The sequence below is a fragment of the Brachybacterium paraconglomeratum genome, assembly GCF_039541415.1.
Taxonomy (GTDB): domain Bacteria; phylum Actinomycetota; class Actinomycetes; order Actinomycetales; family Dermabacteraceae; genus Brachybacterium; species Brachybacterium paraconglomeratum_A.
Window position 1 is genome coordinate 285,337 of sequence record NZ_BAABGE010000002.1, and the last position, 224,966, is coordinate 510,302.

Here is a 224,966-nt window from a genome sequence, read left to right on the forward strand (position 1 = left end):
CAGCGGTTCCGAGACGCGCCCCCACCACGGCACCCGGCCCGAGACCGCCGTCGCCCCCCGCGGAGCTGGCGCCGTCCTGCTCGTCGGCGTGGGTTTCGAGTTCGCGCGAGCGCGACCCGAGGTCGGCGAGGATCCGGTCCGCGTCGTGCAGGACACCGCTCTGCCACGTGCTGCGCAGCTGGTCCGCGTCCTCCCCGCGCCACATCGATTCATCCATCACCCGCGGCGTGATCTCGGCGAGCAGCTGAGCGATCGCGGAGCCCCCACGCGAGAACGCGTCTGCGCACGTCCGCACCGCGTCCGTGTCCTGCCCGAGAAAGCTCATCCCTGCCCCTGCTCTCCGTGCCTGATGTCACGGTCACGACCCCTCGTCCCCTGGAGCCCGCATGATGCAGGATCGCCGGGCCCTGCGGGACGCCGACGCTATCAACGCCCCGTCGGCACGGCGATGGGGACAACTCCCCATGCCGCACCGACGAGGCGTCGGCGCATCGCGCAGAGCGCGGCGTGGGCGCTCAGGCGAAGGCGCTGACCCCCGTGATCGAGCGGCCGACGATGAGCGACTGCATCGTGTCGGTGCCCTCGTAGGTGTGCAGGGCCTCGATGTCGCTGCGGTGGCGCACCACGCGGTTCTCGAGCAGGATCCCGGAGCCGCCCAGCATGTCGCGGGCGTCGGAGGCGATCTCGCGGGCGGCACGGGTGTTGTGCACCTTGGCGAGCGAGGCCTGCTCGGGGCGGATCGTGCCGGCGGCTTCGAGCTCGGCGAGCCGCACGCAGTGCAGCTGCATCGAGGTGAGGGTCTGCAGCATCGAGGCCAGGCGCACCTGGATGTGCTGAGCCTTGGCGAGCGGCCGACCGAACTGGATGCGCTTCTGGGCGTGCTCGAGCGCGGACTCGTAGCAGGCCAGGGCGTGGCCGAGCGCGCCCCAGGCGACCCCTGCCCGGGTCGCGAACAGGACTTTGGAGGTGTCCTTGAAAGAGCGGGCGCCGGGCAGGCGCCGATCCAGCGGGATCCGCACGTCGGTCATGGTGATGTGGGCCTGGTGGATCGCGCGCAGGGCGACCTTGCCGCGGATCACCTCGGCCTCGTAGCCGGGCAGCGACTGGTCCACGAGGAAGCCGCTGACCTGTCCGTGCAGCTTCTCGTCGGCGGGATCGTCGACCCGCGCCCACACCACCGACAGGTCGCAGCCGGCGCCGTTGCCGATCCAGCGCTTCTGACCGGTCAGCACCCAGTTCTCGCCGTCGCGGCGGGCGACGGTCTCGAGGGAGACGGAGTCCGAGCCGTGATCCGGCTCGGTGAGGGCGAAGGCGGCATGCTCCGTGCCAGTGGCGAGCGGCTCGGCCCAGCGCTGCTTCTGCTCCTCGGAGCCCAGCAGCATGATCGAGCGCAGCGCGAGCCCGCCCTGGACACCGACCATGGTGCCGACGCTCCCGTCGATGCGGGAGAGCTCCATGTTCACCAGGCCCGTCGCGAGCGGGGAGAGGGTGCGGTGGCCGGGGACGTCGAGGCCGTCGGTGAGCAGGTCCAGCTCGCCGAGCCGGGCGATCAGCTCGATGGGGTACTCGCCGCGGTCCCACCAGTCGTTGATCCTCGGGAGCACCTCGGCGGCGAGCGAGCGGGCGTCCGCCCAGGCCCTCAGGTCCTCGCCGGAGACGTCCTGGAAGAGGGAGTAGTGGTCCGCGGCGGCGGGCAGCAGCTCGGCGGGCGTCGCGGCGGCAGGGTCGGGCGCAGAGACCACGGCGCGGTCCGTGACCACGGAGTCGCGGCCGTCCTCCTCGGAGGGGCCGGGGTTGCCGCCGAGGGAGATGTGGCCGGGAGCCGGAGCATCCCAGGAAGTGCTGCCGGGGTTGTTCATGCTGGTCATCAGTTCATCCTCTCGATGATGAGGGCCATGCCCTGGCCGCCGCCGACGCACAGGGTCGCCAGGCCGTAGCGGCCCTCGCGCTCCTGCAGACCGTGGAGCAGGGTGGTGGTCATGCGGGCGCCGGTGGAGCCCCAGGGGTGGCCGAGCGCGATCGCTCCGCCGTGGACGTTGAGCTTGTCGTGGTCGATGCCGAGGTCCTCGGCGGCGGGGAGCACCTGGGCGGCGAAGGCCTCGTTGAACTCGACCAGGTCGATGTCCTCGATGGTCAGCTCGGCGAGCGCGAGCGCCTTGCGGGTCGCCTCCACCGGGCCGAGGCCCATGATCTCGGGGCTGAGGCCGGAGACGCCGGTGGCGACCACGCGGGCGAGCGGGGTGATGCCCAGCTCCTTCGCGTACTCCGCTTCCATGACGATCAGCGCCGCGGCACCGTCGTTCAGCGGGCAGCAGTTGCCGGCGGTGACGGTGCCTTCGGGACGGAAGACGGGGTCCAGGCCGCCGACGGCCTCGAGGGTGACACCGGCGCGCGGCGAATCATCGGCGCTGACCACGGTGCCGTCGGGCAGGGTGACCGGGGTGATGTCGCGCTGGTAGAAGCCGGAGGCGATCGCGGCCTCGGCCCGGTTCTGGGAGCGGACGGCGTACTCGTCCTGGGCGACGCGGGAGACGCCCCGCAGCTCGGCGACGTTCTCGGCGGTCTGGCCCATGGCGATATAGGCGTCGGGCAGATCGCCGTCTTCACGCGGATCGTGCCAGGGGGCGGGGATCTCGCGGCTCGCGCGCTTCTCGGTGCGCTCCCAGGCCTGCTGGAACAGCGGGTCTCGTGCGTCCTCCTCCATGAGTTTTCCGGAGCTTGCGGAGATCGACTCGACGCCGGCGGAGATCACGGCGCGGGCCTCGCCGGAGGCGATCGCGTGGAAGGCGGCACGGGTGGTCTGGATCGAGGAGGCGCAGAAGCGGGTGACGGTCGCCCCAGGCACGGTGTCCAGGCCGAGGCGGACGGCGACGGTGCGGGCCAGGTTCCCGCCCTGCTGCCCCTCGGGGATCGCGCAGCCCAGCTGCAGGTCATCGATCGTGGTGGGGTCGAGCTGCGGGACCTGGTCGAGTGCGGCCTGGATCATCTGGCCGACGAGGTCGTCGGGGCGGATGTCCTTGAGCGACCCTTTGCGGGCGCGGCCGATGGGCGAGCGGGCGGTGGCGACGATGACTGCCTCGGGCACGAGGGTTCTCCTTCGACGGCGATGTCTGGGGCGGTTGCTGGCCGGGGTCGGCAAGATGCACGATACCCGGAGTTCCCGATACTACGGGTTGCAGATACCTCGGGGGAAGTCGGACGACTCGGTCGCTAGGCTGACGTCATGGCTCAGCCCCGCTCCCGCACTCCGTGAAGCCCTGCGGGGCCCTGCCGGGCTCGCCCCACCGAGGACGAGGAATCCCATGACCACTCCGCCGGCCGTCAGCGCGGCTCTGCGCAGGATGCTCGACGCCCTCGAGGGCGATGCGACGCTGGCGCCCGAGACCTCGTCCGCGATCCGGGAGACGCTGCCCGGCTACGGAGAGGTGTCCGGCGGCTCGTTGGACGCGTCGATCCACCGCAACATCGCCCTGAGCATCCGCACGATCCGGGAGGGACATTCACCAAGGGCCGAGCACATCGACGAGGCGGAGGAGCTCGCCCTCGAGAGGATGGGGCAGGGGGTGCCGCTGGGCAGCGTGCTGGCCGGTTTCCGGCTGTGCATGACGGTGATCCTGGGACGTCTGCAGCGGCTCGCCCCCGAGCATGGGCTGCCCGCCGAGGAGGTGCTCGATGCGGCGAACCTGCTGTGGTCCCTCGGGGATGCCTTCTCCAGTCGGGCCGTCATCGCCCACCAGGAGCGCAGCATCGCCCAGGCCGTCGCCGACTCGGGCCCGGCGCTCCCGCTGGCTGATCGATACGGTGATGACCGGCCTGCCGCGCACCGAGCTGCTGAGCGGCGCCGCCGCCTACGGCGTGGCCGGCGACCAGCCGGTGCGCGCCCTCATCGCCACCGCCCACAGCGCTCGCCAGGACAGCGGCCGACGGCTCCAGGACTGGGCCTCCCGCGCAGGGGCCACGGTGCTGAGCACCCCGCACGGGGATGCCGAGATCGGTCTCGTGCTCGGTGAGCCCGTCCCCGGGCCCGATCCCGGCCCCGACGGCGTGACCATCGCGCTGGGCCCGCCCGGCACGCTCGAGCAGCTGCCGGAGTCCTTCGCCGCGGCGAGCCGGGTGGAGGCAGCCGCGATGAGGGTCGGGCATCGCGGCATCGCCGACCTGGAGACGCTCTCCTGGCGGATGGCGATCACCGCCAGCCCTGAGACCACTGCACTGCTGCGAGCTCGCCATCTGGAGCCGCTGCAGGCGGAGGGGGAGTTCGGACAGCTGCTGCAGGAGACGGTGCGTGCCTATCTGGCACAACGGATGAGCATCCCCCGCGCCGCCGAGTCGATCCCGGTCCACGTGAACACCCTGCGCTACCGGCTGCGCCGGTTCCAGGAGCTGACCGGCGCGGACCTCCATGATCCGGAGGATCTGATCGAGGTGAGCTGGGCCCTGGCCGCGGAGCCTCCGCACGGGGTGCCCACCGGGCCGACGGCCGGACCGTCCGCCGGGGCACCCACCGGTTCGTCAGTCGGACTGCCCGCTGGGGCACCCACCGGTTCGTCAGCCTGACCTACCGTCGTCGGGGACGGCGCCTAGCCCCTGTCGGCATCAGCGCCAGCACCGGCGCCGACGCCCGCGCGTGCATCCGCCGATGCGGGCGCGTGCATCGTCAGCTGTCGCGGTCAGCTGTCGCGGTCCGTCGTCGCGGCGGCCTCGGCTTCCATCGTCATCCGGGCCACGTGCAGGGCGAGGTAGGCGATCTCGTCGTAGGAGAGGGCGTCCCCCATCCGCAGTCGCACGATGACTGCGAGCTGCTCGGCGGTGCGGGCCGCCTCGGGATAGGCCTCGCGGATGGTGCGGCTGATCAGGGACTGCTCGCCGTCGAGCTGACGGTGCTGCTGGATGCGCACGAACATATAGCGCACGTGGGTGATGAAGCGGGCGGCGGCCATCGAGTGGCGATCCACGACGATCCCGAACCGCTCCCCCACGATCGCGAGCATCTGCTGGATGACACCGGTCATGGTGTAGGTGAAGGACAGGTCTCCGGTCGCGAAGCCGGCGTTGACCAGGTGCAGTGCAAGAGCTGTCGCCTCATGCTCGGGTAGCGCCGGATCCACCTGGCGGTTGATCTCGACGAGCAGCCGGCGAGCCTTGTCGTACTCCTCGGCGTAGAGGGTCTGGACCTCGGCCTGCAGCGGATACTCGATCTCGATTCCCTGACGCAGCCGCTCGAGCGCGCCGGAGATGTGATCGGCCACGGCGATGGCGAGGGTGGGGCGGTGGGATTCGCGATCCTCGATGCCCGTCTCCCGCAGCGCGATGACGACGGCCCGCAGGATCTCCTGATCGATCATCGCGAAGGCCTCGGCGAGATGGTCGGGATCCCGCCCGTCGGCCGGGACGAAGACCTGCACGATCTTCTCGGGATCGACGTCCTGGCCGGGCTGCGCGCGGAAACCGATGCCGCGCCCGGTGAGGATCACGCCCTGACCGTCCTCGTCGCGGGAGAGCACGACATTGTTGTTGAGGACCCTGAGCACCTTCATCGGCACAGCACCTCTCCTCTCAGCCCTCGTCGTCGAGGGCACCCGCACCACCTGCCAGCCTCGGCTGTCGGCCGATCGGCGGCCAATCAGCGGCCAATCGGCGACGCAGCGGCGACGCATCGGCGACCAGTCTGCGGCCATTCAGCGGCGTGGTGCGCGCACCCTCTGCACAGGAGGGTACGCGCACCGGACCAGCGGCTCAGCGGCGCGCGATGACCACTGTGTCGCCCGCCATGACGTCCGCTGCAGGTGCGGGGTCGACCGCAGCGAAGGTCTTGGTGTTCGGAACGGTCAGCAGCGTGATCGAGTCATATCCGGCAGCGCGGATCGCCTCGAGGTCGACCACGGCCAGCAGGTCGCCGGCACGGACCTTCTGCCCCTGTTCGACGCGGACGTCGAAGCCCTCACCGTCCATCTTCACGGTGTCGATGCCGACGTGGACCAGCACCTCTGCGCCGCCGTTGGCCAGCAGGCCGAAGGCGTGACCGGTGGTGGCGACGGTGGCCAGCAGGCCGTCCGCCGGGGCGAGGATCCGCCCGTCGGCCGGGACGATGCCGACCCCTTCACCGAGGGCCTTCGAGGCGAACACCGGGTCGGCGACCTCGCTGAGCGGGACCAGGCGTCCGGCCACCGGGGCTGTGAGCACCACGTCGCCGGCGCCGGGTGCGGCCGGAGCGGGCGCTGCGGGGGTGGCAGCGTCGGGGTTGGCAGCGTCGGGGATCCCGGGCTGGGTGGACGCATCGGCCGACGAGGAGCCGGTCGCAGCAGCACCGGTCACACCGGCGGCGGCGCCGCCCGCCGCAGCGGGGGCGCCGACGGCAACGAGCTCACACTCTTCGGCGGGAGCAGCAACCTCGGCGGTGCGGGATGCAGCGGCCGGCGCGGCGGCGGCCTCGTCGGCGTCACGCTGGGCGTTCGCCTCGGCGCGCTGCTCGGCGGTTCGGTAGTCGGAGAAGTAGACCAGGACCATGGCGACCGCGAAGGCGATGACGATCGCGATGACATAGGTGAGCATCGGGTCGAAGACGGGGATGGTCAGCAGCGAGGTGAAGGCGAACACGGAGGTGTTCACGCCGCCGAGCAGGCCCACGGTCAGACCGCCGGCGAGGCAGCCCACCAGCATGCGCGGGTAGATGCGCTTGAAGCGCAGGTGGATGCCGTACAGGGACGGCTCGGAGATGCCGCCGAACAGGCCCGCGGCGAGCGCACCGGTGGCGGTCTGGCGCATCTCGGATTCGCGGTGGCGGATCGAGAGCAGCAGCACCCCGGCGGTGGCGCCGAAGCAGGCGAAGTTCCAGGCGCCCATGGGGCCCTGGATGAAGTCGTAGCCGAGCGAGTTGATGTTCTGCAGCATGAGCGCGTTCAGCGGCCAGTGCAGGCCCAGCGGCACCAGGAACGGGTACAGCAGCGGGATGAAGATCGCGAAGACCAGCGGCGCGTTGCCGTTGAGCCAGGCCAGGCCCGCGCCGAGGCCGTTGCCGGCCCAGATGCCGAGGGGGCCGATCAGGAAGGCGGTCACCGGGATCATCACCAGCATCGCGAGGAAGGGCACGAACACCAGCTGCACGTTCGGCGGGAACACCTTCTGCAGGCCCTTGTAGACCAGCGCCAGCAGCGCGACCATCAGCAGCGGCACGAACACCTGGCCGCCGTAGTCGTTCAGCTGCATGGGCAGGCCGAACACCTGGGCGATGCACTGCTGGGTGCCCAGCAGCTCATTGGTGGTGCAGGTGACGCCGGGGGTGGTGCCGTCGAGCAGGCCCATGTAGTCCGGGGTCATCACCGCGGCCATCACGGCCGCGCCGACCCAGCCGTCGATCTGCAGCTTCTTCGCGGCGTTGAAGGCCACCATGATCGGCAGGAAGTAGAGCACCGAGCGCCACATCGCATCGACGAACACCCAGGTCGCGGACTTGTCCTCGGCACGGAAGTCGACCATGCCGAGTGCGTCGAGCACCGAGGCGATCGCGATGATCAGCGAGGCACCGAGCAGCACGCCCATCAGCGGGCGGAAGGAGTCCGAGAGGTACTCGAAGAAGCTGTCCAGCCAGGACCACTTCCCCTTCGCCTTGGAGCGGATGGCGGCTTTGACCTCGGCGTCGGACTGAGCGCGGGGCGTCCCGCCAGCGCTCATCGAGGGGAGGTTCATGATCTGGGAGTGGACCCCGGCGACGGCGCCGCCGATGACGACCTGGAAGCGGTCCCCGGACTGCGGCACGGTGCCCATCACGCCTGAGAGCGCATCGAGGCTCTCTCGGTCCACCTTCTCGCCGTCATGCAGCTGGAAGCGCAGACGGGTCGCACAGTGGGTGAGGCTCTCGATGTTCTCGGACCCACCGACGCCGCGGACGATGTCCTCGGCGATCGACGTGGTTCCTGATGCGGAGGTGCTCATGATGCGTCGTCGCATCCTTCCTGGTCGGTCTTCCCTGGTCAGTGTTCCTGGACTCGGTGGCCCGTCAGCGGCGGGTTCCGGGCAACAAAAAAGACCCGGGCCCCGCTGGGTGCGCTGGAGCGCACGAGCAGGTCCCAGGTCTTGCTCCCTCGTCAAGGACGGGGGATGACAATCCGGTGAACACGATGGTTCGGAGAGGAACGATAGCAGGCTTCTGCGGAGGCGCAAGCGGGCTGGGAGCCCTCACTCCGGTCAGCGCACCGTGGGCAGGGCTCCCCTGCGCCTCTCTCCGAGGCGGACGGGCCGGCCATCGAGGAGGCCGACGAGAGCCGCAGGCGGCCCGCCCTCCCGAGGGAGGACGGGCCGCCTGATTCAGCTGTGGCGAAAACCGGCGCCGCAGCGCCCGCGCCAGATCAGCTGGTCAGCCGTCCGCTCAGCCGGCGTGGTCCGGCTTTCCTGGCTTGCCGGCGTGGTCGGGCTTGCCGACGTGATCGGGCTTTCCTGGCTTGCCCGCATGATCGGGCTTGCCCGGCTTACCCGCATGGTCGGGCTTCCCCGGCTCCCCCGCGTGATCCGGCTTCCCCGGCTCCGTCGGCTTGCAGTCCGCCCCCTCCTCGGTGAGCGTCAGCTCCCGCACCTCGGTGCGGGCCACGCCGCCATGGGGGTCGGTGACCTGGGCGTACCAGGAGTGAGTGCCGGCGCCGAGCACGGCGGCGTCGGCGGAGACCGTCGTCCCGGACTCCGCTTCCTTGACCAGGGCGAACGCTTCGTCATCGAGCACCTCGGCGGTGAACTCCGTGGTGGTCAGCTCCTTCTCCTGCGGGGTGATGCCGAGCTGCTCGAAGGAGACCTCGAAGTCCTGATCCTCGGGGGTGAGGGTCGGATCGTCGCTCGAGTACTGCTCGAGGGAGGGCGAGTAGGTGCGCACCAGCATCCGCTGGCCCTCGTTGTCGAAGTGGAGCAGGCGCAGGAAGCCCTGGCCGCCCTCCGGCAGTCCCTGGTAGTCGAAGAGCATCTGGGTGACGTCGCGATCCGGGGTGCCGTCGCCGTCGTCATCGAAGGAATCCACACGCGTGTGGGCGTCGTGATAGTGCCCGCTCATCACCATGGACACGTTCGGGTTGGTGGCCACCACCTCATCCTGGATCTGCTGCGGGATAGGTCCGAGTCCGCCGGTGGTGAGCATGTACTCGTGCACGTTGAGGATCGCGGTGCGCTCGGGGTACTGCGCGAGCACCTCGTTCATCCAGGCGATCTCCTCATCCCCCGGGCCCCATCCCTGGGAGACCACGATGAAGTCGACGCCGCCGCTGCTGAACAGCGTGTAGCTGCCGCGGTTGTTCTCGTAGGAGCCGCCGTACCAGGGCTTGGCCTGGTAGCGGGCCTCACCGAAGTATTTCCCGTACTGCGAGTAGTCGCCCGCCATGCTGCCCACGTCGTGGTTTCCGGCGAGCACGTTGTACGGCAGCTCGGCGTCATCGAGCATCTGGTAGGCCGGGTCGGCGTTGGCCCACTGCGCCGGCTGGTCGAAGTTGTCGACGATGTCCCCGGTATGGAACAGGTACTGGAGGTTCAGGCTCTCCCGCTCCTCCAGCAGGAAGTTGTGGATGTTCAGCTGGTGCTCGTAGAACTCCTCGTTGTAGTACTGCGTGTCCGACTCCCAGGCGAGCGTGAAGTCGTAGTCGGAGCGGTCGGTCGCCTCCGGGTGGTGCGGCTCGACGGCGGAGTCCCGCGAGGAGAGGTCTGCTCCGGCCCAGCCCACGGAATGCTGGAGTACGGCGCGGACCTGCCCGTCGACCACATGCCCGGCGGCCGGCACCACTTCATCGAAGGCGACGGCGCCGTCCTCGGCGGCGAAGGCATGCGCGACCTCCACCAGCTCACCGGTGGCGGCCTCCTCGATCAGCAGGCGCACCCGGGCCCCCGGGTCGGCGGCCCCTTCCCAGGCCAGGCGCACCTCGGCGCCCTCCTCGGAGCCTTCCGGCACATCGACCGCGAACTCGTGGAACGGCAGTGCGTCCTCGGAGCCGGTGGCCTGCCCGGCGGCGAGCTCCTGGCCGGAGCGCTCTGCAGTGTCCGCATCGCGCACCTCGCCGGAGGTGCCCTGCACCGTTCCCTCGCTCAGAGACGCGCTGGTCCCGGAGCGGAAGGAGACGTCCATCAGGTCTCCGGAGGGATCGGTGATCTCGACCTCGACCTGCGGGTCTGCACAGATGGGGGCCGTGGCGCCGTCCGCGGTGAGCGCCGTGGCGGTGGGGTTCTCCTCCGGGGTGGTGAAGGTGAGGGTCTTGGTGGCCTCGTTGCCGAGCTCGTCGACCGCAGTGATCTTCAGGACGTGCTCGCCGGGCTCCAGAGTCAGGGAGGAGACGTCCTGAGGGAGGCCGGCGTCCTCCCCGTCGAGGATGGCGGTCAACGAGGCGACCCCGCTGCCGGCGTCCTCGGCGGAGGCATCGAGGGAGAACTCGCCCTGGTAGGTGGCGCCGTCTTCGAGGGGGCTGGTGATCACTGGCGCGGTGTTGTCCACGAACACGGTGCGCTCGACCGTGTTCCCGGCACCATCGGTGCCGGTCAGCAGGTGTTCGCCGTCCTCGACGACGGTGGTGTCCCAGGTGACGGCTCGGGCGGTGAAGGCATCCTCGGGCAGCGTGAACGCCGCGTCGAGCAGGTCATGCTTGCCGGCGGAGTCGCCCATGTCGATGATCTCTGCGGGATCCGCGTGGTCGGCCGGTCGCAGGGTGCGGCCGTCGGGCAGGATCAGGCGCAGGTTGCGGACGGTGAAGTCGTCGTTGTTCTCGTTCTCGTCGATGCCGGGGTAGGCCTTGGTGCCCGCGGCGACGGTCACCACCAGCTGATCGCCCTGGACCACGTGCTGTAGCGGCACCTCGGTGTCCACGGTGACCCAGTTCCCGTAGAAGCCCTCGTCGAAGATCTCGATGACCTCGTCGCCCACCAGGATCCCGTTGCGGAAGAAGACGTCAGTCTGGCTGGCCTCCATCGCGAAGACGGGGGCGGATTCGAGCGCGGGCGCGGCGTCGGTGCGGGCCTGGCCGTCGATGCTCAGGACCGCATCGGCGGGGTGCTCGTCCCCGGCGACGGAGACAGCGGTGGCGCCGGAGACGAACTGGCCCTCGGCCAGGTTCATCCGCAGCGGTGCCGCATCCACGCCGGTCAGGCCCACGCGGGCGGTCTCGGTGCGGGTCTCCTGGGTGCCGTCGGAGGCGACCAGGTAGTACTCGTACCAGCGCTTGCCGGTGAGGTCCGCGGCCGGGATCGAGTAGTCGAAGCGGTCGCCGTCGGTGCGGCGCACGGTGTGGGCGGTGAAGTCCGCGCCGGCGCTCGAGCGCAGGTGGAGGGTGACGGTGCGGGCCTGCACGTCATCGGTGACCTGATGGCTGATGACAGCATCGGCCGACGGGTCGAGCTCGGCCGCGGTGAGGTCCGTGACCTGGGGCGCCTGGCCATCGGCCGGCACCTCGACCAGCTCGGCGGGCACCTGGGCGGGGTCGACCGCGCCGGGCGTGGCAGCGGCGGTGGTGGTCAGGGTGCCGCGGGAGAAGTCGGGCACTTCGCCGTCGGCCGCTCCTCCGGTGCGGTACTGGATGCCCTGATCGGCGACGGTGTCGTCGGCGCCGGAGAGGTTGTAGAAGGTGCGGTGGACGCTGTCCCCGGCGCGGGTGATCAGCTCCAGTCCGCGGCCGCTGCCGTTGGCCATGCCGCCGGTGAAGGTCTCCACGAGGTTCAGGGCGGCGGGTTCCACGCCGTAATGCTTCGCGAAGTCCTCGCTGGTCAGCACATCGTTAGGGCCGTTCTTCACCCAGATGACGACGGTGCCGCCGGGGGCGACCGTGACATCGGCCGGGACCAGCGGCCAGTCGGCGGTGCTGGAGATGGCTTCGCCGTCGTTGGTGTAGAGGTAGCGCAGCTCGTAGTCGGCCAGCGAGATCGGCGCCGCGGTCGCGTTGTAGAGCTCGATGAACTCGTAGCCGTCGGACCCGCCGACATTGGTGCTGTCGGGGGTGACCTCGGTGATCTGGAGGTGGCCCACGAGCGAGTCCGCGGGCGGTGCCGACGGTGCCTCGGCGGGCTGCTCGTGCGTCTCCGGCTCCTCGGGAGTTTCCGGTTCCTCGGGCTCCTCCGGGTTCGGCGCGGTGAGCTGCGCAGGGTCGACCGCGCCCGGGGTGGGGGCGGCGGGACCGGCGAGCAGGGCGGCGGAGAGCTCACCCTCGGTCGCCGGGAGCTGGAAGTGGGCGCTCTGCCCTGCAGCGACGGACCCGGAGGGGTAGAAGCTGCGGGAGATCTCGGTGCCGGCGGGGTCGAGCACGCGCACGCCCCGGTTCCCGCCGTTGGCCATCCCGGCTTGCCCGGTCGCCCGGACCACCTGGGTCCCCTCGGCCGCGCCCCAGTGCGCCCGGAAATCCTCGACGGTACGGGCGAAGGAGTCGATGTTGCTCGCTTCGTAACTGAGCCACGCCACGAGGGAGGCTCCGGCGGCGAGCTCGACGGGCTGTTCGAGGGTCAGCGGCACGTCCCGACCGGTGTCGGAGTCGTCGGCGTAGAGGTAGGAGAGGCCGTGGCCGTCGGTCCCGCCGACGGTCATCGCGACGCTGGAGGTGTTCGTGATCTCGAAGAACTCGAACTCGTCATGCCCCTCGGTGTCGGGGGCGATCTCGGTGATCAGCAGCGGTGACGCCGCGGCAGTGGAACCCGGGGCCGCGGGGGCTGGCGCACCGGCGAGCGGGGCGGCGTGTGCTGCGGGGGTGGCCAGGCCGTGGACCGCTCCGGATCCGTCGAGCGGCAGAAGCGTCGGGCCGACGGCGAAGGCGGCGCCCGCCAGCAGGGCGACGGCGGCGCGACGGGCGTGCGCACCTCCTGTGCTGGCGGGCAGGGCGCGTGGGCGCGCCGTGAAGGCAGAGGGCATGAGGGGTCCGTTCCGGGTGGGGAGCGCGGGGCACGTGCTCCCCGCGGCGGTGGGAGCGCTCCCAGTAGTAGTCGTCCCGGAAGAAGGCGCGGTGACGAGAACATGTACCGCCCGACTCGGTTCGATAACGGTGTGACCGCTCCCCCGCTGCGCCGCCGCTCAGCACCAGGGCGACTCCGGTCGGGTGCGGGGCCAGCGGGAGATCCACCTGCGGGATGATGCGCTCGCCCTCCCCGGTGGACGCGCCGGCAGTAGGCCGCGACGGACAGTGGAGTCATGAGAAACGCAACCATCGCCACCAGCCGCACCCGAGTCACCGCTGAGGATCACCTCATCGACTACCGACCGCTGCCCGCCGCCTGGGGAGACGTCGCGTCGCTGCAGCAGGTGCGCGCCGCGAAGGCCCGCGCCGCCGCGCGCGGTCAGGATCCCAGCACGCTCGTGGTCACGGCCCCGCCCGCGCAGTCGGCGCCGCTCCCTGCTGCGACTCCGCTGGCGACTCTGCCTGCAACAACTCACCGCAGCCACCGGGGCCTGCTCTCCTCCCTGCTGCGCGAGCCCGGGGTGCATCGCCGCCCGCGCCACGGCCGCGGGCAGCTCGCGGCAGCCTGAACGGCTCTGCCGCCCGCGATGCGGTCACCCGCGGCGCCATCGCCCACGGTGTCGTCGTCCGCGGTGCGGTCCACCGCGATGCGCGGGCCGCTTCCGCCAATCACTTGACGAACCGTGAAGTGACTCCTAGAGTTTCCATTATGGAAAACGACTTGCCGCGACACGGCACCGACGGCGGCCCCGAGGACGGCACAGCTGACGGCGCTGCAGGCAGCTCCGAGAGCGCGCCTTCCGCCGCAGAAGCCCGCGCCGCGCTGGACGCCCTCGACACCGATTCCAGCCAGCTCGCCACGCGACTGGTCACGCCATGGTGGTATCACCCCATCCTCGGCGCCATGGTGGCCGGCGCCATCGGCGCCCAATCTCTGCCCGGGGTCAACTCCACGATCGTGATCGCGCTGATCATCATCTGGATACCCTTCCTGATCAAGGCCTACACCAGCCGATACAAGGTCTGGATGCCTGGGCCCGCCGGCCCCCGCAGCCGGCACATGATGGTGCTGCTCGTGGTGACGCTGATCGTGCTGATGGTCTCCGGGGTGCTGATGAAGATCGGCGGGCTCTCCCCGTGGTGGGTGCTGGTGCCCGCAGCGCTCGGCTTCCTCGCGACCGTGGGGCTGGGGCGCCGGTACGACGCCGCACTGCGCTCCGATCTCTCCTCCCCCTCGCCCACCTCATCGCCCGTGCAGTCGCAGCGATGAGCAGGGCTTCCGCTCCCCGTGCCGGGCAGGACCCCGCACCGGAATTCCACGAGCTCATCCACGCCCCGGTGCGCCTCCGGATCTGCGGAATGCTGCGGCCGATGAGCGAGGTCGAGTTCTCGGTGCTGCGCGACACCCTGCAGCTGAAGGACGCGAACCTCTCGAAGAACCTCAAGCTGCTGGCCGACGCAGAGCTGGTGAAGCTGCGCAAGGAGTTCTCACCCGTACGGGATGATGCCCGTCGGCTGACCTGGGTCTCGCTCACCGTGAATGGCCGCGCCGCCCTCGCCGGGCATCTGGCCGCACTGCGGGCCATCGCGGAAGGTGACCCCGCGATTTCGGGGTGATCAGTCCGCGCGGGTCGCAGCCGCGAGATGATGATGACCACCGAGGGACAGGAGACCCCGATGCCCGACCGTCCCGCCCTCCCCCAGCTCGCCGGCGAGCGCACCGACTATCTCGCCGGGTCGCTGCCCGATGACGCCCCGGCCGATCCGCTGGCTCTGTTCGATCTCTGGCTGGCGGAGGCCTTCGCCCGGCGGGAGGAGCACGGCGATCTGCCGGAGCCGTCGGCGGTGGTGCTCTCCACCGTGGCGCTCGACGCGGACGGAGCGCCCCGGCCGCGCTCCCGCACCGTGCTGCTGAAGGCGCACGACGCAGACGGCTTCGTCGTGTACACGAACCTGGACTCGGACAAGGGTCGTGAGGCCCGAGCCACGCCGCAGGCCGCACTGCTGCTGCCCTGGTATCCGCTGCAGCGGCAGGTGCGGATCGAAGGCAGCGTGGAGGAGGTCTCCGCCGCGGAATCCGATGCCTACTGGAACCAGCGCCCACGCGGCTCCCAGCTGGGCGCCTGGGCCTCCCACCAGTCCCGGTCGATCGCCTCCCGTGAGGGACTCGAGGCGCAGTACGGCGCCGCCGACGAGCGCTTCGCGGGGGAGCCGGTGCCGCGGCCGCCATTCTGGGGCGGTCTGCGAGTGCGCCCGCAGACCCTCGAGTTCTGGCAGGGCCGCCCGCATCGCGTCCACGACCGGATCCTCTACACCGTGGCGGCCGACGGCAGCTGGGAGCGCCACCGCCTGCAGCCCTGAGCCGCCGAGGCGTCCCGCCGGGTGCAGGTGCAGGTGCAGAGTCTGTGTTGCGGAGCTGTGTTGCGGGGCTGTCAGTCCAGGTGCCGCAGGAAGCGCTGCGGGGCGTCGAGGAAGCTGCGCCAGGTGCGCACCAGGGTGAGATCGTCGTAGTCGGTGCGGCGCAGGCCCCACTCGCCGACCTCGTACAGCTCCGCTCCCGGCAGCGCGGCGAGCACCGGGGAGTGGGTGGACAGGAGGATCTGGGAGCCGTTCTCCACCAGATCTCGCAAGAGTCCGAGCAGGGCCAGACAGCCTGGCAGCGAGAGTGCGGATTCGGGCTCGTCCAGCAGCCAGAGGCCTCGGATGCGGGAGCGTTCGGCGACCAGCTCTAGGAAGGATTCTCCGTGGCTGCGCTCGTGCATCATTCCGCCCACCCCGATCTCCTCGTAGTAGGTGAACAGGGAGTGCATGGTCTCGGCCCGCAGGAAGAAGCCGGACTTCGGGGCGCCCGCACCGCGCACCAGCTGCAGATGCTCCGAGAGCGGTGACTCGGTGGTGCGGGTCGCGTGCATCGCCCCGGTGCCTCCGCCTTCGGGGTTCAGGCCGTAGGCACCGGCGATCGCCTCGACGAGGGTGGACTTGCCGGCTCCGTTGTCCCCGGTCAGCACCGTGATCTGCCCGAGCTCGAGCCCCTCGTCCAGAAGTTGGCGCACAGGCGCGAGGGTCACGGGCCAGATGTTCCGCTCGGCCGGGGCGAGGCGATGCTCACGGACGGCGCGCAGCGGGAGCAGCGGGCCGTCGAGGCCGCCATCACCCTCAGCGCCGCGGACGGCGCCGTGGCTGGGGCGGGCATCGTCGGGGGCTCTCATGGTCCCAGCATGCCTGCCCGGGGAGACAGTCCGCCTGACGGACACCGCCGGACGCGCGCCCGATCGGACACCGAACAGCCCAGCTCGCGGAACTGCTCTGCTCACGGAACTGCGCAGCTCGCGGAACTGCTCTGCTCACAGAACAGCACTGTTCACAGACCGATCTCACGTTCTGGGTGACATCCCGGCAACACCGCGGCGAACACCTGAGGACAGCTCGAGGATCCCTCTGTGCACACCCCGGAACCCGCCCTACGGTGGTGATATGCGCTCCGAGACCAGGCACTTCCCCGTCGGCCTCACCCCTGCCGGCATCGCCCACAGGGGCTTCACCCATGGGGGCTTCGACCACGGCGGCCCCAGCCACGTCGGCCTCACCCACGATTCCGGGTGGGAGCTGGCCGTTCGCCGCGCCCTGCCCGCGTCCGCAGAAGATGTCTGGCGCCGTCTGCTTGCCGAGTATCTTCCGCAGTGGCTCGGAGTCGAGTCGATTCCGCAGATGGTCGGTGCACCGATCCGCCACGAGGGCCGGGTCCGCGGCCGGGTGATCGGCTGTCATGTGGGCCGTCGGCTCCGCCTGCGCTGGACTCCTGCGGATCTCGACCACGAGACCGTCTTCCAGGTGACCCTGCAGGACTCGCCCGAGGATCCGCTCTGGGGCACCGTGATCGAGCTCCACCAGGAACGGCTGCTGGGTGCAGCCGAGCGTCAGTCGCTGCTCGAGCACTGGACCACGGTGCTCGACGCCCTGGTCAAGGACTACACCCGGGAGAGCGAACGCGCCCAGGAGCTGCAGGGCTGACCTGCTCTCACGCCCTGCCGCTCATCTCCCCTCCACGGCATGTTCGAGTGCGCCGCCGCCCTCCGGGATGGTGGCGTGGGTGCGCAGCACATCGATCCGGGCGACGTCGATGTCGACCCCACCGCTGATCCCGGCGACCGTCCCGTCGAAGCGCAGCTGCCAGACCGCCCAGTCCTCCTGGACCGGCCGCCGAGCTGCGGAGAAGAGCCAGTCCGGGCGGTTGTCCGTCACCGGCAGCTGGTAGTGCGTACGCCACTCCGAGGAGGAGTAGATGAGCAGGCGCCGACCCCAGGCCTCCTCGACCGCCGCGGTGAAGGCATCGATCTCGCTCTGCGCGTCCGCCGCCTCGGGACGCTCCGCGCAGGAGCCGTCGAACTCGAGGTCGAGCGCCGGCGGGAGGGCGGAGTCATCCGGCGGAGCGGCCGCCAGGAAGTCCGCGGCTTGATCAGCGCCGGGTGAGCACAGCGTGAAGTAGTGATAGGCGCCGGGGGTCAGGCCCGCCGCCCGTGCCCCGTCCCAGTTCTGGCGGAAGTGCGAGTCGGTGAACCCGGTGCCCTCGGTCGCCTTCACGTAGACGAAGCTGTAGCCATCCCCGGCGACCTGCGCCCAGTCGATGTCCCCCTGATGGCTGGAGACATCGATGCCCATCACCTCGTCGGGGGTGAGCTCTGCCCCGTCGGGAAGGTTCGTGAGGGCTGCGGCGTCCGCGGGCATGGAGTTCACGGACATCGCCGCATCATCAGCCTGGAAGGGCTTCGGCTCGGTGAGCGCCTGGTCCTTCTCGCCTCCGCGCAGGGCTCCGATCACCGAGGCGGTGCAACCGCCGATCACCAGCAGCAGCACGAGCACGACGGCGCCCGCGACGAGCTGTCGCCGTCGGATCTGCTCTGGTGTGAATCGAGGCACGGTCCGGACGGTACCGGAGCAAGCCCTGGGGAGCGGGGACGACGTGCCGCGCCCGGTTCTCCAGCCTGCTTCAACGGCTCAGCTCAGCCGCCCGGTGGAGCAGGACAGCTCAGCCGCCCGGCTCAGCGTGCGAACAGGGTCGCGAAGGCGCGCAGCAGCCGGGGCGGCTGATCGGCGACCTCGTGCCGCAGCGCGGTGAACACGTCCTCCATCTCATCCGGAGAGAAGTAGCCGTGCTCGCGATAGGCGCGGGCCCGCTCGATGATCGAGGGGATGTCGAGTTCGGGATGGAACTGGGTCGCGTACTGGCGCGTGCCCACCCGGAACATCTGCACCGGGGAGGTCTTCCCGGTGGCCAGCACGGTGGCGTGGGCGGGCAGCGTGTTCACGGCTTCCTTGTGGCCGACGAGTCCGGTGAAGGTCTGCGGCAGCTCCGCCTCGAGGATCAGCGGGTCCTGCTGACCTTCCGCGGTGAGCGTCACCTCGACGGCGCCGAGTGGCTCGCCGTTGAGCTTGTCGATCAGGGCACCCTGGTGGGTGCCGAGGGTGCCGATCCCGTAGCAGGCGCCGAGGAAGGGGATGTCCTCGGCGATCACCTGATCCAGGACCCGGAAGATCTCCTTCTCGGCCCGGACCTGCTCGGCGGACTTCGACTCCACCGGGTCGGAGACGGTGAAGGGGCTGCCGCACAGGATGATCCCTGAGATGTCCTCGGCGCGAAGGTCGGGGAAGGGGTCGCGATCCAGCCGGGCGAAGATCAGCTGGTCCTCGGTCAGTCCGGTGAAGTCGAGCACGGCGGCGCGCTCGGTGAGGGCGACGTCGTCCTCGGGGCGGGTGGCGATCTGCACGAACGGTTTCACGAGGGTGATGCTAACGGTCTCGGCGGGGAGGCCCTGGCCGTAGTCTGCTCGGGCGACCGCTGACCTCGAAGGAGACCCCATGCCCGACCCGTCCGCTGTGCCCGCGACACGGAGCACCTCGCCGCTTCCTCGTTCCGCCGTCGAGTCCGTCGCGGCGATGCTGCCCGAGTGGCTCGAGACCGTGCGTCACCTGCGCCGGCAGGCGGGATTCCAGGTCGCGATCTGGCATGACGGGCAGCTCGTCACGGAGGTGGCGGTCGGTGCGGCCGACGAACCGGCGGGGATCCCGCTGACCACCAGGCACCGGCTGCGCATCGCCTCGCACTCGAAGATGTTCACGGCGCTGACGATCATGCGCCTGCAGGAGCAGGGACGGCTGCGGCTGGATGACACCGTCGGCGACCACGTGCCCGAACTCGCCGACTCCCCTGTCGCGGACCGCACCCTGCGCGACCTGCTCTCGCACTCAGCGGGCCTGACCCGCGACTCCGACGATTCGCGCTGGTGGCGGCTCAGCACCCCGTTCGCCGATCGGGAACGGTTGCTGGAGATCGCCCGTACCGGTGCGGTGCGCGCCGAGCCGGGCCTGCATCTGCAGTACTCGAACATCGGCTACGGGCTGCTGGGGCTGGTCATCGAGGAGATCACCGGGACGAGCTTCGCTGAGGCGGTCACCGAGCTGGTGCTCACCCCGGTCGGCGTGGAGGAGATCGGCCCCGACCTCCCGGAGGGGGCTGCGGGGCCGGAGGCGGCCGACGGATTCGCGGTCGGTCACACCTCACTGCTGCACGGGCCCCGACGGGTGGTGGAGCAGATCAGCACCGGCGCCCTTGCTGCGGCGACGGGCTTCTGGGCCACCGCCGGAGCGATCGCGAGCGTCGCCGGGCAGGTGCTGACGACCGATGCGCTGCTGGAGCCGAGATCGCTGCGGGAGATGCGGCGTCGGGTCTGGACTCTGCGCGATGGCGGGCAGTACGGGCTGGGGCTGCAGCAGGGGCTGCTGCACGGCTTCACGGTGATCGGTCACTCCGGCGGGTTCCCGACGGGACTCTCCCGCACCTGGGCGGCACCGGCGGAAAGGCTGGCCGTGAGCGTGATCGGCACCTCGGTGGACTCCCCCAGCTCGGATATCGCCATCGGCATCCTCGGACTGCTGTCTCTCGCCGCGGGCCGCCCCGCACCGCAGGCGCAGGAGTGGGAACGCGCTGGGGCCCAGGGCGGCGCCTCCGATGGCCGGCCCCGGCCCCGCACGCTCGCGGAGCAGGAGGAGGACCGGCGGGGCGAGACGGGAGCTGGCGCGGGCGAGACGGGAGCTGGCGCGGGTGAGGGCAAGAACCTGGGAACGCTCTCCGCTGCCCGGGTCGCGCAGCTGGTCGCCGGCACGTACGACTCGCTCTGGGGACGGACCCGGCTGGTCGAGCTCGGTGGGCGGCTGTTCAGCCTGGACGAGTCGCTGACAGATCCCGCATCGGCCGCTCTCGAGCTATCGGTGCGCGGAGTGCGGTCCGATCCGATCGAGCCCGGAGTGGAGGTCGTCGAGCTCGCCACCTGGGGTGATACCGGATACGGGACGTGGGCCGAGCCGATCCTCGCTCGCCTGGCCGCAGAGGAGGGTGAAGGTTCGCTGCGCTGTACGGGTCTGGTGGTGACAGGTCAGGTCCAGACCCCCAGCGCCGAGTTCGTGATGCCCGAACGGATCCTCGCACCGTGACCGACCTCGTCGCGGGGCATCCTCTGCCGGCGAGGCTCGCGACGAGTGAGGACCCGGGGCTCGTCGCCTGGCGCGATCAGCTCCCGCAGCTGGTCCAGGGACTACTCGCCCGGTGGGAGCTGACGGCGTCCGCGCCGTTCTCCCCCGGTGGATCCAGTGCGTGGGTGGCGCCGGTGCGTGATGCCGACGGGGCGGAGCGGGTGCTGAAGGTCGCCTGGGCCCATGAGGAGTCCCGCGACGAGGCGGCCGGGATGGTGGCCTGGCAGGGACGGGGCGCGGCGCGGGTCCATCGCAGCGAGCAGCACGGCGAGACGGCCGCGCTGCTGCTGGACCGGGTGCATCCTGGGACACCGTTGGCTGAGCTGCTGACCTGGCCGGAGCGGGACGAGGTGATCGCAGCCGTGGCTCGTGGGCTGTGGGGGTCGCCGAGCGATCTGCTCCCGAACGAGGTGCTGCCGAACGAGCTGCCGCGCGGTGAGGTGGTGGGCAACGAGGCAGTGGGCAGCGAGGTGATGGGAACTGAGGTGATCGGCGCCGCCGCGACGCGGGGCTTCCGGCCGCTCAGCCAGATGTGCTCGCAGTGGGCCGACTCTGCGCAGCGTCGGGCCGAGGCCGGATTCTCCCCACTGCCCCGCGACCTGGTGGACCACGGCCTGGAACTGTTCCGTGAGCTGCCCGCGCAATGGGACGGGGATGACGTGCTGCTGGCGACCGATCTCCATCCGGGCAATGTTCTCGCCTCGGCAGACGGGCCACCCGCTGCCGATGGCACCGGCAATCGCAATCGCACCGGCGCTGGCGCTTTCGATGTCGATGTCGATGTCGATGTCGATGTCGATGTCGATGTCGATGTCGATGTCAGCGTTGATGGCGCTGTCGAGGTCGGGTCCGGGCGGCGCTGGGTGCTGATCGATCCCAAGCCGTATGTGGGCGATCCGCACTATGACGTGCTGCAGCACATGTTCAATGATCCGGATCGTCTGCGGGCTCAGCCCGGTCCTTTCGCTGATCGGATGGCGAGACTCGCCGGGCTGGACTCGCGCCGGGTGCGTCAGTGGCTGCTGGCTCGCTGCGTGCAGGAGGCTGGGGTGCTCGACGCTGCGGCGGAGGCGGCCCTGCTGCTCGCTGCCGACGGCGTCGAGTGACCGTCGACCGGGCGGGCTGGATGGCCTGTCCGATGGTCTGATCCGGCGCGGCAGATTCCGGCGCACCAAGTTCCGGCGTGGCAGTTTCCGGTGTGCCAGATTTCGGCGTGCCAGTCTCTGGAGGGCCAGTCTCTGGAGGGCCGGATTCGGAAGGGCCAGATTCCGGCTCGATGGACGGGGCCTCCTCCTCGTCAGGTCGACGTTCGAAGATCAGTGGGGTCGGGGTGGTCACTCGGCTCACGCCTGAGTGACCGGTCCAGGTCACGGCGTGTCCCGGCACGTCCGGATCCTCGGTGCGCTCGACGCTCGCGGCGCTCTTCTCCTTCTTGTTGCAGTGCGCGCAGGTGTCCTGGCCGTTGTCGAGGCTGGTGGGACCGCCGCGGGAGACGGGCACGATGTGGTCGCTCTGACGGATCGCCGCATTGCAGAAGGGTCCGCGACAGCTGGTGTCACGCCAGGTCAGGAAACGTTTCATCGCTGGCGGGAAGGCGCGCGCGGTCGAGTCCATGGCGACCAGCTCGCCGGTGGTCGGATGGGTGTAGAGCCGGCGGATCTCGGCGCGGACGGCCGGACCGTCGTCGCCGTACGGGTCAACGGCCGGGTCCTCGGGCTCGGTGGTCGCGGCCCGCAGCTGCTCTCGGACGGCTTCTGCGGGGACGGGGCCGTAGCCCTCGAGGTGAGCGGTGTCGCCGGAGTCGGGACGGAACATGGCGCGGTCGGTGATGATCAGACCGATGTCCAGGACTCCCGGCTCGATGGCGCCGCCGTCTCGGCCGAGCAGGGTGTCGGCGAAGGCATCGGCCATGGCGGCGCCGTGACCCTCTCGCGCTCCGGCGGCGCGGCGGCGTTCGGCCTCGAGCGAGAACCGCTTGTGGATCCTGGCGGCGTCAACCGCCGAGAGCCGCGCAGACAAGGAGGCCATGCCGTTCTGGCCCGGGGTCATCGTGACGTGCCGTTCCTTCAACGCCCGGCGGTGGCGGAGCGTGGCTCCCACGGGGTCGAGCTCGCCCGCGATGGTCGCCACCGCGTCCTGCCAGCGCCGGGTGCCTGCGCCGTCGAACTCGGAGAGCCGCTGCCCGAGCCGGTGGTCCACCTCCCGCGCGACCTCCGGGGGAAGGCCCGCGGCGGATCCCGCGACGGCATAGGCGGCATCACTGCTGATCTTGCCGGTCCGGAGCGCGTCCAGCATCTGCGGCAGGATGGCGAGGAGGCGCTGCGCCGAGGCGAGCGTGCGGCCGGCCATGTGCGGGGAGCGACGGGTGATCTGGGAGAGGTCATCCTTGGTGGTGTAGTCCGCCGCCTCGTCGACAGCGTTGCGTGAGGGCTCCGCACCGTTCTCGTGCGCGGCCTGGTCCCTGGCCTCTGCGTACCGATCACGGCGGGTGATGTCCCGTAGTGCGACCACGGAGCGCGCTTCGAGCACGTCCATCGCTCCGACGCAGGCCTGCAGATTGCCCAGCAGGTTCGTGAAGTCTCGGCGGGCCCTGCCTGCGAGCTCGAAGGCGTCCCCGGGATCGCCTGCGATCTCCTGCAGGAGATGGGCCAGATCCCCCAACGCCTCCGCGAGCGCTGCCGGTCCCGCCTGCCGCAGCCCGTCGAGGAACGCCTGAGGGGAGTGTTCTCCCTCAGGGCCCGAGGTGCCCGACGAATTGGTCATGTCCCCATCGTTCCTGCAGGCGGGAGGCCCGGAAAGGATGACTGCGGGAATGTGGATGGCAGGGCGCTGTGGAGGAACGGTCAGCGCCAGAGGGCGCTCGCGCGGGGGCGCAGGCGACGAACACGCGGGCCGGAATGGGGCCCGCGCGGGTCTGCACGCAGGTCTTCTGCAGGTCCGCCGCGGAGCGGGACCGCACGCGGCTCTGCGCCAGGACCTGCACGTGGGCCTGCACCAGGGCCCGCACATGGGCCGGGAATGGAGCCGACGGGGAGGCCAGCGAACGCGCGGTCGCCCCGCGCCGCCTGACCCATTCAGCGCACGCCCCGCTCCAGGGCCGACAATAGGAGACATGACGACCCTCGCCGACTTCACCGCCACCACCATCTCCGGCCAGGACCAGCAGCTCGCGGACCACCTGGGCTCCGTGGTGCTGGTGGTCAACACCGCCAGCAAGTGCGGGCTCACCCCGCAGTACGCCGGCCTGCAGGCCCTCCACGAGCGTTTCGGCGAGCAGGGCCTGACCGTGCTCGGCTTCCCCTGCGACCAGTTCATGAATCAGGAGCCCGGCACCGAGGAGGAGATCTCCGAGTTCTGCCAGGTGAACTACGGCGTCAGCTTCCCGATGTTCGCCAAGGTCGACGTCAACGGCGAGGGTGCGCACCCGCTGTACACGTGGCTCACGGGTGCCCACGAGGACGCTGCAGACAGTGACATCGAAGCGAGCGACGCCGCGGGAGACGGCATCACGGCCGCCGCCATCGACGCCGGCGACATCGAGTGGAACTTCGCGAAGTTCCTGCTCGGCCGCGACGGCACGGTGCTGCGCCGCTACGCTCCCGCGGTGGAGCCGGCAGACATCGCCGACGACATCGAGGCAGCCCTCTCCGCCCAGGCCTGACCCCGGCCCTGCGTCGGCCAGCGCCTGAACCGCCGGCAGACCGCGGTCAGCTCCCGAGCGCCCACCCGTCGGCGACCACCTGCTCCCGGTCGCCCGGGCGATCGGTGTCCAGCAGGTCCTTCCCGCCCTGGACCACCCGTATCCTTCCCACCCAGGCTCCGAGCCCGCGGGTGGAGCCGTCGGTGTCCAGGCGCAGCCGGATCTGGGCCTCGCCGGAGAGCGGCTCGCCGCCCGCGCCCGTGAGCGCGAAGGTGCCGTCCCAGCCCGCCCGTCGACCCCATCCGGTGATCTGACCGTCGGGCACCTCGACTGGTTCCTCATGCTTCGCATCGAGCAGGCCGTGGAGCGGCAGCCAGGCCTCTCCCTGGTCGGTCGAGGCCTCGAGGGTGAGGATGTCGTAAGCAGTCTCGAGGTGGGCGAAAAGCTCCACGCGCAGCTCCGGCGAGCGTTCCGCATGCTCCCCTGCGGGATCCCTCGTGGGGTCCGCCGCACGCTCCGCGGCGAGCTGCACCGCGAGGCTGAGAGTGGCGGTGGTCGCGTCCGCAGAGCCGGCGTGCCAGCCGCCCGCGACCTCCTTCGGCACCAGCGCGAGAGCGCGGGCGACGCAGGTGGAGACCTCCCGGCGGGTGACCGAGGTGGTGGACCACTCACGGGTGGGGTGCACCGAGTTCGTCAGCAGGATGACGATCGTGTCGGTGAGCGGGTCGATCACCAGCGAGGTGCCCGTGAATCCGGTGTGAGTGCCGCTGTACGGGCTGGTCAAGCCCGCGTGGTAGAACCAGGCCTCGAGCTCCGGGCCGAGCCCTCGACGCGCCCCGCCCACTCCGGTGACGTCGGCGATCCGGTCGGTGTACATCTCCTGCACCGTCGCGGCCTCGAGGATCCTGGCCTCGCCGTAACGCCCGCCGCCGAGGAACATCTGCCCGAACACGGCGAGGTCACGGGCGGTGGAGAACACCCCGGCATGCCCGGCCACGCCGCCGAGCGAATAGGCGTTCTCGTCGTGGACATGGCCGTGCACCAGATAGCCGTAGTAGTCCACATACTCCGTCGCGGCGATCCTGCCCTTCAGCTCCGCGGGCGGGTTGTACATCGTCTCGCTCATCCCCAGCGGCTGGGTGATGTGCTCGCGCACGTACTCGTCGAGGCCCTGCCCGGAGAGCTTCTCGATGATCAGGCCGAGGGTGATCAGCCCCAGGTCCGAGTACACATATCTGGTGCCGGGCGGGTCGTTCGGGACGACGGTCAGCACGGCGTCCAGTCGCGAGGGGACATCCGGGAAGGCGGAGTAGAGGTTGATGAAGGCCGGGAGTCCGCCGACGTGGGTGAGCAGATGCTGGACGGTGACCTCACCCTTCCCGTTCTCGACGAAGCGCGGCAGGTGGTCGGCGACCAGGTCGTCCAGACCCAGGAGCCCCTGCTCCACGTGCTGCATCACGGCGGTGGCGGTGAAGATCTTCGAGATCGAGGCGAGATCGTAGATCGTGTCGGTGCGCGCCGGGATCCGCTGCACTTCGGGCAGCTCGGTGGAGGCGTCCTGCCAGCGCAGCGCATATCCGTCGGCGTGCTCGTAGGCGATGCCCGCCTGCGAGGCGACCAGCAGGGATGCTCCCGAGAAGCGGGGCGGGTCGTTGTCGAGCCCGGCGCGGATGATGCCCGGCAGCTGCTCGAGCACCTCGCCGTCGAGCCCCACGGCGTTCGGCCGCGCCTCCCGCAGCGTCTCCCCAGAACCGCGCCGATCCCAGGGATGGCGGTGAGGCTTCCCCTGGCTCCAGCTCGGGGCGGAGCGCGCTGAGTCCATGGTGGGGTGCTCCTTGTGCGGGGCGGGGTCTCCCTGGGCATGCGCGGCGGCGGGGAGGCCGACGGCGCCTGCGGCGGCGAGCGCGGTCGCGGTCAGTCCGGTCCGACGGGTGATCCGGGGGTCCATGAGGCTCCTTTGCGTCACGACGCGTCTGGACCGCTCCCGTCGACGGGAGGGCCCGCACGCCGCCTGTCAACCTAGCGACGGGGCGGGCAGGGGGCAACCGTCACGGCCGCCCGCCGGCCCGCCCGGGCTCAGTCCCGCTGCAGTTCGAGCACCGGCACGCAGGCGGGGCTGAAGCCGAGCACCTGCCCGTAGAACGACAGCGACGCCTCGGTGGCCCGGATGATCGTCTCCGCCTTCCGGAACCCGTGCTGCTCCCCCGCGAACAGCAGATACGCGTGCGGGATGCCCTTGGCCGCGAGCGCATCGCGGAACAGCTCGGACTGGCTGGGCGGCACGATCCGATCCTCCTCGCCCTGGAGCAGCAGGACCGGCACCTCGAGCTCGTCGACGTGGTTCAGCGGCGCCCGCTCGACATAGAGATCGCGTCGCTCGGGATAGGGGCCGACGAGCCCGTCGATGTACCGGGACTCGAAGTCATGGGTGTCCTGGCGGAACTTCTCGAGCTCGGCGACGCCGAAGCTGGAGACCCCCGCGGCGAAGGCATCGGTGCGGGTGAGGCAGGCGAGCGTGGTCCAGCCGCCTGCGCTGCCGCCCTCGATCGCGAGCCGCGCCCCGTCGGCGATCCCTTCCTTGACCAGGTGCTCCATCACGGCGACCGTGTCCTGCACGTCGACCACACCCCACTGTCCGCGCAGCCGGTCGCGGTACTCGCGGCCGTAGCCGGTGGAGCCGCCGTAGTTGACGACCACCACGCCGAGGCCGCGGGAGGTGTAATAGGCGATCGGCAGCGAGAGCACCGGCGGGACGTGGGCGGTGGGCCCGCCGTGGACCTGCGCGATGAACGGCGCCAGCTCCCCCTCCCGGCCGGCGAAGCCCTGCTGCCGGGGACGGTGCACGATCGCGTGGACCACGCCGCCGCCCGGCCGCGGCACCTCGATGCTCTCCGCCTGCGGCAGCACGTCGGGGTCCGGGGCGTCGCTGCGCGAGGAGCGAAGCACGGACGTCGGCGACAGGGTGGGTGCCGACGGGGCGGCGGCCGACGGGGCCGGCGCAGCACCGTCGCCCAGGTCCAGGTGCGCGAGGTGGATCGCCGCGAACTGGGTCGGGGAGGCGCCCGCGAGTACCAGCAGGCCGTCGGCCCGCAGCTCGGCGGCGGAGATCTGGGTGAGCGGCACCTCGAGCGGGCTCAGCTCTCCGGTGCTGAGCCGCAGCACAGACAGTGCGGTCGCCGCCCGGCCGTGCTGCACCAGGGCGCGGTCGGCGTCGAGCACCTGGTACCAGGTGCTGCCGAGCCCCCACATGGCGCTCGCGAACTCCTGGTCCAGTTCGAGCACCTGGCGCGAGCCGCCGTCGGCCGACCACACCCAGGGGTTCCACCAGCCGGTGGCATCGGAGACGAACATCAGGCGCTGGTCATCGAGCCACTCGGGCTGCAGGACGGACGTCTCGGTGCCGCCGGCGATGATCGTGCCTTCGCCGACGCTGCCGTTGATCAGGGAGGCGAGGTGCAGCTCGGTGCCGTCCCACGGCATCTGCGGGTGCTCCCAGCTGAGCCATGCCACCTGGTCGCCGCGCGGGCTGAGCCGGGCATGGGCGACGAAGCGGGAGGAGGGGGTGACGCGGCGCAGCGCCGCACGGTCCTCGGCTGCGGAACCGTCCAGCGGCACCGCGGCGAAGTACCGCTCGATGTGCGGGGCGCCGTCCTCCCCCAGGCGCGGTCCGGCCTCGCCGCCGGTGTGGTCCTCGCAGATCCACCAGACCTCGAGCGTGCCGTCCGGGAGGGTGACCGGCGTGGGGTCGGCCCAGCGCAGGGAGGGTCCCTGGGCGGTCTCGACCTCGGGGCCGACGGGGGTGAGCGGCCGGGGCTGCTCACCTTCCCGCAGCGCGTAGACGCGCTGGTCCTCGAAGTTCACGAACACCACCAGCGGAGACCGGCCGGTCGCCTCGTCTGCGCTCGCGGGCACCACGGTCCAGCTCGCACCGCCGTATTCGTGGACGCGCGAGCGGGCGTTGAAAGGGGCGGGCAGCACCGTGATCGGCTCTGCCGGGCGGTGCTCCGCGTCGTCGTCGACCGCGGTGCCGTCCCAGGGCTGCGGAATCTGGACCGGTCCGGAGGTGCGGACGATCGCCTGCCGGCCGCCTTCGGTGGAGATCCCCTCCGTCCACCAGACCGCGTCGTCGACCAGGCGCGGGGCGCCCAATCGGGTGCCGCCGGTCGCGAGGAGCTCGGCGGTGATGGGCGAGGGCCAGGAGCCGTAGGGCAGGGTGGTCACCATGGAGCCAGGGTAGAGGTCATGGCGCGATGCCGGGTGCGGTTCCAGTCTGCGTTCACACCAGTCCGGCGCTCACACCAGGATCGTGCCCTGGATGGTGGGCAGCGTCGCGCCACCGATCCAGAGCGTGCCCGACGGCTCGGCAGTGATCTCGACCAGCCCTGCTCGGCCGAGCACCGCGCCCTGAGTCGCCGACCAGCGCGGGGGCATGGGATGGCGGGTGAGCATCCATTGCGCGATCCCGGCGTGGAGGCTGCCGGTGACCGGGTCCTCCACCCCGCCCGTGGTGAAGGCGCGGACCTCGTACCGAGGTTCGCTGACGGGCTCCCGCCCGTTCCCAGAGCTCGGCCCCTCCGCTCCCGGATGCGCGCCGAGCACCCCCACCTTGAGACCGTCGAGCCGGCCACGGTCCGGTGCCAGAGCGAGCACCCGTGCGGCGGAGCCCAGTTCGATCACGCGCCACCCCGGCCCGTTGTCGACCCAGGCATGGCCGAGCACATCTGCCCGCTCCAGCCCGAGCGCCTCTGCGATGCGCCGGACCTCGTCCTCATCGAGCGGGCCGCTGCGCAGAAGCGGCGGGGCGGCGAAAGCGAGGCGCTCACCGTCCCGTCGCACCTCGATCAGTCCCGCCGCGCACTCCTGCACGATCCGCTCCCCCGCAGGCACTCCGCCCGCATCGAGCCACGCCCGCGCAGTACCCAGCATGGGATGGCCGGCGAAGGGCAGTTCACCGGTCGGGGTGAAGATCCGTACCCGGTAGTCGGCGCCGGGATCGGTGGGCGACAGCAGGAAGGTGGTCTCGGAGAGATTCGTCCACCGGGCCACCCGCTGCATGTCCTCTGCGCTCAGTCCATCGGCCTCGAGCACGACCGCCAGCGGGTTCCCGCGCTGAGGACGGTCGGCGAAGACATCGAGCTGGGCGAAAGGGCGGCGGCGCGGGGTGGCGGCGGGCACCGAGGCCGGGGGCGCGGAGGTGGGCATGGGAACCATCCTGCCTGCCGGACCGGGTGTCATGCGCCGGAGATCGCGCTCGGTCACCACGTCGGACCTGACGAAGGCCCCTCCGCGCGGCGGTACGTCACCGCCCGGCGGCGTCGAGGGCCTCGTCCTCGGCGCGCATCGCCTCGATGCCGTAATCCTCCGGCTCGGACTCGGGGATCCCCGTGCCGTGCAGGGACGCACCCGCCGTCTCCTTGAGGAAGAGCAGGGCGACCATGCCGACCACGCAGCCCAGCATCACGTACACCGCCGGGAACTCGAGGAATCCGGTGGACTCCACGACCGCCTCGTTCAGCGGTGCGGCAGTGCCGCCGAAGATCGAGGTGATCACGTTGTAGGTGACGGCGAAGCCTGCGAAGCGCACATGCGCCGGGAACATCGCCGGGAAGGTCGCGGAGATCGTGGACAGCTGCGGGATGTACAGCAGGCCCAGCACCGCGAAGCCGACGATCGCGAGGCCGAACCCCTGTCCCATCAGCATGTACATCGGCAGGGCCATGACGAACAGGCCCACCATCGAGAACCACCACAGCTTCTTGCGGCCGATCCGATCCGACAGCGACCCGCAGAACGGGATCACCGCCATCATCGCGATCTCGCCCACCAGGATCACCATCAGGGATTCGTTCGAGGTGAGGTGGATCTTGGTCTCGAGGTAGCCGGGCATGTAGGTCAGCAGCGTGTAGTTCGCGATATTCAGCGGGACCACCAGTCCTGACATCACCAGGATCGGCTTCCAGTACTTCACGATCAGCGCACGCAGGCCACCGGTCGCGCTCTCCACGGCCTCGTCAGAATCCTCGAGGTCCTGGAAGACCGGGGTCTCGTCGAGCCGGGACCGCAGGTACAGGCCGATGCCGCCGAGCGGGGCGGCGACGAAGAACGGGATCCGCCAGCCCCAGTCGGCCATCGCAGCCTCCCCGATGGACAGCTGCAGGAGCAGCACCACCATGGTGCCGAGCGCGAACCCGCCGAGGGTGCCGAACTCGAGGAAGCTGCCGTAGAGCCCACGGCGCTTGTCCGGAGCGTACTCGGCCATGAACGTCGCCGCACCGCCGTACTCGCCGCCGGTCGAGAAGCCCTGCACCAGGCGCAGCACCGCCAGCAGGATCGGGGCCAGGATGCCCACCTGCTCGTACGTCGGCAGCACACCGATGAGGAAGGTCGCGGCGCTCATCAGGATGATCGTCAGCGCGAGCACGTGCTTGCGGCCCATACGGTCGCCGAGCGGGCCCCAGATGAAGCCACCGAAGGGGCGGGCGATGAAGGAGATCGCGAGGAAGGCGTAGGTCCAGAACAGACCCTCGGTGCCCTCGGGGAAGAAGTGGGTCGCGATGTAGGTGGCGACCACGGCGTACGCGCCGTAGTCGTACCACTCGGTGGCGTTGCCCAGTGCGGAGGCCGCGACGGCCTCGCGGATCGTCCGCCGCGGCGGGAGGTCCTCGAAGGCCGTGCCCTGGGCATCGGCCGATGAGGATGCAGGCCCAGTGGGATCGGGGCTGGTGGGATCTGGGGAAGCAGTGGTGGAAGTCGTCACCGACGGTTCGTCCGTTCTTCGCGCACGTGCCGCAGCACGCTGTGGCGGCGCTCCCCGAAGGCGCAGGTACGGCGCCCGACGACCGGGAAGCGGCCGATGACAGGTGGTCACCGGACGGCCGAGGGGCGCCGCCTCCCAGCCATCCGGCTCGGTGCGCACCCCGTCGACAAACGCGTCCACGCTATGCAGATCCGGTGTCCGTGGCCAGCCGGGGGAACCTCACAGACCGAGCATCAGCACTGCTCAGAGCCAGAGAGACTGCTCGGCGAACCACCCTTGTTACCGGGTGGTCATCTTCACAGCTCCCGCACCCTGCCCACTCTGAGGGCGCTCTACCGTTCCGAGGACACTCAAAACCCTCGCGAGCCCTTCGCCCCACCGCTCCAGGGGGCCGAAGGGCCCGCCCCTGGGGCGGGCGAGCCCCTCCGCACGGCTCTATCGCGGACAATTCAGCTTGTCTCCGGCAGTGCCGTGAGACACTGGCCGCGGAGAGCCGGGAAGTCTGGTCGGCACGGGCGCTTGATGCGCCCGTACCCGTGTCAGCGATGCCGTGAAGGGACCAGCGTGGCTCTCCAGTACCCCGCTCCGCGTGCCGGTGTGCGGTTCGGCCTCTCCTCCTCGCGGCCCCGGTGCCAGAGCGCGACTGATCCTCACCGGCCTGGCCCCGAAGGTGACGTGATCCGCGATGAGCTTCCCCGTGTGGACCCTGATCCCGTTCGTCCTGATGCTGCTCGGGATCGCGGTCTTCCCGCTGGTCCCCCAGCTCGCCCACATCTGGGAGAAGCCCCGCAACCAGCTGATCTACGCACTGGCCCTCGGCATCCCCGTCGGGATCGGCCTGCTGCTGGTCTCCCACCCCGAGCTGGTCGCGCATGCGCTGATCGAGTACGGGCAGTTCATCGTGCTGCTGCTGGCGCTGTTCACGGTCTCGGGAGGCATTGTCCTGCGTGGCGACCTGGCCGCGACACCACGGACGAACGTCACCTTCCTCGCCATCGGCGGGCTGCTGGCCAGCTTCATCGGCACCACCGGCGCGGCGATGCTGCTGATCAGACCGATCCTGGCCACCAACTCGCAGCGCCGCTTTCGCGCGCACACCGTGGTGTTCACGATCTTCATCGTCGCCAACTGCGGCGGCCTGCTCACCCCGCTCGGCGACCCGCCGCTGTTCCTGGGCATGCTCCGCGGAGTGCCCTTCACCTGGACCTTCTCCCTGTTCCCGGAATGGCTGTTCGTCAACGCCCTGCTGCTGCTGTCCTACTGGGCACTGGATCGTCGCTTCCACGCCCGCGAGAAGCCCGAAGCGCTCGCGATGGACACCGCGAACCGCAAGCCCCTGAGCCTCGCCGGCGCCACGAACCTCATCTGGTTCGCGGTGATCATCTTCGCGGTGGCACTGGTCCCCTCGCTGGACATCGATGCCGTCGCCCATGGCGAGATCGAGGGCCTGAACTGGGTGCCCTGGCGCGAATTGGTGATGCTCGCAGCCGCCGCAGGCTCTTTCTTCCTCGGCTCGAAGAAGCTCCGCTTCGAGGAGAACGAGTTCAGCTGGGCACCGATCCAGGAGGTCGGTGCGATCTTCGTCGGCATCTTCCTGACCATGGTCCCGGCGTTGCAGGTGCTGCGCGCCGCCGCACCGCACCTCCCGCTCAACGAGATCACGCTGTTCCTGTTCACCGGCGGGCTCTCCTCCGTGCTGGACAACGCCCCCACCTACGTGACCTTCTTCGAGATGGCCACCCAGCTGCCCGGCGAGCCTCGGGTCGCGAATGTGCCGGAGGCGCTGCTGGTCTCCATCTCGCTGGGCGCCGTGTTCTGCGGGGCGATGACCTACATCGGCAACGGCCCGAACTTCATGGTGAAGTCCGTGGCGGACGACGCCGGCGTGAAGACGCCGAGCTTCCTGGGCTACGTCCGCGCTGCCTTCATGTATCTGGCCCCCGTGCTGCTGGCCATGATGCTGCTGTTCATCGCCGACCCCTGGTGGGCGAAGGCGCTCGGGGCCGTCACCGTGGTGCTGATCCTGCTGCGTGTGCTGCGGCATGCCACTGCTCCGCCGCCCCAGGTGCTGGGTCGTGGCGACCGCCGTGACCCCTCGGAGGCCCCCGCCCAGGACTGACCCTGAGTGCGGAAGCCCGAAACAGCGAAGCCGTCCGCACCACACCCGCAGGAGCAGTCCATGACCCCACCGTCCGCCACCGTCCTCGAACGAGGCACCTACCGCACGCGCCTGCCCGCCGAGGAGTGGGTCACTCGGGCTATCCCCGGTGGTGCGCTGCTGCTGGTTGCGACGGTGCTCGCGCTGCTGCTGTCCAACACCGCGGCGTCGGATCTGTACTTTTCCGTGCGTGACACCCATGTCGGGTTCGCCGTCGGTCCACTCGATCTGGACCTCTCGATCGGGCATTGGGCGTCCGACGGGCTGCTGGCGGTCTTCTTCTTCCTCGCCGGGCTCGAGCTCAAGCAGGAGTTCGTGGTCGGCGACCTGCGCTCCCCCTCCAAGGCGCTGGTCCCGATCGCCGCGGCCTTCGGCGGCGTCGCCATCCCCGCGATCCTCTACGCCGTCATCAACCTCGCCGGCCCCGAGGGTTCAGGCAGCGGCTGGGCGATCCCGGCGGCCACCGACATCGCCTTCGCGGTCGCGATCCTCGCGCTGCTGGGATCGAGCCTGCCGCCCGCGCTGCGCACCTTCCTGCTGACCCTCGCGATCGTGGATGACCTGATCGCGATCACCATCATCGCGATCTTCTACACCGCCGACCTGCGTCTATGGCTGCTCGTCCTCGCACTGCTGCCGATGGCCGCCTTCTGGTGGCTGACCAACAAGCGCGAGGCCTGGTTCAAGCAGCACTACTGGACCGCGTGGGTGCTGCTGCTGCCGCTCGCGCTGCTGACCTGGGCGCTGTTCCTGAACTCCGGCGTCCACGCCACCATCGCCGGCGTGGTGCTCGCCTTCCTCATCCCCACCCGCGGGATCTCGAAGTACGGGAAGCAGCACTCGCTCTCCCACACCCTCGAACACCGTCTGCGCCCGTTCTCGAGCGCCATCGCCGTGCCGGTGTTCGCCTTCTTCAGCGCCGGCGTTGCCGTGGGCGGGATGACCGGGCTGCTGGATGCCTGGCAGTCCACCGTCGCCCTCGGCATCGTCGCCGGCCTCGTGCTCGGGAAGATCATCGGCATCGTCGGAACCTCCTTCCTGATCACCACATTCACCAGCGCACGCCTCGACACCTCGCTGAAGTGGGTCGACATGATCGGCATGTCAGCAGTGGCCGGCATCGGCTTCACCGTCTCGCTGCTGGTCTCCGAGCTCAGCTTCCAGCCCGGCTCGGATCTGTACGACTGGGCGAAGGTGGGCGTGCTGACCGCCTCGGTGCTCGCTGCCGTCGTCGCCGCCGCGATTCTCATCCCCCGCAACCGCATGTACGCGAAGCAGCTGCGGGAATCCGGCGCCGAGCCCGACGGCTATGACCGCGGCGCCAACTGGGGTGCCGACGGCTGAGTCGCCGCCGACTGAGGTGCCGCCGACTGAAGGACCGCTGAGGGCGCCTGCCGGGCCACTGGCAGGTTCAGAGCCACCAGAAGAATGACGCTGGTGAGGGTTGAACGGCTGTGGAGCGTTCAACCCTCACCAGCGACCGAGTTCCGGTGGCGGCGCAGAGCTGGGCGGGGCCTAGCGGCGGCGGAGCTGGAGCTGGAGCTGGAGCTGGAGCTCAGCCTCGCTGCGGCAGGACCTGGATGACTGACGGCTTCGGACCCATGCCGTCATAGTCCGGGAAGTAGGAGAGCTGGGACCCCCAGGTGCCGTCCTCGCCCGGGTGCTGCACGGAGACGAACGCCGTGCGGTCCTGGTCGTGGATGATCGGGCCGCAGGTCTCGCCGTCACGGGGGACGGAGAGGAACTGCTCGACGCGGCCGCGCGCTTCGCCGTCCAGGGTCACCCGGAACAGACCGTCGCCGTAGCCGATGCCCGAGGGGGCGCCGTCGGTGGAGATCCAGAGGTTCCCCACCGAGTCGAAGGCCAGGTTGTCGGGGCAGGAGATCGGCGAGACCTTCTCCACCGGGAATTCGGAGAAGTAGGTGGTGTCGCCCTGCGCCGGGTCGCCGCAGACCATCAGCAGGTTCCACGCGAAGCCGGTCGAGGTCTGGTCGCCCTGCTCGTCGATCTCGACGATGTGACCGTCGCGGTTCTCGGAGCGGGGGTTCGCCTCGTCGGCCGGGGCCTTCCCGGCAGTGCCGCGGCCGGAGTTGTTGGTGCAGGCCACGTATACACGACGCGAGTGTGCGGAGGGCTCGACGTCCTCGCAGCGGTCCATCTTCGTGGGCCCCACGGCGTCAGCTGCGAGACGGGTGTTGACCAGGACCTCCTCGACGGTGAAGCCGGGAACCGCCGACTCGCCGCCGACGACCAGCGGCAGCCACTCGCCGGTGCCGTCGAAGGCGCCGTCGGCCGGAACCTCGCCGGAGCCGTCGATCTCGGCGGCCGGGGAGTTGCCGGCGAACTTCGCGACGAACAGGTCGCCGTTCTCCAGCAGCGTCAGGTTGTGCGCCCGATCGCCCTCGACGTAGGTGTCGCGGGAGACGAACTTGTAGAGGTAGTCGAAGACCTCGTCATCCCCGGAGTAGGCCACCGCGCGGCCGTCCTCGGCGAGGATCACGTTCGCGCCCTCGTGCTTGAAGCGGCCCAGCGAGGTGTGCTTGCGCGGAGTGGAGGTGGGATCGAAGGGGTCGACCTCAACGATGTAGCCGAAACGGTTCGGCTCGTTCTCATAGCCCTCGTTGCGCGCATCGAAGCGGTCGTGCTTCGCCTCCCAGCCACGAGCGGTGGCCTTGTCTGCCAGGCCGTAGCGCTTCTCCGCGGCGGAGGTGCCCGGAGTGCGGAAGTAGCCGTGGAAGTTCTCCTCGCCGGAGAGCAGCGTGCCCCAGGGGGTGAGTCCGCCGGCGCAGTTGCCGAGGGTGCCCATCACCGTGGTGCCGGTGGGGTCCTCGACGGTCTTCAGCAGGTTGCCGCCCGAGGCGGGGCCGGTGAGCGCGAACTCGTGGTCCAGCAGGATGCGGCGGTTCAGCTCCGCGCCCTGCACGTACGAATACGCGAAGTTCTTGTTCTTCCGCTCGAGCTCGACGACGGTGAGGCCGTGTGCGGCCATCCCGATCTCGATGCGGTCATCCTCGTCAGTCTCCGGCGGGAGCATGAGGTTCTCGTTCGTGTATTCGTGGTTCACGAACATCACGGCGCGCTTGCCATGGCTGCCCGGGATCTCCTGGATCTCGGTGTAGTCGTTGTTGTAGCCGAACTGCTGCTTCTGCGCCTCGGCGCTCTGCGCGTTCCAGTCGAACTCGGGGGCATCGGCGAACAGCGGATCGCCCCAGCGGATGACAGGCTCCCAGGTGAAGCCCTCGGCCACGGTGAACTCGTCCACGGTGTAGTCGACGGGGGCGATCGCCTCGAAGCGAAGCTTGGTGCCGTTCGGAGCCAGCGCGCCGGACTTGCCCTTGTCGTCGCCGTGTCCCTTCCCCTTGCCGGTGCCGTTGCCGTTGCCCTTGCCGTTGCCGTTGCCGTTGCCGGGATCAGCGAATGCACCCTGAGTGCCGCCCAGCGCGATCGCGAGCGCTGCGGTGGAGCCACCGATCACGGTGCGGCGCGAGAGTGCGGAGGAGGCGATATCGCGGAACGTCAGGTTGTCGCTGTGGTTGCAGGGGCCGACGGCGCACTGGCTGGCGCACTTCAGGGCGCACGTCACGGCAGAGCGCTTGCCGCGCGTTGCGTCCTTCATCAGCAGGGGGAGGTCGATCAGGGCCATGGCGGAGAGTTCCTTCGCTGTTGTCATACCGCTGCGCGAGGAGAAGCAGGGCATGGACGACCGTGCGCCCACAGAATGAGGACCTGTCATCCTCCAGGAAACGAACAGGTGAACTCTTCAATGCGATCGGACGGTGCGACGCGAGAAGCGCGAGGCCCGACCCCCAGGGAGGATCGGGCCTCGTGCAGCGACAGGCGTGTGCAGCGCCAGGTGCGCGTCAGAAACGCGTCGGAGCGACGAATCCTTCGGGCTTGACCAGCACCACCGGCACCGGCGACTCGATGGCGACCCGCTGCGAGGTCGAGCCCAGCAGGATCTTCCCGATCGGGGTGCGCCTGCGGATCCCGAGCACCACCATGATCACGCCGTCGTGCTCGACCGCATCGAGGATGTCGTCCGCCGGATCATCGCGCTTGGGGACGGTGCGCAGCTCGAACTCGAGCCCGGTCTCCGCCAGCCGCTCCTCGAGCGGACGCTGATCGGTGACGCCGCGAGCCTTGCGGGGGTCCGGGGCTCGCTCGGAGGCGAGCACCAGCAGCGAGGCGTCGCGCCGCTTCGCCTCCTGGACGGCGTAGGTGAGCGCGGCTTCGCTGGTGGCGCTGGGGACGTAGGCCAGCAGGATGGTGGTCATGGAATCTCCCTCGGGGTGACGGGGTGGGGCGGGGCTGGCGGAGCGGTGAGCCGGTCAGGGCTTCCCGAGGTCGTCAGGATGGTGGAAGCGGGTGCGCCGGGCCTTCACTGCGCTGTTGTAGAACCAGGTCACGATGTACAGCAGCAGGCCGATCGCGAGCAGACCGCCCGCGATGACGTAGTTCTGCACGGGCTGCGCGAGCGGGGTCACCAGCGCGAAGGAGGTGATCGCGCCGACCACGGGGAGCACCGTGGGGGTGCGGAAGTGCTTCACTCCGACCTTGTCCTTGCGCAGGACCAGCACCGAGATGTTGACCATCCCGAAGACCGCCAGCAGCAGCAGCGCGGTGGTGCCGCCGAGCGCGGAGATCGTCTCCTCGGCGAGCACATAGCGCACCGAGATCACCAGGGCGAAGGCCAGCACGGTGGAGAAGACGATGCCGGCCCAGGGGGTGCGCCGCCCGCGCAGGACGCCCTTGAGGAATCCAGGCAGGACGCCCTGCTTCGACATGCCGTAGAGCAGGCGGGAGGCCATCATCATGTTGATCAGCACGGTGTTGGCGACCGCGAAGATCGAGATGAACGCGAAGATCGTGTCGATCGGGATGTCCGGGGCGCCCACCTTGACCACCTCGAGCAGCGGGGTGGTGGACTCGGTCAGCTGACCGATCGGCACCACCGCGACCGCGAGGATCGAGATCAGCACGTAGATCACACCGGTGATCGACAGGCCGCCGATGAGGGCCCGGGGGAAGTTCTTCACCGGATCCACGGTCTCCTCGGCCATGTTCACCGAGTCCTCGAAGCCGACCATTGAGAAGAACGCCAGGGCGGTCGCGCCGACGACGGCCATCATGAAGCTCTTGTCGCCCTGGGTCTCGAAGAGGATGACGTTGGAGAGATCTGCCTGGCCACGCCCGAGCGCGAAGAAGCCGACCACGATCACGAGCGCGAGGCCGCTCAGCTCGATGAACGTGAGCATCACATTCGCCTTCACCGACTCGGCGACGCCCCGGAGATTGATCAGGGCCACCAGCACCAGGAAGACCAGCGCGATCGTGGTGGCGACTGCCTTGGCCGAACTGCCCAGCGCCTCTTCCAGAGCAAACGCCTTCAGCACGTTCTCCGAGAGGAAGATCGCGCTGGTCGACGCGGAGGTGATCCCCGAGGACAGCACGGCGAAGGTGACCATGAAGGTCAGGAAATGGATCCCGAACGCCTTATGGACATACAGCGCAGCACCCGCGGCCTGCGGGTACTTGGTGACCATCTCGACATAGGACAGCGCCGAGATCATCGCGATGGCGAAGGCGATGAGGATCGGGATCCAGCCGGCGCCGCCGACCTCTCCCGCGACCTTTCCGGTCAACGAATAGACACCGGTGCCGAGGATGTCGCCGACGATGAACAGCAGCAGGAGCTTGGGTGTGATCGCCTTCTTCAGCTCCGGCTCTCCGGCGCCCGACGGATCGGTCTTGCCGACGGCGTCCGGCGCGGCCTCATAGGACTCGCTCATGAGAAATCTCCAGGGATGGGAACAGGACCGCGCAACGCGAACGCACCGTGCCCGCTGGGCGGGACGCAGCCGCAGGAAGTCGCGACGACGGTGCAGGCACTCTACCCCCGGTGACTCGCCTCACAGGCCATTATGTCTCTCCGCGGCCTTGTCTCTCCACGGCGCCGCACAGCTCAGCGCGACAGCTCCGGAGCCTCCTGGACCCCGCCGGGTTTCGCGGAGTCCTCCTCGTCGGTCTCCTGGCTGCGGGAGTCCAGCCGCAGGGTCTGCACCCACTGGCGGGAGGCATCGGAGCTGATCGCCATCACACCGAGGGCAGAGGCTCCCGCTCCCACCAGCAGTGAATGCGCGACGTCGCCGCCCACCGAGGTGGCCAGGGCAAGCCTGCCGAAGGCATCGGTGGTGAACAGTGCCATCAGCGCGATCCGAGCCCAGCGGCTGCGGCGCAGCACCCCGAGCTGCAGCAGCAGCAGCACGACGGCGAACACTGCGGCGGGGATGATCTCCTCCGGGCTGGGCAGCACCAGCGCAGCCTCGGGGAACCGGGTCAGCAGGTCCATCCTGGTCAGCATCGCCACCCCCTGCACGGCGACCAGCAGGGTCTGGAGCAGGGCGAGCACCCCGGTGAAGACCACCGTCGGCGGCGGCAGATGGTGGTCGGCGGCGCGGGCGATGACCTCGTGGAAGTCCTCGACCGTGTCCTGCCACTGGGCGGTCAGCTCGTCGGCGACCTCGACCCGTCGGCCGCCCGAGCTCCCGAGGCGGGCGGCGGCCAGCGCGGTCTGGGTCGCGGCTCGGGTCCGGGACTTCATCACCGAGGTCCCGGTGGGGCGATGGCGCGCCAGCATGATCGCGCTGGCACCATCGGAGCGGGTCGCGGCTCCCTCCACATCGAGCACCGGCAGATCGCCATCGGTCTGGAAGCGATCCCCCTGGCCGTTGCGGTCGTGATACGAGGTGGAGAAGTCCTGGATCACGTCCACCGCGATCTGCGGATCGGCGAAGCGCACGGTGTCGACCAGGTAGTCGCGCTCCACGTCGATGTTCTCGTCGATGCGGTGGGTGATCTGCAGGGTGAAGAAGGAGAAGCCGACGGCGCGGTCGTAGGTGCCCGCGGCGAGCCAGTCCGTGCGATAGCCGCCGGGCAGCACGAAGTCCGGCGGCATCCGCCAGAAGCGCACGTGGTGGCGCTTCTCCGTCGTGCCCCCCACCTCCTGCTGGTAGGTGAAGTCATGGCGCCGACCCATCAGGTACAGGTTCGACACCGGCGCCGCCGGGTAGGAGCGGCGCAGCAGCGTCGAGCGGACCATCGACCAGGACGAAGCCAGGGTCCGCTCCTCGGCGAGCGCCCAGCCGGCCCTCCGCATCGCCACGTGCAGGTCACGCTCCGGCCCGTCGAAGGCGAGGTTGATCGGGTCCGAGAGCATGCCCTCGGTGGTGCGGGTGCGCCCGAAGAAGTAGTCCGGCAGGTAGATCCAGGTCATCAGCTGATGCAGGCGGGGCAGCGTGATGTAGGTCAGCAGGAGCCAGAACCCCAGCAGGTACAGCAGCCGCACCGGCGTCAGGGAGAATCCCTCCACCAGGTACAGCAGGGCCAGCCAGATCGAGACGACGACGCCCGCGGCGATGAACAGGTTGTCCAGCAGGGCGTAGAGCTCCACCCGCCGCCGGCTCGGGGTGTGCCCGCGGGCGTGATCATAGGCAGGCCGCTCCTCGGGCACCGGTCGGTCCAGGGCGACCAGATGGGGCGTGCGCAACGGCGTCACCGCGTCGGCCCCGGACTCCTTGTGCTCATGGGGTCATCGTAGGCGCGGCAGGCGCCCTCCTCTCACTCCTGGCGTCCGGACCGGGTCTCTCACTCTTGGCGTGCGGTCCGGGTCTCTCACTCCTGGCGTGCGGTCCGGGTCTCTCACTCTTGGCGTGCGGACCGGGCCACAGCCAGGGCGCCGACGAGGCCCAGCAGCAGGAAGCCCGCGGAGCCGGCCATCGCGATCCTGGACCCGTCGGCGAAAGCAACACCGAGCTGGTCGAGGGTGCTGCTCGCGGTGCCCTGGGTTCGCAGCTGGGTGAGGATCGATCCCGCCGAGTCGGTCAGGGCCTGGCCGTAGCGGGCGGCGTCGCCGGTGAGCGCATCGGTGCGGGCGCTGAGACCTGCCGCGAGCAGCGCTCCGGAGATCGCGGTGCCGAGTGCTGTGCCGAGCTGACGGACGGTGGACTGCGTGGCCGAGCCCTGCCCGGACTGCTCCGGGGGCACCGGGGCAAGCACGGTGGAGGTGAGCTGTGCGGAGGCGAGACCCAGGCCCAGCCCGTAGACGACCAGGGTCGCGACGAGCAGCGCGATCGGGGTGGCCGGGCCGAGAAGCAGGGCGAGCACGCCGACGCCGAGGACCTCGAGCCCGAGTCCCACCAGCACGGTGCCGGGCGCCCCGATCGCCGCGGCGAGATGCCGGGCCGCCATCCCGGAGAGGAAGGCCCCGCCCGCCATCGCCGCGAGCACCAGACCAGCCTGGAGCGTGCCCAGGGCCAGCACGTTCACCAGGTACAGCGGGAGCACGAACAGCAGACCGAACTCACCGATCGCGACGGTCCCGGCGGTGAGGTTGCCCCAGGCGAAGGCCGGCAGACGGAACAGCGACAGATCCAGCAGCACCTCGCGCCCGGCGGCGCCGCGGTGGCGCTCCCGGAGCAGGAAGGCGGCCAGGGCGAGCAGGCCCACGAGCAGGAGCACCGGGGTCAGTGAGAGGCCGACGGGCCCGTGGATCGTGAGGCCGCCGATCTCCAGCGGCGCCTTCTCCGCCCACCAGCCCAGCGTCGTCGACTCCACGATCGCGAACACGAGCGATCCGAGCGCGAGGGCGCTGAGCAGCGCACCCATCACGTCGAGGTCCCGCCGCTCCCCTCGGGGACGCGGCGCCTCCCGGGTCTCCCCCACCCAGGCGAGGGTGCCGGCGATGACCAGCAGACCGATCGGCACATTGACCAGGAAAATCCACGGCCAGGAGAACGAGCTGGTCAGCCAGCCGCCGAGCAGCGGGCCGAGGGCTGCCGCGCCCGCCATCACGGCGCCCCACACCCCGAAGGCCGCAGCGCGCTCGGAGCCGCGGAAGGTGGCATTCACGGTCGAGAGCGTCGAGGGCAGGATCAGTGCTCCGCCGACTCCCTGCAGCAGCCGGGCGGCGATCAGCGCGGCCGCTCCCCCGGCCATCGCCGCGAGCACGGAGGCGATGACGAACAGGGCCACGCCGGCCAGGAACAGCGTGCGTCGGCCGATCCGGTCGCCCAGCCGCCCGGTGATCAGCAGCAGGGCGGAGAGCACCACGGCGTAGCTGGTGGAGACCCACTGGGCGTCCGTGAGGTCCAGGTCGAGGTCGCCGATGATCGTGGGCAGCGAGACCGCGACGATCGACCCGTCGATGACGATCAGGGCGAGGCCGGCGGCGAGCACGCCGAGCGCCTTCCACCGGCGAGGGTCGGTCGAGGGGTCGGCGGGCGCTGCGCCGCGGGTGCCGGCAGGCGCTGCGGGGCCGGTGCCAGCAGGCGCTGCGGGGCGGGTGCCAGCAGGCGCTGCGGGGCCGACGGGGGTGTGAGGCGCGGAGGCGGCCGATGCGGTCGCCCCGGGACGGGTGGGGCGTGAGTTCGTCATGCCCCAAGGTTATGACAGGGCGTCAGCTCCGTCGATCCACCGAACGGTTGATCCTCGCGGCTGATCGCCGCGGCTCTGGTATCTGCGGCAGCGACCATCGCGGCGCCGCCCGTCGCGGCCTGCCGCGCTTCCGGCCTAAGGTGGGAGAGCCCATTCCCCAGGTCCTCAGGAAGGTCCTTCATGTCTGCAGCATCACCCGTCGTCCCCCTCGTGCCGTTCCACGACGGTCACTCGATCCCCCAGCTCGGCTACGGCGTGTTCAAGGTCGATCCCGCTGCCGCAGCCGAGATGACCACCACGGCGCTCGAGGCCGGATACCGCCATATCGACACCGCCAAGGCGTACGACAACGAGGAAGGCGTAGGCCGCGCGATCGCCGAGTCCGGGATCGCCCGCGAGGACCTCTTCGTCACCACGAAGCTCGCCAACGGCTCCCACGCCTTCGACGACGCGATCGCCGCCTGCGAAGCCTCGCTCGAGCAGCTCGGCCTGGACTACCTCGACCTGTACCTGATCCACTGGGCGGCCCCCTCGCAGGGTCAGTACGTCGAGGCCTGGAAGGCCCTGGTCGAGCTGCAGAAGCGCGGCCTGGTGCGCTCCATCGGCATCTCGAACTTCCCGGTCCCGCAGCTGACCGAGATCATCGAGGCGACCTCCGTGGTCCCCGTGATCCATCAGATCGAGCTGCATCCCTACTTCCAGCAGCGTGAGCTGCGCGCGGTCCATGCCGAGCACGCCATCCTCACCGAGGGGTGGGGCCCGCTGGGTCAGGGGAAGTCCGACCTGCTCGAGAACACCGTGGTCACCGGCATCGCCGAGGCGCACGGGGCGACCCCGGCCCAGGTGATCCTGGCCTGGCATCTCGCGAGCGGCTTCATCACGATCCCGAAGTCGGTCACGCCCTCCCGCATCGTGGAGAACCTCGCTGCCGCGGAGCTCGAGCTCACCGCCGACGAGGTCGCCGCGATCGACGGGCTCGACCGCGAAGACGGCCGCGGCGGAGCGGACCCGGCCGACAGGTGAGCCGCGGACGCCGACGCTGACACCACCCCGAAGTTGACGCCGCCGTGGACGCTGCTGCCCCGAGGCTGACGTCGACGCTGCCTCGATGGTGATGCCGCGGATCGGACGATTCTGAGCCACAAACAGCACGAATCTGGCTCAGAATCGCCCGATCCCGGTGCCGGGCCCGGCGGGCGGGGCGCGGTGAGGGTGGGCGGCACCGGCGGGGGCGGGGAGCTGGTTAGCCGGCCGGCCCGCGGCAGAGGGTTGGCGGGGCGCGGCGAAGGCGGGCGCGGCCGGCCCGCGACGGAGACCGGGCCGGGCGGTGGGGTCAGTAGTAGACGGCGAGGGGGCCCGTCGGCCCGTCGATGACCTGCACCGGGGTGTCGAACACGCGCGTCAGCACCTCGCCGTTCATGATCTCGCCGACGGGGCCGGCCTCGACCACTCCGCCGTTCTTCATGGCGATGATGTGGTCCGCATAGTGCGCGGCGAAGTTGATGTCGTGCAGGACCACCACGATGGTGCGGCCGAGCTCGCGGGCAGCGTCGCGCAGCCGCGCCATCATCTGCACGCTGTGGCGCATGTCGAGGTTGTTCAGCGGCTCGTCCAGCAGCACGTACTCGGTGTCCTGGGCGAGGACCATCGCGACATAGGCGCGCTGGCGCTGCCCGCCGGAGAGCTCGTCGAGATAGCGGTCCTCGAGCTCGTCGAGGTTCAGGAAGTCGATCGCCTCGGAGATCTTGTGCTCGTCGAGCCGGGTCAGGCGCCCCTTGGAGTAGGGGAAGCGACCGAAGCCCACCAGCTGGCGCACGGTGAGCCGGGTGATGAAATGGTTCTCCTGGCGCAGCACCGAGAGGATCTTGGCGAGGTCCTTCGACGCAGTCGAGGCGATGTCATATCCCGCGACCTCGATCGCGCCCTCGTCGATGCCCAGCAGGCGCCCCACCATGGTCAGCAGCGTCGACTTCCCGGCCCCGTTGGGACCCACCAGTGCGGTGACCCCGCCCGAGGGGATCTGCGTGGTGACCGGCCCGATCACGACGTTCCCCGAGGTGGAGGTGTACTGCTTCCGCACTGCATCGATGGTGATCACAGGCGCCCCTTCCGCATGATGACGATGAGGAACACGGTTCCTCCGACGAGTTCGATGATGATCGAGACGACGCCCTGCGCGTAGAACACGTGGTTCATGACGAAGTACGCGCCGGCGAGGACCACGAAGGCGGTCAGCGCCCCGATCGGGAACAGCAGGCGATGGTCATGAGTGCCCGCGAGCTGGTACGCGAGGGTCGCCACGAGGAAGCCGAAGAAGGTCATCGGGCCCACCAGGGCGGTGGAGACCGCCATCAGCACCGAAACCAGCACCAGCATGTAGATGGTCTGGCGGCCATGATCGACCCCGACATTGATGCAGACGTCCCGGCCCAGCGAGATGACGTTGAGCTTGCGGGCGTTCAGCCAGATCAGCAGGCCTGCCACCACGATCAGCGGGATCGCGAACGGCAGGTACTCGACGCTGGCGTTGGTCACCGAGCCGAAGAGCCGGGCGGTGAGCACATCGAACTCGCTCGGGGTGAGCAGGCGCTGCATGAAGGTCGAGACCGCCCCCATGCCACCGCCGATGATGATGCCCACCAGCAGCATCACCTGGATGTTCGCGTACTTGCCGCGCAGCAGCCAGCCGTACAGCAGCACCGACAGACCCACCATCAGCGCGACCTGCACCAGGAACTGGCCGGTGCCCTGCAGCGCGACCACCCCGGCCACCCCGAAGACGTACACGGAGGCGGTCTGGATCACGGTGTAGAGGGACTCGAACCCCATGATCGAGGGGGTGATGATGCGGTTGCTGGTGACCGTCTGGAAGGTGATCGTGGCGATCGACTGGCAGAACGCGACCACCGCCATCACGATCAGGGAGGTCACGCGCATCTCGGCGATCAGCCAGAAGCCGCGCGAACCGACCGGCATCGGGTTGTCGGCGGCCAGCAGCCCCACGGCGAAGCCGACGGCCAGCAGCACCAGCACGCCGAGCACGATCCAATAGCGGCGCCGGGACTTCGCGTCACGGAAGGCGCCGGAGCTGCTGCGGGTGCTGCGCGGAGCGCCGATCACCTCGAGATCGCCGACCAGATCTGCCGGAGAGGTGCTGATCGTCGCGCTCGGCGCCTCGGTGTCGACCATGCCCAGTCGGCGATCGCCGTGAGACTGCGCGAGCGGCGGAGTGGTGGGGGTGCGCTCAGCCATGTCGACGCCGCCTCAGCAGCAGGGCGATGAAGACGACCGCTCCCACGATCCCCAGGATCAGGGAGACGGGGACCTCGAAGGGCATGATGATGGTGCGGCCGATGAGGTCGCAGACGGTGACGATCGCGATGCCGAGCAGGCACACCCAGGGCAGGTTCGAGCGCAGGTCATCACCGCGGACCATCGAGACCACATTGGGCACGATCAGTCCCAGGAACGGCAGGTTGCCCACCACCACGGTGACCACTCCGGTGGCGATCGCGACCAGGGCAGTGCCCAGCAGCAGCACCCGCTGGTAGTTCACGCCGACGTTGGTGGCGATGTCCTCGCCGAGGCCGACGACGGTGAGGCGGTCGGCCACGATGAAGACGGCGATGCCGACCAGCAGCACGATCCACAGCACCTCGTAGCTGCCGCGCAGCACCGAGGTGAAGGAACCGGCGAACCAGACCCCGAGGTTCTGCAGCGCATCGAACTGGAGCGCCACGAAGGTGGAGACGGAGCCGACGACGGCACCGAGCATGAGGCCGATGATCGGCACGATCAGCGAGCTGCGCAGGGTGACCTTCCGCAGGAACAGGAAGAACACCATCGTCCCCACGAAGGAGAAGATGATCGCGACCGTCATCTTGGTCAGCAGTCCCGCCCCCGGCACGAAGATCATCACCAGGATCAGGCCCAGCCCTGCCCACTCGGTGGTGCCGGTGGTCGAGGGCTCCACGAAGCGGTTCTGCGTCATCAGCTGCATGATCAGGCCCGACATCGCCATGGCCGCACCGGCGAGCACCAGGGCGATGGTGCGGGGGATGCGGGTGATGGCGAACATCTCCGCACCGTCGTCGGCCCCGAAGATGTCGTAGACGCCGGTGAAGAGCGAGACGACGAGCAGCAGCGCGACCGCCGCGATGCCGATCAGGAGCTTGCCGTCGATCAGCCGTTCACGACCGCGGCGCCGCTGCGGGGGCGACGCGGTGGTGAGCGAGGGAGTGGTCATCAGTTCTCCAGGGAGGGGCAGGGAGGCGGGAGCACGCACCGAACGGCGGGCGGGACCTCGTCGGTCCTGCCCGCCGCACGGTGGTCAGCGCTGGGAGACGTGGCTCAGGCCTTGGCCTCGAGCGCGTCGGCCAGCGCGGTGAAGAACTCCGTGTAGGTCTGGATCGACTCGTTGGTGTAGGTGTCCGCGGGCATGTAGACGATGTTCCCCTCAGCCACTGCCGTCACTCCGGTGAGCGCCTCGGAGGAGGTCAGCAGCTCATTGGCGGGCTTGTACTCCGGGTCGTCGGCGGAGACGGCCGCATCGCGGTCCATCACCAGGATCCAGTCCGGGTTCGAGGAGGCGATCGCCTCGACGGAGATGTCATCGCCCTGGTGGTCATCGCTCGCGCCCTCGACCTCGAGCGCGGGCACCAGCTCGAGCGCCTCGAAGGCCCAGCCCAGGGTGCGGCCCTTGCCGGGAGCGATGTAGCCGATCTCGCCGCCGGAGGTGTTCACGGCCATGACGGTGTCCGAGCCGTTGTAGGCGGCGGTCACGCGCTCCATGGCGGCATCGAGGTCGGTGGCGAGCTGCTCGGCCTCGGACTGCTTGCCGAAGACCTCTCCGAGCACGGCGACCTGGCGCTTGAGCTCGTCCCCGAAGGGCTGGTCATCGCGCGGGTCGAGCTCGAGGATGGTGGCGTCGGGCGCGAACTTCACGAAGTCGTCGTGGAAGTCAGCGAAGCGCTGACCGTTGATGATCAGGGTCGGCTCGGCGGCGACGACGGCCTCGAGATCGGGCTCGCGGTGATTGCCGAGGTCGATGATCGACTCGTCATCCTTGTACGGATTCGTCGAGGGCATCAGGGTGCGCGCGGCGGCGGTGAGGGTGACTCCCCAGTCCGCGAGAGTCTCGAAGGTGCGGTTGTCCGTGGCGACCACGGACTTCGGCGGGGTCTGCACGCTCTGCGGGCCGTTGTTGTCCTCGATCTCGACGGTGCTGGCCTCGGCGCCGCTCTCGTCGCTGCCAGCGCCTGCGTCCGTCTCACCCGCGGCGGAGCCGCAGGCGGAGAGGACCAGGCCGAGGGCACCGGCCGTGGACAGGGCGCCGAAGTGGCGGCGGGTGAAGGAGGTCATGGGAAGGCTCTCTCTCGGCAGCTGCGGGGACCCGTTGCGGGCACCCCGCGGAGGGACTCTACTGAGGCTAGCCTCACCTGGTCCGTTTACGCCACTCGAGTCTTGCGATATTCCGCAGATCTTGTGTGATCGTCGGCACCCCCGCTCTCAGAACGACGTTCAGTGGAGGTCTGGCGGGACGCTGATCGCTCGGGCATCCCGCAGATCTCCCAGCCCCGGAGCGCCACTGCGGGACCACTAGGGTGGACCCCGGCGCCGCGGGGGGAGCGTGCGCCGATGACGGCAGGGCTCCGAGGGGGAACCATGAACGACCGCACCGGTGGACCCGGTCCGCAGCTGCCGGACTTCCGGGGTGGTGGCGCAGGCGGCGCACCTCAGCTGCCCGACTTCTCGGGCGGCACGGGCGGACCGGCCGGGCCCGGCGGGCTTGGCGGGTCAAGCGGGGCTGGCGGGGCTGGCGGGGCTGGTGGACCCGGCGGATTTGGCGGGCCAGGCGGGCGAAACGGGCCCGACGGGCCTGACGGAGGCAGCGGCAGAGGCGGCGGGAAGGGCCCGCTGCTCGCGCTGCTGCTGGGCGGCGCCGGTTTCCTCGTGGTGGTGATCGCCATCGTCGCCCTGGTGCTCTCCCAGACCGTCTTCTCGACCACCCCGGAGGAGCCCACCGCTGGCGGGAGCACCACCGCCACCGAGCCCGAGGAGACCGAGGGGTCCCGCTCCCCCGAGTACGTGCCGACCCAGGAGCAGACGGAGGAGGACGGCGGCGAGATCATCTTCGTCGAGCAGCCCACGGTCGACTGCACCATCCACGACAACACCGTGGAGACCGAGCAGGTCGAGGGCGTGGTGCGAGGGGGCGGCCTCGAGTTCCCGCACCTCGAGGGCTGGGAGGTCGGCGCGGACTGGAGCGGCTCGAGCGCCTACACGACGGACCAGAGCTCTGCCTATCAGCCCGTCGAGAACGGCTGGTACGCAGTCGCCTCCGTCGGCGCTATCGAGTTCCCTGCGGAGGAGGGCGGTTATCCCGGTGCGCAGGAGACCGCCCGCGCGCTCTTCCAGTGCGGACTCAGCCGGGAAGAGGTCAAGGAGATCTACGACGACCCGGCCGAGCTGAAGAACTACCGCGAGGAGCAGACCACGGTCGACGGCCACCCGGCCTGGATCGTCAGCGCCGACGTGCAGCTCTCGGAGCTCGCGCTGTTCCACACCACCGAGGCCTGGCGGCTGACGGTGATCGTCGTGGACACCCCGAACGGCCCGGCCGCCTTCGACGGGGGTGCGGCCCTCGGTCACGAGCAGCAGGTCGCGGACCTCGAGACGATGATCGAGGGCCTGCGGGTGCTCTGAGGCTGGTCCCCGCCATCCCCCGACGGCAGTTCAGACCAGGGTTCAGTCGTTGCCGCAAGGAATACGCTGACGGGATCGCCGCGCAGGGGAAGCTCCGCGACCCTGCGTGGTGCCGACCGCTCCACCGAGGACAGGAACGCGCGCATGACTGCTCCGCTGCTCGACTCACCACTGCCGATCGTCGCGGCACCGATGGCCGGCGGCCCCTCGACGATCGCCCTCGCCCGCGCGGTCGCCTCTGCCGGCGCGTTCCCCTTCCTCCCCGGCGGCTACAAGACTCCCGACGCGCTGGCCGGGGAGATCGACCAGGTCCGCCGCATCGGCACCGAGTTCGGGGTCAACCTGTTCGTTCCCTCCCATGCCGAGGTGGACGACGCCGAGTTCGCCGCATATGCGGACGAGCTGACAGCAGAGGCCGCCGCGCACGGCCTCGAGCTCGATCCGACACCGGTGGTCGACGATGACGGGTGGCGGGACAAGCTCGCGCTGCTGATCACCGACCCGGTCCCGGTGGTCTCGCTGATGTTCGGCCTGCCCGACCCCGCGGACATCGCCGCATTGCAGAAGGTGGGAACCCGTGTGCTGGCCACCGTGACGAATGCAGGGGAGGCGCGCCGGGCCCACGAGGCCGGCGTGGACGGGCTCGTGGTGCAGGGAGCCGCGGCAGGCGGGCACAGCGCGATCTTCGATCCCGCTCAGGATCCCGAGCCGATCGCCACCGACACGCTGGTCCGGCGCGTGCTCGAGGCCGTCGACCTGCCGGTGATCGCCGGTGGCGGCGTGAACGGCCCGCACGCGGTGCGTCAGCTGCTGGACGCCGGAGCGCAGGCTGTCGTCGTGGGCACGATGCTGCTGCGCACCGACGAGGCCGGCACCTCTCCCACCCACAGGAGCGCACTCGGAGACCCCGCGTTCACCGAGACCGTCCTCACCCGGGCCTTCACCGGCCGACCGGCCCGCTCGCTGCGCAACGGGTTCACCGATCGGCACCCTCGAGGCATCACCGCCAACCCGGCCGTTCATCACCTCACCCGTGCCCTGCGCCAGGCCGCTGGCAGGAGCGGTGACACCGACCGGATGCATCTGTGGGCCGGCACCGGATGGCGCAGCGCCACTACCGGCTCCGCCGCCGACGTCATCCGCCAGCTCGCCGAAGGCGCCTGACGAGGGGCGTCCCCCTGGATCCAGAACCGGCAGGGCGCACGCCCCCTCAGCCCGACCGGCTGTGGAGCGTGCGCCCTGGGGGTCGTCGACCCCCTCGGGGGCGAGGGGTTCAGGCCTTGGCGGACTTCCCGTTCTGGGAGAGGACCAGCGCGGCGGCGATCGCGAGCAGCCAGCTGTCCTTCGCGACCGCGGTGCCGTCCTGGCTCGGGCGGACGCCGTCGGCCTCGGTCATGCCGGGGGTGCGCAGGTACATCGAGACCATCGAGCCGGAGAATGCGGCGAGGCCCAGGCCTGCCACCTTGGTGGGCACGAAGGGCAGCAGCAGGGCGGCGCCCACCGCGATCTCGCCGTAGCTGAGGAACTTCGCGAACTGCTCGGGGGTGAGCTTGCCGAGCGGCGGCACGCCCTGCGCGGCCATGCCCTGCATGTGCGCGGCGGTCTGCGGATCCATGCCGAGCTTGCCGATGCCCGAGTTGAGGATGAAGGCGCCGGGGACGGCGCGCAGGATGGCAGTGCTGAGAGCCATGGGAGTGCCTTTCAGAGAGTATGTTTTCGTTTTCAACTATAGGTGTGTCGGGTGGGACTGTCGACCCCTCCCGGCTCTCAGCCAGGAGACTGTGACGATGCACATTCTGCTCCCCTGCTCCCGATGAGCACATCCGTCCTTGCCCTGGTGCTCGTGGCAGCGTTCTGCCACGCGCTGTGGAACCTCGCGGCAAAGCGCGTGGACACCGACGGCTTCACCTTCGTGTGGAGCTACAACCTGGCGTCCGTGGTGCTGTGGACACCGCTGGCGTTCTTTGCACTGATTCGCGCTGACCTCGGGCTCTCCCCCGCCCTGCTGGTGGCGCCGCTCATCTCCGGGGTGCTCCACATCGCCTACCAGCTCACCCTCCAGACCGGATATGCCCGGGCCGATCTCGGCGTCGTGTACCCGGTCGCGCGAGGGGTCGGTCCGGTGCTGAGCATGGCGGTCGCGATCCTGGTGCTCGGGGAGCGTCCGAGCTGGGCAGCCGCGCTCGGGGCGCTGACGGTGATCGCCGGGATCGTGGTGGTGGCCACCGGCCGCTCCGGCTCGGGCCGCCAGGGGGTCCGCACCGGCATGGCCTGGGGCGCCATGACCGGCGTCGCGATCGCCGCCTACACCCTGTGGGACAGCATCAGCGTGACCACCTTCGGACTGCCACCGGCCACATACTTCGTGATCAGCTGCCTGTGGCAGGTGGTGCTGATGACGCCGACGCTCCTGCGGCGGCACCGCGAACGGCTGAGCCCGGTGCTGCGTGCTCGGTGGCGCGAGATCGCGACGGTCGCCGTGCTGTCCCCGCTGGCCTATGTGCTGGTCCTGGAGGCGATGCGCACCGCGCCGGTGTCGCTGGTGGCGCCCGCCCGAGAATCGAGCATCGTGGTGGGCTCCCTGCTGGCGTGGTGGCTGTTCAAGGAGCCGGATCCGCTGCGACGGCTGCTGGGCGCGGGGATCGTGCTGGGAGGGATCGTGCTGATCACGCTCTGAACCGTGCGCGGCTCACGCTCTTCACCTCGCGCGGCGAGCACTCAGACCCGGGCGATGATCTCCGCGTGGAGCAGGTTGAACCAGCCGTCAGGATCGGCGGCCCAGCGCCGGAACTCCTGGGCGATCTGCTCCCGTTCTACCGCATCCGCCCAGCCCTCCCGCTCGAGCTGCTGCGCGAACGGGGGTGAGGTGATCCGTCCCGACCAGCTCGCGGCCCAGCTCTCCCGCTCCAGCGCCGTGGCGTAGAGCAGCGTCGAGGTGCTCGGCGTGACGTCGGTGAAGCCTGCCTCGTGCGCCCAGGCCAGCAGCCGTCGGCCGGCGTCCGGGGTGCCGTCGTTGGCGCGGGCGGCGCGCAGGTACAGCTCGAGCCAGCGATCCAGCCCCGGCAGCGCGGGCCACCAGCGGAAGCCCTCGTAGTCGCTGTCCCGCACCGCGACGATCCCGCCCGGACGCGTGACGCGGCGGAACTCGGCGAGGGCCTGCACCGGGCCGGGCACGTGCTGGAGCACCTGATGGGCGTGGACCACGTCGAAGGTGCTCTCGGCGAAGGGCAGCGCGTGCGCATCCCCGACCACCACGTCGACGCGTCCCAGCCCCTGGGCTGCGAGCTCCGTGCGCGTGATGGCGGCGGCATCCTCGGTGACCTCCAAGGCAGTCACCTGCTCGGGGCCGACGATCCGGGCGAGGCCCGCGGTGATCGTGCCGGCCCCGCTGCCCACGTCCAGCAGGCGCATGCCCTCGCGCAACTGCGGCAGCAGGTGTGCTGCGGAGTTCTCGGCGGTGCGGTGGCGGTGGCTGTTCAGCACCGCGGCGCCATAGCCGTGGGTGTAGGCGGGGAGCTTCGGAGGTTCTGCAACGTGCTCTGACATGCTCCGGGAGCCTACGCGGACCGGCCGCTGCGATCACGGCTCTCCCACCCACCGGTCAGCGCGGCGGAGCACCGCCGGCGACCAGGTGCTGGAGCAGTCCGAGGACCTCCTGGGTCCGCGTCCACTCGCTGATCTTCATGGTGATGTCCTTGCCGTGGCGCACTTGCACCCGGAACCTCCCCGACAGCAGTCGCTTCTCGATCTCTGCGCCGACGATCTCCGTCGCGGGGGCTTCCTCGAGGATCGTCCAGCCGCGGAATCGGTCCATCACGTGCAGCACCCTGCGGTCGGTGACGATCAGCAGCGGGAAGGTGTCGGAGCGCAACGCTCCCACCGCGACGTCGTGCACCGTCTCGTCCGGGTGCAGCACCTGCTGCGGCAGGTTCGCATCCGCCGCGCGGAACCTCAGCCCGTGGTTGCGGGCCATCGCCTCCCGGTACGTCCGCTCCGCCCGGTCACCCGTCGAGCTCTCGGCGTACGCCCGGGCCATGACGGCATCGGCGTCCGGGCCGTGCGTCTCCCGGACCGACCTCTGCAGCTCAGCCGCCTCACGGTATCGATCGAGTCTCTTCCCCATAGGGCGAGCCTACGGTCCGCCGGATCGACATGCACGAGCGCCTCTCTGGGCAGGGCGATGGGGAGTCCTCCCCATCGTGCAACCGCCGCGTGCGCCCTAGGGTGTTCCTGACGTGGGACGAGCGGGGCTTGCAGCCTCCGCCCCGGGGACCGGCCAGGACACGAGGGGACAGGCATGAGCGGCTTCTACGGCGCTGACACCAGTCAGCTGCGCGATCACTCCGCACTGCTGCGCGCCAGGGCGACCGCGATCGGCGAGCTGCGGGGGCGCCTCGAACCAGCGGTCATGGACGAGAGCATCTGGCAGGGACCCGATGCAGACTCGTTCCGTGCCCAGTGGAGCTCCCGCACCGCGGCGCTCTTCGACGAGGTCACCTCGGAGGTCACCCATCATGGCAGCGAGCTCGAACGCCACGCCGAAGAGCAGGACGAGGCCTCTGACGGCGACTCCGCCGGCTCCGGCGGCAGCCAGGGCACGGGAAGCGGCGAGGGCAGCGGCGAGGGGGAGGGCTCCTGGCTCGACCGCCTCCTCGGCGGCGTGAATGACGGCCTCGGCGTCTTCAACACGCTCCAGAAGGCCTTCAGCAGCAACAAGAAGGTCTGGGACATCATGCGGGTCATCGACCGCTCCACGGACTTCATCGACGGCGCCGAGGACATCTTCCAGCTCGCCGCCGGCACCTGGAAGTACGGCAAGGACATCACCGACTCCGTCTTCAGCGTCGGCTCCGAGTTCAGCGGCCTGGCGAAGAAGCTCATCGGCCAGCTCCCCTTCAACGTCCCCACCGGCCTCGGGAACAAGAACCTCTTCGGCTGGGTGGACGACGCCGCCGGCAAGCTCTCGAAGGTCGCGCCGTTCCTCGACGACGTCGCCCCCTTCCTCGGCAAAGCGCTCCCGGCGCTGGACGTGATCACGGGTGGATGGCAGATGGTCGACGGGATCAAGAACGGCGACACCTTCAGTGCGATCACCGGAGGTGCGAGCGCCGTCGGTGGCGGGCTGATGCTGGCGGGCGGCGCACTGTCCGCCACCGGCGTCGGTGCCGTCATCGGCGGGCCGCTGGTCGCGGCCGGCGCGATCATCTCCGGTGGCGCTGCCCTCGCCGACGTCGGCAAGCTGGTCTACGACAACTGGGACACGATCTCCTCCACGGCCGCGGACGCCTGGGGCGCCACGACCGATTTCGTCGGCGACACCGCCGGTGCGGTCTCCGAAGGCGTGGGGAACGTCGTCGACTCCGTCAGCGATGGCATCTCCGGAGCAGTCGACGGCCTGGCCGACGCCCTGCCGTGGTGAGCCTCCCCATGAGAGCCTGAACCCGCCCGCCGACACCCCGTGAGCACCACCGAATCGGTCCGTCCGCCGCGACGACCCCTCCACCCCCAGGGAGCCGACCCCGCATGAGCGAATCAGCCCAGACCTCACCCTCAGCACCGTCCATCACCGAGCGCGACATGCTCGGCGCGATGGAGGTGCTGGCCACGACCGCGCCCGAGCCGGACGTCTTCCTCACCCTCACCGACGAGGAGATCATGGGACTCGACGGCGCCTCCGCCCTCGAGATCCTGGGCAGCCCGTATCTGAGCCAGGACATGGTCGATGAGACGTCCTCGGCCGCTGCCGCGCTGCGCTCGCTCACCGCTCGCGGGCTGGTCCGTCCCGGCGCCGAGAGCGTCGAGGACGAGGGCAGGATCGTCTCCGGACCGGCCGACGGCGAGCGCCGTCCGGTGCAGCTGGATCGTCGACTGGCCGGGGTGGTCACGCTTCGGCGCATCCCGGAGGCGATGGTCACCACGACTCGCACGCTCAACGGCGGCTCGACGACCCTCGCCCACTACCTCTTCCCGCGCGGCGGGACCCTCGAGGAGTTCATCTCCGTTGACGGATTCCACCACTTCAGCGTCCCCGACCTGGGCTCGGTCCCACGCCGGATCCTGAAGTTCGTGGACCCGTTCGAAGCGGCCGGCCAGGACGGCGAGCCGGAGACCACCACCCGTGCAGAGGCCGGATCCACCTTCGACGCGGCCTACACCAGGTCGCTGTCCGTCCTCACCGCGGTCACGGACGGCGCCGGGCGGCAGGCCACGATCGTGGCCACCTCCGACCGGGTCCGAGTGCTCGACGACGGCCCGCTCGGGGAGGAGCCCTCCGCCGACGACGAGCTGCAGATCTCCGACGTCTCCGCCCAGACCCTGCTCAGCGTGATCGACGTGATGATTCCCCGCGCCTTCGACGACGACGAGCCGGAGGCGTCCCCAGGCAGCTGACGAGCTGGCGACATTCGGAGGGAAGGCGCGGGGCTCAGCCTTCGACGGCTGGCGCGCGCCGCGCTGACCGGCGGTTCCACAGCGCCGCCGCGATCACCACCGCGATACCGACGACCACACCGATCGCGGTCTCCAGGACGCGCGCCTCGAGCGTCGGCCCCACCGGCTGCGGATGCGCCAGCTGCACCATCAGCAGCGCGAGCGGGGTGATGAACAGCAGGGCGAAGGCATAGTTGCGCAGCACGTACAGCTCGGCGATGAACTGCAGCACCACGATCCACACCACCAGCTGCCATGGCTCGGCGGGAAAGGACAGGAGGAAGGCGGTGGTGACCACGCCGAGGGTCGTGCCGACCACGCGGTGCAGCCCACGTTCGATCTGCAGAGTCCGACCGGGGGCGGCGAGCAGGGCGATCGCGGCGATCTGCGCCCAGTACGGGAAAGGCAGTCCCGACGCGAGGCCGAGCATGCCGGCGAGCGCAGCGGCCACCGCGAAGCGACCGAACTCCATGCCCAGCTGGGCCCGGGTCCAGGTCTCCATCGCGGGACGCACCTCGGCCCCCGGGTGCCGCTCCCCCGCCCAGTGTCCGAGCAGCCCGAGCACGACGCACAGGCTCGCACAGGAGCCGGCGAACAGGAAAGCGACCCAGACCGGTGCGGCCGGCGGCGCTGCCGCCACTGCCGCGACCGCGAACAGCGGGAAGACCGCCCCGCCCGGCTTGAGCCCGCGGGCGAGCACGAAGGTGGCGCTCAGCCCGGCGACCACGGCACCTACCAGCAGAGCCGTCCAGGACTCCGCGAGCGGAGGCATCCGCTCACCGAGCTGAGCGAGAGCCGCCCCGAGCGTCACACAGATCGTGAGCATCGCGGCGGCGAGCGACTGGCGCCGGAACCGCAGCCGGGTGGGCTCATATCTCGAGTAGATGCCCGTGAACGCACCGAACCCGGCGTACATCGCCCACTCGGTCCGGTCCGTCAGCAGCAGCACGGCCATCGGGATCGCCAGTCCGACTGCGATGCGCAGGGCCGGGATGTGGTCCACACGGCTCGGCCCGAGACTCACCATCCTCCGGGATGCGGCCTGGATCCGAGAGGGCAACGACGGCACGGGACTCCTTCCGGGGCGGCGCTGCGGGCACCCGCAGTCCGTCCCTGCGCTGGTGGCGGTGATCATCAGAAGGCGCTGCGAGACCGCGCTCATCAGGACTCGGAGGGCTCGAAGGCCTGGGCGACTGGAGCGGCTGCGGTGCGGGGCCTCCCGGGTCGTGCGCGCACGACCTGCTCCACCATATTCCTGCTCTCACAGGAGGTCACCCCTGGTCTGCTCACACTCGTGGGAGAATTCACGGCAGTCCTCGCCTTCCCGTCGTCCGACCCACGTCGGACCCCTCCTCCCGGAGCAGCCATGACTTCCCCTGAGAGCAGCCCCGCCCCCGTCGGCGGCGCCGGCGTCATCGAGACCGCCGGTATCGAGATCATCGCGGAATCCGAACGCGTCGCGAAGCCGCGCGATCTGGTCTGGCCCTGGTTCGCCGCGAACGTCTCCGTGTTCGGCATGAGCTACGGCTCCTACCTGCTCGGCTTCGGCATCAGCTTCGTGCAGGCCACGATCGTGGCGGTCATCGGCATCATCGTCAGCTTCCTGCTGTGCGGCCTGGTCGCGATCGCCGGCAAGCGCGGCAGCGCCCCGACGATGGTGCTCTCCCGCGCGGCCTTCGGCGTGCACGGCCAGAAGGTGCCCGGGATCGTCTCCTGGCTGACCTCGATCGGCTGGGAGACCTCGCTCGCGATCTCCGCGGTGCTCGCCACCGCGACCGTGTTCGATGTGCTGGGCCTCGCCTCCGGGCAGGCGGTCACCGTGATCGCCGCGATCCTGATCGCCGCCCTGATCGTGGGCGCGAGCGTGCTCGGCTATCACACGATCATGAAGCTCCAGTCGATCCTGACCTGGGCGACCGGCGCGATGACGATCCTGTTCATGATCCTCACGATCCCCCACATCGACCTCGACGCCGTGCTCTCCGCCCCCTCAGGCTCCCCGCAGGCGATGATCGGCGCACTGGTGATGGTGATGACCGGCTTCGGGCTGGGCTGGATCAACATCGCCGCGGACTGGTCGCGCTACCAGAAGCGCACCGCGTCCGATGGCTCGATCGTGCTGTGGAATACGGTGGGAGGCGCCGCGGCGCCGGTGGTGCTGGTGATCTTCGGGCTGCTGCTGGCCGGGTCCGACGAGGGGCTCGCCGGCGCGATCGAGGGCGACCCGATCGGTGCGCTGGTGACGATCCTGCCGCTGTGGGCGCTGATCCCCTTCTGGATCGTCGCGGTGCTGACCCTGGTCTCCGGCGCGGTGCTGGGCATCTACTCCTCCGGCCTCACCCTGATCAGCCTCGGGATCCGCATTCCCCGCCCGGCCGCCGCCGCGGTCGACGGGCTGATCCTCACCGCCGGCACCATCTGGGTGGCGTTCTTCGCGACCAGCTTCATCGGCCCGTTCCAGAGCTTCCTGATCACCCTCGGCGTGCCGATCGCGGCCTGGGCCGGGATCCTGATCGCCGACATCCTCACCCGCCGCGCCGACTACGACGAGAAGGCCCTGTTCGATCCCGCTGGCCGCTACGGCGCCTTCGACTGGACCTCGATCATCACCATGGTGGTCGCCTCGATCCTGGGCTGGGGCCTGGTCGTGAACGGCTTCACCGAGGACGCCCCGTGGAACAACTGGCAGGGCTACCTGCTCGAGCCGCTGGGCCTGGGCACCTACGTCGAGACGGCCGACGGCTCCCTCTGGTTGGGCAACTGGGCGTACTCCAACATCGGCGTGCTGCTCGCGCTGGTGCTCGGCTTCGGCGTGACCTGGTTCGCCCGGCGCGGGAAGATCCGCCGCCAGGAGCAGCGCTGAGCTGACCGGCGGGGTGGTGGGCGCTCAGCACCGAGCACCGAGCCTCTCCTCCGACTGATGGTCGAGTACGGGCGGTATGGAGCACGGTCTGGATATATGGCCAGAGCGTGCTCCATACCGCCCGTACCTGTGCACACCGCGAGGGCTCCGCACCCCGCGCACCACCACCGAGTGGCGCACCCGCCGCGGGGACGCGTGCAGGGAGCAGGATGCGCGCGTGGGCAGGCGTGCCGCGCACGCCCTGCAGGGTCCACGATGGGTGCATGCCTTCCTCCCCCGCCCATCCCGCCCTGCCGTGGCTCGCCGCGCTCGGGGTGATGCTGATGTGGGCCTCGTCCTTCCTGGTGATCCGGGTGGCCGGGAACGACTTCTCCCCCGGCGCGATGGCTCTGCTGCGGGTGGGCTCCGCGGCGACCGTCCTGCTGCCCCTGCTGCTCCTGGGCCGGGCCCGCCGACCTCGCAGCGGGCGGCTGTGGGCCGCGGTGATCGGCTGGGGCGTCGCCTGGTTCGCGGTGTATCTCGTGGTGCTCAACGCCGCGGAACTGTTCCTGGATCCAGCGACCGCCGCGATGCTCGTGAACCTCGCGCCGCTGATCGTGGCGGTCGCCTCGGGGCTGCTGCTCGGGGAGGGGTTCTCCGTGCGGCTGCTCGCCGGGGTGCTGGTCGCCTTCAGCGGGATCGTGCTGATCACGGTGGGTGCCTCCACCGGCGACCTCTCCGGGCTGGGGGTGGTGCTGGGGCTGGTGGCGGCGCTGCTCTACGCGGGCAGCGTGCTCGCGCAGAAGCTGCTGCTCGCCCACGTCGACTCCACCTCGATGACGGTGATCGGGGTGCTGGCCGGCGCTCTGGCCTGCCTGCCCTTCGCGCCAGCGCTGGTGGCGGAAGTCGGCGCGGCGCCCGTCAGCACAGTGCTGGGCGTGGTCTATCTCGGGGTGTTCCCCACCGCGCTCGCCTTCCTGCTGTGGGGTTACGCCCTGACCCACACCGGCGCCGGGCTGCTCAGCTCCTCCTCGCTGCTGGTGCCCGCCTTCACCGTGGTGCTGGCCTGGCTGCTGCTGGGCGAGGTGCCGCCTCCGCTGGCGGCGATAGGCGGGGTGCTGTGCCTGGCCGGGGCGGCCTTCGCGGTCGCGCCGGCGGTGCTCGCCGCCCTCCGGCCGCGCCAGCACGCCGACTACTCTGAACCCACCTGCACAGACCCCACCTGCTCTGAACCCACCCCGTGCAACGAGGCACCCTCTGGAGAGGATCCCGCCCATGCTCCCTGCCCCTGAGGCGAACCCGGCGCCCTGGCTGTTGATCGTCGACCCGCAATGGATCTTCGCCGACCCCAGCTCCCAGTGGTGCTCGCCCTTCTTCCCGGCGGCGATGGAGAACATCGCCCGCCTGGCGGAGGCCGTGGGCCCCGAGCGCACCCTGGTCACGCGCTGGCTGCCCACCGCCGACCGGGCGACCGCCTGGGGCGACTACTTCCGGGCCTGGCCCTTCGCGGATGTCCCGGCAGAGGACGCGCGCTACGACCTGGTCGATGCCGCACGCGGCCTGTCCGCCCACCCCACGATCGACGAGCCGACCTTCGGCAAATGGGGTGCGCAGCTGGCCGAGCGGGTGGATTGGCCCGCGAACCCGCGCACCCACCTGCTGGTCACGGGCGTGACCACGGACTGCTGCGTGATCTCCACGGTGCTCCCTGCGGCCGATGCCGGGGTGCGCCTGACCGTGGTCACCGACGCCGTGGCCCACTCCGCGGCGGAGAACGGCCCGCCCGCCCTGCACACCATGAGCCTGTTCCCGCCGCAGGTGGATCTGCGCTCCACCGAGCAGGTGCTCACCAGCGGCGGGTGACCTCCTCGACGACGTCTTCGGTGACGCCGACGCCTCCGGGCACGCCCTCGATGGCGCCCTCAGCGATGCCCGCAGGGCGAGGATCAGCAGCGGGGTGGAGCAGGTCCAGCAGCCGGGCAAGGAACAGGCACAGCACCGGCACCAGCAGCAGCGAGACGAGGACATCGGAGGGGTGGTGGACGCCGAGCGCGACCCGGGACCAGGCCGTGGCCAGAACGAGCAGCACGGCAGGGACGAGGGCGAGGCGGCGCTGCCATCCTGCGGGCAGCGCGAGCACGAGCACGGTGGCGAAGGCAGCGGCGCAGGCGGTATGACCGCTGGGGTAGCTGAAGGTGTGCGGCTCGGGCACCAGCTGCTGCAGCAGCAGGTCCGCGTCCGGGCGAGGACGGCGCACGACCAGCTTGATCAGCTCCACGATCGCCCAGGGCACGGCGACCAGCAGCGCAGCCCGGAGCGCGGCCCACCTACTGCGGTGCAGCAGCCCGGCCAAGAGCGCGGCGAGGGCCACCAGAGCAGCAGCCAGGGCGGGGCCGAAGGCGACATCGATACCGACCGCGAGACGTCCAGCGTTCTCGGTCAGCGAGTGGTTCGCGGCCACGACCAGGGAGAGGTCCCACGCACTCACCGCGGGCAGAGCCCGCAGCGTCCACCCCAGCAGCACCGAGAGCAGCACGGCCGCCGTCATGGCAGCCAGCGGCGCCAGGCACGCCGTCAGCGCCCGACGCGGCCCTGGGGCACGGATCGGCCTGGTCGCTGCAGAAGAGTTCACGTGCCCAGTCTGCCTCGCCGACCACTCGGTCTCGCCAGCAGCCCCGCGCCCCGTGCGAAGGACGCAATACTGGAGCGATGACCGCTTCTCTGCTCACCGTCGGGCACGGCACCCTCTCACGCACGGAGCTCAGCGACCTGCTCCTCGGCGCCGGCATCCAGCAGCTGGTGGACGTGCGCCGCTTCCCCGGCTCCCGCACCAACGATGCCGCCGCTCGTGGCGCGGTCGAGGAGATCTGCACCGAGGCCGGGATCAGCTACCGCTGGGACGAGCGCCTGGGCGGACGGCGACGGCTCACCAAGGACGAGGATGCCGCCTCCCCGGACACCTGGTGGCGAGTGAAGCAGTTCCGCGCCTACGCCGGATGGACCCGCAGCGAGGAGTTCCGTGCCGGCCTCGAGGAGCTGCTCGGCGACGTGTCGCGCACCCGCACCGCTGTGATGTGCTCGGAGGCGGTGTGGTGGCGCTGCCATCGCCGCCTGATCGCCGACGTGATGCTCATGGAGCACCAGGTCGAGGTCGCGGACCTCATGCCCGACGGGAAGCAGCGGCAGCATGAGCCGAGCGACGGAGCACGGCGGGGCGAAGACGGCCACGTGGTCTGGGACCGACCTGACGAGACGGGCGACTGAGCCGAGACGGCTGGTCGCCTGCTGCAGGGTTGACCTGACGCGGGCGTGACCTGAGGAGCGGTGACCTGACGTAGGGATGACCTGGCCGGGCGGGCCGTTCCGGGCACGAAAAACCGGTGGCCGAGACCGCCACCGCACCGTACCGTCGGCCGCATGCACTTCCCCGCCTCCGGCACCGCCGCCGCTCTGCCCCGCACCGCTCTGCTCACCGGCGTCGGGCGCCGCCGCGGGATCGCCGCCGCGATCGCCCGGGGACTCGCCGCCGACGGGTTCGACCTGGCACTGTCCTTCCACGCCCCCTACGACCGGCGAGTGCTCGGCGAGGATTCGGATGTGGAACTGCTCGCGGAAGAGCTGCGGGCGGCCGGGAGGCGTGTCGTCCTGCTCCCCGGTGACCTCGCCGACCCACAGGTGCCTGCGCAGGTGATCGGCAGTGCCCGCAAAGCGCTGGGGCCGCTGGGGGTCCTGGTGATGAGCCACTGCGAGTCCGTGGACTCCTCGCTCCTGGACACCACGGTGGAGAGCTTCGACCGGCACTATGCAGTCAATGTGCGCGCGAGCTGGCTGTTGCTGAAGGCCTTCGCGGAACAGGTCGCAGTGAACGCGCCGGGTGCGCTGGGTGCGCAGGGCGAGCCGGGCCAGCTGGGCGCGCAGGGCGAGCCGAGCGGGCCGACCGCTGCCGCGTCCGGCGGCGCCGTGATCGCACTGACCAGCGACCACACAGTGCACAACCTCCCCTACGGGGCGACCAAGGGGGCACTGGATCGCCTGGTGCTGGCGGGAACGCATGAGCTCGCGGACCGCGGCATCCGCACCAACGTGATCAATCCCGGCCCGATCGACACCGGCTGGATGGACGAGGAGATCCGCGCCGCCGTCACCGCGCAGATGCCGGGAGGGGAGCTCGCCGGGCCGGGGACGGTCGCGGACCTGGTGCGCTTCCTGGTCTCCGCGCAGGGGTCCTGGATCCGTGGCCAGCTGCTCCACTCCAACGGGGGCTTCGCGACCCCGGCAGTGTGATCCCGCGCCCGCCATTCCGCGCCCCACCCGACGCTCCCGACGCTCCCGACGCTCCCGACGCTCCGCGATTCTGCGCTGAGGACCGATGATCGCACCTCGCATAGGTCCTGAGCGGCGAACCGTGGCCGCCCGGCGGGGTGGGGCGGGCCGGGGCGGGGCAGGGTCGAGTGTCATCCGCCGTCCGCAGCGGACGCGCGCACCGTTCCGCAGCGCCAGCAGGGCACGGTCGGATCCTGCGCGCCCTCCCCCTCGGGCACGGCGCCGCACTCCGGGCACAGCTCGCCCAACCAGCACGCCGCGTCGCCTCCGGTATCTGCAGAGACGCCGGTGATACCGGTGACCCCGGTGGTCCCGGCGATCCGAGCGATCCCGGTGGTGCCGGAACCGGTGGTGCGGGCACGATCTCGTCGGGGGCTCATGCCCCCATCCTGGACCCGGCGCCCGACGGAGGGAAGCCCGAGCGCGATCCGGTATCCCTGGCCGGGGATCCTTCCGGCCCAGCGCCGAGCGATCCGGCTCAGTGCTCCGTGATCGTGCGCTCCGTGTCCTCATGCTGCTCGGACTTCCCCGCGAAGATGACCGAGGCGAGCACGGCGACCCCCATCGCCACTACGATGAACGCGAGCGAGAGCCAGATCGGCACCTCGGGGATCTTCTGCAGCACCGAGAAGCCGGGGATGAAGTCCAGCGGCGCCTCGTGGATGGCGTGGATCAGCAGCTTCACACCGATGAAGCCGAGGATCGCGGCGATCCCGTAGTGCAGGTAGGCGAGGCGATCCAGCAGCCCGCCGAGGAGGAAGTACAGCTGGCGCAGGCCCATCAGCGCGAAGATGTTGGCGGTGAACACCAGGAACGCATTCCGGGTCACGCCGAAGATCGCGGGGATGGAGTCCAGGGCGAACATGACGTCGGTGAGGCCGAGGGTGATGAACACCAGCAGCATCGGGGTGAAGAGCTTCTTGCCGTCCACGACGGTGCGCAGCTTGTTGCCGTCGTAGTCGTCGGAGACGGGGAACACCCGCCGCACTGTGCGCATGATGAAGGAGTCCGATCCGCCCTCTTCTTCGCCCTGCGCCTGCTTCCAGGCGGTCCACAGCAGGAAGATGCCGAAGAGGTAGAAGACGGCGGTGAAGTTCTCGATGATCACCGAGCCGGCCAGGATGAACAGACCGCGGGCGATGAGCGCGATGATGATGCCCACCATCAGCGCTTCCTGCTGGTATCTGCGCGGCACGGCGAACTTCGCCATGATGATGATGAAGACGAAGAGGTTGTCGATGCTCAGCGAGTATTCGAGCAACCAGCCGGTGACGAACTCCGAGGCCGGCTGCATGCCGCCGACGAAGTAGAGCACCACGGCGAAGACCAGCGCCAGCCCCACGTAGAACCCGATCCAGGCCGCGCACTCCCGCAGGGAGGGGACGTGCGGGCGTTTGATGACCAGCAGCAGATCGGTGAGAAGGATCGCGCAGAGCACGACCATCGCACCGATCTCGAAGCCGAGGTGGAGCTCTCCCATGGGGCAATCCTTCAGGCGTGACGGGCTTTCGTCCCCGAGGAGTCGGGGCCGGGCTGCACTGGGCAGCCCGGACACAGGGTACTCGCAGGGTCACTCGCTCACGCGCCGAGTGAGCACCCTCTCGTCACCGCGGATCGCCGACTCCTGGTGCTGCCTGCGCACCGGTCCGCGCAGATGGCCCCGGCGGGCGGCGAGGACCAGCATCACGATCCCGGTGGCAAACCCCAGGAGGACGGTGACGAGCGATCCCTCGATGCCCATCGACGCGCCGTCCAGCCAGGTCGGCCCGGAGAACTCCGCGATGAGCAGTCCGCTCTGGGTCCCGGACCCGGAGACCGCGGAGGAGAACACCCCGGCCTGCAGCGTGTTCCAGGCGATGTGGAGCCCGAACGCGAGCCAGAGCCGACGAGTCAGCAGGTAGGCGGCTCCCAGCAGGACCCCCGCCTCGATCACCAGGCCGAGCGCGGTCCAGATCGATGCGCCGGGGTTCATCAGGTGGATCAGTCCGAACAGGAGCGAGGTGATCGCGAGGGCCGCCCAGCTGCCCAGCCAGGCATCGAGCACCCGCAGCAGGACCCCGCGGAAGTCGACCTCCTCGACGAATCCGGCCCCGATGCCGATCGCGAGCGGCACCAGCAGCTGCGGCGACGTCGAGATCCCGGTCACGCGGTAGCCGCCGAAGAGGGAGATCAGGCCGACGGCGAGAAGCAGCAGGGCTGTGCCGATGGCGAGGCCCAGCGCCAGTTCGGCGAGCTTGCCGCGCCCCCGCAGGCCGAGTCCGGGGCGACCTCCGATCGGTCCGACGATCAGGAGGTAGCCGCCGACGGCGACGGCTGCGCCGATGAGCGCACCGGTCAGGGTCCCCGCCGGGCCTCCGACGAGGCCCGCGACGCCGACCATCACGAGTTGGGCGACGACGTACAGGGCGATGCCGAGCAGCAGCTGGAGCCCGCGACGGTGGTCGCTGCGGTCAAGGGAGCGATGGTCGTCGCGGTCGAGGGAGCGGCGGTCACCGCGGTCGAGGGAAGGGGTCTGTGAGGGGTTCATGCCACAGAGCATGCGCGCTGGTGAGGGCGCTGTCACGACCTGCGCGAACAGTGTCGGGGCACCCCGACACCGGCAGGCCAGCCTCCCGGCGCGAGGCTCTCCGGAAGCCCTCCCAGCGCCGGCCGGGCACCTTCGGGCGCACCGGCCGGACGCCCTCGGGCGAGCCGGCCCGGCAGTGCTCGCGCGAGCTGGACCAGCGGTGCTTGCGCGTGCTGGCCCAGCGCGCTCAGGCGAGCCGGCCGGTGACCTCCTGGACCGCCGCGAGCACGGTGCCGTCCAGCAGCCGCGCTTCGGCCTCGGCGATGTCCGGGGCGAGGAAGCGGTCCGGGCCGGGGCCCTCGACGGTGCGGCGCAGCACCGCGATCGCCGCGCCAGTGGGGGCCGACGGGGTGAGCGGGCCGCGCAGGTCGATCGCGCGGGCGGCGGTGAGCAGCTCGATCGCGAGCACCCGGCGCAGGTTCTCCACGCTGGTGCGGAGCTTGCGGGCGGCGTGCCAGCCCATCGAGACGTGGTCCTCCTGCATCGCGGAGGAGGGGATGGAGTCCACGCTCGCCGGCACCGCAAGGCGCTTCATCTCCGAGACGAGCCCGGCCTGGGTGTACTGGGCGATCATGAAGCCGGAGTCCACGCCGGGGTCGTCGGCCAGGAAGGGCGGCAGGCCGTGGGAGCGGGACTTGTCGAGCATCCGGTCGGTGCGGCGCTCGGCGATCGAGGCGAGATCGGCCGAGACGATGGCGAGGAAGTCGAGCACATAGGCGACCGGGGCGCCGTGGAAGTTGCCGTTGGAGGTGACGGTGCCGTCCTCGAGCACGACGGGGTTGTCGATCGCGCTGGCGAGCTCCCGCTCGGCGACGGTGCGGGCGTGCTCGATGGTGTCCCGCACGCCACCGGCGACCTGCGGGGCGCAGCGCAGCGAGTAGGCGTCCTGCACGCGGGAGCCCTCGGCGGCGACGTCGGCGATGATGCCGGAGCCCTGGAGCAGCATGAAGATGTTCCCGGCCGACGCCTCCTGGCCGGGGTGGGGGCGCAGCGGCGCATGCAGCTCGGGCCGGAACACCGAGTCGCGACCCCGCAGGGCCTGCACGGACATCGCAGTGGTGAGGTCGGAGGTGCGCACCAGGTCATCGAGGTCGGCGATCGCCATCAGCAGCATGCCGAGCATGCCGTCGGTGCCGTTGATGAGGGCCAGGCCCTCCTTCTCCTCGAGCAGCACCGGCTCGATCCCGGCCTCGGCGAGCAGCTCCGGCACGGGGCGCTCCACGCCGTCGCGGTCGCGGGCGCGCCCCTCCCCCATCAGCACGATCGCGCAGTGGGAGAGCGGGGCGAGGTCACCGGAGCAGCCCAGCGAGCCGTACTCGTGGACGATCGGGGCGATCTGCGCGTTCAGCAGCGCGAGGATCGTCTCGACCACGACCGGGCGCACGCCGGTGCGGCCGGAGGCGAGGGTGCGAGCGCGCAGCAGCATCAGGGCGCGGACCACCTCGGTCTCGACCTCGGGTCCGGCGCCGGCGGCGTGGGAGCGGATCAGCGAGCGCTGCAGGGCGTGGCGCATGGAGGGCGGGATCGAGGTGTCCGCGAGCGCGCCGAAGCCGGTGGAGACGCCGTAGACGGGGGTGTCCCCGGCGGCGAGCGCGTCGATGTGCGCGCGGACCGAGGCGACCTGCTCGCGCGCGTCGGGGTCGAGCTCGACGCGGGCACGGTGGCGGGCGACGGCCAGGACCTCGGCGGCGGTGAGGCCGGCGCTGGACAGCGTGACGGCGGGGGCTTCGGTGGTGGGGCTGGTCATGGAGTTCCTTTCGGAGGGCGGGTGGCGGACGGTGCGGGAGGGGCTACAGCAGCAAGGGCTACAGCAGCAGGTGCGCGAGCGGGGCGGCGATCAGGATTGTCAGCACAACGCGCACGAACCAGAGCACCACCAGGTGTCCCACGTTGACGGGGATCTTCGTGGCCAGGATCGAGGGGACCAGGGCGGAGAAGAACACGATCTGGGAGACCGCGACGACGCCGACGGTGAAGCGCAGCACCAGCGACTCGTGGCCGGCGACCACGGTGGCCGGCAGGAACATCTCGGCGATGCCCACCGCGAAGGCCTTGCCGGCAAGGACCGGATCGGGCAGCTGGACCAGGTAGGCGAAGGGCACGAAGAGCCAGCCGATCAGGTCGAACACCGGGGTGTAGGTGGCCAGCAGCAGTCCAGCCAGTCCGATGGAGAGGATCGAGGGGACGATCGCGGCAGACATCAGCACGCCGTCCTTGAAGGTTGCCCAGCTGCCGCGCACCACGCCGGGGGCGTTGGCGAGCGCACGCATCGCCTCGTCCCAGGCCTGACCCAGGCGGTTGCCCGTCGAGACCGGCTCGGGCTGGTGTGCGACTCCTTCGAAGGGCTCATCCGCCATCCGCCTCAGCGGAGGGATCCGCACCGTGATCGCCGTGACGGCAAAGGTGACGATGAGGGTGAGGAAGAAGTAGAGCGTCCAGTGCTCCATGAGGTCCAGGGTGCTGGCCACGATCACCATGAAGGTCGCCGAGACGGTGGAGAAGCCGGTGGCGATGATCGCCGCTTCCTTGCCGGTGTACCGGCCTTCGCGGTAGACCCGGTCGGTGATCAGCAGCGCGAGGGAGTAGGAGCCGACGAATGACGCCACGGCGTCGACCGCGGCGCGGCCGGGCACCTTCCACAGCGGGCGCATGATCGGCTGGACCAGCACGCCGATGAACTCCATCAGCCCGTAGTTGATCAGCAGCGCGAGGAAGACCGCGCCGACGGGCACGATGAGGCCCACCGGGATGCCGAGCTTCTCCCACAGGAAGGGCCCGATGTCAGGGTTCGCGAGCGGTCCGGGGTAGTAGCCAGCGGCCGCGCAGACCGCGACCGCCAGGCCGACGATGTTCGCGAAGGCGAAGATCGTGCGCAGGGCGCCGTTCTTCCAGGAGCCGGTGAGGAAGGGCCGCACGGTGCCCAGCAGCACCAGGGCGACGACCACCCAGGGCACCGCGGCGCCCAGCACCCACCTCACGAAGGTCAGCGCGTGGTCCACCAGAATCGTGGACTTCCCGCCGATCTCGACGGAGACGAAGAACATCACCAGGCCGATGGCGCTGTAGAGGAAGAAGCGCCAGCGGTGGCCGGGCATCGGCCTCAGCTCGATGCCGGTGGTGTTCCGGCGCGCGGCCGCGCCGTCGAAGCCAGGGTCCTTCGATGCATCGGACGTCGTCATCATTGAGATCGTCCTTTCGGGTCAGGGGGATGAGAGGTGGTGGACTGAACGGGAGCGGACCGAGCGGGCGGGGACTGCGCCGTAGGGGGCGGCGCAGAAGGGGACTGCGCTGCGCGACTGCAGGGTGGGACGCCCAGGGTCACGAGCTCCGGACCCCGGACCGCCACACCTGGTGGGTGAGCGGCATACCGGGCCGGTAGGCGAGGTGGATGGCGGCGGTGGCATCGAGCACATGCAGGTCGGCGCGGGCACCGATCCCGAGGTGGCCGACGTCCGTGCGGCGCAGGGCGAGGGCCCCGCCGCGGGTGGCGGCGAAGAGGGCTTCGGCCAGCGTCAGGTGCATCTGCAGCACGGCGGTGGTGACGCAGAAGCTCATGGAGCTGGTGTAGCTGGTGCCGGGGTTGCAGTTCGAGGCGATCGCGACCGCGGCGCCGGCGTCCAGCAGCTCTCGTGCCGGGGCGAGCGGCGCCCGGGTGGAGAGATCGCAGGCGGGCAGGACGGTGGCGACCGTCGGCCCCGAGTCCACGGCGAGCAGTCCGGGCCGCTCCCCTGCTGCGGTGGGGCGCGAGGCGGTGGCGGCGAGCGCCTCGATGTCGGCCGACGCGAGGTGGTTGACGTGGTCCACGCTGGCCGCACCGAGCTCGGTCGCCAGTGCCACGCCACCCGAGCGGCCCAGCTGGTTGCCGTGCACCCGCAGCCCGAGGCCGGCGGCTGCCCCGGAGCGCAGCACCCGTTCGGACTGCGCGGGGTCGAAGGCGCCCTCCTCGCAGAACACGTCGATCCAGCGCACGTGCGGGGCGACGGCGGCGAGCATCTCGCCGCTCACCAGGTCCACGTAGTCCTCGGCGCCGGGGCGGCCGTCACGGCCGTCGAACTCCGCAGGCACCAGGTGGGCGCCGAGGAAGGTGGCCTCGTCGAGCTCGCCCTCCGCGATCAGGGCTGACAGCAGCGCCGCGGCCTGGGTCTCGTGCTCGACCGTGAGCCCGTAGCCGGTCTTCGTCTCGAGGGTGGTGGTGCCGCCGGCGGTGGCCTCGGCGATTCTGCCGCGGACCAGGGCGCGCAGATGCTCGTCGGAGGCGGAGCGGGTGGCCTCGGTGGTCACGCCGATGCCGCCGGCCGAGTAGGACTCGCCCGCCATACGCGCCTCGAACTCGGCGGCGCGGTCACCGTCGAAGACGAGGTGGGAGTGGGAGTCGACCCAGCCGGGAAGCACGGCGCGGCCACCCACGTCGACCCGGTCATCGGCCGACGGCGCGTCGGAGGCGGCGCCGGTCCAGGCGATCACGCCGTCCTCGATGACGAGGGCGGCGCTGCGCAGCATCTGGGAGTCGCAGACGCCATGCGGGGTCTCGGGGTCATCGAGCGTGGGATCGAGGGTCCACAGCTCGCTGATGCCGGTGATCAGGGTGCTGGCCATGACGATGCCTCCTGCAGGTGAGGGTGGGGAGAGTATGCCCCGGAGGCCGGTCCGACCTGCCGTGAACGCACGGAGCGTTCAGAACGCACGGAAGAGATCGGGCCGGCTCCCGGGGCGGGGCGAGGTCAGTCGCGGCGGGTGGGGGTCATCGGGACCCGCACACCGCGCTCATGGGCGACGTCGTCGGCCCGCGAGTAGCCGGCGTCGACGTGCCGGATCACCCCCATCGCCGGGTCATTGGTCAGCAGGCGCTCGAGCTTCTGGCGGGCGAGATCGGTGCCATCGGCGAGGCCCACCTGGCCGGCGTGGATCGAGCGGCCGATGCCGACACCGCCGCCGTGGTGGATCGAGACCCAGGTCGCGCCCGAGGAGGTGGCGGTGAGGGCGTTCAGCAGAGGCCAGTCCGCGATCGCGTCGGAGCCGTCGAGCATGGCTTCGGTCTCGCGATACGGGGAGGCGACGGAGCCGGAGTCGAGGTGGTCTCGGCCGATGACGATCGGGGCCTTGACCTTGCCGTCGCGCACCAGGTCGTTGAAGAGCATCCCGGCCTGGTGCCGCTCGCCGTAGCCGAGCCAGCAGATGCGGGCGGGCAGGCCCTCGAACTCGACGTGCTCGTTCGCCGCATCCAGCCAGCGGTGCAGGTGCTCGTTCTCGGGGAAGAGCTCCTTGAGCGCCGCGTCGGTGACCTTGATGTCCTCGGGATCACCGGACAGCGCCACCCAGCGGAACGGGCCGAGGCCCTCGCAGAACAGGGGGCGGATGTAGGCGGGGACGAAGCCGGGGAACTCGAAGGCACGGTCGTAGCCGGCGTGGCGGGCCTCGTCGCGGATCGAGTTGCCGTAGTCGAACACCTCGGCGCCGGCATCCTGGAACTCGACCATGGCCTGCACCTGACGGGCCATGGACTCGCGGGACTTCTTGGTGAAGCCCTCCTCGTCGGCCTCCGACTCCGCCTTCCAGTCCTCGACGGTGACCTCGAGCGGCAGGTAGCTCAGCGGGTCGTGGGCGGAGGTCTGGTCGGTGACGATGTCGATCTGCAGGTCGCCCGCCTGATGGCGCTCGAGCAGAGCCGGGAAGACCTCGGCGGCGTTGCCGACGATGCCGATCGAGAGGCCCTTCTGCTCGGCCTTGGCGGCGTTGGCACGCGCGATCGCGTCATCGAGGTCGTCGGCGATCTCGTGGCAGTAACGCTTGGCGACGCGGCGCTCGAGCCGGGTGCGGTCCACGTCCACGATCAGGCAGACGCCGTCGTTGAGGGTCACGGCGAGGGGCTGGGCGCCGCCCATGCCGCCGCAGCCGCCGGTGAGGGTGATGGTGCCGGCCAGGGTGCCGCCGAAACGCTTCTGGGCGATCGCCGCGAAGGTCTCGAAAGTGCCCTGGAGGATGCCCTGGGTGGCGATGTAGATCCAGGAACCGGCGGTCATCTGGCCGTACATCATCAGACCCTCGGCTTCGAGCTTGCGGAACTCGGGCCAGTTCGCCCAGTCGCCGACGAGGTTGGAGTTGGCCAGCAGCACGCGCGGGGCCCACTCGTGGGTGCGCAGCACGCCGACGGGCTTGCCGGACTGGACCAGCAGGGTCTCGTCATCCTCGAGGTCCTTGAGGGTTTCGACGATCGCGTCGAAGGCCTCCCAGGAGCGGGCGGCGCGTCCGGTGCCGCCGTAGACGACCAGGTCGTCGGGGCGCTCGGCGACCTCGGGGTCGAGGTTGTTCATGAGCATCCGCAGCGGGGCTTCGGTCTGCCAGGACTTCGCGCTGAGGGTCGTGCCGCGGGCGGCACGGACGGGGCGGGCTCCGGGGAGGGTCATCGTTGGCTCCTGGGGTCGAGGGCTGCTCGGGGGTTCCGCGCTGCGGGGTGTTCGGTACAGGACACCACCGCCGACGGGAGGGGTCGAGGGCCTTCGCGCCGCTTGTGTCCGGCATGCCGGACAAGTGACCGACAGGGCGCCGCGCTCTGGCTGGCCTTGCCGGTCTCGCGATCGCGGTGCTCGTGACGGGGTGCGCTGGGCAGCCGCCAGGAGGGTCAACGACGTTCGAGATCCCCACTTTCACGTGGGAAGAAGGTGACGGCGGCGATGCTGCCGTCGTGAGCGGCGACTTGGTCATCGACGACGAAGGCTGCACCTTCTTGGGCGCGGCCATAACTGTGGGCGTCCTCTTCCCCACCGCAATCGGAGTCACCCGAGAAGACGGCACTCGCTACGTCGTTCATGATCGCACCGGCGAAGTCTTCGCGGCCGAGGGCGACACCGTCATGTATAGCGGTAGCTACTCCACGACGGTGAGCGCCTGGAATGATGCCTGCAGCTCGACACCCACCGAGGTCGCGACGGTTCACGATGCCCCTAAGAGTGGCCCGCTCGACCGTCCTTGAACTGCCTGGCAGCCCACATGCGGGCCTCTGCGGCTCCACGGCCTCGAAGCCGCTGGCGGCGTCATCGCCTTCAGCGCTCGGGACGGCTATACACCAACGACAGAGCGCCGCCCGCCGAGCCTGCGGGTGATCTCCTCGGCCGCTGCGCGCACCGCGGCCGTGCACCGATCACGCACCTCCACGGGGGTCCGTGACTCCTCGAAGGTGATCGCCACCGCGGCGGCGGGCCAGCCGGCATGGTCGTGCACGACCGCCGCCACTGAGGCGAGCTCCTCGGTGACCTCCCCGGTCTCGTGGGCGACCCCATCGGCCCGCACCCGGGTGAGGAGCTCGCGCAGGTCCTTGGGGCTCTCCGGTCCCGGCACCGTGGTGCGGGAGGTGAAGTCGTCCCGCGTGCCGAACAGGGCGCGCAGCTGGGCGGGCGGGAGCTCGGCGAGGATCGCGCGGCCGCTCGCGGTGAGGTGGGCGGAGATCCGCACACCGACGTCGGTGACCAGGCTGGGTCGGCTCCGGGCCCGCTCCTCGATCACGTAGAGCACGTCGCGGCCGTGCAGCACCGCGAGGTGGCCCGACTCGCCGACCTCGTCGACCATTGCCTCGATCACGCGGCGGCCGATCCTCGCCAGCGGCTCCTGGCGCAGGTAGGCACCGGAGAGCACCTGCGCGGCGGGCCCCAGCCCGTACAGCCGCTCCTGCTCCAGATGCATCACGTAGCCGTGCTCCACGAGGGTGGTCAGCAGGTCGTAGGTGCGTGAGCGGGGCAGGGCGAGCTGCTCGGCGAGCTGCGCGGCCGGGACCGGGGAGCTGCGGGAGGCGAGGAAGGTCAGCAGACGCAGCGTCGCGTCGGCCGCCGGGACTTTCGGGGGTGCCATGATCCGCAAGGATGCCACTCCCTGGGCCCCTCCGGGCTCAGTCCGCCACGGAGCCGCCCGTCGCGGCGCGCTGCGAGGCGCGCTCCTCGGTGACGAGCTCCCAGGTGCGCACCAGGCGCGGGAGCGTGAGCATCACGAGGCCGCCGGCCATGTTCAGCGGGATCACCCAGGCGAACCAGATCAGCCACTGGAGGTAGGTGGCCTCGGCGCCGGCGTGCATCGCGCCGAAGATCACCGCCGAGCTCAGCGCCCCGTGGAGCATGCCCAGACCCACCACGAGCAGTCCTGAGATGAGGGCGTTCGCGAGCGTCGCGATCCCCTCCTTCGAGCCCTGGTTCATGCGAGTGACCAGCGTGATCGTGAAGCCGGCGAGCACGGCGAGGGCGGCCGTCTCGAGGGTCAGGCCCTTCTCCATGTAGCTCGTGCTCGCCTCGATCAGTTCGTCGTCGAACCGCGGAAAGGCGGCCACCACGAACCAGGTGAACGCCCAGCCTCCGGCGAGGTTGGTGATCAGGGTCGCCGTCCACAGCCGCAGCAGCTGCCACCAGGTCCCGTGCCCGGCGACGATCGCGTTGATCGGGACCAGGAAGTCTTCGGTGAACAGCTCCGAGTGCGCGAGCCGCAGCGCATACAGCCCGATGCCGAAGGCGAGGCCGCCCAGCAGCTTCGAGCCTGTCGCGTCCAGCACTGCGAGCATCGCCAGCAGTCCGAGGCCCACGTCGATCCCGCCGAACAGACCGGTGATCACCAGTGCCCGCCACGTGCGGTTCAAGCGGTTCGCACCCTCCGTGACCGTGTTCTCGAACTCCTCGGCCAGGGCGTCCTCGACGGGTTCGTCGCTGCTGCCGAGCCGGCGTCGCTCCTGCGCCTGGCCGTGCCGCTCTCGCTGGGTCATCGTCTCTCCCTCGATCAGATCGGCAAGGATCGTGCTGGTGGTGCACCGGGATGCGCAGGACCGTCGGTCGGCGATGTCCGGTGGGCCGGACCCAGTCTCGTGCTCTGGCAGGTCGTTCACCCAGGCCGGGTGCCATGATGGGCGAACCTACTCCCTGGTGCGCAGACGAGGAGCCCCGATGACGAACTCTCCCGACGCTGACAGCGCCTGGTCCGGCCGGAATGACGGCAACGGCCCCCAGCACGCCCGCTGGCACCAGGTGGTCCGCAGCGTCGCCGGTCCCGGAGCGGCGGATCCCGCCTCCGCTCACATCGCGCTGCTCGGCTTCCGCTCCGACGAGGGGGTGCGCCGCAACCGCGGCCGAGTCGGAGCGGCCGACGGGCCTGCCGCGCTGCGCCGCGCCCTGTCACCGCTGGCCCTGCACGGGCCCCTCGCCCGCGGCGAGATGGGCCTGCACGACCTCGGCGATGCCGAGACGATCGGCGAGGACCTCGAGGGTGGGCAGGCCGCGGCCGCGGCCCTCACCGCGCAGGGCTTGGACCGTCCCGGCTCCCGGCTGACGGTGGTGCTCGGGGGCGGGCACGAGACGGCCTGGTCCTCGTACAACGGTCTGGTCAGCTCTGAGATCGGGCCCAGCGCGGGACAGCGCTGGGGAGTGCTGAACCTCGATGCCCACTTCGACCTGCGCGAGGAGCCTCGCCCCACCTCCGGCACCCCCTTCGCGCAGATGGCGGCGGCCGAGCAGGCTGCCGACCGTGAGCTGGCCTACGCGGTGCTCGGGATCGCCGAGGCCTCCAACACGGGAGCGCTGTTCGCCAGGGCCGAGCAGCTCGGCGTGCAGTGGTGGACCGATGAGCAGTGCCTCGCTGCGGGAGCCGAGGGGATCGCGCGCTTCGTCGAGGGGTTCGCCGCTGACCTGGACGTGCTCTACCTGACCATCGACCTGGACGTGCTGCCCGCGGCCGTGGCCCCGGGGGTCTCGGCGCCGGCTGCCTACGGGGTGCCGTTGCCGCTGATCGCTGCGGCCGTGCGCGCCGCCGCCAGCAGCGGGAAGCTCGCCCTGCTCGACGTGGTGGAGCTGAACCCCTCCCTGGACATCGACGGGCGCACCGCCCGCGCCGCAGCTCGACTGATCAACGACGCGGTGCGCACCGTCGCCGCTCCCACCACCGGCCCCGGCCCCGGCACCGGCCCTGGCACCACCCCCGGTTCCGGCACCGGCCCCGGCTCCGGCCCTGCCGTCGAGTACTGGCGCTAGAGAGCACGCTCTGGTCATATATCCGGAGCGTGCTCTCTGTCGCCCGTACTCGACATGCCAGCTGGGCCACGAGGCGGATCAGGTCAGGCGAGGCTGAGAGCGGCGGGGCTGGGCGCGGTGGGCTGGGTCAGGCCGGAGCCAGGCGGGGCTGAGTGCGGCGGGGGCCGGGACGCGGATCAGGCGGAGCCCGGGGCGGTTGGCTGCCAGTGCGGTTCGATCAGCTGGAACAGGCGACAGTCCGCCCAGTCACCGCCGAGCCGGAGATAGTCCTTCGCCAGGCCGTACTCGGTGAAGCCGCAGTACTCGAGCACGCGCACCGAGGCCTCGTTGCCGACCTTCACCTCGGCCTGGAGCCGGTGCAGGCCCAGGCCGCCGAAGGCCACGGCGATCGCGCTCTGCACCGCGTGGGTGGCGACGCCGCGGCCGGTGACGTCCGTGTCGACCCAGTAGCCGAGCGAGGCCGACTCGAAGGCCCCGCGGATGATGGTCGAGAGGTTGAGGCGGCCCACGATCCTCGTCGCCCCCTTGTCCTCGAGCCGGATGGTGAACGGGAGACCGCCGCCTGCCTCCCGGTCGGCCACGGCGTGGGCGATCGCCGTGCGCTGCCCGGCCTCGGTGAACCATCCCTCCGCCCGGGCCGGAGCACCGGCCATCAGCTGCTCGCGATTGCGGGTCTCGAGTTCCGCGAGCACGGGGGCGTCCTCCACGGCGAGCAGGGTCAGCGTGACCTGATGAGGGAAGACGGGCGGTCGCTGCGCGGGTGAGCGCGGGTGCGGCGCGGGGGTGGCGGGCGCTGAGGCGTCCGGCGCTGAGGTGGCGGGCGCGGAGCTGTCGGGCGCGGAGCAGTCGGGCGCGGAGCAGTCGGGCATGCGCCCAGTATCCGCCTCGTCAGCTGGGCCTCGCGCGCTTCCCCGCCGGCCCGGCTCAGCCCAGCTCAGACTTGCTCAGCCCAGCAGCAGGGTCTGCACGAGGGTCACTGCGGCCACGCCGCCGAGCAGCACCGAGAACAGCAGCGTGAGCGTGGAGGGGCGGGCCTTCGCCGAGAGCGGGCCACCGAGGATCCCTCCCACCGCGGAGCCGGCGGCGAAGATCAGGGTGATCGTCCAATCGATCTGGACGTCCGTGCCGAGCCTGGCCAGCAGGCTCGTCGCTGTCGCGATGATCATCACCAGCAGGCTGGTCCCGGAGGCGTGGCGCATCGCCAGGCCCAGCGCGATGACCAGCATCGGCACCACGATGAACCCGCCGCCCACGCCGAAGAAGCCGGTCAGGAAGCCGGTGAGGGTCGCGGCGGCGATCACCACCAGCGTCCGGGGCGCAGGGGCCGGGGCGGGCAGCAGTGGCAGTTCGGGCTCGCCGTGGTGGTGATGGATGCCGTCCGCGGTCTCGACGGTGTCCGGGCCGGGCTGGTCCAGCACCGGATCGTCGTGGACCGCCACCGGCTCGTCGGTCTCGCGCGCACCGTGTGAGCCATGAGCAGCGGCCTCGTCACGCTCAGCACGGCGGGTTCGCAGCGCGCGGCGCAGCATCGCGATCGCGACGCCCACCAGCATGACCCCGAACAGGGTGAGCAGCACCTGTGCAGGCACCAGCGCGGACAGCCGGGAGCCGACGACCGCACCCACCACCGAGACCCCCGCGAACACCAGCCCGTTCTTCCATTCCACGTTCCCGTGCCGGGCATGGTGCCGGAGGCTGAAGAGCGCGGTGATCAGCACGATGATCAGGCTCGATGCGGTCGCGGCATGGGTCGGCATGCCCAGCAGGAAGACCAGCACCGGCACTGCGAGGATGCCGCCACCGGCACCGAGCGCCCCCACCACGATCCCCACGCCGACGCCCACGACGATGGCGAGCAGGGCGAGTTCCATGGGCGGTGTCCTTGCAGGAGACGGAGCGGCGGGCCGACGGGCCCGGACGGCGAAGCCCCCGGCGGCCAGGCAGCCGGGCCAGGCGGGCCCTCCCGGGCCCTCGGGGGTGCCTGACCATGCTAAACCGCGCGCATCTCCGGTGAGACTCATCCGCCGCCGGTAGGATCAGAGCACCGACCACGAGGAGCCCCGATGGTCCCGCACCAGGGAGAACCACCCTCCACACCGCTGGATCCCGCCTCCACCGCGATGGGCGAGCTGCTGGCGGAGGTCTGGCGCGAGGGCACACTGGTGCTGCCCCTGCGAGAGGATGCCTCCCCCGTGCGGCTGCCCGGGCTGCACAAGTCGGTGCTGCCGGCGTCGCTGTCGGGGCAGGCCCGGGTCACGCTCGCGGGCGTCGGCGAGCGCTTCGCCGCCTGGCGGGTCATCCCGCAGCAGAACGCACCGGTGATCGTGAGGATTCCGCACGTCACCTCCGCGGAGCTGCATCAGGATCTGGCCCATGAGATCGCGGCGCTGACCCTGCTGCCCGCTGAGGTGGGCCCGGAACCCATCGCCGTCCACGATGATCCCGCGACCAGCCCGATCGGCCATCCGTATGTCGTGACCTCCGAGGTCCCGGGTGTCGCCGCCTCGCCGACGACCTGGACCGGGGCGCACCTGCTGGCCCATGCCGCGCATCTCGCGCAGCTTCATGCCGTGCCCGCCCCGGGCCGTGGGCCGGTGTCGCTGGGGGCGGACCCCTGGGCGGCGGTGACCCCGGGGCCGCAGTCGCTGCTGCCCGAGGTCGAGGCGGAGTTCGAGTCCTGGCAGCAGTTCCATGGCGCAGCGATCCGGGAGCACGGGCTCGGCCCCCTGCTCGAGGCCTCGCGCGCGGAGGTCGCCGCCGTCGACGACGAGATCGCACAGCTGGACGGGTACGTGCTGGCCCACGGTGATCTCTGCTCGACGAACATCCTCTGGCACGGCAGCGACCCGGTCACCGGCGCACCACGGGTGCAGTACATCGACTTCGAGTGGGCGCAGGGCGACGATCCTGCCCGGGACCTCGCGATTCTCGGCGGCGCCGTGCACGGCGGGCCCTGGTACGTGCCGCTGGCCGAGGAGCAGGTCGACCGCTTCGTGCGGGCTTATGTGCAGGCCCGCGGCGAGCGCGGAGAGCTGCCCGCCTCGGTATCCGATGTGGCTTCCCTGCGTCGGCGGATGCGGGCCTGGACCGCCTACGAGCGCAGCGCGATGCTGGTGCATGTCGCCTCCCGCGCCTCGACCCGCTCCATGCATGCACGGGTGCTGCCGACGCTGCGGCGCACCCTCGCGGCGACACTGGGAATCAGCGTCTGAGGAGTGGTGCGTCGGACCCGCACCGGTGACCGCTCGCGATGCCGCCACAGTGCCTCGCGACACCCCGGGTGGCGCTTTCGGTGGGGGCTCTGCGTACGGTGGGCCCATGAATGACTTCGTGAAGCATGCCGAGAGCGCCCCCAAGGGCTATGTGGCGGCCGAGGCCGCTGGACTGCGCTGGCTCGCAGAGCCCCAGGTGGTGCCGGTCGTCGAAGTGCTCGCGGAGGAGAAGAACGCCCTGCACCTGGAGCGGTTGGACTCTGTCCCGCCCACCCCCGAGGCTGCCCGCGAGCTGGGCCGCGGGCTCGCCCGCCTGCACGATGCCGGCGCGGAGGCCTTCGGCTGGGCCCCCGCCGATCCCGCCTACTTCGGCCCCCTTGAGAGCCCCTTCGCGGTCGAGACCGCACCACGCACAGATTTCGTCGAGTTCTGGGCCGAGGACCGCCTGCGCCCGCTCGCCGACTCAGTCACCCGCGTGCTCGGCGCCGACGGCCACGACACCGTCGATGAAGCCATCGATCTGATCGCCGACGGCGCCTTCGACGGCATCAGCGGGCAGGGCACCGAGGAGCCGTCCCGGGTTCACGGCGACCTGTGGTCGGGCAATCTGCTGTGGACCGCCGACGGCGCGACCCTCATCGACCCCGCTGCCCACGGCGGCCACCGGCTCGAGGACCTCGCGATGCTGTCCCTGTTCGATGCGCCGCACCTCGAGGAGATCTTCGAGGGCTACGTCGCCGAGCACCCGCTGCCCCGCGGCTGGGAGCAGGACCTCCCCGCCCACCTGTTCTTCGGACTGCTGGCCCACGTGAAGCTGTTCGGCGAGGCGTACGTGGATCAGACCGTCGCGACGGCCGAGGCGATCATCGCGCGCGCGGAGCAGCTGGGTTTCTGAGCTCCGAGCTCCGGGGCGGACCCCGGCGTCATCTCCAGCGGGCGGCGAACTCCCCGGGAGTGAGCCCGGTCGAGGTGCGGAAGTCCCGACCGAAATGGGCCTGGTCGGCGTAGCCGAGCCGGATCGCGAGATCGGAGAGCGAGTGGACGCTGCGCAGCCCGACCGAGGCATCGTGGAGCCGACGGCGGCGGATCAGCCAGAGCGGGGTGAGCCCGAGGCGTCGCACGGTGAGCCGCTGCAGAGTGCGCTCTCCGATGCCCATCCGCTCGCTCAGCTGCGCCACAGTGAGCAGGTCGCGGTCCTGCTCGACCTGTTCGACCACGTCGTTGATCAGCAGGTCCTCCTCATCCGGTGCGCCGAGCCGTGCGATGCGGTCTTCGAGCAGGGCGCTGCACCGGGCATGGATCTCGGGGTCCTCGGGCGCCTGCGCCATCAGCGCGCGCACGGGGCCCGTCAGTCCCGCGAGGGCGGGCACCTCGTCGAGGTCGCACCAGCTCCCGGCCTGGTCCCGCACCGGATGGCCGAGCAGCTTCGCCCCGGCGGCGGGCGCGAACATCGTCCCGAAACCCCAGGACCTCCCTTCGAGCACGGTCCTCGACACTCCGGGGTGGGGGCCGACGAACCGGGAGTACGCCGGGGTCGTGATGGACAGGCACACCGGGTACTGGAGCACGGCCTGCTCGGAGGACTCGCCCTCCGGGACGTCCCACACCGGGATCCAGAAGCGACGGATCCACCCGCGCAGGTGATCTGAGGGCGGGCGGCGAGCGATGGTGTGAGTGCGCTCCGCAGGGTCCTGCAGATGGGCGCGCCCGATGCTGTCGGTGTCGTCGGGCTCCATGACCATGGGCATGACAGTAGCTGTGTCGGGAGCTCTGTCGGGAATGTTCAAGACGCGCGACCTCACGCTCCGTAACGTCGTCGGTGCCGGCGGGAACCTCCCACCGCGCCCACGACAAGGAGCCCCCATGACCATCGGCCAGCAGACCCCGGGCACCCGGCCTCCCGCGCCGGCCTCGCTCGATGCCGCCTTCCGAGACCGCGCGAGGCCGTTCACCACCGTCGTGGAGGCGGTGGAGGACTGGGACGCGCCGAGCCCCTGCGCGGGATGGTCGGCGCGCGATGTGCTCGAGCACGTCCTCTCCACCCAGCGAGAATTCCTCGCCGCTCGTGGCCACCCAGTACCGGGCGGCGCCGATGAGGAACCCGCCCGCGCCTGGGCTGCGCATCACCGCGAGGTCGACGCTCTGCTCGCCGATCCCGACGTCGCCGGGCAGCCTTACGACAGCGCCTTCGGACCGTCGACCCTGGGCGCGACCTTGATCGAGTTCTATGGATTCGATCTGATCGTGCACCGCTGGGACATCGCGCGCTCACAGGGTCTCGACGAGCGGTTCACCCCGCAGGAGATCACCCTGATCGACGCCGCCGTGGACAGCTGGGGCGAGCACGCCTACGCGCCCGGGATCTTCGCTCACGCGCTGCCGGTCGCGCCAGAGGCCGACGCGCAGGCTCGGGTGCTGGCCCGCATGGGCCGCATGGGCCGCATGGGCCGCAGCAGCTGAGCCGACCGCAGCCGCCGGCGACAGGACGGTCCCCGCGGCAGCAGGGGTGGAGAGCCCGTGCGCGAACGGTGCAGGTCCGAGTGACCGGCCGGGAGGCGGGCTGAGTCTCGGCTACCGTGCGAGCGTGTCCCGCACCCCCGCTCCGCGCCGCGCACGCGATGTCCGCCGCGCCGACGGGCTCCGGTCTCCGGCCGTCGGTGTCCTCGCCGCCGCGCTGGTGTTCGCCGGGATCGTGGTGCTGCTCGTGGTCGGGATCTGGGCGAGCCGCCTCGGTGACTCGCCCTCCTGGGCGTTCGACTGCAATGACACCACCTGCACAGATCTATGGGCCGACGCGCGAGGTCACTATCTGCGGGTCGCAGCGGGCGCGGGACTCACGACCCTGCTCGGAGCGGCGCTCTGGAGCGTCGCCCTGCCGCCGCGGGCAGTACCCCTGCGGGAGGGGCCGCGCCGAGCTCTGCTCCGGCTGATCACCCCGATGCTCCTCGCCGCGGTGGCGCTGTGGAGCGCCTTCTGGCTGGCCCTCGCGGTGTCCCGCCCCATCGGCCTGGCCGTGGTGCTGCTCGCACTGCTGCTCGCGACCCTCACGACCTGGCGATGGCAGCGACCCGGGGCGGAGAGCGACCGCACCGCCTACCTGTCAGCAGGACTCGGAGTCATGGCGCCGGCGCTCGTCGGCGGGGTGCTGGCTCTGCATCCGCTGGGTCTCCTCGCCGCCGTCCTGCTGTTCGGTCATCCCTGGCTCGGAGTGGTCGTCCTGGCCGTCGTGCTCCTGGCGGGGAGCATCCTCATGGGTCGGCTCCTCCCCCGCACTGAGGATGTCCCACGGGCCGATGCCGCTGTTCAGACACCTGCCACCGGCTCCCTGCCCGACACCGCCCTGCACCCCGCAGGCACAGACACAGCGGCAGCGGAGGACGCAGCAGCGGGCAACGGCACCGCGGCGAGTCCCCGGAGACGCGTGAACGTCCTCCTCACCTACGCAGCTCTCGCGGCGATCCTGACGGTCGCCGTGCTCGCCGCCCGGCCGGTGGATGCCCCGGCAGCCGACGCCTGGAAGTACGCCGGAGCATCCGGCTCCGAGGCCCGGAACGACGCCGGGACCGGAGCCGGGGACGACCGTGCGCCCTCCGAGCCCGGCCCCGCCGGCACCGGCACCGCTGCTCCCACCACCGCGCCCGAGATCGAGGCAGCCGGGCTGCCGCCGTGCCGGCCGCAGTCCCTGCAGCTGGTCGCCGAGGGGTGGGACGGCATCACCGGGAACTCCGTCGCCACCCTGCGGGCCACCAACATCGGCGCCACGAGCTGCGCGCTGCGCGGGATGCCAGAGCTGATGCTGACCCAGGGCGGCGAGGAGATCGAACTGCGGCCCGAGCCGCTTGCACACCTCGAGCCCGCGGTGGAGATGGCCGACGGCATCGGTCTCGCCCCCGGCAGCTCCGCCCGCTCGCGCCTGTACTGGCCCGGGTACCGCACCGCCGCAGATCAGGAGACCCCGCAGACCCTCACCGTGCGCACCGACCCCGCGGAGGTGCCGATGACGGTCACCTTCCTCCCGACCTCGTACGGGGACGACCCCGGCCCCGCCCCCTTCGACCTGAAGGCCGGGGTGGAGGGCGGGGCCGTGATCGAGATCGGCGCGTGGGAGGCGGCGCCCAGCTCAGGGGGCTGAAGGGTGCGGCCTCAGTGGTCGTGGCCCTCGTGGTCGCCGCCCTCGTCACCGCCGGCATCGCTCGCCTCGGCGTCCTCGTGGTCGTCGGAGCCCGGAGCGATCTCGTACTCGCCGGACGCGGTGCCGGTGGCCACCTGGATCTCGTGCGGCACGACGGGCAGCTCGAGCTCGCGGTAGATCTCGCCGCTGGCGACGTCGACCATGGTGAGCTTCTTGGCCGCGGGGTCGACGACGAAGGCGGTGCCGTCGGCCACGGACATCATGGGCCCGGCCTCCTGCCAGTTCTCCGGCTCGCTCCATTCCTCCACCACCGGGACCTCATGGAGCATCTCGCCGGTCTCGGGGTCCAGGATGTTCAGCTCGCCGTCGGCGGTGAGCACCAGTGCCTCGCCGTCGGGGCCGCGGTCCAGGGAGCGGAACCAGTACTCCGAGCCGAGGTCGACGGTCTGCATCGTGGCGTCACGGGTGTCGATCAGCGCGATCTCGGTGGGGCGTTCGACGCCGCCGACGGGCTCGGCCTCGACCTTGTGATCAGCCAGCACGATCGGTGAGCCCTCATGACCCTTCTGGTTGCCCGAGCGCTGGTAGTCGCCCTCGATCGCGACCTTGTGGAACTCGCCGTCCCGGTAGATCACCGAACCGTTCTCGCAGCCGAGGCTGATCACGTCGCCGGATGCAGTGGGCTGGGCTGCGGCTTCGCCGTGCACGCCCGGGCAGTCGTCGGTCTCCGCCGTGACGTTCCCCTCGCCGTCGAGCACCTGGACGGTGCTGCGGGAGTCCTCGGTGCCCTGGGTGGTAAGAAGTCCGCCGTCGGTCAGCGGCACCGCGACGCCGTGGTGCGGAGCATCGGTCGCGGTCTCCTCGAGCACCCCGAGGTCGCCCTCGCCGAGCGCGGTGGGATCGATGAGCGTGATCGCTCCGGTGCCGTCGGCGAACAGGGCCGTGCGGTCTCCGTGGGGGACCACGTGACCGGGGTACGGCGCCTCGACGGAGAGGTCGGTGAGGGCGGGCTGCTGCACGTAGTAGTGGAAGTGGTCGCCGTGACCCTGGGCGAGCAGGCCGATGTCGTACATGGTGATCGCATCGGAGGCGCTGACGGCGACATGACGCCCGTCGCCCGCCGGGTTCAGACGCACGAAGCCCTCGAGCTCGGTGGTCGCGAGCGTCGCACCGTCGGACGAATCGAGAGTGGTCACCCCTCCCTCGTGGGCCAGCACGATCCGTGGGCTGAGCGCTCCGACCTCGGTCCGGTCCGAGGCGGGAGCGGTCTCCGCCCCTCCGCCGTCGGACGCGCCGCCGGCCCCGGGACCGGCGGCGCCGCTGCAGGCGGCGAGGGCGAGGACTCCGGCCCCGAGAAGTGCGGCCGCTCGTCGCTTCATGATAATGGTTCCCATTGATTTCATGAGAGCGAGCCTAACAGTCCCTGATAATCATTCCCATCTGGCGGATTGTGCGCTGAGTCACGAACAATGCCCGCCCCGCGGAGAACGGGACACCCGCAGACGACGGAGCCGCCGCCCACTCCCGACAGGGAGGGGACGGCGGCTCCGTGAGCGCCGGGATCCGGCTCAGATCACGCCGAAGGCGATCATCGCGTCGGCCACCTTGCGGAAGCCGGCCACGTTCGCACCGAGGGCGTAGTCGCCGGGGCGACCGAACTCGTCGGCGGTCTCCAGGCAGGTGGCGTGGATGCCCTTCATGATCTGGGTGAGACGCTGCTCGGTGTGCTCGAAGCTCCAGGCATCGCGGCTCGCGTTCTGCTGCATCTCCAGGGCCGACGTGGCGACACCGCCGGCGTTCGCCGCCTTGCCGGGACCGAAGGCGACCCCGGCCTCGCGGAACACGCTGACTGCTTCCGGCGTGGAGGGCATGTTCGCGCCCTCGGACACGGCGAGCACGCCGTTCTTGACCAGGGTGCGGGCGGCGTCCACGTCGAGCTCGTTCTGGGTGGCGCTGGGCAGGGCGATGTCCGCCGGGACGTCCCAGACACTGCCACCGGCGACGAAGCGAGCGCCGTTGCCACGGCGCTCCGCGTACTCGGTGATGCGGCCGCGCTCGATCTCCTTGATCTGCTGCAGCAGCTCGAGGTCGATGCCGTTCTCGTCGACCACGTAGCCGGAGGAGTCCGAGGCGGTGACGGGGATGCCGCCGAGCTGCTTGGCCTTCTCGATCGCGTAGAGCGCGACATTGCCCGAGCCGGAGACGGAGACGCGGCGACCCTCGAAGGAGGAGCCGCGAGCCTTGAGCATCTCGTCGGCGAAGATGGCCGCGCCGTATCCGGTGGCCTCCTTGCGCACGAGGGACCCGCCCCAGTCCAGGCCCTTGCCGGTGAGCACGCCCGCCTCGTAGCGGTTGGTCAGGCGCTTGTACTGACCGAAGAGGTAGCCGATCTCGCGCGGGCCCACGCCGATGTCGCCGGCGGGGACGTCGGTGTACTCGCCCATGTGGCGGTGCAGCTCGGTCATGAAGGACTGGCAGAAGCGCATCACCTCGCCGTCGCTGCGGCCGGCCGGATTGAAGTCGGATCCGCCCTTGCCGCCGCCGATGGGCAGGCCGGTCAGGGAGTTCTTGAAGATCTGCTCGAAGCCGAGGAACTTCACGATCCCGAGGTTCACCGACGGATGGAACCGCAGGCCACCCTTGTACGGGCCCAGCGCGGAGTTGTACTCGACGCGGAAACCGCGATTGACCTGCACAACGCCCTGGTCATCGACCCAGGGGACACGGAAGATGATCTGGCGCTCAGGCTCGCTCAGGCGCATCAGGATGCCATGATCCTGATACTCGGGGTGCCGGGACTGGACGACCTCCAGCGACTCGAACACCTCCCGGACTGCCTGGTGGAACTCGGGTTCGCCGGGGTTGCGGCGGAGCACCTGGTCGAATGTGTCCTGGAGCGTCGAGTCGAGCATCGCGGTCCTTTCAGGGGGCCCGGGGGCCCCCGATTTCACGGGGGCTCCGCGGAAGCGGAGGTCACGGCGTCGCCCAGGGTACGCGGCGTCGCCCAGAAGTCGCACTGGACGTTCGATGCGTGAACATGCAGACGACTGTCATGGCCATGCACCTGGGAAAACAGCTCCGGGAGGCTTGTCGCGCAGGTCACAGCAAAGCGTCCGGACATGGGTGCGGATACCCGGACAGCATCGCCCGGTCCCGACATATGCATCGACAGGCATAGGTACTTGCTTGGCGGGTGCTGGGTTCAGTGGCGGGAGGCGGAGCGGCCTCCACCGGCGACGAGGCGGTTGACCCCGTCGACGAAGCCCTGAGCCACCGCCTCATCCTTGGAGACGTTCTGGCGGGTCCGGAGGGAGGAACCATCACGCAGAAGGATCCGCACGTGTCCCGCCACCGTGCCGGAAGCGCAGTCGGCCCCCCGGACCTCCGCAGCCTGCACCTCGCGCAGCACCCTCCACCTCAGACCCCGACGCAGGTGGAGCACCCTTCGATCGGTGACCAGCAGCAGGGGGTCCACCCAGGTCCACCCCTCCCCCTCGAACGCGAACAGCACGATCTCTCCCGACTGCAGGAAGCGCCGCGCGAACGATGCCCAGCCGGCGGCCGGAACCGGCCGTTCGTATCCCGGCTGGAGAGCCCGGAGCAGAGATTGCAGGGATTCATCCGTGGTCATCACGCCGCAAGTCTACGACCGGCACCCCTCCCTCCGACCCCGCGAGGAGAGGTCCCATGGGGACCTCTCCCCATCGCGCAGCCGCCCCGGAGGATCTAGTGTGCGAGCTGTTCACGACACGACGGGGGTTCATGATGACCGGGTTCTTCGGGGCGGATACCGAGCAGCTGCGTTCACACGCGCAGCTGCTGAAAGAGCGAGTGGGCTCGCTCGAAGACCTGCGCGCTCGCCTCGAGCCGCTGGTGATGGACGCCTCTTCCTGGGTGGGCACCGATGCCGATGCCTTCCGGGAGCAGTGGTCCGGACGGACCGCCCCCCGGTTCGACCAGCTGGGCGACTCGCTGTCGCGGCACAGCAGAGACCTCGACACCCACGCTGAGGAGCAGGACGAGGCCTCCGAGGCGACCGACCACAGCATCCTCGATCTGCTCAAGGACACGCTGTTCGGGGTCGGGAAAGGCGTCATCGACGCAGCCAAGAACATCGTCCTGGGTGGGAAGAAGATCTGGGACGTCCTGTCGAACATGAAGAAGAACCCGGAGAAGGTTCTCGAGAAGCTTCGCGGGCTGAAGGGCAAGGCATACGATGCGTTCCTCAAGAAGCTCGGGATGTTCGACGGGCTCATGAAGAAGGCCCCCTGGCTCACGAAGTTCGGCAAGGTCGCCGGCAAGTTCCTGCCCGGCCTGGATATCCTCGCCGGTGGCTGGCAGATGATCGATTCGATCAAGAAGGGCGACACCTTCCATGCCATCACCGGCGGAATCACCGCCGTCGGCGGCATCCTCATCACCGCCGGGACGATCTGCGATATGACCGGCGTGGGCGCCGTGGTCGGCGTTCCGCTCCAGGTGATCGGCGGCGTACTGGTGGGCGGCGCGATGGCGGCGGACGGCATCAAGTGGGTGGTCGACAACTGGGATCAGGTCAAGGACTTCGGTGGCGATGTCGTCGACGGGGCGAAGGACCTGTGGAACAACACGTCTGAGGTCATCAGCGACACGTGGAACGATGGAGTGGATGCCGCCAAGGATGCCGTCTCCGACGTCGCAGACACCGTCTCCGACAAGGTCGGCGATGTCGCCGACGGCCTGAAGAACGCCTTCACCTGGTGACCACCCCTCTCGGCAGGAGCCCGCGATGACCACCCCCACCACCGATGCACTCCCCAGCTCGCCGCTCGTCGTCACTGAGCGAGACCTGGCGGGAGCACTGGCGATCCTCGAGCGCGCCGATCAGGACCCGGACATCCTGATGGTGCTCTCCGACGAGGAGCTCCTCGCCCTGGACGGGGAGGCCTCGCTGCGCATCCTCGGCAGCCCCTATCTCGACCAGGAGCAGGTGCACCGTGAGACCGCGGGCGCCACAGCGATGCGCGGGCTCATCGCACGGCGCCTGGTGAACCCGACCGACCAGGCCCGCGAGGAGGAAGGGGATCTTCTGATCGGCGAGGGTGATCCGAGTGATCGGCTGATCCAGCTTGAGCTCGGTCTCGCCGGAATCCTCACCCTGCGGCGCACCCCGGAGGCGCTGCTGACGATCGAGCGCGTCGCTTCCCAGGTACGCACCACCCTTGGCCTGCACTTCTTCCCGGGAGGGGTGCTCGAGGAGTTCGTCGCGGCCGACGGCTTCCACCATTTCTGCGTTCCCACCCTCGCCTCGCTGCCCTCCCGACTGGCAGCGTTCGTGGACCCGCACGGCAGCGCCGGTGACGACGGAGATGTTCAGGAGATGACCGTCGCTGCAGTGACGTCGCTGGAGGGCCTCGAAGACACCCGTGCCCTATCCACGCTCACCTCGGTGAATGATCAGGGAGCACGTCGCGCGACCGTCTTCACGCTCGCCGACCGCGTGCGCGTGGTCGACAACGGCACCGAGGACCCTGCCGGCACACAGCCGGGCGATCTGCTCGCGATCAGCGATGTCTCCGCCTCCGCTCTGGAGCAGATCATCGAGTCGCTGCTGCCCGCCGGATCGGGATCCGACGAGGAGTCCACCGACTCCTGACGGAGCGAGGCATCGCGCGCACAGATCACCCCGACCGTGGCAGGCACGGCCGGGGTGATCTGTGTGCTGCGGCCCGTTCGGAACGAACCGGTCAGGAGGGCTCAGCTTCGTCGGGCGTGAAGATCTCCTCGATCGGGGACTCGAAGAGGGCGGCGAGCTTGAACGCGAGCGGAAGGGACGGGTCGTACTTGTCGTTCTCGATGGCGATCACCGTCTGCCGGGAGACGCCGAGGGCCTTGCCGAGCTCGGCCTGGGACCAGCGTCGCTCAGCGCGGCGGGCTTTGAGATCGTTGCGCATCACTGCCCCCTCTCAGCGGTAGCGGACGGAGGAGACGAAGGTGCCCACGAGCCACGAGAACATCAGGATCGCGAAGGCGAAGATCCAGTTCACCGAGGGCAGCAGGAAGTACTGCAGGAAGCCGACGGCGAGGATCAGGCCGGTGGAGATCACGAACGCGAGCATCACGGCCTCGGCGATCTTGCGACGCTCGAACTCGTCACCGCTCCGGTACATCTCGACGTTCGCCCACGCCATGAGGGCGATGGCGGGCAGCACCAGGAGCGCGGGGATCCAGGCGGGGAAGCCTGTGTCCTGGACGAGAAAGGAGAGGAAGAGGCCGGCGAGGAAAAGGACCATGCCCGCGGTGAAGCGGACGGCGAAGGCGCGGTTGGCGCGGGCACGGGCGGGGGCGGCGGGGGTGCGGGTCGTGGTGTTCATGCCCCAAATGTAAGGGGGCCTTGACATGCAAGTCAAGCCACCTTGACTAAAAATGTCAAAGCTTCTTGACTTAACAGGTCAAGCACCATTGACGCACCATGCGGGGCCCTCCGACCTGGGTGTTGCCGCGAACTCCCGCGGTCACTCACCCCAGGCGGACGTCGAGCTCCCGCTGCGCCCAGGCCGGGTCGTCCGTGGTGATCGTGTCCACGCCGCACGCCAGAGCGACGTCGAGCTGCACGGCGGTGTTGACCGTCCAGGGGTTCAGGGCCAGCCCTGCCTCGTGCACGACCTCGGCGGCGCGAAGGCTGAGCCCAGCGATGCCAGGCCCGATGCCCGCCGCGCCGAGCTCGCGCGCGGTGGTGATCGCCTGCTCGTCGATCTGGCCGACCAGATAGGAGACGGCGACGTCCGCGCCGCGGCGGATCTCCGCGAGCGCATCGGCGTGGAACGAGATCACGGTGGAGGCGGCAGCCGGGGACCCGGCAGGCAGCGCGCGCAGCAGCTCGGCGACCGCCGCCGCCGCCGCGGCGACCTTGACCTCGATGAAGACGGGGACCGTGGTCATCTCCAGCAGCTCCGCGAGGGAGGGCACACGCTCCCCCTCCCCCAGCAGCACGGTGTCCAGCTCCGCACGGGTGAGCTCGCCGATCGCACCGGTGCGCAGCGGCGAGTCCTCGGCGGCGGTGCGGTCGATGGTCTCGTCGTGCATCACCACCACCTGGCCGTCGGCGCTCAGGTGCACATCGCACTCGAGCAGCTCGGCGCCATCCTCGATCGCCCTCCGGAAGGCGAGCAGGGTGTTCTCAGGGGCATGGGCGGAGGCGCCGCGGTGGCCCACGATCGCGGGTCGCTGCGGGCGGGAAGGGACGGACTGAGCAGTCATGACACTCCTGGGAGAAGGGGATCGACAGGTCGAGCGTAGGCGGGATGAGCAGTACGGGCGGGATGAATGGGCGGAGCGGAGGTGGGCCCTCTGGACCTCCGACGTGTCCTGCGCCACACTGATTCTCTGCACTCCGATACGGGTGCAGTGCCCGTCAGATCGGGCGGGCACCAACCGGGCTGACCGCCCGGGAAGGGGATCCCGATGACCAGGAACGGACACGAGAGCACACGCACCGCATCGCACAGCGGCCCGGGGGGCCGATGGTGTACGCAGCGCACGATGCGCGGACGAGGGTGCCGCCGGATGCTCGCCCCGCTTGCGAGCATCCTTGCCGCTGCGGCACTCATCGCGGGGTGCGGGGGCACCAGCACCGAGGACCCGGCCGGGGATCCGGGCGGAGGGACGACCGACGCCGCCGAGACCTCTGAGCCCGCTGAGACTTCTGAGACTTCTGAGACTTCTGAGACTTCTGAGACTTCTGAGCCAGCCTCGGACGCCGGGGAGTCCCCGAGCGACGGAGGGGGAGAGAGCAGCGAAAGCTCCGAGACTGAGGGGCCCGACGGGGTGACGGGCGAGAACCTCTTCGAGGGGACCTGGGGCTTCGGGCACGACACGAAGATGCTCAGCGCCGAGGAGCTCGGCGCCCTGCTCGTCACGGAGGCCGAGGCGCGCGGCCCGGAGGAGATGAGCCTCGAGGTCGAATGCGGGGACGGCGTGGACACCGCGGCCGGTGACTACGACGCCGAATGCATCGCCTACGCCGACGAAGGGGTCGAGCACCTCTGGCTGGTCACCGTCGGCCCTGCGGATGCCAGGCTGGATATCGAGGTCGAGAACGCGAGCTGATCCCGGCCGTCGCGCTCCGCGTCCGCTGCCGGATCCGCGCAGGGCCCGGGCCTGCCTCTGCAGCACCCGGGCCAGCCCGATCAGACCGTGACGCGCTGCGCCATCAGCGCGAACGCCCAGGCAGGATCGTCGACAGTGATCGTGTCGCAGCCGAGCTCGAGGGCCCGCTCGAGTTCCTCATCGGCGCGGGCGGTCCACAGGTTCAGCTTCGCGCCCAGCTCTGCGGCCCGCTCGACGTCGGCCTGACGGGCATCGGCGATCCGCACTCCCACATGCGCGACCCGCAGCTGGCGGCAGGACTCCCACCACTCGACGGAGGTCGCCGTGGTGGTGCGCATCAGAGGGATCTGCGGAGCGAGCTCGGCGGTGCGGCGCAGCGGCTCCTCATGGAAGGAGAGCACGACGGCGGGGGCGCCGGCCGGGTCCTGCCAGGCGGCCTCGTCGAAGTGCTGCAGGAGGATCTTGACCACGAGATCCGCAGCAGCGGGAGCCTTGATCTCCACCAGCAGCGGCACTCGGGTGCCGTCCTCGCGCACCGCCGCATCGAGCACCTGGGAGAGGGTGGGGATGTGCTCGTCCTTGCCCACCAGCACCCGGTCCAGCTGGGAGCGGGTGAGGTCGACGACCGCGCCGGTGCGCAGCGGCGAATCCTGCTGTGCGGTGCGGTCCAGGGTCGCGTCGTGGATGACCACGTCCTGGCCGTCGGCGCTGAGGTGCACGTCGCACTCGAGCCACTGGGAGCCCTCGGCGACTCCGCGCCGGAAGGACAGGATCGTGTTCTCGGGTTCCACGGCGGCGGCGCCGCGGTGCCCGACGATCTCAGGCTGCTGGGTGGTCATGGTCTGGTTCTCCTCGATACGGGCGCGCGGCCCTTCACGTCGGGCACATAGCCCTGGTCGTCAGCGGCCCGGAGGGCCGGTGGCCGCGGCCCCGGGTGACGTGCACCCGGGGCCGCGGAGTCAAGCGGGGACAGCTGGAGCTGCAGGAACTGCAGCGACTGCGGGAACCACGGCTACTGCAGCTGCTGCAGCGACTGCGGGAAGGCTCAGTTCCAGCCCTCGAACTGCACGGCCTCGTAGTCCTCGCGGTTGTCGTCCAGGACCTCCTGGAGGGTCGGGGCGAGGGCGTCGAGGACTGTCTTCGCCTCCGCGTTGTCACCGAACACCTGACCCATGGCGGCACTGATCTCGGTGACGGCGCCGGCGTTCCAGTTGGTGTAGTCGGTGGTGCGCGCGTTCTCCAGCTGGTTCAGCGCGACGGCGTAGTTCGGGTTCTCGGCGACCAGGTCCTTGACGGCCTGAGTCTCCTGAGCGGCCTGGACGATCGGCACATAGCCGGTGCCCACGTGCCACTCGGCGGACTTCTCCGGCTGGGCGAGGAAGCGGAACAGCTCGGCGCAGGCGTCCTGACGTTCCTGCGACTCGGTGCGCACCAGCTGCAGCCCGGACCCGCCGGTGGGCACCTGCTTCTGCTCGCCCTCCTTGGACAGCATGTAGGCGGTGCCGATCTCGAAGAGACCCTCGGTGGCCTTGGTCTGGCCCGTCAGCGAGGCTGTCGAACCGCGCCAGCCAGCGGCGAGACCGGAGGCGAAGTCGGTGCCGGAGGCCTGGGCGAGGTAGCCGTAGCCGTCCTCGTGGATGAACTTGCGCATCCATTCGAGCCACTCGACGCCCTTCTCGTCATTGATGGTGACCTCGAAGTTCTCGTTGGAGTTCGCGCCGCCGAAGCCCCAGATGTCGGCCTGGCCGTGCCAGGCGTCGGGGCCGAAGGCCATCGCGGACAGCGGGCGGCCCTCGACCTCGATCTTCGCGAGCTCGGGCGCGAAGGCCGCGAGATCCTCCCAGGTCTCGGGGCCCTCCTCGGGCAGACCGGCCTCGATGTAGCGCGTCTTGTTGTAGTAGAACAGCGGGGTCGAGCGGGCGAAGGGCACCGTGAAGGTCTCTCCGGCCGCCTTGCCCTCGGCGACGTAGTTCTGGATGTAGACGTCCAGGTTCCACTCGTCATCGAAGTAGCCGTCCAGCGGTGCGAGGGCATCGGACTGGTAGAACTGCAGCCACTGCATCTCGGGGAAGCAGACGATGTCCGGCACGGTGCGGGCCTGGAGCGAGGCGGTGAACTTCTGGGTCAGATCGGCGTAGGAGCCGACGGACTCCGCGATCGCGACGATCTCGTCCTGGGACTCGTTGAACGCGGTGAACTGCGCCGAGAGCACCTCGTAGTTGTTGCCCGTGAAGGGCGCCCAGAACAGGATCGGGGTGCGGCCCTCGTACTCGGGGGGAACGGTGAGGTCCGCCTGGGTGAAGCCGTCGCGGAGGTTGCTCTCTGCGCCGTCACCGCCGCCGGACGGGGCGCCGCAGGCGGCGAGGCCGGCTGCGCCGGCACCGAGGCCCATGGCGGTCAGCAGGCCGCGGCGGGAGAGGTGGAAGGGGCTGCGAGACATACGAATCGCTCCTTGGGAGTGGTGCGGTGGGGTCACCGGGTGGGGTCAGTCAGGATCTGGCGGGGTCTGGCAGGGGCTCGTCCCGCAGGACGAGGTGCGGACCGCGTGCGGATCAGCACGCCGGCGTCCGCCCGGGCCGAGGCCCGGAGCTGGTGGGGTCCGTCCTGCGAAGCAGGAGGACCGGGGGTGAGGGCCGATCAGGAGTCGGCGCGAGGCTGCCTGAGGGCCGCCCCGCACCGTCGGCCTCACTTCAAGGCGCCCGCGGCGAGGCCGCCGATGATGCGCTTCTGGGCGAGGAAGAAGAGGATCAGCATCGGCAGGGAGACGAACACCGCGCCGGCCATGATCACGCCCCAGTTGCTGTAGCCCTCCTGGCTGCGCAGGAAGAGCAGGCCGATGGGCAGGGTGCGCATGTCCGCGGTGGAGGTGACGATCAGCGGCCAGACGTATTCGTTCCACTTGCCGACCATCACGATCAGGGTGGCGGTGAGGATCATCGGCGTGGACAGCGGCACCACGATGGTGGCCATCCGGCGGAGGTGCCCGGCGCCGTCGATCTCGGCGGCCTGCAAGATGTCCTTGTCGATCGTGCGCATGTACTGGAACAGCAGGAACATCGCGAAGGCGCTGGCGATGCCCGGCAGGATGATGCCGGCGTAGCTGTTCAGCCAGCCCAGGTTCGCCACGGTGATGTAGTTGACGATCAGGGTGACGTGACCCGGCAGCATCAGCGAGCCGATGATCAGCACGAACGCGATCTTCTTGAACTTGAAGTCGACGAACACGAAGGCGTAGGCGCACAGGATCGCGAGCAGGATCTCGAGGACGGTGCCCACGCCGGTGGTGATGATCGAGTTCAGGAAGAAGCGGTCGAAGGGGGCGCTGTTCCAGGCCTCGACGAAGTTCGAGAAGGTCAGCTCTCGGGGGATCCAGGTCAGCGGCCAGGTGTAGATGTCCTGGTGCGGCTTCATCGCGGAGGAGAACAGCCAGTACAGCGGGACGAAGAAGACGGCGATGGTGGCGAGGACGCCGGCGAACAGCAGGGCGGTCTTCCATGCCGGGCGGCGGGGTCCGCGGCCGCGTCCCTTGTTGCGCGGAGCGGGTCCGGGAGCCTCGGCGATCGGATCCTTGTCGACGGTCAGAGTGCTCATGATTCGTAGTTCACCTTCTTGTCGCCGTAGCGGACCTGCACGTACGTGATGATCAGCAGCAGCACCAGCAGCACGGTGGCGGCGGCCGAGGCGTTGCCGATGTCGAACTTCTGGAAGGCCTCCTCGTAGACCATCCAGCTGAGGGTGCTGGAGGAGGTCCCGGGACCTCCGCTGGTCATGATCGAGATGATGTCGAAGGCCTGGGCGGCGGCGATGATGCCCGTGATCGAGAGGAAGAACGTGATCGGGCTCAGCAGCGGCAGCGTGAGGTGGCGGAACAGCTTCCAGCCATGGGCGCCGTCGAGCGCTGCGGCCTCGTAGAGGTCCTTGGGCAGGTCGAGGATCGCCGTGTAGCAGATGACGGTGACGAAGCCGAGTCGCTGCCAGGTGTAGGCGATGGTGATCGCCCACAGCGACCAGTCCGACGTCGTGGTCCAGGCCGGGGAGTCGGCGCCGAACAGGGAGAACACCCAGCGGGAGAGGCCGTAGTTCGGGTCGAACATGAACAGCCACAGGATGCCCACGGCCGCGCCGGGAAGCATGTACGGGGCGAAGGCCATGGTCTGTGCGAACCCGGTCAGCGGCAGCTTCGTGGCCAGCAGGCTGCCCAGCAGCAGGCCCAGGACCAGCGAGCCGACCACGCTCACGCCGGTGAAGATCGCGGTGTTCTTCATGATCTGGCCGAAGCTCGGGTCGGTGAGCAGGTTGGTGTAGTTCTCCACCCCCACCCACTCGGGAGTCGGGGCGACGAAGTCCCAGTCGAAGAAGCTCAGCCCGATGTTGTAGAGCGCCGGGTAGTAGGAGAAGACGATGATCGCGATGAGGTTCGGGGCGATCAGGGCGCTGAAGAGGAGGGCGTCCCGGCGCACCCGGCGTCGACGCTGGGGTGAACGCCGGCGCTCCTCGCTGCGCGTCAGCGGGGCGTGGCCGGCCGGCGAGGAGGGGTCCACGGGCGCTCCCTTCTTGTCAGCCCCGGCCGGGGCTTGCTGGCCCGGGCGAGGTGAACGGACGATGGTTGTCATGGGAGCGCTCCCAACTTCCTGATCGAAGGGCGGCCCGGGGGCCGATGCAATGCGGGTGGCAGTCTCGGCGGTGCTCCGCAGAGCGGCGCGTCCGACGGTCGGACCGAGTGGTCCGGGCTGCCCTCCGCAAGGGGAACAAGGACGGCAGGTCGAGACGGGACGGGCGGCTGGCTGCCGCTCCGGCGCCATCGACAGCCCTCACCGTAGGGACCCTCCACGGATCCCGCCAGAAGGCATCAGTGCAGGTGAATCGCGCATGAACAGAAACTGTCACCGCAGGTGGGAGCGCTCCCACTCCCCTCTCGGAGCACCCTCCGGACCCCCTTGGCGCGATTCGTGATGCGGGGTCCATCCACTGTTCATCTCGGCGTCGTCGAGTGTTCCTCAGCGGCCGGTTCTCGCCAGGTGCCCGCGAACTCGGACTTCACTCGGCCGTCACCCATGCGACCTGGCGGGCGTCACCCACTGGACTATCGTGCGCCCAGGCCGCCCCTCCGGATTGCGCGGTGGGATCGTCCGGCCGACCCGGCTCGCGGTGCCCGCACGCCCGGCCGTCAGCCACCAGCCACCAGCCACCAGCCACCAGCCACCAGAAGCCTGCAAGGAAGGGAGCACCGCAGATGCCTCGACCACCCACGATGGAGGACGTCGCGCGCACTGCCGGGGTCTCCCGCTCCACGGTCTCTCGTGTGTTCCAGAATGGCGGGGAGCGGGTCTCCCCCGATGCGATGATCCAGGTGCACGAGGCAGCCCGACGGCTGGGCTATGTGCACAATCTGGTGGCCAGCGGACTGGCGATGCGTCACGGCAGGCAGCTCGGGCTGCTCATCCGCGACGCCACCAACCCTGCCTACGGCCACCTCCATGCGGAGATGAATCGCGCTGTCGAAGCCGTCGGCCGCACCCTGATCTCGGTGACGGCGTTCCGGCACGACTACGGCACGGCGGAGGTCGAGGGCCTGAACCGGCTGATCGGTCAGCGCGTAGCCGGGGTCTTCGTCGGCACTGGCGTGACCGCTGCGGAGGATCTCGTCGAGACCGTCACCGCGACGCCGATGATGATCCTCGGCCGCCCCAACACCCATCCGCAGATCAACTCGGTCAGCTACGACGAGGAGGCGCATGGCCGGCTGATGGCGGAGCAGATCGCCGCTCAGGGTCATCGCCGGATCGCAGTGCTCACTGCGCCGCTCCTCTATTCGAGGGTGTTCGACCTGCGCATGCGCAGCCTGGTCCAGCGCTGCGAGGAGCTGGGCATCATCAACGTCCCCGTGGAGCTGCTGCCGGTGGAGCAGGGAGTGGGCCGCGCCCTGGACGCGGCCCGGGAGGAAGCGCTGAGCTGCATCGTCTGCCCCGTGGACTACGTCGCCCTGGAGCTGCTGCGCGCCGCTGCGGCGCGGGGGGTGCGGATCCCCGAGGAGATCAGCACCGTGGGGTTCGATGGGCTCGGGGACGGGCTCGACCTGCTCGGGCTGGCCACCGTGCGTCTGCCGGTGGAGGAGCTCGCTCGGCAGGCCGTCGCTCTGATGGAGGAGCTGCTGGTGCGGGCACAGGACGATGCGGAGGGTCCGCCACCCGCTCCCCATGGGGCGGGTGATCGCGACGCGGCCGGCGAGGGCGAGGGCGAGCAGCTGCTCCTCACACGGCACTCACCCCGGCACGCCGTCGTGGCCGGGAGTTTCGTTCCCGGGCGCACCCTGTCGGCGGCTCCCGGGCACCTGCGCGGCTGACCGTCGCCGAGCGGCTCGGCGCCCTGCACGATCACGCCGCCATGGCCCCTCTCCGCCGTCCAGACCTCTCACCACACTTCATCTGTGCAGGTCAGGCTAGCCTTTCCATGCGTGACAAGAGGGTCCGAGAGGACTACTGTCGGTGTCATGAAGATGAGCAATGACCTTGAGAAGAAGTTCCAGGACCAGATCACCCTCGAGTTCGCGGCATCGATCACCTACCGCCAGCTCGCCATCGAGGCGGATGAGCAGGACCTCCCCGGCATCGCCGCCTGGCTGCGCCACCAGGCGGACGAGGAGATCGTCCATGCGAACAAGTTCATCCAGCACGTCTCGGACCGCGACAACCACGCTGCGATCGGCACCATCGAAGCCCCCGGCGTGAAGCCCGGCCTCTCCGTGCTCGAGATCTTCGGGGCCGCGCTCGCCCACGAGCAGAAGGTCTCCGAGTCGATCCGCGAGCTGTACCGCAGCGCGGACAAGGAGGGCGACTACGACTCCCGCCCGCTGCTGAACTGGTTCGTGGATGAGCAGATCGAGGAGGAGGCGACGGTCTCCGAGATCATCGGCCGCCTGAAGCTGATCGGCGACGACGGCTCCGGCCTGCTGCGCCTGGATTCCGAGCTGGGCGCCCGCCCCACGGAGACCACCGAGGCCGACGCCGGCTGAGCACGGACGCCTGAGCGCAGGCACCTGAGCTCCCCGGGGCGCCCTGAGCAGATCTGCTCAGGGCGCTCCTGTCGTGAGCAGCGGGTCGCGCCGCAGCATCATCACCAGGGAGACGGCGAGCGCGAGGATGACGATGATGAACGGGGCGGCCGAGAGCATCACGGCGGTCTGCAGCGCCTGCAGGCCCCCGGCGTAGAGCAGCACGGCAGCGGTCGCGCCGGTCAGCAGGCCCCACATGAGCATCACGGGGCGGCCCGGATCCATGCGACCGTCCGAGGAGATGACCCCGAGCACGTAGGTGTTCGAGTCCGCGCCGGTGATGAAGTAGAGCACCACCAGGATCACGGCGATCACGGAGGTGATCCCGGTCAGCGGCAGCTCTTCGAGCAGACCGAAGAAGGCGGTGTTGACGTTCTCCGCGGCGGCCGCACCGATGCCGGTGCCGCGCTCGAGGTCCATGAACATCGCCGAGCCGCCGAACACCGTGAACCAGACGGAGAACACCAGGCTCGGCACGCCGAGGACGACCAGCACGAACTGCCGGATCGTGCGGCCCCGAGAGATGCGCGCCAGGAAGACGCCGACGAAGGCGCCCCAGGAGATCCACCAGGCCATCATGAAGAAGGTCCACCCCTGCATCCACTCGAGGTCCGCGCCATCCAGGGGCAGCAGCAGGCTGATCTCGACGAAGTCGCCGACGTATCCGCCGGCGGAGCGCAGGAACAGCGAGATCAGCCAGCTCGTGGGGCCGGTGACCAGCACGAAGAGCAGCAGGGCCGCAGCGATCACCATCGTGGCCTGGCTCAGGTAGCGGATCCCGCGACCGATGCCGCTCATGGCTGAGGCGGTGAACAGCACGGTGACCAGTGCGATCACGATGATCTGCACTCCGGTGGAGGTGAGGTCCACCCCGGTGATGTGGCTCAGCCCCTGGCTGATCTGCGCCGCACCGAGGCCGAGGGAGGTGGTGGTGCCGAACAGCGTGGACAGGACCACCAGCACGTCGACGGCCTTGCCGATCGCTCCGTCGGCATGGCGACCGATCAGCGGGCGCAGGATGGGCGAGACCATCCCCTTGTTGCCGAGCCGGTGGGTGGAGTATCCGATGGCGAGTCCGAAGATCGCGAAGACGGCCCAGGCCTGCAGTCCCCAGTCCAGGAAGGTGAAGCGCATGGCGTCCACGACCGCCTCCCGGCTACCGGGCTCGGCGAGGCCGTGCGGAGGCTGGACCAGGTGGGAGACGGGCTCGGCGACGCCGTAGGTGATCATCCCGATCCCCATCACGGCGCCCAGCAGCATCGCGATCCAGGCCACGGTCGGGTACTCGGGCCGGGAGTCGTCGGGCCCCAGGCGGATGCGCCCGAAGCGGGACAGGGCGATCACGAGCAGCAGGCCGATGAGACCCAGCGGGATCACCAGCAGGGACCATCCGCTGGTGGCGGTCACCCAGCGCATCGCCGAGCCCGCGGCGGCATTCATCTGCGCAGGAAAGAGGGAGGCCGCCGCGAGGAGTACGACGATCAGCGTCACCGACACCCAGAAGACGCTGTTCAGTCGGCGACCCGGCAGGTGCGGCCCGGCGTCGAAGCGTTCCAGCTCACGGCGCGCGCGGCGGGCTGCGGACGGGGCGGAGGCGCGAGGAGGGCGCGGGTCGGGAGAGGGGTCCAGCGGCATGGCGCGGTCCGTTCGTCGAGGAGGAAGGGGCGGCGTGAGCCACGGAGGTGCGTACGGCCGGCATGGCCTTGTCCCAGGGCCGGCAGGCGCAGAGAACGGGGACGGCAGGGTGCGAGACCCGTGCGCGCAGAGCGGTTCACGGTACGCGCCCAGGGCGCCGAACTCCTCGGTGAGGGCGAGAGGTGGGGCGCAGATCTCGTACGCGGCGTGCATCCGGGCCCCGCTTCGCCCTCCCGAGGCACCTCGCGCAGGGCCGCCCGGTACCCCTGGCATGGCGTCCGCACTCCAGCCTCTCGCGCTAGTCAAACGTTCAACCATCTAGTACGGTGGGGCCATGCGTGCCTTCGGATTCCTCAGCTTCGGCCACTACGGCGGCAGCCCCGCCCAGGGCGGCCTCACCGCCCGTCAGATGCTCCACGACGCGATCGACATCTCCGTCGGCGCGGACGAGCTGGGCGTGAACGGCGCGTATTTCCGCGTCCACCATTACGCCAAGCAGTCCGCTGCGCCGATGCCGCTGCTCGCGGCGGTCGCCGCGCGGACCCAGCGGATCGAGGTGGGCACCGGCGTGATCGACATGCGCTACGAGAACCCGCTCTACCTCGCCGAAGAGGCCGCTGCCCTCGATCTGATCGCCGACGGCCGGGTGGCGCTCGGCATCTCCCGCGGCGCCCCCGAGGCGGCGGACCGCGGCTGGGAATCCTTCGGCTACACCGGCTCCACCGACCCGCGCGGAGCCGATATCGCGATGTCGAAGTTCGACGTCTTCCTGCAGGCCATCCAGGGGCATCCGATGACCCGGGCGGCCGCGCAGCCGTATATGTCGGACGCCGCACCGCATGCCCCGCTGCGCATCGAGCCGCAGTCCCCGGACCTCTTCCAGCACATCTGGTGGGGTGCGGGATCCCGTGGCACCGCCGAGCGCACCGGCACCCAGGGCCTGAACCTCATGAGCTCGACCCTCCTCACCGAGGCCACGGGCGCCTCCTTCGGCGATCTCCAGGCCGAGCAGATCGACGTCTACCGGGAGGCTTTCAAGGAGGCCGGGCATGCGCACACCCCGCGAGTGTCCGTCTCCCGCAGCGTCTTCCCGATCGTCACCGAGCAGGATCGGCAGCTGTTCGGCATGCGGCCGGGCGAGAACTCCGACCAGATCGGCATCATCGACGGCACCCGCTCGACTTTCGGGCGCTCCTACACCGGCGAGCCGGATCAGCTCATCGAGCAGCTGAAGGCGGACGCGGCGGTGCAGTCCGCGGACACCCTCCTGCTCACCATCCCCTCGCAGGCCGGGGTCGAGCTGAACCTCCACATCCTCGAGAGCTTCGCGACGCATGTCGCTCCGGCTCTCGGCTGGAAGTCCAACACGGAGGGACCCGTCGTCGGCGACGCGGTGTAAGGCGTCTCCGCGATCCCGGTTCCGGGACCCTGCTTCTACTCGGCGCCGCCGGAGACAGCCGCCGCGACGACGGCCCCCGTACCGCTCACGAGCACGGCACTGAGACGGATCGCGTCGCCGTGCTCGGCCAGCGGAATCTCCGTCTCGCCTCCGCCACAGAGGATGTCGACGGACCCGCTGGCAACCGACCCCTCCCTTGAGCTGACGCTGTATCCGAGTTGAGCCGTGCCGTCGCCGAAGCAGGTGACCACGACGCCGTCGATGCTCACCTCGGACGGAAAGCTCAGGGTGATCCCACCGTCATCCGCTGGCGGCGGGTCCTGCGTGGCCAGGCGCTGCGTCGCCGCGCCGAGCGAACCGTCCTCCGCTGTCGCCGCGTCGACGAACTTCTCCGCGTCGTCCTGCATGCTCTGCCAGTCGATCTCCGCTGCCGAAGCACAGGAGAACAGTCCTGTCGAGAGCACGACGATCAGGACGACAGAGCGAAGGCTGCGGCGCATGAGGCTCACAGTAGCGAAGTGCCTCAGAACTCCGCGCGCCACAGGCACGCCTGACGGGTCCAGGGCGCAGAGCCGGGCTGACCAGAACGTAGTCTCGTCCGCATGCTCCGCATCGCCACCGCCAATATCAACGGGATCCGCGCCACGCAGCGACGGGGCTTCGATGACTGGCTCGCCGGGCGGGGATGCGACGTGGTCGCGCTGCAGGAGGTCCGCGCGCAGGCCGACAAGATCCCTCCGGGCGCCTTCGGCGACTATCACGTCGCCCTCGACACCGGCACGCTCCCGGGTCGCAACGGGGTCGCGGTGCTGACCCGTCGGCCGCCGGCGGCGATCCGCACCTGGAGCGGGACCGCGCTCCTCGGTGCTCCGGAGGCGCCCCTCACCCCTGTCCTCGCTCCGGACCATGTCCCCCTCGCGCGGGGCCTGGGCCGCTTCGCTGCAGAGGGCCGTTACCTCGAGGTGGATCTCGCGGACGCTCCGCTCACGATCGCCTGCCTCTACCTCCCCAAAGGCGGCCTGCCCGCCCACCTCCAGCGGCCCGAGCGGATGCGTGAGGCGCCCGACGGCGGTGCCCGCTACGCCCGGAAGATGGGGTTCATGGCGGCGTTCTCCCGCTACCTGGTGAGGACCCGGCGCGCAGCCGCGGCGGCCGGCCGCGAGTTCCTGCTCATGGGCGACCTCAACATCGCCCACACCCGGCAGGACCTCGCAGCCTGGCGCCGGAACCAGCAGAACGACGGGTTCCTCCCCGAGGAGCGGGAATGGCTGGGACAGCAGCTCTCCCCGCGCACGCTCGTGGACGTGGTCCGGCACCTGCACCCCGAGCAGGATGGACCCTATTCGTGGTGGTCATGGCTCGGGCAGTCGTTCGCCAATGATGCTGGCTGGCGCCTGGACTACCACCTCGCCACTCCTCAGCTCGCCCGCTCCGCGCTCCGCACGGAGGTGGACCGGGACCATCACGGCATCCGGCTCTCGGACCACTCCCCCGTGGTCGTCGACTACGACTGGCCGTGATCACGAGCTGAGCCGCTCAGCCAGGTCATCCATGACGCGGGCGTGAACCGCAGCCGCCGCGCCGATGACGCTCACACGGCGATCCGCTGCCAGTCCGACAATCACCGCAGCACACCGCCGCGCCCCTGTCCACGATGAGCATCCCGCCCATTCCAGGACAGGATGAACATGAGCGACCTCTCCGGCGGGCTCCTCCGCCACGGAGCCCCTGAGCCCACCCGTTTCATCGCCCCCGACCGCCGCGCGAACCTCGCCCGGCAGCGCCGCATGAGCCGGCGCATCTTCACCGGCGCCACCCTCACCACGCTGGCCTCCGCGGGCGTGCTGGGCACCGCGCCGGCCCTGGCCGACAGCAGCTGGCGCCACCGGGACCCCTTCACCCTCGGCATCGCCTCGGGCGATCCGACCAGCAGCTCCGTGGTGCTGTGGACACGGCTCGCGGTCGACCCTCACGTGCTGGATGGTCGCGGCGGGATGCCGAGCACCCCGGTCCCGGTGCGCTGGGAGCTCGCCACCGACGAGCGCTTCCGCTCGATCGTGCGCCGCGGCACGGAGACCGCCCGCCCCGAGGAGGCGCACAGCCTCCACATCGAGCTCGAGGATCTGCCTGCCGGGACCGAGTTCTTCTACCGCTTCCGCACCGGGCGCCACATCTCCCCCGTCGGCCGCACCCTGACCACTCCCGCGAGCGGTGACACCCGCGCGTTGCGGATGGTGCATCTGTCCTGCTCGCACTGGGAGGGTGGCTGGTTCACGGCCTATCGACGGGCCGCCGAGGACCGTCCCGACCTGGTGTTCGGGCTCGGCGACTACATCTACGAGGGCGGGCCCGGGACCGGGAAGCTGCGCACCCATCCGCACAAGCTGTGCACCACGCTCGAGGACTACCGGCTGCGCTACGCGACCTACAAGACCGATCCTGACCTGCAGCTGCTGCATGCCACCGCGCCGTGGATCGTCACCTGGGACGATCACGAGATCCAGGACAACTGGGCGGGTGAATATCCCAAGAACGGGGTGCCGACGGATGCCTGGGTGGCCAGGAAGGTCGCGGCCCAGCAGGCGTACTACGAGAACATGCCGCTGCGCCGGTCCAGCGCACCGGCCGGCACCTCCATGCAGCTGTTCCGGCGGCTGCACTGGGGTGATCTGGCGAGCTTCCATGTGCTGGACACCCGCCAGTATCGCGACCTCCAGGCCTGCCATGACGGCGGGAAGACCTGGTGGTTCACCGACTGCGAGGAGCAGACCGATCCCTCGCGCACGCTCCTGGGCGATACCCAGGAGCAGTGGCTGCTCGAGGGGATGACAAGCTCGCCCGCCACCTGGCAGCTGCTCGCGCAGAGCGTCTTCTTCGCCAAGCGCGACAATGCCGCAGGACCTGCCACCACCCTCGGCTCGGATGGCTGGGACGGCTACCGCGCGGACCGCGACACCCTGGTCGATGCCTGGAGCGAGCGCGGGATCACCAACCCGGTGGTGCTCACCGGCGATGTCCACGTGCACTTCGCCAATGAGCTCAAGGCCGACTTCTGGGAGCCGGATTCACCGACCGTCGGGGTGGAGCTGGTGGCCACCTCGATCACCTCGGGCGGGGACGGCAGCGAGGTGGTGAACGGCGAGCAGGAGGTCTACGCGGAGAACCCCCATATCAAGTACATCCGGGGCCGTCGCGGCTATGTGCTCTCGGAGTACACGACCGAGGAGCTGCGGGTCGATTTCAAGACCGTCTCCGCGGTGACCACCCCGGACGCCGAGGTGTCCGTCGATCGCACCTTCGTGGTGCCCGCCGGCGAGCCCGGCCTGCACGGATGCTGCTCGGCGTCCGTGATGTCGGATCCTGTCGCACTCTCGCCGACAGGATCCGGCATCACCCTGCAGACACCACCCTGCAGAACACTGCAGATCACCTCTCCAGCCCCTGTTCGGCACGCCCAGGTTCCCGTAGAGTAGGGAACAGTGGGCGCCGGACGGTGCGCTCGTCCAGCACCACCGTGAAGGATCACGATGCCCCCGCCGCAGTTCGCCGCCGCCCTGGCCGCACCTGCTGCACCCGTTCCCGCTGAAGCCACCCCGGCCGTCACCGGCACGGAAGCCTCCCGGCGACTGCTCGCTCCCGAGCTGGATGCCCGGCCGCTGACCCTGTGGGGCTCCTCCTCGATGAGCTCGGAGGGTGGGGACGCCGACACTCCGTTGACAGTGCGGATCCATGAGCACCTCGTCCTCGCAGCGGCCCCCGCCGTGGTGCACGGCTACGGGGTGGGCGCCACCCGCTCCGCCCACACCCTGCTGATGCGCGGTCTGGACACCCCGCAGCTGCGTCCCCTCGGCGAACCTGCCGCGAGCACCGGTGCGGTCGCCGTCGCGCTCGACTCCGGCCTGAGCCCCGCGGGTCCGCTCACGATCCCCGGCGACGTTGATGGAGTCCCCGGACTGCTCGACGGCACCGGCGGCAGCTGGGACTTCCTTCCCGATCAGCCCGGCCGCACCACTGGTCACGGCGTCTTCCGCTCCGCCCTCGCGGCGGTCGCGGAGGGATCCCGGCAGGTGCTGTGGATGGGCAAGAACAACATCATGGATGTGACGGGCGTGCTCGCGGACACCCAGCGGATGTGGGATGCCGCAGCGGATCCCGCGCAGGACACGCTGGTGCTCGGGCAGTGGCCGACCTCCTTCGACCCGGTCGGCTCCGCGACTGCAGAGGCGGTCACGCAGGTCAACGAGGAGCAGCAGCGCCGCTATGGCGCACACTTCCTGGACCTCGGCGGCCTGCTCACCTCCGAGGAGGGGCTCAGCTGCCCGCCTCTGGCCCCGCTGCGCCTGCTCGAGCAGGCCACCACCCAGGGTGCGATCGAGCAGCAGATCGTGACGTCGGATCTGTGCGCCCCGGACGGAATCCATCTCAACGGCTGGGGGAACCTTGCTGTGAGCTGGGCGATCATCCAGCGGATGCGGGAGCTGAGATGGCTGTGAGGCGACCGTCCCCGCCGCGCCTGCAGGCAGGGCGTCCGGGAGCGACTCCGCGGCAGGCGCAGGTGCAGGTACAGGTACAGGCGCAGGCGCAGCCGTCGCAGGCCCAGCCATTGCCGGCGCAGCCGGTCCCCACCCCACCGGAGTCCCTGCTCCCGGAGTCCCTGCCGCCGGAGCCCACGCGACCCGCGCACCGCCGTGCCGGGCGCCGCACGCTGCTGCTCGCCGGGGCTGCGGCCGCCGTCGTGGTGCCCGCGACCGCAGGGACCCTGCTGCGCCGCGGGGCGCCGGAGGCGCTGTCGGCCGGCTCCGCGCAGAGCGTCCCCGGCCCGGGCACCGCCGCGGATCCTCTGTTCGAGGATGTCGCTGGCGGCTCCCCCGCAGCCGCCGCGATCCGCTGGGCCCACGAGACCGGAGTGCAGCCGGCCCTGTCGCTCGCCGAGTACGCCCCCGACACCGAGGTCACGCGAGGGGATATCGCCCTCGCCCTCCATCGTCTCGCAGGCTCCCCCGCGGTGGATCTCGGGACTGTCCCCACCCTCTTCACGGACCTGGGCGAGGATCCCGCGCGCGTCTCCGCGGTGCTCTGGCTCCATGGCCGGGGCGCCCTGTGGGGCGATGCGGAGCTGCGGGTGCATCCGGACTCGCCCGCCACCCGGGACTGCACGGCGATGATGCTCGCGGCGCTGATGCGTCCGGCGCTCGCCGGGGTGGGCGTCACCTGGGATGCCTCGGCGGAGGTCTCGCTGCCGCTGACGGAGGACCCCGGCTCGGCGCTGCCGGACGTGGCCTGGCTCGCCGCCGCCGGGATGACCCCGGACTCCTTCGCCGCGATCGACTGGGCAGGAGAGGAAGGCGTGACCCGTGCGGAGCTCGCCGTCTCCCTGCACCGAGCCGACTCCGTCATCGCGAGCGCCCTGGACTGAAGGCTCCTGGGGTGACGGCACCCTCCCGGCCCCGCCCGGCGCGCGCCAGCCCGAGCTCGCTCCCGCCCCGAATTCCTGTGCGGCATGACCGTCGGCGGACATAGGGTTGACCCCATGTCGACGACGCCTGCCCATGCCGCTTATCTCCGCCACCCCGATGTCCGGGGCGACACCGTCACCTTCACCGCCGCCAACGATGTGTGGCTGGCTCCGCTGGCCGGCGGCCGCGCCTGGCGGCTGACCGACGAGGGCGCACCCGTCAGCTACCCCCGCTTCTCGCCCGACGGCGACCACATCGCCTACACCTCCCGCACCTCCGGCGGCCCGGAGGTGTGGGTGATCAGCGTCGAGGGCGACACCGCCCCGCGCCGCCTGACCTACTGGGGGCGGCCCAGCACCAAGGTCGTCGGCTGGCTCCCCGATGGCCGCATCGTCGCCACCACCAGCTACAGCGCCCCGATCGCCCGCGATGCGCAGCTCTGGGCGATCAGCCTCGAAGGAGAGACTGAGCTGCTGCCGCTGGGCCGCAGCGGCGAGGTCGCGATCCACCCCTCCGGCGCCACCGTGGTCGCCACCCCGTGGCGCCGCGACCAGGCCTCCTGGAAGCACTACCAGGGCGGCACCGCGGTGAAGCTCTGGGTCTCCCACGAGGACGTCCCGCTGGACGCCGCGAGTAAGGCCCATGCGGGCCGGTCCTGGGAACCGCTGCTGGACGAGATCCTCGCCTCGAAGCTGCGGATCGCCTGGTACGGCGACCGGCTGCTGTTCGCCTCCGACACCCCCGGCCCCGGCGCGGCCCTCACCGACCGCGCCTCCGCGAACCTCTGGTCGGTCGCGCTGGACGGCTCTGACCTGCGCTCCCACACCTCATTGAGCTCCGCCGAGGGCTACCTGCGCGAACCCGCGACCGATGGCGAGACCATCGTGTTCAGCTCTCGCGGCCGGCTCTTCGCGATGGATTCCCTGGATGCGGAGCCGCGAGAGATCGAGATCCTGGCCTCCGGGGTCGGCGCCTCCCGCTTGCCTCGGCCCGCCTCCGCGAGCGAGAACCTGCTGGCCATGCGCCCGCTGCACGACGCCCGGGCGAGCGTGGTCGAGTGGCGGGGCAGCGCCCATGCACTCACCCACCGCGGCGGCCCCTCGCGGCTGCTGGCCGGAACCTGCGGGCTGCGGCTGCGGGAGGTGCGTCCGCTGGGCCGCTCCCCCTTCGCCCTGTTCGTCTCTGATGCGGAGGCGCTCGCGGATCGGGAGCAGGGCGGCGTCGGCTCCGACGTGCTGGCCCTCGCACGGCTGGACGGCGGCGGTGAGGAGATCCGGCTGGACCTCGGCGAGGTCGGCCGCATCCTGCACGCGATCCCCTCCCCCGACGGTTCGAAGGTCGCGATCTCCTCCCACGACAATGTGGTGCGTCTGGTGACGCTGCGCGGGATCGAGGATCCGGCGAAGGTGTCGTCCTCCGCGCCGAAGGATCCGTCGGCCTCCGCCTGGGAGCAGGATGCCGAGGCGGCGGTGGAGGCACCGCACCTGGACCATGTGCGCGAGATCGGCCGGTCCGTCGGCGGCGAGGTGCGGGATCTGGCCTGGTCACCGGATGGTCGCTGGCTGGTGTGGGCCGAGCCGAACTCCTGGGAGCTGAGCCGGCTGATCCTGTCGGACACCGAGGATCAGGAGCCGACGGGCCGGGCGCTGACCTCCGGCAAATACCAGGACTCCACCCCGGCCTTCAGCGCCGACGGGAAGCATCTCGCGCTGCTGAGCCTGCGCACCTTCGAAACGGTGTATGACGACATGGTCTTCGATCTCGGCTTCGTCAACGCCGAGCGGCCGTTCCTGCTGCCGCTCGAGCGGACCACCCCCGATCCCTTCGGCCCGCACCCCGACGGCTGGGGTCCCGCCGGGCCCGGCCCGGACGCCAAGGACGGACCCGGTGGAAAGGACAGCGCGAGCACCGATGGCGCCGGGACCGACGGCGTCACGGGCAGCGGCGCGGTCACGAGCGCCGGCAAGGCCGCAGCGACCGCCGCCTCCGCCCAGCCGGCCACCTCCCACAGCGCCGCCGGCGCCGAGGACGCCGGCCGCCCGCCCCGCACCCGCATCGAGCTCGAGGACATCGAGTCGCGCCTGGTCCCGTTCCCCGTGGTCTCCGGCTACTACTCGCATCTCACCGCCGTCAGCGACGGCTTCGTCTGGCTGCGGCACCCGCAGCAGGGCGTGCTCGGCAGCACCCGGGCCGGAGTCGAGGGCGACGCGCCCACGCCGACCCTCGAGCGGTGGAGCCTCAGCGACCGCAAGCTCACCACCCTCGCTGAGGGCGTCACCGACCTCTCCGCCTCGGGCGATGGGGAGAGCCTGGTCGTCAAGCAGGGAACGAGTTGGGTGCAGATCCCCTCGACCCGCAAGGCGGAGGACGAGGACCCGGCCCGGGTCGTCATCGACACCGGGCGGATGCGCCTGAACGTCGATCCGGTCAAGGAGCGCCGCGGGATGCTCTGGGACAACTACCGGATCATGGCCCAGCAGTACTGGCGTGCGGACATGGACGGCATGGACTGGCACGCGATGACCTCCTGGTACGACCCGGTGATCGAGCGCCTGGTCACCGAGGACGACTTCCAGGACATGATGTGGGAGGTCCAGGGCGAGCTGGGCACCTCGCACGCCTATGTGCAGGGCGGGGTCTACCAGGCCGATCCACCGATGCTCCCCGCCTACCTGGGTGCGGACTTCACGCTGCGGGACGGGCGCTGGGTGATCGCCCGGATCCTGCCGGGCGACTCCTCCGATCCGGATGCCCGCTCGCCGCTGCTCGCCCCCGGGGTGGGCGCCGAGGTGGGCGATGCGGTGCTCCGCGTCGACGGCCGCCGGGTGTACTCCGAAGGGGTCGAGGCCGCGCTGGTCGGGGCGGCGAACAAGCCCACCGAGCTGGTGCTGCTGCGTGACGGCGCCGAGCACCGGGTCGCGGTCACGCCTCTGGCCGACGACTCCGCGCTGCGCTATCAGGCCTGGGTCGCGGCCCGTCGGGAACTGGTCGAGGAGCTCTCGGGCGGCCGCCTCGGCTACCTGCACATCCCCGACATGGTCTCCTCCGGCTGGGCGCAGATGCACCGTGACCTGCGCGAGGCCTCCACCAAGGAGGGCCTGGTGGTGGACGTGCGCTACAACAGCGGCGGCCACACCTCGCAGCTGGTCACCGACCGGATCGCCCGCCGGGTGCTGTCCTGGGGCTACCCGCGCCACCAGCGGCCCGGCACCTATCCGGCATTCGCGCCGCGCGGCGCGGTGGTGCTGGTGACGAACCAGGAGGCAGGCTCCGACGGCGACATCGTGAACGCCGTCTCGCGCGCTCTGGAGGTGGGGCCGATCATCGGCACCCGCACCTGGGGCGGGGTGATCGGCATCGATGGCCGCTTCGACCTGGTCGACGGCACCGGCGTCACCCAGCCGAAGTACGCCAGCTGGTTCGAGGGCGAGGACTGGGCGATCGAGAACTACGGCGTGGAGCCCGACATCGAGGTGCCGCTGCCGCCGAACGCCTGGGTCGGCGGCGAGGACCCGCAGCTCGAGCGCGGCATCACCGAGGCGCTCGCGCTGCTCACGCAGAAGCCCGCCGCGGTCGCACCCCCGCTCCCCGCACCCCGCTTCGGCCCTGCGAAGGGCTGAGTACGCCGGAAGAGCCGAGCCCGAGGGCCGGGTCCGGTGAGCCGGGCCCGGTGGGCCATCGGCCCGGCACCCGCAGGATTGTCCGATTCTGAGCCAGTTCCGACCCGAAACTGGCTCAGAATCGGCCGATCCTTGGGCGGGGGCGTTGCCGATCCGTGGGCCAGGGCGTTGCCGATCCGTGGGCCAGGGCGTTGCCGATCCGTGGGCCAGGGCGTTGCCGACCCGTGGGCGGGGGCGTTGCAGATCCGCGGGCGCGGGTGGTGTCTGAGGGCACGGGTGGTGTCCGAGCGCGCGGGTGGTGTCCGAGGGCGCGGACGTTATCCGCGGGACGCTTCTCCCGACGGGCCGGCCCCCGCCCCGCAGCCGCAGCTGCGGGTCATCGCAGCCCGTGCGTGGCCGCGAAGAAGTAGCGATGGGCGAGCTCCGGTTCCGGCGCAGAGCCATCGCCCCTGATCTCCCAGGCGTCCCCGGCGGCCATCTGCGCCGCTGCCCGGGCCACGGGATGAGTGTCGTCGGGCTGCAGATCCCGTGCGATCGCCTCGTTCCCGAGCGCGATGCGCTCGAGTGGCGTCAGCGGGGTGCTCTCGAGCGAGCGCGGGGCGATGATCCGGGCGGCGAGCAGTCGGGAGAGCGCCCCGAGAGCGACGGTGACAGCGGCGATGAGGACGATGAGGGCGAGCCCGATCAGTGCGGAGGTCATGCCTCGATCCTGCGCGCCGGAAGTCATCAGGACAAGCGATGATTCAAGCACGACTGTTCAGCCCTGCTGAACGACGGTAGGGTCGCCCCATGCTCGATCCCGTGAAGCTCCGCGTGCTGCGCTCCGTCGTCGAGACGGAGAGCGTCCGCGCCAGTGCGGAGGCGCTCGGCTATACGCCCTCTGCGGTCAGTCAGCACCTGTCCTCCCTGGGCAGGGAGACTGGCGTGACCCTCCTGCAGCGCACGGGACGGGGCATCTCCGTCACCGCCGGCGCCCGCCTGATCGCGCAGGAGGCGGGCACGGCTCTCGACGCCCTCGCCGCCGTGGAGCGGCTCGCGCGCGAGCTCGCCAGCGGTCGCACCGGCTCGCTGACCTTCGGATATATGACGTCCGTGGCCGCCACCTGGGTGCCGGTCCTCGCTCGGGACGTGCGGCAGGAGTTCCCGGAGCTGTCCCTGGACCTGTTGTACAGGGACTGCTCGGTCCAGGAGGCCGGCAGTCGTGCGGACATCGTGCTGGCCGACGACATCACCCCGTCCTTCGGCGCGGACTGGCGCGAGGTCGATCTGCTCGAGGAGGTCTACTCGGTGCTCGTCGCCGCCTCGCATCCGCTCGCGGAGCGTGACGAGGTGGGTCTGGCTGAGCTCTCGGACCTGCGCTGGGTCACCGACGATCCGCTGGACTCCTGGTGGTTCGACCGGATCGCCGCGGCCTGCCGCGCCGCCGGGTTCACCCCGCCGGTGGAGGTGAACCCCTCAGACTTTCCCGCGGTCACCGGATTCGTCGCCACCGGGGAGTACGTGAGCGTGCAACCCTCGCTGATCGCGGCCGAAGTGCGTGCCGAGATCGTGGCGATCCCGCTGCGTCCCCCCGCCCCGACGCGGCGCGTGCAGATGCGGGTGCGGCGTGCTGTCGAGGACAACCCCGCAGCGCGCTTCCTCACGGAGCGCATCCGCTCCCTCACCGTCCAGACCGCGGCCCGGATCCCGGGTGTCATCGCGCTCTAGACCGACTGCGCTCCGGGCTGGATGCGCTCCGGGCTGGATGTGCTCCTGGCCGTCTGCGCACCGAGCCGTCTGCGCTCCATGAGTCCCGCGGCGCGCGGGCAGCACCGTCCCTCGGCAGGCCCGTGACGGAGGTCCTCGCCGCCCGGAACCCGCGGGTGGACAATGGCGGGGACGTGATCTGCGCCGTCGCATCTGCCCCGGCGCCCGAAAGGAGCACCCTGTGAACGCATCCGCCATCGACCAGCGCATCGCCGAACTCCCCGTCTCAGTGGACCTCACCGAGGACGCCGTGATCCTCGAGGTGGACCTCGCCGGCACCGGTGAGCAGATCTGGGCGCATCTCACCGATCCCGCGCTGCTGGCGACCTGGTCGCCGATCGTGCCCGAGCGGCCCCTGACCGAGGTCGGCCCGGTGCTCGCCCGAGAGACCCAGGAGGCTGATCCGGTCGCCGCCGATGTGCTCGCAACCGCCGGCGGCCATGCGCTGAGCCACCGCTGGGGCGATGACGTCCTGGAATGGCTGGTCGACGAGGCCCGGCTGACGCTGATGATGAAGCTCGCCGCCCCGCAGTACGCGCCCACCTACCTGGCCGGCTGGCAGGTGTGCCTCGGCGTGCTCGATGCCCGACTGGTCGGTCTGGACCAGGAACGGATCGTGGGCCACGACGCCCTCGAGCACGGCTGGACGCAGCTGCGGGACCGCTACGCACAGGAGCTCGATCTGCCCGACCAGCCCGAGGTATAGAACCTCCGCGGCACCCTGCGCAGCCACCGGGCCAGCGCAGGGCCGGCGCAGCACTCGGCGCGTTGCGCTCACCGCACGTCGATGTGCAGCGCCACCTCGACCAGGTCCCCCACGCCGACCTGCTCGGCACGTTGGACGGCAACCTTGACCGGCACCAGGTAGCCGCCGTCCCGGGGGAACAGCGAGGTGGTGAAGTCGGTCTTCCCGATGCGGGCGGACACCGGGATGCAGCCCCAGCCGTAGGTCGCCGAGCGGGCGATCGCGGCGATCGCGTCGGCCTCGTCGTCAGGAATCGCAGCGAAGACGAACGGCGCCGGGCCGCGCCATTCCACGGTGGTCGCAGTGAAGGTCAGGTCCATGTCCAGAGCGTAGACCCCGGCGGATCCGGACCTTCGGCCCGCCCATAGCTCACGTTGCGGTCCTACGATGAGATCACCGGTGACGGACTCATCGACGGGGGCACCGTCGTCGGCTGCTGAAGCCCCCGGCCCAGGAGGTCACGATGCGCGACGACGGCTTCACCTCACAGTCCCCGCTCCCCGCTGATCCCGGCGCCCGCCCTCTCGGCGTGCTGCTCGGCTTCGACGCCTCGGACCATTCCGTGCGGGCCCTCTTCTATGCGGCGCGCGCCGCTCAGCGCCTGGGCTGCCCGCTGACAGTGGTCACCGCCTATACGGTGCCCACCATGGCCTATGCAGACGCCGCCCTGGTGCCTAGCGTGCCCGCGGCGGTCGCCCGCCTCGCCGCGGCCCAGGAGCTGCTCGAGCTGGCGCGGGAGCACCTGCTCGGCTATCCCGGCGAGGTCGATCTGCGCACCGAGCACGGCGATGCGGCCGGGGTCCTGGTAGGGCTGTCCGCCCAGGCCCAGCTCGCGGTCGTCGGCGCCCGGGGCCAGGGCGGCTTCCTCGGCCGTCTGCTGGGCTCGGTCTCCTCGGCGCTGCCGGCCCATGCCCATTGCCCCACCGTGGTGGTGCCGGAGCAGTACGAGATCGGCTCCGGGAGCGGCGCCGAGCGCTTCGCCCCGCAGCCGCTCGCTGCTCCCGTCGTGGCGGGGGTGGACCTCTACCAGCTCAACCAGCCCGCGCTGGAGCATGCGGTGGCGGCGGCGCGCCTGCGCCAGGCGCCGCTCGAGCTGCTCGCGGTGATGCCGCGCCCCGACGCCTGGGGCACCGCCTATATGGCCTGGCTCCCCGACGCCAACATTCTGGAGAAGTACCGACAGGAGCTCGCGAAGGAGCTCGAGGTCCTCGTCGAGTCGCTGCGCGAGTCCCATCCGGACCTCACGATCAGCGGGACCGCGCTGGTGGCGGATCCGGCCCCGTCCCTGCTGGCTGCCACCGAGACGGCCCAGCTCACCGTGCTCGGCACTCGCGGGCATGGACGGGTGGTCTCCACCCTGCTGGGCTCGGTCTCCCGCGCCGTCCTGTCCAAGGCGCAGGGCCCGGTGATGGTCGTGCCACCCACGGCGCCGGCCGCCTAGAGGGGCACAATAGGAAGCATGACCTCGAGCCGCTCCCCCCTGCGCCTGCTGCGCGGGGGCATGGCGGCCTCGCTCGCGACCCTGGTGGCCCTCGGTGGCCACCTGGTGGGTGGCGGGGCGATGCCGTCATGGCTCGGGGTGGCGCTGCCGTGGTGGCTCGCCGTGACCGTCTGCACGGTGCTGGCCGGCTCCCGTTTCTCGCTGCCGCGGATGGGCGTGGCCGTGCTCAGCAGCCAGGCGCTGTTCCATGGGCTGTTCACCGCGGGCACCCCGGGGGATCCGAGCATCACGCTGGTCGCTCCGCCCGGCTCCCACCTGGGCCATGGCGCCCACCACGCCACCGCAGGCGATCCTGGCGGGACCGGATCCCCGGCCTCGCCGTCGCACGCCGGGCATGGGGCCGACGGGGTGGCCACGGCCGCCGATCATGCGCTGCACGGCAGCCACGCTGATCTGCAGATGCTGCTGTGGCACCTCGCCGCGGCGGTGGTGACCACGCTGCTGCTGCAGCGCGGCGAGGACTTCCTGCTGCGCTGCGCCGGCCTGGTCGACGCAGTCCTGACCGTGCTGGGCCGTCCACCGCATGCGGTGACCCTGCCGACCCTCGTCCTGCCCGGCCCGGCCCGACCGGTGCCGGAGAGCGCTCCTCTGCGGCGTGTGCGCCGGGCGGTGCTCACGCCGCAGCAGCGACGAGGCCCACCGCTGGTCCTGGCTGCCTGAGCGCCGCCGCCTCACGGCGACGGTGCACCTTCTCTGCCTGCTCAGGCAGCCCTTCGGATGATCACCCGCACGGCATCTGCCGTCCGGAACTCCCTCACGCCCCCTGCCGATCGCGGATATCGCCGTCGGCCGGCGGAGCGTCTCCGAAAGGACCTCGCATGTCCCGCAGCACACCTTCGCACGCCCTCTCGACCTCCACCAGCTCCCGTACCTCTCTGCTGTCCGCCCGTCTCCCCCGGCGCGCGGCCCTCGCCACGCTGCTGCTGCCGCTAGCCGCCTGCGCCGCAAAATCTGGGGACGCCGACGCTCCCGCCAGTGACGGCGGTGGCACTGACCGGCCCGCCGACGGCAGCGCCAGTCCCGCTGGAGGGCTCACCGTCACCGACCCCTGGGTCAAGGCCGCCGAGGAGGGGATGACCTCCGGCTTCGGCACGCTCATCAACGGCACAGCGCAGGATCTCGTGCTGAGCGGTGCCCGCACCGCCGCCGCGTCGCGGGTGGAGCTGCATGAGACCACCGCCGACGGCTCGGGCGGCATGAGCATGCAGGAGAAGGAGGGTGGCTTCGCTCTGCCCGCCGGTGGGGACCTGCTGCTCGAGCCGGGCGGCAACCACCTCATGCTCATCGAGCTCACCGCCGCCCTGCGCCCGGGGGACGAGGTGGAGCTGATCCTGGAGTTCGAGGACGGCACCGAGCATCCGTTCACCGCCACCGTGAAGGACTTCGCCGGCGCCCAGGAGCACTACGAGCCCGAAGGCTCCTCCGGATCGGGCGCCTCCGATGGCGGCGGCGCGCACGGCGAGCACGGAGGTGACGAGTGACCCCGCAGGATCCCTCAGCATCCCGGCTCGGGCGTCGCCACCTGCTGCGCGCAGGTTCGCTCGGGGTCGGAGCGCTCGGCGTGGGCGCGGCCTCGATCGGCGTGGACCGCGCGCTGCGGGACGGCGAGAGGACCACAGCGCCCTCCTCGGCCGCTGCCGCCGCACCGTCCCTGCACGGCGGGGCGACCGTTCCCTTCCACGGCGAGCACCAGGCGGGGATCTCGACGCCCGCCCCCGCAGCCGCGACGTTCGTGAGCCTGGACCTGCGCGAGGAGGTGGATAGGGAGGGAGTGCTGCGCCTGCTGCGGCTGCTCACCGACGATGCCGCCCGGCTCACGCGAGGTGAGCCGGCGCTCGCGGATACGGAACCGGAGATGGCGGCGGAACCGGCCGCGCTCACCGTCACCCTCGGCATCGGGCCGGGACTGATGGAGCGGGCCGAGCGGCCTGTCCCGGAGTGGCTGGTCCCGCTGCCGGCCTTCGGGATCGATCAGCTCGAGGACAGGTTCTCCGGCGGGGACCTGCTGCTGCAGATCGCGGCGGAGGACCCGCTGACCGTCTCCCATGCAGCGCGGATGCTGCTCAAGGACGCCCGTGCCTTCACACGGGTGCGCTGGGTGCAGCCGGGGTTCCGCCGCTCCCCCGGGACGCAGGCCCCCGGCACCACGATGCGGAACCTCTTCGGGCAGCTCGACGGCAGTGCGAACGCCACCCTCGATTCCGAGCACTTCTCCCGCGTGGTGTGGATCCAGGAGGGACCGTTCGCAGGCGGCACCTCGATGGTGATCCGGCGGATCAGGATGGATCTGGACGGCTGGGACGAGGCGGACCGCACTGCCCGCGAGCAGGCCACTGGAACCCGGCTGGACAGCGGCGCACCACTGACCGGCGGCACGGAGACCTCCCCGGCGGACTTCGAGCAGGTCTCCGTGAATGGGTTCCCCGTGATCGGGGAGTTCTCCCATATGCGGCGAGCGCGCGGCATCGACGAGGGTGAGCATCAAGAGATCTTCCGTCGGCCATACAACTACGACATCGCGCCGCCGGCCGGCTCCGAGACGATCTCCGCGGCGGGACAGATCTTCGTGTCCTTCCAAGCGGATCTGCTGGGCCAGTTCCTGCCGATCCAGCAGCGTCTGGACGCGCTGGACCTGCTGAACCAGTGGACCGCCCCGATCGGGTCGGCGGTCTTCGCGATCCCGCCGGGCTGCGCCGAGGGCGAGTTCCTCGGGGAGGCGGTGCTCCGCTGACCCTCTCGAGGCAGCCGGGTGCCGGGACGAGGCAGCACCGTCCCGGCGCCCGGCCGTCACCGGGGCTTCTCCCTGTCACCGCCCGGTGGCAACCCATGGCGAAGCCGCAGACGAGGACCGCTGTCGCCTCGTATGCTGGCTCGACGACCACCGAGCCGCCGCATCGTTGGCGTGCGAGTGCAGGTGGCCCCGACGAGCGCAGGAGATCCCCATGCCCCGCTTCAACATCCCGGCCGAAGACGCCCAGGGACCCCTCGTCGTCGGGATCGACATCGGCTCCGGCGGCACCCGCGCCGCGGTCTACGACGTCTCCGGCCGTGAGCTCGGAAAGCTGAACCACAAGGAAGCACACGAGTTCACCGTCGCCGACGACGGCACCAGCACCATCGACGCAGACCAGATCGTCGAGGAGATCCGCACCTCCCTCGCCGCCGTGCTCACCACCGAGTCGCTGCCCGGCGAGGTGACCGCGATCGGCTTCGACACCTTCGCCTCCTCGCTGATCGCGGTCGACGCCGCCGGCAATGCGCTGACCCCCTGTATCACCTACGCGGACACCCGCTGCCACACCCAGGTCGACGCACTCGCCGCCACTCTCGATGTGGAGGGCCTCCACGAACGCACCGGCGCACGCCTGCACTCCTCCTACACCGCGCCGCGCCTGGCCTGGCTGCGCGAGACCCAGCCGGACGTCTTCGCACGCGCCACCCGCTTCATGGCGCTCGGCGAGTACGCGGCGTTCAAGCTGCTGGGCACCCCCGCGCTCGGCACCGCCTCGGCCGCCTGGTCCGGCATGATCGACCGTCGCACCGGCGAGTACGTGCCCGAGCTGCTCGAAGCCGTGGGCGTCGACGTCTCCGCGATGGGCACGGCGCTGGATCCCGAGGGCGCGATCCCGGTCGGCGGCACCCCGCTGGCCGCCGAGTTCCCGCAGCTGAAGAACGCGGTGTGGCTGCCGGTGATCGGCGACGGTCTGGCCGCGAACCTCGGCATCGGCGCGCTCGGCGAGGGCACCTGGGGCATCTCGACCGCCACCTCGGGCGCGATCCGCCAGCTGCTCTCCACCGAGATCCCCACCCTGCCCAGCGGACTGTGGGCCTACCGCGTGGACCAGCAGCGCACCCTCGTCGGCTCCGCGATGAGCGACTGCGGGCGAGTGCTGGACTGGTGCCGCAACGAGCTGGCGATGCCCTTCGAGGTCTCCGAGACGGACACCACCTCCCTCTTCTCCGCCCCGGTCTCTGCCGGCACCCCGCTGGTGGTCCCGTTCTTCTCCGGGGAGCGCGGCACCAAGTGGCGCGGCAGCTCACGGGCGATGTTCGCGAACGTCGGCGCGTCCACCACCTGGCAGGACATGCTGCGCGGGGCGATGGAGGGCGTGGCCCTGTCGTTCCTGCGGATCGCCGATCAGATGCGCGAGGCCGGCGGCGAGCCGGAGCGGATCGTGCTCTCCGGCGGCATGACCGGCGCGATCCCCGGCTGGCTGCACCTGCTCTCCGATGCGCTGGGCGCCCCGATCGACCACGTCGCCGTCTCGCGCTCGACCATGCGCGGCGCCGCGGTGATGGCGCTCGAGCAGGCCGCTCCCGGCGTCCCCGTCGCCGAGGCACCGGTGCTCACCCATGTCGAGCCCGTCGCCGCCCATCAGGACTACTACCGCGAGCGCCTCGAGCGCTTCGAGAAGCTCGCCGACCTGGCCTGAGCTCACGGCGCGGGCCGGATACCCTGACCGGATCATGCCTCTGCTGACCCGCGCCACCGGCCGCGCCTATTTCGCGCTGCAGGCCGTCGCGGGAGCGCTCTGGTGGGTGCTCGTGTCCACGGTCCCGGCCGTGGCCGCGGCGACCCTGGGGAGCCTGAACCCGCTGCTGGTCGGGGCGCTCGACATCCCCCTGTTCGTGCTGGCCTCCGCCCTGGTGGCGCTCGGGGTGCGCCGTGCGACCTGGGTCGTGGTGCCCTGGACCCTGCTGGTCACCGCGGGGATGGTGCTCTATGCGACGCTCACCGGGACAGCCGGATGGGGAGCGGTGGCGATGATCGCCGCCTCGGCCGGGTCGGTTCTCGCGGGAATGCTGGTGCTCTGGGGCCGGATCCCGATCCAGACATTCCTCGTGGGCCCGCTCGCCTTCCGGCCTGCGCGCCGGGTCGAGGGGAGTGCGCCGCTGGTGGCGACCCTGCTCCAGATGATGGCGTTCTGGACGCTGTTCCTGGTGGTGCTGCCGCTGCCGATGATCTGGCTCGAGCGGCGCTGGCAGGTGGACGCGACGCTCCCGGACGCAGCCCGCCTGGCCACGGTGATCGCCGGAGCGGCGCTGCTGCTCGCCGCGAGCCTGCTCGGAGTCGCCTCGGCGGTGACCATGGCGCGCCTCGGCCGGGGCACCCCGCTGCCCGGCGCGATGGCGAACGAGCTGGTGATCGCGGGACCGTACCGGTGGGTGCGGAACCCGATGGCGGTCGCCGGGATCGCGCAGGGCGTCGCCGTCGGCCTGCTCGGGGCGTCCTGGCTGGTGATCTTCTACTCGCTGGCCGGCGGGGTGCTGTGGCATCTGCTGGTCCGCCCGGAGGAGGAGCGGGATCTCGCCGCGCGCTTCCGCGAGGACTATGCGCGATACAGCGCGCGGGTGCGCTGCTGGGTGCCGCGGCTGTGACCCGCACGTGATGAGCGCGTGAGGACCACGAAGGTTCTCACGCGCTCATCACTGGGCAGCAACGGCCCTGAGGGTGGTGGCAGGCGCTGTCAGGGACGCGGCAGGCGCGTCTCCTCGGCGACGACCGCGGCGACCAGGGGGTCGCCGGCGGGCACATCGATCAGTGCCAGCAGAGCGGTGACCCGTTCGGTCGCGTCCTCGATCGCCGCAGCGGTCGCGATCTGAGCAGCCTTCGGGTCCTGGACCTCGTTCCCGCCGCGCACACGGTCGGTGACCCAGGCGGTCCAGGCGGCGACGGCCGCGACCTCACCGGGAGCCTTGTCCGGACCGCCGCGCTCGGCGATCACGGGCAGGGCGCGCACGGGAAGCTTCACGGAGCCGTCTGCCGCGATGCGGATCAGGTTGTCCGCGAGACGCGGGTTGCGGAAGCGGTCCTCGAGAGCAGAGGTGTAGGCGTCGAGCTCGTGATCCGGCAGCGGCAGGGTCGAGCGGGCCTCGGCCCACAGCTGCTCGACCAGCGCCCGCACCTCGCGGTGCGAGATGGCCTCGTCCACGCGCTCCACGCCCGCGACCTGACCGGCATAGGCCATCAGGGTGTGGGCACCGTTGAGCAGGCGCAGCTTGCGCAGCTCGTGCACCTCGATGTCGTCGGTGAACTGCACGCCGGCCTTCTCCCACTCGGGGCGACGGCCGCGGAAGCGGTCCTCGATGACCCACTCGGTGAAGGGCTCGGTGACCACCGGGACGCTGTCATCCAGGCCGGTCTGGGCGCGCACGGTCTCGGAGGCGTTGTCGTCGGCGGAGGGGGTGATCCGGTCGACCATCGAGGAGATGACATCGACGTGGTCCGGGAACCAGGCCTTGGTCTCCTCGTCGAGCTCGGCGAGGACCGCCTGGCCCAGCACCTCGCCGTTGCCGGTGAGGTTGTCGCAGGAGACCAGGGCGATCGGCTCGGTGACTCCGGCCTCGCGGCGGGCCTTCAGGCCGAGCGCGATGCGGGCGGGGGCGGAGGTCGCGGGATCACTGCCGGCGGCGTAGCCCTTCTCGGTGATGGTCAGGGTGACCACCGCGGTGAAGGGGTCGGCGAGCAGGCGCACCAGGGCATCGACGTCGGAGGCGGGGAACACCTCGTCGATGACGTCGACGATGCTGACCTCATCCTGCTCCGGGCCGCGGACGATCAGGCCGTACCTGCCGCCCTGGGCGTTCAGCGCGTCAGCCATGGTGGCCGAGCGGCCGGTGAAGGCCACCACGGACCAGCCACCGGCCACGTCGGTGCTGAACAGGGTGTGGGAGCGGGCGAAATTGCCGATGCCGAGATGGACCAGACGGCCCACGTCCGAGGGGCTGGGAGTGCTCATCAGTTCTTCTCTCCTGCAGCGCCGAGGCGGAAGACCTCGCGCGGCTGCTGATCGGGCAGGGTGGCCACGAGCTCCTGAGCGTCCTCGAGACGCATCCGGTGCTCGGCGACCAACCCTGCGAGGTGCGTCGCATCGAGGCGGCGGGACATGTCATGCCGTGCCGGGATCGAGCAGAACGCGCGGGTGTCGTCGATGAAGCCGCTGGTCCGCGAGTAGCCGAGGGTCTCGGAGACGGAGCGGCGGTAGCGGAGGATCGCGTCGGGCGAGTCGATGAACCACCACGGCGCACCGGCGAACACGGAGGGGTACACGCCGGCCAGCGGAGCGATCTCGCGGGAGAGCACCGTCTCATCGATCGTGAACAGCACGACGCGGAAGTTCGGGTGGTGACCCACATCGTTGAGCATCGGGCGGACATGGTGGACGTAATCCACCGCGACCGGGATGTCGAAGCCGACGTCCGCGCCGAACTTCTCGAACATCGCATCGCTGTGGTTGCGCAGCACGGCCGGATGGATGGTCATGACCAGACCGTCATCGGCGGCCAGGCGGGCCTGGTCTCCGAGCAGGTGGCGGCGCAGGGCCACGGCGTCGTCGGCGCCGATGTCGCCGGCGCGGGCGGCGGCGTAGAGGCGGCGGGCGTCCTCATCGCTGAGGCGGGCGGTGCCCGGGTCGATGTGGGCGTGGTCGGAGGAGACTGCGCCGTGGTCGCGGAAGTAGAGGCGGCGGGTGCGCATCGCCTCGTGGTAGCCGTCGTAGGTGGCGACGTCGACCCCGGCCGCCTCACCGAGAGCATCGGTGAGGATCGGGAAGTCGGGACGGCCGGCCTCGAGGTACTTGTCCGGGCGGAAGGTGGGGATGACCCGGCCGGTGAAGTCCTCATCCGCAGCGAGCGCGGCATGCGGGGCGAGGTCGTCGATGGGGTCGTCGGTGGTTGCCATGACCGTGATCTTGAACTGCTCGAACAGGGCGCGGGGACGGAACTCCGGACGGGTGAGCTTCTCGGCGATCTCGTCGTACATCGCCTCGGCGGTGCGCGGGTTCAGCACCGTCTCGAGGCCGAAGACCTCGTAGAAGACGTGCTCCATCCAGTAGCGGGAAGGAGTGCCGGCGTAGGCGTGCCAGTGCTCGGCCAGCAGGCTCCAGGCCTTGCGGGAGGCGGCCTCATCCAGCGGGCCCTGGCCCACGCCGAGGTCCGCGAGGTCCACGCCGCGGGCGTGCATCAGGCGGTTGACGTAGTGGTCAGGGGTGATGAACAGCGAGGTCGGGTCGCGCCACGGCTCGTTGTCCAGGAGCAGTCGAGGGTCGACATGGCCGTGGGGCGAGACGATCGGCTGGTCCTTCGCGAGCTCGTAGAGCCCGCGGGCGATCTCGCGCACGGCGGGGTCGGCGGGGAAGAGTCTGTCAGGGTGCGGGACGAAGGCGTCGTTGCTCATGCGGCCATCCTCGCAAGGCCGCGCAAGTCCTGCTGGACATTGTCATCGGTTGCCGCTGGTCGCAGGAGCCTCAGCTGCCCGCTTCGCGGGGCCCCGTGGTGCCGCGCGGCACCAGCCGCACCGGCAGAGAGCCCTCGACCGGGGTGCGGTGGGCCGAGGGATTCTCGATCCGGCGCACCAGGCGCTCCACCGCAGCGCGGCCCTGCGCCCGCTTGGGGCTGACCACAGTGGTGAGCCCACCGCCGACGAGGCGGGAGAGCTGGATGTCGTCATGCCCCATCACCGACAGCTGGCCGGGGACCCTGATCCCCGCGCGCAGCGCGGAGACCAGGAAGCCGAAGGCGACCAGGTCGTTGTAGCAGATCACCGCGTGGGGAAGGGAGTCGCGCAGCTCCTCGAAGGCCTGCTCGCCGCCGGTCGTGGTGGGGGCGAAGGGGCCGTGGCGCTGCACCTGCAGCCCGTGCTGACGCGCGGCGACGCGGGCTGCCCGCCAGCGCTCTCCGTCGGACCAGGAGTTCACGGGGCCGGCGACATAGGTGACGGTGCGGGTGCCGTTCTCGGCGAGGTGCGCCATGGCCTGGCCCATCCCGTGCTCGTAGTCCGGGGTGACCGAGTCCAGGCCGGCGACGCGGCGGTTCAGCACCACCACGGGGATGCGCTTGGTGAGGTGATTGAGGGTCGCGTCGGAGAGGCGGGTGCCGGCGAGCACGATCCCGTCGACCACGTTCACGGCGCTCTCGAGGCTGGTGCGCTCACGCGCCTCGTCCTCCACGGTATCGAGCAGGAGCAGCAGGAACTCCTGCTCGTGGGCGGCCTCCTGCATCCCGGAGACGAGCTCGGCGAAGTAGGGGTTGGTGAGGTCGGGGACCTCGATGCCGAGGCGGTGGTGGCGGTGACCGCGCTCCTGGGCGGCGGGGGCGCTGGTGCGATAGCCCAGCTCCTTGGCGGCGTTCATCACCGTGGCGTGGGTGGCGGCGCTGACCCGGCCGGGCCTCGAGAAGGCACGCGATACCGTGGACGGGGCGACGCCTGCTGTTTTCGCGACGTCGTAGATCGTCACACGCTTGTCCGCCACCTGGCCGGCTCCGTCCTCGCCTGCTCGGCGTTGCCCATCTGCTGCGGCGCGCCCTGGCCCCGACCGTGCTCGAAGCGGGGCACATGCGCGTTGTCCTTGCCGGTCGATGCTACCCCGACCAGGGGCAACCCGCGGCAACCGGGCGGCGGTGGGGCGGTTCCCGGGACCGCCCCCCTGCTCGGCTCCGAGCTGTCCTTTCAGTTGCGCATGCCGTAGGCCTGGTCCAGGGTCGTGGTCACCAGATACCGCTTCTGCTCGACATAGACGGAGGTGGCGGCGGCGGCGGAGAACAGCTCGGGCACCGCGAGCGGGCCGGTGCGGTCGGCGTCGAAGGGATTGACCAGCAGGCCCTGGGAGGTGTCGAGCACCACCAGGGTGCCCTCCTGGGGACGCTGGGCGTAGGCGAGCCGCTCCCCCGCGGTGAGGAAGACCAGGTCCTCAGGGTCCTGGTGCCGCCACCTCTCCTGGCCGTCCCGATCCAGCCCCCGCACCGTGCTCCCGTCGGCGACGACCGTGACGTCCAGGCCGTGGTCGTGGGCGGCGGCGCGCACGCCGTCGGTGATGATCCGCCCTTCGGCGAGGTCCAGCAGGATCCCGGCACCCTGGCCTTCGCCGAGCACGGCGAGACCGGTGGTGGTCTCGATCCGGCCGAGGATCTGTGCGGCCGACGGGTCCGCGCCGTCCGGCAGCGGCAGGCGCCAGCGCTCGGGGAGCTCCTCGCCGCTGCGCGCCACCAGCTGGTCGCCCTCGGTGAGCAGCACTGTGCCGAGGTGCTCGGCCAGCAGCGACCCGTCCTCGAGGTCCTCCTCGCGCAGCAGCACGTCTCCGGTCCCGGCGGACAGCACCGCGCGCCGCCCCGCGGGCGAGACGCACAGCAGCCCGGGTCCGTGCAGCGGTCCGGGCACCTCTAGCGGGCCCCATAGGCGCTCGGCGGTGGACAGGTCGTAGCAGGTCGCGGTGAGTCCGCTCGCCTGGTCGGGGGCCGGCGCGGTGAGCACGGCGATGTCGCGCCCCTCCGCCGTGCGGGAGAGGGCGACGCCCGCCTGGCCGTGGGGTCGCTGCGCGGACCACAGGGCGGTGCCGTCCTCGTCGACGGCGGTGAAGCGGAGCGTCTCGCCGCTGTCGTCGAGGCCCAGGAAGATCCCGCCCAGCTCCTGGGGCGCGGTGTTCCAGCCGGGGTCGACCACGATCATCACGTCCATCTCGAGGGTGAGGCGGAGCGTGCTGGGGTCCACCGTCTCGGCGGGCCGGTTCAGCACGACGGGCGTGGGGTCGACCAGCGGCTGCGAGGACGGCCTAGGCGCACTGGTGGGCTCCGGGGCCTTCGCCTCACAGGCGGCGAGGGCGCCGACCGGGAGGCCGAGCAGCAGGGTGCGGCGTCTCATCGGCGTCGCTCCGCTCGCCACCACAGGGCCAGGGCCAGGGCGCCGGCGAGCAGGATCAGCAGGATCTGCACCCCGGTGCCGCTGAGCAGGGCAAGGTTCTCCTGCCAGCGCGCGAGGATGCCGGTGGGGACCAGGGAAGGCATGGTCACCAGTCCGTTGGTGGCCCAGAACAGGATCCCGACGGCGATGATCAGCACTCCGGTGAGGGCGGTGGTGGTGTGCAGGCGACGGCCGGCGACCGTGAACTCGCGGCCCCGCAGCAGGGCGCGGGAGCGAGCGCCGAGCCGCCGCCAGAGCGTGGCGAGCAGCATCAGCGGCACCACCATCCCCGCCCCGTAGACGGCCAGCAGCACGGCCGCGAGGACCACACTCCCCTGCCCCACCGCGAGGGTGAGCACCGCGCCGAGGATCGGTCCGGCGCAGAATCCGGCGATCCCGCCCACGGCGCCGAGCAGCAGGGTGCGGGGCAGTCCGCTCCCGCGGGCGGAGGCCTGCTGCGCGCGGCCCAGCCCCGGGACGAAGCGCACCGGATCCACGCCGATGCCGAGCAGGTGGAGCACCCCGAGCACGATCAGCACCAGAGAGGTGCCCGCGATCAGGGTGCTGCGGTGGGCCACGAACAGGGTGCCCACGATGCCGGCGCCGATGCCGAGCGGGACCAGGGTGAGCACGAGACCGAGGAAGAACACCGCGCCATGCAGCAGCACCCCGGAGCGGCTGGTCAGCGAGGAGGCGAAGTAGCCGGGCAGCAGCAGCGCCCCGCAGGGGCTGAGCAGGGCGAGGGCGCCGCCGAGGAATGCCGCGAGGAGGGAGATCTCCATGTCAGGCCCCCGCCTGTTCGAGAGCGTCATCGATGGCGGCCCGGAAGTGCGCGGTGGGCTGGGCGCCGACGCTCGGGGTGCCGCCGATGACGAACGACGGGGTGGTCACGGCGCCCAGCTCGATGCCCTGGGCGGCGTGGTCCGCGATGGTGCGGGCAACCTGCTCGGAGCGGAGGTCCTCGGTGAACTGCCCGGTGTCCAGGCCCAGCTCCTCGGCGAGCGCGATCAGCGCCTCCTCGTCGAGCTGGGCAGAGGAGCGGATCTCGCCGTCGTCGAACAGGGCCTGCTGGTATTCGGCATGCTCGCCCTGCATCGCCGCGGCGAGAGCGGCGCGGGCTGCGCGCTCGGAGTTCTCTCCGTAGACGTTCACGTCCCGCCATTCGATGCGGAGCTCTCCGCGCTCCACATATTCTCGCAGCTCCGGCAGGGTCTCGTGGGTCCAGCGGGCGCAGTAAGGGCACTGGTAGTCGGTGAAGACGACCATCACCACAGGCGCCTCAACCGGCCCCTCGGCCAGCAGATCGCCCGCCTCGCGGGACTCCGCGGTGGAGAGATCGGGCAGCGCCACCTCGGAGGGGTGCGGAAGAGACACTGCCGCGTCCGCCTCCGTTGCGGCCGACGGGCCGGTGGCGCTCCGGTCCTCGCCCTCCCCCGGGGCGAGCCAGAGCACCGCGGCGATCAGCAGCGCGGTCACGGCGATGATCGCGACCGGGACCGCGAGGCGCCGTCGCGTGCGGGGCTGACGGCCCGGGAGCTGGCTCCCCGCCACCGGACCCGATATCTCGGAACCCGTCATCCCGCACCGCCGAGCTCGACCAGCAGCACCCCGGCCGCGATCAGCCCCATCCCGGCGAGCATCAGCGGAGTGAGCGCCTCGCGGAACAGCACCCGGGAGAGCAGGGCGGTGAGCACGATCCCCGCGGCGGCCCACACCCCGTAGGCCACCCCGAGCGGCATCCCCGCCTGCAGCGCGCCGGAGAGCAGCGTGAAGGCGATGACGTACCCGATGATCACCGGGAGGTACCAGGCCCGTCGGCCCCCGGTGGCGATGCGGAGGGAGAGGGTGGAGGCGACCTCGGAGACGACCGCTCCGCACAGCAGCAGCCAGCTCATACGACCGCCTCTGCTGACGTCATGGCCTCGGAACGACGGGCCCGCTGGGCGCCGAGCTCCACGAACGCGACCCCGGCGGCGATCAGCACGATGCCGCTGGCCTTCAGCGCGGTGAACGCCTCCCCGAACAGAAACGCGGAGAGGATCGCGGTGAGCACCACGCCGCACGCGGCCCAGATCCCGTACGCCACACCGAGGGCCATCCCGCGGCGCAGCACCATCGCCAGGAAGACGAACGAGGCCGCGTAGCCGAGTACGACCACCACATACAGCGCGGGATGATCCAGCGCGCCCTTGAGGGAGAGGGTCGCGGTCACCTCGGTGAAGATCGCCCCGAGCAGCAGCACCCAGGCACTCATGCCTCACCGTCCAGCAGTGCAGCGGCGAGGGCACGAAGGCTCACAGCCTCCGCAGCGGATGTCGCGAGCAGTCCGCTGGCACGGTCGAACCAGAGCCCGTCGGCCAGCAGCCGTACGGCCAGCAGCCGCGGGCGCAGGCCCGCAGGCGTTCCCGCGGGAACGTGGAGCCAGCGGTCGACCTGCTCCTGCCAGCGCTCGGTGAGGCTGGCCCGGAGGCGCGGATCCGCGAAGATCACCAGGTCAGCAGGGCTGAGCTGCGCCTCACCCGCCCAGTCGAGATAGGCGAGATGGCGCTGAACAGCAGAGGCCTCAGCGAAGACGTCGTCAGCTATGACGTCATCGATGACGACGGCGCCGGCGGCAGCACCCGAGACTGAGGCGTCCAGGGCCGCGACCATCCCTCGCTCGTAGCGGGCGGTGATGCGGTCCAGGACGGCGGTGAGCAGCCGCTCCTTGGTGGCGAAGTGGTACATCAGCCCGGGCTTGCTGACCTCGGCGGCGCGGGCGGCGGAGTCCAGGGTCAGGGTGCCACCGGCGCCGAGGTGCGCCTCGACGGCGTCAAGCATCGCCTCGCGTGCAGAGGGGCGATGCGCAGGGCGGACTGCCCCGGGCGCGGTACTCACCATGCACTTACTTTACCCATCGGATGGTGACGTGACGCAAGGGCCGGACGCCCCGTCGAGTCCCACACCACCACAGCCTCGCCCAGGGTGATACCACAGTGATACCATTTTGGTCATGGCAATGACACTGCGTCTGACCGATGCTGATGAGCAGATCCTGGCCGAGCTGGCCGCACACGATGGGGTCAGCCGTCAGGAGGCGACTGTCCGCGCGATCCGCGAGGCTGCAGCCCGGCGAGGGCACCAGCAGCTCGTCGGTGAGCTCTCCGCACAGGGCCGGGCCCGGTACGCCGACCTGCTCGACCGTCTCGCTCAGTGACCGTCTTCCTCAGCACGGAAGATCTGCTCTCCCTCATCGATGACCTGAAAGTAGGGCCGGTGCGGGATCTCGGACTGCTGGAGTCAGCCGCCCACCGCCCTGCGACCAGCCTCTGGGGCCGAGAGGCCTACCCCTCCCTCGACCTGAAAGCCGCTGCGCTCCTGGAGTCGCTGGTCCGCAACCACTCGCTGCTCGATGGGAACAAGCGGCTGGGGTGGCTCGGGATCGTGGTGTTCTACGGTATCAACGGAATCGCACTTGAGGCACCGGACGACGGGGCCTATGACCTGGTGATCGCCGTGGCCACCGGCTCCTCCTCAGTGCAGGAGACCGCCGAGTCGCTCGCGCAGTGGCACTGACCGCGCGGCACTGACAGGACCCTCCCCGTCACTCCCCCGCTGCCGGCGCCCAGCGCGCGATCTGGGCGGCGAGGTGTCCGGCACCGTAGCCGTTGTCGATGTTGACCACGCCGATGCCGGGCGCGCAGGCCGAGAGCATGGTGAGCGCGGCGGTGACCCCGCCGCTGGCGACGCCGTAGCCGACGGAGGTGGGCAGGGCGACCACGGGCGCACTGATCTGCCCGGCGACCACCGTGGGCAGCGCGCCGTCCATGCCGGCGGCGACGACCACGCAGGCCGCTTCGCGCAGCTCCGGCAGGCGCGACTGCAGGCGATGCAAGCCCGCGATGCCGATGTCGGCGATCAGCCGCGTAGGGCGGCCGAGGTAACGGGCTGTCAGCTCCGCCTCGCGGGCGACCGGCAGGTCGCTGGTCCCGGCGCAGGCCACGATGACCAGGCCTCCCGTCGGCTCCGGGGGTGCGGACGGCCAGGCCAGCAGCCGCGCCTCGGCGTCATGGAAGGCCCCGGGCAGCGCGGCGAGGATCGCCTCGGCGCGCGCGGCATCGGCGCGGGTGAACAGCACCGGCCCGAGCCCGTCATGGCCCTCGGCGTCCAGCCGCGCGTACTCCGCCGCGATCGCGGCGACCTGCTGGACGCTCTTGGCATCGCACAGCACCGCCTCGGGCGCCCCGCGGCGCCGGGCACGGTCGAGGTCGAGGTCGAGGAAGCCGTCGATCTTCCCGTCGGCCGCTGCTGGCCCGTCGGCCGCCGCCGGGTCGCGCGGGCCCGCAGCAGCCTCAGCCACGCCCGCCCTTGCCCACGATCTGGAGGGAGAACAGGCCCGAGCGGATGCCGTCGAGGTCGATCGTGACGTGCTGGAAGCCGGTCTCCTTGCCGGCGGCCACGAGGGCCGCGCGGATGCCCGGCTCCATGGCACGGGCGAGCTCGCCGGTGGGCAGCTCGATGCGGCCGACGGCGCCGTGGTGGCGCACCCGGCAGTCACTGAAGCCCTGCTCGTAGACCGCATCCTCGAGGTCGTCGATCTGGCGCAGCTTCTCGGGCGTGACCTCCTCGCCGAAGGGGACCCGGGAGGCGAGGCAGGGCGCGGCGGGCTTGTCCGCGACCGGCAGCGAGAAGCCGCGCGCAACCTCTCTGACCTGCTGCTTCGTCATGCCGACGACAGACAGCGGGCGCAGTACCCGGTGGCGGGTGGCGGCGCCGGCGCCGGGGCGGTCGTGGCGGGTGGCGTCGTCGGCGTTCTCGCCATAGGCGACCGCGTCGAGCTGCTGCGCCTCCACGACCTCATCGCCGATGCGGGTGAACAGCTCGTCCTTGCAGTGGAAACAGCGGGAGCCGTCATTCTTCTGGTACTCGGGGTTCTCGCCCTCGTGGGTGTGGACCTCGACCACTTCCGCCCCGATCACCGCGGCGACCTGGTGGGCGAGGCGTCGCTCGCGGCGGGCGAGGGACGGGGAGACGCCGAGCAGCGCGACCACGTTCTCGGCGCCGAGCGCCCGGATGGCGAGGGCGAGCAGGGTCGCGGAGTCCACGCCGCCGGAGTAGGCGACACCGAGGCGCTGCACGCCGGCGAGCTCGGCGGAGACCGCGTCGGCGAGCGCGAGCGCCTCACCTTCGAGCGCGTCCGGGGTCATGGCGGTGACCTCGAAGCCGGGGTGCCCGGGCGAGAACAGCGAGCGGGGGGCCGACGGGGCGGAGCGCTGGTGGGTGGTGGTCACTTGTCCTGCCCTGCCGCGCCATCGCGCTCGGAGGCGAGGCGGAAGAGCACCTCGCCGGCGTGGTCGATGACGAGGGTGTCGGGGTCGTTGCGCAGCGCCTCGATGTCGAGGGAGGCGGGGTCCATGTGGAGCACGTTGTAGACCTCGCACTCCTCCTTCGAGATCGAGGTGGCGAAGTAGCGGTTGACCCGCTGCTTCTCCTCCCCCGTCTCGGGGTCGTAGGTGCCCAGGCCCGTCACGTGGGTGGAGTGGGCGAGCTCGCCCCAGGGGTGGTCCTTGAACCGGTCCCACTGCTTGGTGAAGTACTCGATGTTGTGATAGCCGATGTCGCGGATGCCGGGGTGCATCGCGGCGACCTCGGTGATGTGGGGGGCGTAGATGATCACGTCACCGCCGTCGGCGCAGACGGGCTCGGACTTGTAGAAGCCCTTGGCACCGGTCCACATGTCGTCGTACATCTCCGGCACCAGGGCGACGATCCGCTTGTAGGGCTTCTCGACGTAGGTGATGTGGGTCTGCGCGGAGATCTTCGCCATCGCGGCCCAGGCGGCCTGCGGGTCGCCGAAGGCGATCGCGTTGAGGTCCTGGCCGCCGGAGAGGACGTCCATGGTGAAGGCGAGCTTCGTGGAGTCGATCAGGTCGCTCGCGGCGTCGATCAGCTGGCGCACGGGGGTGATGCCGAGGGTGCCGATGATGCGGCTGGCGGTGATCAGCGCGCCCACCCAGTGGGAGATGTCGATGACGTCGTGCACCGAGCAGCCGGGGAAGAAGTACTTGTTGCCGCCGGAGAAGCCGACCACCTCGTGCGGGAAGACGGGTCCGACGATGAGGTTGACGTCGGACTCGACCACGAGCTTGTTGATCTGCACCCGCATCGGGATGTCGGTGAGCAGGCCGCCGGTGAGCTCGGCGATCTGCTCGGCGGAGATCTCGCCGAGGTCCGCGATCTGGGTGGGGTCGTCCCAGGCGTGGTTGAGGACGGTCCACTCGGGGTAGGTGGCCTTCGCCCCGCGCTCGGTGGCGCCGAGCAGGGTGTCGATCGCCGCCTCGCCCATCGCGGCATGGGTGCCCAGCGCGATGAGCACCGTGACGGAGCTGGCGCGGCCGGAGAGCGCGTCGTGGATCGCGGGCAGCACCTTCGGCAGCGGGACGGAGCGGGTGCCGTCCGGGATGATCAGGCAGACGCTCCTGCCCTCGAGATCCTGCTCGGCGAGCTGCTCGGCGACGAAGCCGGTGATCTGCTCGTCGGTGAGCGCACCGCCCGGGCCGCCGAGGAGGGCGGCACGTTCGGCCAGCCCGTCGGGGATCGGGTGGATCGTGGGCTGCGTCGTCGCATTCGGCTCGCTCATGGCTCCACTATGCGCCGTCGGGCCTGACCAGGACAAGGAGGGCCCGGCTGTTGCCATGAGGGCTCCCGGCGTGCTCGACACCCCGCGCGGGCACCTTCTCCGCCGAGGCGGGCGTCGCTCAGCTGCCGGCGCGATTGCCGCGGCGTGCGAGGGGCAGCGTGCCGAGCGAGGCGATCGCGATCACCGCGAGACCTGCACCCACGAGCGGCTGATCGCCGAGGAGCATCACGAGGGCGAGCACGCCCGCGATGAGCGCTCCGGCGATGGCCGCCATGGTCATGAACCTTCTCGAACTCTCGGTCATGGTCTGCTTCCTCTCGTTGCGGGTGGTGCCAGGATCGCAAGGAGCGCAGGGGCCGGTGAACCGACTTTCGGCGGACGACGCCGCCGGGTCCGCGTCCGATGGGCGGAGCTGAGCTCGACGTCGGGTGGGTACCTCGGACGCTCGGCTGTGCGGGACGGAGTGTGGCGCGGGCCGCACCGCCTTGACCGTCGTTCACGACGACCTTGAAACTGTACCGACGCGACGGTTCAGTTCTGAGGAGTACCGATGACCGACACGATGAGCCCCCGGCGCCGCTGGGCCGCCCTGGCCGTCCTGGTGGGGGCTGTGCTGCTGCTCGCCATCGACGCGACGGTGCTCTATCTCGCCGTGCCCGCCCTCACGGCGGATCTCTCCCCCACGGCCACCCAGGTGCTGTGGATCGGGGACATCTACTCCCTCGCCCTGGCAGGGCTGCTGGTCACGATGGGCAACCTCGCGGACCGCATCGGGCGCAAGCGGCTGCTGCTGCTCGGCGCGACCGCCTTCGGGGCGGCCTCCGTCCTCGCAGCGTTCGCTCCGTCGGCCGAGGTGCTCATCGCCGCGCGGCTGCTGCTGGGGATCGCCGGGGCCACGATCATGCCCTCGACGCTGTCGCTGATCCGCAGCATCTTCACCGACCCCGCCGAGCGGACCCGGGCGATCGCGCTGTGGTCCGCCGCAGCGGCCAGCGGGATCGCCCTCGGCCCCGTGGTGGGCGGGGCGCTGCTGGAGAGCTTCTGGTGGGGCTCGGTGTTCCTCATCAACCTCCCCGTCATCGCGGCGGTGCTGATCGCCGGCGGGTGGCTGCTGCCGGAGTCCCGCAACCCCTCGCCGGGACGCTTCGACCTCGTCTCCAGCGCCCTGTCGATGATGGCGATCATCCCGTTCGTCCTCACCGTCAAGCAGATCGCCGGCGGGAGCGCCGGCGTCGGCACCCTCCTCGCGATCGCCGCAGGGATCCTCGGGGGCGTGCTCTTCGTGCGCCGCCAGCGCCATGTCGACTCGCCCATGATCGAGGTGGATCTGTTCCGCAACGCCGCCTTCAGCGGCGCGGTGCTGGTCAACTTCACCTCCGTCTTCGCGCTCAGCGGCGTGCTGTTCTTCTTCTCCCAGTACCTGCAGCTGGCCCGCCACCTCAGCCCGCTCCAGGCCGGCATCGCGCAGCTGCCCGTCGCTCTCGCGTCCATGGCGGCAGTGCTGCTCGTGGGATTCCTGCTCGCACGACTGGGCCGCGGCCGAGCGATCGCCCTCGCGCTGCTGACGGGGGCGGCGGGGCTCGGCCTGCTCGCAGTGCTCGAGAGCAGCGAACAGCTGGGCTGGGTGCTGCTCGCACTCGTCCCCCTGGGGCTCGGCATCGGGATCGCCGAGACGCTCAGCGTGGACGCCGTCGTCTCCGCGGTGCGTCCGGCGAAGGCCGGGGCCGCCGCATCGGTGTCGGAGACGGCCTACGAGCTGGGCGTGGCCCTCGGCATCGCCGTGCTGGGATCCGTCATGACCGTGCTCTACCGCTCCGGCCTCACGCTCCCCCCGGATGTCACCGGCGCGACGGCGACGAGGGCGCAGGACTCGCTGTCCTCGGCGTCGGCCGTCCTCGCCGACCACGCCGCCGCCCTCGCGGCCGCCGAGCACGCCTTCGTCTCCGCGATGCAGGTGACCACGCTGATCGCCGCGGGGGTCATGGTGGTCTCGGCGGTCGTCGCCTTCGCCCTCATCCCCGACACCCGGGCCACCGCCTCCGCCGCCCGCTGAGGCGGGCGCGGCGAGGATCAGGGAGACTGGAGCCATGGCACGCACAGCAGGGCGCAGCGCGGAGGACACCAGGCGACTGATCCTCGACACCGCCATCCGCCTGGTGGGCCGGAAGGGCACGGCGGTGCCGGTCTCCGAGATCGCCGCCGAGGCGGGCATCTCCAAGGGGGGCCTGCTCTACCACTTCCCCAGCAAGGAGGCGCTCCTGCACACCCTGGCAAGCGACCTCATGGCCCAGTTCCGGGATCAGGTCCACGCGAGCGCGGCCACGGAGCCCCCCTCCCCCGGCCGGCTCACCCGCGCCTACGTCCGTGTGAGCTTCGCCGACGCGGGCGACGTCCACCGGCTGCGCGATTCCATCGCCCTGGCCTCCCACCTCATGTTCGAGCCGGGACTCGCCGAGCTCGCCCAGCAGGACGCGACGCAGTGGCGCGAGGAGCTCCATGCCGACGGGCTCGATCCCGCCGTGGTGCGCCTGGTGATCGCGGCGTCCGACGGGAGCATCAGCGCCCCGCTGTGGGGCGCGATCCTCGACGACAGCGACCGCGAGCGGCTCGAGGCCTCCCTGCTCGACCTCGCGACGCCCTGACGCCGCGCTCGATGCAGAGCTGAGGCCAGGGACCGTCCGAAGGTCGGGGTCGCACCCCGCGGAACGGTACTTCCGAGCGATGCGCACGGCGTATCGCCGTCCTAGCATCGAGCCGTGAAACGCTCCGTGACCGCCGTGACCGCTCCCTCTGCGGGCGCCGACGGCATCGCTCCCGCCGCCCCCTCCCCCGCGGAACTCCTCCGGCGACGGACCGCGGTGATGATCGTGCTGGGGGTCGCCGCACTGGCGCTGTTCTGCGTGCTGGTGCCGATCCACGCCAACGGATACGGCACCCCCGTCGTGCTCGCCCTGCCACTCGGCGCCGCACTGGTCGCCGCGCCCCTGCTGGCCGTCCCCCGCCCTCGCACCGCGAGCGTCCTCGCCTGCCTCCCAGCCTGGATCCTGCCGCTGGTGTCTCTCGGCGACGGACCCTCGTCCTGGCCGTGGCCGTGGTCGGTGCCCGCGATGATCGCCTTCACATTGTTCGTGCTGGTCATCACCACGCTGCACGGCTGGAAGGCAGGAGCGGCACCGCTCGCGATCGGGCACCTTGGCCCGCTGCTGAGCGCACCGCTGCTGGGGCGGGCGGAGGCGGCCGGTACGGATCTCATCGTCGCAGCCTCGCTCAGCGCGGCGGCGTCCCTGGTGGCGGTGCTTCTGGGCAGCAGGCTGCGCGTGGGCGAGGAGCTGCACCGCGAGCGAGAGGTCTCCGCCGCGGAGCACTCGCGTCGGCTGCTGGTCGAGGAGCGCACCCGCATCGCCCGCGAGCTGCACGACGTGGTCGCGCACAGCACCGCCCTGACCCAGGTGCAGGCCTCCACCGCCCGCTACCGGATCCCGGACCTCTCCCCCGAGGCCGCCGCGGAGTTCGACGACATCGCCCGCAGCGCCCGCGGCTCCCTCGAGGAGATGCGCCGCCTGCTGGGGGTGCTGCGCACGGAGGACCACACCCCGCCGCTCGCGCCGCTGCAGGGCGTGGCCGAGATCCCCGAGCTGGTGGAGGGCTTCCGCCGCGCGGGCGCGGAGCTGGAGCTGCACCTGGACGAGGTGCCGGAGCCGGTGCCCGCCTCCGTGGACCTGGCCGCCTACCGCGTGACGCAGGAGGCGCTGAGCAACGCGGTGCGGCACGCGCCCGGCGCACCGATCGACCTGCAGGTGGTCTTCGAACCCGGCGCCGTGATGCTCCGCGTGCACAATGAGAGGGTCCCCGCCGCGGCGACCTCCGCCCCTCGAGGTTCCGGCAACGGGTTGCGCGGCATGCAGGAGCGCGTCTCGCAGCTGGCAGGAACCCTCCGGCACGGGCCCGACCCGGACGGGGGCTGGACCGTCACCGCAGTCCTTCCGCTCACCGATCACCCCCAGGAGCCCGCATGACGATCTCCGTCCTGCTCGCCGACGACGCCGCCATGGTGCGGGCGGGCTTCGCGGCCCTGCTCGACGCCCAGTCCGATGTGCGCGTGGTCGGCCAGGCCACCACGGGCAGGGAGGCCGTCGCGCAGGCGGCACGGCTGCGCCCGGACGTGGTGCTCATGGACGTGCGCATGCCGGAGATGGACGGGATCGAGGCGACGCGGCGCATCGGGGCACCCGACTTCCCCGCCTCCCCGCCGCCGCGGATCCTCATGCTCACCACCTTCGACATCGACGACTACGTCCACGACGCCCTGCAGGCCGGGGCGAGCGGCTTCCTGCTCAAGGACGCGACACCCGAGGAGCTGGTCCACGCGGTGCGGGTGGTCGCCGCCGGTGACGCGCTGCTCTCGCCCGGGATCACGCGGAGGATGATCGAGCAGTTCGCCGCCCGTCGGCCGCGCGCCCCGCGCGATGCGGCGCTCCTGGCCCAGCTCACCGACCGCGAGCGGGAGGTCCTGATGCTCATCGCCGAGGGCCGCTCCAACAAGGAGGTCGGTGAGGGGCTGTTCATCTCCGACCACACGGTGAAGACCCATGTGGGGCGCCTGCTCACCAAGCTCGGCGTGCGCGACCGGGTGCAGCTGGTGATCCTCGCCTATGACAACGGCCTGGTCTCGCCGCTGAGCTGATCGCTCGGAGGGACTGCCCGGTGAGCGGCGCCGTCACTTCTTCCGGCCGGAGAGCCCTCGCGTCCTCCCGTTCTGGGCCACCATCTCGAGCACGTCCGCGCCATCGACCTGGATCTGTGCGGGCTGGAGCTGGTACCCAGTGATCAGGAACCGCGCCTCGGCACCCGCCTGCGGCACATCGCCGATCCGCTTCGTCCGCAGATCTCCGACGATCGCCCCGAGACGCTTGGCCATCCGGGTGATCGACATGCCGGGGTCCGAGTAGATGACCTCGCGGCCTCCCAGAGCGGCGAAGCCCCGCGTGATGACCGTCGGAGTCTCCGCCTCCTCCACGGGCCGGACGCGGAAGGCCAGGGGAACATTCGCCTCGAGATCCCTGATGAACTGCTCGGGAGTGAGCACGAGGCGCTGCGCCGGGATCCAGACGGCGATGGGGAGGGGCACCTCGGCGAGCATGACGACGAAGCTGAGGACCGCGCTCAGCGGATCATCCCCGGAATGCGGGCCGATGGAGAGGGCTCCTCGATGTGCAGCGATCCGCTCGACCAGGTCAGCGCTGTCGTCGGAGCAGGCAGCGTCGCGGAGCAGGGCCGGGTCCTCGATCCGGCCCGCGACTCCCATGTGCATCATGACATCGTGCGCGGTCTCGAAGACGGCCGCAGTGCTCCCCGTCCGGGTGAGCTCGCGGGCGCGATGGGGCAGGACGGCCTCCAGCACCTCGCCGAGGTGAGCCGGGTGATGGTCCAGCAGCAGATGAGCCGTCAGCGGACCTGCAGGCTGCGGCGTCTCGGAGCTGTCGGGACGTTCCCTCACGGGGCCCACCACGCCGAGATCGATGTGGAGGGCGACCGTTCCTCCCCGCTCGTCGAGCCCTCGGATGACGGGGTAGACGCCATCGCCCCATCCGGAATGGCTCAGGATGACGTTCTCCCCGTGCTGGGCGCCCGGAAGGATGATGTTCGCCGTGCCGTCCAGCAGATGCTCGGGATCGTCCATGAGAGTGAACCAGCTGTCCGGTCGGCCGGAGTCGAAGAGCTCCTCGAGGTCCTCGGCATCCTTCGGCAGGAGGCGCTCCACGGAGTCCCGGTCGGCGAAGGAGACGGCACCGGAATCGACGAACACCTCGGCGTCGTCGACCAGCTCGCGGCTCCTCTCCGCACCGTCGGCCAGCACCACGCTGAGATAGGCCTCGCGCAGGTGGCTGCCGTCCTGGGCATCGGAGACATCGGCCACCGTGACACTGACCGGATACGCGCCCGGGGACACCTCGATCACCCGGCCCTCTCCCAGACGGGTGAACGGATCAGCGACCTCGAGGCGACCGGAGTGCACTCGGAGGACACCGAGCTCGTGGACGCTGAGGGTGAGCGTGCCACCCTGCGGGTTGGAGGCGGGTCCAGGGGTCAGGGCGGCGAATGCAGAGAGATCCATGGCGGAGACTCTAGCCAGCATCGAATCGTGGAACACCTCCCGACGGGTCGTCATCCGACGGCTGGGGCGGCGCCGGTCTCGCCGCTGAGCTGATCGCTCGGAGGGACCACCCCTGCCGGCACCTGCGCGCGACGCGGCAGGGGGCACCTCGTCCATAGCGTCCTCGGCATCACCCGAGGAGGAGCCCCATGGCCGTCATCGATCTCGCGCCCCCGCGCCGCGCGCACGTCCCCGCCCGCACCCCTGCCCCCTCGCACCGCGATCGCGGCATCGACCTGGTCCGCGCGCTGTGCGTGCTGGCCGTGATGCTCGTCCACGGGCTCCAGGTCGCGGTCACCGCCGGCGCGGCCGGGCCGGTGCTCGAGTACGCGACCCGCGGTGCGGCCTGGTATCCGCCGCTGACCTGGCTGCTGCAGGTGATGCCGCTGTTCTTCGTGGTCAGCGGCTTCGCCGGCGCCATCGCGCACCGCCGGCTGCGGGAGCGCGGAGGCTCCGCGACGGACTTCGTCACGGCCCGCGTGCATCGCCTGCTGCTGCCGGCCCTCGCCCCGATCGCCGCGGTCGCTCTGGCCCTCGCCGCACTGCCCGCCCTCGGCGTCCCCGACGAGCTGCTCGGCGAGGCGGGGCTGCGCTGGCGCGAGCCGCTGTGGTTCCTCGCGGTGTTTCTCGGCGTCCAGGCGCTGCTGCCGGCGCTGCTGCGGGCGCATGAGCGGGCGCCCTGGCCCTCGCTGCTCGCCCTGGCCGGCGGCGCGGTGATCGTGGACGTGCTGCGCGCGGAGACGGGGATCGACGCGGTCGGGTACGCGAACCTCGCCTTCGTCTGGCTCGCGCTCCAGCAGGCGGGCTTCCTGCTGGCCGACGGGCGCATCGAGGCCCTCTCCCGCCGCGCCCGGCTGCTGGGCGCGGGAGCGGCCGTGACCGCTCTGCTCGCCGCCTTCGCGAGCGGGCTCTGGTCCCCCGACCTCATCGCGCACCTGAACCCGCCCACCACCGCCCTGCTGGTGCTCGGCGCGGCGCAGACCCTTGCGCTCTCCCTGCTGCGGCCCCGGCTCCGCGAGCTCGCGGAGCGTCCGCACATCGCGGCCGTGACCGGCTTCGTCACCGCCCGCACGATGACCTTCTACCTGTGGAACCTCTCGGCGCTGCTGCTCCTCGCGGGCGGGACGCTGCTCCTCGCGCACTGGGGCGCGCTCACCCTGCCGGAGCCCTCGAGCCTCCAGTGGTGGCTGGACCGGCCGCAGTGGCTGCTCGCCTCGATCGTGCTCACGGCGACGGCGGCCCGGCTCTTCGGCCCGCTCGAGCGGGTACGTGCGGTGCGGCCGACGGGCGAGCTCCGCCGCACCGGGCAGGCGATCGCGCTGGGCCTCGCCGGGCTGGGGCTGCTGCTCGTCGCGGGCGCCTCACCGCTCAGCGGCGTCGCGGCGCTCGCGCTGCTGCTCGGGGCGCTCGCCCGGATCCGCGCCCCGCGCCCGACTCTCGGCGAGGCCGGGCCGGCTGGGTCGGCTCGGCGTCAGGAGTCGCCCGACGGCGCCGCCGGTCGCGCAGGCTCCGCCGCGAGCACCGCACCCAGCAGGCCGGGGAACCGGGACTCGAGGTCCTCGTCGCGCAGGCAGTTCAGGATCGCGGTGCCGCGGTAGCGCTGGGAGATGACCCCGGCCTCGCGCAGCACCCTGAAGTGATGGGTGGAGGTCGACTTGGAGACGGGGAGGTCGAAGGCGATGCACGCCTGGTCGTCGTGGCCACCGGCGAGCTGGCGGACGATCGTGCGGCGGATCGGGTCCGCGAGCGCGGAGAGCACCTGGTCCAGGGCGATCTCCTGCGCATCGGGGTGGGGCAGTGTGCGCACCGTCTCCTCCTGGTCTCTTCTCGCGGGGTCCCCCGAGAGTACTATCGTCCTCGTAGTACGGCATCCTTCGTACTTAGCGTCGACCCCTCCGGAGGCTCCTCCCGTGACGACCCTGTTCACCCCGCTCCAGCTCCGCGGCCTCGAGATCCCGAACCGCGCATGGATGTCTCCCATGTGCACCTACAGCGCGGCGGCCGAGCCCGGATCGGCCGGCCGGCCCACCGATTTCCACCTCGCCCACTACTCGGCCCGCGCGGCCGGCGGCGCGGGCATGGTGATCCTCGAGGCGACGGGCGTGGCCCCCGAGGGACGCATCAGCCCCTTCGACCTCGGCCTGTGGGAGGACGCGCAGATCCCGGACTTCGCACGCATCGCCGCCGCGATCCGCGCACAGGGCGCGGTCGCAGGCATCCAGCTCGCGCACGCCGGCCGCAAGGCCTCGACCGGCCGACCCTGGGAGGGCGGGGCCTGGCTCGGCACCGACGAGCTCGGCTGGATGCCCTACGGCGCGAGCCCCGTCGCCTTCCCGGGCGGCCCGGTGCCCCACGAGATGAGCCGCGAGGACATCGCCGCGGTCGTCCGCTCCTTCGGCGACGCCGCACGCCGCGCGCTCGAGGCCGGCTTCCAGGTCGCGGAGATCCACGCCGCGCACGGCTACCTGCTGCACTCCTTCCTCTCGCCGCTGACCAACCGCCGCACCGACGAGTACGGCGGCGACCTCGCCGGTCGTGCGCGGCTGGTGCTCGAAGTGGTCGACGCCGTCCGCGGCGTGTGGCCGCAGGACCTCCCGGTGATGATGCGCATCTCGACCACCGACTGGATCGAGGAGAACCCCGAGGATGCTCGCGAGAGCTGGACCTACGAGCAGTCAGCGCAGCTGGTCGCCTGGGCGGGCGAGCACGGGGTGGACCTGGTCGACGCCTCGTCGGGCGGGAACGACGTGGTGCCGATCCCCCACGACGTGGACTACCAGACGCGCTATGCGGCGATGCTGCACCGCGACACCACGGTCGCTGTCGCCGCCGTCGGCCGCGTGAAGCATGCCGAGCAGGCGGAGGAGCTGCTGAGCTCCGGCCAGGCCGACGCCGTCTTCGTGGGCCGCGAGATGCTCCGGGACCCCTCCTGGGCGAACCACGCCGCCCGCGAGCTCGGCACGACCCCGCGGTTCATCGAGCAGTACGCCTACGCACTCTGACGACACGGGTCACGGCACGAGCGTGATCAGGCGCTGGGTGGCGCGGGTCTGCGCGACGTACAGGTCGCGCAGACCCGCGTCCCCGGCGTTCTCCATCGCTGCCGGGTCGACGATGAGCACGGTGTCGAACTCGAGGCCACGGGCTTCCGGCGCGCCGAGCACCGTGACCCCCGTCGACTCCAGCGCCTTCTCGAGAGCCGGCGCTTCGGCAGCAGTCGCGACGACGCCGATCAGCTCCCCTGGGCGCGCCGCAGCGAGCTCGCCGATCAGGGAGCGGAGCGCGGCCTCGACGTCGCCGTGCCCCGCGGTGACGGTCCGCGGCGGCTCGCCGTGGCGGAGGGAGCGGGACAGCTGCTGGTCCGGAGCGATCCTCGCCAGCAGCGGCCGCGTAGTCTCCAGGATCTCCGCCGTGGTGCGGTAGTTGACCGTGAGGGTGTGGTGGACGAACCGGTCCTGGACGAACGGCTCCAGGGCGTCGGCCCAGGTCCGCACCGTCGTGGTCGGGCCTGCCTGGGCGAGGTCGCCCACCACCGTCATGGAGCGTGCCGGGCAGCGGCGCATCAGCACCCTCCAGTGCATCGGGGAGAGCTGCTGGGCCTCGTCGACGACCACGTGGCCGAACGTCTCGCCGGGCGGCCCGTCCACGAGTGCTCGCGCCTCGTCGAGCAGCGCGAGATCAGCGTCGGTCCACGCGCCGTGGGAACCGTCCACAATCAGCGCGAGCTCCTCGGCCGTCGCTTCCGGCAGCACCGCCGCGAGGGCGGAGGGGTCACTGAGCACGCCGCGGATGACGTGCTCGGCCGTCAGCTGCGGCCAGATCCGCTCCACGGCGCGGTCGATGCTGGGATCCTCGAGCAGCTCGTCACGGATCGCATCCCAGTCGATGTCGATGACTGAGGCCGAACTGCTCGCGCCGCCCGCCCCGGAGCCCCCGAGGTCCTTCGCGGCCAGACGGTCGAAGCTGATGCCGAGCAGCGCCTCGGCCTCGTGCTCGAAATCGGCATCCTCCTGCGTCGCCCGTGCCTCCAGCTCGTGGACCAGGTCCTCGACGATGGCCTCGGTGAACAGCTCGCGCGCGGGATTGTGGCCGATTCCGCCCTGCAGCGCGAAGCGTCGTGCCGCGTCGACCACGCCGGGGTCCAGGACCAGAGCGTCGTGCGCGGTGCGCAGCTCGAGCGGCACACCGTGCGGCTCGCGGTCGCGCACCCACGTCGCCAGGGCGTCCGCGAGTTCGGCGCGGCCCTTGAGGCGTGCCAGGTGATCGGGCTCGGTGCGCTGCGCGTCCGCCTGCACGAGGTCGGAAAGGGTCGACAGCTGCACGTCGTTCTCGCCGAGCGAGGGCAGCACGTCGGAGATGTAGGTCAGGAACCGCTGGTTCGGTCCGTGCACGAGCACTCCGTGGCCGGCGACCGACGGCCACGCATAGAGCACATAGGCGGCGCGGTGGAGGGCCACGATCGTCTTCCCCGTCCCCGGGCCGCCGTCGACGACCATGATCCCGCGGTGCGGTGAGCGGACGATCTGGTCCTGCTCCGCCTGGAGGGTCGAGGCCGCTTCGCGCATCCGCCCGGTGCGTGCCCCGCCGAGGGCGGCGACGAGCGGACCATCGCCCACGACGTCCTGCGGGAGCGGCGTGCTGCCGTCGAGGATCTCATCGCTGAGGTCCACGACCTGGCGCTGCTGCACCCGCAGGTGGCGCCGCTTCCGCACGCCCATCGGGTGGGCCATCGTCGCCGCATAGAAGGGTCGCGCCGCCTCCGCGCGCCAGTCCACCAGGAGGATCTCCCCGGAGTCCGTGCGCATCCCGATCCGTCCGATGTGCAGGCCCCTGCCGCCCTCTGCCCGGTCGATGCGGCCGAAGCACAGGCCCTGCTCTGCGGCGCGCAGCTGACCGATCCTGTCCTGCAGCCGATGGAATTCGAGGTCTCGCGCATGAGTGCCCGCGGGGCCTTCCACCGGTGCGGCCAGCACACGGTCCCGCGCCGTTTCCCGGGCCTCCAGATCGGCATCGAGGTGTGCGTACATCCCGTCCAGCGCGCGCTGCTCGACGCCCCTCTGAACAGCCTGATCCTCGTTCTGACCTGCCATGCTCATCTGCTCCCCATGTCTCGCGTCGATCGGCCCCCCGCCACCGCTGCGGAGTGGACTGGTGGGCTCGCTCTCCGCGCCTGCGGACTGCTTCTCACAGCGTGGAACGTCGTCGCCGATCATCGCCGACGTCAGACGCGTGAGGTCTGATCCGGAAAGACGTCCGGATAGTTCTCCTGCACCCGAGAGAGCCGCCAGCGGTCCGGGAAGAGCGCGACGGGCTCGCCGCTGGGCCGGAAGAGCACCTCGACACCGCTGATCGACGCGATCCGAGAGACCTCGGAGCGTGCGAAGGAGCGCGACAGGACATACGGCATCGGGGGATCGAGCGCGATCTCCACCCCGAACTCACGGCGCATCCGCTCGTAGGCGACCTCGAACTGCAGCTCGCCGACAGCTGCGAGCACAGGCCCGCCGGGGCTGCCGTTCGCGTCCCGGAGCAGCTGGATGGCGCCCTCTTCCTCGAGCTGGGCGAGGCCCTTGGTGAAGCGCTTATGGCGGGCGGTGTCCAGGGATCGGGCGACGCGGAAGCGCTCCGGATCGAAGCGGGGCATGCCGGGGAAGACGACGCGTCCGCCCTCATGGAGGGTGTCCCCGACGTGCAGACCGGTGGTGTTGACGAAGCCGACGACATCGCCGGGCCAGGATTCGTCGACGGTGGCCCGGCTCCGCCCGACGAGGTGATGGGCGTACTTGGAGGACACCGGGCGGCCGGACTGCGCGTGATGCAGCTCCATGCCTCGGCTGAACACGCCGGAGTTGACCCGGACGTAGGCGACCTGGTCACGGTGGGCGGGGTTCATCCCCGCCTGGATCTTGAACACGTAGCCGGAGAACTCGGCCTCGAGCGGCCGGGGCGCCCCCGCCTCGTCCGGCCGCGGGCGGGGTGCGGGCGCGTGATCGAGGAGGAAGTCCATCAGGTATCGCACGCCGATGTTCCCTGCGGCGGCGGTGAACAGCACGGGGGTCTGCTCGCCGTCGAGGAACGGCTGGGCCTCGAACGTCCCGTTGAGCTCGGCCGCGACCCCGGCGCCCTCGATCGCGTCGCGCCAGAGCTCCTCGCTCAGCCCGCTGTCGGTGGCACCGTCGACGATCTCCTCGCGGACCAGGCGCGCGCCGGAGGCGACCACCTCGTGCCGCAGGTAGCTCGACGCCCCGGGCTCCAGCAGGCCGCGGAACTCCCCGGCGTATCCCACCGGCCAGTTCACAGCGACCGGCGTGCGGCCCGTGGCCTGCTCGATGTCGTCGAAGAGCTCGAGGGCCTCGAGCCCCGGGCGGTCCCACTTGTTGATCACGGTCACGACGGGGAGCCCGAGTCGCCGACAGGCGTCGAAGAGCTTGCGGGTCTGGGTCTCCATGCCCTTGCCGGCATCGACGAGCATGACGGCGAAGTCCACCGCGGTCAGCACCCGGTAGGTGTCCTCGGAGAAGTCCGAGTGCCCGGGGGTGTCCAGCAGGTTGAAGACGACGTCGTGGTAGTCGAAGCGCAGAGCGGTCGAGGTGATCGAGATGCCTCGCTCGCGCTCGACCTCGCCCCAGTCGGAGAGGCTCGCCGCGCGGTTCGCCTTGCCATGGGTCGCGCCGGCCTCATCCACGACGCGGGCGTGCAGCGCCAGCGCCTCGGTGAGGGTCGACTTGCCCGCATCCGGGTGCGAGATCACCGCGAAGGTGCGGCGTCGCGTCGCCTCCGCGTGCACACGGGGCGAGGTCGGGGCGGGATCCGGAGAAGTGAGCATCATCAGCACTCTACGTGCGCGGGCGGAGGATGCCACGGGAGCGGGCCGCCTTCGACGCGCTGATCACACGGGCGGCCCTCGCCGCCCGCGCGCCCGTCGGCACGCGCGCCCCGCAGCGCAGGCTCTCCGCCGGATGGAGACCGACGTCAGACGGCGTCCTCCTCGACCGGCAGCTGCCTGATCACCGTCGCCGGGGTGCCCACGGCGACGACGTGGTCGGGAATGTCGCGCAGCACGACGCTCCCCGCGCCGATCACGCTGTTGCGGCCGATGGTGACGCCGGCACCCACGGTCACCGAGGCGCCCAGCCAGGTGTTCTCCCCGATGGAGATCGGAAGCGCCTGCTCCCAGCCCTCGCGCCGGCGCCCGTGATCCTCCACCGGATGCAGCGCCGTCATCAGCTGCGCCCCGGGACCGAGCCGGACGTTCGCTCCGATGAGAATGGGGGCGTCGTCCATGAAGAAGGCGTTCGCGTTCACGAAGGCCGACGCCCCCAGCCGGATGTTGGTGCCATAGGTGCACTGGAAGCGCGGGACCACGATGGCACCCTCCCCCACCGCGCCCAGCATCGCGATCAGGGCATCACGCCGCACCTCGTCCTCGTCAGCCCTCGCCGCGTTGAACGTGTCCAGCAGTCTCCAGCAGTCGCGGCGCCGGGCCTGCAGCTGAGGGCCGTCGAGATACCACTCGCCGCGGGCGAGCCGTTCAGGGTGCGTATCCATCACCCGATGATCGCAGGAGACGCGACTCAGTCGGCGGTCGACGTGACCGTGGTCGCGGAGCACCACGCCTCGGTGACGGCTACCGTGCAGCCATGCACCCCGTGACGCTCGCCGCCTGTGCCGAAGGCGACCTTCCTGCTCTGTCCGAGACGGTCGCTCTCTACGACGCGGTGGGATGGAGCGCATACACGCATGACCCCGACGCGCTGATCGCGGGCCTGCGCGGTTCCCTCCGCGTGGTGGTCGCCCGCGCCGAAGGGCGGCTCGTCGGGCTCGCGAGAGTCGTCGGCGACGGCGCCACCATCTGCTACCTCCAGGACGTGCTCGTCCATCCCGACGCCCGACGGCAGGGGCTCGGCGGCGATCTGGTGCGCGAGGCCTTCGCGCCGTTCACCGCCGTGCGCCAGCACGTGCTGATCACCGACGAGGAGGCCGGGCAGAAGGCCTTCTATGAATCGCTGGGCTTCTCGCAGTTCGGCGAGGCGATGCCGGGCCGCACCTTCGTGCGCTTCGGCAGCTGACGCCGCCCGCACCACCAGCCTGCCAGCTGCCAGCCAACTGCCGCTCGCGCCACCTCGTCGGCCACCACAACTCTGTCTCCTGTAGGCCTTGAACGCCCATAGACCGTTCAACGCTCACCTCAGACAGAAATCTGGTGGCGCTCACCGCCCCCTGGGCAGCGTGGCGCTCCGGTACCAGTACCCCGCCAGGGGCAGCACGGTGTAGACGACGGGGAGGAAGGCCACGAAGAGGAGCACCAGCTCCAGCCAGACGTTCCCGTCGAGGTGCCTGATGCCCAGACCCACCCCGAGGAAGAGCAGAACGGCGAGAAGCGAGAAGCCCAGGAAGCGGTTCCGCTCCCGCAGCATCTCCTCGCGCCGGGTCTCCGAGCCCGTGTGGACCGGCGGGGTGCCGGGTGCGGCCTTGAAGATGTGGACGTCTCCCACGGTCAGGACATGCGCCCACCCCGCCGCACGGAAGTAGTCGAGATAGTCGGCCGCAGGAGCATGTTCGTAGGCGAGGTCGAAGACGGCATCCTCGGGCGTTCCCTCGACGAACCTCCACCCGTGGCCGAGTCGTGCAACGCCCGTGAGGTGCTTTCCTCGGGCGGCCATCTCGGCGAATGTCGCGAGGTCCTTCTCCGGCTCGAACGCCAGCCCGGCGCCCATCGTGGTGCTCGTGCTCATGCTTCCTCCATGATCTGGTCTGCCATCGCCAGCAGGCTGCGGCGGCGTTCGATGTTGCGGGCCAGCACGTCGCGGCCGACGGGGGTGAGCTGGTAGGTGCGGCGGGAGTCCTCGCCGTCGAGCTCCTCGATGAAGCCCGCCGCACTGAGCTTCTTGAGCGTCGTATAGAGCGAGGCGGGCCCCAACGCGATCTCGCCGCCGCTTCGCTCCTCGAGGAACTGCGTCACCGCGTACCCATGCCGCGGGCTGACCAGAGCGAGCAGCACATGCATCGCGGCATCGGCGAGCTCACCGGTGTCAAAGCCGGATCTACGCGCCACGCTCTACCACCGCGGCCCATACATCACTCAACGATATATCCATGAATGATATTCAACCACAGGTCCGCGCTCTCGCCGCAGCTTCCTGGGCCGCGGTGACCGCACGCCACCTCGTCCGCCACCACAGCTCTGTCTCCTGTGAGCTGTGAACGCCCATAGGCCGTTCAACACTCACCACAGACAGAACTCTGGTGGCCCTCCGGCTCGGGGATCTCTGGCGGCCCCTCCTGTCCAGAGCGAACGACGGACGTGGCCGGACACACGTACCGCCACACCGCCTCACCGCCGTACCGTGTCAGAAGCACAAGAAGTGTTTCCCTCCCCCTCCCCGGAGCAATCCCCTCGATGAGCACGACCACGCAGCCCGCCCCCTCCCCCGCCGCGACCCGGCGCCGTCCGGGCCTGAAGGCGCGACACATCCACTTCATCGCGCTCGGCTCCGCGATCGGGACGGGGCTGTTCTACGGCTCAGCCGGCGCGATCCAGGCCGCCGGCCCCTCCGTGCTGCTGGTCTACCTGCTCGGCGGGGCCGTCGTGTACTTCATGCTCCGCGCGCTCGGCGAGATGGCCGTGCGGATGCCGATCTCCGGCTCCTTCGCCGAGTACACCCGCCGCTTCCTGGGACCCTGGGCCGGCTACATCACCGGCTGGATGTTCGCCTTCGAGATGCTCATCGTGTGCCTCGCGGATCTCACCGCGATCGCGATCTACATGCGATTCTGGTTCCCGGACACCGCGCAGTGGATCTGGGTGGCGCTCACGCTGCTGATTGTGGGCGCCGCGAACCTGGCGAGCGTGCGCTGGTTCGGGGAGCTCGAGTTCGTGTTCACGCTCATCAAGGTCACCGCCGTGATCGGGATGATCGTGGGCGGCGCGGCGATCCTGGTGTTCGGCCTGGGCTCCGCGGGCGGCGGGAATCCGCTCGCGAACCTCACGGCCGACGGAGGCTTCTTCCCGAACGGCGCAGGCGGCATGATCAGCGCCTTCATCCTGGTGCTCTTCGCCTTCGGCGGCACCGAGATCATCGGCGTGGCCGGCACCGAGGCGGAGGATCCCGGCACCGCGATCCCGAAAGCGGTGAATACCGTGCCCGTGCGGATCCTGCTGTTCTACGTGCTCGCGATCGGCGTGATCCTGCTGCTCAACCCCTGGCGCACGATCACCGGCGAGGAGTCGCCGTTCGTGCAGATCTTCGACACCCTCGGCGTGAACTGGGCGGCGGCGCTGCTGAACCTCGTGGTGATCACTGCGGCGCTCTCGGCGATCAATGCGGACCTCTTCGGCGCTGGCCGGGTGGTGGCTGGGATGGCCCGGCAGAAGCTCGCCCCGCAGGCGTTCTCCCGCACCCTCAAGGGTGTCCCTGTGGTCACCACGATCGCGATGCTGGGCGTGCTGGTGATCGGCGTGATCCTCAATGCTGCGCTGCCCGAGGCGGTGTTCACGATCGTCGCCTCACTCGCGACCTTCGCGACGATCTTCGTGTGGCTGATGATCCTGCTCGCGCAGGTCGCCTCGCGCCGCGGCTTGTCGCGCTCCGAGCGCGACGCGCTGGCGTTCCCGGTGCCCTTCTGGCCCTACGGGCAGTTCTTCGCGATCGCGTTCATCGTCTTCACCTTCGGCATCATGATCTGGCACAGCGAGTACCACACGGCGCTGCTCGTCGGCCTCGGCTTCCTGGCCGTGATGTCGCTGCTGTATGCAGCGACGGGTCGCCACCGCCTGCCGCGCGACTGACACCGAGGCGTCGAGGACAGATCCTGCCCACGGGACGGGAAGCTTCGAGGGGAGACGCTCCAGCGGGGTACCGTACTGGGACTTGTGGTCATCCAGAGAGGAACCCCCGTGCCGAGCGCCCCCGCCGTCTCGCGTCGAGCCCTGCTCGGCGGCGTCGTGCTGACCTCTCTGGGTCTCGCCGGCTGCGGTGGAGCATCGAGCTTCGGTCCGCGCCCCTCGGAGACCCTGCTGAGCACGGACGGGCTCGCCGGCCGTGACGCCCGCGAGATCATCGACAGCCTCGAGGCCCTGCCCCTCGACCAGCGCTCGCACCTGATCCAGGCCACAGTGCTCCCCGACCGCCTCGCGCTCGAGGACGACGCCGGCAGCGAGACCGCCCTCCTGCTGCCCGCCGGGAAGTCCTATGTGGCCGTCGCCCCCTTCGTGGACACGACGCACGAGTGCTTCCATCACGAGCTCTCCCACTGCACCGGTGAACTGCTCAGCACGGAGGTCGGGGTCCTGCTCACGGGGACCGATGGGGCAGTCATGCTCGACGAGTTACGCACCACCGCCCCTAATGGCTTCCTCGGCCTCTGGCTGCCGCGGGATCGGGAGCTGACCCTCACCATCTCCCTCGACGGCGCGGTGTCGACGGCGTCGCTGAGCACCTCCGCGGACTCCCCCACCTGCATCACCACGATGCAGCTGCAGGGCTGAACCGCCACGGGGCGGTCGCCGCGTCCCCGGCTCCCCCACAGACCGAGAGGAAAGATGGCGACCGGTGCTACGTCCGGCTCAGAGCTGAACAGCGCTCAGGGCAGGCGGTGCGCCTTGGCGAGGTTCTCGCGCAGCTCGGCGGCCGTCTGCCGGACCACGTAGGCGGGACGGTCGCGCTCCACCCGCCAGGAGTCCCGCAGCGGGCTCACGGCGACCGCGTCGAAGCCGAGCTCGTCGTAGAACGCCTCCACGAACTCCGCCGCCTCGGCGTGGTCGCTCGAGAGGGCGAGCGCGCGCCGTCCGGGCGTGCCCGCGGGGGCGGTGTCCGTCGTGATGTCTGCAGACTGGATGTGGTTGAACGCTTTGACGACCTTCGAGGTGGGCAGGTGCTCCTGCAGCATCTGTGAGGTGGTGGTCTCGCCCTGGTCCAGGGCGTCGATCTGCCCGTCGCGCTCGAAGTAGTAGTTGTTCGTGTCCAGCACGATCTTGCCGGCGAGCGGTGCGACCGGGATCTTGTCGAGAGCGTGCAGCGGCACCGTCACCACCACGACGTCACCGGCCGCGCCGGCCTCCTCCGCCGTCGCGGCGCGGGCCTTCGGACCGAGTTCCGCCACGAGGTCGGAGAGCGTCTCCGGTCCTCGCGAGTTGGCGATGACCACGTCGTAGCCCGCCGTCAGGGCGGCCCGTGCGATCTGGCTGCCGATGTGTCCTGCGCCGATGATTCCCAGAGTTGTCATGCCCTGGGCAACGTCACCGGAGCCGTCCTGATTCCCGATGACGTCCCATGAACTGCGTCCGACGGGCCACCTGCCCCTCCCGGCTCGAGGATCAGCTGCAGGAACGCCAGGTCCAGCCAAACGCTGAACTTGGTGCCCACCTCGCGGAGCACGCCGGTGCGCTCGAAGCCCAGCCGCTCGTGCAGGCGCACCGACCCCTCGTTGCTCACGTCGAACCCCGCGATCATCACGCGGATGCCCTGCGCCCGCGCCCGGTCGTCCGCGACCAGCACGGGGAATCCGTGAGCGTGGCGGTCCGCGATCCAGGCCAGACGGTCGTGGGCGTCCACCGTTCTCTCGTTCCAGATGGCGGTGGTGTGCTGCACCGCGTGGTTGTAGATCGCGGTGATGCCCGAGGCGTGCGCCGCGGTCGCGTCGAGGATCTGCATATGCGCCTCCCGAGGGTGCTGAGAACCCGGTGAGCCTACGACGGTGCCGCCCCGGTGCGCTGTCCCCTGCGCCGACTACTCTCCTCGTATGGAACGGACAGCGCCCCAGGAGCCCCATGCCCTTCGCTGACGAGATGATCGATCGCGGCACCACCGTGGATCTCGCCGACGCACTGGAGACGGCCGCTCCCGGCATCCCGGCCATCCGGCTCCGCGAGGCCGCCGAGACCCTCGCGCCACTCAGCCTGCGCGAACGGGTCGACGTGCTCCGTGAGGCCATGCTGCTGGATCTCGGGGGATCCTTCACGGAACTTGCCGCCGTGGTCCGCACCGCGATCCGCGTCGCGCCGGGCTTCACCGGCTGGATGATCTGGCCCGTCTCGACCGCGGTCTCGGACTCCGCGGCGGCCGACGGCAGCCCGTCGGCGACGGATGATGCCCTCGATCTGCTGACCGAGCTCACCGGCCTGCTGACCTCCGAGTTCGCCCTGCGGATCCTCCTGCGCCACGACCTCGACCGCACCCTGGCGAAGGCGCTGGAGTGGACGGCCTCGGAGGACGAGCACGTGCGTCGTCTCGCCTCCGAGGGCACACGCCCCTATCTGCCCTGGGCAGTGCGCGTGCCAGGCCTGGCGGCCGAGCCCGGACGAACCCTCCCGATCCTCGATCGTCTCCATGGCGACCCCTCGGAGTACGTGCGGCGCTCCGTCGCCAATCACCTCAACGACCTCAGCCGCGATCATCCGGAGCTCGTGGTGAGCACGGCCGCCGGCTGGCTCGGCGCGTCGGGCGGAGGATCCGGCACGACGACCGGTACGACCGACAAGCTGGTCCGCCACGCACTGCGCACCCTGCTCAAGCGCGGGGACCCCGCCGCCCTCGCACTGCTCGGCTATCCCGACCCCGGCGAGGCCCTCGAGGTGGACGGCCCCCACCTCGATCGCGACCGCGTCGAGAAGGGCGGGTCCATCGAGCTGCGAGCGACCGTGCGCAACACCGGCGAGGAGCCGGTGCGCCTGATGATCGACTATCTCATCCACCACGCCACCGCGGCGGGCACCCAGAGCTCGAAGGCCTTCAAGCTCACCACCCTCACGCTCGGCCCCGGCCAGGAGCGCGCAGTGCGCAAGAGCCACTCGTTCCGACCGATCACCACGCGGCGCTACTACAGCGGACCGCACGCCGTGACATTGCAGATCAACGGGGTCGTCTCGGGTCGTCAGGATTTCCACCTGGACGTGCCGGCGGGCGGCTGACGGCTCAGGCGGGCTTGGTCGCCTTCCCGTCGAGCCAGAGCGTGTCGCTCTCGTCGCGGTGGGATCCTTCTGCACCGACGTGCTTCGCATCGATCACGGGGCCCTTCCTGATGACGTGCACGAGGGCCATGCCGTGGCCGCGCCCGAGGTCGAAGTCGGTCTTCAGCCACTCGAGGATCACCCCGGCCTTCACCGCCGGGTCGTCGTAGCCGCGCTCCTTCGCGAGCTCGAGCAGCTCACGGGGCGTGAGCCCGGTCCTCTCCTCGATCGTGTCCAGGTAGGCCTGGAAGGACATGGGCGTCTCCTCTCGTCGCGCGTCACCGCTGACGCCGGTGCGGTGAAGTATGCCGCGCCCACCCGCCCAGCGGAAGACGGCATCGCCCGGGACCCTTGTGGGGTCCCGGGCGGTGCGGTCCGGTGCCTGCCGGTCAGGAAGGCGTCACTTGCGCAGCGCGAACCCGCCGGTCCAGCCGGTGATCTCGCGGGCGGCGAGGGTCATCTGCAGGAAGCCGACGGCCTCCATCTCGCGGGCCCGCTTGAGGGAGCCCGCGTCGACGCCGGTCACGCCGCCGGCGGTGACCAGCTCGATCAGCGCGGCCTTCGCGGCCTCGTCGTCGCCGGCGACCAGCACGGTCGCGGGGACGTCGCCGCCCACCTGGCCGGAGGCCAGCACACCCGCGAAGAGGGTATTGAAGGCCTTGAGGACCTTGGCGCCGGGGAGCTTCGCCTGCAACTCGGCAGCGGCGGAGGAGTCCGCGGGGACGGTGAGGGAGTCGAAGGTCGCGAAGTCGACGGGGTTGGTGACGTCCACGACGATCTTGCCGTTCAGCTGCTCGCCGTAGGTGGCGGCGAGCTCGTCGAAGGCGGTGACCGGTACGGCGAGGACGACGATGTCGCCCGTGATCGCGTCACCGACAGCACCGGCGGTGCCGGAGACCTGCGCGCCGAGCGCGGCGGCGTTCTCCTGGTTGCGGCCGAGGACCTGGACCTGCGTCCCAGCCTTGGCGGCGAGCGCGGCGACGGCCGATCCGACGTTCCCGGATCCGATGACGGTGAGGGTGGTGCTCATGGTGATTCTCCTGGTGTCGTGGCGGATGGGCACTTATCGTTGCCCGTTCAACTAAAAGCTAGCACAGTAGTTGCTCGGGAAACAACCCCCGCTATGATGGGCGTCATGGAGCCCGTCGTCCCCCGCATGAACCCTGCCCAGGCGCGCGCCTGGCGAGCCCTGGTCGCCCTCGGTCAGAAGCTGCCCGCTCGCCTGGACGACCAGCTCACCGCGGATGCCGGGATCATCAACTTCGAGTACGCGATCCTCCAGGCGCTGATGGCCGCACCGCACACCACCCTGCGCATGGGCCAGCTCGCCGAGGCGGCGCTGGCCCCCATGCCGCGAGTCTCGAAGGCCGTCACCCGACTGCAGAAGCGCGGACTCGTCGAGAAGGCCGCCTGCGCCGACGATGGCCGCGTGATCAACGTGAGCCTGACCCGCGAGGGCCGCCTCACCTGGCTGCGCGCCACTCCCCCGCATATCGAGCTCGCCCGCGACCGGATCCTCGGCGACCTCTCCGAGGAGGAGCTGGGAGCACTCGCAGCACTGCTCGAGCCGATCGGCGACCGGCTGGACCAGGCCTGACGCCCGCTCCGGCCTGGTCACCAGCGGCTTGTCGGAATAGGCTTACCCGCAGCGGTTCCCGCGCGCTCCCCGCGACGCCGCCTGACGAGGAGTGATCAGCGATATGCAGTACTCCCAGCTCGGACGCACCGGAGCGACCGTCTCCCGGCTCGTCCTCGGCACCATGAACTTCGGTCCCCACACCGCAGAGGAGGACGCCTTCGCGATCATGGACCGCGCGCTCGATGCGGGCGTGACGTTCTTCGACACCGCGAACGGCTACGGCGGCGCGGACCGTCGCGGCTGGACCGAGGAGATCATCGGCCGCTGGCTCGCCTCCCGCGGCCGACGCGAGGAGATCGTGCTCGCCACCAAGGTGTTCGGCCAGATGGGCCCCGGGAAGAACGATCGCGGGCTCTCGGCGCTGAACATCCGCCGAGCGGTCGATGCCTCGCTGCGCCGCCTGCAGACCGACCACATCGACCTCTACCAGATGCACCACGTGGACCGCACGGCGCCCTGGGAGGAGATCTGGCAGGTGATGGAGCTGCTGGTCGCGCAGGGGAAGATCACCTACGTCGGCTCCTCGAACTTCGCCGGCTGGCACCTCGCCCAGGCCAACGAGGCGGCCCGCGCCCGCCAGTCGCTGGGCCTGGTCTCCGAGCAGTCGCTCTACAACCTGCTGACCCGCGACATCGAGCTCGAAGTGATCCCGGCCGCGGAGCATTACGGACTCGGGGTCATCGCCTGGTCACCGCTCGCGGGCGGGAAGCTCGGCGGGCGCTCCGAGATGGGCGTCCGGCGCGGCACCGCCGACCGTCGTCACGACCCCGCGGACCTCACCGAGCAGCTCGATCGCTGGGAGGCCTTCTGCTCGGAGCGCGATCTGGCACCCGGCCAGGCGGCGCTCGCGTGGCTCCTGCACCGTCCCGGCGTGCTCGGTCCGATCATCGGCCCGCGCACCCTGGACCAGCTGGACTCCGCGATCGGCGCCGTGGACATCACCCTGAGCGACGACGACCTCACCGCGCTGGACGAGATCTTCCCCGGCCCGGGCGGCCCGGCCCCCGAGGCGTATGCCTGGTAGGCCGCGCAGCGATCACCATCGCGGCGTCAAGCAACGTGGCTGGCAGGGAACCGGCGGTACCGTGACGTCATGCTGAGCTCCGGACTGTCCATGCTGTGGGAGTCCGATGACGCGGAGCTCGCGCTGCGCGAACGCTTCGGCCTGGACGGGCGGGAGGGCGCTGCCCACTGGCTCGGGGAGGTGCTGGCCGAGCACTGGGGCCTCGTCCTGCGGGCCCTGCCGCGCCTGACCGTCAGCGGCCACAATGCGATCGCCTGGGTCACCGGCGAGCGCGGACCGCTGGTCGTGAAGTTCTCCCGGGCGGAGGGCCGGTTCGCACAGCTCTCAGCGAGCACGCGCCTGCTCACGCGACTCGCCGCCCAGGGGATCCCGGTCGCAGAGCCCCTGGCCGCGCTCGACGGGAGGGTGCGGGTCGAGGCCGACGGTCCCTCCGTGCCGCTCTCCCTCGCCGTGCTGCCCGAGCTCGACGGGACCTGGCTCGATGTCACCGACCTGCGGTCCGTCCGCGCCGCCGGCGCCTGCCTCGCCACCGTGCACTCCGCCCTCGGTGACGTCGACGCCCAGGACCTCCCCCACGACCCTCCGCGGCCTCTGCCCGAGCGCCTTGCCGACTGGTTCGCCGAGCGCGACCCGGGCCGAGCCCCCGCAGCCTCTGCCCACCTCGCCGAACTCCTCGCGGGCCTGCCCGCACCGGTGGATTCCCCGCAGCTGATCCACGGCGACTTCCGCGCCGCGAACCTCCTTGTGCGCGATGCGCAGATCACAGCGGTCCTGGACTTCGATGACGTCCGACGGGACCACCGGGTGGCGGATCTGGCCCAGGCGAGCACCTATCTGGCGACCCTGTTCCGCAACTGGGGTCCCACACCCGCCCCGGCTCGAGCGGCGCTGCGCGCCGGCTACGAGACGGTGCGGCCGCTCAGCCCCTTGGAGTCACGCTGGCTCGAGGCGCTCACGCTGTGGATGGGTATCGCGGCGATCCCGCCGCAGGAGGACGGTCGCTGGGAGGCGGCGGTCGATCGCCTGTACTGATCCACCTCACCCCACGAGCAGGCAGAACGGATGATCTTCCGGGTCTGCCATGACGTACAACGGTTCCTGGGGATCTTCGGAATCCAGCAGCACTATCCAGTCGGTGTCGTCGGGAGCCGGCGGCGGTGGAGGCTCATCGCCTGGCCGCGGATGCAGTCCCAGCAGGGCGCAGTAGAAGTCGGCTAGTGCACGTGGCTCTCGCGCATCGATCGCGGTGCAGCTGAGCACGGGATACGTCATCGGGGCCTCCTCGCGGCAGTCCCACCGTAGCCCTCGGGCTCGACGAGCACGAGGGTGGCACGCGCGGGCTGTTCCCCTCACCGCCCCCTGGGTCTACGCTCACAACGAGCGCCCGGCAGTGGGCCGGAGCGACGACGAGGAGGCCCCGATGCCCGCAGCACTCCACCCCTACCTGAACTTCGCCGGCAACGCCCGGGAGGCCTTCGAGTTCTACGGCCGCTCCCTCGGGGCGATTCCCCAGTTCGCGACCTTCGGGGAGTTCGGCGGTGTCCCGGCCGACGACCCGAACGCCGACAAGATCATGCACGGCTCCCTCGAGGTCACCGACCTGATCCGGCTCTATGCCTCCGACGTGATCGAGGGGATGTCCCCCGAGGGCTTCATCGAGGGCAACAACGTCACCCTCTCGCTGATGGGGGACGACGAGACCCTGCTGCGCAATGCCTATCTGAAGCTCTCCGAGGGCGGCAGTGTCACAATGCCGCTGGAGAAGCAGATGTGGGGCGACGTCTACGGCTCGTTCACCGATCGCTTCGGCATCGTGTGGCAGGTGAACATCTCCACCCCTGAGAGCTGAACGCCACGGCGGCATCGCGGACCACGGGAGTATTCTGCGGCAGGGCCGGAACGGCCCACCTCGTCGCGCAGACGTGCGGCGCGCACCAACTCTCGAAGGACCCCTCATGACTTCTCCCCGCGTTTCCGTCCAGCAGGCCTGGGATGCACTGGTAGAAGGGAACGAACGGTTCATGGCCGGGGACCTGAACCATCCGCAGCAGAGCGCGGCGAGGCGCAGCGAGCTGCGCGGCAGCCAGGCGCCGAATGCGGCGTTCCTCGGCTGCTCGGATTCCCGGGTGGCGGCGGAGATCTTGTTCGACTGCGGCCTGGGTGACCTGTTCGTGGTGCGCAACATCGGCCAGATCGCGAACGCGAACACCACCGCGACCATGGAGTTCGCCGTGGCAGAGCTGGGGGTTGCGGTGATCGTGGTGCTCGCGCACGGCTCCTGCGGCGCGGTGAAGGCCGCCATCGAGCAGACCACGGCCGCACCGAGCGAGGTCACCCCAGCGATCCGCAAGGAGCTCGAGGCCATCCAGCCCGCGGTCCAGCAGGAATGGTTCACGACCCAGCAGGTCAGCCCCTACGTGGACCCCGAGCTGATCGATGCGGATGCGGTGGGCCGGCGCCATCTCGACGAGACGATCAACGCCCTGATGCGCCAGTCGAAGGTCATCTCCGACGCGGTCGCCGCCGGCGAGCTCGGCATCGTGGGCTGCCAGTACCAGCTCGAGGAGGGCCGGGTCTCCCCGATCTCCTGGGTGGGCCGGGTCGACACCGCCCGCTGAGGCCTGCCCCGGGGCTCGCCTCGACGGCGCCGGATCAGCTGTCCCGCAGGACTGGCTCCGCACGGACGACCACGCAGCAGCGACCCTCCTGAGGGCACAGCTCTGCGCGCGCCGGATCGTCTCCCCGGCTCTCCAGCGCGCTGCCCAGCAGCGTCTGGTTGAGCGAGCACACCAGCTCGGTGTGGGTGCGGCTGAGCCGATGGAAAGGGCAGTTGCGCAGGACGATGTCCCCTGCCGCGTCCACGGACGGCTCATAGCCCCGCGCGGCGAGGACCTCCATGAGCTCCTCGTCCCCGGCGCCGGCGGAGCGCCCCTCCGCCTCGGCCGCACGGACCAGGGCATCGCGCAGCGCCCCGCTGCCGTCCGCGTCGATCGCGGTCGCGAGCAGGTCCGCCAGCAACTCGTAGTCGCGCGGAGGCACGGAGACCGTGCGCTCCTCCCTGACCCGGTGGTACCGCTTGGCAGGCCGCCCCGCCCCGGGCCCGCCGACACCGGGCGGGCGGGCATAGGTAGTGGTCAGCAGCCCGGCCTCGACGAGGCGGTCGAGGTGATAGGCCGCGAGATTCCGCGCCATCCCCACCGCTCGGGCGGCATCATCGCGGGTTAGCGGCTCGTCCTGAGCGGCGATCGCGTCATACAGCTGTCGCCGCACCGGATCCGCGAGCGCGCTCAGACCCTGCAGGCCGTCCGCCCCCGCTTCGCTCTCCGCATCCATGCCAAAACTCTAACACCAAGGTTTCTTGACAAACAGGGCACTGGGGAGGACTCTAAAAATAGATTCATTTGGTTCTAGAAGGAGTTCCGCCATGTCCCTCCTCGCCGTCTCCCCCTCGACGTCCTTCCTCACCCGCGCCCGTCAGGACCCCGGCTTCGCCGCGTTCTGGGTGCTGCGGATCGGTTTCGTCGTCCTTCCCCTGCTGATGGGGCTGGACAAGTTCACCAACCTGCTCACCGACTGGCCGGGATATCTCGCACCCTGGCTCGTCGTCCTTCTGCCCGTCAGCGCGCAGGCGGCGATGTATGCCATCGGTGTGGTGGAGATCGTCGCCGGGATCGCCGTCGCCCTTCGGCCCCGCCTGGCCGCCTGGGTGGTCGCCGCGTGGCTCGCCGGCATCATCGTGAACCTGCTGACCTACTCCGGGTTCTACGACGTCGCCCTGCGTGATGTCGGCCTGCTGGTCGCAGCGGTCGCCCTCGGGCTGCTCGCCCGGACCTATGACCGCCCGCAGGTCGAGGCGGCGGCATGACCGCCCTCGCGGCGGCCGAGACCTCACGGGATCTGGCGGCGGCCGAGGTCGCCGCCGCCGGCTTCCTCGAGGCACTCGGGATCGAGCTGCAGACGGAGCATCTGCGGGCCACCCCGGGCCGCATGGACAGGGCCTGGGCGGAGATGCTCACCCCGCGGGAGTTCGACGCCACCACCTTCCCCGCCGCCCCGGGCGCGTGGCCGCCGCATAGGCTGGCCGCACGACGGCGCGGCACCAGCAACGGCCAGGAGGCCCCCTTGAGCACCCCCGCATCCCCCGAGGTTCCCACCACCACGTTCGCTGACGGGGCGAGCATCCCGCTGATCGGCTTCGGCACCGGAAGCGCCAAGGGCTCGGCCGGGGCCGACGTCATCGCCTCCGCGCTGCGCACCGGCTACCGGCTGCTCGACACCGCCGCCCAGTACGGCAACGAGACGGCCGTCGGCGAGGGGCTGCGCCGCAGCGGGGTGGATCTCGACGAGGTGCTGGTGACCACCAAGGTGGCCGGCGGCGACCACGGCCGTGAGGCCGCCCGCACCGGGATCCTCGAGTCGCTGCGCCGGCTGGGGCTGGAACAGTTGGGGATCGCCCTGATCCACTGGCCGAACCCCTCCCGTGGGCTCGCCGTGGACACCTGGCGCACCCTCCTGGACCTGCGGGAGGAGGGCCTGGTGCTTCACGCCGGCGTCTCGAACTTCCGGCCCGAGCAGCTCCAGGAGCTCTTCGACGCCACAGGTCAGTGGCCCGAGATCAACCAGATCCAGCTCTCCCCGGCGCGGCCCCACGAGGAGGCCGACGCCTTCCACCGGGAGCACGGGATCCTCACCCAGGCCTGGGGACCGCTCGGCACCCGCGAGGGTCTCTCGGAGCAGTTCGCGATCCGCAAGGTCGCCGCGAAGCATGAGGTCACCATCGCGCAGGTGGCGCTGCGCTGGGCGGTGGACCGGGAGATCGTGGTGATCCCCCGCTCCTCCGACGCGGGCCGGCAGCGGCTGAACCTCGACCTGGCCGCAGTCCGTCTGGATGACGAGGACCGCGCGCTGCTGGCGAGCCTCGATCTGGGTGAGGAGAGCGCCTGGGACTCCCGCACGCACGAGGAGTGGTGACCAGGGTGCCCGTCAGCCGGTGACGGTGCGGGCGATCTCGTGCATCTGCTCGAGGCGGCCCCATTCGTCGTCGTCCGTGCCGGCGTAGACGAGCGAGAGCCGCCCGGTGTAACCGGCCTCGCGCAGCGTCACGAGCGAGCGGGTGAGGTCCTCGGCATCGAGCACGCCCGGGGCCGATTCGCGGGCCTTGACCTGCGAGCACTCCGCGACGCCGGCGACGGCCGCGATCTGCTGATATTTGTCCTCGCCGTCCCAGTTGCCGGTGTCGATCAGCAGGCCGACCTCGCCCTCGAGCTGGTCCATCAGCGACTGGGTGGTGGGCGCATCCACCAGCAGCGACTTCCAGTTCTCGGTGAGCACCCGGATGCTTGGATGCGCCGCGGCGAGGGCCCGCAGACGGCGGGCGCTGAGCGCGAGCGTCTCCGCTGTCGGCGCCTGATCCCCTGCAGGGACCCGCACCTTCGGCACGCCCAGCTGCTCGGCCACCTCGATCCAGCCCGAGACCCAGCGCTGCTGCTCCTCACCCTGCTCGGGGTGCACGAGATCCCCGTCATCCACCAGGAAGCAATCGAGGTCCACTCCCGCGGTGTCGAACCCATCGCGCAGCTCGGCGAGGTAGGCGGGATCGGTGCCGGGCAGGTAGAAGTGGCACAGCTGGGCGCTGCTGAACCCGTGCGCGGCGAGCTGCCCGGGCAGCTCGAGCAGGTCCAGCCCGCCGGCGGCGTCGTTCTCGGTGAGGCCGCCCGACGGCGCGGAGCCGGGCGCGACGAAGCGGCCCATGGTCCGGAACAGGGACCAGGTGTGCAGAGCCTTGGTCGGGTCGAGGGTCCTGGTCGGATCGAGGTGTCGGGTCATGGGGTCTCCTGTGGTCGATGGGGCGGGATTCAGCCCCCGAAGTGCGCTGCGAGGTCCTCGGTGGTGACGTTCGCACCGGACGTCGGGGTGACCACATCTGCCGCGACCACGCGGGTCCCGCGATCCCCCTCGGGATGCCCTTCGATCCGCACGAAGGCCGTCCGCACCCCGGATTGCTGGTCATAGGTGTCGCTCACCGTCTCCAGGACGATGAGCAGCGACTGCTCGATCTCCGCGCGATCGCGCCCGGCCAGCACCAGCACCCCGCTGATGGTGGTGCCTGCCGAGGTCGAGTCCTGGAACTGCACTTTTCCGTCGAGGTGCTCGGGCAGCGCCTGGACGGCACCGCGCAGAGCCTCCTGGACGGCGGTGACGTCGCTGCGCCCGCCCAGCCCGCAGGCGGTGAGCAGGCTGCCGATGATTCCCACGAGCACTCCTCTGCGGCCGATGGCGCTGGCTGTCATCGGCCCATCATTCACCATCGAGGTCAGTTCTCGCGGTGCACGCCCGAGGTGTAGTGCTGGACGTTCTCGGGATCACCGGTGAGGAAGGGCTGCAGGCTCGGGTCGTTCGAGTACTGCGAGAGCGGGGAGTTCGGGTCCTGCAGCTGCGTCTGCACCGAGTTCTGGTACTCGGCGCTGCCGTGGTTGGTCAGCGGATTCCAGCTCGGGCTGTCCAGGGTGACGGTGGTGGTGTTCCCGGAGCCGATGTTCTGGTTCGCGAGCAGTTCTCCGGGGTTCGGGATCGGCACGGGCAGGGGGATGCCATGCGGTCCGGGCACCCCCGGGCCCATGTACGAGCCCTCGGCGTCGATCCTCGGCACCAGGTCGCCCCCGTGCTGGATGTTCAGCTGGTTCACACCGCCGGGCACGTCGTAGTTGTCCACCGGGGAGCCGTAGGTCATCACGTTGGTGACGTTGAACTGCGAGGTGAAATCCTCATTCGCGGCGAGGCTGGCGGCGATCATGCCGCCCTGCGAATGGCCGTTGAGCATGAGCGGGGTGCCCGGTGGGATGTTGTTCTGCGCGTAGAGCTGCGCGATGGCGTCGGCCGTGGCCTGCGACCCCGCGGACCAGCCGTTCGAACCGGCCTGCTCGGCATTGCCGGTGAGATCCAGGGGGTTGTCCCCGGCCATCGGCCCCCACTGCTCGGTGCCGGGGATGTTCACGATGACCCCGGTGGGTGGACTGCCGACCACGCTCATCGAGACCTCACCGGTCTCCTTGGACCCATAGGTCTGGTTGGTGTTGGCGATGATCTGGGAAAGGTCGCTGGGCGGGACCAGACCGGACGCCTCGGGAGTGACCGCGACCGGAGCATCGGCGTAGCCGGTGCCATCATCGGCGAGCTTGAGGTCGATGCCGGTGAGCGCTTCGAAGACGTCGCCCGTCCCGCGGATCAGGCCCGTGGCGCCGTCGACCAGCACCTCGGTGAAGCGCGGCCATTCGAAGTTCTTGACCGCGTCGATCGCGGTGCTGACCAGATCGCGGCCGTCCTGGACCCGGTCCCCGAGCCAGTCCATCCCGCCGGAGATCCGATCCCCGAGCCAATCCGTGCCGTCCGAGATCCGATCCCCGAGCCAGCCGATCCCGTCGCGGATACCGTCCACGATGTCCCCGCCGGTATCGCGGAGCCAGGCCATCGCGTCCTCGAACCAGCCGCCTCCTTCGGCGGAGGAGGCGTGGTCCTGCTCCTCGACGTGCTGCTGCAGCTCTCGGGACCGCTCCCCCAGGCCCGGCAGCACGAGGCTCTCACCCTGCCGATAGGTGGCATCCCACTGCTCACGGAACGCCTCGGCGTCGGGCCCGATCCACGCCACGGACTGCACGCTCGACTGCAGCCCGCCCATCACCTCTTCGAGTCGCCGGGCTGCCTGCTCGAGGGCGTCGGATTCACCCAGGACCTGGGCTGTGTCCATCCCGTAGAAGGTCATCAGGCAGCGCTCCCCGCAGAGTGGGCGGTGACGTGGCCGATCGCGGCGATCACCTTGGCGCGCATCGCCGAGGTGAGGGAGCCGGGGTCGAGCTCGCGAGCCTCGGCGCCGTCCTCGCCGGCCACCAGCACCGCGAGCTGCTCACCCTCCTGCCCGTAGGCGTACCAGGAGCCGCCGCTGACGACGGTCTGCTCCGGGGCCGGGGAGGCGATCACGAGCATCTGCACCTCCGCGACGGCGGGCGCGTCGACCAGCTTGGTCGGCGCCGGGGCGGGATCGGAGGCGGTGAAGGCGGGGCGCTGCGGCACCAGCGCCTCGAACGTCTCGCTGAGGTGCTCGATCGTGCTCAGGCCGAGGATCACGGCGTCCGCCCGTCGTCCGAGCTGCATCGTCTCCGCATCGGCGGTGACCTCCCGCGACTGATCGATGATCACCACCACTCGACCGGCGATGCGGAGCTTGGTGGTCCAGGCCCGGTCGCCGTCGACGCACACCAGCTCGATGCCGACGGGGGAGTTCAGCGCGGACCGCAGGAACTGCTGCCAGTGCGGGTCGATCACCAGACCGTCGTCCTCGCCCGGCGCCTCGACCAGCAGTCCCACGAGCTCGAGCTCGACGATCTGCTCCTCGGTGATCTCGGCCGGCGGCTCCTCTTCGAGGGCGATCGCCCACACCCAGGCCCAGGAGGGCTCCGAGATCCGCACCAGCTTTGCGTCCCCGGGCAGCGAGGTGATCCGCGGACGCTGCTCCACCGTCGTGTCGTCGACTGTCATGCTCGGCCTCCCGGGGCGCCCGTGGGCGCGCTGCGATGCGGCCCCGGTCAGGAGCGTATGTCGCGGTGTGGGCGTAAGGAATGGGGACTACTCCCCATGGACGGCCAGTGCGTTGCGCCATTACGCCGCTGAGCAGGTCTTCGTCCCGGCGGACGTGGACCCGGTGAGCGGATACCGGTTCTACGCCCCCTCACAGATCACGGACGGGGTGCTGCTTCGCCGGATGCGCACGATCGGAGTCCCGCTGGCGGTGATGCGGGAGGACGCGCTTCCAATCCCTGATGGCCATCGTCCAGCTGGCCCCTCCGGCGCTGCTGAACAGCCCCTTCGCCGCGCTCGCGGGGAACGGGCATGCCTCGATCGCGCTGCTACTCGCCGCCGGCCTCGCTGGCAGCGCCGCCCTGCTGATCACCTCAGATGCCCGCGAGGCGATCAGGCGCGACCCGGCGCCGACCCCTCCCCCAGCACCGCCCGCCGCCACCCGCGGGCCGAGCTGAGCACGGCGAGCTCTTCGGCACCCCGCACCCCCTCGGCGCTCAGCGGCCGCTCGACCAGCTCGCCTCGCTCGAGGGCGAGCTGGCGGCCCACTCCGGCGAGGCAGCCGTCGGCCATCGGCGGGGTGCACCAGAGCCCGTCGATCCGGGCGGCGAGGGTCGCGCTGGTGGTCTCGACGGCGCGGCCGTGCTCGCCGAGCAGCACCACGTCCTCCGCGCCCGGATGACGGGCCTTCGCGGCCGCGAAGTGCTCCCGCACCGTGGTCTTGTGCGCGCTGAGTCCGATCGGGAACGAGGTGCGCACCGTGTCCAGCACGAGCCGCACCGGCCCGGGCGGAGCGGTCAGCGGGCGGGAGCTGACCTCGAGCGATCCGTCTCGCCGCAGCGCCAGGCGCAGCAGCAGGTCCCCCTCCGTCTCCGCTGCAGCCGCGAGTGCATCAGCCTCGATCACCGCACGCCGCGCCGGGATCCCGAAGTGTGCCGCTGACGCCAGCATCCGCTCCAGATGCGCGCCGAGGTGCTGCGCCTCGCCATCTAACACCGCCAGGGTCTCCAGCAGTGCGAACGGCTCTCGCGTGCCCGTCGGCAGCACCGCGGCCTTGATCAGCAGCTCCTCGTACTCCGCAGCAGGGGTAGAAGCCCAGGTGATCCCGCCCCCGGCGCCATAGACGGCAGAACCGTCGGCCCCATCGATCACCACGGTGCGGATCGCGACGCTGAACCGGGCCCGCGGCGAGGGGCCGGGGGCGAGATACCCGATCGCCCCGCAGTACGCCCCGCGCGGGGCATCCTCGAGCTCGGCGATGAGGCCCATGGTGGACAGCTTCGGCGCCCCCGTGATCGAACCGCAGGGGAACAGCGCCTCGAAGACCTCCACGAGCCCGACCTCCTCACGCATGCGGCCCTGGATCCGCGAGGTCAGCTGCCATACGGTGGGGTACTTCTCGGCGGCCAGCAGCTCGGTGACCTGCACACTTCCCGCTTCGCATACCTTGGCGAGGTCGTTGCGCAGCAGGTCGACGATCATGACGTTCTCGGCGCGGTCCTTCTCGCTCGCAAGCAGCGCCTCCCGCCCGGCAGCATCCGCCTCCGGGGTCCGGCCGCGGGCCGCGGTGCCCTTCATCGGGGCGGTGCGCAGCAGGCCGTCCTCCCAGTGCAGGAACGATTCCGGGCTCGCGCTGACCACGGTGTACCGCCCCAGGTCCAGGAAGGTGTGATGCCCACCGCGCTGACGGTGCGCGAGCTCCCCGTAGAGCCCGAAGGCATCCCCGCGGAAGGTCGAGCGCAGACGCGTGGTGAGGTTCGTCTGGTAGCTCTCGCCCTCCGCGATCGCCGCCCGCACCGCCTCCACCCGCTGCGCATGCTCCGCCGCGGACCAGTCCGGCACCCAGGGCGAGACCTCGAACCCCTCCCCCGTGGTCAGCGGCAGCACCTGCTCATCGGGGGCGTCGGTGATCCCGAACCAGACCAGCGGCAGGCCCTCCTGCGGCGCCCGCACGCGGGCAGTGGAATCCAGCCCGGCAGCTGCTTCGTAGGCCACCATCCCGAAGGCCCAGGCACCCCCGACGACGGCATCCTGGACCGCGGCGAGCGCACCGCGCACTTCCTCAGGCCGGTACGCGCTGACCACCCGCTCAGCCCGTCCGAACTGCAGGCTGCGGCCCGCGGCGACGTCGTCGAAGCGGGCGACAGGGGCGGGGGTGGTCATGAGGGGCGGCTCCGGGGATGAGGCCGACGGACGCGGCACAGGGCACGGCACAGGACAGGCGGTGTTGGAGGCATCATGCCTGATCCGCAGAGCGGTCTAGCATCGTCACCATGGAGTCCCCCTCGCCGTCCCCGTCCCGCCTGGCCTACATCGATGCGACGGCGGGCGTCGCCGGCGACATGCTGCTGGCGGCCCTGATCGACGCCGGCGCCGACCTCGACGGCGTCCAGCGGGTGCTGGATGCCCTGGTCCCGGACTCGGTGCGCTTCGTCCGCTCCGCCGTGGACCGCGGCGGGCAGCGCGCTGTGAAGATCGATGTGGAGGTGCTGGTCGAGGATCCGCCGCACCGCACCTGGGCCTCGATCCGGGAGCTGCTGGAACGTTCCCGCGGGAACGCCGACATCCCGGGCCGCACGATCGACCTGGCGCTCGCGGTCTTCGGGCGTCTTGCCGACGCCGAGGGCACCACCCACGGCGTCCCGGCCGACGAGGTCCACTTCCACGAGGTCGGAGCGCTGGACTCCCTGGCCGACGTGATCGGCGCCTGCGACGCCTGGCGCCAGCTCGGCATCTCCCAGGGTGCCGCGAGCGTGATCGCGGTGGGCTCCGGCCGGATCCGCGCCGCCCACGGCGATATCCCGGTGCCGGTCCCGGCGGTGGCCCGCCTCGCGCTCGGCTGGCCGACGGTCGCCGGCGAGCTGCTCCCACCCCGCGGCCACGCTCCCGCGCACCCCCACGACCACGCCCACGCCCACGCCCACGCCCACACCCATCCCCACCCGCACGAGCACCCGCACCCCCACGACCACGCCGTCGAGGTCCCCGACTCCGATGCCACTCTGCCCGCCCACGCCCAAGGCGGCCCCCATGAGCACGGCGGCCGACGAGTCCCGGGAGGAGTCGCCCCCGGCATCGGCGAGCTCGCGACCCCCACCGGCGTCGCGCTGCTGCGCGGCCTCGCGAGCACTGCCGGGCCGCAGCCCTCGCTGGTCACCGAGGCCCTCGGCGTCGGCGCCGGCACCAAGGACACCCCGGGCCGCCCCAACGTGGTCCGGGTGCTGGTGGGCCGCCCCCTCGGCGCAGCCCAGCCCGCCCCCACCACCGACGCGCACGACACCCCCACTACCGCTGTACAGCTCGAAGCCAATGTCGATGACCTCGACCCCCGCCTGTGGCCTCGCGTGATCGATGACCTGCTGGACCAGGGGGCGCTCGACGCCTGGCACACGCCGATCACGATGAAGCGCGGCCGCCCGGCGGTGACGATCCATGCCCTGGTCCGCGAAGGCGCCGAGGCCGAGATGTCCGCACTGCTGATGGACCGCACCGGCAGTCTGGGCGTACGCCGGCACCGGGTCGAGCGCACCATCCGCACCCGCGAGTTCACCGAGGTGGAGGTGCGTGGTCAGAGGATCGCGGTGAAGGTCGCCCGCGACGCCGACGGCGCCGTGATGCGCCGCGAACCGGAGTTCCGGGATGTCGCCGCAGCCGCCCGGACGCTCGGGGTCAGCGAGCGCGCAATGCTCGACCTGGCAAAAGAATCCGCCACCGGCCTGACGGATCCGCCGCGCTGACGGATACTGGGCAGGGACCATCGTTGCTCACCAGGAGGTTTCCATGGCAGCCCTGTCGGATGCGATCACCAAGGCCATCGATCAAGCCCGCAGGGCCGAGCACGGCCGTCACGCAGAACTGCTGGTCAACGACGGGCCCTTGCGCCAGACGGTCATCGCCCTGAAGCAGGGCGTGCGCCTGGCCGAGCACAACTCTCCGCCCGCCGCCTCGATCCAGGTGATCCGCGGCAGCGTGAAGGTCACCGGTGAGGAGACCGTCGTCCTCACCACCGGCACCATCGCGGCGCTGACCCATCACCGGCATTCGGTCGAGGCGCTCGACGACACCGTGTTCCTGCTGACCACGGTCACCAGCGTGCCCGGGGCGGAGAGCCACAGCACCCCCGGCACCCACACCAGCGAGCTGCTGCGGGTGCGCGAGGACGACTGAGGCGCCTCAGGCCCTGGTCTGGCTCGCGAGCCGCAGCCAGGTGTCCACCACGGTGTCCGGATTCAGGGACATCGAGGCGATGCCCTGCTCGAGCAGCCACTCGGCCAGATCCGGGTGGTCGGATGGCCCCTGCCCACAGATCCCCACGTACTTCCCCGCCGCCCGGCAGGCCTCGATCGCGCGGGAGAGCATGAACTTCACCGCCGGATCCCGCTCATCGAAAGCGTCGGCGACCAGCGCCGAGTCACGGTCCAGGCCGAGCGTCAGCTGGGTCATGTCGTTCGAGCCGATCGAGAAGCCGTCGAAGTGCTCGAGGAACAGCTCCGGCGTCGCGGCGTTCGAGGGGATCTCGCACATCATGATGACCTGCAGGTCGTTCTCGCCTCGCACCAGGCCGTGGGTGGCCATCAGGTCGATGACCCCCTTGCCCTCGGCGGGCGTGCGCACGAAGGGGATCATGACCTTGACGTTGCTCAGGCCCATGTCCTCGCGCACGAAGCGCAGCGCCTCGCATTCCATCGCGAAGCAGTCCGCGAAGTCCTGCGAGAGGTAGCGGGAGGCACCGCGGTACCCGATCATCGGGTTCTCCTCATGCGGCTCGAACAGCGTTCCCGCCAGCAGGTTCGCGTACTCATTGGACTTGAAGTCGCTCATCCGCACGATCACCGGCTCCGGCGCGAAGGCGGCGGCGATCGTCGACACCCCCTCGACCACGCGCTGGATGAAATAGTCCCGCGGGGAGTCGTAGGCGGCGATCTTGGCGCGCACCGTCGCGGCGATCTCCGGCTCGTCGCGCTCGAGCCGGTCCAGCTCGAGCAGGGCGCGGGGGTGGATGCCGACCTGGCGGTTGATGATGAACTCCAGGCGGGCCAGGCCCACCCCGGCGTTCGGCAGCCGCGAGAAGCTGAAGGCCTGCTCGGGGTTGCCCACGTTCATCATGATCTTCGTGCCTACCGGTGGCATCGAGTCCACCTCGGAGGAGGAGATGGTGAAGTCCAGCAGCCCCTCGTAGACGAAGCCGGTGTCGCCCTCGGCGGCGGAGACGGTGACCTCATCGCCGTCGGCCAGCTCGGCGGTGGCGGTGCCGGTGCCCACCACGGCGGGGATCCCGAGCTCGCGGGCGATGATCGCCGCGTGACAGGTGCGGCCGCCGCGATTGGTGACGATGGCGCTCGCGCGCTTCATGATCGGTTCCCAGTCGGGGTCGGTCATGTCGGCGACCAGCACCTCGCCGGGCTGGAACTCGTGCATGCGGTCGATGGTGTCCAGCACCCTCACGGGGCCGGCGCCGATCTTCGCGCCGATCGCCCGTCCCTCGGCGCGGACGGGGCCGCGGGAGGCGAGGAGGTACTTCTCCACGGTGTTCCCTGCCCGGGACTGCACGGTCTCGGGACGGGCCTGCAGGATGTACAGGGAGCCGTCGGCCCCATCGAGCCCCCACTCGATGTCCATCGGCCGCCCGTAATGCTCCTCGATGATCAGCGCCTGCTTTGCGAGATCGGTGACCTGCTGATCGGTGAGCGAGAGCCGGCTGCGCGCGGCGGGGTCCACCTCGATGAATTCCACGGTGCGGCCGACGGTGGTGTCCTGCGTGTAGACCATCTTGGTGGCCTTCTCGCCGATCTGGCGCTTGAGGATGGCGGGGCGGTCCTCGCGCAGGCCGGGCTTGAAGACGTAGAACTCGTCGGGGTTCACCGCGCCCTGCACCACGCCCTCACCGAGCCCGTACGCGGAGGTGATGAAGATGGCCTGGTCGAAGCCGGATTCGGTGTCGACCGTGAACATGACGCCGCTGGATCCCAGGTCGGAGCGGACCATCTTCTGCACCCCGGCCGAGAGCGCCACCGCGGCGTGCTCGAAGTCGTGGTGGACGCGGTAGGCGATCGCGCGGTCGTTGTACAGGGAGGCGAACACCTCGCGGATCGCGAGCAGCACATCCTCGATGCCGCGCACGTTCAGGAAGGTCTCCTGCTGCCCGGCGAAGGAAGCGTCCGGCAGATCCTCGGCGGTCGCGGAGGAGCGCACTGCGAACGAGGCCTCCTCACCGCTGCCCGCGGCGAGCTGCTCATAGGCGGCGCGGATATCCGCCTCGAGGCTCGCCGGGAATGGCTGGGCGATCACCAGCTCCCGGATCTCGCGGCCGGTCTCGGCGAGCGCGATCGTGTCCTCGGTGTCCAGGCCCTGCAGCCGCTGGTCGATCCGCTCCGCGAGCCCGGTCGCGCCGAGGAACTCGCGATACGCCTCCGACGTGGTGGCGAAGCCGTCCGGCACCTGCACCCCGAGGCGGGTCAGGTTCGAGACCATCTCGCCGAGGGAGGCGTTCTTGCCGCCCACCTGCTCGAGGTCCTTCATGCCGAGCTCGGAGAACGGGCGGATGTTCTGGGTCATGGCGTGCTCCTTCATGGTGCGTGGGGAGTGGTTCCGCGGCGGGCGAGCGATTGGAGGATCAGGGTGGACATCTCCTCGACGGATTTGTTCGAGGAGTCGACGAAGGGGATCCCGTGCATGTCATAGACGCGGCGGGCCCGGGACAGCTCCCAGCGGGTCTGCTCGATCGAGGCGTAGCGGGAGTCGGCGCGGCGCTCGCTGCGCACGGCGCTGAGCCGCTGCGGGGAGGTGAGCAGCCCGAAGCAGCGATCAGCGATCGTCGCGATCGACTCCGGCAGCACCTCGTCGCCGAGATCCTCATCGACCAGCGGATAGTTCGCCACGAAGATCCCGTGCATGAGCGCGAGATACATGCTGGTGGGGGTCTTGCCACAGCGGGAAGGCGCGATCAGCACCACGTCCGCCTTCTCGATCGCGCGCACGGACTGACCGTCGTCGTGCTCGATCGCGAACTCGACCGCCTGCATGCGGCGGTTGTAGCGGCGGGAGTCGCCCACCCCGTGCAAGCGGGCCGGGGCGTGGTCCCCGGTGACCCCGAGGCGATCCTCGAGCTGAGCGAGATGGCCGCTGACGAAGTCGATGACCGGTGCCTTGGTGGCCCGCAGCTCTTCACGGACCGCCTCGTCGACCACGGTGAGGAAGACCAGCGGCTGCACGGCGCCGTCCATCGCCGCATCGAGGTCGGCCCGCACCTCGCGCGCCTCCTCGACGGTGCGCACGAAGGGCATCAGGCGCCGTTCGAAGGGGACCGAGGGGAACTGCAGCAACAGGGCGTTGCCCATGGTCTCGGCGCTGATGCCGGTGGAGTCGGAGATGAAGAAGACCGGGACGGCGGAGTCCTCGGGCTTCTGGGGCTGGCGCCGCGCGGCAGGAATCTGCGGCGGTGGGATCGGAAGGTCTGCATTCACAGGCGCCCCTTGCTCTGGGCCCGGCGGCAAGGCCACCGGGTACACGACGATGTGCTGGGCTCACCGTAACCGGGAGGCCGAGAGCGGGGCGCTTTCGCGCGGGAAGATGGCGTGACTCACGTCAGCGGTGCACGAGTGCGCGGACGTGCACGCTCACTCGAGCCCATTCACGCAGCAGGGTCAGTCTGCGGACGGTATGGGGATGCACTCTCCCGAGGCTGCGACGCGTCCACTGCGCGGACCCGCGGCGCCGACGCCGGGCTGAGGGCCACGCCCACCAGCACCACCGCGAGCGGCACCACCAGGGCGCCGCGCAGCCCCACCTGCTCACCGAGCAGGCCGAGCGTGGGCGGGCCGACCAGGAAGGCGAGATAGCCGATCGTCGAGGCCAGGGCCACGCGGGCGGCGGGGTTCGGCCCGGAGTCGCCGGCGGCGGAGAGGGCGAGCGGGAAGCCGAGCGAAGCGCCGAGGCCCCAGAGCACCACCGCAAGCACGGCGACCGGCTGGCTGTCCACGAAGGAGATCAGCGCGAGCCCGACCGCCGCGAAGAGCGCGCTGACCATGAGCACCCGCGCCCGGCCCGCCCGAGCCACGATCGGCCCGCCACAGAAGCGGCCGATGGTCATGGCGGCGGCGAAGAGCGCGAACACCGTCGAGCCCATGGTGGCGCCGAAGCCGTGCCCGTCCACCATGATCAGCGGCAGCCAGTCGTTGGCGGTGCCCTCGGCGAGCGCCATCGCCAGCACGATGCCGCCGATGAGCACCAGGCGGGTGTCCTTCCAGAGCGCGGGGCCGGGGCTCGCCGCGGCCTCAGCACGCTCGGCGGCGGTGACCAGGCCGGTCCCGGCGGGGATCGCGCGCAGCGCCCAGAGCAGCAGTCCGGCGCCGAGCACGGCGATCAGGACCAGGTGGGCGACCACCGAGAAGCCGGTCGCATTGGCGAGGATCCCGAGGCCCGCGCCGATCACCGTGCCGAGGCTGAAGCAGCCGTGCAGGGCGGGCAGGAACGGACGGCCGCCCTGCTTCTCGACGTCGGCCCCCTCGACGTTCATCGCCACCTCGCCGCCGCCCATGCCCGCCCCGAAGAGGGCCAGACCCAGCGCGGTCAGCAGCGGCATGCCGCTCGCGGCGCCGACGGCGATCACCGGCATGGCGAGCACTATCAGCGAGGAGCCACCCGCGACGACCGGGCGGGTGCCCCATCGCATCACCAGCGGACCGGAGGACAGGATCCCGATCATGGAGCCGACGGAGAGGCCGAACAGCACCAGGCCCATCTGCGCCGTGGACGCTTCCAGCAGGTCCCGCACCGCCGGCGTGCGGGTGACCCACGCGGACATGCTCAGCCCCGGCAACAGGAACAGCGCATAGAGCGCCCAACGGCGACGGTGCAACGAGATGGGCACGGGGGCTCCTCGACGGGGTCAGGGGGTCAGGCCGGGATCAGCACTCCCACCAGGAAGTCGGCTGCCGCGGGGCGGAGGTCCCAGGTGGAGAAGCGCTGCGCGAGGCGCAGCCCTGCGGCGGCGGCGTCGGCCGTGAAGTCGTCGAGATCGTACCCGCGTTCGAGGCCGAAGCCGACGATCAGCCGCCCCTCGGGAGCGAGGTGCTCGGCGAGTCGCGCCAGGGCCGGCCTGCGCTCCTCGCCCGCGAGGAAGGTGAGCACGTTGCCGGCGCAGAGCTGGAGATCGAACAGCAGCCGTTCGCCGTGCTCCGAGCGCAGGTCGAGCTCGGCGAGGTCACCCACCTCCCAGCGCGCCGCGGGGTGATCTCCTCGCGCCACCTCGATCAGCTGGGGGTCGAGATCCACGCCGAGGACCTGGTGACCGGCGCGGGCGAGATACCCGCCGAGCCTCCCGGTGCCGCACCCGGCATCGAGGATCCGGGCACCCCGCGGGGCCATCGCGTCGAGCAGCCGTGCCTCGCCGTGGATGTCCTTGCCGGAGGCCTCGATCCGGCGCCACCGCTCGGCATAGCCCCGGGCATGATCGGGGTTCTGCCTCACGGCGGCGGTCCAGAGGTTCTCCTGCGGGCCGGGGATCTGTGTCATGCCGTCACGCGGCGATCCGGGAGTCGTCGCGGATCTGGCCTACGAGCTCCTCGAGCATGTCCTCGAGGGTGACGATGCCGATCACGGTGCCGTCCTCGTCGGTGGCGGCACCCAGGTGGGCGCCTGAGTCCTGCATCGCGGTGAGCGCCTGGCGCAGGGGCTCATCGGATCTGATCACCGGCAAGGTGCGGATGCGCTCTGCCGGGATCGGGTGCTCGCGCTGCTCCTGCACGGAGTCCAGCAGGTCCTTGATGTGGACGTAGCCGATCAGCGGGCCGGCGGCCGCCTTCACCGGGAACCGGGAGTACCCCTCGACGGCGGCAGCCTCGGCCTCGGCGGCGGTGACTCCCTCCGGCAGAGAAGAGACCTGGTCCAGCGGGATCACGAGGTTGGCGACGCTGCGGGCTTCGAAGCGGAGCGCCCCCAGCAGGAGCGCCTCGTCGTTGTCCTCGAGCAGCCCTCCCTCACGGGATTCGCTTACCATGGCCGCCACCTCGTTGCGGGTGAAGGCGCTGGTGACCTCTGCCTTCGGGGTGACTCCGAGCATCCGCAGCACGAGGTTGCCGCAGGAGTTCAGCAACCACAGCACCGGGCGGATCACCGTGACGACTCCCATCAGCATCGGTGCCAGGATCAGCGCCATCCGCTCCGGCCCGGCCAGGGCGATGTTCTTGGGCACCATCTCGCCGAATACGACGTGGAGGTAGGTGACCAGGCCCAGGGCGATCACGAAGGAGATCGGGTGCACCAGCGCGCTCGGCACCCCGATCGCCTCGAAAGGCACCTCGAGCAGGTGCGCGATCGCGGGCTCGCTGATCGCGCCGAGCGCGAGGGAGCAGACGGTGATGCCCATCTGGGCGCCGGCCATCATCAGGGAGACCTGCTCCATCGCGGAGATGGTGACCTTCGCGGCCCATTTCCCCTCGAGCGCGGCGGGTTCGATGATCGAGCGGCGGGCAGAGATCAGGGCGAACTCGGCGCCCACGAAGAAGGCGTTGAGGATCAGCAGGAGCAGGGTCAGGGCGAGTCCGGTCGTGGTGCTCATCGGCGCTCCTCCTTCTCATCGTCGTGCTCATCGGGGGTGGCAGCGGGTTCGACCGTGACGTGCACGGTCTCGATGCGGCGGCCATCCACTTCGGTGACCTCGATCCGCAGCCGGGCGGGGTCCTCGCCGGGGGCGGGATCGGTGTCCACCAGGACTTCGTCACCGACCTGCGCGAGGCGACCCAGCTCCATCGTGATCAGGCCCCCGAGGGTGTCGTAGTCCTCGTGCTCGGGCACGGTGACGCCGAGCCGGTCGGTGGCCTCGTCGGGTCGCATCCGGGCGTCGAGATCCCAGGAGCCGTCGGCCTCCGGGGTGTCGTCCATCTCCTCGTCATGCTCGTCGCGCACCTCGCCGACGATCTCTTCGACCAGGTCCTCGAGGGTGATCAGCCCGGCGTGGTCGCCGAACTCGTCGACCACCACCGCCATCTGCAGACCCCCGGAGCGCAGGGTGTCCATCAGGTCGTCCAGCGGCACGGTGTCGGGCACGAAGGTCGCGGTGCCCATCACGGAGTCCACGCGGGTCGCGGGTCGCTCCTCGAAGGGGACGGCCAGGCCGTGGCGGATATGGGTGACGCCCACGACCTCGTTCTCGTCGTCCAGCACCGGGAAGCGCGAGTGGCCGGTGATGCGGGCCAGCTCGAGCAGGTCGGCCACGGAGTGGTCGACGTCCAGCGAGTCCATCCGGCCGCGCGGGACCATCGCGTCGTGGGCGCGGCGGTCGCCGAAGGCGAGCGTGCGCTGGACCAGCGAGGCGGTCTCCTCGGCGAGGGCGCCTTCGTCGGCCGAGCGCTTGACCAGCACGGACAGCTCGTCGGCGCTGCGGGCGGAGCTGAGCTCCTCCTGCGGCTCGACCCCGAGCGCACGCACCACGGCGTTGGCATTGCCGTTGAACAGGCGGATCGGCAGTTTGAAGATCGTGGTGAACAGCCGCTGGAAGCCGACAACATAGCGGGCGGTGCGCAGCGGCTCGGCGATCGCGAGGTTCTTGGGGACCAGCTCACCGAAGATCATGGTGACGCCGGTGGCCAGCACCAGTGCGATGGCCACGGAGATGGACCGGGCGGCGACCGCCCCGAGTCCCATGTCCACCAGGAGCGGACCGATCAGGGCGGCGATCGCGGGCTCGGCGAGGAAGCCGATGCCGAGGTTGGTGACCGTGATCCCGAGCTGCGCCCCGGAGAGCTGCGTGGAGAGGGTCTTCATCCCCTGCAGCACACCGACGGCACGCTTGTCGCCGGACGCTGCGGCCGCCTCCACCTCGTTGCGGTTGGCGGTGATCAGGGAGAACTCGGCGGCAACGAACCCGCCGCAGGCGGCGATCAGCACGAGGCCGACCGCCAAGGATATGAGGGGACCGATCAGGTCCATGGACGGATCCCCCCGGGTGAAGCGTCTGTGTCCAGGCCCGAAGGCCTGGGACTGTCACTGGGGGCGTCGCTGGCGGCGCTCATGGTCTCCTGGTGCTCCTCATGCCCGCTCCGGCTCTCGAAGGCGGATGTCGAAATGCTACAACCCGAACCCTGGGGGTGCGGGAAGGTGTGCATGACCACTCAGCGTTCGTCGGCCCGCCGCTGCAGGAAGGCGGCGATCGCCCGCAGCTCGATCTCATCCACAGCATGGGCGAGATGCGGCCGACGCTCCTCCTCGAGCCGGGTGTGGGCGCGCATGAAGGTGCGGATCTGCTCCTCCCGCTCGGCGTCGAAGTGCGGGTCCATGCCGCCGTGCCCCCACAGCGCGGGCGGGGCGGTCTCGGCGAGCGCGGCATCGCCCGGCATCGGTGCCGGGAACGGGAACCCGGAGAGGTTCACGACGAAATCCAGCGCCGTCGCATCGCGTCGCAGGAGCTGCAGCGCGAGCGCCCCGCCCTGGGAGAACCCGATGGCGCCGACGACGGGGGTGCTCTGCGCGGCGATCCAGTTCTCGACCGCTGCGGCGGATGCCTGCAGTGATTCCGGGTGCTCCGGATCCACAGGCATCTCGCACCAGGCGTAGCCCTGCACATAGGAGTAGATGCCCCGCAGGGACACATAGGCGAAGCTCGTCGGGAGGAACGGGACCAGTCCTGCGAGATCGCCCTCGTGGCTGCCCAGTCCGTGCAGCAGCAGCACGATCGGTGCGTCGGCAGCGCCCGCGGGCACGACGGCATCCTCGTCGATGTGCGGGGAGATGAGCTCGATCGGTGCGTACTGCGGTGCGTTCGTCATGCCAGCAGGCTAGCGGGCAGGGCCGCTTCCCCGCGGGCAGGGGAAGACCCCCAGGTCGCGCGGTGCGCTGGTCGGATGGACGAGATCCGACCCCTGGGGGTCCCGGCAGCTCGGTGGTATTCGCTGCGCGTCCGGATGAACGGTCGCCTCAGCGGCGAGCCACCTCACAAGTCCGATAAGAATTCACTTCTCGGATCACCTCCTTCCGTGTGTCCGACCACCGTAGGCCGACCCGTCCGCGACCGCAATGGAATATTCGCCAGACTCTGAATCGATTGACTTTCGATCGATTTATGCTGATACTCAACGCATGTTCTCTCGCCTCAGCGTCACCCTGCTCCGCATCCTGCTGAGCCTCGCACTGCTGCTCACCGCCGTCCTCCAGCTCGGGGTCCTCCCCTGGCTCTCGGGCGTGCTCGCTGCCGATCTGCCCGACGAGGCGCATATGCGCTGGCCGATCCTGCTGCTGGCGATCGCCGGACTCGCCTGCGTCGAGGTGGCGCTCGTGTGCACGCTGCGTCTGCTCGGCATCACCCGCCGGGACGAGGTGTTCGCCTCCGGCTCTCTGCGCTTCGTGGACGGCATCATCGGGGCTTTCCTGGCCGCGAGCGCGGTATGCGTGGCCACACTGGTCTACCAATCCTTCACCGTCGGCGGCCCTCCCGCCTGGACATTGCTGCTCCTGCTCGGCGCGATCGCCGGGATCGGGATGGGCCTGCTGATGGGCGTGATGCGCACGCTGCTGGTGCAGGCCACGAGGCTGCGCGAGGAGATGGAGGCGGTGATCTGATGCCGATAGTGGTGCGGATCGATGTCGAGCTCGCCCGGCGGAAGCTCTCCGTGGGTGAGTTCGCGGAGCAGGTGGGGATCTCGCTGGCCAATGTCGCAGTGCTGAAGAACGGGCGTGCCAAGGCGGTGCGCTTCAGCACCCTGGCGGCGATGTGCGAGGCGCTCCAATGCCAGCCGGGAGACCTGTTGGAATGGATTTCTGATGCAGACGAAGGTAGACCTTCCGACGGGTGAGGTCGGCATGTGAAGATGGTGTCGGTCCGCAGCCCCGCGCTCGATGAGGAGTACCCGTGCAGTCCGTCCTGACCGATTCCCTGGAGAAGGTGCTCGGCGAGACCGCGCCGCGCCCCGCTGAGCTGATCGGCGGCGCCCACGCCTCCGGCTTCCTCGGGGAGGTGCTGTCCGTCCAGGTCGCCCTCCGACTCGACGAAGGCTCCCCCGGCGCGATCCGCGTCCACCTGGGCGGCCCTCTCGCCGCCCGCGCCCAGGTGCACGCCGTGCGGCGGGTCCCCGTCTCCGCCCCTGCCCCCGAGAACGCCGACGAGCACTACCTGACCACCACCCCGGGCGAATACCCGGACCTGCTCGAACCGCTCCGCGACGACTCCGTGCAGTTGACCCCCGGGATCTGGGAATCACTCTGGATCGACGTCACGGGCACCGAGGAGGCCGATGCCGGCGAACACCCTCTCACCATCACCCTCAGCACCGTCGCCCTCAGCGACGGGACCGGGGAGCAGGTCCTCGCCGAGCACACCGCGCAGCTGCACCTCCACCCGCACCGCCTGCCCGCGCTGTCGCTCACCAACACTCACTGGTTCCACGCCGACAGCCTCTCCACCTACTACGACGTCGAGGTGTTCTCCGAGCGCCACTGGGAGCTGATCGAGGCCTTCCTCGCCTCGGCGCGCGCGATGGACGTGAACTCGGTGCTGACCCCCACTTGGACTCCCCCGCTGGACACCGCCGAGGGCCACACGCGGCCCTTCGTGCAGCTGATCGGGATCCGTGAGCATGACGGCGCCTACGCGTTCGACTTCTCCCGGCTGGACCGCTGGCTGGGGATCTGCCGGACGCTCGGCTTCACCGGCATCGAGGTCGCGCACCTGTTCACCCAGTGGGGTGCTCAGCACACTCCCGCGATCCAGGTGGAGACGGCCGACGGGCTCGAGCACCGCTTCGGCTGGCATGTCGCGGCGACCTCCCCCGAGTATCGCCGCCTGCTGGAGACCCTGATCCCCGCCCTGCGCGCCCATCTGGACCAGCACTGGGACGGCGAGGTCCTCTGGCACATCTCCGATGAGCCGCACCAGAACCAGCTCGAGCAGTATCAGTCAGCGAAGAACCAGGTCTCAGACCTGCTCGAGGGCGTGCGGGTGGTCGACGCGCTCAGCTCCTTCGAGTTCGCCGAGCAGGGCGTGGTGGACACCCCGATCGTAGCCACCAACCACGTCGGCCCCTTCCTCGAAGCGGGCCGGCAGCCGTGGGTGTACTACTGCGTCTCCCAGGGTCGGGATGTCGCCAACCGCTTCATCGCCCAGCCCTCGGTGCGCAATCGGGTGCTGGGTCGGCAGCTCTTCGCCTTCGACGCACCGGGGTTCCTGCACTGGGGCTACAACTTCTGGTGGGCGCAGTTCTCGCTGCACCCGATCGACCCCTTCGAGGACACCTGCGCCGGTGGGCCCTTCTTCGGCGGCGATGCCTTCGCCGTCTATCCGGGTCCCGACGGCACCCCTTGGCTCTCTCTGCGGCATCGCGTATTCGCGCAGGCCATGGCCGATCACCGGGCTCTGACCTGGCTCGCAGAGCTCACCGACCGGCCCAGTGCGAAGGCGCTGATCGATGAGGGAGGCACGCTCACCTATTCGTCGTTCTCCTATGACGTCGGCGAGCACCTGCGGTCGAGGCACGCCGTCGACGAGAAGATCCTCGCGGCCCTGTCCCGCTGAGCCTCAGAGCTCCTCGGGCAGCTCCTGCTCGGCGGTCTCGGCCTCCATGCGGTCCTCATCGCGATTGCCCTGTTCCGCGGCGGTCGTGTCGTCACCTCCGCGGGCGAGGTCCGCGTCGAAGCCGTAGCCGTCGGCGTTGCGGGACTCCGGACCCTCGGCGACGACCCGGTCGGTCTCGAGGGCATCATCGATGCTCACCTCGCCGGGCTCGTCGTCCGCTCCGCGCGCATACTCATCCTGGCTGGTGGCGGCGATGTCGTCGAGCTCCGGGTCTTCGGCGGGGTTCTGCGGCTGTGTCATGGGGTTCCTCCTGAGGGAAGGTCAGCTGAGCGCTTCGATGATCGCCGCGTTGAATGCGTCGAGATCATCGGGGGTGCGGGAGGTGATGAGGCGGAAGCCGGTGGAGTCGTCGACCACCACCTCCTCATCGGCCCATCGCCCGCCCGCGTTGCTGAGATCGGTGCGGATGGTGGGGACCGAGGTGAGCGCGCGGCCATCGGCCAGGCCCGCCTCGACGAGCAGCCAGGGGGCATGGCAGATCGCGGCCACGGGCTTGCCGTCGGCGGCGAAGGATCGCACCAGGAACTGGGCGGTCTCGTCGGCGCGCAGCGAGTCGGCGTTCAGAGTGCCGCCGGGCAGCACCAAGGCATCGAAGTCGGCGGCCTTGACGGAGTCGTAGAGGGCGTCGACCTGGACCTCGGGGCCGGGCTCGCGGTCGCGCACGAGGGTCTTGACGACACCGGCTTCCGGGGCGACCACGGTGACGCTCGCACCTGCCTCACGCAGGGTCGCGAGCGGCCCGGTGATCTCGTCCGTCTCCGTCCCGAAGTTGCTGGTCAGAATCAGGATCTTGCGTCCTTCGAGGGTGCTGTTCATGGCGTCTCCTCACGTCGGGGCTTCCGTACGGCGACCGTATCACCGGCGTTCCGCGCGCCCCCGACCGATCGGACGCCGGGCAGCCTTCGGGTCGCGGAGGCACCGGACCGGGCGCAGGCTTCTGGGCCTGTGCCTTCTCCAGCTTGGCGAGCTGACGGGCAGCGGCCTCACGTTCCGCAGAACGTCAGGAAGTGCTCCCCACCGTCGCCTGCGCCCTCGAGATGCGCATGCTCCGGCCGGAGTTCGAACGGGCGGCTGACCGCATCCAGCATCGTCCGCGCCGGGCCTGGATCCCCGAGGTGCGCGGCCCGCAGCGCGGCATCGAGATGCACATTGCGCGGGACGATCACGGGGTTCACCCGCGCCATCCCCTCGCGAGCGGCTTCCGCCCGCGGCCCGTCACCCCGCATCCCCTGCAGGCGCACCTTCCACTCCTCGAACGGTGCCGAGTCCCGGAACAGCGCTGCCGCGGAGCCCTCGCCGAGCCTCCGGAACAACCCGGTGTGGTCCACTTGCTGCTCCTCCAGCAGCGCGAACAGCTCCGCGCCGAGCTCCTGGACCCCCTCGCCCGGCGGGATCCCGAGCTTCGCCGCGAGCCCTCGCCCATAAGCCTCCTGATACCAGCCCTCGTACTGCTCGAGCACCGCAGTCGCCTGCTCTACCGCGAGGTTCGGCTCCTCCCCGATCAGCGGCACCAGGGTCTCGGCGAAGCGGGAGAGGTTCCACAGGGCAATGCCGGGCTGGTTGCCGTAGGCGTAGCGGCCGCCGCGGTCGATCGAGCTGAACACCGCCCCACGACGGTGGACGTCGAGCACGGCGCAGGGTCCGTAGTCGATGCCCTCCCCCGAGAGCGTCACGTTGTCGGTGTTCAGCACGCCGTGCACGAAGCCGGCCAGCATCCACTGCGCCACCAGCTCCGCCTGCGCCCGGGTCACCGCCTCGAGCAGCCCGAGCGGTCCGTCGGCCTGGGGATGATGGCGCTGGATCGTGTACTCCACGAGCCGTTCGCGCACCTCGGGATCGAGATTCCAGGTGGCATGCTCGAAGGTCCCCACACGCAGGTGACTGGCGGCGACCCGCACCAGCAGCGCACCCGGCTCCGGGGTCACGCCCTGGCGCGGGGCGATCCGCTCCCCGGTGCTGAGAACGGCGAGAGCCCGGGTGGTCGGGACCCCGAGGGCGTGGAGCCATTCACCGATGACGGCCTCGCGGAGCATCGGCCCCAGCGGCGCCTTCCCATCGCCTCCCCGCGCGAAGGGAGTGCGTCCGGCGCCCTTTAGATGCAGGTCCCGCCGATTGCCGCGGGTATCCACGAGATCTCCGAGCAGCACGGCCCGGCCATCCCCGAGCTGAGGGTTCGGGCTGCCGAACTGGTGCCCTGCATAGGCTTGCGCCGTCGTGCCGTCGATCTGCCCGGTGAGCAGCGAGAGGCCCTCCTCCCCCCGCAGCCAGTCCGGGGAATACCCGAGTTCGCGCGCCAGCTCCTCGTTCAGCCACACCAGCTCGGGACGCGGGGGCACCTCGGCACGCCAGGGGACCGACAGCTCGGGAATCGCTGCGGCGTAGGACTGCTCCAGGGAGATCTCCATCCCTCGATCCTCCCACCCCCGCGACCGGCACCGGAAGTTGACGCCCGCTCCCCGGAACCGTCACACTGGGAACGCATTGTGCAACCCGGTTACCGAATCGTCCCGGGGCGACGACCCCGAGGGCGGACCGTTCGATGACCACAGCTTCTGCGGTGCGCCACTCCAATGCCCGTGACTGCCTGCTCGTCCTGCGCGACGCTGGCCAGGCTCTCACCGTCGCCGAGCTCGCCTCCGCCACCGGTCTCTCCCGCCCCACCGTCGATGCCGTGCTGCAGGACCTGGGAGCAGTCGGAGCCGCTGTGCCCGCTCCCGTCGCCACCTCTGGAGCGGCCGGCCGGCCCGCCCGCCGCTTCTCCTTCGAGCCTGCGGTCTCGAGCATCGCGGCGCTGGACATCGGCGCCCGCACCGTGCGCTGCCTGGTCACCGACGCCGCGGGCGAGCTTCTCGCCCAGGCCGTCATTCCTCTCAGCAGCGCTGATCCGCTCGAGACGCTCGAGGGAGCGATCCGCGAGACCGGACATGCGCCGAGCGCTCTCGGCATCGCAGCCCCAGGCATCCTCGGGCCCGACGGCCGGATCACCCAGAGCCTCGCCACGCCAGGCCTCGTGGGGCTGGACCTCGCCGGGGAGCTCACGCGCCGCCTCGGCTGCCCGGTGGCGGTCGAGAACGACATCAAGCTCGCGGCCTTCGCCGAGCACCACCGCGACGCCGAGGCGGACAGCATGCTGTTCGTGCAGCTCGGCAACCGGATCTCGGTCGCGGCGATCCTCGAGGGCCGGATCCTGCAGGGCGCCCATCGCCTCGCCGGCGAGCTCGGCAGCCAGCGCGGAATGCGCTGGACCGCGAACTCGGAGAGAGGGCGCCTGCGCTGGTCCACCGGGGATGAGGCCAAGCCGCTGCTGGACCGGGCCGCGCGCGGCGACGCCGCCGCACAGCGCGAGATCGAGGAGTTCTGCATCCAGATCGCTCCCCGGCTCGCCACCGTGCTGCTGACGCTCGACCCCGCCCGGGTGGTCATCGGAGGCGGCCTCTCCCGCGCCGGCGACACCCTGCTCGATCCCCTGCGTCGCGCGCTCGACGAACTCCTGGTGACCGGACAGCCCCCGGAACTGGTCGCCGCGCGCCTGACCACCGACGGCGCGCTGGTCGGCGCTCTCGGCCTCGCCTTCACCCACGGCTCGACACAGGTCTTCGGGATTCCCGAGGTCCCTGCCCCCTGGTCACGCCTTCTCGACGCCCGCGCCTGATCCCGCACACACGTCCCCGCCCCCGAAAGAACCTCATGACCTCCGATATCACCTTCGGCTTCAGCTCCTACAGCTTCCATTCCAAGCTCTCCACCGGAGAGATGACGCTGCCACAGGTCATCGAGTGGGTCGCCGCGAGCGAGGGCGAGCATCTCGAACTCGCCATCCTCGGCGATGACGCGAACTCCCCCCTCCCGAACATCGCCTCCGAACCCACCTACGTCGACCAGATCCGCTCCGCCGCAGAGACCGCCGGAGTGCCCCTGAGCAACCTCGCCGTCGGTGCGGACCTCTCCACCGGTGACCCGCAGCAGATCGAGCGGGTGAAGCAGTATGTGGATCTCGCCGAGCGGCTCGGGATCACCCGGATGCGCCACGACGTGGTCCCGCACAGAGGCCATGAGGGGGACGACACCCCGCTGTTCGAGCAGGTCCTGCCCTCGATCGTCGCTGCCTGCAAGGAGATCGCGCAGTACGCCGCAGCCAAGGGCATCACCACCAGCATCGAGAACCATGGGTTCTTCGTGCAGTCCGCGGAGCGGGTGCGGCGGATCATCCACGCGGTCGACGAGCCGAACTTCCTCACCACCCTGGACGTCGGCAACTTCGTGTGCGTGGACGAGACGCCCGAGGTCTCGGTCGCCCAGAACCTCCCCTACGCGATGGTCGTGCACTTCAAGGACTTCTACCTCCGACCGGCCGACGCCGCTCCCGGCGCCGGCTGGTTCCGCAGCCGCGGCGGCAAGCACCTGCGCGGGGCAGTGGTCGGCAACGGCGACATCGACCTGCGCGCGGTGGCCCTGGCGATCAGAGAGTCCGACTTCGCGGGCTTCGCCGCGATCGAGTTCGAGGGCTGGGAGGACTGCCTGCTCGGCTGCGAGCGTGGAATCGCCTATGCCAAGAGCCTGTTCGTCTGACCCGCAGCACCCAAGTCCATCCCTGTCACGAAAGAGATCACCATGTCGAAGTTCCGAATCGGCGTCATCGGCGCCGGCACCATCGCTCAGTCCCACCTCACCGCGTACTCGAAGAATCCCGATGTCGAGCTGATCGCGGTGGCTGACATGAACCTCGAGCGGGCCCAGACCGTGGCCGACGAATACGGCGCCCGGCGCGCCTACTCGGATCCGCAGGAGCTGCTCGCCGACCCCGAGATCGATGGGGTCTCCATCTGCACCTGGAACAACTCCCACGCCTCCTGGGCGATCGCGGCGATCGAGGCGGGCAAGCATGTGCTGGTGGAGAAGCCGATCGCCCGCACCCTCGCCGAGGCCGAGCAGATCCAGCAGATGGTCGAGGCGAGCGACCGGGTGGTGCAGGTGGGCTTCGTCCGTCGCCATTCCCCGAACTGCCAGGTGCTGAAGTCCTTCATCGACGCCGACGAGCTGGGCGAGATCTACTACGCCAAGGCCAGCTGCATCCGCCGGGTGGGCAACCCTGGTGGCTGGTTCGCGGACAAGGAGATCTCCGGCGGCGGCCCGCTGCTGGATATCGGCATCCATGTGCTCGATCTCTGCTGGTACCTGATGGGCAGTCCCAAGGTGGTCTCGGTCAGCGGGAACACCTACGACAAGCTCGGCAGCCGCGGGAACGTCACCACGATGCCCCGTTACAAGGCCGCGGACTACGACCCCAGCAAGAACACCGTCGAGGATCTCGCCAACGCCGTGATCCGCTTCGAGAACGGCGCCTCGCTGCTGCTGGACTGCTCGTACTCGCTGCATGCCACCAAGGACTCGATCGATGTCTCGGTGTATGGCGAGAAGGGCGGGGCGGTGCTCGAGCCTGCGCTCCATATCGCCACCGAGATGCACGACTCGGTGGTGAACATCGAGCCGCAGATCGCCTCGCGCAGCTTCGAGTTCGGCGTCGGCTTCGCGAACGAGATCCAGAACTTCGTGGATGCCTCGCTGGGCCGGGCGGAGTCGATCGCCCCGGCCTGGCACGGCGTCGAGATCGTGCGGATCCTGGAGGCGATCTACAAATCGGCGGCCGAAGGTCGGGAGATCTCTCTGGTCTGAGGCCGGCCTGCGCGGCTGCCATCAATGTCAGGCACTGCGAGGAATGCGTGCTGCTCACGTCGCCGAACTGCTGACACCTCGAACACCCAGTTCAGCCCTGCACTCCACGCAGAGCTGACATCGATGTGAGGCCGCAGAGGCGTCCGACCCCGGGGCTGCTCTCGACGTCGTAGAACCTGTTGACTTCACCCACCATGACATCCAGGCTGGGGCCATGCGGCCCGTCCACTGATGCGATGGCGCTTCGAGGGCCGCGCGGGCGAGGAGGCTCATCGATGTCCAGCAACCGTGCGATCGCATACAAGGGACCTGGCGAGGTCGAAGTCATCGACATCGACTATCCGACCTACGAGCTGAAGGACGGGCCGGGGGTGAACCCGGCGAATATCGGCCGCCAGCTCCCGCACGCGGCGATCCTCAAGGTCGTGACCACGAACATCTGCGGCTCGGACCAGCACATGGTGCGCGGCCGGACCACAGCTCCCGTGGATCTGGTGCTCGGGCACGAGATCACCGGTGAGGTGATCGAGACCGGACCGGGCGTGGAGTTCATCAAGAAGGGCGACCTGGTGTCGGTCCCCTTCAACATCTCCTGCGGCCGGTGCGAGATGTGCAAGAACCGTCGCACCGAGATCTGCCTGAATGTGAACCCGGATCGTCCTGGCAGCGCCTACGGCTATGTGGACATGGGCGGCTGGGTCGGCGGCCAGGCGGAGTATGTGCTGGTCCCTTACGCGGATTGGAATCTGCTGAAGTTCCCGGACAAGGACCAGGCCATGGAGAAGATCCTGGACCTGACCATGCTCTCGGACATCTTCCCCACTGGCTTCCACGGAGCAGTCTCGGCCGGCGTCGGCCCGGGATCCTCGGTCTATATCGCGGGAGCGGGACCGGTGGGCACGGCTGCGGCCGTGGGCGCGCAGCTGCTGGGCGCCTCGGTGGTGATCATGGCCGATATGAACGCGGATCGGCTGGCCAACGCCGCGAAGTTCGGCTGCGAGACGATCGACGTGTCGAAGGAGGATCCCCGCGAGGGTATCGCCCGGATCCTGGGACGCGAGGAGGTCGATGCCGGAGTGGACGCTGTCGGCTTCGAGGCACGCGGTCATGGCAAGGACGCGAAGGAGGCACCGGCGACGGTGCTGAACACCCTGATGGACGTGACGCGGGCCGGTGGCGCGATGGGCATCCCCGGGCTGTACGTCACTGGCGATCCGGGCGGCGTGGATGAGGCCGCACAGCAGGGTTCGCTCTCGCTGCGGCTCGGATTGGGCTGGGCGAAGGCACTCTCGTTCACCACCGGTCAGTGCCCGGTGATGAGATACCACCGTCAGCTGATGGAAGCGATCCTGCATGACAAGGTGCAGATCGCGGATGCCGTCAACGCGGTGGCGATCTCCCTCGACGACGCTCCTGCCGGCTACCAGAAGTTCGATGCCGGAGTGGCGACGAAGTACGTCATCGATCCGCACGGCGTGACCGGGAAGGTGCAGCCGGTCTGAGGATGCTTCGCACGCCCGCTCCCGGTCAGCCCGGGGGCGGGCGTCGCGCCGGTCAGAAGGGCGGTTCGGTCTCGTCGTAGGTGAGGCCGGGTGGGATGATTCGGCGGCCGCGATGTCGAGCCCACGCGGCGCGGCGGTCTTCTGCCGCGCGTTCTTGCCGGGGTCGGGCTTTCTCTTCGGCGTGGAGGCGCAGCGCGTCCTCGTGGGCGCGTTGGTAGGTCCGCCAATCCCGGTCGAGGATCCGGGCGAGGCGTGGGGTCAGCAGATCCGTGTCCTCTACCGTGCGTAGCCGGATATCCCGCCCGATATCCCACGTCGTCGCGAGCGGCCCAGCGGTCGTGGTCCCGTCACCACCAGCGGGGTCATCGGCCGGGTCACGTTCGGGGTCGATCATGCCTGCGGTCTTCTGTTTGTGGTGGAGCCAGCAGAGGCGGTGCAGATTCCATAGCGAGGTCTGCCCACCCTGGCCCGGGTGGTCGTGGTCGTATTCGATGATGTGGTCATCTTCCGCGGCGATCACCGTGGTCCGGGTGCAGCCCGGCACCGCACACACGGGGTGCCGCAGCCGCAGCTGCAGCCGCATCTGGGCGGTGGGTGAGTAGGTCTCCGCCGTCACCGGCAGGTACGCGCCGGTGATCGGGTCGGTGAGGATCCGCTGCCACGTCGGCTCACCCGCAGCCAGGTCTCGGGCGAGCTCTGCGGGCAGGGGCGTCATCCCATCCAGCATCGCCGGCGCGTCACTATGGCCCATCAGGGTCAGGGCCGGGACGGTGACCAGGATCTTGTACGGCCGTACTGTCTCCTCGACCGGATCGATATCCAGGACCGAATGCGTCAAAATCGCATACCTGAGCGTCCGGAGCGACAAGGCCGTCCCTCGGTCGGCGAGGTCACGATCAATATCGAACGGCAACGGTCCCTCCGCCCCGGCTTCGAGCGCGTGACGCTGAGCCTTCTGGACGGTGCGGGCGGCGATATCGAGCCGGTGGGCAAGGGCCTGGATCTCCGGGATCGGACCGGTCACCATCAGCGACGCGGTCCCCGTCTCGGTATCAACCCCCACGATCTCCACATTCCGTGACTGCGACGGCAGGGCAGGCAGAGTCCCGGCGGTCGCGAGAGCGACACCGAGGCGGACCTGCTTCTCGAACGTGTCCTGCGAGACCGACGGGATCTGGACCGCCGCCATATGCGCATCCACCTCCCGGGCCTGGTCCTCGGTCAGGCGACGGGTGTGGCGGATCAGGTAGTGGTGCCAGTCCTCGGGCAGCTCCCCGCGCCGCAGATACGTGAACGTCACCGGCATCCACGCAACCGCCAGATGCGCATCACGCACCATCGCGTGGGCCTGGAGATAGGTGCACCGCAGCCCGGCGGCGACCTTCAACGCGGTGATGTCCGCGTCATCGAGCACGCCCTGCACCTCGGGATCCTCCCGAAAGAACGTCGAGAGCTGACGCAGCTGATGCGCCCGCAGACTCGCCCGGAACCGCATCGTCCGATGCAGATCCATCACCCGCCCCGCATCCAGACTCCCCGGAACGGCTTCCTCGAGGATGTACTCCGCGTCCAACTCCCGCCGCGCCCGCACCCTCCACGCCGGCAGGCCTTCCGGAGCGGTACCGGGCTCGGCAGAGGAGCCGGGCGCGGGTTCAGCGGGAGCATCAGGCGCACCAGGCTCCGCTACGGCGTTGGGCGAATCTACGGCACCGGCGACAGCGGGGACCGAGGAGCGCGCGGCAGAGACATCGCTGTCAGCCGCGGCTTGCTCGGCAGGACCGTCCTCACGCGCAGGGGCCCCGGCCGGCTGCTGACCCGCCGCGTCGTCGGACGCGAACTGACCCTCCTCGAACTCACCCACCGAAACCCCTCCTCCCCGCCCACCAAAAACCTGTTCATCAATTCTGGGACACCCCTCAATACTAATTCCCCACCGCCGCTTACTGAAGGGTCAGTGCGAAATGGGGATGAATCTGTGGATAACCCACGAGTGGGGAGGAACCGTCGCACAAAGGGAAGACAGACGAGGCGCCACTGAAGCGCAACCGCGGCACCGGTAGGCACGATTGAGCACCAGCGGAACACCGCCACTGGGGCACGACGCACCTGGTGGTGCGTCCAGAACCCGCCGAGAGGGCCAGCGGCGGCGGCGCCCGCAGGAAACATGTTCCGCACAGAAGAACACTGCCGGCGACATCAACGTCGGGCTAACGTTCAAAGGGATTATGCAATTATCAAGCCCCGCCCTGAAAATGTGGATAACTCGCATTGGGGAGGAACGGAATGTGGCTGTCCACAGACACTGTCCTCCCGGCCCCCACCCCCCTTGTCGAGAGGTACCCTCGAGCCGCCGCCCCGCGACCTGCCCCTCATGGCACTACCCCCGTTCCCTCCTGCGCTCCTCGGGGTCTCCGTGCACGCCAGGACGGCGTAAGGTCGTCCCATGACGGAAGAACGCACCACGTACCTCCTGGTGGACGGCGAGAACATCGACGCCACGCTCGGGGTCTCGGTCCTCGGCCGACGCCCCCAGCCCGACGAGCGTCCGCGCTGGAACAAGCTCCTCCACCATGCGGAGATGTCGTGGCAGCAGTCGGTGAAGGGCCTCTTCTTCCTCGCCGTGGAGGACAGCCTGCCTTCTGGCTTCGTCCAGGCGCTGATCGCCATGGGCTACAAGCCCGTTCCCCTGCGCGGCGAGGGCAAGGTCGTGGACATCGCGATCCAGCGCACCGCAGAGGCGCTGCTGACCCATCCAGCGGACGTCATGCTGGTCAGCCACGACAAGGACTTCGTCCCCCAGATGGAGGACCTGGCCGCGACGGCCGGGAGGCGCACCGCACTCGTCGGCTTCCGCGAGTTCATGGCAGCAGATCTCCAGGACATCCCAGGGATCGAGTTCCACGACCTCGAGTACGACGTCGCTGCGTTCACCAGCCGTCTGCCGCGGGTGCGGATCATCAACATCGACGAGTTCGATCCGCTCGAGTTCATCTGAGGCCCTGCGCCCACGTCCGGGCATGTCGCGGGCGGGGAGCGCACGAATGCACAGCTGCTCACGAGAGAGCCCTGCTCACATCCATCTGCTGCGCTTGAAGATCACGTAGAGCAGCACGCCGAGGGCGATCATCATCCCGATCGCCATCGGATAGCCGTATGCCCAGTGCAGCTCGGGCATGTCGTCGAAATTCATGCCGTAGATCGCGCCGATCAGGGTGGGGGCGAAGAGGATCGCGGCCCAGCCGGAGATCTTCTTCATGTCCTCGTTCTGGCGCTGCGCGACCAGGGTCGCGTTGACGTCGAGGATCTGGGAGAGGGCATCGCGCAGGTCCCGCACCCGCGATGCGGCCCGCTCCAGGTGGTCGCCGACGTCGTCGAGATAGGCCTGCAGCTCGCCAGCGATCTCGTACTTCCCGAATCCGGCCTGGAGATCGTCGATCACGTCGCGCAGCGAAGTGATCACCTGCTGCATGTCGATGACCTCCTGGCTGAGCCGGTAGATCCGCTCGGCGACCGCGGCGTCCCCGCTGAACACCTGCCGCTCGATCTGCTCCTGATCGACCCGGAGACCCTTCAGCACGGGGTCGTAGCCGTCGACGATCGTATCGAGCACCCGGTAGAGCACCGCCTCCGGGCCGAGCTCGAGGAGGTTGACGTCCTCGAGCACTGTGCGCTCCCGACGGGTCGAGGTCAGCGGATGCTCCTCGTCGAGCTGCGGCCCCGGGGTGCCGTCGATCCAGGTGCCGTCCTGGCAGAGCACCGCTACGGCGCCGGGTCGCAGCAGCAGGTGGAACTCTGAGAAGACGACCTCCTCCTGCTCGTCGAGGTAGCGGGCCGAGCGCACCACCAGGAACAGCACGTCACCGTAGCGTTCGAGCTTCGGGCGCTGGTGGGCATTGAGCAGATCCTCCAGCAGTAGGGGGTGGAGGTCCCAGGCCTCGCCGAGCTCCATCACCTGCTCGCGGTCGGGCCGGAGGTAGAAGAACATCACCATCCGGTCCGGGGCCGCGCGCGAGAAGGCCAGGGCATCGGCCAGCGAGTCCCCGTCAGGCTGGCGGCGGGGGACGCCCCCGGCGACGTAGCGGGTCGTCGGCGCGACGCCGCCGCTCGACGACGTGTCTCCAGCCGCCTGCTCACGGGCACGATCTGCGCGCCGGGTCCGAGCCGTGTCGTGTCCTCGCATGAACTTCTCTTCCTCGTCGTTCTTCCCTCGCACGGATCCCGTGCGTCAGTTCGGCAGCGCGAGCACGCCGGCCACGAAGCCGAGCACGTCGGCGATCACCTCATCGCGGTTCGTCTCGTTCAAGATCTCGTGCCGGGCGCCAGGGTAGGTCTTCACGAAGGTCCGCGGGCCACGCAGCGAGTTCAGGCCCTCCCAGCTGGCGGGGAGCGGCACCAGGCGGTCCGCCTCTCCGTGCAGGTAGAGCAGCGGATGCTCGCCCACGCTGCCGGCCTCCTCGATCGTGGCCATCTCCTGCTGCAGGCCCTCCAGGGTGGCGCGGAGGAAGTCGCCGTGCCACACCAGCGGGTCTGCGGCATAGGCCTCGCCGACGGCTGGGTCGCGGGAGAGGGTGCTGGGGTCGATCGGGGTCGACGGGATCTCGTCGAGCACGAGCAGCTCATCCACGGTGGCCCAGGAGCCGAGCACGGGGCCGGAGAGCACGGTCGCCGCCAGTGACTCCGCATGCAGCTGGGTGCAGCGGGCAGCGATCAGACCTCCCATCGAGTGACCGATCAGCACGACCGGGACTCCGGGGTGCTGGGCGGCCGCGTGCTGGATCACCCGGTGGAGATCGTCGACCACCGGCTCGAAGTCGCTGATCAGCACCCTCTGGCCGTCACTGCGGCCGTGACCGAGGTGGTCGGCGGCGTAGACCGCGGCGCCGGCGGACTGCAGCTGAGCAGCGATCCAGCCGTAGCGGCCCACATGTTCGCCGTAGCCGTGGGAGAGCACAGCGATCCAGCGCGGTGCAGGGTGGGCCCAGGCGCGGCCGACGAGAGCGCCGCCGTGACCGGCGAGGGTGAAGTCAGTGCTGGGGAGGTCGTCACTCATGGAGCCATGATGCCCCGTCATCGCGATCGGACGTCCGGATCCGTTCGATCATGGAACCCACCGGGTTCTTCTGTCCTGACAATAGCGACCCCTTCTGCCATATCCGCCGTATGCTGTGAGTCACATCTCTGGCGGAGGTTCTCATGAGCACGCATGCATCCGGTCCGTCCAGCAGTTCCGGTCCTGAGGGATCTCCGCGGCCGGTGGTGACGGTCTGGGAGGAGTACGGATCCGGGGCGGAAGCAATCGGACGCGCCATTGCCGAACAGCTGGGTCTTCCCTATCACGCACAGGCGTTCAGCTCCGAGGACATCGAGGCGGAGGGCGCACCGCCGCAGGACCAGTCCGCCATCGCGCAGACGATCCAGAGCCGGGTCAACCTCTCGCAGGTGCTCGCCGCGATGAGCGGCGCCTTCGGCGGCGGGGACGGGATGGAGTACATCGACGCGCAGCGCGACAAGCGGGAGCTCATCAACGACAACAACACCACCGTGCGCCGCTACGGCGAGGAGGGCGGCGTGATCGTCGGCCGCAACGCGACGAAGATCCTCGCTACCCGGCCCCGCACCCTGCACGTCCTGCTCACCGGTGATGTCGAGAGTCGGGTGGCACGCGCTGCAGAGCTGGCAGGGATCTCCCTGCAGCAGGCGGAGAAGCGTCGCAGCCAGGAGGACAAGGTGCGCGCCGAGATGTCCACGTCGCTCTACGGCTGGGATCCGCGGGACCCGGTGCACTATGACCTGATGATCAACACCGGGCGGATCCCCCAGGCCGCAGCGGTAGAGGCGATCATTCACGCCGTGAAGGCCACTGCCTGAGTCGGGCGAGCCGACGGGGATATGAAGAACCCCGGTTCATCACGATGAACCGGGGCAATTCCTGCGGTGCGCAAAGGGGGACTTGAACCCCCACGCCGTTTCCGGCACACGGACCTGAACCGTGCGCGTCTACCAATTCCGCCACTTGCGCATTCCTTCGGCACCAGGACCGTAGTCACCAAGACCGAAGATTCCACTAGGTTACCCCCGCGCCACCTTCAGCCCAAGCCGACGCCCCGCACAGTAACGAACGCCACGTCCTGGCGGGGCGGTCCCCCGATTCAGCGCATCGATTCCGCCTCGGCGAACGCATCCTCGATGTCCGACGGGTCGATCCGGCGGCGGGCCACGACGAAGTACAGCACCGTAGCCGCGAGCACCGCGGGGACGCCGACCAGCGCCGCGATCTGCATGCTCGGTCGCACGGTGACCGTGGCGAACACCGCGACGAGGCCCACCAGGCCGACGATCGCGCTGCCGACCCCGCCCGGCATGCGGAAGGTGGCGCCGGTGATGCGGCGCCGGCGGTACGCGATGAAGGTGCACAGGATGAGCGCCCAGACCAGGATCACGGCGAACACCACCAGGCTCATCATGTAGCCGAAGACGCCCCCCACACCGCTGAAGTTCAGCAGCGCCGCGCCGAGCAGTCCCAGCGAGCTCAAGGCGATGCCGACCACCGGGACCCGGTGCTTCGTGGTGCGGGCGGCGAAGCGGGGTGCCAGGCGGTCCACCGCCAAGGAGTGGATCATCCGGCTGCCGGCGTAGAGGTTGGCGTTCGCGGCCGACAGCGCCGCGATGAGCACCAGCAGGTTGGTGATGTGGGCGGCCCCGGGGATGCCGAGCTGGTCGAAGACCATCACGAACGGCGATGTGGCCACGTCATCGCCGGTGCCTGCGGCGGTGCGCCATGGCACCAGGCACAGCACGATCGCGATGCAGAACACATAGAAGAAGGCCAGGCGCACCACCGTGGTGCGGGCGGCGGTCTTGATCGAGCGGGCCGGGTCCTTGGCCTCCGCAGCGGTGATCGACAGCAGCTCGATCCCACCGAAGGAGAACATCACGACGGACAGGGCGACCCACACCGCCGCCCAGCCGTTCGGGGCGAAACCTCCGTCGGCCGTGAGCTGGGCGAGGCCGGGGGCGGGGGTGTCCGGCAGACCGAAGAGCACCAGCACCGCGCCGACCAGGATGAACGCGAAGACGGCGATCACCTTGATCGAGGACAGGAAGAACTCGACGATGCCGAAGGAGCCGACGCTTGCGAGGTTGATCGCGATGATCAGCGCGGCGAACAGCAGGATCCCGGCCCAGACCGGGATCGCCGGCACCCAGTAGGTGAGGTAGAAGGCGCAGGCCACCAGCTCCGCTCCGGTCACGCAGACCGTGACGATCCAGTACAGCCACCGCGTGAGATAGCCCCAGAACGGGGAGAGGTAGTGGGCGGCGAGGGTGCCGAAGCCGCCGCGCACGGGATGGCGGGAGGCCATCTCCCCCATCGCCAGCGCGATCGTGGCGGCGATCAGCGAGCCGAGCGCGAAGGAGACGATCACGGCGGGGCCAGCGATGCCGATCGCTTCGCCGGAGCCGAGGAAGAGGCCGGTGCCCAGCGCGGAGCCCATGGCGATCATGGCCATCTGGCCATGGCCGAGGGAGCGTGCGAGGGAGCCGCCGTGGTCTGGGGGAGTCGAGGAAGGAGTCGGCGTGGTGTTCACCCGCACGAGGATACGAGGCTCGCCTCGCCCGGGGTGGCATCAGAGGGGCCGGACGACGCCCAGCGTGATCGGGTTCCCGCTCGTATGCACCGCCGGGATCAGCGTGACCTGCGCGGAGGAGCCGGTCTCCGCGTCGGACGTGAGACGGCAGCTGACCGCGCCATCCTCGGTGACCGCACAGTCCTGGGTGACGCGGTCGACGCCCATGTCATTGACGGTCAGCTCGGCCCGGAGCTGGAGCGACTCCGGCTCCAGCGCGGTGATGTCGCCCTCGAACAGCCGCACGCCCGCGGTGTAGTCGATGAAGGATCCGGGCTCGGCGAGCTCGGCCTCGAGCGGGGCGGGGAGATCCTCGTGGGAGAGAAGGACGCCGGCGACCTCACCCTCGGAGCCCGTGCGGACCAGGCGCGCGGTGTAGGGAGCTTCCGCTCCGAGCACCTGGCAGCGGACCATCGGGACCGACGGGGAGAGATCGCCGTCGCAGGTGACGTCCTCGAACCGTGCGCCCTCGGCCGCGCCGGCGAGGCGCTCAGGGAGGTCTGCGAGATCGCCGGGGCCGCTGCTCGCGGCGAGATCCAGGCGCGAGTCCGCCTCCTGAGGAAGGGCGGGAGCCTCGTCGACGACCGGGTTCGGCTGAGGCGTCGGCTCCTCTGCTCCGGTACAGCCGGCGAGAGCGACGCACAGCGCCGCGGCGGCCAGGGGGACAACGGCGCGCAGGCGGCACATGGGTTCAGCCCTGGCCAGCCCGGTACTGGTCGATCGCGTCCTTGGCCTCTTTGAGGCCGGCGCCGGTGTGGATGCGGTAGGCCTTGATCGCCTGGATCGGCTTGCCCTCGGCGACCAGCCGCCGGGACTCCTCGGGGAGCCGCGGGCCCACCTGGTCGCGAAGGCGGAGCAGCTCGGCGTCGCTCACGCCGGCTCGCGCGCCGAGCTCGTCGACGAGGTTCTCGAGGCGACGGATATGCGCCTGGAGGGTCTCGATCTGCTTCTGCTGCTGTGCTGCACGTCCGAACATGCCCCGCAACCTATCCCGCGACCGGCGCTCGCGGGGCCGAAGTCCGCACCGGGATCGTCACCGCCGGCAGCACCAGGTGCACGATCGGGCCGATGCCGAGGGCGTAGACGACCGTCCCGATCCCCACCGGGCCGCCGAGCAGCCAGCCGACCCCCAGCACGGTCAGCTCGATCACGGCGCGCACCGGGCCGATGCGCAGCACCCAGCGGTGATGGATGCCCGTCATGAGCCCATCGCGCAGGCCCGGGCCGAGCTGAGCGCCGATGTACACGGCATCAGAGACGGCGTTGAGCAGGAGGCCCGCGAGCAGCATCGACAGCGCGGCGAGGACGCTCTCGGCGGGCGGCACCAGGTGGAGCGTGGCATCCATCGCGATGCCCACCCAGAGGGCGTTCGCGAGCGTGCCGATGCCGGGCCGCTGGCGCAGCGGGATCCAGAGCAGCAGCACGAGGAAGCTGGTGAGGATGGTGACGGTGCCGATGCTGAGACCCGTGCGCTCTGCCAGGGCGACCGACAGCACGTCCCAGGGCGCCGCGCCCCATCCTGCCCGCAGGATCAGGCCGATGCCGACACCGAAGCCGGTGAGGCCGGCGGCGAGGGTGAACAGGCGCAGAGGCAGGCGGTCCAGGCCGAGCTGGTCGCGCCGACTGGCTGTCCACGCGCGTCGCGGCACTCGTCGGCGAGGGACGGCTGGCGCCGGGGGCGAGGTTCCCCTCGGAGCGCCGACTGGCCGCTGAGCTGGGGTTCTCCCGGGGCACCGTCGTGCGCGGGTTGGACGCTGCCGGGGAGCGGGGCGTGCTGCGGACCCGTCAGGGCTCCGGGCGGACCGTGCTCGCCCCGTCGACTCCCGGACCGGTCGAGTCCCTCACCGCCCGGCCGGGCGCGCTGCCTCCCGGCACCGTGGACCTCCGGGCGACGGTGCTCCCACCACATCCGGATCTCGCCCGCACCGCAGCGGAGGCGGCCGCGCACCTCGCGGAGGATCCGGCCTGGGGCAGAGCCCCGGCCGACGGGATCCCCAAGCTCGTCGAGCAGATCTGCGCGTATTACGCACGCCGGGGCCTTCCCACCTCTCCGCGGCAGATCGTGGTCACCAGCGGGGCTGTGAGCGGTCTCCATCTCGCGGTGCGTTCCGTGACCGCGATGGGAGCGCAGGTGGGGACCGAGAACCCCGGCTATCCCAACACCGCCCGCGTGATCACGGCCTCCCGACGTCGCGCTGTGCCGATCGACGTTGCCGAGGACCATGCCGAGGCGCTGATCGGAGCGGTCGCCACCGGTCGGCTGTCCGCCGCCGTGCTCATCCCGGACTTCCACAACCCCACAGGCAGGCTGCTGGACGGTGAGGGGCGCGCGCGCCTGCTGCGCGCGGCGGCCCGCACGGGAACGCCGCTGATCATCGATGAGACCCTGTCAGGGATCAACTGGCGCGGCCTTCCTGCCCCGCCTCCGACGGCCGGCGGAGGAGCGAGCACCCTGCTGATCGGCTCGCTCTCGAAGTCGCTGTGGGCGGGGCTGCGCATCGGGTGGGTACGCACCTCCGAGGAGCTCGCGGATGCCCTCTCCCACCTGCGGCTGGGGGTGGACCTCGGGGTGCCGCCGCTCGAGCAGCACATCGCCGCCGGCCTGCTGCCCACGATGACGGCCGACGGGGTCCCGCACTGCCACGAGCACATCTCCGACTCCTGGGAGCTCGTCGCGACGACGCTCACCGAGCTCGAGGAGTGAGCCGCTCCTACTGCAGAGGTCGATGGATCAGAGCGAAGCTGACGGGGTCTCCGCTCGCGGAGAGCGTGGGATAGAGCTGGGCCTCGAAAGGCGCTGGGCTGTCGTCCTGGGTGCCGGTGCAGCGCACCCCGCTGTGACCGGTGCTCCCGCCGACGATCCCCTCGCAGGTCTCGAGAGTGTCGCTCACGCCCAGGCTCTCGAGCTCGGCCTGGACACGCTCGACCAGCCCGTCCTGCTCGAGCAGCGCCGGGTCGTCGAAGAACAGCGAGGTCGGGCCGTAATGCGCGCTGACCTCCGGGTCCATCACCATCTCGGCCTGGGCCCGGGAGAGCTCTCCGGCGACCACCAGGGAGTGGTCCTCCGTGCCGGCGGGGCCGCTGAGCACCGGATACGCCGTGACCACGTCCTGCGTGGAGGAGAGGGTGCAGCTCACCGAGGTCCCGCTGCCGCCCTGGAGGGTGCCCTCGCAGGTGACGTCCGTGGGCTCGGCCCCCGCGACGCCGGCCGCGATCTCGGCGAGTCGGTCCGGGGCGACCTCGCTCGAGGGAGCGTCATCGGTGGCCATCGGGGCAAGGCTCAGCACCGGGAACTCGCCGACCGGGGCGTAGCCCTCCGAGCGACCCTCGCCTGCGGTGGTCGGCTCAGCCTCCGCCGCTGCCGCGGTGCTGGTCTCGACCGGTGTCGCGGTGCTGTCGTCGGCTGCGTCGCCGCTGCAGCTGGACAGCGCGAGGGCCAGCGCGGCCGCGCCGATCGCCAGTGCCTTGAACGGTCGTCGGGTCGTGCGCATGCGTCCCCCTGTTGCTCGTGCGGTGCGGCGTCCCGGGCTGCTCGAGTCCCCCGCAGAACGTACCTCATGACAGAAAAGCGCCCCGCACCATTGCTGGTACGGGGCGCTTCTGACCGGCCCGAGAGCCGGAAGGCTGATCAGGCCTGCGCTGCAGCACCCTTCGCCGCGATGACCTGCACGAGCAGGTTCGCGAAGATGTCCTCGTGGAGACGGACGGTGGCCTTGTGCTCGCCGAGCGAGCGGATCGGGGCCAGGAACTCGACCGTGCGACGGTCGATGTCCTTGTCGAAGATCGCCTTGACGCCCTCGGCGACCTCCTTGGAGGAGACCGCACCGAAGAGACGGCCGTTCTGGCCGGCGCGCTCGGAGATGACGACGGGCTTCGACTCGAGCGAGGCCTTCAGAGACTGCGCCTCTTCGATGCTGGCGATCGCACGCTTGCCGCGGGCCGCACGGATCTGGTCGAGCTGACGCTGACCGCCCTTGGTCCACGGGGTCGCGAGACCGCGGGGCATGAGGAAGTTCCGGGCGTAGCCGTCCTTGACATCGACGATATCGCCGGCGGCTCCGAGACCCGAGACCTCATTGGTGAGAATGAGCTTGGTGGTCATATTTTTCCCTTCCTCGCTCAGCGACCGGAGGTCGAGTACGGCAGGAGAGCGATCTCGCGGGCGTTCTTCACGGCCCGTGCGATCTTGCGCTGCTCCTGGACGGACACGCCGGTGACGCGGCGGGCGCGGATCTTTCCGCGGTCGGAGACGAACTTGCGCAGCAGCGCAGCGTCCTTGTAGTCGACGGTGTCGACTCCCGCGGCCTTCAGCGGGTTCTGCTTCTTCTTCGGGGGACGAAGTGAGGGCTTGGCCATCGTGGTGCTCCTTCTTTCTGAGGGGAGCCCGGGCATGCACCCGGGATGGAATGGATCAGTATCGTGCGTCGATCGCCGAGGCGATCAGAAGGGAGGGTCGTCGTACCCGCCCTGGTTGCCGCCGCCGGCCCAGGGGTCAGCAGCCGGGGCGCCCTGCGGCGCGCCCTGCGGGGCGTTGTTGTAACCGCCCTGACCTCCCTGATTACCGCCGTAGCCACCCTGGCCACCGCCCTGCGGGGCACCGCCGCCGAAGTTTCCACGGCCGCCGCCCCCACCGCCGCCGCCGCGCTGGACCTTGTTGGCCTTCGCGGTGGCGTACTTGAGGGAGGGACCGATCTCGTCGACGTCCAGCTCGATGCTGGTGCGGTTGTTGCCCTCACGGTCGGTGAAGGAGCGCTGCTTGAGACGCCCCTGCGCGACGACGCGGGAGCCCTTCTCGAGCGATTCGGCCACATTCTCTGCGGCGTCGCGCCAGATGGAGCAGCGCATGAACAGCGCCTCGCCGTCCTTCCACTCATTCGACTGACGGTCGAAGGTGCGGGGGGTGGACGCGATGGTGAACGACGCGACCGCTACGCCGGACTGCGTGAAACGCAGCTCGGGGTCGGCGGTCAGGTTGCCGATCACCGTGATGACGGTGTCATTCGCCATGGGGGCTCCTCTGCTCCAGGATGGGGTGGGGTGGTGCGGGGGTCAGCGACCGGAGGTCACTTGGCGTCGGCGCTCGGGGCGTCTTCGCTGGGGGCCTCGCTGCTGGGGGCCTCGTCGCTGGAGGTCTCGTCCTTGCTGGCGGCCTTGTCGGCGCGCGGAGCCTTGACCTTGTCGTCCAGACGCATGACCTTGGTGCGCATGATCGACTCGTTGAGCCCGAGCTGACGATCCAGCTCCTGCGCGGTCGATGCCTTGGCGGTGAAGTTGAGGACGATGTAGATGCCCTCGGACTTCTTGTCGATCTCGTAGGCGAACTTCCGCTTGCCCCAGACGTCGACGTTGTCGATGACGCCGCCCTCGGTCGGAATGACCTGGACGAGCTTCTCGAAAGTTGCGGTGACGGTCCGTTCATCGACGGACGGGTCGAGGATGACGACCATTTCGTACTTACGCATGTTCTTGTACCCACCTCCTGTGGTCTCTACGGCCACGGTATTTCCGTGGCAGGAGGGTTCATGCCGCCCGCTGGCGCATCGGCGATGCGCATCACGGACCGGCCCAGCCTACCTGCGGGCTGGGCCATCGGCCAGAGGGGGCCGACGGGTGCGCGGCGCATCACAGGTGTGACGCCTCAGCTGCGGGGCCACCTCAGCTGCGAGGCGGTCGACCCATCGCCTTGCGGACCCGGGCGTACCAGCCCCCCGTGCTGATCCCGCCGGCGATCCCGCCGCCGGCGACCACCCCGGCGGTGCGCCCCTGCAGCTGCGTCCCGCAGCGGTCGCAGAGCTTCCGTCCGGTGATCGAGGTGTACGCCTTGCCACGGATCTTCCTGCTGCACTGTTCGCATCGCATGACCCGATGGTGCCACCTCAGGAGTCGCGATTACCACCGCGGCCGCTGGTCCCCGACGTCGTGCCGGGGACCGCCTCGACCACGTCGTTCTTGCCGGAGTTCCCGCCGCCGCGACCGGCGCTGGCATCTCCGCCGCCCTGCGTCTCGTTCGTCGGACTTTCGGTGGGCTTCGTGTTCTCGTCGTCTTTGTCGGGCTTGGTGGTCGGATCCGCCGGCTTCTCGCTGGGCTCCTCGGACGGTTCCTCGGAGGGCTCCTCGCTGGGCTCTTCCGACGGCTCTTCCGACGGTTCCTCAGAAGGCTCTTCCGAGGGTTCCTCCGACGGCTCCTCCGTCGGTGCCGGCTCCGGCGCCTTGGTGGTGGGCGGCGGGGGCGGAGGCGTGTAGCTGCGCTCGCGGGTCTCGTTGTCCAGCGTGACCTCCTCGGGGAAGTCGAGCACCTCCTGGCCCTCGAGCGAGGGCGCCATGATGTCGCCCCAGATGTCGGTGGGGAAGGCACCGCCGGTCATATTCTTGGCACCGCCGAAGGGGGTGAGAGCCTCCTCGGAGCCATCCTCTCCCGGCTGGAACATTCCCACCGCAGTGACCAGCTGCGGGGTGAAGCCCACGAACCAGGCGGAACGGAACTTCTCGGAGGTACCGGTCTTTCCTGCCACCGGTCGACCGTCCATGGTGTCCTGCAGCGAGCGTGCGGAGCCCAGCGTGGGAGGACCCTGCAGGGCGACGGTCGCGTTGATCGCCACCTCCTCGTCCATCGCCTGGGTGTCCGTGGACTCGTGCTGATAGCGCGAGGAGCCGTCGGGTCGGGTCACGGACTCGACGATGAAGGCGTCCCGGTGCACCCCGCCCGCAGCGATGGTCGCGTAGACCTCAGCCATCTCCACCACGGTCGGCGAGGCGGAACCCAGCACGTTCGAGGGCTCGGCGTTCAGTCCTGGAGTGCCCTCGGGCAGGCCCAGCGCGATCGCCGTATCCATGGTCCGCTGCGGGCCGACCTCGATGTTCGCCTCCGCATAGGCCGAGTTGATCGAGTTGGTGGTCGCCTTCTCGAGGGTCACCCGGCCGTAGTCGGTGTCGTTGAAGTTGTTGACCTCCCAGCCGCCGGGGACATCGGGGAACTCCTTCGGGGAGTTGCCGTCCCAGCGCGAATCCAGCGGGAAGCCATCCTCGAGCGCGGCGATCAGCGTGAAGGTCTTGAAGATCGACCCGGCCTGCATCCGGGACTGGGTGGCGTCGTTCTGCGCCTGCGCGACGTAGTCCGGCCCGCCGTACATGCCGCGGATCGCTCCGTTCGACGGGTCGAGGGTCACGGTGCCGACGCGGTTGTTCTCCGGCCGGTCCTCCGGCAGGTTCTCGACGGCCTGGACGGTGTTGTTCTGGATCGTCGGGTCGATCGTGGAGATGATCGTGAACCCGCCGGTGTTGATCTCGTCCTCGGTGAAGCCCGCCTCGATCAGCTCGCCCCGCACCTGCGCCAGGAGGTAGCCCTTGGTGCCTCCGAGCGAGTTCTCGTTCTTGGGCTCGATGGTCTCGGGGAAGGTGAGCGCGTCACCCTCCGCGGCGGTCAGCTGGCCCTCGTTGACCTGCCGGGTGATCACGCGGTCCCAGAGGCGCGTGGCCTCCTCGGGGTTGTTCGCGGGATCGTAGGACGAGGGGGCGGGGATCACGGCCACCAGCAGCGCCGCATCAGCCTCGGTCATCTCGGAGGCGTCCTTGCCGAAGTAGGCCTGCGAGGCCTCCTGCACGCCGTAGGCGCCGCGGCCGAAGTAGATGGTGTTGAGGTAGCGGGAGAGGATCTCGTCCTTCGACAGCTCCTGGTCGATCTTCAAGGCCATGATCGCTTCCTTGGCCTTGCCCACATAGGACGTCTCGGTGCCGGTGTAGTACCGCTCGACGTACTGCATGGTGATGGTCGATCCGCCCTGCCGGGCGCCGCCCTGGAGGTTGTTGACCATGGCGCGCACGATGCCGCGCGGCGAGACGCCGCGGTTCTCGTAGAAGCTCGAGTCCTCGCTGGCCACCACGGCCTGCTTGAGGCTCTCCGGGATCTCATCGGCTGGCAGCTCGGTGCGGTTCACCTCGCTGAACTGGCCCATCTCGGTCTCACCGTCGGCGAAGTAGACGCGGGAGGTCTGGGCCAGGGCGAAGTCCGAGGGCTCGGGCACCTCGGTGTCGTTGTACAGCCAGACGGCGAAGCCGAGCCCGGCCAGCACCATCAGCGCCATCGCGCCGACGATCATGCGCAGCGAGGGGATCCAGCGCCAGGGGTTCTTGGCCCCTGCGCGCGGATAGTTCAGGAAGTTGGTGGCTGCGGCCTTCTTCGCGCGGCCCTTGCCTCCGGAACTCTTGCGGGCTCCGGCCGCGGCGGCCGCGGCAGTGCCGGCATGGCGCGCGTTGACCGAGGTGCGGCGGGTCGGAGCGCTCGCTCCTGCACTGGTCTGGGCACCGGCGCCGTGCTTGGCACCGGCGCTGTTCTTCGCCGAGGAGGTGCGGGAGCTGCCCTTGGCCGCAGCGGCCTCGGAGGCGGAGCTGCGGCCGGTGCGGCTGGCTCCCTTGCCCTCGGAGCCCTTCGCAGCGCCTGCTGCGGGCGACTTGGCGGGCTTGGCGCCGGACGTCGAGGAGGATGCGCGGCGTACACCGGCTGCGCGGCGTGCACCACCGCCCGCCGAGTTCTTCGACGAGCCGCGGGACGAGCGTCGGGAATCGCTCATGACTGCTCCTGGTCCTACGAGGGGGCGGACGGTTCCGCGCGCACCACCGGTGCACGGCCTCCCAGTATGAGCACGACCTTCCGGCCGACGGAACTCTCTGGCGTGGAAGCACACAGGGTGTGCACGTCCCGTGCGGTCCTGCTCACACCTCGCGGTCGGCCTGCTCCCGGCTGGCCCACCAGGCGCGGAGCTCCTCGATCGCGCGCTCCTCGCCCAGGGGGCCGTGCTCCATGCGCAGCTCGAGCAGGTGCTGGTAGGCCTCGCCCACCACCCGGCCCGGGGGCAGGTCCAGGATCTGCATGATCCGGTTCCCGTCCAGGTCAGGGCGGATCTTCCCGATCTCCTCCTGGGTCGCGAGGTGGTCGATGCGAGCTTCGAGCTCGTCATAGGCGAGGGCGAGGGAACGGGCCTTGCGTCGGTTGCGGGTGGTGACGTCGGCGCGGGTGAGGCGATGCAGCTGAGGCAGCAGGTCGCCGGCATCGGTCACATAGCGGCGCACGGCGGAGTCGGTCCAGGGCGACTCGACATAGCCGTGGAAGCGCAGGTGCAGCTCCACCAGGCGGGCGACCTTCTTGGTGGTGTCCTTGTCGAAGGTCAGCGTGCGCATCCGCTTCGAGGTCATCTTCGCGCCCACCGTCTCGTGGAAGCGGAAGGTGACCACGCCTCCCTCCTCGAAGCGACGGGTGGCGGGCTTGCCCACGTCGTGCATCAGCGCGGCCAGGCGCAGCACCAGATCAGGGCGTTCGCTGGGGCCGCCGGAACCGGCCGGGGACTCGAGGTCGATCGCCTGGTCGAGCACCATCAGGGTGTGCTGATAGACGTCCTTGTGGTGGTGATGCTCATCGATCTCGAGCTGGAGGGCAGGCAGCTCCGGAAGCACGTGGGCGGCCAGGCCCAGCTCGGTCAGCAGCTCGAGCCCACCGCGCGGGTGGGCGCCCAGCATGAGCTTGACCAGCTCTTCGCGCACCCGCTCGGCGGAGACGATCGTGATCCGCTCGGCGAGCTGCTCGATCGCGTCGGCCGTGGCGTCCTCGATCCGGAACCCGAGCTGGGAGACGAAGCGCACCGCGCGCATCATCCGCAGCGGGTCATCGCTGAAGGACTGCGCCGGGGTGACGGGGGTGCGCAGCAGGGTGCGGGCGAGGTCGCCGAGCCCGTCGAAGGGGTCCACCAGCTCGAGGGAGGGAAGACGCACCGCCATCGCGTTGACGGTGAAGTCCCGGCGGGACAGGTCACCCTCGAGGGTGTCGCCGTACTGCACCTGCGGCTTGCGGCTGGTGGGGTCGTAGGTCTCGGTGCGATAGGTGGTGATCTCGACCTTCACCCCGTCGCGCACCCCGCCGAGGGTCCCGAACTCGCGGCCCATGTCCCAGATCGCGCCCTCGCGCGTCCAGCCGCGCAGGATCGCCTCGGTGTCGTCAGGGCGGGCAGAGGTCGTGAAGTCCAGGTCGGCGCTCGAGCGTCCCAGCACCGCGTCCCGCACCGGGCCGCCCACCAGGGCGAGCTCGTGCCCGGCCGCCTCGAACAGCCGGCCCAGCTCATGGATCTCCTCGGGCAGCGCCCGGAACATGGAGGCCGCTCGGGTACGGGCGGTCTCGAGGCGCGCGGCGGTCTCGTCGACGAAGTCGGTCACGGGAGGTCCTGTCCTGGTGCGGGGGCGGTTCGGCGCTGCCGGGCGGCGGCGTGCACCTGCAGGCCCCTACGGTAGCGGCCGCTTACAGTGTCACCATGCCGTCGTTCCCGCCGTCCGTGCGCCCGGTGCTCGCGGCGCTGCTGACGGCACTGGTCGTGGCCTCATCAGTGCTGGTGAGCGGCTCGGCGACCCTGCTTCCTGCCGCGCATGCCGCACCCGCGGCGCCGCCGGAGACGAGCGCGGAGTCCGCGGTGAGCATGGATCTCGTCTCGCTCACCCCCACCTCCCTCGCGCCCGGGGGGACTCTCGAGGCGCAGGTCGAGGTGACCAACACCTCCTCCGAACCGCTCTCCTCCCTCTCCCTCGATCTGCGCACCCGCAGCGCTCGGGTGACGGATCGCGGTGTGCTGGCCGAGTGGCAGTCCGACACCTCCCCGGATACCTCCGGGGCCGTGCTCGCCAGCTCACCTGCTCATCCGCAGCTGGCCCCCGGCGAATCGACCATGCTCTCCGTGCAGATCGCCGCCGAGGAGCTGAACTACTCCGCAGAGCCCTATTTCTGGGGCACCCGGCGGATCTCGCTCACCGTCACCTCGGAGGAGCAGCCGCTCGGCACCCTGCGCACCTTCGTGGTGTGGCGACCCGCGGACGCCACCGACACCATCACCCAGTCGGTGCTGCTGCCGCTCGCCGCGGAGGACGCCTCCGCTCCGGTGGTCGATCCGGAAGCGTTCGCGAGGTCCTCCGAGTCGGGCCGGCTCGCGTCGGTGCGGGATCTCGCCCCGCGCGAGGACGTGGACTGGTGGATCGATCCGGCGCTGCTGGACCCGCCGCAGCTGCCCGTCGACGACGGGGCCGACGAGGAGACGCCCCTCGGCCCGGTGCGCGAGTACGCGCCCGATCCGCGCTCGGCCGAGCTCGCCGCCCTGCTCCAGGAGTCCGTCGGGGAGCGGACCGTGCTGGCCCTGCCCTACGCCCAGGCGGATCCGGTCAGCCTGCACCAGGCGGGAGCCGACCGGCTCGCCGGGGTGGCTCATGACCACGGAGATCAGGTCTGGCAGGAGAGCGGGATCGTCCCCCGCGCAGCGGCCCTGCCGGTGGACGGCTCCGTCGCGGATCCCGCGCAGCTCGACGCCGTGCTCGCTGCGGGCGGCACCGCCGTCGTCGTCCCCGCGAGCTCGCTGCGGGAGTCCCTGAGCTCCACCGTCACCCCGAGCTCGGTCGGGACCTACGAATCTGCCAGCACCCCCGGCTCCCAGCTCCAGCTGCTCGCCCCCGACCCTGCGCTCTCGGCCGAGTTCTCTCTGCTCACCGAGGGGTCTGATGCGGAGCAGACCCAGCAGCGGCTGCTCGCGGAGACCGCGACGATCGCCTCCGAGTACGCCAGCGCGCCGCGCCACCTGCTGATCTCCCCCTCGGCGGACTCCGTGCTGGACCCGGCCGCGGCCGGCGCCGCACTGGATGCCCTGGCGGAGGCTCCCTGGATCGAGCCCGGCCGTACCGGCGACCTGCTCGCCGCCGCAGACCAGCAGGAATGGACCACGGACCCGCGCAGCGAGGGCGAGCAGCTGTATGCCCTGGGACGCATCGCCCCCGAGGAGGTGCACCCCAGCGGACCCACCGGGAGCGGACACTGGGGCACGCTGGAGGAGGCGGCGGAGCCGGAGCTGCTCGACCCCGCAGCGCTCCTCGAGCTCGATACCGCCTGGGAGCAGGTGGACACGCTCGCCGCGGCGATGGATGACGACTCCCCGCTGGATGCGCCGCGGCTCGAGATCCTGGCCGGCACGTCGATGCGCTGGCGCGGCGAATCCGAGATCCCGGCGGCCCGCGCCGAGCATGCCTCCGCCCGCGCCGCGCAGCTCCGGGACCGCATCGAGGTGGTCCCCGCCTCGGGGTACAACGTCATCTCCGACGCAGCGACCGTCCCGATCACCATCAGCAACACCCTGGACACGCCGATCACGGTGCGCATCGAAGTCACCTCCGACAGCCGGCTGGTGAAGATCGGTGAGACGAAGGTGGTGGAGGTCCCCGCGCGGGGACAGATCGACGCCGCCGTGAACGTCGAAGCGATCGCGAACGGCACCGTCACCCTCACCACCGTGCTCACCACGGAGGACGGCCGCCCCCTCACCGTCCCGGTCGACGTTCCCCTCACGGTCAACCCCTCCTGGGAGAACCGGACCACCCTGCTGCTGGTGATCGCCATGGGCCTGCTGGTCGTCGTAGGAGTCGCCCGGGCCCGCCGCATCGGGTCCTCGACCCGGGCACCGGCCATCCGCGGCCCTGAAGATCCGGTGGAGCTCTCCCGCTCCGGCCGCTCCACGCTCGACCCCCGCGCCGCCGAGGAGCCCCGGTCGTCCGAAGCGGGCGCCGGCGGAGATCCCGCCGCGAGACCAGACCCAGACTGCCCGGACCCAGACAGCACTGCCCCAGCCCCGAGCGAGGAGGACCCCCGATGAGCACCACCCGCCGCGTTCAGCACGTCCCTCGCCACCGCCGCCACGGCACCCCCTCCAGCCGTTCGACCCTGCTGCGGGCCAGCGTGCTGATGGCCGCCGGATCGATGGTCTCCCGCCTGCTCGGCTTCGTGCGGAACTTCATGTTCGGCATGATCCTGAGCGGCTCGATGTCCGCGGCGGCCAACGCCTACAGCGCTGCGAACACGCTCCCCAACACCATCTGGCTGCTGGTGGGCGGCGGCACCCTGAACGCGATCCTGGTGCCCGCGATCGTGCGCGCGGTGAAGCGCCCGGACCGCGGCAGCGACTACATCTCACGCCTGATGACCCTGGTCGCCGCGGTGTCGCTCGGCATCACCGCCGTCTGTCTGATCGCGGTCCCGCTGCTGCTGACCCTGACCAGCGGCCTGCTGCCCCCCGCGACCTATGCGCTCGCGGTGCAGATGGGCTACTGGATGATGCCGCAGATCTTCTTCTCGGCGCTGTACGTGATGTGCGGCCAGCTGCTGAACGCGCACGACTCCTTCGGGCCGTACCAGTGGGCGCCGGTGGTCAACAACCTCATCGGCATCCTCGGTGCCGCCCTGTTCCTGGGGCTGTGGGGCACCATCGGCGACCCCAGCCAGTGGACGATGTCGATGATCGTGGCGATCGCCGTGATCAACGTGGGCGGCTCGGCCGCACAGGTGCTGTTCCTGTTCTGGTACGTCAAGAAGCTCGACCTGCGCCTGCGCCCGAAGTGGGGCCTGCGCGGACTGGGCCTGGGCAAGCTCAGCCGGATCGGGCTGTGGTCGCTCGCGATGCTGGGGCTCGGACAGCTCGGCATCTGGGCCTCCCGCTGGGCCACCGGCGGCGCTGTGCGGATGACGGAGCAGTATCAGGACCAGCCGGAGCTCGCCGCCCGCTATCCAGCGCTGCTGACCATGGAGTGGGCCTACCTGGCGTTCATGATCCCGCAGGGCATCATCGCGGTCACCCTGGTCACGGCCGCCTTCCCCGCGATCTCCCGACATGCTGCCGAGGCGGACCACGCCGGTGCGCTGGCCCGCTACGCCGAGACCAACCGGATGCTCGCGGTCCCGATGATGCTGTGCACCGCGGTGTTCATCGCCCTGGCCGGGCCGATCATGTGGGTGATCGGCGGTGGCACCGGCGAGATCGGGGCCCGGGCCAACGGCACGGTGCTGGTCGCCTACATGCTCGGGCTGGTGCCCTTCGCGTCGCTCTATCTGATCAAGCGCGTGTTCTACGCCTATGAGGACGCGCGCACCCCGTTCATCGCCCAGATCCCGATCGCCGTGGTCACGGTGCTCTCGGTGCCGATCATCCTGACGATGGTCGATCCGGCCTATGCAGCGATGGCTGCGGCCGGCTCCACCAGCCTCGGCAGCCTGCTGGCCTGGCTGCTGGGCATGTGGCAGCTGCGCCGCCTCGCGGCCCGGCACGAGACGCTCCCGCCGAGCGCGGCCTCCGGGGCGCTGATGTTCGGGAAGCTCGCGGCGGCCGCCGTGGTGAGCTGGGCCCTCGGCACTGCACTGGTGCAGCTGGCAGGCGATCTGTTCTGGACCCACCGGGCCGTCGCCGTGCTGCTGGGGGCGCTGGTCGGCGGCGTGATGGTGGTGGTGTTCACCGCGGTTGCCTACCTGCTGCGTGTGCCGGAGGTGCGCCAGCTGGTCGACGCCGTGCAGCGCCGATTGCGCCGGGTCACCACCCGCCGCGGGACGGTGGGCTCGTAACATGGTCGATGCACCTGACGGGCACACCCCCGCCGGACGACGAGAAGGACGAGCCGTGAACACGAATACAGAGCCGGACACATTGCGGTCCCGGTGGACGCTGGAGGGCACGATCCCTCTGTCCGGCGTCGCCGAGGGCGCCTCCTGGCGTCGCGCCCGATCGGTGGCGACCGGTCAGGACGTGGTCCTGTTCATCGTGCACGGGGACACCGCGCTGGAAGCCGCCGACGCGGTGCGCCGCGCCTATCTCGTCGAGGATCCGCATCTGCTGCCCGTCCAGGAGATCGTGGTGCTCGACGATCCGCGGGAGACCTCCCCGGACCAGCCCGCCTCCGGGGAAGCGCAGGGGCCGACGACGGTGGTGGAGTATCTGCTGCCCCCCGCCCCGCCGCTCGCTGCGCTGCTGGCTCGTGGTCCGCTGCATCCGGAGACCGCCCGCGCGATCATCGGTGAAGCGGCGACCGGGCTCGAGGTCGCACGTCGACGCGGAGTGCGTCATCAGCTGATCGATTCCAACCGGGTGTTCGTCGACACCCGCTCGGGTGCCGTGCTGATCCTCGGGATCGGGGTGGAGGCCGCCACCCATACGGGCCTGGATCGGTCTCGTGAGGTCGCCTCCTTCCAGGACACCGCCGCCCTGGTCTCGCTGCTGTACCGGGCGCTCACCGGCCGCAGTCCGCAGCACGACGCCCAGGGGAACGTGCCCCGGCCCTCCACCGTGGTGGACACCGAGATCCCCCAGGACCTGGACCTGCTGTGCGACCTGGTGCTGAATGAATCGGCCGACGAGATCCCCGAGACCACTCGCGGGCTGATCGAGGCGCTCGAGCCATGGCAGTCCATCCCGGTGACCCTCGAGGCGTATCCGCGCCAGGCAGCGCAGGAGCCTTCGACTGCTGCGGGTGACGCTGCAGTGGAGGGCTCTGGGGTGGAAGACGCTGCGGTGGAAGACGCTGCATTGGAGGACTCTGCGGTGGAGGATTCTTCGTCTCCTGCCGCCTCTGCTGAGGAGACCGGCGAGGGTGATGAGGAGCTGCTGGAGAGCACCGCGCTGATGCAGGCAGTGCCGGGGGAGGAATCGCCCGACGAGGACACCCTCGCCCAGGCCCCCGCTGCACGCCCAGACAGCGCAACAGGCGCAGGTCTCGCAGGCATCGCGGGGACTGCGGGCGCCGCCGGGGCAGCTGCTGGCGCGGCAGGCATCGCGGCGGCGACCGCCGAGCCAGAAGAATCTAGCTCCGGTCGGGACGCCGGCGTCGCTGATGCCACTGACGCCACTGACGCCACTGACGCCACTGACGCAGCGGACACCCACTCCACTTCCCCCTCCACCAGCTCCGCTTCCGAGGAGGGGGCGCCCACCGGGGACACCTCACCCACGGTGTCGGATGCAGAGGCAGAAGCGAGAGAAGAGGAGGCCCGGCGGGACGCTGAGGCCAAGGCCGAGGAAGCCCGCCGCACCTCCTCCGAGGCGAAGGCTCTGGTGACGGAGCTGCACCTCGACGAGAAGCGCACCAGCAGCCCGTTCCCGGGTCGTATGGAGATCACCCCACCGGCACAGCCACAGGCCAGTCCGGACCAGGCTGCCGACGAGCCGTCGGCCCCCGTTGCCGGCGCCGCGGTTGCCGGCACCACCGCGGCAGCCGTGCTGCCAGCTCGCGCGTCCGGTACGCACTGGCCGCTGGCCCATGACGCGGAGCAGGGTGAAGGGGCGGCGCTCGCCCCGTCGCAGTCTCCGGACGGCTCCGCCGTGCGAGCGCAGCCTCCCGCTGCCGTGCCGTCGGAGCTCAGCCGCGCCACCACCCCCGACCAGTCCGTGCCGACCCCCTCGCAGCCTGTCGAGCACAGCCCTGAGGACCACTCGACCACTGCGGTCCCGGTCGTCGGCCGCGCCGCACCGATCGCACCGGTTACCGAGCAGGGCCCGATCGTGATCCATGGCCGTGATCACTCTCAGTTCGATGAGGCCCCCGAGGAGAGCACGGCACCGTTCGGCCGCAGCTCCCTGCTGCGAGATGTGGTCGGGGTGGCGGTCGACGCCGACGCACCGGAGACCTTCACGATGGGCCCCCGCGATAAGGAGAAGCGCTCCCTGCAATCGCAGTGGATCATCATCGGCGGTGCCATCGTGGTGATGGTCGCGCTGGTCATCGCACTCACCTCGATCACTCGCGACCTCAGCTCGATCCTGGACGACCCGCTGGCCACCTCAGCACCCGCAGAGGAGGCCCCCAGCGCCGAGCAGACCGGGGAAGCTCCGGTCGAGCCGACCGCCGACGCGACCGAGGATCCCGCCCTGCCCGCACCTGAAGTCGCCGGCGTCGAGCTCTTCGCCGAGGGAAGCGATCGGGAGCCGGACCATACCGACCAGCAGGAGCGGCTCACCGACGGCGACCCCTCGACGTTCTGGTCCACGAAGCACTACGGAAGCCCCGCCTACGGAGGGCTGAAGGACGGTGTCGGCATCCGATTGGACTTCGCCGAGCCTTCCACCCTCACTGCAGTGAACGTCACCACCGCGCTCAACAACGGCGGCACGATCGAGCTGCGGGCCGTGAACGAGGACGGCTCCCTGGGAGATGTGCTCTCGACCGGCGAGCTCGCCGGAGACGGGGAGGTCCGACTCGAGACTCCTGAACCCCTCGAGGCCGAACGTGTCGCCCTCTGGATCACAGAACTGCCCCCGGACAGCAACGAATCCGGACGGTTCCGCGCCCGCATTGCAGAGATCCAGGTCGAATGACCTCGCGCTTCCCCCGTCGTCCTTCCCCCCGCAGGGGGAAGGCTGACGGGCCACGCCTGGTCACAGCCCTGGGCATCCCGATCCCTCTGCTGCTGGTCGCCCTGCTGATCGCAGGGCTGCTGGGAGTACAGCTCGCCGGCGCGCTCGAGCGAGCCACCACCAGCGGTTCCTACTCTGCGTCGACGCCGGTCGACTCTCTCTCCGGGAGCGGGAAGAATTCGGCGGGTGTTCCCGTTATTACGGAGACGACGCTCGGCACAGAGGTGCAACGTCTGGTCGATACCGGCACCATCCAGCCCATGACGAGCTTCGATGCAGCACAGTGTCTGCAAGAACAGGGGATCCCGGAATCGATCCTGATCATGGAGGAGGTCGCATGGGGCGGAGAGGAGACCCCGAGCTGGCTGCTCGTGCACGGGCCGATGGACCGCGAGACCTTGCGCGCCAACGGCGGAACCGTCTCGGCCACGGTGGTGCTCTCCTCCTGCGGCACCTCCGGCGACGATGAGACATCCCAGGAGAACCGGCTCTGGACCGGTGACGTGAAGATCGGCTCCCTCTGACCTCCTCCCCGGAGAGTCCACGACCCACCCACTGCGCACTACTCGAGGGCGGTACCCCCGCCCACCACCTACGACCGTTCCCATGGAAGGACACCCCATGACGCAGCCCATTCAGGCCCTCAACATCCTCGGCGGCTCCCCGCTGTCCACGCAGCCGGCCACCGCCCCCTCCGCAGAGACCGCGCAGGACGACACCGTCCACGAGGTCGTCATCGTCGGCTCCGGCCCGGCCGGATACACCGCCGCCATCTACACCGCCCGCGCCGAGATGAAGCCGATCGTGATCGCCGGTGCCCTCGACGCGGGCGGCGCGCTGATGACGACCACGGACGTCGAGAACTTCCCCGGCTTCCCGACCGGAGTCCAGGGCCCGGAGCTGATGACGAACCTGCAGGAACAGGCAGAGCGCTTCGGGGCCGAGGTGATCTATGACGACGCCGTGCAGCTCGAGCTGGAGGGTGAGATCAAGACCGTCACGCTCGACGATGGCACCGTCTACCGCGCGAAGTCCCTGATCATCACCACAGGCTCCGAGTACCGGAAGCTCGGGGTCGACGGCGAAGAAGCGCTTTCCGGCAAGGGTGTGAGCTGGTGCGCGACCTGCGACGGCTTCTTCTTCAAGGATCAGGAGATCGTGGTCGTCGGCGGCGGAGACAGCGCCGTCGAAGAAGCCACCTTCCTCACCCGTTTCGGCAAGTCCGTCACCCTGGTGCACCGCCGCGATGAGCTGCGCGCTTCGAAGATCATGGCCCGTCGCGCTGAGGCTGATCCGAAGCTGAAGTTCGAGTGGAACAGCGAACTGGTGAGCATCAACGGTGCGAACAAGGTCGAGTCCGTGACGCTGCGAGACACGGTCACCGGCCAGGAGCGGGAGCTCGAGACCTCCGCCGTGTTCGAAGCGATCGGGCACCTTCCCCGTACCGCTCTGGTGCGCGGAAAGCTTGAGCTCGATGCCGAGGGCTACATCGTCTGCCAGGGCCGCAGTACCTTGACCTCCATCCCCGGCGTCTTCGCGGCGGGAGACGTCGTGGACCACACATACCGCCAGGCGATCACTGCCGCGGGGACCGGATGCCAAGCGGCGCTGGACGCGGAGCGCTGGCTCGCAGACACCGCAGCCGCCGCACACGTCGAAGAGGCTCTGGCAGCCGCTGCCAGCAAGTGACCCAGCTGCCTCCCGAGACCACCACCGATGCCTCTATCGCGCCGGTGGTGGTCTTGGTGAGCGCACCGTGGGCGGGACCGTCCCGACCGGCGCCCACCGTGCTCAGAGAGCTCGGCCGGCGATGGGGGTCGAGAGTCCTCACGCTTCTCGTCGAGGACCCCGAGGATGAGGTTCTTCAGCAGTGGGAGGTCGACGTGCTGCCCACCTGGCTCAGATTCCGTCACGGCGTTCCTGCGGCATCCCAGGAGGGCACAGAAGGCCTGCTGACCGTGCCGTCCTTGAGCGGCCAGGCGCCGACCGGGGAGCGGCTGGTTCTGAATGGTCCATGGACACTGACGCGCCGACGTTCCGGCGCTCTTGCCAAGCACGACGTGGAGAGCGAGTTCGGGCCAGATTCGACCCACTGATCGGAATCGGGCGATCGAGTTGTGCTGCTGTCAAATCACCTAGGACGGTACGCGCTGACGTGCACCGTCTGCGTTATGCACACGGTTATCCACAACGCTATCCACACTCGCGTACAGGTAAATCCACATGGTTATCCACAATTGGGTGTGGACAGCGTGTGGGGCCACAGCCTGAGGCTGATCCTCTTAAAAGTGTCCTTGACCTGCAATGATGCTCTAGCTTGCGGGATGTGGATGGGCTTGAGTTCCACGTGACTTTGCACATGCCGCGGCCTCCGCAGAGTATTTGTACACGTGTCCGTTTCTAGTTTTCCACAATGTTACGCACAGTGTGTATGGCGGGCACGTTCTTGCTGCGGCTGGACTGCACCGTACCGCAACACACTGATGCCTTTCGGCGCCCATGGCCCGATAAGCGACTTTCGAGGGCTCGACGCCTCTCCGCTCATCGCTCTGTGAACTGCACTCAAGGGGATCCACCTAGAACCTGCATCTCGCGCATAGAACGACAATGTCACCTAGGTTGCGGCAGCGGGGATGAGCATCGTGACGCTCCACTCCCGAGCTGCCCATAGATACTCCGCATCTCGAGGTTCCTCGTGAAACACTCAGTGATCGCCGGTCCGGAGCTGAGGCCCGCGCTCCGCACTACATCGAAGTTTCACAAGGAACGCGGCTTGTCCCGCCCGGAGGTGCAGCTATCGGATGCTATTCGGCACACGTGGGTTGAGAGCAGCGCCCATTCCTCTCCCTCAGGAACCATCCTCGCGTTCTGGGAGTTCCACGTGGAACGAGCAGAGCATCGAAAGCTGCTGACTCGGACTAGCGGTGACGGGGCGCATCAGCTCGGTCAGAATCCAGAGCGCTCGAACTCCGTTGCGCCAGACCTGTGCTGCTGGATCTCTCGCGGATGTTTCACGTCAAACGTCAGCGAGGAGCATGCACGGATCCATCAACATGACGAGAGCGAATCAAAGTGACGAGAGTGGCGTGGGCGCCGACAGCGAAGTCCGAGTTTCACGGGAAACGTACCCAGGAAGCAGGGCTGTCAGTCGTCGCTCCGAGGGATTCGTGACCTTCCCACATCCGATTCCAACCTCCGCGCCATCTGTTGATGGCCGGCTTCCTCCGCAACCACTTTCGACGCCGGCCCCCCAGGGACCGTCCACAGAGGCAGCCACAGGCGCAACCCAAATTCGTGGTCGTTGTCATGGTCGCAGTCCAGTGGTCGCAGCTCAAGTGCGCAGCTCGACTCAAGGAGCGAGCGCTCTCGCACATGTTTCACGAGAAACTCATCGGCACGGGAGGTCTCTGTGGGACCGGGACTGTCGTGTCTGGACAGATTGCGGATTCATACGCCAGCCACCACTGGAAGTACACCGGCAATATTTCCGGGAGCGCGGGTGCCCAGCTCCGGACGACATAGAGCCCACACGGACTCCCGTTGCACATGTGGGTTCCCGAGTTTCACGGGGAACACTTTCCTGGGAGGCAGCTAGACAGCATCTCCGGGAAGACATCCTCATTTCTATGGAGAGAGCCAGGTGCATCGCGGTACCACTTCGTCCCTCCTGACAGAGGGAAGTGGCCCGTAGATCCGCACGGCGGAGTCGATGTTTCACGGGGAACATCAACCCCTCGAGATCTGTAGGTGGGCGGAAGTGAGTACTTGGCGGCGGCCAGCTTCAACGCAGCACCTCGTCCAACTCGCTGAGGGTGTGGGACAGGATTCACGTGAAACGTGGATGTGTCGAGTTTGGGCTCGTACGGAGAAGACAAAAGCTCTATGAGTGCCTAGAACGAGCCCTAGCCGGCTCCTCTCTCAAGAGGACTCGCTACTAGCACGCTCTATTCATTGACTACCCGAGCATCGCCACCCACAGAGAGCGGAGTTTCACGTAGAACACCGCAAAGTTGGTAGTACTCACATAGGAAACGCCGTGGAGAGCGACGTCCCGCTCACGCTGTAGGCCTTCGCTCCGTCCTCTGCAGGACACATGTGGTGGCTATCCACTTCGTGCACTGGGCCTCTCATGGTTCACGTGAAACACGCGATCCCACACTGCACCACCCAGACTCCGGAAAGACCAGCGGGCGGGCCAATTCTGCTGCTGCCCCCACCCTGTGATGTTCGAAGTTTCACGTGCACCGCCATATCGGCGCCAATGACCGTCTCTTCACCGCAACGAATGTCGGTCACTCAGAGGAGGTCGGGCGCAGCGTTGCATGTTTCTCGTGAAACAGCGCCGGGAGGAGAGGTGCGGGAGGTGCTGGTGCTGGAGGAGGGGCTGCATCCACGGCTCCTCGATTGACGTCGCATTCGAGGCTGAGAGAAGCACAAACGGCATAAGCAGGCTCTATCCACATACCTGTACACATCGGTGGATAACTTCGGCCGGGGACGGGGAATGGACTTATGAGAAGGGCATCACGCCAGGTCACGACGACTACACGGAAGCGCACGGCAGATCACCTGACGTGTGATCCAAGCCACACACGCTGATGATCATGACGTGCACAGACTGTTCGTCATCTCAGAAGTGGGCACTGCCGCCACGTCGCCCGAGCCGCTCCACCCCACCGATACGCATCGCGGGACGCCTCTCGCAGGAGGCACCGAAGCCCCAGTTCGTCGGTGCAGCTCCCCACGACGCGTGCCGCGCCCTATACACGGGTTTCACGCGCCGGCGGGCGCCGCAGAGCAAGGGAGGGGCCCGCACTGGTGCGGGCCCCTCCCTTACTCTGCGTAGTCCGGGTCAGTCCCGGCTGCTGGGTTCACCCTCAGGCAGGGGGATGTCCAATCCCATGTTCTCGACCAAACGTTCCAGATCCTCGAGAGTGCTGAACTCGAGGGTGATCCGCCCCTTGCGCTTGCCCACATCGATGCGGACCGGCGCTTCGAGTCGGTTGGACAGACGGCTGGTGAGGTCCACGACGTGCGGGTCGTACGTCGTGCGACGAACAGTCCGGGTACCGGTCTCCTGACCGCCCCGCGCGACCAGGCGTTCGACCGCCCGCACCGACAGACCTTCCTGAACGATGCGCTGAGCGAGTTCCTCCATCAACGTCGGGTTGTCGAGGGAGAGAAGCGCACGAGCATGGCCAGCACTGATCGCACCGCTGGCAAGCCGGCGCTGCACCAGCGCGGGGAGCCGGAGAAGTCGCAGGGTGTTCGTGATCTGAGGCCGTGAGCGACCGATGCGCTCACCGAGCTCATCCTGCGTGCACCCGAAGTCCTCGAGGAGCTGCTGGTACGCGTTCGCCTCTTCGAGGGGGTTCAGCTGCGTGCGGTGAAGGTTCTCCAGGAGAGCATCGCGCAGCAGGTCATCGTCACTGGTCTCGCGGATGATCGCCGGAATGGCGAGAAGTCCGGCACGGCGAGCGGCACGCCAACGACGCTCGCCCATGACCAGCTCGAACGACTCGCCGTCTTCGGTGACGGGGATCGGACGCACCACGACCGGCTGCAGCACGCCGACCTCACGGAGCGAGTAGGCGAGCTCATCGAGCTCGTCGTCATCGAACATGGTGCGGGGGTTGCGCGGATTCTCCCGCACCTCATGGATCGGGATCTCCGCGAACTCGGCGCCGGGAACACTCACGAGTCCGCGAGTGCCGGAGAGCCCTGCGGGTGACTCCGTGCCCGTCTGCTCGTCCTGCGGAGCGCTGTCCTGCGCAGCTGCGAGCGACGCAGAGAGTTCCGTCGGCCCCTTGGGATCATCCGTGGGCTGTGCGGGAGCTGCCGTGGCTGTTTCCGATGCGGAAACGTCCGGTGCGGGAGCTTCCGATGCTGCGGTGGCGTCATCCTGGAAATCTGGAACCGTCTGCGGCTCTGGAGCCGTCGCGGAGGCCTCAGGCTTCGTCGGGGTCGACGCCACCGTCTCGACGTCAACGACCGGACTGTCCTCGCTCTGGCTCTGCCCAACGCGCGGCGAGTCCGGAGTGATCTCAGCCGGCTGCGCGGTCGCGCGCGACGGACCGCTGGCCTTCGCGTCAGAAGGCCCTGCTGCCGTGCTCTGGGAGGCAGGTTTGGTGGCCGCAGCGCCCTGGGCAGCTGTGCTCTTGGTGACGGCTTCCTTCGCAGGCGCCGCCTTCGCCGGAGCCGTCTTCGCCGAAGCTGCCTTCACAGGTGCCTTCTTCGCAGGGGCTCTCTTTGCAGGCGCCGCCTTCGTAGGCGCCTTCTTCACGGGGGCCTTCTTCGCGGTCCCGCTCGTGGAGGTGCCGCGGGTGCCCCGCGCCGGGGCTGCCGCGTCCCTCGCTTCGCTGTCCTTCTCTTCGCCGGCCCGTTCAGAAGCCGAGGAGACAGCGCCAGCACGCGCGGAACTGGATCCGTTGGTGCGGCCACGTCTCTCAGCTGCCGCACGTGCCATGCCGGCCGCCAGATCATGGGCACCGGCACTTCCCCGCTGCGGACGGTCGCTCTCGCCGACCTTCTCCCCGGAGAAGAACATGTCCACCGGACGAGGTGAGCTGGAGCGTCCCTCGGTCGCGTCGGACGGGCGCGTGCGCGTACGAAGCTCCTGCTCAGGCGCAGGCGTCGAACCGGCACCCGGAATCAGGGCGCCGAGTCCTCGACCGAGTCCTCGCTTCTGCGTCATGGCCGTAGTCCTTCCAAGAAATATCGTCGCCATCGGAATGTCGACCCGGTGTACGCGCGTCGTCGCAGCGTGGCCAGGTCAGGGGAAATCAAGGGGCAGGGCGGGTGTTGAGCTCATGCGCGGCCGCCCGGTAGGCGAGTGCCCCGCTGGAGCTCGGATCGTAGGTCAGCACGGTCTGGCCGTAGCTCGGGGCCTCGGAGATCCTCACCGACCTCGGGATGCTGGTCTCCAGGGTCTGGTCCGGGAAGTGATCGCGCACATCCTGGGCGACCTGCGCCGCCAGGCGGGTGCGGGCGTCGTACATGGTGATCATGATCGTGGAGACCACCAGCTCCGGGTTCAGATGCTGACGGATCAGGTCGATGTTGTTCAGCAGCAGCGAGAGACCCTCGAGGGCGTAGTACTCCGCCTGGATCGGGATCATCACCTCGCGCGCTGCCACCAGAGCGTTCACGGTCAGCAGGCCCAGCGAGGGAGGACAGTCGATGAGGACATAATCCAGCCGCTCGAGCCCCTGCTGATCACGGTCCTCCAAGAGATCGCGGATCGCGTTGCGCAGCCGGGTCTCGCGCGCCACGAGGGAGACCAGCTCGATCTCCGCGCCCGAGAGGTTGATCGTGGCCGGTGCGCAGAACAGGCGGTCCATGTCCGGGACCGGCTGGATCACGTCGCTCAGCGGAGCGGACTCCACCAGCACCTCGTACATGCTGGGGACCTCGGCGTGATGATCGATGCTCAGCGCGGTCGAGGTGTTCCCCTGCGGGTCCGCATCGATGACCAGCACGTTCAGGCCACCCATCGACAGCGCCGCCGCCACGTTGACCGTGGTCGAGGTCTTCCCCACCCCGCCCTTCTGGTTCGCCACCGTGATGACACGAGTGTTCTGGGGACGGGCGAAGTCGATACCTTCGAGCTTCTTCCTGCGGGCATGATCCCGGGTGAGCTCACGCATCAACGGGGTATCTTCCATCGCGCCTCGCCCCGGGGAGGAGTCCTCGCGCTTTTCAGCCACGTGCGTCTCCCTTCCTGGTCGCCTTCGCACGGCGACGCACTTGGACCACTGTAGTGGGAACCTCGACCTCGCCCACGCCGTACTGGGAGATGACGGGATCAACACCGCCGAGCTTGGTGAGGACCTTCTGCGCGTTCTCCACCTCATCCACCGCCGAGGAGCCCTTCATGGCCAGCAGCATCCCGTCCTCGGCCACCAGCGGCAGTGTCCACCGGGCGAGCTTGTCCAGAGCAGCGACGGCTCGTGCGGTCACCACCTCGAAGGTGCGCACTCCGTGCAGCTCCTCCGCCCGTGATCGCACCACTTCGAAGCCCAGACCCAGCTCGGCGTTGACCTCTTCGAGCCAGGTGGCGCGGCGCTGCATCGTCTCCACCAGCGTGACCTGCAGGTCCGGTCGGGCGATCGCGATCACGACACCGGGCAGGCCAGCTCCGGAACCGATGTCGGCCAGGGTGGTGGCGTGCGGTGCCGCACTGTCGATCGCATCGACCATCAGTGCACAGTTGAGCAGGTGCCGTTCCCACAGACGGTCCACCTCGCGCGGACCGATCAGCCCGCGCTCCGGTCCCTGCTCGGCGAGCAGGGCGACGAAGCGCTCCGCCAGCTCGAGACGATCCGCGAAGAGACGCTCGGCTGTCGGCCGGAGGGAGTCGGGAAGGGGCTGCACGGGATACCTCAGGATGCCGGGTAGATCACGACGTGACGGTTCTTGCCGTCCCCATCGGATTCCGAGCGCAGACCCTCTCGCTTGGCCACGTCATGGACGACCTTGCGCTCGAAGGGGTTCATCGCTCGCATCGGGACCGGTGCACCGGATTCCTTGGCCTCGGCGATCGCGGTCGCCGCGAGGCCCTCGAGGCTGTCCTTGTGCTCGGCCCGGAAACCTCCGATATCGAGCATGAGACGCGAACGGTTTCCGGTCCGAGTCTGCACGGCCAGCCGCGTGAGCTCCTGCAGAGCGTCGAGCAGCTCGCCCTTGGGACGGTTCAGGCGGGCCAGCTTGTCCGCTCCGGCGATCTCCACCGACGCCCGATCGCCGTCGACGTCGATGTCGATGTCGCCGTCGAGATCAGCGATGTCCAGCAGCTCCTCGAGGTAATCGGCGGCGATGTCGCCCTCCTCCTCGAGCCGGCGCATCCGCTCCTCGGTGGTCTCGACGACCGCCTCGGGGTCCTCCTCGGCGCCACCGTTCTCCGCGAGCTCGTCGGGCTTCGGGGTCGCTTCGCCGTCCGTGGACTCGTCGTCCTTCAGGGTCGCGCTGCCAGCAGCCGTGTCCTCGGTGGAGGCGGGCTCTGCCGGAGCGGTCTGGTCGGTGACCTCCGCGTCGGCTGCCTTCTCATCGGTAGCAGCCTCGAGCGGAGCTGCCGAGGTCTCAGCGCCCTCCTCGGTCACAGGAGCATCAGCGATGGGGTCATTCAGGTTCATGAGGAGTCCTCCGGGAATGCGGGATGTGGGGGTGCTCCCCGGGAGCGGCTGTGCTCCCGGGGGCGAGGTCACTTCTTACGCTTCTTCTTGGCGCCCTTGTTCAGGGCGTTCGAGCCCTGCGCGGGAGGTGTGGGCGTCTCGCCAGCGGCCTCCTGCGCCTTCCGACGCTCCTCGGTGGCCTGGGCGCGCAGCGCTCGAGCGCGCTCGAGCTTCTCCTCATCGGAGAGCTTCTTGCCGCTCTTGCCCTTCGCAGGCTGCACCCGGATCGGCGCCTCGACCTCCGGCTCGGCGGAGATCTTCTTGGGCGGGGTGAAGTCCAGGGGCTCGAGGCCCTTCTTCTCCCGCTTGGCATTGATGCGCGCATGCTTGGCCTTCTCGGCCTCGGTGCCGGGAGTAGGCGCTGCCTGGATCACGATGAACTGCTGGCAGAAGGTCCACACGTTGGTGGTGAGCCAGTAGATGAGCACGCCGATCGGCATGCCCGGCCCCGTGATCACGTAGATGAACGGCAGCATGTACAGCATCATCTTCTGCGTGCTGGCCATCGGGCCCTCGAGGGCCGCCTTGGGCATGTTCTTCATGGTCAGCGACTTCTGGGTGAAGAAGGTGACCGCGGACATGCAGGCGATGATCAGGCCGGCGATGATCTTGGTGGTGATGCCGCCATCGCCCGAGTTCAGGAAGCTGTCCGCGATGGTGACGTTGCCGAGGATCGTGGCGGTGCTCGCACTCTCAGCCAGCTGCTGGGTGAGTGGCCCGAAGCCGTCGCTGCCCTGCGCGGCGGCATCGGGCAGCTTGTTGTAGAGCACCCGGAACAGGCCGAAGAAGATCGGCATCTGCAGCAGCACCGGCAGGCACGAGGAGAACGGGCTGGCCCCGGCGTCCTTGTAGAGAGCCATGGTCTCGTTCGCCATCTTCTGGCGGGAGTCCGGGTCCGTCTTGCCCTTGTACTTCTTCTGGACGGCCTGGAGCTCCGGGGAGACCATCTGCATCGCCCGGGAGGCGCGGATCTGGCGCACGAACAGCGGGATGATCAGCGTTCGGATCACGACGGTGAGGCCAACGATCGACAGCACCCAGGTGATGCCGGCGTCTTCGTCCATGAACACGGACAGCAGCGCATGGAACTTCACCATGAGCCACGCGACGGCCCACTCGATGGGATACAGGGGGTTCATCGGCCTGGTCTTCCTGCCGCACGGATGCGCATGACGTTCATGCGAGGTGTCGGCTGTGGTCGGGAGTCTTGGACAAGAGTAGGCCCTACTGGGCTGGGAGCCTCAGGCGGCGTGGATTCCTCCACATGCCGGGGGCGGGGACCGGGTCGAGGCCCCCATGGGTGAAGGGATTGCACCGCAGGATCCGCCAGCTGGTGAGCAGCGTTCCCTTCACCGCGCCGTGCACTCGCAGGGCGTCCATGCCGTACTGAGAGCACACCGGATCGTAGCGACAGGCGGGCGGCGTGTAGGGAGAGATGCCCACCTGATATCCGCGCACCGGCAGCATCAGCAGCCAGCGCGGCAGGCGGAGGAGGGAGCGCATCCCGCGTTCCCTGCTCATCGTGCGTTCTCCAGGCGCCGGGCGAGCTTGCGCTCGGCGGCGGCGAGAGCGGAGTCCACGTCGTCCTTCAGGGAGGTGAACTCCTGGTTCTCGATGCCGGGAAGAGTCCTCAGCACGATCGCCGACCCCGCCGGCAGCGTCGCGAAATGCGGGCGGACGATCTCCCGCAGCCGCCGGGTGACGCGGTTGCGCACCACGGCGTTGCCGACCTTCTTGGACACGACAAATCCCACGCGGGGTGCTTCATCGCCCTGCGTCAGCAGGGCGAGATGCACGACCACGTGGGATCGGGCGCTGCGCACACCACCGCGGGTGACCGCTCGGAACTCATCACCGGAATGCAGCCGGTGGCTGGACCAGCTCACGGTGTCACGAGGTGCGCGCCGGGGTTCGCCTCGACGAGCTGTCTCAGGCAGAGAGCTCGGTGCGGCCCTTGGAACGGCGGGCGTTCAGGATGGCGCGGCCTGCACGGGTGCTCATGCGTGCACGGAAGCCGTGCTTCTTGGCGCGGCGACGGTTGTTCGGCTGGAACGTGCGCTTGCTCATGGTTCTCCTCGATCGTGGGCACGGATCATGCCCTCGCGGTGGTCTCTATGTCTGCTGCACGAACGGGAAGTCCGGGCGCACCCGCCGAGGCGGGGCGGCTGCCGAGGTCCGATCCGATGCCGGAGTGGGCCCGCAGTGGATCCGGGAACCGTATCGGGACGGCGCGCAGCGCTGACTGCACGATGTTAGGCGCGGGGGTGCGTGGGGTCAACGGCTGGAGCCCTCAGAAGCCCGGTTGTGGCCAGATTCTCACTTGGCACCGGCGTTTCGCGACGGTCGGGCCCGTGGGAGGTGTCTCCCGTCGCGGTGGCCCCGATTTTCCGGTTGTCCACATTCTTGATCCACAATACAGGCGCTATTGTGGAAAACTGTCCCGACCGCCCGCTCGACCTATAGGGAGAGACCTGATGAACGAGGCGAATGCCGACGCGATCTGGGAGCGCACGCTCCAGACCCTGCGCCGCGACGACACCGTGTCCCAGCGGGTCATCGCCCTGCTCACGCTCTCCCGGCTGATGGCCGTGGTGGCGGACACTGCGCTGGTCGCAGCGCCTTCGACCTCTGCGAAGGAGCTGTTCGAGCACCGGGTCGCCGGATCTCTCAAGGCTGCCCTCAGCGAGGCGACCGGACGCGACATCCGCTTCGCCGTGACGGTCGACGAGTCCCTGCTGCTCGAGGAAGCCCCGGAGCAGCCGCCGTTCTCGCCGCTGACCTCCTCCACCACCGGCGGTAGTGCACATTTTGTGGACAGAGATGTGGACAACTCTTCCCAGGATGTCCACAGCGCACCCTTCCGCCGCAACGAGGGCTCGGTCCTTCCCTCCTCCGAGCAGGTCGGCCGGCCGGCTCTGCCCAGCAGCAGCTCGGCGAGCTCTGCCGGTCATTCCGCCGCCGCGGACCGTTTCGCGACTCATCCGGGCTATCGCGGACGCGCCGCCGACGACCCCAGCGCCTACTCCGGCCTCACCGGCCCCTCAGCCCCTTCTCCGGGACCAGCGCCGCGTCGTCCCACCCGCAGCGGCGCCTCGCGGATGGGCGAGGATTCCCGGCTGAACAGCAAGTACACCTTCGACACCTTCGTGATCGGGGCCTCGAATCGGTTTGCACAGGCTGCGGCGTCAGCGGTCTCGGAGACGCCCGCCAAGGCGTACAACCCCCTGTTCATCTACGGCGGCTCGGGGCTGGGCAAGACTCACTTGCTGCATGCCGTGGGCCACTACGCCCAGAGCCTCTATCCCGAAGTGACGGTGCGCTACGTCAACTCCGAGGAGTTCACGAACGACTTCATCAACTCCGTGCAGTCCGGTCAGTTCGGCAAGGCCCAGGAGTTCCAGAGCCGGTACCGGGACATCGACATCCTGCTGATCGATGACATCCAGTTCCTGCAGCGTGCGCCGGAGACCATGGAGGCGTTCTTCCACACCTTCAACACGCTGTACAACTCGGACAAGCAGATCGTGATCACTTCCGACCTGCCGCCCAAGGAGCTCGGCGGGTTCGAGGACCGCATGCGCTCGCGCTTCGAGATGGGGCTGATGACCGATGTGCAGCCACCGGACCTCGAGACCAGGATCGCGATCCTGCGCAAGAAGGTCGCCCAGGAGAACACCGGTGAAGTGCCCCGCGATGTGCTCGAGTACATCGCCTCGCACATCGCCACCAACATCCGAGAGCTCGAGGGTGCGCTGATCCGCGTGCAGGCGCTGCACTCCCTCTCGCGGCAGCCGATGGACGTCGCCCTCGCCGAGACCGTGTTGAAGGATCTGCTCTCCCACGATGACGGTGCCCAGATCACCGCGTCGACGATCATCGCCCAGACGTCGACCTATTTCGGGCTGTCCGTCGAGGAGATCGTGGGGACAGGCCGGTCCCGTCGCCTCGTCTCTGCGCGGCAGATCGGCATGTACCTGTGCCGAGAGCTCACCGATATGCCGCTGATCCGCATCGGCGACGAGTTCGGTGGTCGCGACCACACCACTGTGATGCACGCGAACAAGAAGATCAGCGAGCTGATGAAGGAGCGTCGGGCGATCTTCAACCAGGTCACCGAGCTCACAGCTCGGATCAAGAGCTCGAGCTCCGCTTCCCGTCAGTGACAGGGACCAGTGGCGCTGCGGCGTCACACGGCGGGTATCTGAACGACAGAAGAACAGAGCAGGTCAGCACGGGGTTCTCCCCAATTGTGGATAACTCTGTGGAAACTGTGGAACGACAACTCTCCACGCAGGAGCCGATGTGCACGGGAGAATGACAAGAACTTCTGGAGACAGCACCTCCATGCACAGCCGACGCACGCTGCGCTCAGACTCCTCAACGATCTGTCCACGCGAGGCGAGATCGTAGTGACCTGCAGTGATGACGGTTATCCACTGGATCCACAGTCGTGAAGAAGAGGAATGTAAGTACTTGCTCGGCGGGGATGTGGATGGGGAGGGCTGCGGGGGAACGACCGCAGAGCATGTGATTCCAGGTGCCAGGGAACGACAGGGAGCTGTGACCGGAAGGGGTCGGATCCCAGGGGACAGAACGTGAAGAGCGCCCGCGGAGTGCCCTCGCAGATGCGAGCACCACGGCTGAAGCGGGGTCCGGTGGCTCTGGAAGTCAAGGATCATGACCGGTGTGTCGGCGGGAGTCCTCAGGAACCGATACGCTGTGCTCCGTTCGCCTGCGGCACTTGACGCAGGCGAGCTGATTCCGTCATTCGACCACTGCGAAGGAGTGGCAACGGTGAAGTTCCACCTCGATCGCGGCGTCCTCGGCGACGCCGTCTCCTGGGCCACCCGTACCCTCCCCGTCCGTCCGGCGATGCCGATCCTGCAAGGGGTGCGGATCATTGCTGAAGCCGGCGGTGAACTGCAGTTCTCGACCTTCGACTACGAGGTCAGCGCGCAGATCCGGCTCGAAGCAGAGATCGAGCAGCCCGGTGAGGTGCTCGTCCAGGGCCGGATGCTCTCCGACATCGTCCGGGCCCTGCCCAACAAGGACGTCTCCATCGCTCTCGAGGGGACCAAGCTCCAGGTCCGCTGCGGCAGCGCCCGCTTCGCTCTGGCGACTCTTCCGGTCGAGGAGTACCCGCAGCTGCCGAGCATGCCCCCGGTGGCCGGCTCCGTCGCAGCTGATGTCTTCGCCGAGGCGATCTCTCAGGTCACCGTGGCGGCGTCGAAGGACGACACGCTCCCGCTGCTGACCGGCGTGAAGGTCGAGATCTCCGGCGAGACGATGACGCTGATGTCCACTGACCGCTACCGCCTGGCGCTGCGCGAGCTGACCTGGAACCCCTCGACCCCCGGCACCGAGCTCACCGCCCTGGTCCGCGGCCGCACGCTCCACGAGGTGGCCCGCTCGCTCTCCACCGGCGGCAGCGTCGAGATCGCCCTGTCCGATGACTCCTCGGCGAACCTCATCGGCTTCGAGGCCGGCGGTCGTCGCACCACGTCCACGCTGGTCGACGGCGATTACCCGCCCGTGCGACGCCTGTTCCCGGACACCTCGGCGATCACCGCTGTGGTCTCCACCGGCGCCCTGATCGACGCGGTCAAGCGCGTCTCCCTGGTCGCCGAGCGGAACACCCCGGTGCGGCTGTCCTTCACCGAGGGCCAGGTCGCCCTCGAAGCCGGAGCGGGCGATGATGCGCAGGCCAGTGAGGTGCTCGAGGCACATCTCGAGGGCGAGGACCTGGTCGTCGGCTTCAACTCCGGCTTC

At 70.1% G+C, this 224,966-nt stretch carries 201 protein-coding genes, 1 tRNA gene and 5 pseudogenes (2 of these 207 only partly in view); 88 read left to right on the forward strand and 119 right to left on the reverse strand.

Features of this window, described 5'->3' with window-relative positions:
- The 3 genes from ABD893_RS01255 to ABD893_RS01265 all read right to left on the reverse strand — a co-directional run.
- Positions 1–325, reverse strand: partial view of a DUF6973 domain-containing protein gene (locus ABD893_RS01255; protein WP_345075688.1) — the start only. It extends 809 nt beyond the left edge of the window; the window shows 325 of its 1,134 coding nt (coding positions 1–325); the start codon lies at positions 323–325; its stop codon lies beyond the left edge, outside the window.
- 190 nt (positions 326–515) lie between these two features.
- Positions 516–1,868, reverse strand: a complete 1,353-nt coding sequence (locus tag ABD893_RS01260; protein ID WP_345075690.1) for an acyl-CoA dehydrogenase family protein — start codon at positions 1,866–1,868, stop codon at positions 516–518.
- Positions 1,868–3,085: an acetyl-CoA C-acetyltransferase gene (locus ABD893_RS01265; RefSeq protein ID WP_345075691.1), complete on the reverse strand. Its 1,218-nt coding sequence runs from the start codon at positions 3,083–3,085 to the stop codon at positions 1,868–1,870. The genes ABD893_RS01260 and ABD893_RS01265 overlap by 1 nt, the downstream gene beginning before the upstream one ends.
- 256 nt (positions 3,086–3,341) lie before the next feature.
- On the opposite strand from ABD893_RS01265, the pseudogene ABD893_RS17110 reads away from it, so the two are divergent.
- A pseudogene (locus ABD893_RS17110) lies at positions 3,342–3,743 on the forward strand (RsbRD N-terminal domain-containing protein); the annotation flags it as partial.
- A 61-nt stretch (positions 3,744–3,804) separates the two neighbouring features.
- Positions 3,805–4,557 carry a PucR family transcriptional regulator gene (locus ABD893_RS01270; protein ID WP_345075692.1) on the forward strand — a complete coding sequence of 251 codons (753 nt, stop codon included), beginning with the start codon at positions 3,805–3,807 and terminating at the stop codon, positions 4,555–4,557.
- A gap of 113 nt (positions 4,558–4,670) precedes the next feature.
- On the opposite strand, the gene ABD893_RS01275 is transcribed toward ABD893_RS01270, so the two are convergent.
- From ABD893_RS01275 to ABD893_RS01285, 3 genes are all read right to left on the reverse strand, one after another.
- Complete coding sequence (locus tag ABD893_RS01275) at positions 4,671–5,537, reverse strand: PRD domain-containing protein (protein ID WP_345075693.1); 867 nt, start codon at positions 5,535–5,537, stop codon at positions 4,671–4,673.
- 199 nt (positions 5,538–5,736) lie between these two features.
- Positions 5,737–7,932 (reverse strand): glucose PTS transporter subunit IIA, encoded by a 2,196-nt coding sequence (locus ABD893_RS01280; protein ID WP_345075694.1) that lies wholly within the window; start codon positions 7,930–7,932, stop codon positions 5,737–5,739.
- 433 nt (positions 7,933–8,365) lie between these two features.
- Complete coding sequence (locus ABD893_RS01285; protein WP_345075695.1) at positions 8,366–12,850, reverse strand: lamin tail domain-containing protein; 4,485 nt, start codon at positions 12,848–12,850, stop codon at positions 8,366–8,368.
- 276 nt (positions 12,851–13,126) lie between these two features.
- Between ABD893_RS01285 and ABD893_RS01290 the strand changes: the two genes are divergently transcribed.
- The 4 genes from ABD893_RS01290 (at position 13,127) to pdxH (ending at position 15,254) form a co-directional block, all read left to right on the forward strand.
- A complete protein-coding gene (locus ABD893_RS01290; RefSeq protein WP_345075696.1) occupies positions 13,127–13,462 on the forward strand; it encodes a hypothetical protein in 336 nt (111 codons plus the stop codon).
- 140 nt (positions 13,463–13,602) lie between these two features.
- Positions 13,603–14,163, forward strand: coding sequence for a hypothetical protein (locus tag ABD893_RS01295; protein ID WP_345075697.1), 561 nt, complete (start codon positions 13,603–13,605; stop codon positions 14,161–14,163).
- Positions 14,160–14,510: a transcriptional regulator gene (locus ABD893_RS01300; protein ID WP_345075698.1), complete on the forward strand. Its 351-nt coding sequence runs from the start codon at positions 14,160–14,162 to the stop codon at positions 14,508–14,510. Before ABD893_RS01295 ends, ABD893_RS01300 begins: the two co-directional genes overlap by 4 nt.
- 60 nt (positions 14,511–14,570) lie before the next feature.
- Entirely contained in the window at positions 14,571–15,254 is a 684-nt protein-coding gene (gene pdxH, locus ABD893_RS01305) for a pyridoxamine 5'-phosphate oxidase (protein WP_345075699.1), read from the forward strand.
- 71 nt (positions 15,255–15,325) lie between these two features.
- Here pdxH and ABD893_RS01310 read toward each other — a convergent pair whose 3' ends face one another.
- Complete coding sequence (locus tag ABD893_RS01310) at positions 15,326–16,102, reverse strand: AAA family ATPase (RefSeq protein WP_345075701.1); 777 nt, start codon at positions 16,100–16,102, stop codon at positions 15,326–15,328.
- Positions 16,103–16,367: 265 nt separating this feature from the next.
- On the opposite strand from ABD893_RS01310, the gene ABD893_RS01315 reads away from it, so the two are divergent.
- Positions 16,368–16,904, forward strand: a complete 537-nt coding sequence (locus ABD893_RS01315) for an SRPBCC family protein (RefSeq protein ID WP_345075702.1) — start codon at positions 16,368–16,370, stop codon at positions 16,902–16,904.
- Between the two features lie 21 nt (positions 16,905–16,925).
- Here ABD893_RS01315 and ABD893_RS01320 read toward each other — a convergent pair whose 3' ends face one another.
- Positions 16,926–17,810: a GH25 family lysozyme gene (locus ABD893_RS01320; protein ID WP_345075703.1), complete on the reverse strand. Its 885-nt coding sequence runs from the start codon at positions 17,808–17,810 to the stop codon at positions 16,926–16,928.
- A gap of 122 nt (positions 17,811–17,932) precedes the next feature.
- Positions 17,933–18,670: a glutamine amidotransferase gene (locus ABD893_RS01325; RefSeq protein ID WP_345075705.1), complete on the reverse strand. Its 738-nt coding sequence runs from the start codon at positions 18,668–18,670 to the stop codon at positions 17,933–17,935.
- 79 nt (positions 18,671–18,749) lie between these two features.
- On the opposite strand from ABD893_RS01325, the gene ABD893_RS01330 reads away from it, so the two are divergent.
- The gene (locus tag ABD893_RS01330) at positions 18,750–20,381 is read left to right on the forward strand and encodes a serine hydrolase domain-containing protein (protein WP_345075706.1); all 1,632 of its coding nucleotides are present in this window, start codon (positions 18,750–18,752) and stop codon (positions 20,379–20,381) included.
- Positions 20,378–21,526, forward strand: a complete 1,149-nt coding sequence (locus tag ABD893_RS01335; protein WP_345075707.1) for an aminoglycoside phosphotransferase family protein — start codon at positions 20,378–20,380, stop codon at positions 21,524–21,526. The genes ABD893_RS01330 and ABD893_RS01335 overlap by 4 nt, the downstream gene beginning before the upstream one ends.
- A 328-nt stretch (positions 21,527–21,854) precedes the next feature.
- Here ABD893_RS01335 and ABD893_RS01340 read toward each other — a convergent pair.
- Positions 21,855–23,567: pseudogene (locus tag ABD893_RS01340) on the reverse strand (DUF222 domain-containing protein); the annotation flags it as partial.
- Between ABD893_RS01340 and ABD893_RS01345 the strand changes: the two are divergent.
- Positions 23,533–24,081 (forward strand): glutathione peroxidase, encoded by a 549-nt coding sequence (locus tag ABD893_RS01345; protein ID WP_345075708.1) that lies wholly within the window; start codon positions 23,533–23,535, stop codon positions 24,079–24,081. The pseudogene ABD893_RS01340 and the gene ABD893_RS01345 sit on opposite strands and share 35 nt — an antisense overlap.
- Positions 24,082–24,127: 46 nt before the next feature.
- Here the strand turns inward: ABD893_RS01345 and ABD893_RS01350 are convergent, their stop codons facing one another.
- From ABD893_RS01350 to ABD893_RS01365, 4 genes are all read right to left on the reverse strand, one after another.
- Positions 24,128–26,008 (reverse strand): serine hydrolase domain-containing protein, encoded by a 1,881-nt coding sequence (locus ABD893_RS01350; protein WP_345075710.1) that lies wholly within the window; start codon positions 26,006–26,008, stop codon positions 24,128–24,130.
- Between the two features lie 128 nt (positions 26,009–26,136).
- On the reverse strand, positions 26,137–28,284 hold the full coding sequence (locus ABD893_RS01355; protein ID WP_345075712.1) for a dipeptidyl-peptidase 5: 2,148 nt from the start codon (positions 28,282–28,284) through the stop codon (positions 26,137–26,139).
- A gap of 69 nt (positions 28,285–28,353) precedes the next feature.
- A complete protein-coding gene (locus ABD893_RS01360; protein WP_345075714.1) occupies positions 28,354–29,262 on the reverse strand; it encodes a PhzF family phenazine biosynthesis protein in 909 nt (302 codons plus the stop codon).
- Positions 29,263–29,359: 97 nt separating this feature from the next.
- Positions 29,360–30,817 (reverse strand): MFS transporter, encoded by a 1,458-nt coding sequence (locus ABD893_RS01365; protein WP_345075716.1) that lies wholly within the window; start codon positions 30,815–30,817, stop codon positions 29,360–29,362.
- A 685-nt stretch (positions 30,818–31,502) separates the two neighbouring features.
- On the opposite strand from ABD893_RS01365, the gene ABD893_RS01370 reads away from it, so the two are divergent.
- On the forward strand, positions 31,503–32,936 hold the full coding sequence (locus ABD893_RS01370; RefSeq protein WP_345075717.1) for a sodium:proton antiporter: 1,434 nt from the start codon (positions 31,503–31,505) through the stop codon (positions 32,934–32,936).
- A 60-nt stretch (positions 32,937–32,996) separates the two neighbouring features.
- On the forward strand, positions 32,997–34,319 hold the full coding sequence (nhaA, locus tag ABD893_RS01375; RefSeq protein WP_345075719.1) for a Na+/H+ antiporter NhaA: 1,323 nt from the start codon (positions 32,997–32,999) through the stop codon (positions 34,317–34,319).
- Between the two features lie 211 nt (positions 34,320–34,530).
- Here the strand turns inward: nhaA and ABD893_RS01380 are convergent, their stop codons facing one another.
- The 5 genes from ABD893_RS01380 to ABD893_RS01400 form a co-directional block, all read right to left on the reverse strand.
- The gene (locus ABD893_RS01380) at positions 34,531–36,618 is read right to left on the reverse strand and encodes a PhoX family protein (RefSeq protein WP_345075720.1); all 2,088 of its coding nucleotides are present in this window, start codon (positions 36,616–36,618) and stop codon (positions 34,531–34,533) included.
- Positions 36,619–36,835: 217 nt separating this feature from the next.
- The gene (locus ABD893_RS01385) at positions 36,836–37,249 is read right to left on the reverse strand and encodes a universal stress protein (protein WP_345075721.1); all 414 of its coding nucleotides are present in this window, start codon (positions 37,247–37,249) and stop codon (positions 36,836–36,838) included.
- A 54-nt stretch (positions 37,250–37,303) separates the two neighbouring features.
- On the reverse strand, positions 37,304–38,764 hold the full coding sequence (locus tag ABD893_RS01390) for an APC family permease (protein WP_345075722.1): 1,461 nt from the start codon (positions 38,762–38,764) through the stop codon (positions 37,304–37,306).
- Positions 38,765–38,937: 173 nt separating this feature from the next.
- Positions 38,938–40,530: an LssY C-terminal domain-containing protein gene (locus ABD893_RS01395; protein ID WP_345075723.1), complete on the reverse strand. Its 1,593-nt coding sequence runs from the start codon at positions 40,528–40,530 to the stop codon at positions 38,938–38,940.
- Between the two features lie 143 nt (positions 40,531–40,673).
- Positions 40,674–42,407, reverse strand: a complete 1,734-nt coding sequence (locus ABD893_RS01400) for an MFS transporter (protein ID WP_345075724.1) — start codon at positions 42,405–42,407, stop codon at positions 40,674–40,676.
- 180 nt (positions 42,408–42,587) lie between these two features.
- On the opposite strand from ABD893_RS01400, the gene ABD893_RS01405 reads away from it, so the two are divergent.
- On the forward strand, positions 42,588–43,430 hold the full coding sequence (locus tag ABD893_RS01405; protein ID WP_345075725.1) for an aldo/keto reductase: 843 nt from the start codon (positions 42,588–42,590) through the stop codon (positions 43,428–43,430).
- 310 nt (positions 43,431–43,740) lie between these two features.
- Here ABD893_RS01405 and ABD893_RS01410 read toward each other — a convergent pair whose 3' ends face one another.
- The 4 genes from ABD893_RS01410 to ABD893_RS01425 form a co-directional block, all read right to left on the reverse strand.
- On the reverse strand, positions 43,741–44,505 hold the full coding sequence (locus ABD893_RS01410; RefSeq protein WP_345075726.1) for an iron ABC transporter ATP-binding protein: 765 nt from the start codon (positions 44,503–44,505) through the stop codon (positions 43,741–43,743).
- Positions 44,502–45,659, reverse strand: coding sequence for an iron chelate uptake ABC transporter family permease subunit (locus ABD893_RS01415; protein WP_345075727.1), 1,158 nt, complete (start codon positions 45,657–45,659; stop codon positions 44,502–44,504). Before ABD893_RS01415 ends, ABD893_RS01410 begins: the two co-directional genes overlap by 4 nt.
- A complete protein-coding gene (locus ABD893_RS01420) occupies positions 45,652–46,653 on the reverse strand; it encodes an ABC transporter permease (RefSeq protein ID WP_345075728.1) in 1,002 nt (333 codons plus the stop codon). The genes ABD893_RS01415 and ABD893_RS01420 overlap by 8 nt, the downstream gene beginning before the upstream one ends.
- A gap of 104 nt (positions 46,654–46,757) precedes the next feature.
- Entirely contained in the window at positions 46,758–47,768 is a 1,011-nt protein-coding gene (locus ABD893_RS01425) for a siderophore ABC transporter substrate-binding protein (RefSeq protein ID WP_345075729.1), read from the reverse strand.
- 303 nt (positions 47,769–48,071) lie between these two features.
- Here ABD893_RS01425 and ABD893_RS01430 point away from each other — a divergent pair, with 303 nt between their 5' ends.
- Together ABD893_RS01430 and ABD893_RS01435 are read left to right on the forward strand one after the other, a co-directional pair.
- On the forward strand, positions 48,072–49,112 hold the full coding sequence (locus ABD893_RS01430) for a hypothetical protein (protein ID WP_345075730.1): 1,041 nt from the start codon (positions 48,072–48,074) through the stop codon (positions 49,110–49,112).
- Between the two features lie 144 nt (positions 49,113–49,256).
- Positions 49,257–50,276, forward strand: coding sequence for a nitronate monooxygenase (locus tag ABD893_RS01435; protein WP_345075731.1), 1,020 nt, complete (start codon positions 49,257–49,259; stop codon positions 50,274–50,276).
- A gap of 109 nt (positions 50,277–50,385) precedes the next feature.
- Here the strand turns inward: ABD893_RS01435 and ABD893_RS01440 are convergent, their stop codons facing one another.
- Entirely contained in the window at positions 50,386–50,802 is a 417-nt protein-coding gene (locus ABD893_RS01440; protein WP_345075732.1) for a DoxX family membrane protein, read from the reverse strand.
- Between the two features lie 123 nt (positions 50,803–50,925).
- On the opposite strand from ABD893_RS01440, the gene ABD893_RS01445 reads away from it, so the two are divergent.
- Positions 50,926–51,789, forward strand: coding sequence for a DMT family transporter (locus ABD893_RS01445; protein ID WP_345075733.1), 864 nt, complete (start codon positions 50,926–50,928; stop codon positions 51,787–51,789).
- 41 nt (positions 51,790–51,830) lie between these two features.
- Here the strand turns inward: ABD893_RS01445 and ABD893_RS01450 are convergent, their stop codons facing one another.
- Together ABD893_RS01450 and ABD893_RS01455 are read right to left on the reverse strand one after the other, a co-directional pair.
- A complete protein-coding gene (locus ABD893_RS01450; RefSeq protein WP_345075734.1) occupies positions 51,831–52,658 on the reverse strand; it encodes a methyltransferase domain-containing protein in 828 nt (275 codons plus the stop codon).
- 55 nt (positions 52,659–52,713) lie between these two features.
- Positions 52,714–53,235, reverse strand: a complete 522-nt coding sequence (locus ABD893_RS01455; protein WP_345075735.1) for a PH domain-containing protein — start codon at positions 53,233–53,235, stop codon at positions 52,714–52,716.
- A gap of 174 nt (positions 53,236–53,409) precedes the next feature.
- Between ABD893_RS01455 and ABD893_RS01460 the strand changes: the two genes are divergently transcribed.
- A complete protein-coding gene (locus ABD893_RS01460) occupies positions 53,410–54,531 on the forward strand; it encodes a hypothetical protein (protein WP_345075736.1) in 1,122 nt (373 codons plus the stop codon).
- 104 nt (positions 54,532–54,635) lie between these two features.
- Complete coding sequence (locus ABD893_RS01465; protein WP_345075737.1) at positions 54,636–55,502, forward strand: hypothetical protein; 867 nt, start codon at positions 54,636–54,638, stop codon at positions 55,500–55,502.
- Between the two features lie 34 nt (positions 55,503–55,536).
- Here ABD893_RS01465 and ABD893_RS01470 read toward each other — a convergent pair whose 3' ends face one another.
- Positions 55,537–56,568 (reverse strand): FUSC family protein, encoded by a 1,032-nt coding sequence (locus tag ABD893_RS01470; protein ID WP_345075738.1) that lies wholly within the window; start codon positions 56,566–56,568, stop codon positions 55,537–55,539.
- A gap of 339 nt (positions 56,569–56,907) precedes the next feature.
- On the opposite strand from ABD893_RS01470, the gene ABD893_RS01475 reads away from it, so the two are divergent.
- The 3 genes from ABD893_RS01475 to ABD893_RS01485 all read left to right on the forward strand — a co-directional run bounded on the left by ABD893_RS01475 (position 56,908) and on the right by ABD893_RS01485 (position 60,246).
- Positions 56,908–58,404 (forward strand): purine-cytosine permease family protein, encoded by a 1,497-nt coding sequence (locus ABD893_RS01475; protein ID WP_345075739.1) that lies wholly within the window; start codon positions 56,908–56,910, stop codon positions 58,402–58,404.
- A gap of 263 nt (positions 58,405–58,667) precedes the next feature.
- Positions 58,668–59,675: a DMT family transporter gene (locus ABD893_RS01480; protein WP_345075740.1), complete on the forward strand. Its 1,008-nt coding sequence runs from the start codon at positions 58,668–58,670 to the stop codon at positions 59,673–59,675.
- Complete coding sequence (locus ABD893_RS01485) at positions 59,659–60,246, forward strand: cysteine hydrolase family protein (RefSeq protein WP_345075741.1); 588 nt, start codon at positions 59,659–59,661, stop codon at positions 60,244–60,246. Before ABD893_RS01480 ends, ABD893_RS01485 begins: the two co-directional genes overlap by 17 nt.
- On the opposite strand, the gene ABD893_RS01490 is transcribed toward ABD893_RS01485, so the two are convergent.
- On the reverse strand, positions 60,230–61,015 hold the full coding sequence (locus ABD893_RS01490) for a phosphatase PAP2 family protein (RefSeq protein WP_345075742.1): 786 nt from the start codon (positions 61,013–61,015) through the stop codon (positions 60,230–60,232). The genes ABD893_RS01485 and ABD893_RS01490 overlap by 17 nt on opposite strands.
- Before the next feature lie 77 nt (positions 61,016–61,092).
- On the opposite strand from ABD893_RS01490, the gene ABD893_RS01495 reads away from it, so the two are divergent.
- Both ABD893_RS01495 and ABD893_RS01500 read left to right on the forward strand, forming a co-directional pair.
- A complete protein-coding gene (locus ABD893_RS01495) occupies positions 61,093–61,647 on the forward strand; it encodes a DUF488 domain-containing protein (RefSeq protein WP_345075743.1) in 555 nt (184 codons plus the stop codon).
- Between the two features lie 153 nt (positions 61,648–61,800).
- The gene (locus ABD893_RS01500; RefSeq protein WP_345075744.1) at positions 61,801–62,667 is read left to right on the forward strand and encodes an SDR family oxidoreductase; all 867 of its coding nucleotides are present in this window, start codon (positions 61,801–61,803) and stop codon (positions 62,665–62,667) included.
- 170 nt (positions 62,668–62,837) lie between these two features.
- On the opposite strand, the gene ABD893_RS01505 is transcribed toward ABD893_RS01500, so the two are convergent.
- The 7 genes from ABD893_RS01505 to hutU all read right to left on the reverse strand — a co-directional run bounded on the left by ABD893_RS01505 (position 62,838) and on the right by hutU (position 71,676).
- Positions 62,838–63,086 carry a hypothetical protein gene (locus ABD893_RS01505; RefSeq protein ID WP_345075745.1) on the reverse strand — a complete coding sequence of 83 codons (249 nt, stop codon included), beginning with the start codon at positions 63,084–63,086 and terminating at the stop codon, positions 62,838–62,840.
- Between the two features lie 98 nt (positions 63,087–63,184).
- Positions 63,185–64,186 carry a TerC family protein gene (locus tag ABD893_RS01510; RefSeq protein ID WP_345075746.1) on the reverse strand — a complete coding sequence of 334 codons (1,002 nt, stop codon included), beginning with the start codon at positions 64,184–64,186 and terminating at the stop codon, positions 63,185–63,187.
- A gap of 90 nt (positions 64,187–64,276) precedes the next feature.
- Complete coding sequence (locus tag ABD893_RS01515) at positions 64,277–65,233, reverse strand: CPBP family intramembrane glutamic endopeptidase (RefSeq protein WP_345075747.1); 957 nt, start codon at positions 65,231–65,233, stop codon at positions 64,277–64,279.
- A 226-nt stretch (positions 65,234–65,459) separates the two neighbouring features.
- The gene (gene hutH / locus ABD893_RS01520; protein ID WP_345075748.1) at positions 65,460–67,019 is read right to left on the reverse strand and encodes a histidine ammonia-lyase; all 1,560 of its coding nucleotides are present in this window, start codon (positions 67,017–67,019) and stop codon (positions 65,460–65,462) included.
- Between the two features lie 58 nt (positions 67,020–67,077).
- Complete coding sequence (locus tag ABD893_RS01525) at positions 67,078–68,454, reverse strand: YjiH family protein (RefSeq protein ID WP_345075749.1); 1,377 nt, start codon at positions 68,452–68,454, stop codon at positions 67,078–67,080.
- A 136-nt stretch (positions 68,455–68,590) separates the two neighbouring features.
- Positions 68,591–69,868 carry an imidazolonepropionase gene (gene hutI / locus ABD893_RS01530; RefSeq protein ID WP_345075750.1) on the reverse strand — a complete coding sequence of 426 codons (1,278 nt, stop codon included), beginning with the start codon at positions 69,866–69,868 and terminating at the stop codon, positions 68,591–68,593.
- Positions 69,869–69,993: 125 nt separating this feature from the next.
- Positions 69,994–71,676: a urocanate hydratase gene (gene hutU / locus ABD893_RS01535; RefSeq protein ID WP_345075752.1), complete on the reverse strand. Its 1,683-nt coding sequence runs from the start codon at positions 71,674–71,676 to the stop codon at positions 69,994–69,996.
- A 278-nt stretch (positions 71,677–71,954) separates the two neighbouring features.
- Between hutU and ABD893_RS01540 the strand changes: the two genes are divergently transcribed.
- Positions 71,955–72,242 (forward strand): hypothetical protein, encoded by a 288-nt coding sequence (locus ABD893_RS01540; RefSeq protein WP_345075753.1) that lies wholly within the window; start codon positions 71,955–71,957, stop codon positions 72,240–72,242.
- Positions 72,243–72,328: 86 nt separating this feature from the next.
- On the opposite strand, the gene ABD893_RS01545 is transcribed toward ABD893_RS01540, so the two are convergent.
- Both ABD893_RS01545 and ABD893_RS01550 read right to left on the reverse strand, forming a co-directional pair.
- The gene (locus ABD893_RS01545; RefSeq protein ID WP_345075755.1) at positions 72,329–73,114 is read right to left on the reverse strand and encodes an IclR family transcriptional regulator; all 786 of its coding nucleotides are present in this window, start codon (positions 73,112–73,114) and stop codon (positions 72,329–72,331) included.
- Positions 73,115–73,151: 37 nt separating this feature from the next.
- Entirely contained in the window at positions 73,152–74,009 is an 858-nt protein-coding gene (locus ABD893_RS01550) for a formate/nitrite transporter family protein (protein ID WP_345075756.1), read from the reverse strand.
- 178 nt (positions 74,010–74,187) lie between these two features.
- On the opposite strand from ABD893_RS01550, the gene hutG reads away from it, so the two are divergent.
- Positions 74,188–75,267: a formimidoylglutamase gene (gene hutG / locus ABD893_RS01555; RefSeq protein ID WP_345075757.1), complete on the forward strand. Its 1,080-nt coding sequence runs from the start codon at positions 74,188–74,190 to the stop codon at positions 75,265–75,267.
- Positions 75,268–75,443: 176 nt separating this feature from the next.
- On the opposite strand, the gene ABD893_RS01560 is transcribed toward hutG, so the two are convergent.
- Positions 75,444–76,136 (reverse strand): GNAT family N-acetyltransferase, encoded by a 693-nt coding sequence (locus ABD893_RS01560; protein WP_345075758.1) that lies wholly within the window; start codon positions 76,134–76,136, stop codon positions 75,444–75,446.
- Positions 76,137–76,211: 75 nt separating this feature from the next.
- Complete coding sequence (locus ABD893_RS01565; protein WP_345075759.1) at positions 76,212–77,138, reverse strand: sulfite exporter TauE/SafE family protein; 927 nt, start codon at positions 77,136–77,138, stop codon at positions 76,212–76,214.
- Positions 77,139–77,330: 192 nt separating this feature from the next.
- Here ABD893_RS01565 and ABD893_RS01570 point away from each other — a divergent pair, with 192 nt between their 5' ends.
- Positions 77,331–78,479, forward strand: a complete 1,149-nt coding sequence (locus tag ABD893_RS01570) for a phosphotransferase family protein (RefSeq protein WP_345075760.1) — start codon at positions 77,331–77,333, stop codon at positions 78,477–78,479.
- 106 nt (positions 78,480–78,585) lie between these two features.
- Complete coding sequence (locus ABD893_RS01575) at positions 78,586–79,374, forward strand: fructosamine kinase family protein (RefSeq protein ID WP_345075761.1); 789 nt, start codon at positions 78,586–78,588, stop codon at positions 79,372–79,374.
- A 28-nt stretch (positions 79,375–79,402) separates the two neighbouring features.
- Here ABD893_RS01575 and ABD893_RS01580 read toward each other — a convergent pair whose 3' ends face one another.
- Positions 79,403–80,221: an AraC family transcriptional regulator gene (locus ABD893_RS01580; RefSeq protein WP_345075762.1), complete on the reverse strand. Its 819-nt coding sequence runs from the start codon at positions 80,219–80,221 to the stop codon at positions 79,403–79,405.
- Positions 80,222–80,342: 121 nt separating this feature from the next.
- Here ABD893_RS01580 and ABD893_RS01585 point away from each other — a divergent pair, with 121 nt between their 5' ends.
- Both ABD893_RS01585 and ABD893_RS01590 read left to right on the forward strand, forming a co-directional pair.
- Entirely contained in the window at positions 80,343–80,939 is a 597-nt protein-coding gene (locus ABD893_RS01585; RefSeq protein ID WP_345075763.1) for a TIGR03086 family metal-binding protein, read from the forward strand.
- Positions 80,940–81,063: 124 nt separating this feature from the next.
- Complete coding sequence (locus tag ABD893_RS01590; RefSeq protein ID WP_345075764.1) at positions 81,064–82,611, forward strand: DUF4232 domain-containing protein; 1,548 nt, start codon at positions 81,064–81,066, stop codon at positions 82,609–82,611.
- 11 nt (positions 82,612–82,622) lie between these two features.
- Here ABD893_RS01590 and ABD893_RS01595 read toward each other — a convergent pair whose 3' ends face one another.
- The 3 genes from ABD893_RS01595 to ABD893_RS01605 all read right to left on the reverse strand — a co-directional run bounded on the left by ABD893_RS01595 (position 82,623) and on the right by ABD893_RS01605 (position 86,245).
- Positions 82,623–84,005 carry a hypothetical protein gene (locus ABD893_RS01595; protein WP_345075765.1) on the reverse strand — a complete coding sequence of 461 codons (1,383 nt, stop codon included), beginning with the start codon at positions 84,003–84,005 and terminating at the stop codon, positions 82,623–82,625.
- A gap of 174 nt (positions 84,006–84,179) precedes the next feature.
- Positions 84,180–85,523, reverse strand: a complete 1,344-nt coding sequence (gene gdhA / locus ABD893_RS01600) for an NADP-specific glutamate dehydrogenase (RefSeq protein WP_345075766.1) — start codon at positions 85,521–85,523, stop codon at positions 84,180–84,182.
- 290 nt (positions 85,524–85,813) lie between these two features.
- Positions 85,814–86,245, reverse strand: a complete 432-nt coding sequence (locus ABD893_RS01605; protein WP_345075767.1) for a hypothetical protein — start codon at positions 86,243–86,245, stop codon at positions 85,814–85,816.
- Between the two features lie 53 nt (positions 86,246–86,298).
- Between ABD893_RS01605 and ABD893_RS01610 the strand changes: the two genes are divergently transcribed.
- A complete protein-coding gene (locus ABD893_RS01610) occupies positions 86,299–87,354 on the forward strand; it encodes a WXG100 family type VII secretion target (protein WP_345075768.1) in 1,056 nt (351 codons plus the stop codon).
- Between the two features lie 25 nt (positions 87,355–87,379).
- Entirely contained in the window at positions 87,380–88,246 is an 867-nt protein-coding gene (locus ABD893_RS01615; protein ID WP_345075770.1) for a hypothetical protein, read from the forward strand.
- 91 nt (positions 88,247–88,337) lie between these two features.
- Here the strand turns inward: ABD893_RS01615 and ABD893_RS01620 are convergent, their stop codons facing one another.
- The 3 genes from ABD893_RS01620 to ABD893_RS01630 form a co-directional block, all read right to left on the reverse strand.
- The gene (locus ABD893_RS01620; protein ID WP_345075771.1) at positions 88,338–88,544 is read right to left on the reverse strand and encodes a helix-turn-helix transcriptional regulator; all 207 of its coding nucleotides are present in this window, start codon (positions 88,542–88,544) and stop codon (positions 88,338–88,340) included.
- Between the two features lie 12 nt (positions 88,545–88,556).
- Positions 88,557–88,964 (reverse strand): hypothetical protein, encoded by a 408-nt coding sequence (locus ABD893_RS01625; RefSeq protein WP_345075772.1) that lies wholly within the window; start codon positions 88,962–88,964, stop codon positions 88,557–88,559.
- A gap of 145 nt (positions 88,965–89,109) precedes the next feature.
- Positions 89,110–89,850, reverse strand: coding sequence for a glycerophosphodiester phosphodiesterase (locus ABD893_RS01630; RefSeq protein ID WP_345075773.1), 741 nt, complete (start codon positions 89,848–89,850; stop codon positions 89,110–89,112).
- Positions 89,851–90,417: 567 nt separating this feature from the next.
- Here ABD893_RS01630 and ABD893_RS01635 point away from each other — a divergent pair.
- A complete protein-coding gene (locus ABD893_RS01635; RefSeq protein ID WP_345075774.1) occupies positions 90,418–90,699 on the forward strand; it encodes a hypothetical protein in 282 nt (93 codons plus the stop codon).
- An 80-nt stretch (positions 90,700–90,779) separates the two neighbouring features.
- On the opposite strand, the gene ABD893_RS01640 is transcribed toward ABD893_RS01635, so the two are convergent.
- The 4 genes from ABD893_RS01640 to ABD893_RS01655 form a co-directional block, all read right to left on the reverse strand.
- Entirely contained in the window at positions 90,780–91,538 is a 759-nt protein-coding gene (locus tag ABD893_RS01640) for a glycerophosphodiester phosphodiesterase (RefSeq protein ID WP_345075775.1), read from the reverse strand.
- Positions 91,539–91,744: 206 nt separating this feature from the next.
- A complete protein-coding gene (locus ABD893_RS01645; RefSeq protein ID WP_345075776.1) occupies positions 91,745–93,139 on the reverse strand; it encodes an ABC transporter substrate-binding protein in 1,395 nt (464 codons plus the stop codon).
- Positions 93,140–93,384: 245 nt separating this feature from the next.
- Entirely contained in the window at positions 93,385–94,290 is a 906-nt protein-coding gene (locus ABD893_RS01650) for a carbohydrate ABC transporter permease (RefSeq protein ID WP_345075777.1), read from the reverse strand.
- Positions 94,287–95,312, reverse strand: coding sequence for a carbohydrate ABC transporter permease (locus tag ABD893_RS01655; protein WP_345075778.1), 1,026 nt, complete (start codon positions 95,310–95,312; stop codon positions 94,287–94,289). Before ABD893_RS01655 ends, ABD893_RS01650 begins: the two co-directional genes overlap by 4 nt.
- 620 nt (positions 95,313–95,932) lie before the next feature.
- Between ABD893_RS01655 and ABD893_RS01660 the strand changes: the two genes are divergently transcribed.
- Entirely contained in the window at positions 95,933–97,042 is a 1,110-nt protein-coding gene (locus ABD893_RS01660; RefSeq protein WP_345075779.1) for a LacI family DNA-binding transcriptional regulator, read from the forward strand.
- Positions 97,043–97,189: 147 nt separating this feature from the next.
- Positions 97,190–97,711 (forward strand): ferritin, encoded by a 522-nt coding sequence (locus tag ABD893_RS01665; RefSeq protein WP_345075780.1) that lies wholly within the window; start codon positions 97,190–97,192, stop codon positions 97,709–97,711.
- Positions 97,712–97,768: 57 nt separating this feature from the next.
- Here ABD893_RS01665 and ABD893_RS01670 read toward each other — a convergent pair whose 3' ends face one another.
- Entirely contained in the window at positions 97,769–99,385 is a 1,617-nt protein-coding gene (locus tag ABD893_RS01670; RefSeq protein WP_345075781.1) for a BCCT family transporter, read from the reverse strand.
- Between the two features lie 334 nt (positions 99,386–99,719).
- Between ABD893_RS01670 and ABD893_RS01675 the strand changes: the two genes are divergently transcribed.
- Positions 99,720–100,784, forward strand: a complete 1,065-nt coding sequence (locus tag ABD893_RS01675; RefSeq protein WP_345075782.1) for an LLM class flavin-dependent oxidoreductase — start codon at positions 99,720–99,722, stop codon at positions 100,782–100,784.
- Between the two features lie 35 nt (positions 100,785–100,819).
- Here ABD893_RS01675 and ABD893_RS01680 read toward each other — a convergent pair whose 3' ends face one another.
- Entirely contained in the window at positions 100,820–101,284 is a 465-nt protein-coding gene (locus tag ABD893_RS01680) for a hypothetical protein (protein WP_345075783.1), read from the reverse strand.
- Between the two features lie 102 nt (positions 101,285–101,386).
- Between ABD893_RS01680 and ABD893_RS01685 the strand changes: the two genes are divergently transcribed.
- From ABD893_RS01685 to ABD893_RS01705, 5 genes are all read left to right on the forward strand, one after another.
- Positions 101,387–102,304, forward strand: coding sequence for an exodeoxyribonuclease III (locus ABD893_RS01685; protein ID WP_345075785.1), 918 nt, complete (start codon positions 101,387–101,389; stop codon positions 102,302–102,304).
- 168 nt (positions 102,305–102,472) lie between these two features.
- Positions 102,473–104,257, forward strand: a complete 1,785-nt coding sequence (locus tag ABD893_RS01690) for an alkaline phosphatase D family protein (protein WP_345075786.1) — start codon at positions 102,473–102,475, stop codon at positions 104,255–104,257.
- Positions 104,258–104,311: 54 nt separating this feature from the next.
- The gene (locus tag ABD893_RS01695) at positions 104,312–105,277 is read left to right on the forward strand and encodes a hypothetical protein (RefSeq protein ID WP_345075788.1); all 966 of its coding nucleotides are present in this window, start codon (positions 104,312–104,314) and stop codon (positions 105,275–105,277) included.
- A 62-nt stretch (positions 105,278–105,339) separates the two neighbouring features.
- A complete protein-coding gene (locus ABD893_RS01700) occupies positions 105,340–106,200 on the forward strand; it encodes a hypothetical protein (protein WP_345075789.1) in 861 nt (286 codons plus the stop codon).
- Positions 106,201–106,314: 114 nt separating this feature from the next.
- The gene (locus ABD893_RS01705) at positions 106,315–109,860 is read left to right on the forward strand and encodes a S41 family peptidase (protein WP_345075790.1); all 3,546 of its coding nucleotides are present in this window, start codon (positions 106,315–106,317) and stop codon (positions 109,858–109,860) included.
- A gap of 376 nt (positions 109,861–110,236) precedes the next feature.
- On the opposite strand, the gene ABD893_RS01710 is transcribed toward ABD893_RS01705, so the two are convergent.
- Positions 110,237–110,560: a hypothetical protein gene (locus tag ABD893_RS01710; protein ID WP_345075791.1), complete on the reverse strand. Its 324-nt coding sequence runs from the start codon at positions 110,558–110,560 to the stop codon at positions 110,237–110,239.
- 89 nt (positions 110,561–110,649) lie between these two features.
- Between ABD893_RS01710 and ABD893_RS01715 the strand changes: the two genes are divergently transcribed.
- Both ABD893_RS01715 and ABD893_RS01720 read left to right on the forward strand, forming a co-directional pair.
- Entirely contained in the window at positions 110,650–111,567 is a 918-nt protein-coding gene (locus ABD893_RS01715; RefSeq protein WP_345075792.1) for a LysR family transcriptional regulator, read from the forward strand.
- Between the two features lie 220 nt (positions 111,568–111,787).
- Entirely contained in the window at positions 111,788–112,312 is a 525-nt protein-coding gene (locus ABD893_RS01720) for an SRPBCC family protein (protein WP_345075793.1), read from the forward strand.
- Between the two features lie 68 nt (positions 112,313–112,380).
- Here the strand turns inward: ABD893_RS01720 and ABD893_RS01725 are convergent, their stop codons facing one another.
- Complete coding sequence (locus ABD893_RS01725; RefSeq protein WP_345075794.1) at positions 112,381–112,671, reverse strand: DUF1905 domain-containing protein; 291 nt, start codon at positions 112,669–112,671, stop codon at positions 112,381–112,383.
- Positions 112,672–112,814: 143 nt separating this feature from the next.
- Here ABD893_RS01725 and ABD893_RS01730 point away from each other — a divergent pair, with 143 nt between their 5' ends.
- The 6 genes from ABD893_RS01730 (at position 112,815) to ABD893_RS01755 (ending at position 119,231) form a co-directional block, all read left to right on the forward strand.
- Positions 112,815–113,792 (forward strand): universal stress protein, encoded by a 978-nt coding sequence (locus ABD893_RS01730; protein WP_345075795.1) that lies wholly within the window; start codon positions 112,815–112,817, stop codon positions 113,790–113,792.
- A gap of 18 nt (positions 113,793–113,810) precedes the next feature.
- Positions 113,811–114,512, forward strand: coding sequence for a hypothetical protein (locus tag ABD893_RS01735; protein WP_345075796.1), 702 nt, complete (start codon positions 113,811–113,813; stop codon positions 114,510–114,512).
- 158 nt (positions 114,513–114,670) lie between these two features.
- The gene (locus tag ABD893_RS01740; protein ID WP_345075797.1) at positions 114,671–115,333 is read left to right on the forward strand and encodes a copper chaperone PCu(A)C; all 663 of its coding nucleotides are present in this window, start codon (positions 114,671–114,673) and stop codon (positions 115,331–115,333) included.
- Positions 115,330–116,583: a Dyp-type peroxidase gene (locus ABD893_RS01745; protein ID WP_345075798.1), complete on the forward strand. Its 1,254-nt coding sequence runs from the start codon at positions 115,330–115,332 to the stop codon at positions 116,581–116,583. Before ABD893_RS01740 ends, ABD893_RS01745 begins: the two co-directional genes overlap by 4 nt.
- A gap of 211 nt (positions 116,584–116,794) precedes the next feature.
- Entirely contained in the window at positions 116,795–118,285 is a 1,491-nt protein-coding gene (locus ABD893_RS01750; RefSeq protein WP_345075799.1) for a gluconokinase, read from the forward strand.
- A 34-nt stretch (positions 118,286–118,319) separates the two neighbouring features.
- Positions 118,320–119,231: a methyltransferase family protein gene (locus ABD893_RS01755; protein WP_345075800.1), complete on the forward strand. Its 912-nt coding sequence runs from the start codon at positions 118,320–118,322 to the stop codon at positions 119,229–119,231.
- Between the two features lie 89 nt (positions 119,232–119,320).
- Here the strand turns inward: ABD893_RS01755 and ABD893_RS01760 are convergent, their stop codons facing one another.
- The 9 genes from ABD893_RS01760 to ABD893_RS01800 form a co-directional block, all read right to left on the reverse strand.
- Complete coding sequence (locus ABD893_RS01760) at positions 119,321–120,592, reverse strand: mannitol dehydrogenase family protein (protein WP_345075801.1); 1,272 nt, start codon at positions 120,590–120,592, stop codon at positions 119,321–119,323.
- Positions 120,592–122,028: a glucuronate isomerase gene (gene uxaC / locus ABD893_RS01765; protein ID WP_345075802.1), complete on the reverse strand. Its 1,437-nt coding sequence runs from the start codon at positions 122,026–122,028 to the stop codon at positions 120,592–120,594. Before uxaC ends, ABD893_RS01760 begins: the two co-directional genes overlap by 1 nt.
- A gap of 70 nt (positions 122,029–122,098) precedes the next feature.
- Positions 122,099–123,103 (reverse strand): LacI family DNA-binding transcriptional regulator, encoded by a 1,005-nt coding sequence (locus ABD893_RS01770; protein ID WP_345075803.1) that lies wholly within the window; start codon positions 123,101–123,103, stop codon positions 122,099–122,101.
- Positions 123,104–123,300: 197 nt separating this feature from the next.
- Complete coding sequence (locus ABD893_RS01775) at positions 123,301–124,488, reverse strand: hypothetical protein (protein WP_345075804.1); 1,188 nt, start codon at positions 124,486–124,488, stop codon at positions 123,301–123,303.
- The gene (locus tag ABD893_RS01780; protein WP_345075805.1) at positions 124,485–125,309 is read right to left on the reverse strand and encodes a cytochrome c biogenesis CcdA family protein; all 825 of its coding nucleotides are present in this window, start codon (positions 125,307–125,309) and stop codon (positions 124,485–124,487) included. The genes ABD893_RS01775 and ABD893_RS01780 overlap by 4 nt, the downstream gene beginning before the upstream one ends.
- A 1-nt stretch (position 125,310) precedes the next feature.
- Positions 125,311–126,078: a DsbA family protein gene (locus tag ABD893_RS01785; RefSeq protein WP_345075806.1), complete on the reverse strand. Its 768-nt coding sequence runs from the start codon at positions 126,076–126,078 to the stop codon at positions 125,311–125,313.
- A gap of 23 nt (positions 126,079–126,101) precedes the next feature.
- Positions 126,102–126,422 carry a DMT family transporter gene (locus ABD893_RS01790; protein WP_345075807.1) on the reverse strand — a complete coding sequence of 107 codons (321 nt, stop codon included), beginning with the start codon at positions 126,420–126,422 and terminating at the stop codon, positions 126,102–126,104.
- Positions 126,419–126,781 (reverse strand): DMT family transporter, encoded by a 363-nt coding sequence (locus ABD893_RS01795; protein ID WP_345075809.1) that lies wholly within the window; start codon positions 126,779–126,781, stop codon positions 126,419–126,421. The genes ABD893_RS01790 and ABD893_RS01795 overlap by 4 nt, the downstream gene beginning before the upstream one ends.
- Entirely contained in the window at positions 126,778–127,407 is a 630-nt protein-coding gene (locus ABD893_RS01800) for a TetR/AcrR family transcriptional regulator (RefSeq protein ID WP_345075810.1), read from the reverse strand. The genes ABD893_RS01795 and ABD893_RS01800 overlap by 4 nt, the downstream gene beginning before the upstream one ends.
- 112 nt (positions 127,408–127,519) lie before the next feature.
- Between ABD893_RS01800 and ABD893_RS01805 the strand changes: the two genes are divergently transcribed.
- Together ABD893_RS01805 and ABD893_RS01810 are read left to right on the forward strand one after the other, a co-directional pair.
- The gene (locus tag ABD893_RS01805) at positions 127,520–127,723 is read left to right on the forward strand and encodes a CopG family transcriptional regulator (protein WP_345075811.1); all 204 of its coding nucleotides are present in this window, start codon (positions 127,520–127,522) and stop codon (positions 127,721–127,723) included.
- On the forward strand, positions 127,720–128,082 hold the full coding sequence (locus ABD893_RS01810; RefSeq protein WP_345075812.1) for a type II toxin-antitoxin system death-on-curing family toxin: 363 nt from the start codon (positions 127,720–127,722) through the stop codon (positions 128,080–128,082). The genes ABD893_RS01805 and ABD893_RS01810 overlap by 4 nt, the downstream gene beginning before the upstream one ends.
- Before the next feature lie 28 nt (positions 128,083–128,110).
- Here the strand turns inward: ABD893_RS01810 and larB are convergent, their stop codons facing one another.
- The 4 genes from larB to ABD893_RS01830 all read right to left on the reverse strand — a co-directional run bounded on the left by larB (position 128,111) and on the right by ABD893_RS01830 (position 131,450).
- Entirely contained in the window at positions 128,111–128,866 is a 756-nt protein-coding gene (gene larB, locus ABD893_RS01815; RefSeq protein ID WP_345075813.1) for a nickel pincer cofactor biosynthesis protein LarB, read from the reverse strand.
- Entirely contained in the window at positions 128,859–129,797 is a 939-nt protein-coding gene (larE, locus tag ABD893_RS01820) for an ATP-dependent sacrificial sulfur transferase LarE (RefSeq protein ID WP_345075814.1), read from the reverse strand. Before larE ends, larB begins: the two co-directional genes overlap by 8 nt.
- A complete protein-coding gene (locus ABD893_RS01825) occupies positions 129,794–131,146 on the reverse strand; it encodes a lactate racemase domain-containing protein (protein ID WP_345075815.1) in 1,353 nt (450 codons plus the stop codon). The genes larE and ABD893_RS01825 overlap by 4 nt, the downstream gene beginning before the upstream one ends.
- A gap of 118 nt (positions 131,147–131,264) precedes the next feature.
- Positions 131,265–131,450: a hypothetical protein gene (locus ABD893_RS01830; RefSeq protein WP_345075816.1), complete on the reverse strand. Its 186-nt coding sequence runs from the start codon at positions 131,448–131,450 to the stop codon at positions 131,265–131,267.
- A 246-nt stretch (positions 131,451–131,696) separates the two neighbouring features.
- On the opposite strand from ABD893_RS01830, the gene ABD893_RS01835 reads away from it, so the two are divergent.
- The 4 genes from ABD893_RS01835 to ABD893_RS01850 all read left to right on the forward strand — a co-directional run bounded on the left by ABD893_RS01835 (position 131,697) and on the right by ABD893_RS01850 (position 135,830).
- Complete coding sequence (locus tag ABD893_RS01835; protein WP_345075817.1) at positions 131,697–133,199, forward strand: MFS transporter; 1,503 nt, start codon at positions 131,697–131,699, stop codon at positions 133,197–133,199.
- A 34-nt stretch (positions 133,200–133,233) separates the two neighbouring features.
- Complete coding sequence (locus ABD893_RS01840; RefSeq protein WP_345075818.1) at positions 133,234–133,788, forward strand: TetR/AcrR family transcriptional regulator; 555 nt, start codon at positions 133,234–133,236, stop codon at positions 133,786–133,788.
- Between the two features lie 114 nt (positions 133,789–133,902).
- Positions 133,903–135,162 (forward strand): sensor histidine kinase, encoded by a 1,260-nt coding sequence (locus ABD893_RS01845; protein WP_345075819.1) that lies wholly within the window; start codon positions 133,903–133,905, stop codon positions 135,160–135,162.
- Positions 135,159–135,830, forward strand: coding sequence for a response regulator (locus ABD893_RS01850; protein ID WP_345075820.1), 672 nt, complete (start codon positions 135,159–135,161; stop codon positions 135,828–135,830). The genes ABD893_RS01845 and ABD893_RS01850 overlap by 4 nt, the downstream gene beginning before the upstream one ends.
- Positions 135,831–135,863: 33 nt before the next feature.
- Here ABD893_RS01850 and ABD893_RS01855 read toward each other — a convergent pair whose 3' ends face one another.
- The gene (locus ABD893_RS01855; RefSeq protein ID WP_345075821.1) at positions 135,864–137,261 is read right to left on the reverse strand and encodes a DUF4241 domain-containing protein; all 1,398 of its coding nucleotides are present in this window, start codon (positions 137,259–137,261) and stop codon (positions 135,864–135,866) included.
- Positions 137,262–137,449: 188 nt separating this feature from the next.
- On the opposite strand from ABD893_RS01855, the pseudogene ABD893_RS01860 reads away from it, so the two are divergent.
- Positions 137,450–138,517, forward strand: a pseudogene (locus ABD893_RS01860) (acyltransferase family protein); the annotation flags it as partial.
- A gap of 254 nt (positions 138,518–138,771) precedes the next feature.
- On the opposite strand, the gene ABD893_RS01865 reads toward ABD893_RS01860, so the two are convergent.
- Positions 138,772–139,107, reverse strand: a complete 336-nt coding sequence (locus ABD893_RS01865; protein ID WP_345075822.1) for an ArsR/SmtB family transcription factor — start codon at positions 139,105–139,107, stop codon at positions 138,772–138,774.
- A gap of 103 nt (positions 139,108–139,210) precedes the next feature.
- Here ABD893_RS01865 and ABD893_RS01870 point away from each other — a divergent pair, with 103 nt between their 5' ends.
- Positions 139,211–140,302, forward strand: coding sequence for an NADH:flavin oxidoreductase/NADH oxidase (locus tag ABD893_RS01870; protein ID WP_345075823.1), 1,092 nt, complete (start codon positions 139,211–139,213; stop codon positions 140,300–140,302).
- A gap of 9 nt (positions 140,303–140,311) precedes the next feature.
- Here the strand turns inward: ABD893_RS01870 and ABD893_RS01875 are convergent, their stop codons facing one another.
- From ABD893_RS01875 to ABD893_RS01885, 3 genes are all read right to left on the reverse strand, one after another.
- Positions 140,312–142,390, reverse strand: coding sequence for a HelD family protein (locus tag ABD893_RS01875; protein WP_345075824.1), 2,079 nt, complete (start codon positions 142,388–142,390; stop codon positions 140,312–140,314).
- Positions 142,391–142,521: 131 nt separating this feature from the next.
- Complete coding sequence (locus ABD893_RS01880) at positions 142,522–144,126, reverse strand: peptide chain release factor 3 (RefSeq protein ID WP_345075825.1); 1,605 nt, start codon at positions 144,124–144,126, stop codon at positions 142,522–142,524.
- 146 nt (positions 144,127–144,272) lie between these two features.
- Complete coding sequence (locus tag ABD893_RS01885; RefSeq protein ID WP_345075826.1) at positions 144,273–144,848, reverse strand: sugar O-acetyltransferase; 576 nt, start codon at positions 144,846–144,848, stop codon at positions 144,273–144,275.
- A gap of 92 nt (positions 144,849–144,940) precedes the next feature.
- Here ABD893_RS01885 and ABD893_RS01890 point away from each other — a divergent pair, with 92 nt between their 5' ends.
- A complete protein-coding gene (locus ABD893_RS01890) occupies positions 144,941–145,369 on the forward strand; it encodes a GNAT family N-acetyltransferase (RefSeq protein WP_345075827.1) in 429 nt (142 codons plus the stop codon).
- A 141-nt stretch (positions 145,370–145,510) separates the two neighbouring features.
- On the opposite strand, the gene ABD893_RS01895 is transcribed toward ABD893_RS01890, so the two are convergent.
- Both ABD893_RS01895 and ABD893_RS01900 read right to left on the reverse strand, forming a co-directional pair.
- Entirely contained in the window at positions 145,511–146,035 is a 525-nt protein-coding gene (locus ABD893_RS01895; protein ID WP_345075828.1) for a DUF2812 domain-containing protein, read from the reverse strand.
- Complete coding sequence (locus ABD893_RS01900) at positions 146,032–146,355, reverse strand: PadR family transcriptional regulator (RefSeq protein WP_345075829.1); 324 nt, start codon at positions 146,353–146,355, stop codon at positions 146,032–146,034. The genes ABD893_RS01895 and ABD893_RS01900 overlap by 4 nt, the downstream gene beginning before the upstream one ends.
- A gap of 345 nt (positions 146,356–146,700) precedes the next feature.
- Here ABD893_RS01900 and ABD893_RS01905 point away from each other — a divergent pair, with 345 nt between their 5' ends.
- Together ABD893_RS01905 and ABD893_RS01910 are read left to right on the forward strand one after the other, a co-directional pair.
- On the forward strand, positions 146,701–148,089 hold the full coding sequence (locus ABD893_RS01905) for an amino acid permease (RefSeq protein ID WP_345075830.1): 1,389 nt from the start codon (positions 146,701–146,703) through the stop codon (positions 148,087–148,089).
- Positions 148,090–148,197: 108 nt separating this feature from the next.
- Positions 148,198–148,788, forward strand: coding sequence for a CueP family metal-binding protein (locus tag ABD893_RS01910; RefSeq protein ID WP_345075832.1), 591 nt, complete (start codon positions 148,198–148,200; stop codon positions 148,786–148,788).
- 95 nt (positions 148,789–148,883) lie between these two features.
- On the opposite strand, the gene ABD893_RS01915 is transcribed toward ABD893_RS01910, so the two are convergent.
- Together ABD893_RS01915 and ABD893_RS01920 are read right to left on the reverse strand one after the other, a co-directional pair.
- Positions 148,884–149,525, reverse strand: coding sequence for an NADPH-dependent F420 reductase (locus tag ABD893_RS01915; protein ID WP_345075833.1), 642 nt, complete (start codon positions 149,523–149,525; stop codon positions 148,884–148,886).
- Positions 149,522–149,953, reverse strand: coding sequence for a GNAT family N-acetyltransferase (locus tag ABD893_RS01920; RefSeq protein ID WP_345075834.1), 432 nt, complete (start codon positions 149,951–149,953; stop codon positions 149,522–149,524). Before ABD893_RS01920 ends, ABD893_RS01915 begins: the two co-directional genes overlap by 4 nt.
- A gap of 116 nt (positions 149,954–150,069) precedes the next feature.
- Between ABD893_RS01920 and ABD893_RS01925 the strand changes: the two genes are divergently transcribed.
- Entirely contained in the window at positions 150,070–151,209 is a 1,140-nt protein-coding gene (locus ABD893_RS01925) for a DNA alkylation repair protein (RefSeq protein ID WP_345075836.1), read from the forward strand.
- Positions 151,210–151,213: 4 nt separating this feature from the next.
- Here ABD893_RS01925 and ABD893_RS01930 read toward each other — a convergent pair whose 3' ends face one another.
- Both ABD893_RS01930 and ABD893_RS01935 read right to left on the reverse strand, forming a co-directional pair.
- The gene (locus tag ABD893_RS01930) at positions 151,214–151,504 is read right to left on the reverse strand and encodes a DUF4287 domain-containing protein (protein WP_345075837.1); all 291 of its coding nucleotides are present in this window, start codon (positions 151,502–151,504) and stop codon (positions 151,214–151,216) included.
- Between the two features lie 144 nt (positions 151,505–151,648).
- Complete coding sequence (locus ABD893_RS01935; RefSeq protein WP_345075838.1) at positions 151,649–152,278, reverse strand: NADPH-dependent F420 reductase; 630 nt, start codon at positions 152,276–152,278, stop codon at positions 151,649–151,651.
- Between the two features lie 105 nt (positions 152,279–152,383).
- Between ABD893_RS01935 and ABD893_RS01940 the strand changes: the two genes are divergently transcribed.
- The 3 genes from ABD893_RS01940 to ABD893_RS01950 all read left to right on the forward strand — a co-directional run bounded on the left by ABD893_RS01940 (position 152,384) and on the right by ABD893_RS01950 (position 154,943).
- Entirely contained in the window at positions 152,384–152,845 is a 462-nt protein-coding gene (locus ABD893_RS01940; protein ID WP_345075839.1) for a MarR family winged helix-turn-helix transcriptional regulator, read from the forward strand.
- Between the two features lie 103 nt (positions 152,846–152,948).
- Positions 152,949–153,911: an aldo/keto reductase gene (locus ABD893_RS01945; protein ID WP_345075840.1), complete on the forward strand. Its 963-nt coding sequence runs from the start codon at positions 152,949–152,951 to the stop codon at positions 153,909–153,911.
- A gap of 69 nt (positions 153,912–153,980) precedes the next feature.
- Positions 153,981–154,943 carry a phosphotransferase enzyme family protein gene (locus ABD893_RS01950; protein ID WP_345075841.1) on the forward strand — a complete coding sequence of 321 codons (963 nt, stop codon included), beginning with the start codon at positions 153,981–153,983 and terminating at the stop codon, positions 154,941–154,943.
- Between the two features lie 6 nt (positions 154,944–154,949).
- Here ABD893_RS01950 and ABD893_RS01955 read toward each other — a convergent pair whose 3' ends face one another.
- The gene (locus ABD893_RS01955; protein ID WP_345075842.1) at positions 154,950–155,183 is read right to left on the reverse strand and encodes a VOC family protein; all 234 of its coding nucleotides are present in this window, start codon (positions 155,181–155,183) and stop codon (positions 154,950–154,952) included.
- A gap of 148 nt (positions 155,184–155,331) precedes the next feature.
- Here ABD893_RS01955 and ABD893_RS01960 point away from each other — a divergent pair, with 148 nt between their 5' ends.
- Both ABD893_RS01960 and ABD893_RS01965 read left to right on the forward strand, forming a co-directional pair.
- On the forward strand, positions 155,332–155,760 hold the full coding sequence (locus ABD893_RS01960; protein WP_345075843.1) for a VOC family protein: 429 nt from the start codon (positions 155,332–155,334) through the stop codon (positions 155,758–155,760).
- 106 nt (positions 155,761–155,866) lie between these two features.
- Positions 155,867–156,529 (forward strand): carbonic anhydrase, encoded by a 663-nt coding sequence (locus ABD893_RS01965; protein ID WP_345075844.1) that lies wholly within the window; start codon positions 155,867–155,869, stop codon positions 156,527–156,529.
- A 34-nt stretch (positions 156,530–156,563) separates the two neighbouring features.
- On the opposite strand, the gene ABD893_RS01970 is transcribed toward ABD893_RS01965, so the two are convergent.
- Positions 156,564–157,244, reverse strand: coding sequence for a helix-turn-helix transcriptional regulator (locus ABD893_RS01970; protein WP_345075845.1), 681 nt, complete (start codon positions 157,242–157,244; stop codon positions 156,564–156,566).
- Between the two features lie 91 nt (positions 157,245–157,335).
- Between ABD893_RS01970 and ABD893_RS01975 the strand changes: the two genes are divergently transcribed.
- Both ABD893_RS01975 and ABD893_RS01980 read left to right on the forward strand, forming a co-directional pair.
- Positions 157,336–157,776 carry a hypothetical protein gene (locus ABD893_RS01975; RefSeq protein ID WP_345075846.1) on the forward strand — a complete coding sequence of 147 codons (441 nt, stop codon included), beginning with the start codon at positions 157,336–157,338 and terminating at the stop codon, positions 157,774–157,776.
- On the forward strand, positions 157,773–158,882 hold the full coding sequence (locus ABD893_RS01980) for an aldo/keto reductase (protein ID WP_345075847.1): 1,110 nt from the start codon (positions 157,773–157,775) through the stop codon (positions 158,880–158,882). Before ABD893_RS01975 ends, ABD893_RS01980 begins: the two co-directional genes overlap by 4 nt.
- 12 nt (positions 158,883–158,894) lie before the next feature.
- Here the strand turns inward: ABD893_RS01980 and ABD893_RS01985 are convergent, their stop codons facing one another.
- From ABD893_RS01985 to ABD893_RS02000, 4 genes are read right to left on the reverse strand one after another with little or no spacing between them, the layout of a single operon-like run.
- Positions 158,895–159,737, reverse strand: a complete 843-nt coding sequence (locus ABD893_RS01985; RefSeq protein ID WP_345075848.1) for a sugar phosphate isomerase/epimerase family protein — start codon at positions 159,735–159,737, stop codon at positions 158,895–158,897.
- A gap of 29 nt (positions 159,738–159,766) precedes the next feature.
- Complete coding sequence (locus ABD893_RS01990) at positions 159,767–160,201, reverse strand: hypothetical protein (RefSeq protein WP_345075849.1); 435 nt, start codon at positions 160,199–160,201, stop codon at positions 159,767–159,769.
- A 23-nt stretch (positions 160,202–160,224) separates the two neighbouring features.
- Positions 160,225–161,670 carry a hypothetical protein gene (locus tag ABD893_RS01995; RefSeq protein ID WP_345075850.1) on the reverse strand — a complete coding sequence of 482 codons (1,446 nt, stop codon included), beginning with the start codon at positions 161,668–161,670 and terminating at the stop codon, positions 160,225–160,227.
- Positions 161,670–162,443 carry a hypothetical protein gene (locus ABD893_RS02000; protein ID WP_345075851.1) on the reverse strand — a complete coding sequence of 258 codons (774 nt, stop codon included), beginning with the start codon at positions 162,441–162,443 and terminating at the stop codon, positions 161,670–161,672. The genes ABD893_RS01995 and ABD893_RS02000 overlap by 1 nt, the downstream gene beginning before the upstream one ends.
- 281 nt (positions 162,444–162,724) lie before the next feature.
- Here ABD893_RS02000 and ABD893_RS02005 point away from each other — a divergent pair, with 281 nt between their 5' ends.
- Complete coding sequence (locus ABD893_RS02005) at positions 162,725–162,940, forward strand: hypothetical protein (RefSeq protein ID WP_345075852.1); 216 nt, start codon at positions 162,725–162,727, stop codon at positions 162,938–162,940.
- Here ABD893_RS02005 and pabB read toward each other — a convergent pair.
- Positions 162,876–164,645: an aminodeoxychorismate synthase component I gene (gene pabB, locus ABD893_RS02010; RefSeq protein ID WP_345075853.1), complete on the reverse strand. Its 1,770-nt coding sequence runs from the start codon at positions 164,643–164,645 to the stop codon at positions 162,876–162,878. The two genes, ABD893_RS02005 and pabB, sit on opposite strands and share 65 nt — an antisense overlap.
- Before the next feature lie 110 nt (positions 164,646–164,755).
- Between pabB and larC the strand changes: the two genes are divergently transcribed.
- Together larC and ABD893_RS02020 are read left to right on the forward strand one after the other, a co-directional pair.
- Positions 164,756–166,219 carry a nickel pincer cofactor biosynthesis protein LarC gene (gene larC, locus ABD893_RS02015; protein WP_345075854.1) on the forward strand — a complete coding sequence of 488 codons (1,464 nt, stop codon included), beginning with the start codon at positions 164,756–164,758 and terminating at the stop codon, positions 166,217–166,219.
- 43 nt (positions 166,220–166,262) lie between these two features.
- Positions 166,263–166,649, forward strand: coding sequence for a cupin domain-containing protein (locus tag ABD893_RS02020; protein WP_345075855.1), 387 nt, complete (start codon positions 166,263–166,265; stop codon positions 166,647–166,649).
- Between the two features lie 6 nt (positions 166,650–166,655).
- On the opposite strand, the gene ppsA is transcribed toward ABD893_RS02020, so the two are convergent.
- The 7 genes from ppsA to ABD893_RS02055 all read right to left on the reverse strand — a co-directional run bounded on the left by ppsA (position 166,656) and on the right by ABD893_RS02055 (position 175,246).
- Positions 166,656–169,037 carry a phosphoenolpyruvate synthase gene (ppsA, locus tag ABD893_RS02025; RefSeq protein WP_345075856.1) on the reverse strand — a complete coding sequence of 794 codons (2,382 nt, stop codon included), beginning with the start codon at positions 169,035–169,037 and terminating at the stop codon, positions 166,656–166,658.
- Positions 169,038–169,048: 11 nt separating this feature from the next.
- Positions 169,049–169,945 (reverse strand): pyruvate, water dikinase regulatory protein, encoded by an 897-nt coding sequence (locus ABD893_RS02030; protein WP_345075857.1) that lies wholly within the window; start codon positions 169,943–169,945, stop codon positions 169,049–169,051.
- A gap of 167 nt (positions 169,946–170,112) precedes the next feature.
- Positions 170,113–171,351, reverse strand: a complete 1,239-nt coding sequence (locus tag ABD893_RS02035; protein WP_345075858.1) for an MFS transporter — start codon at positions 171,349–171,351, stop codon at positions 170,113–170,115.
- Positions 171,352–171,377: 26 nt separating this feature from the next.
- The gene (locus ABD893_RS02040; protein ID WP_345075860.1) at positions 171,378–171,995 is read right to left on the reverse strand and encodes a class I SAM-dependent methyltransferase; all 618 of its coding nucleotides are present in this window, start codon (positions 171,993–171,995) and stop codon (positions 171,378–171,380) included.
- Positions 171,996–171,999: 4 nt separating this feature from the next.
- Entirely contained in the window at positions 172,000–173,040 is a 1,041-nt protein-coding gene (locus ABD893_RS02045; protein WP_345075861.1) for a hemolysin family protein, read from the reverse strand.
- Positions 173,037–174,410, reverse strand: a complete 1,374-nt coding sequence (locus ABD893_RS02050) for a hemolysin family protein (RefSeq protein ID WP_345075862.1) — start codon at positions 174,408–174,410, stop codon at positions 173,037–173,039. Before ABD893_RS02050 ends, ABD893_RS02045 begins: the two co-directional genes overlap by 4 nt.
- A gap of 182 nt (positions 174,411–174,592) precedes the next feature.
- Entirely contained in the window at positions 174,593–175,246 is a 654-nt protein-coding gene (locus ABD893_RS02055; protein ID WP_345075863.1) for an alpha/beta hydrolase, read from the reverse strand.
- Between the two features lie 310 nt (positions 175,247–175,556).
- Here ABD893_RS02055 and ABD893_RS02060 point away from each other — a divergent pair, with 310 nt between their 5' ends.
- From ABD893_RS02060 to ABD893_RS02070, 3 genes are read left to right on the forward strand one after another with little or no spacing between them, the layout of a single operon-like run.
- Positions 175,557–176,036 (forward strand): DUF2975 domain-containing protein, encoded by a 480-nt coding sequence (locus tag ABD893_RS02060; protein WP_345075864.1) that lies wholly within the window; start codon positions 175,557–175,559, stop codon positions 176,034–176,036.
- Positions 176,036–176,269, forward strand: coding sequence for a helix-turn-helix domain-containing protein (locus ABD893_RS02065; RefSeq protein ID WP_345075865.1), 234 nt, complete (start codon positions 176,036–176,038; stop codon positions 176,267–176,269). The genes ABD893_RS02060 and ABD893_RS02065 overlap by 1 nt, the downstream gene beginning before the upstream one ends.
- Positions 176,270–176,325: 56 nt before the next feature.
- The gene (locus ABD893_RS02070) at positions 176,326–177,984 is read left to right on the forward strand and encodes a glycoside hydrolase domain-containing protein (protein WP_345075866.1); all 1,659 of its coding nucleotides are present in this window, start codon (positions 176,326–176,328) and stop codon (positions 177,982–177,984) included.
- Positions 177,985–177,987: 3 nt separating this feature from the next.
- Here ABD893_RS02070 and ABD893_RS02075 read toward each other — a convergent pair whose 3' ends face one another.
- From ABD893_RS02075 to ABD893_RS02085, 3 genes are all read right to left on the reverse strand, one after another.
- A complete protein-coding gene (locus ABD893_RS02075) occupies positions 177,988–178,284 on the reverse strand; it encodes a hypothetical protein (RefSeq protein ID WP_345075867.1) in 297 nt (98 codons plus the stop codon).
- A 21-nt stretch (positions 178,285–178,305) separates the two neighbouring features.
- On the reverse strand, positions 178,306–178,860 hold the full coding sequence (locus ABD893_RS02080) for a type 1 glutamine amidotransferase domain-containing protein (protein ID WP_345075868.1): 555 nt from the start codon (positions 178,858–178,860) through the stop codon (positions 178,306–178,308).
- 167 nt (positions 178,861–179,027) lie between these two features.
- Complete coding sequence (locus ABD893_RS02085; protein WP_345075869.1) at positions 179,028–180,449, reverse strand: protein adenylyltransferase SelO; 1,422 nt, start codon at positions 180,447–180,449, stop codon at positions 179,028–179,030.
- Between the two features lie 134 nt (positions 180,450–180,583).
- Between ABD893_RS02085 and ABD893_RS02090 the strand changes: the two genes are divergently transcribed.
- From ABD893_RS02090 to fdhA, 4 genes are all read left to right on the forward strand, one after another.
- The gene (locus ABD893_RS02090) at positions 180,584–181,696 is read left to right on the forward strand and encodes an ROK family transcriptional regulator (RefSeq protein ID WP_345075870.1); all 1,113 of its coding nucleotides are present in this window, start codon (positions 180,584–180,586) and stop codon (positions 181,694–181,696) included.
- Positions 181,697–181,731: 35 nt separating this feature from the next.
- On the forward strand, positions 181,732–182,613 hold the full coding sequence (locus ABD893_RS02095; RefSeq protein ID WP_345075871.1) for a sugar phosphate isomerase/epimerase family protein: 882 nt from the start codon (positions 181,732–181,734) through the stop codon (positions 182,611–182,613).
- Between the two features lie 42 nt (positions 182,614–182,655).
- Entirely contained in the window at positions 182,656–183,717 is a 1,062-nt protein-coding gene (locus tag ABD893_RS02100) for a Gfo/Idh/MocA family protein (protein WP_345075872.1), read from the forward strand.
- Between the two features lie 275 nt (positions 183,718–183,992).
- Positions 183,993–185,219 carry a formaldehyde dehydrogenase, glutathione-independent gene (gene fdhA, locus ABD893_RS02105; protein ID WP_345075873.1) on the forward strand — a complete coding sequence of 409 codons (1,227 nt, stop codon included), beginning with the start codon at positions 183,993–183,995 and terminating at the stop codon, positions 185,217–185,219.
- 52 nt (positions 185,220–185,271) lie between these two features.
- Here the strand turns inward: fdhA and ABD893_RS02110 are convergent, their stop codons facing one another.
- Positions 185,272–187,080 (reverse strand): HNH endonuclease signature motif containing protein, encoded by a 1,809-nt coding sequence (locus ABD893_RS02110; protein WP_345075874.1) that lies wholly within the window; start codon positions 187,078–187,080, stop codon positions 185,272–185,274.
- A gap of 582 nt (positions 187,081–187,662) precedes the next feature.
- Here ABD893_RS02110 and ABD893_RS02115 point away from each other — a divergent pair.
- Complete coding sequence (locus ABD893_RS02115; RefSeq protein WP_345075875.1) at positions 187,663–188,214, forward strand: NYN domain-containing protein; 552 nt, start codon at positions 187,663–187,665, stop codon at positions 188,212–188,214.
- 75 nt (positions 188,215–188,289) lie between these two features.
- Here the strand turns inward: ABD893_RS02115 and ABD893_RS02120 are convergent, their stop codons facing one another.
- Both ABD893_RS02120 and ABD893_RS02125 read right to left on the reverse strand, forming a co-directional pair.
- On the reverse strand, positions 188,290–189,399 hold the full coding sequence (locus ABD893_RS02120) for a magnesium and cobalt transport protein CorA (protein WP_345075876.1): 1,110 nt from the start codon (positions 189,397–189,399) through the stop codon (positions 188,290–188,292).
- A gap of 45 nt (positions 189,400–189,444) precedes the next feature.
- On the reverse strand, positions 189,445–190,269 hold the full coding sequence (locus ABD893_RS02125; RefSeq protein WP_345075877.1) for an alpha/beta hydrolase: 825 nt from the start codon (positions 190,267–190,269) through the stop codon (positions 189,445–189,447).
- Positions 190,270–190,412: 143 nt separating this feature from the next.
- Here ABD893_RS02125 and ABD893_RS02130 point away from each other — a divergent pair, with 143 nt between their 5' ends.
- Complete coding sequence (locus ABD893_RS02130) at positions 190,413–191,087, forward strand: cytidylate kinase-like family protein (RefSeq protein WP_345075879.1); 675 nt, start codon at positions 190,413–190,415, stop codon at positions 191,085–191,087.
- A 67-nt stretch (positions 191,088–191,154) separates the two neighbouring features.
- Here ABD893_RS02130 and ABD893_RS02135 read toward each other — a convergent pair.
- The 5 genes from ABD893_RS02135 to yczE all read right to left on the reverse strand — a co-directional run bounded on the left by ABD893_RS02135 (position 191,155) and on the right by yczE (position 194,493).
- Positions 191,155–191,238 (reverse strand) — tRNA-Leu (locus ABD893_RS02135).
- A 130-nt stretch (positions 191,239–191,368) separates the two neighbouring features.
- A complete protein-coding gene (locus ABD893_RS02140) occupies positions 191,369–192,805 on the reverse strand; it encodes an amino acid permease (protein ID WP_345075880.1) in 1,437 nt (478 codons plus the stop codon).
- Positions 192,806–192,844: 39 nt separating this feature from the next.
- On the reverse strand, positions 192,845–193,531 hold the full coding sequence (locus ABD893_RS02145) for a hypothetical protein (RefSeq protein ID WP_345075881.1): 687 nt from the start codon (positions 193,529–193,531) through the stop codon (positions 192,845–192,847).
- A gap of 4 nt (positions 193,532–193,535) precedes the next feature.
- The gene (locus tag ABD893_RS02150) at positions 193,536–193,820 is read right to left on the reverse strand and encodes a hypothetical protein (RefSeq protein WP_345075882.1); all 285 of its coding nucleotides are present in this window, start codon (positions 193,818–193,820) and stop codon (positions 193,536–193,538) included.
- Between the two features lie 10 nt (positions 193,821–193,830).
- A complete protein-coding gene (yczE, locus tag ABD893_RS02155) occupies positions 193,831–194,493 on the reverse strand; it encodes a membrane protein YczE (protein ID WP_345075883.1) in 663 nt (220 codons plus the stop codon).
- A gap of 53 nt (positions 194,494–194,546) precedes the next feature.
- On the opposite strand from yczE, the pseudogene ABD893_RS17070 reads away from it, so the two are divergent.
- Both ABD893_RS17070 and ABD893_RS02160 read left to right on the forward strand, forming a co-directional pair.
- Positions 194,547–194,591, forward strand: a pseudogene (locus tag ABD893_RS17070) (hypothetical protein); the annotation flags it as partial.
- Between the two features lie 24 nt (positions 194,592–194,615).
- Positions 194,616–195,548 (forward strand): aminotransferase class I/II-fold pyridoxal phosphate-dependent enzyme, encoded by a 933-nt coding sequence (locus ABD893_RS02160; protein ID WP_345075884.1) that lies wholly within the window; start codon positions 194,616–194,618, stop codon positions 195,546–195,548.
- Between the two features lie 7 nt (positions 195,549–195,555).
- Here ABD893_RS02160 and ABD893_RS02165 read toward each other — a convergent pair whose 3' ends face one another.
- The 8 genes and pseudogenes from ABD893_RS02165 to ABD893_RS02200 form a co-directional block, all read right to left on the reverse strand.
- The gene (locus ABD893_RS02165) at positions 195,556–196,335 is read right to left on the reverse strand and encodes a hypothetical protein (protein WP_345075885.1); all 780 of its coding nucleotides are present in this window, start codon (positions 196,333–196,335) and stop codon (positions 195,556–195,558) included.
- A 137-nt stretch (positions 196,336–196,472) separates the two neighbouring features.
- Positions 196,473–196,946 carry a 50S ribosomal protein L9 gene (gene rplI / locus ABD893_RS02170; RefSeq protein WP_345075886.1) on the reverse strand — a complete coding sequence of 158 codons (474 nt, stop codon included), beginning with the start codon at positions 196,944–196,946 and terminating at the stop codon, positions 196,473–196,475.
- Positions 196,947–196,963: 17 nt separating this feature from the next.
- Positions 196,964–197,200 carry a 30S ribosomal protein S18 gene (gene rpsR / locus ABD893_RS02175; RefSeq protein WP_299302026.1) on the reverse strand — a complete coding sequence of 79 codons (237 nt, stop codon included), beginning with the start codon at positions 197,198–197,200 and terminating at the stop codon, positions 196,964–196,966.
- Between the two features lie 84 nt (positions 197,201–197,284).
- Positions 197,285–197,851, reverse strand: coding sequence for a single-stranded DNA-binding protein (locus ABD893_RS02180; RefSeq protein WP_345075887.1), 567 nt, complete (start codon positions 197,849–197,851; stop codon positions 197,285–197,287).
- A 167-nt stretch (positions 197,852–198,018) separates the two neighbouring features.
- Positions 198,019–198,306, reverse strand: a pseudogene (rpsF, locus tag ABD893_RS02185) (30S ribosomal protein S6); the annotation flags it as partial.
- Positions 198,307–198,499: 193 nt separating this feature from the next.
- Positions 198,500–198,703: a hypothetical protein gene (locus tag ABD893_RS02190; RefSeq protein WP_345075888.1), complete on the reverse strand. Its 204-nt coding sequence runs from the start codon at positions 198,701–198,703 to the stop codon at positions 198,500–198,502.
- A 17-nt stretch (positions 198,704–198,720) separates the two neighbouring features.
- The gene (locus ABD893_RS02195) at positions 198,721–201,411 is read right to left on the reverse strand and encodes a transglycosylase domain-containing protein (RefSeq protein ID WP_345075889.1); all 2,691 of its coding nucleotides are present in this window, start codon (positions 201,409–201,411) and stop codon (positions 198,721–198,723) included.
- 142 nt (positions 201,412–201,553) lie between these two features.
- Entirely contained in the window at positions 201,554–203,044 is a 1,491-nt protein-coding gene (locus tag ABD893_RS02200; protein WP_425548325.1) for a CCA tRNA nucleotidyltransferase, read from the reverse strand.
- 95 nt (positions 203,045–203,139) lie between these two features.
- Between ABD893_RS02200 and ABD893_RS02205 the strand changes: the two genes are divergently transcribed.
- From ABD893_RS02205 to trxB, 5 genes are all read left to right on the forward strand, one after another.
- Complete coding sequence (locus ABD893_RS02205) at positions 203,140–205,509, forward strand: DUF6049 family protein (RefSeq protein WP_345075890.1); 2,370 nt, start codon at positions 203,140–203,142, stop codon at positions 205,507–205,509.
- On the forward strand, positions 205,506–207,245 hold the full coding sequence (gene murJ, locus ABD893_RS02210; RefSeq protein ID WP_345075891.1) for a murein biosynthesis integral membrane protein MurJ: 1,740 nt from the start codon (positions 205,506–205,508) through the stop codon (positions 207,243–207,245). Before ABD893_RS02205 ends, murJ begins: the two co-directional genes overlap by 4 nt.
- A 55-nt stretch (positions 207,246–207,300) precedes the next feature.
- The gene (locus ABD893_RS02215) at positions 207,301–209,988 is read left to right on the forward strand and encodes a hypothetical protein (RefSeq protein WP_345075892.1); all 2,688 of its coding nucleotides are present in this window, start codon (positions 207,301–207,303) and stop codon (positions 209,986–209,988) included.
- Entirely contained in the window at positions 209,985–210,551 is a 567-nt protein-coding gene (locus ABD893_RS02220; protein WP_345075893.1) for a hypothetical protein, read from the forward strand. The genes ABD893_RS02215 and ABD893_RS02220 overlap by 4 nt, the downstream gene beginning before the upstream one ends.
- 97 nt (positions 210,552–210,648) lie before the next feature.
- On the forward strand, positions 210,649–211,716 hold the full coding sequence (gene trxB, locus ABD893_RS02225; RefSeq protein WP_345075894.1) for a thioredoxin-disulfide reductase: 1,068 nt from the start codon (positions 210,649–210,651) through the stop codon (positions 211,714–211,716).
- A gap of 3,163 nt (positions 211,717–214,879) precedes the next feature.
- Here the strand turns inward: trxB and ABD893_RS02230 are convergent.
- The 8 genes from ABD893_RS02230 to rpmH form a co-directional block, all read right to left on the reverse strand.
- Complete coding sequence (locus ABD893_RS02230) at positions 214,880–215,725, reverse strand: ParB/RepB/Spo0J family partition protein (protein ID WP_345075895.1); 846 nt, start codon at positions 215,723–215,725, stop codon at positions 214,880–214,882.
- Positions 215,726–216,809: 1,084 nt separating this feature from the next.
- Entirely contained in the window at positions 216,810–217,691 is an 882-nt protein-coding gene (locus tag ABD893_RS02235; RefSeq protein WP_425548335.1) for a ParA family protein, read from the reverse strand.
- Positions 217,692–217,725: 34 nt separating this feature from the next.
- Positions 217,726–218,400 carry a 16S rRNA (guanine(527)-N(7))-methyltransferase RsmG gene (gene rsmG / locus ABD893_RS02240; protein ID WP_345075897.1) on the reverse strand — a complete coding sequence of 225 codons (675 nt, stop codon included), beginning with the start codon at positions 218,398–218,400 and terminating at the stop codon, positions 217,726–217,728.
- 8 nt (positions 218,401–218,408) lie between these two features.
- The gene (locus ABD893_RS02245; RefSeq protein WP_345075898.1) at positions 218,409–219,158 is read right to left on the reverse strand and encodes a Jag family protein; all 750 of its coding nucleotides are present in this window, start codon (positions 219,156–219,158) and stop codon (positions 218,409–218,411) included.
- Positions 219,159–219,226: 68 nt separating this feature from the next.
- Positions 219,227–220,336, reverse strand: a complete 1,110-nt coding sequence (yidC, locus tag ABD893_RS02250) for a membrane protein insertase YidC (RefSeq protein ID WP_345075899.1) — start codon at positions 220,334–220,336, stop codon at positions 219,227–219,229.
- An 85-nt stretch (positions 220,337–220,421) separates the two neighbouring features.
- On the reverse strand, positions 220,422–220,718 hold the full coding sequence (gene yidD / locus ABD893_RS02255) for a membrane protein insertion efficiency factor YidD (RefSeq protein WP_345075900.1): 297 nt from the start codon (positions 220,716–220,718) through the stop codon (positions 220,422–220,424).
- The gene (rnpA, locus tag ABD893_RS02260) at positions 220,715–221,083 is read right to left on the reverse strand and encodes a ribonuclease P protein component (RefSeq protein ID WP_345075901.1); all 369 of its coding nucleotides are present in this window, start codon (positions 221,081–221,083) and stop codon (positions 220,715–220,717) included. Before rnpA ends, yidD begins: the two co-directional genes overlap by 4 nt.
- 43 nt (positions 221,084–221,126) lie before the next feature.
- The gene (rpmH, locus tag ABD893_RS02265) at positions 221,127–221,264 is read right to left on the reverse strand and encodes a 50S ribosomal protein L34 (RefSeq protein ID WP_345075902.1); all 138 of its coding nucleotides are present in this window, start codon (positions 221,262–221,264) and stop codon (positions 221,127–221,129) included.
- A 407-nt stretch (positions 221,265–221,671) separates the two neighbouring features.
- Between rpmH and dnaA the strand changes: the two genes are divergently transcribed.
- Both dnaA and dnaN read left to right on the forward strand, forming a co-directional pair.
- Entirely contained in the window at positions 221,672–223,360 is a 1,689-nt protein-coding gene (gene dnaA, locus ABD893_RS02270) for a chromosomal replication initiator protein DnaA (protein WP_345075903.1), read from the forward strand.
- A 631-nt stretch (positions 223,361–223,991) separates the two neighbouring features.
- Positions 223,992–224,966: the 5' portion of a DNA polymerase III subunit beta gene (dnaN, locus tag ABD893_RS02275; protein ID WP_345075904.1), read on the forward strand. Its footprint extends 150 nt past the window's final position; the window shows 975 of its 1,125 coding nt (coding positions 1–975); the start codon lies at positions 223,992–223,994; its stop codon lies beyond the right edge, outside the window.

What these genes read in the sequence shown, in the direction of transcription:
- ABD893_RS01260 (WP_345075690.1), bottom strand. Translation starts at nt 1,868, where the DNA reads ATGACCAGCATGAACAACCCCGGCAGCACTTCCTGGGATGCTCCGGCT.
- ABD893_RS01270 (WP_345075692.1), top strand. Translation starts at nt 3,805, where the DNA reads ATGACCGGCCTGCCGCGCACCGAGCTGCTGAGCGGCGCCGCCGCCTAC.
- ABD893_RS01275 (WP_345075693.1), bottom strand. Translation starts at nt 5,537, where the DNA reads ATGAAGGTGCTCAGGGTCCTCAACAACAATGTCGTGCTCTCCCGCGAC.
- ABD893_RS01280 (WP_345075694.1), bottom strand. Translation starts at nt 7,932, where the DNA reads ATGAGCACCTCCGCATCAGGAACCACGTCGATCGCCGAGGACATCGTC.
- ABD893_RS01285 (WP_345075695.1), bottom strand. Translation starts at nt 12,850, where the DNA reads ATGCCCTCTGCCTTCACGGCGCGCCCACGCGCCCTGCCCGCCAGCACA.
- ABD893_RS01290 (WP_345075696.1), top strand. Translation starts at nt 13,127, where the DNA reads ATGAGAAACGCAACCATCGCCACCAGCCGCACCCGAGTCACCGCTGAG.
- ABD893_RS01295 (WP_345075697.1), top strand. Translation starts at nt 13,603, where the DNA reads ATGGAAAACGACTTGCCGCGACACGGCACCGACGGCGGCCCCGAGGAC.
- ABD893_RS01300 (WP_345075698.1), top strand. Translation starts at nt 14,160, where the DNA reads ATGAGCAGGGCTTCCGCTCCCCGTGCCGGGCAGGACCCCGCACCGGAA.
- pdxH (WP_345075699.1), top strand. Translation starts at nt 14,571, where the DNA reads ATGCCCGACCGTCCCGCCCTCCCCCAGCTCGCCGGCGAGCGCACCGAC.
- ABD893_RS01310 (WP_345075701.1), bottom strand. Translation starts at nt 16,102, where the DNA reads ATGAGAGCCCCCGACGATGCCCGCCCCAGCCACGGCGCCGTCCGCGGC.
- ABD893_RS01315 (WP_345075702.1), top strand. Translation starts at nt 16,368, where the DNA reads ATGCGCTCCGAGACCAGGCACTTCCCCGTCGGCCTCACCCCTGCCGGC.
- ABD893_RS01330 (WP_345075706.1), top strand. Translation starts at nt 18,750, where the DNA reads ATGCCCGACCCGTCCGCTGTGCCCGCGACACGGAGCACCTCGCCGCTT.
- ABD893_RS01345 (WP_345075708.1), top strand. Translation starts at nt 23,533, where the DNA reads ATGACGACCCTCGCCGACTTCACCGCCACCACCATCTCCGGCCAGGAC.
- ABD893_RS01350 (WP_345075710.1), bottom strand. Translation starts at nt 26,008, where the DNA reads ATGGACCCCCGGATCACCCGTCGGACCGGACTGACCGCGACCGCGCTC.
- ABD893_RS01355 (WP_345075712.1), bottom strand. Translation starts at nt 28,284, where the DNA reads ATGGTGACCACCCTGCCCTACGGCTCCTGGCCCTCGCCCATCACCGCC.
- ABD893_RS01360 (WP_345075714.1), bottom strand. Translation starts at nt 29,262, where the DNA reads ATGCCCACCTCCGCGCCCCCGGCCTCGGTGCCCGCCGCCACCCCGCGC.
- ABD893_RS01370 (WP_345075717.1), top strand. Translation starts at nt 31,503, where the DNA reads ATGAGCTTCCCCGTGTGGACCCTGATCCCGTTCGTCCTGATGCTGCTC.
- nhaA (WP_345075719.1), top strand. Translation starts at nt 32,997, where the DNA reads ATGACCCCACCGTCCGCCACCGTCCTCGAACGAGGCACCTACCGCACG.
- ABD893_RS01380 (WP_345075720.1), bottom strand. Translation starts at nt 36,618, where the DNA reads ATGGCCCTGATCGACCTCCCCCTGCTGATGAAGGACGCAACGCGCGGC.
- ABD893_RS01385 (WP_345075721.1), bottom strand. Translation starts at nt 37,249, where the DNA reads ATGACCACCATCCTGCTGGCCTACGTCCCCAGCGCCACCAGCGAAGCC.
- ABD893_RS01390 (WP_345075722.1), bottom strand. Translation starts at nt 38,764, where the DNA reads ATGAGCGAGTCCTATGAGGCCGCGCCGGACGCCGTCGGCAAGACCGAT.
- ABD893_RS01400 (WP_345075724.1), bottom strand. Translation starts at nt 42,407, where the DNA reads ATGACGAACTCACGCCCCACCCGTCCCGGGGCGACCGCATCGGCCGCC.
- ABD893_RS01405 (WP_345075725.1), top strand. Translation starts at nt 42,588, where the DNA reads ATGTCTGCAGCATCACCCGTCGTCCCCCTCGTGCCGTTCCACGACGGT.
- ABD893_RS01415 (WP_345075727.1), bottom strand. Translation starts at nt 45,659, where the DNA reads ATGGCTGAGCGCACCCCCACCACTCCGCCGCTCGCGCAGTCTCACGGC.
- ABD893_RS01420 (WP_345075728.1), bottom strand. Translation starts at nt 46,653, where the DNA reads ATGACCACTCCCTCGCTCACCACCGCGTCGCCCCCGCAGCGGCGCCGC.
- ABD893_RS01425 (WP_345075729.1), bottom strand. Translation starts at nt 47,768, where the DNA reads ATGACCTCCTTCACCCGCCGCCACTTCGGCGCCCTGTCCACGGCCGGT.
- ABD893_RS01430 (WP_345075730.1), top strand. Translation starts at nt 48,072, where the DNA reads ATGAACGACCGCACCGGTGGACCCGGTCCGCAGCTGCCGGACTTCCGG.
- ABD893_RS01435 (WP_345075731.1), top strand. Translation starts at nt 49,257, where the DNA reads ATGACTGCTCCGCTGCTCGACTCACCACTGCCGATCGTCGCGGCACCG.
- ABD893_RS01440 (WP_345075732.1), bottom strand. Translation starts at nt 50,802, where the DNA reads ATGGCTCTCAGCACTGCCATCCTGCGCGCCGTCCCCGGCGCCTTCATC.
- ABD893_RS01445 (WP_345075733.1), top strand. Translation starts at nt 50,926, where the DNA reads ATGAGCACATCCGTCCTTGCCCTGGTGCTCGTGGCAGCGTTCTGCCAC.
- ABD893_RS01450 (WP_345075734.1), bottom strand. Translation starts at nt 52,658, where the DNA reads ATGTCAGAGCACGTTGCAGAACCTCCGAAGCTCCCCGCCTACACCCAC.
- ABD893_RS01455 (WP_345075735.1), bottom strand. Translation starts at nt 53,235, where the DNA reads ATGGGGAAGAGACTCGATCGATACCGTGAGGCGGCTGAGCTGCAGAGG.
- ABD893_RS01460 (WP_345075736.1), top strand. Translation starts at nt 53,410, where the DNA reads ATGAGCGGCTTCTACGGCGCTGACACCAGTCAGCTGCGCGATCACTCC.
- ABD893_RS01465 (WP_345075737.1), top strand. Translation starts at nt 54,636, where the DNA reads ATGAGCGAATCAGCCCAGACCTCACCCTCAGCACCGTCCATCACCGAG.
- ABD893_RS01470 (WP_345075738.1), bottom strand. Translation starts at nt 56,568, where the DNA reads ATGGTGAGTCTCGGGCCGAGCCGTGTGGACCACATCCCGGCCCTGCGC.
- ABD893_RS01475 (WP_345075739.1), top strand. Translation starts at nt 56,908, where the DNA reads ATGACTTCCCCTGAGAGCAGCCCCGCCCCCGTCGGCGGCGCCGGCGTC.
- ABD893_RS01480 (WP_345075740.1), top strand. Translation starts at nt 58,668, where the DNA reads ATGCCTTCCTCCCCCGCCCATCCCGCCCTGCCGTGGCTCGCCGCGCTC.
- ABD893_RS01485 (WP_345075741.1), top strand. Translation starts at nt 59,659, where the DNA reads ATGCTCCCTGCCCCTGAGGCGAACCCGGCGCCCTGGCTGTTGATCGTC.
- ABD893_RS01495 (WP_345075743.1), top strand. Translation starts at nt 61,093, where the DNA reads ATGACCGCTTCTCTGCTCACCGTCGGGCACGGCACCCTCTCACGCACG.
- ABD893_RS01500 (WP_345075744.1), top strand. Translation starts at nt 61,801, where the DNA reads ATGCACTTCCCCGCCTCCGGCACCGCCGCCGCTCTGCCCCGCACCGCT.
- ABD893_RS01505 (WP_345075745.1), bottom strand. Translation starts at nt 63,086, where the DNA reads ATGAGCCCCCGACGAGATCGTGCCCGCACCACCGGTTCCGGCACCACC.
- ABD893_RS01510 (WP_345075746.1), bottom strand. Translation starts at nt 64,186, where the DNA reads ATGGGAGAGCTCCACCTCGGCTTCGAGATCGGTGCGATGGTCGTGCTC.
- ABD893_RS01515 (WP_345075747.1), bottom strand. Translation starts at nt 65,233, where the DNA reads ATGAACCCCTCACAGACCCCTTCCCTCGACCGCGGTGACCGCCGCTCC.
- hutH (WP_345075748.1), bottom strand. Translation starts at nt 67,019, where the DNA reads ATGACCAGCCCCACCACCGAAGCCCCCGCCGTCACGCTGTCCAGCGCC.
- ABD893_RS01525 (WP_345075749.1), bottom strand. Translation starts at nt 68,454, where the DNA reads ATGATGACGACGTCCGATGCATCGAAGGACCCTGGCTTCGACGGCGCG.
- hutI (WP_345075750.1), bottom strand. Translation starts at nt 69,868, where the DNA reads ATGGCCAGCACCCTGATCACCGGCATCAGCGAGCTGTGGACCCTCGAT.
- hutU (WP_345075752.1), bottom strand. Translation starts at nt 71,676, where the DNA reads ATGACCCTCCCCGGAGCCCGCCCCGTCCGTGCCGCCCGCGGCACGACC.
- ABD893_RS01545 (WP_345075755.1), bottom strand. Translation starts at nt 73,114, where the DNA reads ATGGCACCCCCGAAAGTCCCGGCGGCCGACGCGACGCTGCGTCTGCTG.
- ABD893_RS01550 (WP_345075756.1), bottom strand. Translation starts at nt 74,009, where the DNA reads ATGACCCAGCGAGAGCGGCACGGCCAGGCGCAGGAGCGACGCCGGCTC.
- hutG (WP_345075757.1), top strand. Translation starts at nt 74,188, where the DNA reads ATGACGAACTCTCCCGACGCTGACAGCGCCTGGTCCGGCCGGAATGAC.
- ABD893_RS01560 (WP_345075758.1), bottom strand. Translation starts at nt 76,136, where the DNA reads ATGCCCGACTGCTCCGCGCCCGACTGCTCCGCGCCCGACAGCTCCGCG.
- ABD893_RS01565 (WP_345075759.1), bottom strand. Translation starts at nt 77,138, where the DNA reads ATGGAACTCGCCCTGCTCGCCATCGTCGTGGGCGTCGGCGTGGGGATC.
- ABD893_RS01570 (WP_345075760.1), top strand. Translation starts at nt 77,331, where the DNA reads ATGGTCCCGCACCAGGGAGAACCACCCTCCACACCGCTGGATCCCGCC.
- ABD893_RS01575 (WP_345075761.1), top strand. Translation starts at nt 78,586, where the DNA reads ATGAATGACTTCGTGAAGCATGCCGAGAGCGCCCCCAAGGGCTATGTG.
- ABD893_RS01580 (WP_345075762.1), bottom strand. Translation starts at nt 80,221, where the DNA reads ATGGTCATGGAGCCCGACGACACCGACAGCATCGGGCGCGCCCATCTG.
- ABD893_RS01585 (WP_345075763.1), top strand. Translation starts at nt 80,343, where the DNA reads ATGACCATCGGCCAGCAGACCCCGGGCACCCGGCCTCCCGCGCCGGCC.
- ABD893_RS01595 (WP_345075765.1), bottom strand. Translation starts at nt 84,005, where the DNA reads ATGGGAACCATTATCATGAAGCGACGAGCGGCCGCACTTCTCGGGGCC.
- gdhA (WP_345075766.1), bottom strand. Translation starts at nt 85,523, where the DNA reads ATGCTCGACTCGACGCTCCAGGACACATTCGACCAGGTGCTCCGCCGC.
- ABD893_RS01610 (WP_345075768.1), top strand. Translation starts at nt 86,299, where the DNA reads ATGGGGACCTCTCCCCATCGCGCAGCCGCCCCGGAGGATCTAGTGTGC.
- ABD893_RS01615 (WP_345075770.1), top strand. Translation starts at nt 87,380, where the DNA reads ATGACCACCCCCACCACCGATGCACTCCCCAGCTCGCCGCTCGTCGTC.
- ABD893_RS01620 (WP_345075771.1), bottom strand. Translation starts at nt 88,544, where the DNA reads ATGCGCAACGATCTCAAAGCCCGCCGCGCTGAGCGACGCTGGTCCCAG.
- ABD893_RS01625 (WP_345075772.1), bottom strand. Translation starts at nt 88,964, where the DNA reads ATGAACACCACGACCCGCACCCCCGCCGCCCCCGCCCGTGCCCGCGCC.
- ABD893_RS01630 (WP_345075773.1), bottom strand. Translation starts at nt 89,850, where the DNA reads ATGACTGCTCAGTCCGTCCCTTCCCGCCCGCAGCGACCCGCGATCGTG.
- ABD893_RS01640 (WP_345075775.1), bottom strand. Translation starts at nt 91,538, where the DNA reads ATGACCACCCAGCAGCCTGAGATCGTCGGGCACCGCGGCGCCGCCGCC.
- ABD893_RS01645 (WP_345075776.1), bottom strand. Translation starts at nt 93,139, where the DNA reads ATGTCTCGCAGCCCCTTCCACCTCTCCCGCCGCGGCCTGCTGACCGCC.
- ABD893_RS01650 (WP_345075777.1), bottom strand. Translation starts at nt 94,290, where the DNA reads ATGAGCACTCTGACCGTCGACAAGGATCCGATCGCCGAGGCTCCCGGA.
- ABD893_RS01655 (WP_345075778.1), bottom strand. Translation starts at nt 95,312, where the DNA reads ATGACAACCATCGTCCGTTCACCTCGCCCGGGCCAGCAAGCCCCGGCC.
- ABD893_RS01660 (WP_345075779.1), top strand. Translation starts at nt 95,933, where the DNA reads ATGCCTCGACCACCCACGATGGAGGACGTCGCGCGCACTGCCGGGGTC.
- ABD893_RS01665 (WP_345075780.1), top strand. Translation starts at nt 97,190, where the DNA reads ATGAAGATGAGCAATGACCTTGAGAAGAAGTTCCAGGACCAGATCACC.
- ABD893_RS01670 (WP_345075781.1), bottom strand. Translation starts at nt 99,385, where the DNA reads ATGCCGCTGGACCCCTCTCCCGACCCGCGCCCTCCTCGCGCCTCCGCC.
- ABD893_RS01675 (WP_345075782.1), top strand. Translation starts at nt 99,720, where the DNA reads ATGCGTGCCTTCGGATTCCTCAGCTTCGGCCACTACGGCGGCAGCCCC.
- ABD893_RS01680 (WP_345075783.1), bottom strand. Translation starts at nt 101,284, where the DNA reads ATGCGCCGCAGCCTTCGCTCTGTCGTCCTGATCGTCGTGCTCTCGACA.
- ABD893_RS01685 (WP_345075785.1), top strand. Translation starts at nt 101,387, where the DNA reads ATGCTCCGCATCGCCACCGCCAATATCAACGGGATCCGCGCCACGCAG.
- ABD893_RS01690 (WP_345075786.1), top strand. Translation starts at nt 102,473, where the DNA reads ATGAGCGACCTCTCCGGCGGGCTCCTCCGCCACGGAGCCCCTGAGCCC.
- ABD893_RS01695 (WP_345075788.1), top strand. Translation starts at nt 104,312, where the DNA reads ATGCCCCCGCCGCAGTTCGCCGCCGCCCTGGCCGCACCTGCTGCACCC.
- ABD893_RS01705 (WP_345075790.1), top strand. Translation starts at nt 106,315, where the DNA reads ATGTCGACGACGCCTGCCCATGCCGCTTATCTCCGCCACCCCGATGTC.
- ABD893_RS01710 (WP_345075791.1), bottom strand. Translation starts at nt 110,560, where the DNA reads ATGACCTCCGCACTGATCGGGCTCGCCCTCATCGTCCTCATCGCCGCT.
- ABD893_RS01715 (WP_345075792.1), top strand. Translation starts at nt 110,650, where the DNA reads ATGCTCGATCCCGTGAAGCTCCGCGTGCTGCGCTCCGTCGTCGAGACG.
- ABD893_RS01725 (WP_345075794.1), bottom strand. Translation starts at nt 112,671, where the DNA reads ATGGACCTGACCTTCACTGCGACCACCGTGGAATGGCGCGGCCCGGCG.
- ABD893_RS01730 (WP_345075795.1), top strand. Translation starts at nt 112,815, where the DNA reads ATGCGCGACGACGGCTTCACCTCACAGTCCCCGCTCCCCGCTGATCCC.
- ABD893_RS01735 (WP_345075796.1), top strand. Translation starts at nt 113,811, where the DNA reads ATGACCTCGAGCCGCTCCCCCCTGCGCCTGCTGCGCGGGGGCATGGCG.
- ABD893_RS01740 (WP_345075797.1), top strand. Translation starts at nt 114,671, where the DNA reads ATGTCCCGCAGCACACCTTCGCACGCCCTCTCGACCTCCACCAGCTCC.
- ABD893_RS01750 (WP_345075799.1), top strand. Translation starts at nt 116,795, where the DNA reads ATGCCCCGCTTCAACATCCCGGCCGAAGACGCCCAGGGACCCCTCGTC.
- ABD893_RS01755 (WP_345075800.1), top strand. Translation starts at nt 118,320, where the DNA reads ATGCCTCTGCTGACCCGCGCCACCGGCCGCGCCTATTTCGCGCTGCAG.
- ABD893_RS01760 (WP_345075801.1), bottom strand. Translation starts at nt 120,592, where the DNA reads ATGAGCACTCCCAGCCCCTCGGACGTGGGCCGTCTGGTCCATCTCGGC.
- uxaC (WP_345075802.1), bottom strand. Translation starts at nt 122,028, where the DNA reads ATGAGCAACGACGCCTTCGTCCCGCACCCTGACAGACTCTTCCCCGCC.
- ABD893_RS01775 (WP_345075804.1), bottom strand. Translation starts at nt 124,488, where the DNA reads ATGAGACGCCGCACCCTGCTGCTCGGCCTCCCGGTCGGCGCCCTCGCC.
- ABD893_RS01780 (WP_345075805.1), bottom strand. Translation starts at nt 125,309, where the DNA reads ATGGAGATCTCCCTCCTCGCGGCATTCCTCGGCGGCGCCCTCGCCCTG.
- ABD893_RS01790 (WP_345075807.1), bottom strand. Translation starts at nt 126,422, where the DNA reads ATGAGCTGGCTGCTGCTGTGCGGAGCGGTCGTCTCCGAGGTCGCCTCC.
- ABD893_RS01795 (WP_345075809.1), bottom strand. Translation starts at nt 126,781, where the DNA reads ATGAGTGCCTGGGTGCTGCTGCTCGGGGCGATCTTCACCGAGGTGACC.
- ABD893_RS01800 (WP_345075810.1), bottom strand. Translation starts at nt 127,407, where the DNA reads ATGGTGAGTACCGCGCCCGGGGCAGTCCGCCCTGCGCATCGCCCCTCT.
- ABD893_RS01805 (WP_345075811.1), top strand. Translation starts at nt 127,520, where the DNA reads ATGGCAATGACACTGCGTCTGACCGATGCTGATGAGCAGATCCTGGCC.
- ABD893_RS01825 (WP_345075815.1), bottom strand. Translation starts at nt 131,146, where the DNA reads ATGAGCGAGCCGAATGCGACGACGCAGCCCACGATCCACCCGATCCCC.
- ABD893_RS01830 (WP_345075816.1), bottom strand. Translation starts at nt 131,450, where the DNA reads ATGACCGAGAGTTCGAGAAGGTTCATGACCATGGCGGCCATCGCCGGA.
- ABD893_RS01835 (WP_345075817.1), top strand. Translation starts at nt 131,697, where the DNA reads ATGACCGACACGATGAGCCCCCGGCGCCGCTGGGCCGCCCTGGCCGTC.
- ABD893_RS01840 (WP_345075818.1), top strand. Translation starts at nt 133,234, where the DNA reads ATGGCACGCACAGCAGGGCGCAGCGCGGAGGACACCAGGCGACTGATC.
- ABD893_RS01850 (WP_345075820.1), top strand. Translation starts at nt 135,159, where the DNA reads ATGACGATCTCCGTCCTGCTCGCCGACGACGCCGCCATGGTGCGGGCG.
- ABD893_RS01855 (WP_345075821.1), bottom strand. Translation starts at nt 137,261, where the DNA reads ATGGATCTCTCTGCATTCGCCGCCCTGACCCCTGGACCCGCCTCCAAC.
- ABD893_RS01875 (WP_345075824.1), bottom strand. Translation starts at nt 142,390, where the DNA reads ATGGCAGGTCAGAACGAGGATCAGGCTGTTCAGAGGGGCGTCGAGCAG.
- ABD893_RS01880 (WP_345075825.1), bottom strand. Translation starts at nt 144,126, where the DNA reads ATGCTCACTTCTCCGGATCCCGCCCCGACCTCGCCCCGTGTGCACGCG.
- ABD893_RS01885 (WP_345075826.1), bottom strand. Translation starts at nt 144,848, where the DNA reads ATGGATACGCACCCTGAACGGCTCGCCCGCGGCGAGTGGTATCTCGAC.
- ABD893_RS01890 (WP_345075827.1), top strand. Translation starts at nt 144,941, where the DNA reads ATGCACCCCGTGACGCTCGCCGCCTGTGCCGAAGGCGACCTTCCTGCT.
- ABD893_RS01895 (WP_345075828.1), bottom strand. Translation starts at nt 146,035, where the DNA reads ATGAGCACGAGCACCACGATGGGCGCCGGGCTGGCGTTCGAGCCGGAG.
- ABD893_RS01905 (WP_345075830.1), top strand. Translation starts at nt 146,701, where the DNA reads ATGAGCACGACCACGCAGCCCGCCCCCTCCCCCGCCGCGACCCGGCGC.
- ABD893_RS01915 (WP_345075833.1), bottom strand. Translation starts at nt 149,525, where the DNA reads ATGACAACTCTGGGAATCATCGGCGCAGGACACATCGGCAGCCAGATC.
- ABD893_RS01920 (WP_345075834.1), bottom strand. Translation starts at nt 149,953, where the DNA reads ATGCAGATCCTCGACGCGACCGCGGCGCACGCCTCGGGCATCACCGCG.
- ABD893_RS01925 (WP_345075836.1), top strand. Translation starts at nt 150,070, where the DNA reads ATGCCCTTCGCTGACGAGATGATCGATCGCGGCACCACCGTGGATCTC.
- ABD893_RS01930 (WP_345075837.1), bottom strand. Translation starts at nt 151,504, where the DNA reads ATGTCCTTCCAGGCCTACCTGGACACGATCGAGGAGAGGACCGGGCTC.
- ABD893_RS01935 (WP_345075838.1), bottom strand. Translation starts at nt 152,278, where the DNA reads ATGAGCACCACCCTCACCGTCATCGGATCCGGGAACGTCGGATCGGCC.
- ABD893_RS01940 (WP_345075839.1), top strand. Translation starts at nt 152,384, where the DNA reads ATGGAGCCCGTCGTCCCCCGCATGAACCCTGCCCAGGCGCGCGCCTGG.
- ABD893_RS01945 (WP_345075840.1), top strand. Translation starts at nt 152,949, where the DNA reads ATGCAGTACTCCCAGCTCGGACGCACCGGAGCGACCGTCTCCCGGCTC.
- ABD893_RS01950 (WP_345075841.1), top strand. Translation starts at nt 153,981, where the DNA reads ATGCTGAGCTCCGGACTGTCCATGCTGTGGGAGTCCGATGACGCGGAG.
- ABD893_RS01955 (WP_345075842.1), bottom strand. Translation starts at nt 155,183, where the DNA reads ATGACGTATCCCGTGCTCAGCTGCACCGCGATCGATGCGCGAGAGCCA.
- ABD893_RS01960 (WP_345075843.1), top strand. Translation starts at nt 155,332, where the DNA reads ATGCCCGCAGCACTCCACCCCTACCTGAACTTCGCCGGCAACGCCCGG.
- ABD893_RS01965 (WP_345075844.1), top strand. Translation starts at nt 155,867, where the DNA reads ATGACTTCTCCCCGCGTTTCCGTCCAGCAGGCCTGGGATGCACTGGTA.
- ABD893_RS01970 (WP_345075845.1), bottom strand. Translation starts at nt 157,244, where the DNA reads ATGGATGCGGAGAGCGAAGCGGGGGCGGACGGCCTGCAGGGTCTGAGC.
- ABD893_RS01975 (WP_345075846.1), top strand. Translation starts at nt 157,336, where the DNA reads ATGTCCCTCCTCGCCGTCTCCCCCTCGACGTCCTTCCTCACCCGCGCC.
- ABD893_RS01980 (WP_345075847.1), top strand. Translation starts at nt 157,773, where the DNA reads ATGACCGCCCTCGCGGCGGCCGAGACCTCACGGGATCTGGCGGCGGCC.
- ABD893_RS01985 (WP_345075848.1), bottom strand. Translation starts at nt 159,737, where the DNA reads ATGACCCGACACCTCGATCCGACCAGGACCCTCGACCCGACCAAGGCT.
- ABD893_RS01990 (WP_345075849.1), bottom strand. Translation starts at nt 160,201, where the DNA reads ATGACAGCCAGCGCCATCGGCCGCAGAGGAGTGCTCGTGGGAATCATC.
- ABD893_RS01995 (WP_345075850.1), bottom strand. Translation starts at nt 161,670, where the DNA reads ATGACCTTCTACGGGATGGACACAGCCCAGGTCCTGGGTGAATCCGAC.
- ABD893_RS02000 (WP_345075851.1), bottom strand. Translation starts at nt 162,443, where the DNA reads ATGACAGTCGACGACACGACGGTGGAGCAGCGTCCGCGGATCACCTCG.
- ABD893_RS02005 (WP_345075852.1), top strand. Translation starts at nt 162,725, where the DNA reads ATGGCCATCGTCCAGCTGGCCCCTCCGGCGCTGCTGAACAGCCCCTTC.
- pabB (WP_345075853.1), bottom strand. Translation starts at nt 164,645, where the DNA reads ATGACCACCCCCGCCCCTGTCGCCCGCTTCGACGACGTCGCCGCGGGC.
- larC (WP_345075854.1), top strand. Translation starts at nt 164,756, where the DNA reads ATGGAGTCCCCCTCGCCGTCCCCGTCCCGCCTGGCCTACATCGATGCG.
- ABD893_RS02020 (WP_345075855.1), top strand. Translation starts at nt 166,263, where the DNA reads ATGGCAGCCCTGTCGGATGCGATCACCAAGGCCATCGATCAAGCCCGC.
- ppsA (WP_345075856.1), bottom strand. Translation starts at nt 169,037, where the DNA reads ATGACCCAGAACATCCGCCCGTTCTCCGAGCTCGGCATGAAGGACCTC.
- ABD893_RS02040 (WP_345075860.1), bottom strand. Translation starts at nt 171,995, where the DNA reads ATGACACAGATCCCCGGCCCGCAGGAGAACCTCTGGACCGCCGCCGTG.
- ABD893_RS02045 (WP_345075861.1), bottom strand. Translation starts at nt 173,040, where the DNA reads ATGAGCACCACGACCGGACTCGCCCTGACCCTGCTCCTGCTGATCCTC.
- ABD893_RS02050 (WP_345075862.1), bottom strand. Translation starts at nt 174,410, where the DNA reads ATGGACCTGATCGGTCCCCTCATATCCTTGGCGGTCGGCCTCGTGCTG.
- ABD893_RS02055 (WP_345075863.1), bottom strand. Translation starts at nt 175,246, where the DNA reads ATGACGAACGCACCGCAGTACGCACCGATCGAGCTCATCTCCCCGCAC.
- ABD893_RS02060 (WP_345075864.1), top strand. Translation starts at nt 175,557, where the DNA reads ATGTTCTCTCGCCTCAGCGTCACCCTGCTCCGCATCCTGCTGAGCCTC.
- ABD893_RS02065 (WP_345075865.1), top strand. Translation starts at nt 176,036, where the DNA reads ATGCCGATAGTGGTGCGGATCGATGTCGAGCTCGCCCGGCGGAAGCTC.
- ABD893_RS02075 (WP_345075867.1), bottom strand. Translation starts at nt 178,284, where the DNA reads ATGACACAGCCGCAGAACCCCGCCGAAGACCCGGAGCTCGACGACATC.
- ABD893_RS02080 (WP_345075868.1), bottom strand. Translation starts at nt 178,860, where the DNA reads ATGAACAGCACCCTCGAAGGACGCAAGATCCTGATTCTGACCAGCAAC.
- ABD893_RS02085 (WP_345075869.1), bottom strand. Translation starts at nt 180,449, where the DNA reads ATGGAGATCTCCCTGGAGCAGTCCTACGCCGCAGCGATTCCCGAGCTG.
- ABD893_RS02090 (WP_345075870.1), top strand. Translation starts at nt 180,584, where the DNA reads ATGACCACAGCTTCTGCGGTGCGCCACTCCAATGCCCGTGACTGCCTG.
- ABD893_RS02095 (WP_345075871.1), top strand. Translation starts at nt 181,732, where the DNA reads ATGACCTCCGATATCACCTTCGGCTTCAGCTCCTACAGCTTCCATTCC.
- ABD893_RS02100 (WP_345075872.1), top strand. Translation starts at nt 182,656, where the DNA reads ATGTCGAAGTTCCGAATCGGCGTCATCGGCGCCGGCACCATCGCTCAG.
- fdhA (WP_345075873.1), top strand. Translation starts at nt 183,993, where the DNA reads ATGTCCAGCAACCGTGCGATCGCATACAAGGGACCTGGCGAGGTCGAA.
- ABD893_RS02115 (WP_345075875.1), top strand. Translation starts at nt 187,663, where the DNA reads ATGACGGAAGAACGCACCACGTACCTCCTGGTGGACGGCGAGAACATC.
- ABD893_RS02120 (WP_345075876.1), bottom strand. Translation starts at nt 189,399, where the DNA reads ATGCGAGGACACGACACGGCTCGGACCCGGCGCGCAGATCGTGCCCGT.
- ABD893_RS02125 (WP_345075877.1), bottom strand. Translation starts at nt 190,269, where the DNA reads ATGAGTGACGACCTCCCCAGCACTGACTTCACCCTCGCCGGTCACGGC.
- ABD893_RS02130 (WP_345075879.1), top strand. Translation starts at nt 190,413, where the DNA reads ATGAGCACGCATGCATCCGGTCCGTCCAGCAGTTCCGGTCCTGAGGGA.
- ABD893_RS02145 (WP_345075881.1), bottom strand. Translation starts at nt 193,531, where the DNA reads ATGTGCCGCCTGCGCGCCGTTGTCCCCCTGGCCGCCGCGGCGCTGTGC.
- ABD893_RS02150 (WP_345075882.1), bottom strand. Translation starts at nt 193,820, where the DNA reads ATGTTCGGACGTGCAGCACAGCAGCAGAAGCAGATCGAGACCCTCCAG.
- ABD893_RS02165 (WP_345075885.1), bottom strand. Translation starts at nt 196,335, where the DNA reads ATGCGCACGACCCGACGACCGTTCAAGGCACTGGCGATCGGCGCGGCC.
- rplI (WP_345075886.1), bottom strand. Translation starts at nt 196,946, where the DNA reads ATGACCACCAAGCTCATTCTCACCAATGAGGTCTCGGGTCTCGGAGCC.
- rpsR (WP_299302026.1), bottom strand. Translation starts at nt 197,200, where the DNA reads ATGGCCAAGCCCTCACTTCGTCCCCCGAAGAAGAAGCAGAACCCGCTG.
- ABD893_RS02180 (WP_345075887.1), bottom strand. Translation starts at nt 197,851, where the DNA reads ATGGCGAATGACACCGTCATCACGGTGATCGGCAACCTGACCGCCGAC.
- ABD893_RS02190 (WP_345075888.1), bottom strand. Translation starts at nt 198,703, where the DNA reads ATGCGATGCGAACAGTGCAGCAGGAAGATCCGTGGCAAGGCGTACACC.
- ABD893_RS02195 (WP_345075889.1), bottom strand. Translation starts at nt 201,411, where the DNA reads ATGAGCGATTCCCGACGCTCGTCCCGCGGCTCGTCGAAGAACTCGGCG.
- ABD893_RS02205 (WP_345075890.1), top strand. Translation starts at nt 203,140, where the DNA reads ATGCCGTCGTTCCCGCCGTCCGTGCGCCCGGTGCTCGCGGCGCTGCTG.
- murJ (WP_345075891.1), top strand. Translation starts at nt 205,506, where the DNA reads ATGAGCACCACCCGCCGCGTTCAGCACGTCCCTCGCCACCGCCGCCAC.
- ABD893_RS02220 (WP_345075893.1), top strand. Translation starts at nt 209,985, where the DNA reads ATGACCTCGCGCTTCCCCCGTCGTCCTTCCCCCCGCAGGGGGAAGGCT.
- trxB (WP_345075894.1), top strand. Translation starts at nt 210,649, where the DNA reads ATGACGCAGCCCATTCAGGCCCTCAACATCCTCGGCGGCTCCCCGCTG.
- ABD893_RS02235 (WP_425548335.1), bottom strand. Translation starts at nt 217,691, where the DNA reads ATGGAAGATACCCCGTTGATGCGTGAGCTCACCCGGGATCATGCCCGC.
- ABD893_RS02245 (WP_345075898.1), bottom strand. Translation starts at nt 219,158, where the DNA reads ATGAACCTGAATGACCCCATCGCTGATGCTCCTGTGACCGAGGAGGGC.
- yidC (WP_345075899.1), bottom strand. Translation starts at nt 220,336, where the DNA reads ATGAACCCCCTGTATCCCATCGAGTGGGCCGTCGCGTGGCTCATGGTG.
- yidD (WP_345075900.1), bottom strand. Translation starts at nt 220,718, where the DNA reads ATGAGCAGGGAACGCGGGATGCGCTCCCTCCTCCGCCTGCCGCGCTGG.
- rpmH (WP_345075902.1), bottom strand. Translation starts at nt 221,264, where the DNA reads ATGAGCAAGCGCACGTTCCAGCCGAACAACCGTCGCCGCGCCAAGAAG.
- dnaA (WP_345075903.1), top strand. Translation starts at nt 221,672, where the DNA reads ATGAACGAGGCGAATGCCGACGCGATCTGGGAGCGCACGCTCCAGACC.